The organism is Streptomyces prunicolor (genome assembly GCF_045162825.1).
Taxonomy (GTDB): domain Bacteria; phylum Actinomycetota; class Actinomycetes; order Streptomycetales; family Streptomycetaceae; genus Streptomyces; species Streptomyces prunicolor.
The window spans coordinates 6378102-6603101 of sequence record NZ_CP108676.1; the positions used below are offsets into that span (position 1 = coordinate 6378102).

The 225000-nt window shown below is 68.6% G+C and carries 218 protein-coding genes, 4 tRNA genes, 6 pseudogenes and 1 riboswitch (2 of these 229 running past the window's edge); of the genes and pseudogenes, 167 read left to right on the forward strand and 61 right to left on the reverse strand.

The window, feature by feature from the left end:
* The 11 genes in view from OG588_RS29310 to nuoN are tightly spaced (at most 14 nt apart) and all read left to right on the forward strand, a layout consistent with a single transcriptional unit that may run on beyond the window.
* Positions 1-404: the final stretch of an NADH-quinone oxidoreductase subunit D gene (locus tag OG588_RS29310; RefSeq protein WP_405949897.1), read on the forward strand. It extends 943 nt beyond the left edge of the window; the window shows 404 of its 1347 coding nt (coding positions 944-1347); its start codon lies off the left edge, out of view; the stop codon is at positions 402-404.
* Entirely contained in the window at positions 401-1252 is an 852-nt protein-coding gene (gene nuoE / locus OG588_RS29315) for an NADH-quinone oxidoreductase subunit NuoE (RefSeq protein ID WP_405949898.1), read from the forward strand. The genes OG588_RS29310 and nuoE overlap by 4 nt, the downstream gene beginning before the upstream one ends.
* Entirely contained in the window at positions 1252-2598 is a 1347-nt protein-coding gene (gene nuoF, locus OG588_RS29320; RefSeq protein WP_405949899.1) for an NADH-quinone oxidoreductase subunit NuoF, read from the forward strand. Before nuoE ends, nuoF begins: the two co-directional genes overlap by 1 nt.
* Entirely contained in the window at positions 2595-5099 is a 2505-nt protein-coding gene (locus tag OG588_RS29325) for an NADH-quinone oxidoreductase subunit G (RefSeq protein WP_405949900.1), read from the forward strand. Before nuoF ends, OG588_RS29325 begins: the two co-directional genes overlap by 4 nt.
* Positions 5096-6466, forward strand: a complete 1371-nt coding sequence (nuoH, locus tag OG588_RS29330; protein WP_019061208.1) for an NADH-quinone oxidoreductase subunit NuoH — start codon at positions 5096-5098, stop codon at positions 6464-6466. The genes OG588_RS29325 and nuoH overlap by 4 nt, the downstream gene beginning before the upstream one ends.
* Complete coding sequence (nuoI, locus tag OG588_RS29335; protein ID WP_405949901.1) at positions 6459-7070, forward strand: NADH-quinone oxidoreductase subunit NuoI; 612 nt, start codon at positions 6459-6461, stop codon at positions 7068-7070. Before nuoH ends, nuoI begins: the two co-directional genes overlap by 8 nt.
* On the forward strand, positions 7067-7912 hold the full coding sequence (locus OG588_RS29340; protein WP_405949902.1) for an NADH-quinone oxidoreductase subunit J: 846 nt from the start codon (positions 7067-7069) through the stop codon (positions 7910-7912). The genes nuoI and OG588_RS29340 overlap by 4 nt, the downstream gene beginning before the upstream one ends.
* Entirely contained in the window at positions 7909-8208 is a 300-nt protein-coding gene (gene nuoK, locus OG588_RS29345) for an NADH-quinone oxidoreductase subunit NuoK (protein ID WP_016437642.1), read from the forward strand. Before OG588_RS29340 ends, nuoK (OG588_RS29345) begins: the two co-directional genes overlap by 4 nt.
* A 14-nt stretch (positions 8209-8222) precedes the next feature.
* Positions 8223-10118, forward strand: coding sequence for an NADH-quinone oxidoreductase subunit L (gene nuoL / locus OG588_RS29350; RefSeq protein ID WP_405949903.1), 1896 nt, complete (start codon positions 8223-8225; stop codon positions 10116-10118).
* A gap of 5 nt (positions 10119-10123) precedes the next feature.
* Positions 10124-11695: an NADH-quinone oxidoreductase subunit M gene (locus OG588_RS29355; protein WP_405949904.1), complete on the forward strand. Its 1572-nt coding sequence runs from the start codon at positions 10124-10126 to the stop codon at positions 11693-11695.
* Entirely contained in the window at positions 11692-13350 is a 1659-nt protein-coding gene (gene nuoN / locus OG588_RS29360; RefSeq protein ID WP_405949905.1) for an NADH-quinone oxidoreductase subunit NuoN, read from the forward strand. Before OG588_RS29355 ends, nuoN begins: the two co-directional genes overlap by 4 nt.
* Positions 13351-13422: 72 nt before the next feature.
* On the opposite strand, the gene OG588_RS29365 is transcribed toward nuoN, so the two are convergent.
* On the reverse strand, positions 13423-13962 hold the full coding sequence (locus OG588_RS29365) for a hypothetical protein (RefSeq protein ID WP_405949906.1): 540 nt from the start codon (positions 13960-13962) through the stop codon (positions 13423-13425).
* Between the two features lie 255 nt (positions 13963-14217).
* Between OG588_RS29365 and recQ the strand changes: the two genes are divergently transcribed.
* Positions 14218-16305 (forward strand): DNA helicase RecQ, encoded by a 2088-nt coding sequence (gene recQ, locus OG588_RS29370; protein ID WP_405949907.1) that lies wholly within the window; start codon positions 14218-14220, stop codon positions 16303-16305.
* A gap of 195 nt (positions 16306-16500) precedes the next feature.
* Here the strand turns inward: recQ and OG588_RS29375 are convergent, their stop codons facing one another.
* Positions 16501-17439 (reverse strand): M56 family metallopeptidase, encoded by a 939-nt coding sequence (locus OG588_RS29375; protein ID WP_405949908.1) that lies wholly within the window; start codon positions 17437-17439, stop codon positions 16501-16503.
* Positions 17440-17670: 231 nt separating this feature from the next.
* Positions 17671-18885: a fumarylacetoacetase gene (gene fahA / locus OG588_RS29380; protein ID WP_405949909.1), complete on the reverse strand. Its 1215-nt coding sequence runs from the start codon at positions 18883-18885 to the stop codon at positions 17671-17673.
* A 197-nt stretch (positions 18886-19082) separates the two neighbouring features.
* Between fahA and OG588_RS29385 the strand changes: the two genes are divergently transcribed.
* Both OG588_RS29385 and OG588_RS29390 read left to right on the forward strand, forming a co-directional pair.
* Positions 19083-20354, forward strand: coding sequence for an ATP-grasp domain-containing protein (locus OG588_RS29385; protein ID WP_405949910.1), 1272 nt, complete (start codon positions 19083-19085; stop codon positions 20352-20354).
* A gap of 92 nt (positions 20355-20446) precedes the next feature.
* A complete protein-coding gene (locus OG588_RS29390; protein ID WP_405949911.1) occupies positions 20447-21679 on the forward strand; it encodes an FAD-dependent oxidoreductase in 1233 nt (410 codons plus the stop codon).
* Positions 21680-21692: 13 nt separating this feature from the next.
* Here OG588_RS29390 and OG588_RS29395 read toward each other — a convergent pair whose 3' ends face one another.
* Both OG588_RS29395 and OG588_RS29400 read right to left on the reverse strand, forming a co-directional pair.
* Positions 21693-22370 (reverse strand): formylglycine-generating enzyme family protein, encoded by a 678-nt coding sequence (locus OG588_RS29395; RefSeq protein ID WP_405949912.1) that lies wholly within the window; start codon positions 22368-22370, stop codon positions 21693-21695.
* A gap of 3 nt (positions 22371-22373) precedes the next feature.
* Complete coding sequence (locus tag OG588_RS29400) at positions 22374-23108, reverse strand: hypothetical protein (RefSeq protein WP_405949913.1); 735 nt, start codon at positions 23106-23108, stop codon at positions 22374-22376.
* A gap of 64 nt (positions 23109-23172) precedes the next feature.
* Between OG588_RS29400 and OG588_RS29405 the strand changes: the two genes are divergently transcribed.
* Entirely contained in the window at positions 23173-23721 is a 549-nt protein-coding gene (locus tag OG588_RS29405) for a hypothetical protein (protein ID WP_405949914.1), read from the forward strand.
* 106 nt (positions 23722-23827) lie between these two features.
* Here the strand turns inward: OG588_RS29405 and OG588_RS29410 are convergent, their stop codons facing one another.
* The 4 genes from OG588_RS29410 to OG588_RS29425 all read right to left on the reverse strand — a co-directional run bounded on the left by OG588_RS29410 (position 23828) and on the right by OG588_RS29425 (position 28257).
* Positions 23828-24040 (reverse strand): DUF397 domain-containing protein, encoded by a 213-nt coding sequence (locus tag OG588_RS29410; RefSeq protein WP_405949915.1) that lies wholly within the window; start codon positions 24038-24040, stop codon positions 23828-23830.
* Complete coding sequence (locus OG588_RS29415) at positions 24037-24912, reverse strand: helix-turn-helix domain-containing protein (RefSeq protein ID WP_405949916.1); 876 nt, start codon at positions 24910-24912, stop codon at positions 24037-24039. Before OG588_RS29415 ends, OG588_RS29410 begins: the two co-directional genes overlap by 4 nt.
* A 111-nt stretch (positions 24913-25023) precedes the next feature.
* A complete protein-coding gene (locus OG588_RS29420) occupies positions 25024-26181 on the reverse strand; it encodes an arabinogalactan endo-beta-1,4-galactanase (RefSeq protein ID WP_405949917.1) in 1158 nt (385 codons plus the stop codon).
* 75 nt (positions 26182-26256) lie between these two features.
* Positions 26257-28257 (reverse strand): beta-galactosidase, encoded by a 2001-nt coding sequence (locus OG588_RS29425; RefSeq protein WP_405949918.1) that lies wholly within the window; start codon positions 28255-28257, stop codon positions 26257-26259.
* 221 nt (positions 28258-28478) lie between these two features.
* Here OG588_RS29425 and OG588_RS29430 point away from each other — a divergent pair, with 221 nt between their 5' ends.
* From OG588_RS29430 to OG588_RS29445, 4 genes are all read left to right on the forward strand, one after another.
* Positions 28479-29813 carry an ABC transporter substrate-binding protein gene (locus OG588_RS29430; RefSeq protein ID WP_405949919.1) on the forward strand — a complete coding sequence of 445 codons (1335 nt, stop codon included), beginning with the start codon at positions 28479-28481 and terminating at the stop codon, positions 29811-29813.
* Entirely contained in the window at positions 29810-30799 is a 990-nt protein-coding gene (locus OG588_RS29435; protein WP_266860785.1) for a carbohydrate ABC transporter permease, read from the forward strand. The genes OG588_RS29430 and OG588_RS29435 overlap by 4 nt, the downstream gene beginning before the upstream one ends.
* The gene (locus OG588_RS29440) at positions 30796-31677 is read left to right on the forward strand and encodes a carbohydrate ABC transporter permease (RefSeq protein WP_317771364.1); all 882 of its coding nucleotides are present in this window, start codon (positions 30796-30798) and stop codon (positions 31675-31677) included. The genes OG588_RS29435 and OG588_RS29440 overlap by 4 nt, the downstream gene beginning before the upstream one ends.
* A 63-nt stretch (positions 31678-31740) precedes the next feature.
* On the forward strand, positions 31741-32769 hold the full coding sequence (locus tag OG588_RS29445) for a LacI family DNA-binding transcriptional regulator (protein ID WP_019061182.1): 1029 nt from the start codon (positions 31741-31743) through the stop codon (positions 32767-32769).
* A gap of 80 nt (positions 32770-32849) precedes the next feature.
* Here the strand turns inward: OG588_RS29445 and OG588_RS29450 are convergent, their stop codons facing one another.
* A complete protein-coding gene (locus tag OG588_RS29450; protein WP_405949920.1) occupies positions 32850-34103 on the reverse strand; it encodes an RNA-guided endonuclease InsQ/TnpB family protein in 1254 nt (417 codons plus the stop codon).
* Between OG588_RS29450 and OG588_RS29455 the strand changes: the two genes are divergently transcribed.
* Together OG588_RS29455 and OG588_RS29460 are read left to right on the forward strand one after the other, a co-directional pair.
* Entirely contained in the window at positions 34102-34308 is a 207-nt protein-coding gene (locus tag OG588_RS29455; RefSeq protein ID WP_405949921.1) for a TA system antitoxin ParD family protein, read from the forward strand. The two genes, OG588_RS29450 and OG588_RS29455, sit on opposite strands and share 2 nt — an antisense overlap.
* 89 nt (positions 34309-34397) lie before the next feature.
* Positions 34398-35204 carry an HAD family hydrolase gene (locus OG588_RS29460; RefSeq protein WP_405949922.1) on the forward strand — a complete coding sequence of 269 codons (807 nt, stop codon included), beginning with the start codon at positions 34398-34400 and terminating at the stop codon, positions 35202-35204.
* A gap of 120 nt (positions 35205-35324) precedes the next feature.
* Here the strand turns inward: OG588_RS29460 and OG588_RS29465 are convergent, their stop codons facing one another.
* From OG588_RS29465 to OG588_RS29475, 3 genes are all read right to left on the reverse strand, one after another.
* Positions 35325-35804, reverse strand: a complete 480-nt coding sequence (locus OG588_RS29465) for a transglycosylase SLT domain-containing protein (protein ID WP_317771366.1) — start codon at positions 35802-35804, stop codon at positions 35325-35327.
* Positions 35805-35809: 5 nt separating this feature from the next.
* Positions 35810-36011: riboswitch (cyclic di-AMP (ydaO/yuaA leader) on the reverse strand.
* Positions 36012-36242: 231 nt separating this feature from the next.
* Positions 36243-38237, reverse strand: a complete 1995-nt coding sequence (locus OG588_RS29470; RefSeq protein ID WP_405949923.1) for a CocE/NonD family hydrolase — start codon at positions 38235-38237, stop codon at positions 36243-36245.
* A 16-nt stretch (positions 38238-38253) separates the two neighbouring features.
* Positions 38254-39759 (reverse strand): peptide MFS transporter, encoded by a 1506-nt coding sequence (locus OG588_RS29475; protein WP_405949924.1) that lies wholly within the window; start codon positions 39757-39759, stop codon positions 38254-38256.
* Between the two features lie 205 nt (positions 39760-39964).
* Here OG588_RS29475 and OG588_RS29480 point away from each other — a divergent pair, with 205 nt between their 5' ends.
* The 4 genes from OG588_RS29480 (at position 39965) to OG588_RS29495 (ending at position 44405) form a co-directional block, all read left to right on the forward strand.
* Positions 39965-40975: a polyprenyl synthetase family protein gene (locus OG588_RS29480; protein WP_405949925.1), complete on the forward strand. Its 1011-nt coding sequence runs from the start codon at positions 39965-39967 to the stop codon at positions 40973-40975.
* 315 nt (positions 40976-41290) lie between these two features.
* Entirely contained in the window at positions 41291-42517 is a 1227-nt protein-coding gene (locus tag OG588_RS29485) for a LolA family protein (protein WP_405949926.1), read from the forward strand.
* 51 nt (positions 42518-42568) lie between these two features.
* On the forward strand, positions 42569-43543 hold the full coding sequence (locus OG588_RS29490) for an ABC transporter ATP-binding protein (RefSeq protein ID WP_405949927.1): 975 nt from the start codon (positions 42569-42571) through the stop codon (positions 43541-43543).
* Positions 43530-44405 (forward strand): ABC transporter permease, encoded by an 876-nt coding sequence (locus OG588_RS29495; protein ID WP_405949928.1) that lies wholly within the window; start codon positions 43530-43532, stop codon positions 44403-44405. The genes OG588_RS29490 and OG588_RS29495 overlap by 14 nt, the downstream gene beginning before the upstream one ends.
* A gap of 4 nt (positions 44406-44409) precedes the next feature.
* Here the strand turns inward: OG588_RS29495 and OG588_RS29500 are convergent, their stop codons facing one another.
* Together OG588_RS29500 and OG588_RS29505 are read right to left on the reverse strand one after the other, a co-directional pair.
* Positions 44410-44988, reverse strand: coding sequence for a flavodoxin family protein (locus OG588_RS29500; RefSeq protein ID WP_405949929.1), 579 nt, complete (start codon positions 44986-44988; stop codon positions 44410-44412).
* Between the two features lie 300 nt (positions 44989-45288).
* Positions 45289-45858, reverse strand: coding sequence for a DUF6668 family protein (locus OG588_RS29505; RefSeq protein WP_405949930.1), 570 nt, complete (start codon positions 45856-45858; stop codon positions 45289-45291).
* Positions 45859-46035: 177 nt separating this feature from the next.
* On the opposite strand from OG588_RS29505, the gene OG588_RS29510 reads away from it, so the two are divergent.
* Complete coding sequence (locus tag OG588_RS29510) at positions 46036-47436, forward strand: tetratricopeptide repeat protein (RefSeq protein ID WP_405949931.1); 1401 nt, start codon at positions 46036-46038, stop codon at positions 47434-47436.
* Positions 47437-47461: 25 nt separating this feature from the next.
* On the opposite strand, the gene OG588_RS29515 is transcribed toward OG588_RS29510, so the two are convergent.
* The 3 genes from OG588_RS29515 to OG588_RS29525 all read right to left on the reverse strand — a co-directional run bounded on the left by OG588_RS29515 (position 47462) and on the right by OG588_RS29525 (position 50088).
* Positions 47462-47938, reverse strand: a complete 477-nt coding sequence (locus tag OG588_RS29515) for a VOC family protein (protein ID WP_405949932.1) — start codon at positions 47936-47938, stop codon at positions 47462-47464.
* A 38-nt stretch (positions 47939-47976) separates the two neighbouring features.
* Complete coding sequence (rarD, locus tag OG588_RS29520; protein WP_405949933.1) at positions 47977-48978, reverse strand: EamA family transporter RarD; 1002 nt, start codon at positions 48976-48978, stop codon at positions 47977-47979.
* Positions 48979-49233: 255 nt separating this feature from the next.
* Entirely contained in the window at positions 49234-50088 is an 855-nt protein-coding gene (locus OG588_RS29525; RefSeq protein WP_405949934.1) for an SDR family oxidoreductase, read from the reverse strand.
* 105 nt (positions 50089-50193) lie between these two features.
* Between OG588_RS29525 and OG588_RS29530 the strand changes: the two genes are divergently transcribed.
* The 3 genes from OG588_RS29530 (at position 50194) to OG588_RS29540 (ending at position 51475) form a co-directional block, all read left to right on the forward strand.
* Complete coding sequence (locus OG588_RS29530) at positions 50194-50610, forward strand: winged helix-turn-helix transcriptional regulator (RefSeq protein WP_405949935.1); 417 nt, start codon at positions 50194-50196, stop codon at positions 50608-50610.
* Positions 50611-50693: 83 nt separating this feature from the next.
* Entirely contained in the window at positions 50694-51158 is a 465-nt protein-coding gene (locus tag OG588_RS29535) for a DUF6082 family protein (protein ID WP_405949936.1), read from the forward strand.
* Positions 51159-51217: 59 nt separating this feature from the next.
* On the forward strand, positions 51218-51475 hold the full coding sequence (locus tag OG588_RS29540) for a hypothetical protein (protein ID WP_405949937.1): 258 nt from the start codon (positions 51218-51220) through the stop codon (positions 51473-51475).
* 63 nt (positions 51476-51538) lie between these two features.
* Here OG588_RS29540 and OG588_RS29545 read toward each other — a convergent pair whose 3' ends face one another.
* The 3 genes from OG588_RS29545 to OG588_RS29555 form a co-directional block, all read right to left on the reverse strand.
* Positions 51539-52618, reverse strand: coding sequence for a 2-oxoacid:ferredoxin oxidoreductase subunit beta (locus tag OG588_RS29545; RefSeq protein ID WP_405949938.1), 1080 nt, complete (start codon positions 52616-52618; stop codon positions 51539-51541).
* A complete protein-coding gene (locus OG588_RS29550; RefSeq protein ID WP_405949939.1) occupies positions 52611-54548 on the reverse strand; it encodes a 2-oxoacid:acceptor oxidoreductase subunit alpha in 1938 nt (645 codons plus the stop codon). Before OG588_RS29550 ends, OG588_RS29545 begins: the two co-directional genes overlap by 8 nt.
* A 318-nt stretch (positions 54549-54866) precedes the next feature.
* Positions 54867-55526, reverse strand: coding sequence for a LuxR C-terminal-related transcriptional regulator (locus tag OG588_RS29555; protein ID WP_405953244.1), 660 nt, complete (start codon positions 55524-55526; stop codon positions 54867-54869).
* A gap of 212 nt (positions 55527-55738) precedes the next feature.
* On the opposite strand from OG588_RS29555, the gene OG588_RS29560 reads away from it, so the two are divergent.
* Positions 55739-56794 carry a zinc-binding alcohol dehydrogenase family protein gene (locus OG588_RS29560; protein ID WP_405949940.1) on the forward strand — a complete coding sequence of 352 codons (1056 nt, stop codon included), beginning with the start codon at positions 55739-55741 and terminating at the stop codon, positions 56792-56794.
* Positions 56795-56886: 92 nt separating this feature from the next.
* On the opposite strand, the gene OG588_RS29565 is transcribed toward OG588_RS29560, so the two are convergent.
* Together OG588_RS29565 and OG588_RS29570 are read right to left on the reverse strand one after the other, a co-directional pair.
* Positions 56887-58230, reverse strand: coding sequence for a sensor histidine kinase (locus OG588_RS29565; RefSeq protein ID WP_405949941.1), 1344 nt, complete (start codon positions 58228-58230; stop codon positions 56887-56889).
* A 113-nt stretch (positions 58231-58343) separates the two neighbouring features.
* Positions 58344-59582 (reverse strand): sensor histidine kinase, encoded by a 1239-nt coding sequence (locus tag OG588_RS29570; RefSeq protein WP_405949942.1) that lies wholly within the window; start codon positions 59580-59582, stop codon positions 58344-58346.
* Positions 59583-59910: 328 nt separating this feature from the next.
* On the opposite strand from OG588_RS29570, the gene OG588_RS29575 reads away from it, so the two are divergent.
* The 15 genes and pseudogenes from OG588_RS29575 to OG588_RS29645 all read left to right on the forward strand — a co-directional run bounded on the left by OG588_RS29575 (position 59911) and on the right by OG588_RS29645 (position 74589).
* Positions 59911-60315 (forward strand): NADH-quinone oxidoreductase subunit A, encoded by a 405-nt coding sequence (locus tag OG588_RS29575; protein ID WP_405949943.1) that lies wholly within the window; start codon positions 59911-59913, stop codon positions 60313-60315.
* Complete coding sequence (locus OG588_RS29580; RefSeq protein ID WP_405949944.1) at positions 60306-61091, forward strand: NADH-quinone oxidoreductase subunit B; 786 nt, start codon at positions 60306-60308, stop codon at positions 61089-61091. The genes OG588_RS29575 and OG588_RS29580 overlap by 10 nt, the downstream gene beginning before the upstream one ends.
* The gene (locus tag OG588_RS29585) at positions 61088-62569 is read left to right on the forward strand and encodes an NADH-quinone oxidoreductase subunit C (RefSeq protein WP_405949945.1); all 1482 of its coding nucleotides are present in this window, start codon (positions 61088-61090) and stop codon (positions 62567-62569) included. Before OG588_RS29580 ends, OG588_RS29585 begins: the two co-directional genes overlap by 4 nt.
* Positions 62566-63534 carry an NADH-quinone oxidoreductase subunit H gene (locus OG588_RS29590; RefSeq protein ID WP_405949946.1) on the forward strand — a complete coding sequence of 323 codons (969 nt, stop codon included), beginning with the start codon at positions 62566-62568 and terminating at the stop codon, positions 63532-63534. Before OG588_RS29585 ends, OG588_RS29590 begins: the two co-directional genes overlap by 4 nt.
* A pseudogene (locus OG588_RS29595) lies at positions 63534-64065 on the forward strand (NuoI/complex I 23 kDa subunit family protein); the annotation flags it as partial. The gene OG588_RS29590 and the pseudogene OG588_RS29595, both read left to right, overlap by 1 nt.
* A gap of 688 nt (positions 64066-64753) precedes the next feature.
* Positions 64754-65509 (forward strand): NADH-quinone oxidoreductase subunit J, encoded by a 756-nt coding sequence (locus OG588_RS29600; protein WP_405949947.1) that lies wholly within the window; start codon positions 64754-64756, stop codon positions 65507-65509.
* Positions 65509-65967 (forward strand): NADH-quinone oxidoreductase subunit NuoK, encoded by a 459-nt coding sequence (gene nuoK / locus OG588_RS29605; protein WP_405949948.1) that lies wholly within the window; start codon positions 65509-65511, stop codon positions 65965-65967. The genes OG588_RS29600 and nuoK (OG588_RS29605) overlap by 1 nt, the downstream gene beginning before the upstream one ends.
* On the forward strand, positions 65964-67958 hold the full coding sequence (locus tag OG588_RS29610; RefSeq protein ID WP_405949949.1) for an NADH-quinone oxidoreductase subunit L: 1995 nt from the start codon (positions 65964-65966) through the stop codon (positions 67956-67958). Before nuoK (OG588_RS29605) ends, OG588_RS29610 begins: the two co-directional genes overlap by 4 nt.
* A gap of 6 nt (positions 67959-67964) precedes the next feature.
* A complete protein-coding gene (locus OG588_RS29615; RefSeq protein ID WP_405949950.1) occupies positions 67965-69539 on the forward strand; it encodes a NuoM family protein in 1575 nt (524 codons plus the stop codon).
* Positions 69536-71059, forward strand: coding sequence for an NADH-quinone oxidoreductase subunit N (locus OG588_RS29620; RefSeq protein ID WP_405949951.1), 1524 nt, complete (start codon positions 69536-69538; stop codon positions 71057-71059). Before OG588_RS29615 ends, OG588_RS29620 begins: the two co-directional genes overlap by 4 nt.
* 189 nt (positions 71060-71248) lie before the next feature.
* Positions 71249-72112: a zinc metalloprotease HtpX gene (gene htpX / locus OG588_RS29625; RefSeq protein WP_405949952.1), complete on the forward strand. Its 864-nt coding sequence runs from the start codon at positions 71249-71251 to the stop codon at positions 72110-72112.
* Positions 72109-72501, forward strand: a complete 393-nt coding sequence (locus tag OG588_RS29630; protein WP_266860840.1) for a YccF domain-containing protein — start codon at positions 72109-72111, stop codon at positions 72499-72501. The genes htpX and OG588_RS29630 overlap by 4 nt, the downstream gene beginning before the upstream one ends.
* A gap of 12 nt (positions 72502-72513) precedes the next feature.
* Entirely contained in the window at positions 72514-73671 is a 1158-nt protein-coding gene (locus tag OG588_RS29635; RefSeq protein ID WP_405949953.1) for a barstar family protein, read from the forward strand.
* A gap of 117 nt (positions 73672-73788) precedes the next feature.
* A pseudogene (locus tag OG588_RS29640) lies at positions 73789-74097 on the forward strand (SMI1/KNR4 family protein); the annotation flags it as partial.
* Positions 74098-74322: 225 nt separating this feature from the next.
* The gene (locus OG588_RS29645; RefSeq protein ID WP_019061143.1) at positions 74323-74589 is read left to right on the forward strand and encodes a GlsB/YeaQ/YmgE family stress response membrane protein; all 267 of its coding nucleotides are present in this window, start codon (positions 74323-74325) and stop codon (positions 74587-74589) included.
* A gap of 128 nt (positions 74590-74717) precedes the next feature.
* On the opposite strand, the gene OG588_RS29650 is transcribed toward OG588_RS29645, so the two are convergent.
* Positions 74718-75206, reverse strand: a complete 489-nt coding sequence (locus OG588_RS29650; protein WP_405949954.1) for a YajQ family cyclic di-GMP-binding protein — start codon at positions 75204-75206, stop codon at positions 74718-74720.
* A gap of 234 nt (positions 75207-75440) precedes the next feature.
* Here OG588_RS29650 and OG588_RS29655 point away from each other — a divergent pair.
* The 3 genes from OG588_RS29655 to OG588_RS29665 all read left to right on the forward strand — a co-directional run bounded on the left by OG588_RS29655 (position 75441) and on the right by OG588_RS29665 (position 76839).
* A tRNA-Tyr gene (locus tag OG588_RS29655) sits at positions 75441-75522 on the forward strand.
* Positions 75523-75747: 225 nt separating this feature from the next.
* Positions 75748-76569, forward strand: coding sequence for a polysaccharide lyase family 7 protein (locus OG588_RS29660; protein WP_405949955.1), 822 nt, complete (start codon positions 75748-75750; stop codon positions 76567-76569).
* 57 nt (positions 76570-76626) lie between these two features.
* A complete protein-coding gene (locus tag OG588_RS29665; protein ID WP_026150157.1) occupies positions 76627-76839 on the forward strand; it encodes a hypothetical protein in 213 nt (70 codons plus the stop codon).
* A gap of 43 nt (positions 76840-76882) precedes the next feature.
* Here the strand turns inward: OG588_RS29665 and OG588_RS29670 are convergent, their stop codons facing one another.
* Positions 76883-77539, reverse strand: coding sequence for an SDR family oxidoreductase (locus OG588_RS29670; protein ID WP_366099462.1), 657 nt, complete (start codon positions 77537-77539; stop codon positions 76883-76885).
* Between the two features lie 143 nt (positions 77540-77682).
* On the reverse strand, positions 77683-78960 hold the full coding sequence (locus tag OG588_RS29675) for an amidohydrolase family protein (RefSeq protein ID WP_405949956.1): 1278 nt from the start codon (positions 78958-78960) through the stop codon (positions 77683-77685).
* A gap of 269 nt (positions 78961-79229) precedes the next feature.
* Here OG588_RS29675 and OG588_RS29680 point away from each other — a divergent pair.
* The 8 genes from OG588_RS29680 to OG588_RS29715 all read left to right on the forward strand — a co-directional run bounded on the left by OG588_RS29680 (position 79230) and on the right by OG588_RS29715 (position 84543).
* A tRNA-Thr gene (locus OG588_RS29680) sits at positions 79230-79302 on the forward strand.
* A 46-nt stretch (positions 79303-79348) separates the two neighbouring features.
* Positions 79349-79421, forward strand: a tRNA-Met gene (locus OG588_RS29685).
* 88 nt (positions 79422-79509) lie between these two features.
* Entirely contained in the window at positions 79510-79674 is a 165-nt protein-coding gene (rpmG, locus tag OG588_RS29690; protein ID WP_003948671.1) for a 50S ribosomal protein L33, read from the forward strand.
* A 120-nt stretch (positions 79675-79794) separates the two neighbouring features.
* Positions 79795-80247: a MaoC family dehydratase N-terminal domain-containing protein gene (locus tag OG588_RS29695; RefSeq protein ID WP_405949957.1), complete on the forward strand. Its 453-nt coding sequence runs from the start codon at positions 79795-79797 to the stop codon at positions 80245-80247.
* Position 80248: 1 nt separating this feature from the next.
* The gene (locus OG588_RS29700) at positions 80249-80677 is read left to right on the forward strand and encodes a MaoC family dehydratase (RefSeq protein WP_266860859.1); all 429 of its coding nucleotides are present in this window, start codon (positions 80249-80251) and stop codon (positions 80675-80677) included.
* A gap of 205 nt (positions 80678-80882) precedes the next feature.
* Positions 80883-81455 carry a TetR/AcrR family transcriptional regulator gene (locus tag OG588_RS29705; RefSeq protein WP_405949958.1) on the forward strand — a complete coding sequence of 191 codons (573 nt, stop codon included), beginning with the start codon at positions 80883-80885 and terminating at the stop codon, positions 81453-81455.
* A gap of 93 nt (positions 81456-81548) precedes the next feature.
* Complete coding sequence (locus OG588_RS29710; RefSeq protein WP_405949959.1) at positions 81549-83021, forward strand: DHA2 family efflux MFS transporter permease subunit; 1473 nt, start codon at positions 81549-81551, stop codon at positions 83019-83021.
* 451 nt (positions 83022-83472) lie between these two features.
* Positions 83473-84543 (forward strand): UDP-N-acetylmuramate dehydrogenase, encoded by a 1071-nt coding sequence (locus OG588_RS29715; RefSeq protein WP_405949960.1) that lies wholly within the window; start codon positions 83473-83475, stop codon positions 84541-84543.
* 22 nt (positions 84544-84565) lie between these two features.
* Here the strand turns inward: OG588_RS29715 and OG588_RS29720 are convergent, their stop codons facing one another.
* Together OG588_RS29720 and OG588_RS29725 are read right to left on the reverse strand one after the other, a co-directional pair.
* Positions 84566-85156 carry an alpha/beta hydrolase gene (locus tag OG588_RS29720; protein ID WP_405949961.1) on the reverse strand — a complete coding sequence of 197 codons (591 nt, stop codon included), beginning with the start codon at positions 85154-85156 and terminating at the stop codon, positions 84566-84568.
* A 43-nt stretch (positions 85157-85199) separates the two neighbouring features.
* Positions 85200-85832, reverse strand: coding sequence for an NAD(P)-dependent oxidoreductase (locus OG588_RS29725; RefSeq protein WP_405949962.1), 633 nt, complete (start codon positions 85830-85832; stop codon positions 85200-85202).
* 123 nt (positions 85833-85955) lie between these two features.
* Here OG588_RS29725 and OG588_RS29730 point away from each other — a divergent pair, with 123 nt between their 5' ends.
* Together OG588_RS29730 and OG588_RS29735 are read left to right on the forward strand one after the other, a co-directional pair.
* The gene (locus OG588_RS29730) at positions 85956-86594 is read left to right on the forward strand and encodes a TetR/AcrR family transcriptional regulator (protein ID WP_405949963.1); all 639 of its coding nucleotides are present in this window, start codon (positions 85956-85958) and stop codon (positions 86592-86594) included.
* Between the two features lie 30 nt (positions 86595-86624).
* Complete coding sequence (locus OG588_RS29735; protein WP_405949964.1) at positions 86625-87290, forward strand: hypothetical protein; 666 nt, start codon at positions 86625-86627, stop codon at positions 87288-87290.
* Here the strand turns inward: OG588_RS29735 and OG588_RS29740 are convergent.
* Complete coding sequence (locus OG588_RS29740) at positions 87271-88311, reverse strand: adenosine deaminase (RefSeq protein ID WP_366099611.1); 1041 nt, start codon at positions 88309-88311, stop codon at positions 87271-87273. The genes OG588_RS29735 and OG588_RS29740 overlap by 20 nt on opposite strands.
* 130 nt (positions 88312-88441) lie before the next feature.
* Positions 88442-89668: a pyridoxal phosphate-dependent aminotransferase gene (locus OG588_RS29745; protein ID WP_405949965.1), complete on the reverse strand. Its 1227-nt coding sequence runs from the start codon at positions 89666-89668 to the stop codon at positions 88442-88444.
* A gap of 260 nt (positions 89669-89928) precedes the next feature.
* Between OG588_RS29745 and OG588_RS29750 the strand changes: the two genes are divergently transcribed.
* The 14 genes from OG588_RS29750 (at position 89929) to OG588_RS29815 (ending at position 106254) form a co-directional block, all read left to right on the forward strand.
* A tRNA-Trp gene (locus OG588_RS29750) sits at positions 89929-90001 on the forward strand.
* A 113-nt stretch (positions 90002-90114) separates the two neighbouring features.
* Positions 90115-90402 carry a preprotein translocase subunit SecE gene (secE, locus tag OG588_RS29755; protein WP_393043920.1) on the forward strand — a complete coding sequence of 96 codons (288 nt, stop codon included), beginning with the start codon at positions 90115-90117 and terminating at the stop codon, positions 90400-90402.
* 77 nt (positions 90403-90479) lie between these two features.
* The gene (gene nusG / locus OG588_RS29760; protein WP_019055478.1) at positions 90480-91337 is read left to right on the forward strand and encodes a transcription termination/antitermination protein NusG; all 858 of its coding nucleotides are present in this window, start codon (positions 90480-90482) and stop codon (positions 91335-91337) included.
* Between the two features lie 229 nt (positions 91338-91566).
* The gene (gene rplK / locus OG588_RS29765) at positions 91567-92001 is read left to right on the forward strand and encodes a 50S ribosomal protein L11 (RefSeq protein ID WP_006383482.1); all 435 of its coding nucleotides are present in this window, start codon (positions 91567-91569) and stop codon (positions 91999-92001) included.
* 77 nt (positions 92002-92078) lie between these two features.
* Positions 92079-92804: a 50S ribosomal protein L1 gene (rplA, locus tag OG588_RS29770; RefSeq protein ID WP_366099610.1), complete on the forward strand. Its 726-nt coding sequence runs from the start codon at positions 92079-92081 to the stop codon at positions 92802-92804.
* Between the two features lie 158 nt (positions 92805-92962).
* A complete protein-coding gene (locus tag OG588_RS29775) occupies positions 92963-93904 on the forward strand; it encodes a hypothetical protein (protein ID WP_405949966.1) in 942 nt (313 codons plus the stop codon).
* Positions 93905-94281: 377 nt separating this feature from the next.
* On the forward strand, positions 94282-94812 hold the full coding sequence (gene rplJ / locus OG588_RS29780; RefSeq protein WP_033279978.1) for a 50S ribosomal protein L10: 531 nt from the start codon (positions 94282-94284) through the stop codon (positions 94810-94812).
* Between the two features lie 122 nt (positions 94813-94934).
* Positions 94935-95315: a 50S ribosomal protein L7/L12 gene (gene rplL, locus OG588_RS29785; protein WP_086021584.1), complete on the forward strand. Its 381-nt coding sequence runs from the start codon at positions 94935-94937 to the stop codon at positions 95313-95315.
* A gap of 571 nt (positions 95316-95886) precedes the next feature.
* Positions 95887-99372 (forward strand): DNA-directed RNA polymerase subunit beta, encoded by a 3486-nt coding sequence (rpoB, locus tag OG588_RS29790; RefSeq protein ID WP_405949967.1) that lies wholly within the window; start codon positions 95887-95889, stop codon positions 99370-99372.
* A gap of 94 nt (positions 99373-99466) precedes the next feature.
* On the forward strand, positions 99467-103366 hold the full coding sequence (locus OG588_RS29795) for a DNA-directed RNA polymerase subunit beta' (protein WP_033279981.1): 3900 nt from the start codon (positions 99467-99469) through the stop codon (positions 103364-103366).
* 880 nt (positions 103367-104246) lie between these two features.
* Entirely contained in the window at positions 104247-104624 is a 378-nt protein-coding gene (locus tag OG588_RS29800) for a hypothetical protein (RefSeq protein WP_405949968.1), read from the forward strand.
* Between the two features lie 152 nt (positions 104625-104776).
* On the forward strand, positions 104777-105214 hold the full coding sequence (locus OG588_RS29805) for a hypothetical protein (protein ID WP_405949969.1): 438 nt from the start codon (positions 104777-104779) through the stop codon (positions 105212-105214).
* 159 nt (positions 105215-105373) lie between these two features.
* Complete coding sequence (locus OG588_RS29810; protein WP_405949970.1) at positions 105374-105802, forward strand: hypothetical protein; 429 nt, start codon at positions 105374-105376, stop codon at positions 105800-105802.
* Between the two features lie 23 nt (positions 105803-105825).
* Positions 105826-106254, forward strand: a complete 429-nt coding sequence (locus tag OG588_RS29815) for a hypothetical protein (protein ID WP_405949971.1) — start codon at positions 105826-105828, stop codon at positions 106252-106254.
* Between the two features lie 119 nt (positions 106255-106373).
* Here OG588_RS29815 and OG588_RS29820 read toward each other — a convergent pair whose 3' ends face one another.
* Positions 106374-106568 (reverse strand): DUF397 domain-containing protein, encoded by a 195-nt coding sequence (locus OG588_RS29820; RefSeq protein WP_405949972.1) that lies wholly within the window; start codon positions 106566-106568, stop codon positions 106374-106376.
* 14 nt (positions 106569-106582) lie between these two features.
* A complete protein-coding gene (locus tag OG588_RS29825) occupies positions 106583-107434 on the reverse strand; it encodes a helix-turn-helix domain-containing protein (RefSeq protein ID WP_405949973.1) in 852 nt (283 codons plus the stop codon).
* Between the two features lie 199 nt (positions 107435-107633).
* On the opposite strand from OG588_RS29825, the gene OG588_RS29830 reads away from it, so the two are divergent.
* From OG588_RS29830 to OG588_RS29890, 13 genes and pseudogenes are all read left to right on the forward strand, one after another.
* Positions 107634-108089, forward strand: a complete 456-nt coding sequence (locus tag OG588_RS29830; protein WP_405949974.1) for an ATP-binding protein — start codon at positions 107634-107636, stop codon at positions 108087-108089.
* A 142-nt stretch (positions 108090-108231) separates the two neighbouring features.
* Positions 108232-108426 carry a hypothetical protein gene (locus OG588_RS29835; protein ID WP_405953422.1) on the forward strand — a complete coding sequence of 65 codons (195 nt, stop codon included), beginning with the start codon at positions 108232-108234 and terminating at the stop codon, positions 108424-108426.
* Positions 108423-108614 (forward strand): hypothetical protein, encoded by a 192-nt coding sequence (locus OG588_RS29840; protein ID WP_405949975.1) that lies wholly within the window; start codon positions 108423-108425, stop codon positions 108612-108614. Before OG588_RS29835 ends, OG588_RS29840 begins: the two co-directional genes overlap by 4 nt.
* Positions 108615-108750: 136 nt before the next feature.
* Entirely contained in the window at positions 108751-109308 is a 558-nt protein-coding gene (locus OG588_RS29845) for a DUF1707 and DUF4190 domain-containing protein (RefSeq protein ID WP_405949976.1), read from the forward strand.
* Between the two features lie 355 nt (positions 109309-109663).
* A complete protein-coding gene (gene rpsL / locus OG588_RS29850) occupies positions 109664-110035 on the forward strand; it encodes a 30S ribosomal protein S12 (RefSeq protein WP_003948652.1) in 372 nt (123 codons plus the stop codon).
* A 3-nt stretch (positions 110036-110038) separates the two neighbouring features.
* Entirely contained in the window at positions 110039-110509 is a 471-nt protein-coding gene (gene rpsG / locus OG588_RS29855; protein ID WP_005481264.1) for a 30S ribosomal protein S7, read from the forward strand.
* 39 nt (positions 110510-110548) lie between these two features.
* Positions 110549-112678 carry an elongation factor G gene (fusA, locus tag OG588_RS29860; protein ID WP_366489151.1) on the forward strand — a complete coding sequence of 710 codons (2130 nt, stop codon included), beginning with the start codon at positions 110549-110551 and terminating at the stop codon, positions 112676-112678.
* Positions 112679-112821: 143 nt separating this feature from the next.
* Positions 112822-114015, forward strand: a complete 1194-nt coding sequence (tuf, locus tag OG588_RS29865; protein ID WP_019055493.1) for an elongation factor Tu — start codon at positions 112822-112824, stop codon at positions 114013-114015.
* Between the two features lie 181 nt (positions 114016-114196).
* Positions 114197-117316 (forward strand): annotated as a pseudogene (locus OG588_RS29870) (glycosyl hydrolase 115 family protein).
* Between the two features lie 55 nt (positions 117317-117371).
* Complete coding sequence (locus OG588_RS29875; RefSeq protein WP_405949977.1) at positions 117372-117752, forward strand: hypothetical protein; 381 nt, start codon at positions 117372-117374, stop codon at positions 117750-117752.
* Positions 117753-117837: 85 nt separating this feature from the next.
* Positions 117838-119853 (forward strand): hypothetical protein, encoded by a 2016-nt coding sequence (locus OG588_RS29880; RefSeq protein WP_405949978.1) that lies wholly within the window; start codon positions 117838-117840, stop codon positions 119851-119853.
* Complete coding sequence (locus tag OG588_RS29885; RefSeq protein ID WP_405949979.1) at positions 119850-120389, forward strand: hypothetical protein; 540 nt, start codon at positions 119850-119852, stop codon at positions 120387-120389. The genes OG588_RS29880 and OG588_RS29885 overlap by 4 nt, the downstream gene beginning before the upstream one ends.
* 80 nt (positions 120390-120469) lie before the next feature.
* Positions 120470-120820, forward strand: a complete 351-nt coding sequence (locus OG588_RS29890; protein ID WP_405949980.1) for a hypothetical protein — start codon at positions 120470-120472, stop codon at positions 120818-120820.
* Positions 120821-121182: 362 nt separating this feature from the next.
* On the opposite strand, the gene OG588_RS29895 is transcribed toward OG588_RS29890, so the two are convergent.
* The 3 genes from OG588_RS29895 to OG588_RS29905 are packed head-to-tail and all read right to left on the reverse strand — an operon-like array spanning position 121183 to position 121876.
* The gene (locus tag OG588_RS29895; RefSeq protein WP_405949981.1) at positions 121183-121431 is read right to left on the reverse strand and encodes a hypothetical protein; all 249 of its coding nucleotides are present in this window, start codon (positions 121429-121431) and stop codon (positions 121183-121185) included.
* Positions 121428-121691, reverse strand: coding sequence for a class I SAM-dependent methyltransferase (locus tag OG588_RS29900; protein ID WP_405949982.1), 264 nt, complete (start codon positions 121689-121691; stop codon positions 121428-121430). The genes OG588_RS29895 and OG588_RS29900 overlap by 4 nt, the downstream gene beginning before the upstream one ends.
* Positions 121688-121876 (reverse strand): hypothetical protein, encoded by a 189-nt coding sequence (locus OG588_RS29905; protein ID WP_405949983.1) that lies wholly within the window; start codon positions 121874-121876, stop codon positions 121688-121690. The genes OG588_RS29900 and OG588_RS29905 overlap by 4 nt, the downstream gene beginning before the upstream one ends.
* Positions 121877-122590: 714 nt before the next feature.
* Between OG588_RS29905 and OG588_RS29910 the strand changes: the two genes are divergently transcribed.
* The 12 genes and pseudogenes from OG588_RS29910 to OG588_RS29965 all read left to right on the forward strand — a co-directional run bounded on the left by OG588_RS29910 (position 122591) and on the right by OG588_RS29965 (position 132135).
* A complete protein-coding gene (locus OG588_RS29910) occupies positions 122591-123202 on the forward strand; it encodes a hypothetical protein (RefSeq protein WP_405949984.1) in 612 nt (203 codons plus the stop codon).
* Positions 123199-123807 (forward strand): toxin, encoded by a 609-nt coding sequence (locus OG588_RS29915; protein WP_405949985.1) that lies wholly within the window; start codon positions 123199-123201, stop codon positions 123805-123807. Before OG588_RS29910 ends, OG588_RS29915 begins: the two co-directional genes overlap by 4 nt.
* Positions 123804-125003 (forward strand): MAB_1171c family putative transporter, encoded by a 1200-nt coding sequence (locus OG588_RS29920; RefSeq protein ID WP_405949986.1) that lies wholly within the window; start codon positions 123804-123806, stop codon positions 125001-125003. Before OG588_RS29915 ends, OG588_RS29920 begins: the two co-directional genes overlap by 4 nt.
* Positions 124993-126402 (forward strand): NAD(P)/FAD-dependent oxidoreductase, encoded by a 1410-nt coding sequence (locus OG588_RS29925; RefSeq protein WP_405949987.1) that lies wholly within the window; start codon positions 124993-124995, stop codon positions 126400-126402. Before OG588_RS29920 ends, OG588_RS29925 begins: the two co-directional genes overlap by 11 nt.
* Before the next feature lie 32 nt (positions 126403-126434).
* On the forward strand, positions 126435-126875 hold the full coding sequence (locus tag OG588_RS29930; protein WP_405949988.1) for a DUF6283 family protein: 441 nt from the start codon (positions 126435-126437) through the stop codon (positions 126873-126875).
* A 156-nt stretch (positions 126876-127031) separates the two neighbouring features.
* A pseudogene (locus tag OG588_RS29935) lies at positions 127032-127260 on the forward strand (transposase); the annotation flags it as partial.
* A 341-nt stretch (positions 127261-127601) separates the two neighbouring features.
* Positions 127602-127811: pseudogene (locus OG588_RS29940) on the forward strand (transposase); the annotation flags it as partial.
* Between the two features lie 170 nt (positions 127812-127981).
* Positions 127982-128509, forward strand: coding sequence for a hypothetical protein (locus tag OG588_RS29945; RefSeq protein ID WP_405949989.1), 528 nt, complete (start codon positions 127982-127984; stop codon positions 128507-128509).
* Between the two features lie 56 nt (positions 128510-128565).
* Complete coding sequence (locus OG588_RS29950) at positions 128566-130836, forward strand: hypothetical protein (RefSeq protein WP_405949990.1); 2271 nt, start codon at positions 128566-128568, stop codon at positions 130834-130836.
* Between the two features lie 63 nt (positions 130837-130899).
* A complete protein-coding gene (locus OG588_RS29955; protein WP_405949991.1) occupies positions 130900-131403 on the forward strand; it encodes a hypothetical protein in 504 nt (167 codons plus the stop codon).
* 175 nt (positions 131404-131578) lie between these two features.
* Positions 131579-132004, forward strand: coding sequence for a hypothetical protein (locus OG588_RS29960; RefSeq protein ID WP_405949992.1), 426 nt, complete (start codon positions 131579-131581; stop codon positions 132002-132004).
* On the forward strand, positions 132001-132135 hold the full coding sequence (locus OG588_RS29965; RefSeq protein ID WP_405949993.1) for a hypothetical protein: 135 nt from the start codon (positions 132001-132003) through the stop codon (positions 132133-132135). The genes OG588_RS29960 and OG588_RS29965 overlap by 4 nt, the downstream gene beginning before the upstream one ends.
* Here the strand turns inward: OG588_RS29965 and OG588_RS29970 are convergent.
* A pseudogene (locus OG588_RS29970) lies at positions 132132-133512 on the reverse strand (S41 family peptidase). The gene OG588_RS29965 and the pseudogene OG588_RS29970 overlap by 4 nt on opposite strands.
* A 309-nt stretch (positions 133513-133821) precedes the next feature.
* On the opposite strand from OG588_RS29970, the gene OG588_RS29975 reads away from it, so the two are divergent.
* From OG588_RS29975 to truA, 34 genes are all read left to right on the forward strand, one after another.
* Positions 133822-134265, forward strand: coding sequence for a hypothetical protein (locus tag OG588_RS29975; RefSeq protein ID WP_405949994.1), 444 nt, complete (start codon positions 133822-133824; stop codon positions 134263-134265).
* 9 nt (positions 134266-134274) lie between these two features.
* A complete protein-coding gene (locus OG588_RS29980; protein ID WP_405949995.1) occupies positions 134275-136101 on the forward strand; it encodes an alpha/beta hydrolase in 1827 nt (608 codons plus the stop codon).
* 130 nt (positions 136102-136231) lie between these two features.
* Positions 136232-136678 carry a hypothetical protein gene (locus OG588_RS29985; protein ID WP_405949996.1) on the forward strand — a complete coding sequence of 149 codons (447 nt, stop codon included), beginning with the start codon at positions 136232-136234 and terminating at the stop codon, positions 136676-136678.
* A 518-nt stretch (positions 136679-137196) separates the two neighbouring features.
* A complete protein-coding gene (gene rpsJ, locus OG588_RS29990; protein WP_003948644.1) occupies positions 137197-137505 on the forward strand; it encodes a 30S ribosomal protein S10 in 309 nt (102 codons plus the stop codon).
* 17 nt (positions 137506-137522) lie between these two features.
* The gene (rplC, locus tag OG588_RS29995) at positions 137523-138167 is read left to right on the forward strand and encodes a 50S ribosomal protein L3 (protein ID WP_266861021.1); all 645 of its coding nucleotides are present in this window, start codon (positions 137523-137525) and stop codon (positions 138165-138167) included.
* Position 138168: 1 nt separating this feature from the next.
* A complete protein-coding gene (gene rplD / locus OG588_RS30000) occupies positions 138169-138825 on the forward strand; it encodes a 50S ribosomal protein L4 (RefSeq protein WP_033280017.1) in 657 nt (218 codons plus the stop codon).
* A complete protein-coding gene (rplW, locus tag OG588_RS30005; RefSeq protein WP_200681734.1) occupies positions 138825-139244 on the forward strand; it encodes a 50S ribosomal protein L23 in 420 nt (139 codons plus the stop codon). Before rplD ends, rplW begins: the two co-directional genes overlap by 1 nt.
* A 38-nt stretch (positions 139245-139282) precedes the next feature.
* A complete protein-coding gene (rplB, locus tag OG588_RS30010; RefSeq protein WP_327401914.1) occupies positions 139283-140119 on the forward strand; it encodes a 50S ribosomal protein L2 in 837 nt (278 codons plus the stop codon).
* Between the two features lie 12 nt (positions 140120-140131).
* Entirely contained in the window at positions 140132-140413 is a 282-nt protein-coding gene (rpsS, locus tag OG588_RS30015) for a 30S ribosomal protein S19 (protein WP_019055518.1), read from the forward strand.
* 40 nt (positions 140414-140453) lie between these two features.
* The gene (gene rplV, locus OG588_RS30020; RefSeq protein WP_006604878.1) at positions 140454-140801 is read left to right on the forward strand and encodes a 50S ribosomal protein L22; all 348 of its coding nucleotides are present in this window, start codon (positions 140454-140456) and stop codon (positions 140799-140801) included.
* Positions 140801-141664 carry a 30S ribosomal protein S3 gene (gene rpsC, locus OG588_RS30025; RefSeq protein WP_366431051.1) on the forward strand — a complete coding sequence of 288 codons (864 nt, stop codon included), beginning with the start codon at positions 140801-140803 and terminating at the stop codon, positions 141662-141664. The genes rplV and rpsC overlap by 1 nt, the downstream gene beginning before the upstream one ends.
* Positions 141665-141669: 5 nt before the next feature.
* Positions 141670-142089, forward strand: a complete 420-nt coding sequence (rplP, locus tag OG588_RS30030; protein ID WP_010986348.1) for a 50S ribosomal protein L16 — start codon at positions 141670-141672, stop codon at positions 142087-142089.
* On the forward strand, positions 142089-142313 hold the full coding sequence (rpmC, locus tag OG588_RS30035; protein ID WP_005481220.1) for a 50S ribosomal protein L29: 225 nt from the start codon (positions 142089-142091) through the stop codon (positions 142311-142313). Before rplP ends, rpmC begins: the two co-directional genes overlap by 1 nt.
* On the forward strand, positions 142313-142600 hold the full coding sequence (gene rpsQ, locus OG588_RS30040) for a 30S ribosomal protein S17 (protein WP_019055521.1): 288 nt from the start codon (positions 142313-142315) through the stop codon (positions 142598-142600). The genes rpmC and rpsQ overlap by 1 nt, the downstream gene beginning before the upstream one ends.
* Positions 142601-142701: 101 nt before the next feature.
* The gene (gene rplN, locus OG588_RS30045; protein WP_003998823.1) at positions 142702-143070 is read left to right on the forward strand and encodes a 50S ribosomal protein L14; all 369 of its coding nucleotides are present in this window, start codon (positions 142702-142704) and stop codon (positions 143068-143070) included.
* A gap of 2 nt (positions 143071-143072) precedes the next feature.
* Positions 143073-143396 carry a 50S ribosomal protein L24 gene (gene rplX / locus OG588_RS30050; RefSeq protein ID WP_019055522.1) on the forward strand — a complete coding sequence of 108 codons (324 nt, stop codon included), beginning with the start codon at positions 143073-143075 and terminating at the stop codon, positions 143394-143396.
* On the forward strand, positions 143396-143953 hold the full coding sequence (gene rplE / locus OG588_RS30055) for a 50S ribosomal protein L5 (protein WP_019055523.1): 558 nt from the start codon (positions 143396-143398) through the stop codon (positions 143951-143953). The genes rplX and rplE overlap by 1 nt, the downstream gene beginning before the upstream one ends.
* Positions 143954-143958: 5 nt before the next feature.
* A complete protein-coding gene (locus tag OG588_RS30060; protein ID WP_003948630.1) occupies positions 143959-144144 on the forward strand; it encodes a type Z 30S ribosomal protein S14 in 186 nt (61 codons plus the stop codon).
* A gap of 214 nt (positions 144145-144358) precedes the next feature.
* Complete coding sequence (rpsH, locus tag OG588_RS30065; protein WP_013001411.1) at positions 144359-144757, forward strand: 30S ribosomal protein S8; 399 nt, start codon at positions 144359-144361, stop codon at positions 144755-144757.
* 22 nt (positions 144758-144779) lie between these two features.
* On the forward strand, positions 144780-145319 hold the full coding sequence (gene rplF, locus OG588_RS30070; protein ID WP_019055525.1) for a 50S ribosomal protein L6: 540 nt from the start codon (positions 144780-144782) through the stop codon (positions 145317-145319).
* Between the two features lie 3 nt (positions 145320-145322).
* Positions 145323-145706 carry a 50S ribosomal protein L18 gene (gene rplR / locus OG588_RS30075; RefSeq protein WP_019055526.1) on the forward strand — a complete coding sequence of 128 codons (384 nt, stop codon included), beginning with the start codon at positions 145323-145325 and terminating at the stop codon, positions 145704-145706.
* Positions 145707-145743: 37 nt separating this feature from the next.
* Positions 145744-146349 (forward strand): 30S ribosomal protein S5, encoded by a 606-nt coding sequence (gene rpsE / locus OG588_RS30080; RefSeq protein WP_006376045.1) that lies wholly within the window; start codon positions 145744-145746, stop codon positions 146347-146349.
* Entirely contained in the window at positions 146349-146531 is a 183-nt protein-coding gene (gene rpmD, locus OG588_RS30085) for a 50S ribosomal protein L30 (protein WP_006376032.1), read from the forward strand. The genes rpsE and rpmD overlap by 1 nt, the downstream gene beginning before the upstream one ends.
* A gap of 2 nt (positions 146532-146533) precedes the next feature.
* On the forward strand, positions 146534-146989 hold the full coding sequence (gene rplO / locus OG588_RS30090; protein WP_019055527.1) for a 50S ribosomal protein L15: 456 nt from the start codon (positions 146534-146536) through the stop codon (positions 146987-146989).
* Positions 146990-147245: 256 nt separating this feature from the next.
* Entirely contained in the window at positions 147246-148559 is a 1314-nt protein-coding gene (gene secY / locus OG588_RS30095) for a preprotein translocase subunit SecY (protein WP_405949997.1), read from the forward strand.
* Entirely contained in the window at positions 148559-149224 is a 666-nt protein-coding gene (locus tag OG588_RS30100; RefSeq protein WP_405949998.1) for an adenylate kinase, read from the forward strand. Before secY ends, OG588_RS30100 begins: the two co-directional genes overlap by 1 nt.
* A gap of 138 nt (positions 149225-149362) precedes the next feature.
* A complete protein-coding gene (gene map / locus OG588_RS30105) occupies positions 149363-150199 on the forward strand; it encodes a type I methionyl aminopeptidase (RefSeq protein WP_405949999.1) in 837 nt (278 codons plus the stop codon).
* A 237-nt stretch (positions 150200-150436) separates the two neighbouring features.
* Entirely contained in the window at positions 150437-150658 is a 222-nt protein-coding gene (gene infA, locus OG588_RS30110) for a translation initiation factor IF-1 (RefSeq protein WP_003948620.1), read from the forward strand.
* 59 nt (positions 150659-150717) lie between these two features.
* Positions 150718-150831: a 50S ribosomal protein L36 gene (gene rpmJ, locus OG588_RS30115; protein WP_003998809.1), complete on the forward strand. Its 114-nt coding sequence runs from the start codon at positions 150718-150720 to the stop codon at positions 150829-150831.
* Positions 150832-151036: 205 nt separating this feature from the next.
* Positions 151037-151417: a 30S ribosomal protein S13 gene (gene rpsM, locus OG588_RS30120; protein ID WP_019055531.1), complete on the forward strand. Its 381-nt coding sequence runs from the start codon at positions 151037-151039 to the stop codon at positions 151415-151417.
* Between the two features lie 69 nt (positions 151418-151486).
* Complete coding sequence (gene rpsK / locus OG588_RS30125; RefSeq protein WP_003956432.1) at positions 151487-151891, forward strand: 30S ribosomal protein S11; 405 nt, start codon at positions 151487-151489, stop codon at positions 151889-151891.
* Between the two features lie 125 nt (positions 151892-152016).
* The gene (locus OG588_RS30130; protein ID WP_019055532.1) at positions 152017-153039 is read left to right on the forward strand and encodes a DNA-directed RNA polymerase subunit alpha; all 1023 of its coding nucleotides are present in this window, start codon (positions 152017-152019) and stop codon (positions 153037-153039) included.
* Positions 153040-153226: 187 nt separating this feature from the next.
* Complete coding sequence (gene rplQ / locus OG588_RS30135) at positions 153227-153727, forward strand: 50S ribosomal protein L17 (RefSeq protein ID WP_405950000.1); 501 nt, start codon at positions 153227-153229, stop codon at positions 153725-153727.
* Between the two features lie 127 nt (positions 153728-153854).
* Complete coding sequence (gene truA / locus OG588_RS30140) at positions 153855-154700, forward strand: tRNA pseudouridine(38-40) synthase TruA (RefSeq protein WP_405950001.1); 846 nt, start codon at positions 153855-153857, stop codon at positions 154698-154700.
* A gap of 43 nt (positions 154701-154743) precedes the next feature.
* Here the strand turns inward: truA and OG588_RS30145 are convergent, their stop codons facing one another.
* Together OG588_RS30145 and OG588_RS30150 are read right to left on the reverse strand one after the other, a co-directional pair.
* Entirely contained in the window at positions 154744-155118 is a 375-nt protein-coding gene (locus tag OG588_RS30145; RefSeq protein WP_405950002.1) for a hypothetical protein, read from the reverse strand.
* Positions 155119-155266: 148 nt separating this feature from the next.
* Positions 155267-156145 carry a hypothetical protein gene (locus tag OG588_RS30150; protein WP_405950003.1) on the reverse strand — a complete coding sequence of 293 codons (879 nt, stop codon included), beginning with the start codon at positions 156143-156145 and terminating at the stop codon, positions 155267-155269.
* Between the two features lie 348 nt (positions 156146-156493).
* Between OG588_RS30150 and rplM the strand changes: the two genes are divergently transcribed.
* The 3 genes from rplM (at position 156494) to glmM (ending at position 159096) form a co-directional block, all read left to right on the forward strand.
* Positions 156494-156937 carry a 50S ribosomal protein L13 gene (gene rplM / locus OG588_RS30155; RefSeq protein ID WP_013001400.1) on the forward strand — a complete coding sequence of 148 codons (444 nt, stop codon included), beginning with the start codon at positions 156494-156496 and terminating at the stop codon, positions 156935-156937.
* 46 nt (positions 156938-156983) lie between these two features.
* Positions 156984-157511, forward strand: a complete 528-nt coding sequence (rpsI, locus tag OG588_RS30160) for a 30S ribosomal protein S9 (RefSeq protein ID WP_019055538.1) — start codon at positions 156984-156986, stop codon at positions 157509-157511.
* Positions 157512-157737: 226 nt separating this feature from the next.
* On the forward strand, positions 157738-159096 hold the full coding sequence (gene glmM, locus OG588_RS30165; protein ID WP_366095521.1) for a phosphoglucosamine mutase: 1359 nt from the start codon (positions 157738-157740) through the stop codon (positions 159094-159096).
* Here glmM and OG588_RS30170 read toward each other — a convergent pair.
* The 4 genes from OG588_RS30170 to OG588_RS30185 form a co-directional block, all read right to left on the reverse strand.
* Positions 159093-160034, reverse strand: coding sequence for a DUF389 domain-containing protein (locus OG588_RS30170; RefSeq protein WP_405950004.1), 942 nt, complete (start codon positions 160032-160034; stop codon positions 159093-159095). The two genes, glmM and OG588_RS30170, sit on opposite strands and share 4 nt — an antisense overlap.
* Before the next feature lie 44 nt (positions 160035-160078).
* A complete protein-coding gene (coaA, locus tag OG588_RS30175) occupies positions 160079-161047 on the reverse strand; it encodes a type I pantothenate kinase (protein ID WP_405950005.1) in 969 nt (322 codons plus the stop codon).
* 97 nt (positions 161048-161144) lie between these two features.
* Complete coding sequence (locus OG588_RS30180) at positions 161145-162482, reverse strand: hypothetical protein (RefSeq protein ID WP_405950006.1); 1338 nt, start codon at positions 162480-162482, stop codon at positions 161145-161147.
* Positions 162483-162556: 74 nt separating this feature from the next.
* Positions 162557-167539 carry an RICIN domain-containing protein gene (locus OG588_RS30185; protein WP_405950007.1) on the reverse strand — a complete coding sequence of 1661 codons (4983 nt, stop codon included), beginning with the start codon at positions 167537-167539 and terminating at the stop codon, positions 162557-162559.
* 448 nt (positions 167540-167987) lie between these two features.
* Here OG588_RS30185 and glmS point away from each other — a divergent pair, with 448 nt between their 5' ends.
* Positions 167988-169835 carry a glutamine--fructose-6-phosphate transaminase (isomerizing) gene (glmS, locus tag OG588_RS30190; RefSeq protein ID WP_405950008.1) on the forward strand — a complete coding sequence of 616 codons (1848 nt, stop codon included), beginning with the start codon at positions 167988-167990 and terminating at the stop codon, positions 169833-169835.
* On the opposite strand, the gene OG588_RS30195 is transcribed toward glmS, so the two are convergent.
* From OG588_RS30195 to OG588_RS30205, 3 genes are read right to left on the reverse strand one after another with little or no spacing between them, the layout of a single operon-like run.
* On the reverse strand, positions 169796-170026 hold the full coding sequence (locus OG588_RS30195) for a DUF397 domain-containing protein (RefSeq protein WP_405950009.1): 231 nt from the start codon (positions 170024-170026) through the stop codon (positions 169796-169798). The two genes, glmS and OG588_RS30195, sit on opposite strands and share 40 nt — an antisense overlap.
* Positions 170023-170199, reverse strand: a complete 177-nt coding sequence (locus OG588_RS30200) for a DUF397 domain-containing protein (RefSeq protein ID WP_405950010.1) — start codon at positions 170197-170199, stop codon at positions 170023-170025. The genes OG588_RS30195 and OG588_RS30200 overlap by 4 nt, the downstream gene beginning before the upstream one ends.
* Positions 170200-170207: 8 nt before the next feature.
* Positions 170208-171044, reverse strand: coding sequence for a helix-turn-helix domain-containing protein (locus OG588_RS30205; protein ID WP_405950011.1), 837 nt, complete (start codon positions 171042-171044; stop codon positions 170208-170210).
* Between the two features lie 187 nt (positions 171045-171231).
* On the opposite strand from OG588_RS30205, the gene OG588_RS30210 reads away from it, so the two are divergent.
* Positions 171232-171639: an ATP-binding protein gene (locus OG588_RS30210; protein WP_405950012.1), complete on the forward strand. Its 408-nt coding sequence runs from the start codon at positions 171232-171234 to the stop codon at positions 171637-171639.
* Between the two features lie 7 nt (positions 171640-171646).
* On the opposite strand, the gene OG588_RS30215 is transcribed toward OG588_RS30210, so the two are convergent.
* Complete coding sequence (locus tag OG588_RS30215) at positions 171647-172111, reverse strand: hypothetical protein (RefSeq protein WP_405950013.1); 465 nt, start codon at positions 172109-172111, stop codon at positions 171647-171649.
* 143 nt (positions 172112-172254) lie between these two features.
* On the opposite strand from OG588_RS30215, the gene OG588_RS30220 reads away from it, so the two are divergent.
* Positions 172255-172665 carry a hypothetical protein gene (locus tag OG588_RS30220; protein ID WP_405950014.1) on the forward strand — a complete coding sequence of 137 codons (411 nt, stop codon included), beginning with the start codon at positions 172255-172257 and terminating at the stop codon, positions 172663-172665.
* Between the two features lie 105 nt (positions 172666-172770).
* Here the strand turns inward: OG588_RS30220 and OG588_RS30225 are convergent, their stop codons facing one another.
* Positions 172771-174525 carry a M16 family metallopeptidase gene (locus tag OG588_RS30225; RefSeq protein WP_405950015.1) on the reverse strand — a complete coding sequence of 585 codons (1755 nt, stop codon included), beginning with the start codon at positions 174523-174525 and terminating at the stop codon, positions 172771-172773.
* Between the two features lie 12 nt (positions 174526-174537).
* Positions 174538-175539, reverse strand: a complete 1002-nt coding sequence (locus OG588_RS30230) for a hypothetical protein (protein WP_405950016.1) — start codon at positions 175537-175539, stop codon at positions 174538-174540.
* Between the two features lie 186 nt (positions 175540-175725).
* On the opposite strand from OG588_RS30230, the gene OG588_RS30235 reads away from it, so the two are divergent.
* The 6 genes from OG588_RS30235 (at position 175726) to tsaE (ending at position 181775) form a co-directional block, all read left to right on the forward strand.
* Entirely contained in the window at positions 175726-176097 is a 372-nt protein-coding gene (locus tag OG588_RS30235; protein WP_352181990.1) for a holo-ACP synthase, read from the forward strand.
* Positions 176098-176174: 77 nt separating this feature from the next.
* Entirely contained in the window at positions 176175-177611 is a 1437-nt protein-coding gene (locus OG588_RS30240; protein WP_405950017.1) for an NAD(P)H-hydrate dehydratase, read from the forward strand.
* 206 nt (positions 177612-177817) lie between these two features.
* Complete coding sequence (locus OG588_RS30245) at positions 177818-178720, forward strand: L,D-transpeptidase family protein (protein WP_405950018.1); 903 nt, start codon at positions 177818-177820, stop codon at positions 178718-178720.
* Positions 178721-178775: 55 nt separating this feature from the next.
* Complete coding sequence (gene alr / locus OG588_RS30250) at positions 178776-180053, forward strand: alanine racemase (protein ID WP_405950019.1); 1278 nt, start codon at positions 178776-178778, stop codon at positions 180051-180053.
* Positions 180050-181288 (forward strand): alpha/beta fold hydrolase, encoded by a 1239-nt coding sequence (locus OG588_RS30255; protein ID WP_405950020.1) that lies wholly within the window; start codon positions 180050-180052, stop codon positions 181286-181288. The genes alr and OG588_RS30255 overlap by 4 nt, the downstream gene beginning before the upstream one ends.
* Positions 181254-181775 carry a tRNA (adenosine(37)-N6)-threonylcarbamoyltransferase complex ATPase subunit type 1 TsaE gene (tsaE, locus tag OG588_RS30260; protein ID WP_405950021.1) on the forward strand — a complete coding sequence of 174 codons (522 nt, stop codon included), beginning with the start codon at positions 181254-181256 and terminating at the stop codon, positions 181773-181775. The genes OG588_RS30255 and tsaE overlap by 35 nt, the downstream gene beginning before the upstream one ends.
* Before the next feature lie 384 nt (positions 181776-182159).
* Here tsaE and OG588_RS30265 read toward each other — a convergent pair whose 3' ends face one another.
* The gene (locus OG588_RS30265) at positions 182160-182720 is read right to left on the reverse strand and encodes a hypothetical protein (protein WP_405950022.1); all 561 of its coding nucleotides are present in this window, start codon (positions 182718-182720) and stop codon (positions 182160-182162) included.
* Positions 182721-182878: 158 nt separating this feature from the next.
* Between OG588_RS30265 and tsaB the strand changes: the two genes are divergently transcribed.
* From tsaB to OG588_RS30290, 5 genes are all read left to right on the forward strand, one after another.
* Positions 182879-183532, forward strand: coding sequence for a tRNA (adenosine(37)-N6)-threonylcarbamoyltransferase complex dimerization subunit type 1 TsaB (gene tsaB, locus OG588_RS30270; RefSeq protein WP_405950023.1), 654 nt, complete (start codon positions 182879-182881; stop codon positions 183530-183532).
* Positions 183529-184080, forward strand: coding sequence for a ribosomal protein S18-alanine N-acetyltransferase (gene rimI, locus OG588_RS30275; protein WP_405950024.1), 552 nt, complete (start codon positions 183529-183531; stop codon positions 184078-184080). The genes tsaB and rimI overlap by 4 nt, the downstream gene beginning before the upstream one ends.
* Positions 184073-185185, forward strand: coding sequence for a tRNA (adenosine(37)-N6)-threonylcarbamoyltransferase complex transferase subunit TsaD (gene tsaD / locus OG588_RS30280; RefSeq protein WP_405950025.1), 1113 nt, complete (start codon positions 184073-184075; stop codon positions 185183-185185). Before rimI ends, tsaD begins: the two co-directional genes overlap by 8 nt.
* A gap of 14 nt (positions 185186-185199) precedes the next feature.
* Positions 185200-185439, forward strand: a complete 240-nt coding sequence (locus OG588_RS30285; RefSeq protein WP_043258056.1) for a hypothetical protein — start codon at positions 185200-185202, stop codon at positions 185437-185439.
* 62 nt (positions 185440-185501) lie between these two features.
* Positions 185502-185678 (forward strand): hypothetical protein, encoded by a 177-nt coding sequence (locus OG588_RS30290; protein WP_405950026.1) that lies wholly within the window; start codon positions 185502-185504, stop codon positions 185676-185678.
* A 21-nt stretch (positions 185679-185699) separates the two neighbouring features.
* Here the strand turns inward: OG588_RS30290 and OG588_RS30295 are convergent, their stop codons facing one another.
* The 4 genes from OG588_RS30295 to OG588_RS30310 form a co-directional block, all read right to left on the reverse strand.
* Positions 185700-188000 carry a glycoside hydrolase family 3 N-terminal domain-containing protein gene (locus tag OG588_RS30295; protein ID WP_405950027.1) on the reverse strand — a complete coding sequence of 767 codons (2301 nt, stop codon included), beginning with the start codon at positions 187998-188000 and terminating at the stop codon, positions 185700-185702.
* Positions 188001-188034: 34 nt separating this feature from the next.
* On the reverse strand, positions 188035-188934 hold the full coding sequence (locus tag OG588_RS30300) for a carbohydrate ABC transporter permease (RefSeq protein WP_405950028.1): 900 nt from the start codon (positions 188932-188934) through the stop codon (positions 188035-188037).
* Positions 188935-188938: 4 nt separating this feature from the next.
* Complete coding sequence (locus OG588_RS30305; protein WP_405950029.1) at positions 188939-189760, reverse strand: carbohydrate ABC transporter permease; 822 nt, start codon at positions 189758-189760, stop codon at positions 188939-188941.
* Between the two features lie 125 nt (positions 189761-189885).
* Complete coding sequence (locus OG588_RS30310; protein WP_405950030.1) at positions 189886-191214, reverse strand: ABC transporter substrate-binding protein; 1329 nt, start codon at positions 191212-191214, stop codon at positions 189886-189888.
* 108 nt (positions 191215-191322) lie between these two features.
* Here OG588_RS30310 and OG588_RS30315 point away from each other — a divergent pair, with 108 nt between their 5' ends.
* The 5 genes from OG588_RS30315 to OG588_RS30335 all read left to right on the forward strand — a co-directional run bounded on the left by OG588_RS30315 (position 191323) and on the right by OG588_RS30335 (position 196938).
* Positions 191323-192372, forward strand: coding sequence for a LacI family DNA-binding transcriptional regulator (locus tag OG588_RS30315; protein WP_366095497.1), 1050 nt, complete (start codon positions 191323-191325; stop codon positions 192370-192372).
* A gap of 132 nt (positions 192373-192504) precedes the next feature.
* Positions 192505-193851: an endo-1,4-beta-xylanase gene (locus tag OG588_RS30320; protein ID WP_405950031.1), complete on the forward strand. Its 1347-nt coding sequence runs from the start codon at positions 192505-192507 to the stop codon at positions 193849-193851.
* Between the two features lie 135 nt (positions 193852-193986).
* On the forward strand, positions 193987-195039 hold the full coding sequence (locus tag OG588_RS30325) for an LCP family protein (protein ID WP_405950032.1): 1053 nt from the start codon (positions 193987-193989) through the stop codon (positions 195037-195039).
* A gap of 151 nt (positions 195040-195190) precedes the next feature.
* A complete protein-coding gene (locus OG588_RS30330) occupies positions 195191-195547 on the forward strand; it encodes a YciI family protein (RefSeq protein ID WP_043676922.1) in 357 nt (118 codons plus the stop codon).
* An 83-nt stretch (positions 195548-195630) separates the two neighbouring features.
* Positions 195631-196938: an RNA polymerase sigma factor gene (locus tag OG588_RS30335; RefSeq protein WP_405950033.1), complete on the forward strand. Its 1308-nt coding sequence runs from the start codon at positions 195631-195633 to the stop codon at positions 196936-196938.
* A gap of 28 nt (positions 196939-196966) precedes the next feature.
* Here the strand turns inward: OG588_RS30335 and OG588_RS30340 are convergent, their stop codons facing one another.
* Positions 196967-198148: a THUMP-like domain-containing protein gene (locus OG588_RS30340; protein WP_405950034.1), complete on the reverse strand. Its 1182-nt coding sequence runs from the start codon at positions 198146-198148 to the stop codon at positions 196967-196969.
* A gap of 146 nt (positions 198149-198294) precedes the next feature.
* Here OG588_RS30340 and OG588_RS30345 point away from each other — a divergent pair, with 146 nt between their 5' ends.
* A complete protein-coding gene (locus OG588_RS30345) occupies positions 198295-199212 on the forward strand; it encodes a polysaccharide deacetylase family protein (protein ID WP_405950035.1) in 918 nt (305 codons plus the stop codon).
* Positions 199209-199916 carry a hypothetical protein gene (locus OG588_RS30350; RefSeq protein ID WP_405950036.1) on the forward strand — a complete coding sequence of 236 codons (708 nt, stop codon included), beginning with the start codon at positions 199209-199211 and terminating at the stop codon, positions 199914-199916. The genes OG588_RS30345 and OG588_RS30350 overlap by 4 nt, the downstream gene beginning before the upstream one ends.
* Before the next feature lie 51 nt (positions 199917-199967).
* Here the strand turns inward: OG588_RS30350 and OG588_RS30355 are convergent, their stop codons facing one another.
* Complete coding sequence (locus tag OG588_RS30355; RefSeq protein ID WP_405950037.1) at positions 199968-200258, reverse strand: hypothetical protein; 291 nt, start codon at positions 200256-200258, stop codon at positions 199968-199970.
* A 355-nt stretch (positions 200259-200613) separates the two neighbouring features.
* On the opposite strand from OG588_RS30355, the gene groES reads away from it, so the two are divergent.
* Both groES and groL read left to right on the forward strand, forming a co-directional pair.
* Positions 200614-200922: a co-chaperone GroES gene (groES, locus tag OG588_RS30360; RefSeq protein ID WP_019055579.1), complete on the forward strand. Its 309-nt coding sequence runs from the start codon at positions 200614-200616 to the stop codon at positions 200920-200922.
* A 151-nt stretch (positions 200923-201073) separates the two neighbouring features.
* The gene (gene groL, locus OG588_RS30365) at positions 201074-202699 is read left to right on the forward strand and encodes a chaperonin GroEL (RefSeq protein WP_366095491.1); all 1626 of its coding nucleotides are present in this window, start codon (positions 201074-201076) and stop codon (positions 202697-202699) included.
* A 156-nt stretch (positions 202700-202855) separates the two neighbouring features.
* Here groL and OG588_RS30370 read toward each other — a convergent pair whose 3' ends face one another.
* Complete coding sequence (locus tag OG588_RS30370) at positions 202856-203629, reverse strand: SDR family NAD(P)-dependent oxidoreductase (RefSeq protein ID WP_393036465.1); 774 nt, start codon at positions 203627-203629, stop codon at positions 202856-202858.
* A 108-nt stretch (positions 203630-203737) separates the two neighbouring features.
* Positions 203738-204406 (reverse strand): MOSC domain-containing protein, encoded by a 669-nt coding sequence (locus tag OG588_RS30375; protein WP_405950038.1) that lies wholly within the window; start codon positions 204404-204406, stop codon positions 203738-203740.
* 80 nt (positions 204407-204486) lie between these two features.
* Here OG588_RS30375 and OG588_RS30380 point away from each other — a divergent pair, with 80 nt between their 5' ends.
* Entirely contained in the window at positions 204487-205386 is a 900-nt protein-coding gene (locus tag OG588_RS30380; RefSeq protein WP_405950039.1) for a LysR family transcriptional regulator, read from the forward strand.
* 75 nt (positions 205387-205461) lie between these two features.
* On the opposite strand, the gene OG588_RS30385 is transcribed toward OG588_RS30380, so the two are convergent.
* Complete coding sequence (locus tag OG588_RS30385) at positions 205462-205788, reverse strand: WhiB family transcriptional regulator (protein WP_019055584.1); 327 nt, start codon at positions 205786-205788, stop codon at positions 205462-205464.
* Positions 205789-206169: 381 nt separating this feature from the next.
* Between OG588_RS30385 and OG588_RS30390 the strand changes: the two genes are divergently transcribed.
* From OG588_RS30390 to OG588_RS30405, 4 genes are all read left to right on the forward strand, one after another.
* Positions 206170-206781, forward strand: a complete 612-nt coding sequence (locus OG588_RS30390) for a response regulator transcription factor (RefSeq protein ID WP_003948568.1) — start codon at positions 206170-206172, stop codon at positions 206779-206781.
* 266 nt (positions 206782-207047) lie between these two features.
* Positions 207048-207635: a sigma-70 family RNA polymerase sigma factor gene (locus tag OG588_RS30395; RefSeq protein WP_328680015.1), complete on the forward strand. Its 588-nt coding sequence runs from the start codon at positions 207048-207050 to the stop codon at positions 207633-207635.
* Between the two features lie 222 nt (positions 207636-207857).
* On the forward strand, positions 207858-209363 hold the full coding sequence (gene guaB / locus OG588_RS30400) for an IMP dehydrogenase (RefSeq protein WP_019055586.1): 1506 nt from the start codon (positions 207858-207860) through the stop codon (positions 209361-209363).
* A 106-nt stretch (positions 209364-209469) separates the two neighbouring features.
* Positions 209470-210594 (forward strand): GuaB3 family IMP dehydrogenase-related protein, encoded by a 1125-nt coding sequence (locus OG588_RS30405; RefSeq protein ID WP_019055587.1) that lies wholly within the window; start codon positions 209470-209472, stop codon positions 210592-210594.
* Between the two features lie 578 nt (positions 210595-211172).
* On the opposite strand, the gene OG588_RS30410 is transcribed toward OG588_RS30405, so the two are convergent.
* A complete protein-coding gene (locus OG588_RS30410) occupies positions 211173-211745 on the reverse strand; it encodes a hypothetical protein (protein WP_405950040.1) in 573 nt (190 codons plus the stop codon).
* A 136-nt stretch (positions 211746-211881) separates the two neighbouring features.
* Positions 211882-213090: a nucleotide sugar dehydrogenase gene (locus tag OG588_RS30415; RefSeq protein WP_019055590.1), complete on the reverse strand. Its 1209-nt coding sequence runs from the start codon at positions 213088-213090 to the stop codon at positions 211882-211884.
* Positions 213091-213396: 306 nt separating this feature from the next.
* Between OG588_RS30415 and OG588_RS30420 the strand changes: the two genes are divergently transcribed.
* Positions 213397-215103 carry a glycerol-3-phosphate dehydrogenase/oxidase gene (locus OG588_RS30420; RefSeq protein ID WP_366095485.1) on the forward strand — a complete coding sequence of 569 codons (1707 nt, stop codon included), beginning with the start codon at positions 213397-213399 and terminating at the stop codon, positions 215101-215103.
* A 131-nt stretch (positions 215104-215234) separates the two neighbouring features.
* On the opposite strand, the gene OG588_RS30425 is transcribed toward OG588_RS30420, so the two are convergent.
* Positions 215235-216341, reverse strand: coding sequence for a serine hydrolase domain-containing protein (locus OG588_RS30425; RefSeq protein WP_405950041.1), 1107 nt, complete (start codon positions 216339-216341; stop codon positions 215235-215237).
* 170 nt (positions 216342-216511) lie between these two features.
* Here OG588_RS30425 and OG588_RS30430 point away from each other — a divergent pair, with 170 nt between their 5' ends.
* From OG588_RS30430 to OG588_RS30445, 4 genes are all read left to right on the forward strand, one after another.
* Positions 216512-219031: a serine/threonine-protein kinase gene (locus tag OG588_RS30430; RefSeq protein ID WP_405953245.1), complete on the forward strand. Its 2520-nt coding sequence runs from the start codon at positions 216512-216514 to the stop codon at positions 219029-219031.
* Positions 219032-219195: 164 nt separating this feature from the next.
* Positions 219196-222807: a protein kinase gene (locus tag OG588_RS30435; RefSeq protein WP_405950042.1), complete on the forward strand. Its 3612-nt coding sequence runs from the start codon at positions 219196-219198 to the stop codon at positions 222805-222807.
* A gap of 157 nt (positions 222808-222964) precedes the next feature.
* Complete coding sequence (locus OG588_RS30440; protein WP_405953246.1) at positions 222965-224668, forward strand: serine/threonine-protein kinase; 1704 nt, start codon at positions 222965-222967, stop codon at positions 224666-224668.
* Between the two features lie 29 nt (positions 224669-224697).
* Positions 224698-225000, forward strand: partial view of a serine/threonine-protein kinase gene (locus OG588_RS30445; protein WP_405950043.1) — the beginning only. It continues 1368 nt past the right edge of the window; only the first 303 of its 1671 coding nucleotides appear in the window; the start codon lies at positions 224698-224700; its stop codon lies off the right edge, out of view.

The following is a 225000-nucleotide window of genomic DNA, read 5'->3' on the forward strand; positions in this document are numbered from 1 at the left end:
AGTGCCTGGACCGGCTGCAGCCCGGCCCGGTCATGGTCGCCGACAAGAAGATCGCCTGGCCCGCCCAACTCGCCCTCGGGCCGGACGGGTTGGGCAACTCGCTCGACCACATCAAGCAGATCATGGGCACCTCCATGGAGGCCCTGATCCACCACTTCAAGCTGGTGACCGAAGGCTTCCGCGTCCCGCCGGGACAGGCGTACGCGGCGGTCGAGTCGCCCAAGGGCGAACTCGGGGTGCACGCCGTGTCCGACGGAGGCACCCGCCCCTACCGGGTCCACTTCAGGGACCCGTCCTTCACCAACCTTCAGGCCATGGCGGCGATGTGCGAGGGCGGCCAGGTTGCCGACGTCATCGTCGCCGTCGCGTCCATCGACCCCGTGATGGGAGGCGTCGACCGGTGACCACCAGTTCTTCGGAGCAGGGCGTCAGTCTGGGCATGCCCCAACTGCCCGCGCCCGCCTACCCGGACGACGTCCGGGCCCGACTGGAGGCCGACGGGCGGGAGATCATCGCCCGCTACCCGGACTCCCGCTCGGCCCTCCTGCCGTTGCTGCATCTCGTGCAGGCGGAGGAGGGTCATGTCACGCGCACAGGACAGCAGTTCTGCGCGACCCTGCTGGAGCTGACGACGGCCGAGGTCGCCGCCGTGGCGACCTTCTACTCCATGTACCGGCGCCGGCCGAGCGGTGACTACCAGGTCGGGGTCTGCACCAACACCCTGTGCGCGGTGATGGGCGGCGACGCGATCTTCGAGTCGCTCCAGGAGCACCTGGGCGTCGGCAACGGTGAGACCACCGACGACGGCAAGGTCACCCTGGAGCACATCGAGTGCAACGCGGCCTGCGACTTCGCGCCGGTGGTGATGGTCAACTGGGAGTTCTTCGACAACCAGACCCCGGCCAGCGCCCGACGCCTCGTCGACGACCTGCGCACGGGAGCTCCGGTGGAGCCCACGCGCGGGGCGCCGATGTGCACCTTCAAGGAGACCGCGCGGATCCTCGCCGGCTTCCCCGACGAGCGGCCAGGGGCCGTCGAGGCAAGCGGCGGTGCGGGACCCGCGTCACTGGTGGGCCTCCGCCTGGCCAAGGGAGAGACCGCACCCGCGCGCGTGGTCCATCCGCGGGGCTCCGGTGCTCCGCGGGACCAGTCGCCGACGACCGAGCACCTCAGTTCGCACGATGCGCCGCAGGACACGTCGGCCTCCGACCCCGCCCACCCGGCGGGGCCTGTCGCCGAGGAGGGGGAGTGATGACCTTGGCACCCGAACTGAAAGACCACAGCCCCGAGAAGCTGCTCGCACCCGTCCTGTCGGCCTTCTGGGACGAGGACGAGTCCTGGACTCTGGACACGTACCGAAGGCACGAGGGATACGAGGGGCTCCGCAAGGCGCTCGCCATGTCGCCGGACGACCTCATCGCGTATGTGAAGGACTCCGGTCTGCGCGGTCGCGGTGGCGCCGGCTTCCCCACCGGAATGAAATGGCAATTCATTCCCCAAGGGGATGGAAAACCACACTATCTAGTTGTCAACGCCGACGAGTCGGAGCCGGGGACCTGTAAGGACATCCCGCTCCTGTTCGCGAACCCGCATAGCCTCATCGAGGGCATTGTCATCGCGTGTTATGCCATCAGGTCGTCGCATGCCTTCATCTATCTGCGTGGTGAAGTCGTCCCTGTTTTGCGGCGGTTGCACGAGGCCGTACGCGAGGCGTACGACGCGGGTTACCTAGGCGAGAACATCCTGGGCAGCGGGCTCGACCTCCAGCTCACCGTGCACGCGGGTGCGGGCGCGTACATCTGCGGTGAGGAGACCGCGCTGCTCGACTCGCTCGAAGGCCGCCGTGGTCAACCGCGGCTCCGTCCCCCTTTCCCTGCGGTCGCGGGCCTCTATGCGTGCCCGACTGTTGTGAATAACGTCGAGTCGATCGCGTCAGTTCCCGCCATTCTGCAAAAAGGCAAGGAATGGTTCAGGTCGATGGGCAGCGAGAAGTCCCCGGGCTTCACGCTCTACTCGCTCAGCGGCCATGTCACCAGTCCCGGTCAGTACGAGGCGCCGCTCGGCATCACCCTCCGCCAACTGCTCGACATGAGCGGCGGGATCAGGGCCGGGCATCGCCTCAAGTTCTGGACGCCGGGCGGGTCCTCCACGCCGATGTTCACCGACGAGCACCTCGACGTCCCTCTTGACTACGAAGGAGTGGGTGCCGCGGGTTCCATGCTCGGCACCAAGGCTCTGCAATGTTTCGACGAGACGACCTGCGTCGTGCGTGCCGTCACCCGCTGGACCGAGTTCTACGCCCACGAGTCCTGCGGCAAGTGCACCCCGTGCCGCGAAGGGACGTACTGGCTCGTGCAGTTGCTGCGTGACATCGAGGCCGGCAAGGGCCACATGTCCGACCTCGACAAGCTGAACGACATCGCCGACAACATCAACGGCAAGTCCTTCTGCGCCCTCGGTGACGGCGCCGCCTCGCCGATCTTCTCCTCGCTCAAGTACTTCCGCGAGGAGTACGAGCAGCACATCACGGGCCGGGGCTGCCCCTTCGACCCGGCCAAGTCCACGGCCTGGGCCGACCGCACGGAGGTGAACGCATGACGGTGACCACGAACGCCCCCTCCGGAGGGGGCGAAGCGGCGGTCCCGGCCGAGGATCTCGTCTCGCTGACGATCGACGGCGCCGAGATCAGCGTGCCCAAGGGCACCCTGGTCATCCGCGCCGCCGAGCAACTCGGCATCGAGATCCCCAGGTTCTGCGACCATCCCCTCCTCGACCCGGTCGGCGCCTGCCGGCAGTGCATCGTCGAGGTCGAGGGCCAGCGCAAACCGATGGCGTCCTGCACGATCACGTGCACGGACGGCATGGTCGTCAAGACCCAACTCACCTCGTCCGTGGCCGAGAAGTCCCAGCACGGCGTGATGGAGCTCCTCCTCATCAACCACCCGCTGGACTGCCCGGTCTGCGACAAGGGCGGCGAATGCCCCCTGCAGAACCAGGCCATGTCCCACGGCAACGCCGAGTCCCGCTTCGAGGGCAGGAAGCGGACCTACGAGAAGCCCGTCCCGATCTCCACCCAGGTTCTCCTGGACCGCGAGCGGTGCGTGCTGTGCGCCCGCTGCACCCGGTTCTCCAACCAGGTCGCGGGCGACCCGATGATCGAGATGGTCGAGCGGGGCGCGCTCCAGCAGATCGGCACCGGTGAGGGCGACCCCTTCGAGTCGTACTTCTCCGGGAACACCATCCAGATCTGCCCGGTGGGCGCGCTCACCTCGGCGGCGTACCGATTCCGCTCCCGCCCCTTCGACCTGGTCTCCACGCCCTCCGTGTGCGAGCACTGCGCCGGTGGCTGCGCGACCCGCACCGATCACCGGCGCGGCAAGGTCATGCGGCGCCTGGCCGCCGTGGACCCCGAGGTCAACGAGGAGTGGATCTGCGACAAGGGGCGCTTCGGCTTCCGGTACGCGCAGCAGCGCGACCGGCTGCAAACGCCCCTGGTGCGCAACGCGGACGGTGTCCTGGAGCCCGCGTCCTGGCCGGAGGCCCTGGAGGCCGCCGCCCAGGGCCTGTCGGCCGCGCGGGGTCGCACCGGTGTGCTGACCGGTGGCCGCCTCACCATCGAGGACGCCTACGCGTACAGCAAGTTCGCGCGCGTGGCGCTCGACACGAACGACATCGACTTCCGCGCGCGGGTGCACAGCAGCGAGGAGGCCGACTTCCTGGCCGCCCGGGTCGCAGGCCGTGGCCGGGACCTCGACGGCAACGGCGTCACGTACACCTCCCTGGAGAAGGCGCCCGCCGTACTGCTGGTCGGGTTCGAGTCCGAGGAGGAGGCGCCAGGCGTCTTCCTGAGGCTGCGCAAGGCCTCGCGCAAGCAAGGGCAGCGGGTGTTCTCGCTCGCCACCCACGCCACGCGCGGACTGGACAAGGCGGGCGGCATCCTGCTGCCTGCCGCTCCCGGCACCGAGACCGAGTGGCTGGACGCGCTCGCCAGCGGGGTCGGCCTTGAGGATGACGGCGCCAGTGCCTCCGAGGCGTTGCGCACCGAGGGTGCTGTGATCGTCGTCGGTGAACGGCTGGCCGCCGTCGCCGGGGGTCTCACCGCCGCCGTACGGGCCGCGTTCGCGACCGGGTCCCGGCTGGTGTGGATTCCGCGCCGGGCCGGGGAGCGCGGGGCGATCGAGGCGGGCGCGCTGCCGTCGCTGCTGCCGGGCGGGCGACCGGCCACCGACCCGCGCGCGCGTGACGAGGTCGCCGTCGCCTGGGGCGTCGCCGAACTCCCGCACCGCTACGGCCGCGACGCCGGCCAGATCGTCGAGGCCGCCGCCGGTGGTGAACTCCGGGCGCTGCTCGTCGCCGGTGTGGAGCCGGGCGATCTGCCCGATCCGGCACGCACGCGTGCGGCACTGCACGAAGTCGGCTTCCTGGTGTCGCTCGAACTGCGGCCCAGCGAGGTCACCGAACACGCCGACGTCGTCCTCCCGGTCGCGGCGGTCGCCGAGAAGGCGGGCGCCTTCCTCAACTGGGAGGGCCGGGTCCGCTTCTTCGACGCCGCGCTCAAGCCCGACCAGATGACCCGCACCCTCGCCCCCACGGACGCGCGTGTGCTGCACATGCTGGCCGACGCCATGGACGTACACCTGGGGCTGCCCGATCTGCGCACCGCGCGCGCGGAGTTGGACCGGCTCGGGGCCTGGGACGGGCCGCGGGCCAGCGATCCGCTGGAGACTGCGGGTGTGCTGCCGCGGCCGGCCGCCGGGGAGGCCGTGCTCGCCGGGCACCGGCTGCTGCTCGACCAGGGTGCGCTCCAAGAGGGCGACGAAGCGCTCGCTGGTACCCGGCACGCCGCCCACGCGCGCGTGTCGGCCGCCACGGCCGCCGAGGCGGGCGTCGAGGACGGCGACGCGCTCGCCGTGACCGGCACCTCCGGAACCGTCGAACTCCCGCTGCGGATCACCGAGATGCCCGACCGCGTGGTCTGGCTCCCGCTGAACTCCACCGGCGGGGGCGTCGCCTCCGACACCGGGGCGCTGCCCGGCGCACTCGTCCGCATCGGCCCGGCCACGCTCGCGGGCGAGGCCCCCAAGGAGGTGGAGGCATGAGCCCGTACCCGTACCTCGCTGCCGAAGACCTCTCCATGTTCGGCCGCGACCCCTGGTGGCTGGTCGTCGTCAAAGCGGTGTTCTGCTTCGCGTTCCTGATGATCACCGTGCTGTTCTCGATCGTCTGGGAACGCAAGGTCGTCGCCTGGATGCAGCTGCGCATCGGCCCCAACCGGCACGGCCCCTGGGGCATGCTCCAGTCGCTCGCCGACGGCGTGAAGCTGATGCTCAAGGAAGACTTGATCGTCAAGCGCGCGGACAAGCTGATCTACATCCTCGCGCCGATCATCGCGGCCATCCCGGCCTTCATGGCGATCGCGGTGATCCCCTTCGGGCCCGCCGACAACGAGGTCTCGATCTTCGGCCACCGCACCACGATGCAGCTCACCGACCTGCCGATCGCGATGCTCTACATCCTCGCGGTCGCCTCGGTCGGCATCTACGGCATCGTCCTGGCGGGCTGGAGCTCCGGCTCCACCTACCCGCTGCTCGGCGGCCTGCGCTCCTGCGCCCAGATGATCTCCTACGAGATCGCGATGGGCGCCGCGTTCGCCTCGGTGTTCCTCTACTCCGGGTCGATGTCGACCTCGACGATCGTTGAACAACAGCACGACCGCTGGTACATCATCCTGCTGCCGGTCTCCTTCATCATCTACGTCATCACGATGGTCGGCGAGACCAACCGTGCCCCCTTCGACATGCCGGAGTCCGAGGGCGACCTGGTCGGCGGCTTCAACACCGAGTACTCGTCCATCAAGTTCGCGCTCTTCATGCTCGCCGAGTACGTGAACATGGTGACGGTCTCCGCGGTGTCGACCACGCTCTTCCTGGGCGGCTGGCGGGCCCCGTGGCCGATCAGCTCCTTCTGGGAGGGCGCGAACCACGGCTGGTGGCCGATGCTCTGGTTCGTCATCAAGGTCCAGCTGCTGCTGTTCTTCTTCATCTGGCTGCGCGGCACGCTCCCGCGCGTGCGCTACGACCAGTTGATGAAGCTCGGCTGGAAGGTCCTCATCCCGGTCTCCGTGGTCTGGCTGATGCTCGTCGCGACCGTACGGACCCTCAAGAACGAGAACTACGACTTCGCCGACATCGCCCTCTACATCGGCGGCGGTGTGCTCGTCCTGCTGTTGCTGTCCTTCATCGCGGACATGTTCCGCCAGAAGGCCAAGGACGACGCGCAACTGGCCGAGGAACCCGCCGGGTTCGACGCGATGGCGGGCGGATTCCCCGTACCGCCGCTGCCGGGACAGGAGTTGCCACCGGTGCCTCGGCGCCCCTCGCGACGCGAGCGGGAGCTGATTGTCAGTGGTGGCTCGGATACTGGCAGTGACGGATCTCTGGATGGAAAGGAGGCGTCCGATGGCTGAGGAGCCAAAGGAGACCGGGCAGTCGAAGCCTGGCTTCCAGAACCCCGTGGCCGGCTTCGGCGTGACCTTCAAGGCCATGTTCAAGAAGCGGCTGACCGAGCAGTACCCGGAGCAGGAGAAGACCACAGCCCCCCGGTTCCATGGACGGCACCAGCTCAACCGCCATCCGGACGGCCTGGAGAAGTGCGTCGGCTGCGAGCTGTGCGCCTGGGCCTGCCCCGCCGACGCCATCTATGTGGAGGGCGCCGACAACACCGACGAGGAGCGCTACTCGCCGGGCGAGCGGTACGGCCGCGTCTACCAGATCAACTACGCCCGCTGCATCCTGTGCGGCCTGTGCATCGAGGCGTGCCCCACGCGCGCGTTGACGATGACCAACGAGTTCGAGCTCGCGGACACCAGCCGCGCGAACCTCATCTACACCAAGGAACAGCTGCTGGCGGGCCTCGACGACACCATGGTCGACAGCCCGCACGCCATCTACCCGGGGATGGACGAGCAGGACTACTACCGGGGCCTGGTGACGGAGGCCGCGCCCGGCACGGTGCCCCAAGTAGCCGTCTCCAAGGGCGAGAAGCCAGAGGAAGAGGGGGTGGAGGCATGAGCGCGCAGTTCGCCGCCGCCTACTCCACCTCCACCGGCGAGGCCTTCCAGTTCTGGATCCTCGGCACGGTCGCGGTGATCGGCGCCCTGTCCACGGTCCTCATGCGGAGGGCGGTGCACAGCGCGCTCTCGCTCGCCGGGACCATGATCATCCTGGCGGTCTTCTACCTCGCCAACGGCGCCTACTTCCTGGGCATCGTGCAGATCGTCGTCTACACGGGCGCGATCATGATGCTGTTCCTCTTCGTGGTGATGCTGGTCGGCGTCACGGCCGCGGACTCCCTGACGGAGACCATCAAGGGCCAGCGCTGGCTGGCCCTTCTCTGTGGGCTCGGCTTCGGTGTCCTGCTGTTCGCGGGCATCGGCAACGCCTCGCTCACGCAGTTCGACGGCCTGAGCACGGCCAACGCCAACGGAAACGTGGAGGGCCTGGCCGCCCTCATCTTCACGAAGTACGTGTTCGCCTTCGAGATCACCGGCGCCCTGCTGATCACGGCCGCCGTCGGCGCCATGGTGCTCACGCACCGCGAGCGCACCGAGCGGCCCAAGACCCAGCGCGAGCTGTCCGAGCAGCGCGTCCGCGAGGGCAAGCACCTCCCGCCGCTCCCCGCCCCGGGCGTCTACGCCCGGCACAACGCGGTGGACGTCCAGGGCCTGCTGCCCGACGGCACCCCGTCCGAGCTCACGGTCAGCAAGACGCTCCGTGACCGCGGCCAGATCCGCGATGTGTCCAGCGAGGCGCTGAACGATCTGCGGGCCCTGGAGCAGCGCGCCGAGGAGCGCCTGGAGCGCACCGAGATCGCGCCGGCGAACCTCAAGCGGACCGAGGAGGCGTCGAAGTGAACCCCGTCAACTACCTCTATCTCTCCGCCTTGTTGTTCACGATCGGCGCCACCGGAGTGCTGATCAGGCGGAACGCGATCGTCGTGTTCATGTGCATCGAGCTGATGCTCAACGCCTGCAACCTCGCGTTCGTCACCTTCTCCCGGATGCACGGCAATCTCGACGGTCAGGTCATCGCCTTCTTCACGATGGTCGTCGCCGCCGCGGAGGTCGTGGTCGGGCTCGCGATCATCGTGTCGCTGTTCCGTTCCCGCCACTCGGCCTCGGTCGACGACGCCAGCCTGATGAAGCTCTGAGGGGTCGCTGAATCGTGGAGAACCTGATTGCGCTGCTGGTAGCGGCGCCTCTGCTCGGAGCGGTCGTCCTGCTGTGCGGCGGCCGGCGGCTCGATGCCGTCGGCCACTGGATCGGCACGGCGCTGTCGTCCGCCTCCTTCGTGATCGGTGTCGTCCTCTTCACCGACCTGCTGGGGAAGAACGCCGAGCACCGGACGCTCATGCAGCACCTGTGGACCTGGGTCCCCGTCGAGGGCTTCCAGGCGGACGTCACCTTCCGCCTCGACCAGCTGTCGATGACCTTCGTCCTGCTGATCACCGGTGTCGGCTCGCTGATCCACCTGTACTCGGTCGGGTACATGGAGCACGACGAGCGCCGGCGCCGCTTCTTCGGCTATCTGAACCTGTTCCTCGCGGCGATGCTGATCCTCGTCCTCGCCGACAACTACCTTCTGCTGTACGTCGGTTGGGAAGGCGTCGGTCTCGCCTCCTACCTGCTGATCGGCTTCTGGCAGCACAAGCCCAGCGCGGCGACCGCCGCGAAGAAGGCCTTCCTGGTCAACCGGGTCGGCGACATGGGCCTGTCGATCGCCATCATGCTGATGTTCACGACCTTCGGGACCTTCGCCTTCGGCCCGGTCCTCAGCCACGTCGGTGACGCCTCCGAGGGCAAACTCACGGGCATCGCCCTGATGCTGCTGCTCGCCGCCTGCGGCAAGTCCGCCCAGGTGCCGCTCCAGTCCTGGCTCGGCGACGCGATGGAGGGCCCGACCCCGGTCTCGGCCCTCATCCACGCGGCGACCATGGTGACCGCGGGCGTGTACCTGATCGTCCGCTCCGGAGCGATCTTCAACGCCGCACCGGACGCACAGTTGGTCGTCACCGTCGTCGGCGCCGTCACGCTCCTGTTCGGTGCGATCGTCGGTTGCGCGAAGGACGACATCAAGAAGGCCCTCGCAGGCTCGACCATGTCGCAGATCGGCTACATGGTGCTCGCCGCCGGACTCGGCCCCATCGGCTACGTCTTCGCGATCATGCACCTGGTGACGCACGGCTTCTTCAAGGCCGGGCTGTTCCTCGGCGCCGGTTCGGTCATGCACGGCATGAACGACGAGGTCGACATGAGGAAGTACGGCGGCCTCAGGAAGTACATGCCGGTCACCTTCATCACCTTCGGCCTCGGCTACCTGGCCATCATCGGCTTCCCGGGACTGTCCGGCTTCTTCTCCAAGGACAAGATCATCGAGGCGGCCTTCGCGAAGGGCGGCGCCGAGGGCTGGATCCTCGGCGGCGCGGCCCTGCTGGGCGCGGCCATCACGGCGTTCTACATGACGCGCGTGATGCTGATGACCTTCTTCGGAGAGAAGCGCTGGCAGCCCGACGAGAACGGCAACGAACCGCACCCGCACGAGTCCCCGAAGACGATGACGATCCCGATGATCGTGCTGGCCTTCGGATCGGTCTTCGCCGGCGGCATCTTCGGCATCGGCGACCGCTTCCTGCACTGGCTGGAGCCCATCACCGGCCACGAGGAGGGCAACTCCCCGGTCAGTGCCCTGACGGTCACCCTGGCCACCATGGTGGTCCTCGTCATCGGCGTCGGGATCGCCTGGGCGCAGTACGGGCGCAAGCCGGTCCCGGCCGTCGCCCCGCGCGGCTCGCTGCTCACCCGGGCCGCCCGCCGCGACCTCCTCCAGGACGACTTCAACCACGTCGTCCTGGTGCGCGGCGGCGAGCACCTCACCCGCTCCCTGGTCTACGTCGACCACACCCTGGTCGACGGCGTCGTCAACGGCACGGCGGCCTCCATGGGCGGCCTCTCCGGAAGGCTGCGCAAGCTGCAGAACGGCTACGCGCGGTCGTACGCGGTCTCGATGTTCGGCGGTGCGGCCATCCTCGTCGCCGCGACCCTGCTGATGAGGGCGGTCTGATACCGATGTCCTTTCCCCTCCTGACAGCGACGGCGGCGCTCCCGGCCCTCGGGGCGGTGGCCACGGCCGCCGTCCCGGCCGCGCAGCGCACCGCCGCGAAATGGCTGGCGCTGCTCGTCTCACTGGCGACGCTCGCGCTGGGCATCACCGTCCTGGTGCGCTTCGACCCGGGCGGCGACCGCTACCAACTCACCGAGAACCACGCCTGGATCGCCGACTTCGGGGTCCGCTACGAGCTGGGCGTGGACGGCATCGCGGTCGCGCTCATCGGGCTCACCGCCCTGCTGATCCCGTTCGTGATCCTGGCCGGCTGGCACGACGCCGACCCCCTGGAGACGGGCAACAAGCGCTGGCGGCCCACCCAGGGCTTCTTCGCCCTCATCCTTGCGGTGGAGGCGATGGTGATCATCTCCTTCGAGGCCACCGACGTCTTCCTCTTCTACATCTTCTTCGAAGCCATGCTGATCCCGATGTACTTCCTCATCGGCGGCTTCGGGGACAGCGCGCACGAGCACGGCGACGAGGCGGCGGCCACCCAACGGTCGTACGCGGCGGTCAAGTTCCTGCTCTACAACCTGGTCGGCGGGCTCATCATGCTGGCGGCCGTGATCGGCCTCTACGTAGTCGCCGGGAACTTCTCGCTCGCGGAGATCGCGCAGGCGCGAGCCAACGGCACGCTCCACATGGCGACCAACACCGAACGCTGGCTGTTCCTGGGCTTCTTCTTCGCCTTCGCGGTGAAGGCGCCCCTGTGGCCGCTGCACACCTGGCTGCCCAACGCGATGGGCGAGGCGACGGCACCAGTTGCCGTACTGATCACGGCAGTTGTCGACAAGGTCGGCACCTTCGCGATGCTCCGCTTCTGCCTCCAGCTGTTCCCGAACGCCAGCAAGTGGGCGACGCCCGTCATCCTCGTCCTCGCCGTGATCAGCATCATCTACGGCGCGCTGCTCGCGGTCGGGCAGCGGGACATCAAGCGGCTGGTCGCGTACGCGTCGATCTCGCACTTCGGGTTCATCGTGCTGGGCATCTTCGCGATGACCAGCCAGGGCCAGTCCGGCGCGACGCTCTACATGGTCAACCACGGTATTTCCACAGCCGCGTTGATGCTCGTCGCCGGCTTCCTGATCTCGCGGCGCGGCTCGCGTCTGATCGCCGACTACGGAGGGGTGCAGAAAGTCGCCCCGGTGCTCGCGGGCACCTTCCTGATCGGCGGTCTGGCCACCCTGTCGCTGCCGGGACTCGCGCCCTTCGTGAGTGAGTTCCTGGTCCTGGTCGGCACGTTCTCGCGCTATCCGGCGATCGGGATCATCGCGACCTTCGGCATCGTCCTCGCCGCGCTGTACACCCTCGTCCTCTACCAGAGGACGATGACCGGCCCGGTGAAGCCCGAGGTCGCCTCGATGCCGGACCTGCGGCCGCGTGAACTCCTGGTCGTCGCCCCGCTGATCGTGCTGCTGGTCTTCCTGGGCGTCTACCCGAAGCCCGTCACGGACATCGTGAACCCGTCGGTCAAGCAGACCTTGTCCGACGTGCACAAGAAGGATCCCAAGCCCTCGGTGGAGGCGGCCAAGTGAGCGCAACAGCCGTCCACAGCCTGTGGACAACGGCGGCCGGTGCGGCCGACCCGATCGCGAAGATCCCCGCGCCGAAGATCGAGTACGCGCAATTGTCGCCCACTTTGATCATCCTCGGTGCGGCGCTCATCGGGGTCCTGATCGAGGCGTTCGTCCCGCGCAAGTCCCGTTACTACGCCCAGGTGTTCGTGTCCGCCGTAGCGCTCTGTGCCGCCTTCGCGGCGGTTGTGGCGCTCGCGGCGGACGGGTACGGCACCACCAAGGCGCACATCGCGGCGATGGGCGCGATCGCGGTCGACGGACCGGCACTGTTCCTGCAGGGCGTGATCCTGCTGTCCGGACTGGTCGGCCTGTTCACCTTCGCGGAACGGCGGCTCGACCCCGAGGCACACGGCAACCGGGTCGACTCGTTCGCCGCGCAGGGTGCGTCCGTGCCCGGCAGCGACAGCGAGAAGGCGGCGGTCAAGGCCGGGTTCACCACCACGGAGGTGTTCCCGCTCCTGCTCTTCGCGGTCGCCGGCATGCTGGTCTTCCCGTCGGCCAACGACCTGTTGACCCTGTTCGTGGCCTTGGAAGTCTTCTCCCTCCCGCTCTACCTCCTGTGCGCCCTGGCCCGCCGCAAGCGGCTCCTGTCGCAGGAGGCGGCGGTCAAGTACTTCCTCCTCGGCGCCTTCGCCTCCGCGTTCACCCTGTTCGGCATCGCGCTGCTCTACGGCTACGCGGGCTCGATGTCGTACTCCACGATCGCGCAGGTCGTCGACGGCTCCATCACCAACATCAACCCGGCCCTCGCCGACACCATGGGCAACGACGCGCTGCTGCTCATCGGCGGCGCGATGATCGTCATGGGGCTCCTCTTCAAGGTGGGCGCGGTCCCGTTCCACATGTGGACGCCCGACGTCTACCAGGGCGCACCGACCCCGGTCACCGGCTTCATGGCCGCCGCGACCAAGGTCGCCGCCTTCGGAGCGCTGCTCCGCCTGCTCTACGTCGTGCTGCCGGGCCTGCGCTGGGACTGGCGGCCCGTCATGTGGGGCGTGGCGATCATCACGATGCTGGGCGGCGCGATCGTCGCGATCACCCAGACCGACATCAAGCGGCTGCTGGCGTACTCGTCGATCGCACACGCGGGGTTCATCCTTGCGGGTGTCATCGCGACCACCAGGGACGGTGTCTCGTCCGTGCTCTTCTACCTGGGTGCCTACTCGTTCGTGACGATCGGCGCGTTCGCGGTCGTCACCCTCGTACGGGACGCCGGTGGCGAGGCGACGCACCTGTCGAAGTGGGCGGGGCTCGGGCGGAGGTCGCCGTTGGTCGCGGCCGTGTTCGCGGTGTTCCTGCTGTCCTTCGCGGGCATTCCGCTGACGGCCGGCTTCGCCGGGAAGTTCGCCGTGTTCAAGGCGGCGGCGGCCGGTGGCGCGGCCCCGCTGGTCGTGGTCGGTGTGCTCTCCTCGGCGATCGCGGCGTTCTTCTACATCCGCGTGATCGTGCTCATGTTCTTCAGCGAGCCGAGGCCCGACGGTCCCACCGTCGCGGTGCCGTCCCCGCTGACCATGGCGACGATCGGGGTGGCCGTGGCGGCGACGCTCGTCCTCGGTGTGGCCCCGCAGTACTTCCTGGACCTGGCGAACCAGGCGGGGGTTTTCGTCCGCTGAGCGCAGGCTGCTGAGCACACGCGTAAGGCCCCGGTTCCCTTCGAGGGAGCCGGGGCCTTCGTGTGCGTGCGGTCAGACCGTCGGGCAGACGACCTCGGGGTTCCAAGCGGCGAACAGGCCCGCCGAGTTGGGCTTGTAGAGCCAGGCGTGCAGGGTGAAGTAGCCGGGGAGCTGGTCCTTCTGGAAGGTCTGCCCGAACAGCGTCGGCGCGGTCGCCTGACCCGAGTCCTTCACGATCCACTCCACCGCGACCAGCTTGCGCCCGTCGGTGAAGTCGGACCCGTCCGCGTACACGAGGGCCGCCGGTTTCTGCGGATCGACCGAGTCGATGTTCGCCGGGTTGACGTAGTGGTAGCCCATGCCGCCCTCGGCGGGGTCGGCGACGCAGGTGTCGGTGCGGGCGTATCCGCCGCTCGCCGCGGACCCCTCGTACCCGTACTTGGCGGTGGCCTGAGTCGTCTTGCTCAGCTCGGTCCACACCGACGGGTCTGGGTCGGACGCCGCGTGGGCCGGGGCGGCGATCAGTGCGACGGCCGCGGCCGTCGCCACCGTGATCGCGGTCGTGACGGCGCTCCGCAGGGGGCGACGGGACCGTGAGGACCGAGGGGACATGGTGGGGCTCCTTGGACTTTCGGGAGGCGTCCGCACGCACGGCGCGCCGTCCGTTCGGGGCGTGGCGGGCCTCCGCGGTCCCGCCCGAGCAGCATGTTCCGGCCGCAGTAGTCGCGCCATGTGATGGGCGCCATTCGAATGACCACACTCGGTAACGGCCGCCAGCCTGTGGATAACTCCGACGCTGTCAGCGCGGAGCCCTATCGTGGACGCAGTGGTCGAGGGACGACGTACGGGGGACGAGCGATGCACGGGATGGGCGGGACGGTTGTGACGACCGAAGTACGGACGCCGGCGGCACAGGGCGAGAGCGAGGCGCTGGCCACGCTCCACCGCGTCTTCGGCTACGACAGCTTCCGCGGCGAGCAGGAAGAGGTCATCGAGCATGTGGTGGCGGGCGGAGACGCCGTCGTCCTCATGCCGACCGGCGGCGGCAAGTCGTTGTGCTACCAGATCCCGTCCCTGGTCAGACCCGGTACGGGAGTTGTCGTCTCGCCGCTGATCGCCCTGATGCAGGACCAGGTGGACGCGCTGCGGGCGCTCGGGGTGCGCGCCGGGTTCATGAACTCGACGCAGGACTTCGACGAGCGGCGCCTGGTCGAGGCGGAGTTCCTGGCGGGCGAGCTGGACCTGATCTATCTCGCGCCGGAGCGGCTGCGGCTCGACAACACGCTGGACCTGCTCTCGCGCGGCAAGATCTCGGTGTTCGCGATCGACGAGGCGCACTGTGTGTCGTCGTGGGGTCACGACTTCCGCCCCGACTATCTGTCCCTCTCGGTGCTCGGCGAGCGGTGGCCGGACGTCCCGCGGATCGCGCTCACGGCGACGGCCACGGACGCGACGCACAAGGAGATCACCCAGCGGCTGAACATGCCGAGCGCCCGGCACTTCGTGGCGAGCTTCGACCGGCCCAACATCCAGTACCGGATCGTGCCGAAGGCCGACCCCAAGAAGCAGCTGCTGAGCTTCCTGCGGGAGGAGCACGCGGGCGACGCGGGGATCGTGTACTGCCTGTCGCGCAAGTCCGTGGACACGACCGCCGAGTTCCTGTCGCGCAACGGCATCGAGGCGGTGCCGTACCACGCGGGCCTCGACTCGGGCACCCGCGCGGCGCACCAGTCCCGGTTCCTGCGCGAGGACGGGCTGATCGTCGTCGCGACCATCGCCTTCGGCATGGGCATCGACAAGCCGGACGTACGGTTCGTCGCCCACCTCGACCTGCCCAAGTCGGTGGAGGGGTACTACCAGGAGACGGGTCGTGCCGGGCGTGACGGAATGCCCTCCACGGCATGGATGGCGTACGGCCTGAACGACGTCATACAACAGCGCAAGATGATCCAGTCCAGCGAGGGCGACGAGGCGTTCCGCCGCCGGGCCGCCTCCCACCTGGAGGCGATGCTCGCGCTGTGCGAGACCGCGCAGTGCCGACGCGGCCAACTCCTCGCCTACTTCGGCCAGGACCCGGACGCGGCGGGCTGCGGCAACTGCGACACCTGCCTCACTCCGCCCGAGACCTGGGACGGCACGGTCGCCGCGCAGAAGGTGCTGTCGACGGTGGTGCGGCTGCAGCGGGAGCGGGGCCAGAAGTTCGGCGCCCTGCAGATCGTCGACATCCTCATGGGTCGCCGGTCGGCCAAGGTGATCCAGTTCGACCACGACCAGCTGTCCGTGTTCGGCATCGGCCAGGACCTGGCCGAGGGTGAATGGCGGGGCGTCGTACGGCAGTTGCTGGCGCAGGGGCTGCTCGCGGTCGAGGGGGAGTACGGCACGCTGGTGCTCACCGAGGCGAGCGGCACGGTGCTGCGGCGCGAGCGGGACGTGCCGCTGCGCAAGGAGCCGAAGAAGCCCGCGGGCTCCTCGCGGTCGGGGTCCTCGTCCTCGGGCCGGGGTGAGCGCAAGGCCAAGGCCGCGGCGGTGGAGTTGCCCGAGGCGTTGCAGCCCGCCTTCGAGGCGCTGCGCGCCTGGCGTGCGGAACAGGCGCGTGAGCAGGGAGTTCCGGCATACGTCATCTTCCACGACGCCACGCTCAAGGAGATCGCGACGATCTGGCCCACGTCGGTGGGGCAGCTCGGGGAGATCAGCGGGGTCGGCGAGAAGAAGCTGGCCACGTACGGGGAAGGCGTGATCGGGGTGCTGGCGGGGCTGGGTGAGGCGCCGGTCGTGGCTCCGGCTTCGGCTCCGGCTGCGGTGCAAGTGCAGGCACCAGCACCGGCGCGGACGCCAGCACCGGCGCGGGTACAGGCGTCGGCGTCCGCGTCGGGTCGGGTGGCGAAGGATGTTGATCCCGGGGCGGATTACTGGCCGGAGATGGATGAGGAGCCGGAGCCCGAGGACTGGATGTAGGGCTGGGAACCGGGGTGTTGGGGCCCGGACTGGGGCGTGGGTGGTCCCCGGTACGTTCCTCAGCCCAGTGCGGTCAGGCTGGGAGTGTCGGCGCGACGTCGTAAGTCCGGGGCCGGGGTGCAGGGAGCCTGCTTCGGCCGTCGGCCCAGGGACGGCAGCGCCTGGCGCTCAGCCCAGGACAGTGAGACCGGGGTTTCAGCCCAGTGCCGTGAGCCCCGGTGCGAACACGATCAGCAGGGGCAGCAGCGGGACCAGGGTCGCCACCGTCGTCGTCAGGGCCCGGTGACGGCGGCCGAGCCTCGGGCGGGGGTCCAGGAGGCGGTTGACGCGTTCGCCCAGGAGGCGGTGGCTGGAGGCGCAGGAGAGGACGCCTCGGTGGTTGTTCAGCTCGATGAGCGCCAACGCCGTGGTCAGGTGGCCGCATTGGCGGGAGGCCGTGTCGTCGGCGGCCAGCTCGACCAGGCGGTGGGTCTGGTCGCAGAAGTGGGCGAACAGGGGTACGTGCGGGAAGCCCGAGGCCAGTGCGGTCGAGAGGTGCAGGAGCCAGTCGTGGTGGGCGCGGGCGTGACCGCGTTCGTGGGTCAGGACCGCGTCGAGCTGGTGGCCGGTGAGACGGTGCAACGCGCCTGTGGTGACGACGAGTTGGGGCGGATGGCCGGGCATCCACCAGGCGTCCGGGTACTCGTCCTCCAGGACGAGCAAGGGGCCGCGCGCCGGGGGGAGGCCGGCCGGTAGGTCGGGGGCGCGTTCGCCGAGGTGGGCGCGGGCCTGGCCTCGGCGGCGGCGGGCCTCGGCGAGTTCGCGGGCCAGCATCGCGGTGGTCCAGGCGGCGCCGCAGGCGAGTGACAGCGTGAGGGCGACCGCCCAGACGGGGGCGGCGGAGAGGTCGTAGGCCGCGGTGACGGCCGGGGGAGCGGGGGCGAAGACATGATCGCGGACGGTGTGGAAGACGGCGGCCGCGCCCAGGACCAGGGCGGCCAGGCAGCAGAGCAGGACCGTGGCGACCAGGCACTGCCACACCCACAGGCCGATCACGGGTTCCCGTTCGGGCCACAGCGCCCGGGTCAGCGCGCGCGGAGCCGGCACGGCGGCCGAGAGGGCGACGACGCTCAGCAGGAGCAGGCAGACAGTCATGCCACGGGCTCCGGATCCTGGTCAGCGGAACGAACGGAAGGAAGGGGAGGAACGGAACGATCAGCAGGCGCGGGTGCGGCTTTACCCGAGGGCGCGCACCTGACGTGTGTGCTGCCCGCCGTCAGTATGACTGCACGGGCGGTCGGAGTCAGGTGTACAGAGACCACCGAACTCATCACACCCACCGGCCCCCGCGCCTCGGACTCCGCCGACCTCACCGTCCCCGCGGTCTCAGTCCCGCGCCACGATCCGGCCCGTGACCTCGCCCAGGCCCACGCGCGTGCCGTCCGCGCCCGGGGCCCATGCCGACAGCGTGACCACATCCCCGTCCTCCAGGAACGTCCGCTTGCCGTCCGGGAGTTCGAGGGGGTCGCGGCCGTTCCAGGTCAGTTCCAGGAGCGAACCCCGCTCGCGTTCCGTCGGGCCGCTGACCGTGCCGGAGCCGTAGAGGTCGCCGGTGCGCAGGGAGGCGCCGTTGGCCGTCATCTGGGCGAGTTGCTGTGCGGCCGTCCAGTACATGGTGGAGAACGGTGGCTCGGAGACCGTGTGGCCGTTGATCGCGACGGTGATGCGGAGGTCGTAGCCGCCGGGTTCCTCGGCCGAGTCGTCCAGGTAGGGGAGGAGGTTGTGGGTGCGCTCCGGCGGTGCTACTCGCGACTCCTCCAGCGCGTCCAGCGGGGTGATCCACGCCGAGACCGAGGTGGCGAAGGACTTGCCGAGGAACGGGCCGAGGGGGACGTACTCCCAGGCCTGGATGTCGCGTGCCGACCAGTCGTTGAGGAGGCAGAGGCCGAAGATGTGTTCGCGGAAGTCGGCGAGGGCGACCGGCTCGCCCATCGTCGACGGCGTCCCGACCACGAAACCGACCTCCGCCTCGATGTCCAGGCGGACCGACGGGCCGAAGACCGGCGCGGGGTCGGACGGGGACTTGCGCTGGCCGGAGGGGCGTACGACCTCCGTGCCCGAGACCACGATCGTGCCGGAGCGGCCGTGGTAACCGATCGGCAGGTGCTTCCAGTTGGGGGTCAGGGAGTCGGGGGCGTCGGGGCGGAAGATGCGGCCGACGTTCCGGGCGTGGTTCTCCGAGGCATAGAAGTCGACGTAGTCCGCGACCTCGAAGGGGAGGTGCAGGGTCACCGACGAGAGCGGGTGGAAATACGGGGTGATCGTCTCCTGGTGGGACGGCACCGTCACCCACGCGGTCAGCGCGCGGCGGACGTCGGACCAGGCCGTGTGGCCCGCGGCGAGCAATGGGTTGAGGGTGGGGTGCGCGAGGAGGGAGACGTACGGGGAGCCGAGTGCCTCCGCCGCCGCGCCCGCGTCGAGCACGTGGTCGCCGAGCCGGATGCCGACGGTCCGTCGGTCCGAGCCGGCGGGCGAGAAGACGCCGTAGGGAAGGTTGTGCGGGCCGAAGGGGTCGCCCTCGGGAAGATCGAAGGGGGGCATCAGGTGCTGCCTCACTCTCGTGCGTACTCGCATGTGGCCGCGCCACACGTTACGGGTGAGTTGCGGGAACCGGCAGTGTCTAAAGAGTTCGCAATGTCCGAAAAGGCCTTGTCGGAGGAGGCAATTCCGGCTTAGCGTCCTTTGGGGGACACGGACGGGGTGGGTCCGGTCTGTAGGGGGGACACGTGGGGGGACCCGTGGCCAAGCGCACCAGCAGTGTGCCTTTCGAGGCCGACCGCGAAGTGCCGGGCCTGATCGTGAAGTTCGGCGACTATCCGCTGCATCACGGTGGGGTGGGCGCGATCCGGAGTCTCGGGCGCCTCGGCGTGCCGATGTATGCGATCACGGAGGACCGTTACACGCCGGCGGCCGCGTCCCGTTATCTGGAGCGCGCGTTCGTGTGGCCGACGACCGGCACGGAGGAACCCGGGCGACTGGTCGAGGGCCTGCTGCGCATCGGCCGCCGTATCGGTCGGCCCACGGTCCTCATCCCCACCGACGAGGAGGCCGCCGTCCTGATCGCCGAGCACCAGGACACGCTCGGCTCCCGCTTCCTCTTCCCGCGTGTGGAACGGGAGTTGCCGCGTCACCTCGCGAGCAAACAGGGCCTGCACGAACTCTGCGTGGAACACGGCATACCCAGCCCCGCGGCCGCCTTCCCGCAGTCGCACGACGACATCGTCGACTTCGCGGAGAAGGCCCGCTTCCCGATCGTGGCCAAGAACAGGGAGGCGTTCGTACGGCGTTCACGGCCGGCCGTGAACGGTACGACGAGGATCGCGACCCGCGAGGGGCTGCTCACGCTCGCCCGGGACTGGGGCGAGCATCCCGGGGTGATCCTCCAGGAGTACCTGCCGAGGGAGGACGCCGAGGACTGGATCGTGCACGCGTACTTCGACCAGGACTCGACCCCGCTCGCCCTGTTCACCGGCGTGAAGGTGCGCTCCTGGCCGCCGCACGCGGGCATGACGGCAAATGCATATGTAGTCGACAATCCGGAACTCGCGGACCTCGCCGCACGTTTCATCAAACAGATCGGCTTCACCGGAATCATCGACCTCGACCTGCGCTTCGACCGGCGCGACGGTCAGTACAAACTGCTCGACTTCAACCCCCGCATGGGCGCCCAGTTCCGGCTCTTCGAGAACGAGTCGGGGGTGGACGTGGTCCGCGCCATGCACCTCGACCTGACCGGCCGTTCCGTCCCGGAGGGGGAACAGCGCGCCGGACACCGGTACATCGTGGAGAACATCGACCTGCCCGCCCTCCTCGCCTACCGCCGCAGCGGCTATACGACGCCGCACGCACCGGCGACGGCGAGCGGGACGGAGCTGGCCTGGCTCGCGGGTGACGATCTGCGGCCGTTCTTCACGATGCTGGCCCGCTTCGTGCGGCCGGGCGCGAGGCATCTGTATCAGCTGTGGCGCACCAACCGGCGCGGCAGCAGCACCAGTAGCGGCAAGCAGTAACTCCAGCAGCGAGCAAGTAGCGCAAGGGGCACGCGAGTTCGAGCAGCGGCCCCGGCACGAAGTGACGAATTGACGTCCTGGGGAGGGACTTCGTGATTCAACCGGTAGCAGTCATCGGCGCCGGGCCGTTCGGCCTTTCCACCGCCGCGCATCTGCGGGCGCGCGGCATTCCGGTCCGTGTCTTCGGCGAGCCCATGGTCAGTTGGCGGGACCACATGCCCGCCGGGATGCTCCTGAAGTCGACTCCGGCCGCCTCCAACCTCGACGCCCCGCAGCCCGGCCACAACCTCGTCGACTACTGCGACGCGGCCGGCATCGCCCGCCTGGTCACCGACGAGGACATCATCCCGGTGGAGACCTTCATCGCCTACGGCGAGTGGTTCCAGCAGAAGCTGGTGCCCGAGCTGGAGCGGGTGCGGGTCGTCTCCATCGACCGGAATGTCGGCCGGAACAAGGGTAGCGGCTTCGAACTCAAGCTGGACTCGGGGGAGTTGTTCACGGCGCGGGCGGTCGTGGTCGCGACCGGGCTGTCCGGCCTCGCCCATCTCCCGCCGGAGTTGGCCGCGGCGGCGGTCGACGGGCCCGCGCCCACCGGTCCCGTCTCGCACAGTTCGCAGCACCACGACCTGAGCGGGTTCAAGGGCAAGGAGCTGATCGTCGTCGGTGCCGGTCAATCCGCCTTGGAGACGGCGGCGTTGGCGGCGGAGGCGGGCGCGAACGTGCGGATCGTCTCGCGCGGGCACGGCCGGGTCGCCTTCGGCGCACCGCCGTGGAAGCAGCCGAAGCTGCGCCCCGAGTCACCGTTCGGGCGGGCGTGGTCGCTGTGGGCGCTGAGTTACTACCCCCAGCCGTACCGCTACCTCCCCGAGCAGACCCGGCACTACCTGGTCCGCCGGGTGCTCGGGCCGCTCGGGGCGTGGTGGCTGCGTGAGCGGTTCGAGGGGAAGGTGCAGGTCAGCGAGGTCGAGCGGATCGTACGGGCGGAGCCGGACGGGGGCGCGGGCGCGGCGAACGGCGGCCCGGTACTCACCGTCGCGACGCCGGGCGGAGGGACGCAGCAACTCACCGCCGATCACGTCATCTCCGCGACGGGGTACCGGGTGGACATCGCGGCGATGGACTTCCTCGGGCATGAGCTGCGGACCCAGCTGGCGGTGAGCCGGGGTACGCCGAAACTTGGCGCCGGGTATGTGTCGTCCGTGCCGGGCGTCTACTTCACGGGGCTGCCGTCGGCGTCGTCGTACGGGCCGGTGATGCGGTTCGTGTGCGGGACGGAGTTCGCGTCGCCGCGGTTGGCGAAGCATCTGGCCGCCGCGCACGGGTAGTTGGCGACTGGGCTCAGCTCGTTGGGGAGCGGGCGACGCGGAAGCCGACGTCGTCCACGCGGAAGGTCGGGTGGCTTCGGCGGCGTACGGAGGCGCGGCAGCTCCAGTGCTCGTCGAACCAGCCGCCGCCGCGCAGGACGCGGTAGGTGCCGTAGACCTCGGGGTCGTAGAGGTCCCAGCACCACTCCCATACGTTGCCCAGCATGTCGTGCAGGCCCCAGGGGTTGGGGAGTCGGGTGCCCGGTTCGTGGGGGCGCTCGGCGGAGTTGCCGCGGTGCCAGGCGATGTCGTCGAGGGGGCCGTAGCGCGGGCCGCTCGTCCCGGCCCGGCACGCGTACTCCCACTCGGCTTCGGTGGGGAGGCGGTAGCCGTCGGGGGAGGGTTCGCGTAGGACGGGTTCGCCTTGGGCGTCGAAGTCGTACGCCGGGGTCAACTCCTCCTGCTGGGAAAGGGAGTTGCAGAAGAGCACCGCGTCCCGCCACGACACGGTCTCCACGGGGAGACGGTCGTTGCCCTGTGCGGTGCTCGGGTGTTCACCGGTGACCTGGGCGTACTGCGCCTGGGTGACGGGGAGGGTGCCGAGGTGGAAGGGGGCGAGGTCGACCGTCCAACTCCGTTGCGTGCGGCGGTCGGTGAGGGTGGCCCGGCCGGGTGGGACGTGGGTGAGGTCGATGTGGGTGGTTGTGCCCATGAGTTACGTCAGCTCCGTGAGCATCGGGTGCAGGCGGGCGGCGAGTTGGGGGTCGGAGAGGTTCAGTTCGGTTGTGGTGGCTGTGATCGTTGCGGTGAGCGCGCGGCGGAGTTCGGGGTCCGTGAGGGAGCGGATGAGGGTGGACTCCAGTGGGGTGGTGACTTCGTCGGGCAGCAGATGGGCGCCCTTTGAATAGGCGGAGGGGAGGCCGAGGCGTAGGCAGGCCAGGGTGATCAGTTGGTCGCGCAGGGCGTTGATCCAGTGCGCTGCTTGCCAACTGCGGCCCCGTTCAAGGCAGATGCGGGCATGCAGGGCGTGGTGCCAGGCGAAGCCGATCACTGTGTCGCGGTCGGGCGGGGGAAACGGTGGCTGCTCGTGTGGGGTGCCGAAGAGTGTCTGCCAGGCCGGACCCCGGGCGCCGAACTCCGACTCCGGGGCGAAGGTGAGGTCCAGTTCCACCCAGTCGGGCAGCAGGAACACGCGGATGACGGTGGTGGCGCCGACGTTCAGGTCCCAGTGGTGACGGGCGTCGAACTCGTCGTAGATCCAGGTCGTCCAGCGGTTCGCCGTGTCCGCGACCTCGCCTTGTACCGCCAGCACGATGTCCGTGTCCGACCAGCGGTCGCCGGTGCCGGTGGCGTGCGAGCCGGTGTAGGCGAAGCCGGTGATCGAGTCGTCGGACTCGGCGTGGGCGAGGAGTTGGGCGCGGGTGCGGTCGCGTTGTTCGGGGGTGAACATGCCTCGATGATGCATTCCAGGTCTTCGCCGCGCGTTGTCAGTGGGGCAGGGCATGATCCGGTGGATGCGCTACACGACGTGGACTTCGGATCGCATGTTCGTCGCTTATGGGCAGTACTACCTGCAGGGCGACGAGTTTCTCAGCGTGTACGACGACACCGACACGGTCCAGCGGATCTTCGCGGGGAACAGCCTGGCGGCAGGGGGCCCGGAACATCTCACGGTGCACGCCGGCACACACACCGGCTGGATACGTCTGACCACCCGGCAGTGCGCGGCTGAACCACCGCTGCCGGGTGAGGAGTGGGAGACCGTGGTGGACGTGAGTATCTGCAGTACGAGTGGCGTCCTGCAACTGTTCCAATGGAGCGGAGGTCTGCAGAAGGATGCGGGGAACTTCGCGATGGCCGGGGCGGGTTGGTATCGCGTCCGCGTGCAGGCGCGTGGACGCGATGAAGGCGACGCGCATCAAGGCGACACCCCGGTGGAAGAGCACTTCCTCAGCGTGTGGCCGGCGCCGCCTGAACCAGACACCGTGCACCGCGCCAACGACGCGTTCGCTCGCACGTACTATGACCCCGCTCGGGCTCCCGGCGAGCCTATTCAGCCCTGAGTACGGCGATGCTGTCTCCCTCCGCATGCCCGGGGGACCCTAGCTGGGGAAGTGTGACAGGTTGGCGGAAAGTGTCACACTTTTCTGGAGTGGGGTGGGTGGGGGGTCAGGCTTTGGATGTGTACGTCACGAAGGTCGTCCACGTGGTTGCCGTGACGGTGAAGTGGGGGCCCTGGGGGCTGTGCTTGGAGTCGCGGATGTGGATGGTGGCTGGGGTGGTGGCTACCTCGACGCAGGAGTCGCCTTCTGTGCCGTCGCTGTAGCTGCTCTTGAACCACGCCAGCCCAGAGGTTGCGTCGGCTGAGGCCTTGCGGATCATGTTTCTCCCAGCAGTTGCTCGATGAAGGCGAGTGAGTCCCCCGGCGTAAGAGCCTGGGCCCGGATGGTGCCGTACCGCAGTTCCAGAACGCGGAGTTCCTTGGGGGCTGAAGTCGGACGACCGCTGAAGGCCCCATCGGAACGCCCAACGACAGTGCCATTCGCGAACTTCAGTAACTCGATCTTGCCATCCACACCGGGGTGCGCGCCGGTTTCCGTAGGCATCACCTGGAGTGTGACATTGCGCAACTGCGCGACCTCCAGCAGATGTTCGAGCTGCCGACGCCTCACCATTGTCCCTCCGACGCGACGACGCAGCGCCGCCTCTTCCTGCACGAAGCTGATCGAGGGGAGGGGGCTCTTGCTGAAGACCTTCTGCCGTTTCACGCGGAGGGCGACCAGGCGCTCCACTTCGGCGTCCGGGTAGGGCGGTTGGCGTGCCTCGAACAGCGCTCGCGCGTGTTCCGGCGTCTGGAGCAGTCCGTGAATGCTGAGACCGACGTAGACCCCGATCTCGACCGCGCTCCCCTCCAACTCGGCGATCCTGCGGAGCTTCTTGGGGTACCGGACCTTCTCCACGTCCTCCTTCATCGCCGAGATCAGTCCATCCGCCCGCAGCACCTCCTCAGCCTTGTCCAGATACTCGGGTCGGGGAATCCGCTCCCCGCCCTCGATCTTGTAGACCAGGTCCTCGCTGTACCCCGCCGCCACCGCGAAGTCCGCGACGCGCATTCCCACCGCTTCGCGCCGCAGCCTCAACTGCCGCCCCACCGTCGCGAGGACCGCCAACCCCCACTCGTCGTCCGGGTCCACCTCCCAACCCAGTTCGTCGGCCTCACTGCTGAGTTGCTCCGGCTCGCTCTCGGCACTCATCCCGCGCCCTCCGTCGTACGACCGTGCCGCGACGGCCACTACCCGTACGAACTGTCCCACCCGCCAAGACAGCATCGGACAAACTCTGGACAAGTCACCGCACGAGCAGCTCTACGACCGATAACGACCCAGCGTCCTCAACCCCGGCAACGCCCTGTCCTGGAAGTCGAACAACGCCAGGTTCTCCCACGCGTTGCCGGACGTCGGATCCGCCGGGTCCCAACCATCCCCCTTGCGATACGTCCAGACGCCTTCCCAATAGCAGTAGCCCAGGCCCTTGTTGCCGGGCACGTTCGCCATCAGGTCGGCCACCGTGCGGAGCCACGCCGACTGGCCGGCCGGGGTCGCCGGGTAGCCCGGAGTCAGCTGCGACGCGTCGTACATGATGTCGTTCGTCGCGTCCTCGCTCTCCAACGTGAACGGGTACGCCGTCTCCGCGATCAGCACCGGCTTGTCGTAACGGGCCGCCAGATCCGCCAAGTTGGCCGACGCCGCGTCCGGGGTGCCATGCCAGAACGGGTAGTACGACTGGGCGATGATGTCGAAGTCGACCCCGTCGGCCACCACGTTGTCGTACCACCAACGCGACGTGCCGTTGTCGCCGCCCGAGGCGATGTGCAGCATCGTGCGGATACGCGGGGTCGTGTCGCGGGCGGCATTCAGACCTGCCTTCAAGAACGTCGTCAGGTTGCCCCAACCCCCGCCGTCGTCACCCCAGTTCTTGCCGGTGGGCCAGAGCAGCCCGCCGTTGATCTCGTTGCCGATCTGGACCAGGTCCGCCGGAGTGCCCTGGCGGCGCAACGCGCCCAACACGTCGGCGGTGTGGTCGTAGACCGCGCGCGTCAGGCCCGCCACATCCAGGTCCGCCCAGGCCGCCGGCTTGCTCTGGTGGGCCGGGTCCGCCCACGTGTCGGAGTAGTGGAAGTCGACCCAGATGCCGATCCCCGCCCGGCGCAACCGCTTCGCCAACGGCAGGATGTGCTTCTTGTTGTTGTAACCGTCGGCCGGGTTCACCCAGACCTTGAGGCGGGCGTGGGTGACACCCGCGTCGGCCAGGATGCGGATCGGATCGTCCCGGCGACCGTCCGCCCGGCGATAAATCGCCCCGAACGCCTCGTCCTTGGGGAGCGACGAGATGTCCATCCCCCGGATCTCCAACCGGCGCCGGTCCGCCCCACCCCCCGTACTCGCCACAGCGGGCACCGTGCCCAGCACCGGCACCGCGAGTGCCGCCGCCCCCGCCGCCGTAAGAACACTGCGTCTGCGCATCACGAAGTTCCCTTTCACCGAACAGAAACCACAGAAGAGAAACACCAGAACTGAGCCCCACCACACGCCAGTTGGTCAGCGCGGGTCCCGGAAGACCTCCACCCCGCCCGCCGGCACCGCCGCCCGACTCCCGTCCGGCAGCACCACCTTCACCTCGCCCCCGGTGTGGTTCACCGCGAAGCGAAACGTCCCCGACTCGCCCTCCCGTACGACGAGTTCGACATCGCGGGGAAGATCGACCGGCGTGATCCCCGCGTCCGTGAGAGCGAGGTCGACGACGGCGGCCAGGTCGGCGCCGGTCAGCCGCGTCGCCAAGTACCAGGAAGCCCCCGACCCCAGCGCGTACCGGGTCAACGCGGGCCCTCCCGCCGTACGACCGTCCGCGAAGGCGGCGACCGTCTCGCAACCCGCACCCGGAATCACGACCTCCGACCACAGATCCGCCTCGTACAGCGCACCGTCCGCACCCCGGACCGACACCGTCTCCCCGGGCAGCAACGGGTCGAACTCCTCGACCGTCAGCCCGAGTACGTCCCGCAACGCCCCCGGATACGCGCCCGGATGCAAGGTGTCGTTCTCGTCGACGATCCCGGAGAAGAAGGACACCAACAGCGTCCCGCCCCGCGAGACGTACCGCTCCAGATCCGCCCCCACCCCGACCGGCGCCGCGTACAACTGCGGTACCACCAGCAGCGGATACCGCTCCGGGTCCAGGTCGGACAGCCCCGTCGGCGGCAGGAAGTCCACCGTCAAGTGCCGGTCGTACAGGGCCTCGTAGAACGAATCCAACCGTTCCCGCGCGTCCAGATCCTGGCTCGGCCGCCATTCCAGGCTCTGCGCCCACCAGGAGTCCCACGACCACACCATCGCCACGTCACCCCGGGTCCGCGTACCCCGTAGATCCGCGAGGTCCGCGACGCGCTTCCCGAGTTCGGTGACCTCGCGCCAACCCCGGTTGTCCGTACCGGAGTTCGCCAGCATCGCCGTATGGAACTTCTCCGCCCCCGACTGCGACTGCCGCCACTGGAAGAACATCGCGCCCTCGGAACCCCGCGCCACATGCCCGAGTGAGTTCCGCGCCATCTCACCGGGACGCTTCGCGGGGTTGTACGGCTGCCAGTTGACCCCGGACGTGGCGTGTTCCAGGAGCAGCCACGGGCCGCCGCCCGCCACCGAGCGGGTCAAGTCCGCAGCCAGCGCCAGGTTCACGTGCGTACGGCGGCCGTCCGTCATCAGGTAGTGGTCGTTGGTGACGAGGTCGACCTCCTTCGCCCAGGCCCAGTAGTCGACGGTCTGGCCCTGGCTCGGCGCGACCATGAAGTTGGTGGTGACGGGGACGCCGGGGGAGAGGCGGTGCAGGATGTCCCGCTCGGCGACGAAGTTGGCGCGGGCCTGGGCGTCGGCGAAGCGGTGGTAGTCGAGTTGCTGGGTGGGATTGCATACGGACGGGGTCGCCCGGGGCGGAGTGATCTCCTCCCAGTCGCCGTACTGCTGGCCCCAGAACGCCGTTCCCCAGGCCCGGTTGAGGGCATCGAGGGTGTCGTAGCGCTCACGCAGCCAGCCCCGGAAAGCCGCCGCGCACACATCGCAGTAGCAGGCGAGCACAGGGGCGCCGTACTCGTTGTGGACGTGCCACAACACCACCGCCGGGTGGCTGCCGTAGCGCTCGGCCAGCGCCCGCGTGATCGTGGCCGCAGCCGCCCGGTAGTCGGGGTTCGAGTGGCATATCGCGCCCCGCGAGCCGAAGGCGAGGCGGACTCCCTCGCGTGTCACGGGCAACGAGGAAGGGTGCGCGCGGTAGAACCACGCCGGCGGGACGACAGTCGGCGTGCCGAGGTTCACGGAGATCCCGGACGCGTGCAGCAGGCCGATCACCGTGTCCAGCCACTCCCAGTCGTACTCACCGGGACGCGGCTCCATCCGGGCCCAGGAGAAGACGCCGAGCGAGACCGCCGTGACCCCGGCCTCCCGCATCAGCCGTACGTCCTCCTCCCAGACCTCCTGCGGCCACTGCTCGGGGTTGTAGTCACCTCCGAAGGCGAGCGGCAGACGGTCGTGCGGGGCGGGGGACGGCATGGGTTCACTCCCGGGGATCGGCGACTGAGGCGACGGAAAAGCGAGTGATTCTGTGATCGTGCACATGGATGGTTGCGGCGTCCATCCGTCAGCAACAAGTAGGTAACCCCACGGTTCATCCATTGACAAGGGTCCGAAACAATTCTCTACTGTGCACGGTCACAGAGCCGTGCGGAGCAGGTGGGACACATCCGAGGCCGGCTCGCACTCAGTCAGGGGAGATGAAGATGTCGATCCACCGCCACCAGTTCAGCAGGCGCAGCATTCTTGCCGGGGCAGCAGCCGTAGGCCTCACGGGCACCCTCGCCGCCTGTGGCGGTTCCGACGACGACTCCGGCAAGAGCAGCGGGCCCGTCAAGCTGACCTACTGGGCCTGGGCGCCGAACATGGACAAGGTCGCCGCGATCTGGAACAAGAAGAACCCGGACATCACGGTCACCGTGTCCAAGCAGGCGGCCGGCAAGGACATCGTCTCCAAGCTGATCACCGCGAAGAAGGCGGGCAACGCCCCCGACCTGATCCAGGTCGAGTACCAGTCGCTGCCGACGCTGGTCTCGAACGACGTGCTCGCCGACATCTCGAAGTACGCGAAGTCCGCCAAGTCCGAGTTCGCCGAGGGACTTTGGGGCATGGTCACGCTCGGCACCGACGCCGTGTACGCGATACCGCAGGACTCCGGGCCGCTGATGTTCTTCTACCGCGAGGACCTGTTCAAGAAGCACAACCTCACCGTCCCGGCCACCTGGGACGACTTCGCCAAGACCGCCCGCGCCGCCAAGAAGGCAGTCCCGGACGCCTACTTGACGACGTTCTCCGCCAACGACCCTGGTCTGTTCGCCGGGTTGGCGCAGCAGGCCGGTGCCAAGTGGTGGACCGTGGGCGACGGCGGCAAGTGGACCGTCGGGATCGACGACGCGGCGACGAAGAAGGTCACCGACTTCTGGGGCGGGCTCGTCCAGGAGGGCGCGATCGACAACCAGCCGATGTACACGCCGGCTTGGAGCAGCGCGCTGAACAAGGGCACCCACCTCGGCTGGGTCTCCGCCGTGTGGGCACCCGGCGTGCTGATCAGCTCGGCCCCCGACACCAAGGGCAAGTGGCGGATGGCGCCGCTGCCGCAGTGGAGCACGGGCGAGGATGTCACCGGCAGCTGGGGCGGCTCCTCCACCGGCGTCTCCACCGACTCCAAGCACGCCGAGGCCGCGGCCAAGTTCGCGACCTGGCTGAACACCGACGCGGAGGCGCTGGCCGCCCTGGTCAAGGAGGTCTCCATCTACCCGGCGGCCACCAAGGGCCAGTCCGGCTCGGTGCTGACGGCCCCCGCGTTCTTCCCGAACCAGACCGACTTCTACGACACGGCCGCGAAGATCGCCGCGACCACGGCCGCCTCCGCCTGGGGCCCGAACGTCCAGGTCGCCTACGACACCTTCAGCGACGCGTTCGGCAAGGCCAGCAAGGCGAAGAAGTCCGCCCAGTTCGACTCCGCGCTCGCCACCATGCAGTCGGCGACCTTCACCGACATGAAGAAGCAGGGCTTCAAGGTGACCGAGGCATGACCGCCACTCCGCTCAAGGGCTCCGACCGGACGACGGCCGGGCCCTTGGCGGACGGCACCGCCACCTCCGTCCGCCCCCGCCGCCTCCGCCGCCGTGGCCGCAGCGCGCCGTACTGGTTCCTCGTACCGGCCCTGTTCCTGTTCGCCGCCTTCACCGTCGTACCGATCGGGTACGCGGTGTGGCTCAGTCTCCACAAGGTCCAGGTCAAGGGCATCGGCCTCGGCAAGGGCGCCCGCGAGCAGGTGTGGAACGGCCTCGGCAACTACACCGACGTCCTGCACGACTCCGAGTTCGGCCACAGCGTCCTGCGCGCCTTCGGCTACGGCCTGATCGTCATCCCCACGATGCTCGGTCTGGCGCTGGTCTTCGCGCTGATGCTGGACACCCCGCAGGCCCGCAGCGCCAAGTTCGCCCGGCTCGCGATCTTCCTGCCGTACGCCGTCCCCGGCATCATCGCCGCCCTGATGTGGGGCTTCCTGTACCTCCCGACGGTCAGCCCCTTCTACTACCTGCTGCGGGAGTTCAACCTCCCGCAGCCGGACCTGTTCGACGGCGGCAACCTGTACCTCTCCTTCGCGAACATCGCGGTGTGGGGCGGCACCGGCTTCAACATGATCGTCATCTACACCGCCCTGCGCGCGATTCCGCAGGAGATCTACGAGGCCGCGAAGATCGACGGCGCCTCCGACCTGAAGATCGCCCTGCGGATCAAGATCCCGATCGTGATGCCGTCGCTGGTGCTCACGTTCTTCTTCTCGGTCATCGCCACGCTCCAGGTCTTCACCGAGCCCATGGCCCTCAAGCCGCTGACCAACGGCCTCTCCGGATCCTGGAGTCCGCTGATGGCCATCTACGACGCCGCCTTCTTCAGGTCGGACATCTACGGCGCCTCCGCCACCGCCGTGGTGCTGGCCCTGGCGACCTTCGCGCTCTCCTTCACGCTGCTGCGCGTCTCCGACCGCTACACCCGGGAGGACCGGGCATGACCCCTCTCACCCTCACCGCCACCGACGCCCGCCCGGGCCTCACCAAGCCGAAGCGCACCGCGTGGGTACCCACCCTCGTCCTGATCCTCGGCTCGCTGTACTGCCTGATCCCCGTGGTCTGGGTGGTCATCGCGGCGAGCAAGGGCCGTAGCGAACTGTTCTCCACGTTCACCTTCGCCCCCGGCACCGGATTCGCCGCCAACTTCAAGGAGTTGAGCTCCTACCGGGACGGCATCTACTGGCAGTGGATGGCCAACTCCCTCCTCTACGCGGGCGGCGGCGCCCTGCTCTCCGCCGCGGTCTCGGCCGGCGGCGGCTACGCACTGGGCCGATTCGCCTTCAAGGGACGGGAGTTCATCTTCAAGCTGATGCTGGCCGGTGTCCTGGTCCCGAGCATCGTGCTGACGGTCCCGCAGTACCTGCTCCTCTCGAAGCTGGGCCTGGCCGACTCGTACTGGTCGATGCTCCTGCCGTCGATCCTCTCCCCCTACGGCGTCTACCTCGTCCGTATCTACGCGGCCGCCGCCGTACCAGGCGAACTCCTCGAAGCCGCCCGCATGGACGGCGCGAGCGAGTGGCGGATCTTCTCGCGGATCGCCGTACCGATGATGATGCCGGGACTCATCACGGTGTTCCTGTTCCAGTTCGTCGGCATCTGGAACAACTTCCTGCTGCCGTACGTGATGCTCGCGGACGACACCAAGTTCCCGATCACGCTGGGCCTTTACACCCTGCTGACCCAGGGCGCCTCCCAACCGGCGCTCTACACCCTGGTCATCATGGGCTGCTTCCTCGCGATCCTGCCGCTGATCGCGCTGTTCCTGGTGATCCAGCGCTTCTGGTCCCTGGACCTGCTGAGCGGATCGGTCAAGGCTTGAGGTAAGTACGGAGCTGAGCGCAGTGCCTCCCCCCACCGCACCTGAACCAGCAGAACGAGGACCATGGCCACCAGTCCGAACGGACGCCGCAAACCACCCACCATCCACGACGTGGCCCGGGAGGCAGGCGTCTCCCGGGGGACCGTCTCCCGGTTCCTGAACGGCGGCCACTACGTCTCACCGGCCGCCCGCACCGCGGTGGAGACGGCGATCAGGAAGACGGGCTACGTCGTCAACCGGCACGCCCGCTCCCTGAGCACCGGACGCTCGGACTCGGTGGCGTTCCTCCTCACCGAGCCGCAGGAGAAGTTCTTCGAGGACCCCAACTTCAATGTCCTGCTGCGGGGTTGCACCGAACACCTGGCCCGCCACGACATCCCGCTCCTGCTGATGCTGGCCTCCTCGAAGGACGAACGCCGCCGCCTCACCCGGTACATCACCTCGGGTCACGTGGACGGCGTCCTCCTCGTCTCCAACCACAGCGGCGACCCGGTCGCGGCCGAACTCCGGGACGCGGGAATCCCGTTGGTGGCCTGCGGCAAGCCGCTGGGCACCGCCTCCAAGTACAGCTACGTGGCCGCCGCCGACCGCGACGGCGCCCAGGAGATGGTCCGCCACCTCATCGCGGGCGGCCGCCGCCGCATCGGCATGGTCACCGGCCCCCTCGACGCACCGGGCGGCCCCGACCGCCTGGCGGGTTACCGGGACGTCCTCACGGAGGCAGGCCTGCCCCACGACCCGACGCTGGTGGTGGAGGGCGACTACCGCCGCACGGGCGGCGAGGAAGCGGCCCGCAGACTCCTCGCCCAGGCTCCGGACATAGACGCGGTCTTCGTGGCCTCGGACCTGATGGCCCTGGGAGTGGTCAACACCCTCCAACAGTCCGGCCGTTCGGTCCCGGATGACATCGCTGTCGGAGGCTTCGACGACTCGGCGGCGGCCACGTCCATCACCCCGGCCCTGACGACCATGCGCCAGCCCTACGACCGCATCAGCGCCGAGATGGTGCGCATGCTGTTGGCCCAGATCGCCGGCGAGGACACGGCGGGCGTGATTCTGCCTACGGAACTGGTGGTACGGGAGTCGGCATAACGGTCGTAATTGTCAAACCAACCGGAACACGGGTACACGCATTTGAATCCTCCCCCTCGTAGATGAAGGGGATTCCTGGCTCAGGCCGCCTCCGGGAGCGCGGCTCCTGGAGGTCTTACGCCCTCGACACCAGCCGGGTTGAGACCAGCCCGGACGAGCATCACACGGGCGGAGTTCTTGTCTCTGGGAGAGACGCTTCCGCATGTGGTGCAGGTGTAAGTGCGTTCGGACAGCGGCAGTGCGTGCTTGGTTCTCGCTCCGCAGGTGGCGCAGTCCATGGTGGTGTGGGCCGGGTGCACCAGGTACACGATCCGGCCGTGTTTGCGGGCCATCTCCAGCAGAGCCCGTTTGGTGGCGCCGATCGCCGCGTCGGCGGCCTTGCGGGCCATCGTCGACTTCGCGAGGAATTTCGGGCGGAAATCCTCCACTGCCACGGCGTCGTGATCACGTACTACTTGCTTGGCCCATTTGCGGCTGGTGTCCTGCCGTTGCCTGGTGACCTTTGCGTAGGTTTTTGCCCGCCACTTCTTCGCCTCGCGATAGCCCTTCGAGGCGGCCTGCCCCTTCTTCGGCTTGCGGCGGGCCACCATGCGGTCGTACCGCGACAGCCTGGCCTGGGCCCGCTTCCCGTGCTGCGGATGCGGGAGGTCGTGGGTGTCGGACGTAGTGGTCGCGGTCTCCTTCACACCCCAATCGACACCGATCACCCGGCCGGTCCCCGGCAGCGTCTGTACCTCGGCGGGGACTACGAACGAGCAGTACCAGTGCCCCAGGCTGTCTTGGTACACGCGGACTGAGGACGGCTCGGCGGGCAGGTCCCTCGACCACACCGGTGACAGGACGATGCCCCCGGCCAGGTGCAGGCGGCCGTGCTTCAGGCGGAAGCCGCGCTTCGTGTAGTTCAGGCTCGGCAGTGCCTCGCGCTTCTTCTTCGGGCGGGGCATTCCCGCCCGCTGCCGCATCGGCAAGCCAGCTTTGATGTCCTTCATTGCCTTGGCTCGGGACTTGCTGAAGTCGCGGATGGTCTGTTGCTGGGGAACCGACGAGCCCTCACGTAGCCACGCCATCGAGATTCGGGCTGTGGTCAGCATCTTGTCGAGCTGTGCCGGGCCGCATGTTGTCTTCTCGCCTGTGACCTTGTTGCGGCCGTGGACCTCGCGGGACGTGGCCACGGATTCGTTCCACACCCACCGGCACCGCGCCCATTCGCCTTCAAGGCCGGAACGGGCGGTGGAAGACATGCGGATGCGGAAGGTGTACCGGGCGTGCCCGGCATCCTCCGCGGCCACCTGTAATGCCGTCATGGCTGCACAGTAGCTATATGGTGGCTGCATGGTCAATTTTAATGTCCGCTTCCCTGACGACCTGCATGCTCGGGTCCGCACTCAAGCGGCTGCCGACCGGCGGTCCATCAACTCCGAGATCCTGTACTTGATCGAGGTCGGGCTCGCTGCCGTCTTGGCGGACGCTGGATCGCCCGGCGGTGATCCGACTACCCCTGCTCTGCTGCCTGAGAAGCCGGATTCATCCTCGGCGTGAATGCAGAGGCATCTCCGGCTAGCCGGTGAAGGCAGGAGCCGTCCGGTTCGTGTCGAGTCGGTGGGGCGTTCCATCCGTATTCTCTGATCATGGCCGCCCCCCTCGCATATGCACTGATCGCCACCGACCTGGACGGAACGCTGCTGCGCGGCGACGACACCCTCTCCGACCGGTCCCGCGCCGTACTGCGGCGGGTGGCGGAGGCCGGTGCCCGGCACCTCGTCGTCACCGGCAGGCCCGCCCCGAGGGTGCGGCCCCTCCTCGACGACCTTGGCTCCAGAGGGCTCGCGGTGTGCGGACAGGGCGCGCAGTTGTACGACGCCGGCGCGGACCGTCTGCTCTGGTCGGTCACCCTGGACCGGGAGTTGGCGGAGACCGCGCTCGGCAAGATCGAGGCGGAGGTGGGCCAGGTGTACGCGGCGGTCGACCAGGACGGCGTGGACGGCCTCACCCTGATCGAGCCCGGCTACCTGATGCCGCACCCCACGCTTCCGGCGGTACGGGTAGGCAGGCGCGACGACTTGTGGTGCGAGCCGATCAGCAAAGTGTTGCTCCGTCACCCGGCCCTGGAGGACGACGAGTTGGCGTCCACGGCGCGCTCGGTGGTCGGTTCCCTGGCCTCGGTCACCATGTCGGGCCCCGGCACCGTCGAACTCCAGCCACTCGGCATCACCAAGGCGACGGGACTGGCCCTGGCTGCCCGCCACTTGGGCCTGACCCCGTCCGACACCATCGCCTTCGGCGACATGCCGAACGACATCCCGATGTTCGACTGGGCAGCGCATGGAGTGGCGATGGCCAACGCTCATCCCGAACTCAAGGCGGTGGCAAACGAGGTGACGTCCTCGAACGAGGACGACGGAATCGCGGCCGTACTGGAAAGACTCTTCAGCTGAAACGAGCCCGTCTTTTAGGGGCGCGGGGCTGTGTCTATTTGCGGCTCCGCCGCGCGGGCGCGACCAGCCACGACGGCGCTGCAGACAAACAACAACCCGTCGTGACTGGCCCAACAGTTTCTAGTAGGCGCCGTACACGTTGTCGATGGACCCATACACGGCCGCCGCGTAGTTACAAGCAGCGGTGATGTTCGCAACCGGGTCATACGGATCAAACGAAGTCCCGGCAACGTGATACGCGTTGAACGTCGGGTCGATCACCTGAAGCAACCCCTTCGACGGCGTACCGGCCGCCGCGTTGGAGTCCCAGTTGTTGATCGCGTACTGGTTACCGGACGACTCACGGATCACGTTCCGGTAGATCCCGTTGTACGTACCCGGAATCCCCTTCTGCGCCATGATCGCGAGCGACTCCCGAATCCACCCGTCAAGGGTGTTGGGGTACCCGGCAAGCGTGGTCGAGGCGGTGGTGGTCGACGTGGTGGCCGCGGACGCGGTGGTCGCACCGACGACAGGCAGCGCGAGGATCGCGACACCGGTACCGGTGAGAACGGCACGGCGGACGAGGCGGGCGCGGCGGGACTGAGCGGATGCAGGCATGACGAGGTTCCTCTCCGTCGCCTGCGAGGTGAGCTGTCGGGTTCGGGCTGGGAGGTGCCCGGCCGCGCCCTTGCGGACGTGACTTAACCCCAAGCCGTTCCGGTCGCGACGACCGGCCCGGCGACTTACCTGGTTCCCCCGCTCCTGCCGTGCGAGAAGTTCGTGACTGGGATGCCGGGCGGCGGCAGGATTCGGCGTTCCGCTCGACAGGCCGGGAAACTATGCGAGAGCACATGTCCGGAACAAGTGGCGGAATCACACCTAACCCCTATTGACCTTGGTCTGAGGCGTATGGGGCACTTGATCCTTTGCGCGAGCCAAGGGTCAACTGTCAAATGCCGTAAGGGAAAACGCGGGCAGACCGGGACACAGGTCACGCACAGAAACGCGTGACCCAACTCACGGGAGGATTAAGAACGGCAAATCGGGCATTCGCCCTCAACTGGCAGTTCTCGGAATCCTTTTCTCCCATGTGCGGTGGAAGATCACTTCTTCGCCCTCGGTGCAGATGACCTCGTTCGAGGTAATAAATTCCGTTTCGTCACAAGTGATCTCCGACCGCGTCCGCACGGTCGTGTCCCACCCCAGCTCCGGCCGGTGCAGCCGGATCGACCAGTCCGACCGGGTGCGCGCCGACAACGGATCCGACTCGTCGATCGTGTACGTCTCCAACGCGTCCTCGGTGAACTCCAGCCCGTCCGGGTACACGCGCGTGCCGCCGTACCGGGGGTCCACCTCCAGCCGCCACTCGCCCTTCGCCACATCCCGTACGACCAGCCGCTCGGGCCGCGGTTCGTCCAGCGTCGCCGGGTAGTTGACCCCGAGCGGCTCAGCCTCCTCCGGCTCCTCGAAGCGAATGTCGCCCGCCAACTCCTGCTCCCGCACGGGGAGTTCGAGCGCGCTGCCCTCCGGGTCCAGCGTGAACCCCGTCGACGACTCCGGCTGCGGCCAGATCCACGGCCAGTACGCCGACGACACCGCGAGCCGGATGCGGTGCCCGGGCGGGAACGCGTGCCCGATGCCGTTCAGCTCGAAGGTCACGTCCTCGGTGGTGCCCGGCGTCCACGGCACCGCCCGGTCCCGCCCGTGCCGCGCCGACAGGTTCAGCACACCCCGGGTGACCAGGGTCGAGGCGCCGTCGGGGGCCACGTCGCACAGCCGGGCGATCACCTGCCCGCGCGGCACCTCGCAGGTCAGCCGCAGCCGCACCCTCGGCCGCCCCAGCACCCACGTCTCGGCCGGTACCTCGAACTCGAAGCACGCGGAGCGCGCATCCTCGTCCCGCTGGTCCGGCGGCAGATCGGCGTCGTTCCCAAAGGGGAAGAAACGGCCCGCGTCCACGCCCGTGTGCATGGGCGAGCGGACGATCACAGGCGCACCCCGGAGGCCGTACGTCGTCGTCTTCACGTGCGGCGAGGGCCACGCGGGCTCGCCGACCCAACGGCCCGGGAGGGTGTCGTAGACCGTGGCCGGCGGGTGGGAGTCGCTGACGTAGGCCCGTAGGAGGGGGTCGGACGTGACGCCGGTGTCCTCGCCCTTCAGCCAGTGGTCCCACCAGCGGAGGGTCTCCTGGAGGAAGCCGATCGCGGGGCCCGGCGGCAGGCCGCGGTCCGGGTACTGGTGGGACCAGGGGCCGATCAGGCCGCGTACGCGGTCCGGCGGGAGGCGTTCGACGAGCCGTAGGACCGTGTCGCGGTACGGGTCGTGCCAGCCGCCCACCGCGAGGACGGCCGCGCTGATCGCGGTGTAGTCCTCGCAGACGCTGCCGTGCTTCCAGTAGTCGTCGCGGATCTGGTGGGCGAGCCAGGTGTGGATGAACGGGTCGATCTGTTCGAGGCGCTTGAGCCACATGTCGCGCCAGATCAGGCCCGCGTACTCGGGGTCCGGCGGGCGGGCCACGAAGGCGAGCATGGTGGCCGCCCAGGCGTGCAGGTCGACCGCGAGGGCCGAACCTCCCATGTAGTGCACGTCGTTGTCATAGCGGTCGTCCGTCGAGCAGACCGTGACGATCGCCTTCAGCGGCTCGGGAGCGAGGGCCGCGATCTGGAGGGAGTTGAAGCCGCCCCAGGAGATGCCGAACATGCCGACCTTGCCGGTGCACCAGGGTTGCGCGGCAAGCCAGTTGACCACTTCCACGCCGTCGGCGAGTTCCTGCGCGTCGTACTCGTCGCCGGGGGCACCCTCACTGTTGCCGTGCCCGCGCACGTCGACCCGGACGGAGGCGTAGCCGTGGCCCGCGTACCAGGGGTGGCGCTGGGCGTCCCGGGGCGCGGTCCAGTCGGTCAGGCGGTACGGGAGGTATTCGAGGAGCGCGGGGACGGGTTCGTCCGTCACCGGGCGCCACACGCGCGCGTAGAGGCGTGTTCCGTCCGTGAGGGGGATGCGGATGTCCTCGCGGGCCGTCTCGTGGGGGAAGGACGTACGGATGCGCATGAGGGGACCCCTGGGTTCAGTGGACCGGATGCATGGTGCGGCGCAGCCACGGCGCCGCGGCCATCACCGCGAGGCCCGCGGCCACCGCGATCGCGCCGTTGACGCCGAAGTAGGCCGGTTTGGAGACGTCGTCGTAGAGCTTCACCGTCTGGGCCTGGATGCCGTTCGCGAGGGCGAGGGACAGGAACCAGAGGGACATGGTCTGGCTGGAGAAGGCGGCCGGGGCGAGCTTCGTGGTGGCCGACATGCCGGAGGTCTCCAGGAGGATGTCGCCGAGCCCCAGCAGGAAGTACGAGCCGACGATCCACCAGGCCGACATGCGGTAGGCGTCGCCGCTGTGCCCGCTGGTCGGCAGGACCATCAGGAGGAAGGACAGGCCGCCGAGTACGACGCCGATCGCGATCTTGTTGGAGGCGTGCGGCTGGCTGCGGCCCATGCGGACCCAGAGGGCTGCGACCACGGGTGCGAGGCCGACCTCGAAGGCACCGAGCGCGCTCGCGTACCAGCTGGCGGGGAAGTCGAAGCCCAGGATGGTCGTCTCGGCGTTCGACGCGGCCAGCAGCATCATCGTCGAATAGGCCTGGAAGAGAATGAAGTTGAAGACCGTGGAGGCCAGGAACAGCACGATGTACGGGCGCAGTCGGCCGCGTTCGGCGGGGGTCACGCGTGGGCTCGTGAACATCACCGTGAAGAAGACGACGGGAGCGATGACCGAGATGACGGTGAGCAGGTCGACGAAGCGGCCCATCGTGAGCCAGCCGGCGAGGGCCAGGCCGGTCGCGAGCACGGCGGCCGCCAGGATTCCTACGACGATGAGCCGCACCGCGCGGCGCAGCGCGTCCGGCGCGAGCGCGAACTCCGCGGTGTTCCTGCGACCGGCCAGGTGACGGCGCCCTGCGACGTACTGGATGAGCCCGAAGGTCATGCCGACCGCGGCCGCCGAGAAGCCCCAGTGCCAGCCCTCGTGGTCGCCGAGCCAGCCGGTGATCAGCGGGCCCGCGAAGGCGCCGATGTTGATCGCCATGTAGTAGAGCGCGAAACCGGCGTCCCGGCGCTCGTCCTCGGTGCGGTAGAGCTTGCCGACCATGGTGGCCACGTTGGGCTTGAGCAGGCCGGTGCCGGCGCTGATCAGGCCGAGGCCCACCCAGGTCATCGTGGCGGTCGGGACCGCCATCGAGTAGTGCCCGCAGGCGATGAGGATGCCGCCCCACAGCACCGCGCGGTACGAGCCGAGGATGCGGTCCGCGAGCCAGCCGCCCGCGACCGAGACGAGATAGACCAGTGTTCCGTAGGCTGCGGACACGGACGCGGCCGTTCCGGACGACATGCCCATGCCGCCGTGCGCGACGGTATCCGCGAAGTAGAGGACGAGGATGGCCTGCATGCCGAGGAACGAGAAGCGCTCCCAGACCTCGAGCCCGGAGAGCGTGAGCAGCCCCTTGGGCTGGCCGAAGAAGGCGTGGTCGTCCTCGGGGGGCGGTTGGTCGTCGGGTTCGGCTTCCAGTGCGGTTCGAGACACCATCCACTACTTCCGCGTAAGTCGATAAATATCCGTTCTTATCAGGTGATCGAAAACATACCGGTCGTGATCCGATACCGCCCCCGCTGGACGGGGTGGGCGGCATGGGTGATCGAAAGCTGACCGGATACGCTGACTTGAGTGATACCAGCGACCTATCGACAATCCGTGTGACCGCCCAGGGACACCAGCAGACAGGAGACCCCTCGTGACCGTCGTCGGGCCGTTCGGGCTGAGCGTGCGGGACCAGGCTCTGGAAGCCGATGTCCAGGCCGGAATGGCGGCAGTCGAGGAGGGTCTGCTCGAAGCCACCAAGAGCGAGGTCCCCTTCATCACGGAGGCCGCCCAGCACCTCGTGCGCGCGGGCGGAAAGCGGTTCAGGCCGCTCCTCGTGATGCTTGCCGCACAGTTCGGTGACCCCTACGCGCCGGGTGTCGTGCCCTCGGCCGTGGTCGTCGAGCTGACCCACCTCGCCACGCTGTACCACGACGACGTCATGGACGAGGCGACCGTACGCCGTGGGGTGGAGAGCGCCAACGTCCGCTGGGGCAACTCGGTCGCTGTCCTCACGGGCGACTTCCTGTTCGCGCGCGCGTCGCACACCCTGGCCGATCTCGGCCCCGAGGCGGTGCGGGTGCAGGCCGAGGCGTTCGAACGCCTCGTCACCGGCCAGATCCTGGAGACCGCCGGCCCCTCCGACGGGCGCGACCCGGTCGAGCACTACCTCGACGTGCTCGGCGGCAAGACCGGCTCCCTGGTCGCGGTCGCCTGCCGCTTCGGCGCGATGATGTCCGGCTGCGACGACACGGTCGTGGACGTCCTCACCCAGTACGGCGAGCGGCTCGGCGTCGCCTTCCAACTCGCCGACGACGTCCTGGACATCGCCTCCGACGGGGAGGAGTCCGGCAAGACCCCGGGCACGGATCTGCGCGAGGGCATCCCCACGCTGCCGGTGCTGCTGCTCCGGGAGCGGGCGGCCCGCCTGGGTCTCGCCGAGGACATCGCCCTGTGCGAACTGCTCGACTCCGACCTCACGGACGACGCCCGGCACGCCGAGGCGCTCACCCGGCTCCGCGTCCACCCGGCCCTGGAGCAGGCCCGCCGCGACACCGTCCGGTACGTGGAGGACGCCCGCGCGGCGCTCGCTCCGCTTCCGGAGTGCGATGCGAAGGTCGCGCTTCTGGAGATGTGCGATGCGGTGGTGCATCGGGCGGGCTGAGGTCCTGGGCAAAGGGTCCTGCGCAAAAGGTCCTGAGCAACTGCCGTACGGAGGCGGCGTCTTCCCCCTAAGGGTTTGGGGAGGCGCCGCCTCCGTGTGTCATACCGCAGGAGTACGTGGAGTTGCCTCCCGGGTCTGACGCTTATCCCTCGGCGATTTGGTCAGATGGAGAACAGAGAAAACACCACTCCTCACCGATTCGGGTGAGAATGGCGGCTCAGGGTGGTGGGGGCCCCTCCCGGTTCGAGCGAAGCCGAGAACTGGGGGAGAGTACAACAAGGGTTAGCCGCCGCCGACGACGGAGGTAAGGCAGACATGGCACCGTACGAAACCGACGACAGCACGGACACCGGAGAGCGCGACGAGCTCCGGGCCGGGCGGCGCAGGGCGGCGCGGTACATCGTCCCGGTCACCGTGGTGGGGGTGGCGGCCGCGACCATCGGACTGGTCCCGGCGCTCGCCGACTCCGGCGACCCGAACCTTCCGAAGATCACCGCAGAGCAGCTCATCAACAAGATCGCCAAGTCGGACGTCCAGCAGCTGTCCGGCACCGTGAAGATCAGCACCGACCTGGGTCTGCCCGACCTCGGCGGCCTGGAGAGCAGCATGCTGTCCGGCGCCACGAAGTCCGGCGACGGCTCCTCCGCCGACCCGACCGCCAAGCTCACCGAGCTGGCCAGCGGCACCCACACCCTGCGCGTCGCGGCCGACGGCCCCGACAAGCAGAAGGTCTCCCTGCTGGAGAACGCGGCGGAGTACAGCCTCATCCACAACGGCAAGGACGTCTGGGGCTACGACAGCAAGTCGAACGAGGTCTTCCACGGTACGACCGCCGCGGATGCCTCGAAGGGCGACGAGACCCGGGCGACGCCGAAGGGGCTCACCGACGAGGCGCTCAAGTCGGTCGACGACACGACGTCCGTCACGGTCGATGGCACGGAGCATGTTGCCGGGCGCGACGCCTACAAGCTGGTCATCAAGCCCAAGCAGTCCGGTACGACGGTCGGCGCGATCAGCATCGCGGTGGACGCGAAGACCGGCCTGCCGCTCAAGTTCACGCTCACCCCGGCGAGCGGCGGCGCGGCCGTCGTGGACGTCGGCTTCACCCAGCTCAGCCTCAGCAAGCCGGCTGCCTCCACCTTCGACTTCAAGACGCCCAAGGGGGCGAAGGTCACCACGGAGGACAGCCCGAGCAAGGCGACTCCGGACCACTCCGCCCCGTTCGGCAAGGACGACAAGAGCGGCAAGACGGACAAGGGCCTCGCCAAGGGCGCCGACGATCCCACGGTCATCGGCAAGGGCTGGAACTCCATCGCCGTCTTCGAGACCGGCGGCGAGGGCGTTCCGACCGGCTCTTCGGCCGGTGGTGGGGACCTCGGCGGGTTCCTCAGCTCGCTCGGGGACCAGGTCAAGGGCTCCTTCGGTTCGGGCACGGTGTACTCGACCCGGCTGATCAACGCCCTGATCACGGATGACGGCAAGGTGTACGTCGGCGCGGTGACCAAGAGTGCGTTGGTCAAGGCGGCTGACGCGGCGAAGTAAGTACCGGCGGCTGATCAACTGCCGTAGGGGCACGACGAATTGAGGGAGTCGATGGGCGGACCGTCCGCTGAAGTGCCGGAACAGGCGGACCCAGGTGACGGCATCATCGCCACCCGTGGACTCACCAAGCGCTTTCGCGGCGGACAGCTCGCCGTGGACGGTCTCGACCTGACCGTCCCGGCGGGCAGCGTCTTCGGCTTCCTCGGGCCCAATGGGTCGGGCAAGACCACCACCATCCGGATGTTGATGGGGTTGATCGAACCCACCTCCGGGACGGCCCGTGTGCTTGGTCGTGCCATGCCGAGGTCCGTGCGTACGGTTCTGCCTCGTGTCGGTGCGTTGATCGAGGGGCCCGCGCTGTACGGGTTCCTGTCCGGTCGCGACAATCTGCTTCGGTACGACGCCGCCGATCCGACCGCCGATCCCCGTACCCGGCGGGCCCGCGTTGCCGCCGCGCTGGATCGGGTGGGGCTGACGGCTGCCGCCGGGAAGAAGGCGAAGGCGTACTCCCTGGGGATGAAGCAGCGGCTGGGGCTTGCCTCTGCCTTGCTTCAGCCCCGTGAGCTGCTTGTTCTGGACGAGCCGACGAATGGGCTCGATCCGCAGGGGATGCGTGAAATCCGGTCTCTGATCCGGGAGTTGGCCTCGGACGGTACGACCGTTTTTCTGTCTTCGCATCTCCTTGATGAGATCGAGCAGGTCTGCACGCATGCGGCCGTGATGGCGCAGGGGCGGCTGATCACACAGGGCTCGGTGACCGAGCTGGCGGCGGGGACGCGGGGGCGGTTGTTCGTGACCACGCCTGATGTCGGGGACGCGGCGCGGGTGCTGAAGGAGTTGGGGCTGGCGGATGTGGTCGTGGCGGAGGAGCGGGTTACTGCCGAGCCGCCTGATCGTGAACTCGCCGAGGTGAATGAGGCGTTGGTGACCGCCGGGGTGCGGGTGCGGGGGTTCGGGGTTGAACGGGCCTCGCTGGAGGACGCGTTCGTGGCGCTCACGGGGGAGGGGTTCGATGTCGCAGGCTGATCTTGCGGTGCGGGCGCCGCGATTTGTGTGGACGTTCGGGTTGTTGCGCAGTGAGTTGGTGACCACGTTTCGGCGGTGGCGCACGCTTGCGTTGCTCGGGGTGTTGGCCGCGGTGCCGATTCTGGTCGGGATCGCGGTGAAGGTGGAGACGCAGGATGGGGGCGGGGCTGGGCGGGGGGACGGGGGCGGTGGGCCCGCGTTCATCGCGCAGATCACCAACAACGGGCTGTTCCTGGTGTTCACCGCGTTGGCCGCCACGCTTCCGTTCTTTCTGCCGATGGCCATCGGGGTCGTCGCGGGCGACTCGATCGCGGGCGAGGCGAGCGGGGGGACCTTGCGGTATCTCCTGGTCGCGCCGGCCGGTCGTACTCGGTTGCTTCTCACCAAGTACGCGACGGTGATGACGTTCTGTGTGGTGGCGACGCTGGTCGTGGCGCTGTCGGCGCTGACGGTGGGCGCGTTGCTCTTTCCGTTGGGGGATCTGACGACCATCTCCGGTACGCAGATCAGCTTCGCGGAGGGGTTGGGGCGGGCGTTGTTGATCGCGCTCGTGGTCGCCGCTTCTCTTGTCGGTATCGCTGCCCTGGGGTTGTTCATCTCGACCATGACCAGCAGTGGGATCGCGGCGATGGCTACCACCGTGGGGCTGCTGATCACCGTTCAGATTCTTGATCAGATTCCTCAACTGCACGCGCTTCAGCCGTACTTCTTCTCGCATTACTGGTTGTCCTTCGCCGACCTCATGCGCGAACCGGTCTACTGGGACGACCTGGTGAAGAACCTGGGCCTTCAGGCGTTGTACGCGGCGGTGTTCGGGTCGGCGGCTTGGGCGCGGTTCACGGCGAAGGACATCACGGCGTAGGACATCACGGCGTAGGGAAGCGGGCGAGCGGGGCGTCCTGGGCGAAGAACGTCTTCGCTCGGGTCAGTGCGTCGGTGTCCTTCAGTACGTCGCCGGGTGCGCTGCCGTTGCCCAGCAGGACCCCGCCGAAGTGCATCTTCAGGTACGCGGCCGAGTTGTAGAGGGTGTCGATCAGCGGGTCGGCGACCGCGGGTTCGTCGTCGCCGAGAGCGGTGACTCCCCAGAGGGTGCGGCCGGCCATCGTCGCCTTGAAATCGATGCCGGGGGTGCGCAGCCAGGCCGACCAGTGGTCCAGGTAACGCTTGGTGTGGCTGGAGAGCGAGTACCAGTACAGCGGCGAGGCGATCACTATGTCCGTCGCGGCGAGGGTGGCGTCGAGCAGCAGCGCGGTGTTGCCCTCGGTGGGGCGGGTGTGGTCCTTGTCGTGTCGCAGGTCCACGAAGTCGGGCAGCGGGTGCTCGGTGAGACTCACCCACTGCTGCTCGACTTCCGCCGGCAGTTGTTCGGCGGCCCTGCGGGCGAGGAGTTCGGTGTTGCCGTCCGGGCGGGCGCTGCCCAGCACGAAGAGGAAGCGGCGGGTCATGGGTCCCCCAGGGGTGGTCGGCGCGCGGCGGTTATAGCTGTGTGCATTATATGCGCGCGCAATCATCTGTCCATGGGGTGTCTGCGGGGGGTGGGGTGCCTGCGGGTGGGTGGGGGCGCCCGCGGGTGTGTGGTGGGGTCGGGGTCGTGGCGGTACGGCGAGCCCGCCGCTGGTCGGGCCCCTCTGTCTGTCACCACGGCTGAACGGGTTGGTGCCGGGTACGCGGCGGGCTGCGCCGTACCGCCACGACCCGCTCCCGTGGTTTGGCGGCTGCGGGTGAATGGGGGGTGCGTGTGGCTGTCAGCGGGGGTGGCGGCTTGCCCGTGTGAGCCTGGCCAGCGCTTCTGTTTCGCGGGGTGGGTCGCCGGTGAGGTCGCCGATGCGCCAGGACGGGACCCAGGGGACTCGGTAGACGTCGATCATCGACTCGATGGCCTTGACGTAGTGGGCGAGCTGGCGGGGGAGTCTTCCGGGTGCGTCCGCTACGAGGACTACGGCGTCCAGGTCGAGCCCGGGCGGTGCCTCGCCGCGTCGGAAGACGTCCAGGGCGCGGGAGATCGCGGCCAGCCCTGCGGCATGCGTGCGGGCGACGAGCAGGATCGAGGGTGGGTCCTCGGGGCCCGGCCAGTCGCGGCCGCAGTCCTGGCCGCCGTAGACGGAGGCGAGGGTGGTGACGCCGGTGCCGCCGTGGGTGGCGACCCAGGAGAAGCGGCGGCGTGGGGTGGTGGCGATGCCGGCGGGGATACGGGCGGGGATACTGGAGGGGCGCTCGGGTGTTTCCGGTGCCTCTGCGTGCGGGGCGTTGGCCACCGGTAGCGGTACCGGTCCGCGGAGCCAGATCTCCGGGCCCTGCCGTCCACCTGTCTGCATGACCAGCTCCTCCCTCGTGGTCCCGCCGGTCCTCACGGAACTCCTGGGACGAGGCTGTGACGTCGCGGTTACCTGAGAACCTGAAGGGAACGGCGAGACTCAACAGTACGCGTACGAACGGATCTTGACGCTGGGGAACGCGGGCCGCCTCCCCGACGCATGCGAGTGAGGGAACCGATGACTCGACTCAGCCGCGAGAAGAAGCGGGAACAGAAGCGAGCCGCACGCTCGGCACCCGCCGCGTCACCTTTCGAGGTACGCGTCCCTGTGGACGGCACGGGCGCCGGGGGTGCGTCGATCGGTGGAGTGCCGGTCGCGGTCGTCGCGGGGGAGGAGATCCAGCAGACGGTTCTGAGTCATCTCCATCGCATTGCCTCGGCCACGGGGCACCCCGTGCGCGCGACCGTCCATGACGATCGGATCGGGTACGTCGTTCCGCTCCAGATCGATCCGGACGGGTCCAGTCACTTCTCGGCCGAGCCGTGGGCGATCGTCGGTGCGGGGGGTGCCCCCGGTGAGGTTCCGCCGGTGCCCGCGCTGCCGCCGGCGGTATCTGCGGACGTCGTAGGACCGGCACCGGAACCGGAAGTGGCGCGGGAGCCTGAGGATCGCCGTGGTGGGGTGAGTGGTGACCCGGTTACTCATCGGCTGCGGGCCGTATTCGCTCCGGGGGTGGAGGGGGAGGTGGTTCCTACCTTTCCGTTGCGGGCTGTGCCCGAGTCGGCGGGGGAGTCGGCGCCCACGTTCCCGTTGCACGCCGTGCCTGAGTCGGCCGAGGGGGGTGCTCCGCTGGGGTCGGTCCAGGCGCCCACGGGGGCGTTCGGGCCGCCGCCGGTGATGGACGCGGCGCCGGTGACCGATGTGCCGCCGGTAGTGGATGTACCGCCGGCCGTGGGCGGGCAGTCGGTGTCGGACGTCCCGCCGTTCGTGGACGCGCGGTCGGTCGCGGACGTACCGCCTGTCGCTCCGGAACGTGCTTCCCGGCCCGCCGCCATCCCCATTCCCGACCTCGCCCTCACCGCCCCGGAACCGGACCCCAAGCCGACGCCCGCGCGTGGGTTCGACGCCGTGGCCGAGGCCGTGCTGGGGGACGAACCGGTGACCACCGACGGCGCGGGGACCGCGTTCCTCATCGAGCCGATGGTGCGGATCAACGACGCCGTCAAGGCGGGGCGGATCGACGAGGCCGCGGGGCTGGCGGAGCGGACCGTCGCGGACGCGGCGGGCGCTCTCGGTCCCGAGCACCCCGAGGTGCTGCGGTTGCGCGAACTCGCCGCCTACATCGCCTACTTGGCCGGTGACCCGCTCCACGCCTTCCACCTCTCCCTCGACCTCGCCCGCATCCGCCACCGCGCCCACGACGCGGAGGCCGCCTACGGCAACGTCCAGAGCGCGGCCACCGCCTGGCGTGCCGTACGCGACCCGGAGCAGGGCCTCGCCCTCGGCCGCGACCTCATCGACCTGTGGACCGAACTCACCACCGAGGACGGCCCCGCCGTAGAAGACATTGAGGAACTGGAGTCCGCCCGCGCTCGTATGGGGCGCCTCACGGAGCGTGCCCGCAGGGCTGCTGAGTGAAGCCCGCCGCCTAGACCACGCAGAATTAGGCCACGCAGAATTCGTTCCCCTCGGGGTCCGTCATCACGACCCAGGAGCCGGCCGGTTCCGTCACCCGGCGCAGGACGCTCGCGCCGAGGGTTGTCAGGCGTTCCACCTCGGCCTCACGGTGGTCCGGGCCCGGGTGCAGGTCGAGGTGGAGGCGGTTCTTGGTGGTTTTTGGTTCCGGTACGCGTTGGAAGAGGAGTCGGCGGCCTAGGCCCGTGCCGCGCTCCTTGTCGTACGGGTCGTCGGGGTGTCGTACGGCCATCAGGTCGCGGAAGGCCGGGCGGCCGTGGAAGTCGACCGTCGCGGCCGCGGGCAACGCGCCCATTTTCAGGAGCTGTTGGACGAGGGTGCTGTTGTCCTCGGGCTCGTAGTGGAGCGCTGCGGCCCAGAAGTCCGCCTGGGCGTGGGGGTCCGCCGCGTCGATGACCAGTTTCCAGTGGAGTGGGGTGGGCGGGGGTGCGGGCGTCTGTGTCATGCCCTTCACTCTGGCATCGGTGCGGTGTGCCTGCGGGGCTACGCCTCTACCGTGTCCGCCGTGCCCACCGGGTTCGGGCTCCCGGTCGGGGGCCTCTCCTGTGGGATCGCTGCTGCTGCTGCTGCCGCCGCCCTGCCCCTGCGCGCGGTGCGCCACGCGTCCGTCGTCAGGAGGACGAGCGCCAGCCACACCAGGGCGAAGCCCGCCCAGCGTGCGGGGGGCATCGACTCGTGGAAGTAGAAGATGCCGAGCAGGAATTGGAACACCGGCGCCAGGTACTGGAGCAGGCCCAGGGTCGACAACGGGACCCGGATCGCCGCCGCGCCGAAGCAGACGAGGGGGAGGGCGGTGACGATGCCGGTGGAGGCGAGGAGCGTGGCGTGGCCGACGCCTTCCTGGGCGAAGGTCGCCTTGCCGTGCGCGCCGAGCCACAGCAGGTAGGCGAGCGCCGGCAGGAACTGGATCGCCGTCTCCGCGGCCAGTGATTCGATGCCGCCGAGGTTGACCTTCTTCTTCACCAGGCCGTACGTCGCGAAGGAGAAGGCGAGCGTGAGGGAGATCCATGGTGGCTGGCCGTAGCCGACGGTCAGGACGATGACGGCGGCGAAGCCTACGCCGACGGCGGCCCACTGTGCCGGGCGCAGGCGTTCCTTCAGGAGCAGGACGCCCATCGCGATGGTGACGAGGGGGTTGATGAAGTAGCCGAGCGAGGCCTCGACTACGCGGCCGCTGTTCACGGCCCAGATGTAGACGCCCCAGTTGACGGTGATGAAACCCGCGGCCATCGTGACGAGGGCCAACTTGCGTGGCTGGCGCAGGAGTTCACCGGCCCAGGCCCAGCGCCGGATCACCAGGAGTGCCACGGCGACGAAGGCGAGCGACCACACCATCCGGTGGGCCAGGATCTCGGCGGCGCCGGCCGGCTTGAGCAGCGGCCAGAAGAGCGGGACCAGGCCCCACATGCCGTATGCCGCGAAGCCGTTCAGCAGTCCTATGTGGTGCTGCTCGCCCTTCGGCCTCCCGCTCGGCTTCCCGCTCACGGGCCCCTCCTTCGTACGCGCCCTGCCGCCCGGCCGCGCCGATGCGGCCAGCATGAAGGTAGCGCCGGGCGGCCTCGGCTGTCATGGCCGTATCGCCATACGGTCATGACAGCCGAGGGGTGGGCGTCCACAGCATCCTGACCCTGCGCGGCGCCGTCGCCATCCGCATCGACGGCCCCGGCGCCTGGGTGGCCTCGTGGGCAGGGGCCTCGACGGCGTCACGATCGACGAGGGAAGAGGCCCCCCGGAGGTGGGTCAGCCCTTGAGCGCGAGGGCGATCGACTCGCGGATCGGCGTGGTCGTGCGACCCGACAGACGGGACAAGTCGCCGCTGGAGACGACCAGTTGGCCCTGCGCGATGGACGTGTCGACCCCGGCGAGGATCGCGGCGAACGGCTCGGGCAGTCCGGCGCCGGTGAGGATGCCGATCAGGGTCTCGGCGGGCACGTTGTTGTAGGCGATCTCCTTGCCGGTCTGCCGGCTCAGCTCGGCCGCGTACTCGGCGAAGCTCCACGCATCGTCGCCGCCCAGTTCGTACGTCTGGTTCTCGTGGCCCTCGCCGGTCAGGACGGCGACGGCGGCAGCGGCGTAGTCGGCGCGCGAGGCGGAGGAGACCCGGCCGTCACCGGCGGCGGCCACGACGGCGCTGTGCTCCAGGACGGGGGCGAGGTTCTCGGTGTAGTTCTCGTTGTACCAACCGTTGCGGAGCAGGGCGTACGGCACTCCGGACGCCAGCAGTGCCTCCTCCGTGCCGCGGTGGTCGTCGGCCAGGGCGGCGGCGAGGGGGCCGGGGGCGCTGGTGTAGGCGAGGAGCGCGACACCGGCGGCCTTGGCGGCCTCGATGACGACCTTGTGCTGCCCGACGCGGCCCTTCTCGAACTCGTTGCCGGAGATCAGCAGCACCTTGTCGCCGGCGGCGAAGACGCTGTCGAAGGTCTCGGGGGTGTTGTAGTCCGCGACCGCGATCTTCACGCCGCGCTCCGCGAAGTCGGCGGCCTTCTCCGGCGTCCGGACGACAGCGGTGATCTGGTCGGCCGGAACCTTCTCCAGCAACTGCTCCACGACGTGACGGCCGAGGTGTCCGGTGGCTCCGGTGACGACGATGCTCATGAGTGACAGCTCCTTGTAGGGGTGCGGCGTGGTGCGGTGCGTGTCACTAACCCTAGGGGAGGCGCTAACTCGTGGAAAGTACCCACTTTGAAGTAAGGTACTGGCATGGCAGTAAGTGTAGAGGTGGCCGGTGGCCGCACGGTGGGTGAGGCGATGTGCCCGCACCGCCTGATCATGGAACACGTCACGTCCCGCTGGGGCGTCCTGGTTCTCATCGAGCTCCTGGATCGCCCGTACCGCTTCAGCGAACTCCGCCGGGCGGTCGGGCAGGTGCGGCAGGTGAGCGAGAAGATGCTGGCCCAGACCCTGCAGACGCTCGAGCGGGATGGCTTGGTCCACCGTGATGCCAAGCCGGTGATTCCGCCGCGGGTGGACTACTCGCTGACCGAGCTGGGGCGGGAGGCGGCGGAGCAGGTGCGGGGGCTGGCCCTGTGGGCCACGGAGCGGATGGGGGAGGTGCTGGAGGCGCGGGAGGCGTATGACGCGGCGAAGGCGCGAGCCGGTACCGGCGGCGCTCTCTAGTCCTGCCCTGTGCGCGGTGCGTCCTTCCGTGCGCCCCCTCTCCGCCTCGCGCGCCGCGTTCGGGGGCGGGCAGGCTGGTCGGCATGGTTGCGTCAGAACAGGCCGAGGCCATAAGGGAGTTGGCCCGCCAGGTCGGTCTCATGGCGGAGGAGCTGCGCAACGCGAACCGCATCCGGCTGCACCGCCTTTTCGGCGAGCAACTGGACCGGGCGATCGAAGAGCCTTTGTTCGCGGACGTGTTGGGTGTCCCGGACGGCGTGTCCGCGGACAAGCGCCGTCAACTGGCCTTCGCCAACAAGCAGTACGCGCTGATCCTTCTGAACTACCGCATCGGCGGCATCGACAGAAGTGAACTGCTCGGGCACCTCAAGTACTTGAGCAAGAGTCCCGTGTTCGCGGAGTACTGGCAGCGCACCTCCGAGGGCCGGAGTGTGTTGCCGAAGGAGTCGTTGGAAGCCCGGATCGGCAGAGCCATCGATGCCGTGATGGAAGAAAGGCTCGACGATCTGGACGAGTGGTGGGTGATCGGGCCGGCGTCCGAGACGTGAGCTGACGTGCTTCGGTTGGCTGGCTTGAGGGTGTGCCCGCCCGAGAGGAGCCCACGCATATGAGCCACGAGCCCTCGTCCGCCCGAATAGTCCGCCGCCTTGGCGACCCGCCGAGTCAGCGCGGCTCTACGTCCGGCGCAAACTGTCCCGACCTCTTCGAGCTGGCCGACGGAGACTTCGCGGTCATCGGGACGGACCGAACCGAGGAACTGGACCAGTCGCTCCCCTCCGACGCCTCCCGTGCCGATCACGAGCGCATCGTCGTCATCACCCGGGAGACCCTGATCCGCGCCAAGCGGGACATCCCCGACGCCTGATGTAGGCAGAGCAAGAGGGCCCGGGCATCACGCCCAGGCCCTCCAGCCGTACGAGCGGAACCGTCAGCCCACAACCGTCCAGGTGTCCCCGCCCGCCAACAACGCAGCCAGGTCACCCTTCCCGTTCTGCACGATCGCCGTGTCCAGCTGGTCGGCCATCTGCGTGTCGTAGACCGGGCGTTGCACCGAGCGCAGCACCCCGATCGGGGTGTGGTGCAGGGTGTCCGGGTCGGCCAGGCGGGACAGGGCGAAGGCGGTGGTCGGGGATGTTGCGTGGGCGTCGTGGACCAGGATCTGGGACTCGTTGTCCGGGGTCACGTCGACCACCTTCAGGTCGCCCGTCGTCGCGTCCCGGATCACGCCGCGCGCAGCGTCCGCGCCGAAGCGGATCGGCTGCCCGTGTTCCAGGCGGATCACCGCCTCCTCGGCCTGCTGGCGGTCCTTCAGCGCGTCGAAGGCGCCGTCGTTGAAGATGTTGCAGTTCTGGTAGATCTCGACCAGGGCCGTGCCGGGGTGGGCGGCCGCCTCGCGCAGCACCTGGGTCAGGTGCTTGCGGTCCGAGTCGATCGTGCGGGCCACGAAGGACGCCTCCGCGCCGATCGCCAGTGACACCGGGTTGAAGGGGGCGTCCAGGGAGCCCATCGGGGTCGATTTCGTGATCTTGCCGACCTCCGAGGTCGGCGAGTACTGGCCCTTCGTCAGGCCGTAGATCCGGTTGTTGAAGAGGAGGATCTTCAGATTGACGTTGCGGCGCAGGGCGTGGATCAGGTGGTTGCCGCCGATCGAGAGGGCGTCGCCGTCGCCCGTGACCACCCAGACGCTCAAGTCCCGCCTGGAGGACGCCAGTCCGGTCGCGATCGCCGGGGCGCGGCCGTGGATGGAGTGCATGCCGTACGTGTTCATGTAGTACGGGAAGCGGGAGGAGCAGCCGATGCCGGAGACGAAGACGATGTTCTCCTTGGCCAGGCCCAACTCCGGCATGAAACCCTGCACCGCCGCGAGGATCGCGTAGTCACCGCAGCCGGGGCACCAGCGCACTTCCTGATCGGACTTGAAGTCCTTCATGGACTGCACTGCCTCGGCCTTGGGGACGAGTGAAAGTGCCTCGATCGTGCCCGTGCCTTCCGTGGACGTCTCAGCCATCGATGGCCTCCTTGAGAGCCGTGGCGAGCTGCTCAGCCTTGAACGGCATGCCGTTCACCTGGTTGTACGAGTGCGCGTCCACCAGGTACTTCGCCCGCACCAGCGTGGCGAGCTGGCCGAGGTTCATCTCGGGGATCACCACCCGGTCGTAGCGCTTGAGGACCGCGCCGAGGTTGCGGGGGAAGGGGTTGAGGTGGCGGAGGTGGGCCTGGGCGATGGACTCGCCGGACCCGCGCAGCCGTCGTACCGCCGCCGTGATCGGGCCGTAGGTCGAGCCCCAGCCGAGGACCAGCGTCCGCGCGCCGTGCGGGTCGTCGACGTCCAGATCCGGTACGTCGATGCCGTCGATCTTGGCCTGGCGGGTGCGGACCATGAAGTCGTGGTTGGCGGGGTCGTAGGAGATGTTGCCCGTGCCGTCCTGCTTCTCGATGCCGCCGATGCGGTGTTCCAGGCCGGGGGTGCCGGGGATGGCCCAGGGGCGGGCGAGGGTCTGCGGGTCGCGCTTGTAGGGCCAGAAGACCTCGGTGCCGTCGTCCAGGGTGTGGTTCGGGCCCTGGGCGAACTGGACGGTGAGGTCCGGGAGTTCGTCGATGTCGGGGATGCGCCAGGGCTCGCTGCCGTTGGCCAGGTAGCCGTCCGAGAGGAGCATCACCGGGGTGCGGTAGGTGAGGGCGATGCGTGCCGCCTCGATCGCCGCGTCGAAGCAGTCGGCCGGGGTGCAGGGGGCGACGATCGGGACCGGGGCCTCGCCGTTGCGGCCGAACATCGCCTGGAGCAGGTCGGCCTGTTCGGTCTTGGTCGGCAGGCCGGTGGAGGGGCCGCCTCGCTGGATGTCCAGGACGAGGAGGGGGAGTTCCATCGAGACCGCGAGGCCGATGGTCTCCGACTTCAGGGCCACGCCCGGGCCGGACGTCGTCGTCACCGCGAGGGAGCCGCCGAAGGCCGCGCCCAGGGCCGCGCCGATGCCGGCGATCTCGTCCTCGGCCTGGAAGGTCCGTACGCCGAAGTTCTTGTGCCGGCTCAGCTCGTGCAGGATGTCCGAGGCCGGGGTGATCGGGTACGAGCCCAGGAAGAGGGGCAGGTCCGCCTGTCGGGACGCGGCGACCAGGCCGTAGGACAAGGCCAGGTTTCCGGAGATGTTGCGGTAGGTGCCGGTCGGGAAGGCGGTGGCGGCCGGGGCGACCTCGTAGGAGACCGCGAAGTCCTCCGTCGTCTCGCCGAAGTTCCAACCCGCCCTGAAAGCCGCGATGTTGGCCGCCGCGATCTCGGGTTTCTTCGCGAACTTCGACTTCAGGAACTTCTCGGTGCCCTCGGTCGGCCGGTGGTACATCCACGACAGCAGGCCCAGCGCGAACATGTTCTTGCTGCGCTCCGCCTCCTTGCGGGTGAGACCGAAGTCCTTCAACGCCTCGACGGTGAGGGTGGTGAGGGGCACGGGGTGCAGGCTGTAGCCGTCCATCGACCCGTCGTCGAGGGGCGAGGCGGCGTAACCCACCTTCTGCAGCGCGCGTTTGGTGAACTCGTCCGTGTTGACGATGATCTCCGCGCCGCGCGGAACGTCGGCGATGTTCGCCTTCAGGGCGGCCGGATTCATCGCGACCAGCACGTTGGGCGCGTCGCCCGGGGTCAGGATGTCGTGGTCGGCGAAATGCAGCTGGAACGACGAAACCCCCGGCAGGGTGCCTGCGGGGGCGCGGATCTCGGCCGGGAAGTTCGGCAGGGTGGAGAGGTCGTTCCCGAAGGACGCCGTCTCCGAGGTGAAGCGGTCGCCGGTGAGCTGCATACCGTCACCCGAGTCACCGGCGAACCGGATGATCACCCGGTCCAGGCGCTGGACGTCCTTCACCCCCGCCGGTTTGCGTTGTTCCCCGACCAACGTGCTGTCGGCTCCGTCGGCCTGCTCCGCTGGGCTACTGACCTGGCTGGTCACTGAACTGGACCTCCTCTTCGAGGACGCTGTCCGGGCATGGTCGTCACGCCGACCCTCCCAGGATCAACCCTACGTCTGTAAGGGTCGCCTTCCTTCGGCCGTTCGCATGATGGACGCTGTTTTGAGACGGCCTGACGCCCTGACTTGTCATGATTTCTCGCCCCCCGACGCTTGCCTTGAAGACGCTCCCGTTGTGTTGTCTGGTTCTCGGATCGCGCTGTCTGGTACTCGGACTCGGCTGACAGGTGACTGACGGCGGTGAACAACCGCCGGTCGGCGGCCGGACAGCTGACACGGTGTCAGTTTGGCAGGAAAATGTCAGGAGTTGAGGTAGGTGAGGACGGCCAGAACACGTCGGTGATCCCCGTCACTCGGCGACAGGCCCAGCTTCAGGAAGATGTTGCTGACGTGCTTCTCGACCGCCCCGTCGCTCACCACCAGCTGCCGGGCTATCGCGGAGTTCGTCCGCCCCTCGGCCATCAGCCCCAGCACCTCGCGCTCCCGCGGGGTGAGCCGTACGAGCACGTCCTGCCTACGGCTGCGCCCGAGCAACTGCGCGACCACCTCCGGGTCGAGCGCCGTACCCCCCGAGGCCACCCGCACCACCGCGTCGACGAACTCACGCACCTCGGCCACCCGGTCCTTGAGCAGATAGCCGACGCCATGGCTGGAACCGGCCAGCAGTTCGGTGGCGTAGCGCTCCTCCACGTACTGCGACAACACCAGCACGCCGAGACCCGGATGAGCCTTGCGCAGCTCCACCGCCGCCCGCACGCCCTCGTCGGTGTGCGTCGGCGGCATCCGTACGTCGGCCACCACCACGTCCGGCAACGCGTCCTGCTCGGCCAGCTCGGTGATGGTCTTCACCAGCGCGTCCCCGTCACCGACCCCGGCCACCACGTCGTGCCCGCGGTCGGTCAACAACCGGGTCAGGCCCTCCCTGAGCAGCACCGAATCCTCGGCGATGACCACGCGCACCCTGTCCTCCACGATGTTCGGCCCCCCACTGCCCGCCCTGCCGGCCCACGTCGGTTCGCGTCCGTCCACACGACAGGTCCAGCATTCCAGGGTTCGGACCTCGGTGCGTCCGGGCGACCGGAATAGAGGCAGGGTCCCGCCGGTTCCTGTCCCCCACACGGCCTGGTCCCGATCACCGGGGCGCCGGGTACCGGACACGGAGGGGTGGGCCCATGCGGGCGAGCGCGTTCAAGGAGACCGGCGGACCCGAGGTACTGCGCCTCGTGGAACTCCCCGACCCTGAGCCGGGCCCCGGCGAGGTCCTGATCCGGGTCGCCTACGCCGGCGTCAATTACGGCGAGATCCAGCACCGCCTGGGCGACTTCGGCGAACCCGACGGCGAGACCGTCACGGGTCTGGAGGCGTCCGGCCGGGTGGCCGCGCTGGGCGAGGGCGTGACCGGGGTGTCGGTCGGGGACGCGGTGGCGGCGTACCTCCCGGACGGCGGGGGCTACGCGGAGTACGCCGTCGCCCTGGCCGCCTTCGTCCTCCCGCTCCCCGACGGCCTCGACCAGCGCACCGCCGGCGCCGCCGCGCTCGTCCTGACGACGGCGTACGGCGTGCTGGCCGGGGCGGCCCGTATCGGCCCCGGCGACACGGTCCTCGTCCACGCGGCGGTCGGCGGTGTCGGCGGCGTGGCCGCGCAGCTCGCCCGGGCCCTGGGAACGACCGAGGTCTACGGCACCGTCAGCACGCGCGAGAAGGCGGAGTACGCCCGCCGTGCCTTCGGCTACGACGAGGTCCTCCTCCGCGAGGGCTTCCCGGAGGCGGTCCTGGCGGCCACCTCCGGCCGGGGCGTCGACATCGTCCTCGACCCGGTCGGCGGCCCTACCCGCCTGGCGAGCTTCGAGGTCCTGGCCCCCTTCGGCCGCCTCGCGGTCTACGGCGAAGCGGCCCGCCATCCCGATCTCCAGCTCCCGGTCCTCCCGATCTGGAAGCACAACCGCACCCTGACCGGCTACAACATCGGCGACCTGGCCCGCCGAGACCCGACGACAGTCCGCGCCCACGCGTTGAGCGCGCTGGCACTGGCCGCCTCCGGTGCGGTACGGGTCGATGTCACGGAGGAGTACGGGCTGGCGGACGCGGCGGAGGCGCATCGGTTGCTGGGGGAGGGGCGGAACAGGGGGAAGGTTGTGCTGGCGGTGGAGGCGGTGGAGGCGGTGGAGGCGGTGGAGGCGGTGGAGGCGGTGGGTTCCTCGGGTTCCTTTGGCCTGTCTGGCGTCTGACTTCCAGCGCAGCCCCCAGGGGGCAGGGCAGCGGGCTCGCCCCTTCGACGCCTCAAGCCCTCAACTCCCCGCACCCTCAACCCCGCGTCCCCTCAACCCCGCCAGGGCAACTCCGCCGTGATCCGGGTGGGCCCACCCGCCGGTGAGTCGACCACCAGGATCCCGTCCACCGCGTCGAGCCGCCCGGCAAGACCGGCCAACCCCGAACCGCCGGAGGCATCCGCGCCGCCCACCCCGTTGTCCACGACCTGAAGCATCAGCCGGTTCTCCACCCGCCACACATCCACCGCGGCCCAGGTCGCCTTCGCGTGCTTGCTGATGTTCTGCAGCAGCTCTGAGACGGTGAAGTACGCGATCCCCTCGATGGCGGCCGCCGGTCGCGCCGGCAGATCCACGTCCACCTGCACCGGCACCGTGCAGCGCGAGGCGACGGAGGACAGGGCGGCGTCCAGTCCTCGGTCGGTGAGGACGGCGGGATGGATTCCGCGCGCCAGGTCCCGCAGCTCCTGCAACGCCGTCTTCACCTCGCCGTGCGCCTCGCCCACCATCCGCGCCGCCGCCTGCGGATCCTCCGTCAGCTTCTCCTTCGCCAGCCCGAGGTCCATGGCCAGGGCCACCAGCCGGGCCTGCGCCCCGTCGTGCAGGTCGCGCTCGATCCGCCGTAGATCCGCCGCCGCCGTGTCGACCACGACACCCCGGTCCGACTCCAGCTCCACGACCCGTGTCGCCAGCCTCGACGGGCCGAGCAGGCCGTGCACCAGGCCCCGGTCCACCAGCGTCAGTGCCCGCACGATCCACGGCGTGGCCAGCGTGAACAGCAGTCCCACCAGCGCGGTCACGGTGATCTCGAAGGGGTTGTCCAGATAGATCCGGTGGTGCTCGTCGCCGTAGAGCTGAAGGCCGCCCCCACCGCCGTACATCGGGAAGAGCCAGAACCACAGCGGGTACGTCAGCATGGCCCAGCCGTACGCCCAGACGGTGAGGGCGATGGCGAAGGAGAAGACCGCCCACGGGAGGTGCAGCAGCGCGTACAGCAGATGGCGCCAGGACGCGCCGCTCTTGAGGACCGCGCCCATCCAGGCCATCGGGCCGTTCTTCTTCATGCGCAGCGGCTCGGGGTCGGCGATGTCCAGGTCGAGCAGCCTGCGGGCCCGGGCCCGTTCCAGCGCGCCGAAGCCGCGGCAGCCGGCCAGCGCGCCCGCCAGGACCGGAACGCCGAGGAAGGTGATCAGCAGGCCCGCGCCGAGCGACACCATCGTGACGGCGTAGGTGAAGAGCAGGATGCTGATCGGCAGGCTCAGCAGGACGTAGCCGAACTCGCGCCAGTGGCGCGCCTCCAGGGGGGCGCGCAGCGCGGTCGGCAGCCGGCGCCGCGTCCGCTCGTCGGCGGCGACCGTCCCGTGCGATCGGTACCCCTGCCCGTACTCCGTGGCCATCGGCGTCGTCCTGTTCTAGTCGTTTCCGCAGCCGTGCTTTCGTATCTCCACACTGCTCGGTCGCAGGTCCACGAGCCATGGAGTCCGTCGGCGTCCTCGAAGGGGGGTTTTCCCTACCTCAGGCCCGGGTCGGTGGTCCGGTCGCGTTCCCGCCAGGGCAGTTCCGCCGTGACCGTCGTGGGTCCGCCGGGTGGGGAGTCGAGGACGAACAGGCCGTCGACCGCGCCGAGTCGGTCGGCGAGGCCGCGCATGCCGGTGCCGCCGTCGAGGTTCGCGCCGCCGCGGCCGTCGTCCCAGACCTGGATGAGCAGGCGGTCCTCCGAACGCCACACGTCCACCGACGCCGTACGGGCACCGCTGTGCTTGCTGATGTTCTGCAGCAGCTCGGAGACGGTGAAGTACGCGATGCCCTCGATGGCGGCGGCCGGGCGTGCGCCGATGTCGGCCGTCACCTTCACCGGCACCGTGCAGCGCGAGGCGACGGAGGACAGGGCGGCGTCCAGCCCGCGGTCGGTGAGGACGGCGGGATGGATCCCGCGCGCCAGATCCCGCAGCTCCTGGAGCGCGAGTTTCACCTCGCCGTGCGCCTCGTCGACCATCGCGGCGACCTGCTCGTCGGCCTGGCCCTCCAGCAACTTCTCCTTGGCCAGCCCGAGCCCCATGGCCAGATTGACCAGCCGGGCCTGTGCCCCGTCGTGCAGGTCGCGCTCGATCCGCCGTAGATCCGCCGCCGCCGTGTCGACCACGACACCCCGGTCGGACTCCAACTCGGCGATACGGCGCTCCAGTTCGTCGGAGGGGGAGAGGAGGCCGCGCACCATCGCCCGGTCCGCGTTCGCCAGCCCGCGCGCGATGAACGGCAGTACCGGCCACAGTACGAACAGCGAGGTCAGCGTGACGGTGAAGGTGACGATGCCCCACGGCAACCGCATTCCGTCGTACAACACCGTCCGCCAGCCCACCGGGTCCTTCAGCGCCATCCACACCCGTTGCAGCAGCCCGCCGCCCTTGCGCCACGGCAACGGGCTCGGCTCGTCGATCCGGACCCCGAGCAGCCGCCGGGCCCGGCCCCGCTCGAACCTCCCGATCAGCCGCGCGCCCATCAACCCCAGCGCGAGCAGCGGAAATCCGACCACGGTGACGGTCATCCCGGCGCTGATGGCCAGCATCGTCACCACATAGACGAAGCCGAACACCGACACCGGCAGATTGGTGAGGAGATGCGCGATCTCCTTCCAGGTGTGTCTGTCGTAGGCGAAGCGGGCGGGCGGCAGCGGCTCGTCGAGATCGTCGAGAGCGTCGAGCTCGCCGCCGGGTGCCGCCGGGTCGGCGTAGGGGATGCGTACGGTCATATGGGCCAGCGTGCCGCGCGACGCGCTCCAGCGCCATGAGGTCCGCCGCCCGGGTCCCCTGGGGAAAACCCCACCATCGCGTCCGTCCCGTCCTTCCGGGCGGATCTCAAGCCGTGACGGGCTGCTTACCGTGCCTTTAACAGGGCCTAGACTCCCGTGCGTACAGATCGTCGAACACAGAGTTCACATGGGTCACGGGGGCACCGGTTCACCGGAGCGGGCCGTGGGGCAGCCCGTGCGGACCCGTGCGGAAGCCCGTGCGGTGGAGGAGGGGTCGGACTTGCGGGAGATGTTGCCGGGGAGCTTGTCGGGGTTCTTTCCGGGGTCCTTGCGGGAGCCGGCCGTGGTCGTCGCGGCGGACTCGGCCGACTACTTCCGGTCCTACTCCGTCGTGGGGCTGCTCGCCGTCGTCGGCGTGCTCTTCGTCGCGGTGGCCTTCGGCGCGGGCCGCCTGCTGCGCCCGGTCGTCCCCACCCCCGAGAAACTCCTGACGTACGAGTGCGGCGTCGACCCCGTCGGCGAGGGCTGGGCCCACACCCAAGTCCGGTACTACGTCTACGCGTTCCTGTACGTCATCTTCGCCGTCGACTCGATCTTCCTCTTCCCCTGGGCGACGGTCTTCGCCGCGCCGGGTTACGGCGCGGCCACCCTCGTCGAGATGTTCATCTTCCTCGGCTTCCTGGCCGTGGGCCTGCTGTACGCCTACAAGAAGGGCGTCCTGGCATGGACGTGACCCCCGAGGCCGTGACCCCCGAGGCTGTGACCTCCGAGGACGTGACCCCAGAGCCCGTGTTCCTGCCGGAGCCGAAACGCCTGGGCGCCCTCGCCCGCCTCGCCCCCGAACCGATGAAGGTGGTCCTCAACTGGGGCCGCCGCTACTCCCTCTGGGTCTTCAACTTCGGTCTCGCCTGCTGCGCCATCGAGTTCATCGCCGCGTCCATGGCCCGCCACGACTTCATCCGCCTGGGTGTCATCCCCTTCGCCCCGGGCCCGCGCCAGGCCGACCTGATGGTCGTCTCCGGCACGGTCACGGACAAGATGGCCCCGGCCGTGAAACGCCTCTACGAGCAGATGCCCGAGCCCAAGTACGTCATCTCCTTCGGCGCGTGCAGCAACTGCGGCGGCCCGTACTGGGACTCGTACTCCGTCACCAAGGGCGTCGACCAGATCATCCCGGTCGACGTGTACGTCCCCGGCTGCCCGCCCCGCCCCGAGGCACTCCTCCAGGGCATCCTCAAACTCCAGGAGAAGATCGCCCGGGAGTCGTTGGGGGAGCGGTACGGGTACGGGGCTGCGGGGGCGCGTCCTTCGACGGCGGCACTGCAGAGCGGGTTGGTGACGGGGCCGGTGCCGGCGCCTGGAGGGGATTCTGCTGGTGCTGGTGCTGGTGCTGGTGCTGGTGCTGGTGCGGGTGCGGGTGCGGGTGCGGGTGCGGGTTCGGATTCGGATTCGGGTTTGTCCTCCGACTCGGGTTCCGGTTCCGGTTCCGGCTCGGAGGATGCCCGATGACCGCCGTCGGCTGGCTGCCCGTTCCGGTCGAGGAGCTGTTCGGTACGGAGGCCACGGCCGAGGAGTCCTACGAACTCCTCACGGTCGACGTACCCCCCACCACCTGGCTCGCAGCCCTCCGCACCGCCCGCGACGACCTGGGCTGCACCTACTTCGACTGGCTGAGCGCGGTCGACGAACCCGGCACCGGCTTCCGCGTCTCGGCCCACGTCGTGGCACTGGCACCGGTACGCCGACTCCTCGTCCGTACGACCGTCCCGCACGAGACCCCGGCACTCCCCACCGCCGTCGACGTCTACGCGGGCGCCGCCTGGCACGAACGCGAGACCCACGAGATGTTCGGCGTCGACTTCGAGGGCCACCCGGCACTGGACCACCTCCTTCTCCCGGAAACCTTCGAAGGCCACCCCCTCCGCAAGGACTTCGTCCTCGCCGCCCGCGTCGCCAAGGCGTGGCCCGGCGCGAAGGAACCGGGCGAGTCGGACCACGGCGGCCCGAAACGCCGCCAGATGCTTCCGCCGGGCGTGCCCGACCCGAACGAATGGGGCCCGTTGAAGGGCCAGCTTCCGGCGGCTCCGGCTCGCCCTGCCCGGGGTGCGGCGCGTGCTGCGGGGGAGCGTCCGGTGCGGGGGGCGGGGGAGCGTCCCGTACGTGCTGCTGGTGAGCGTCCGGTGCGGGGGGTGGGTGAGTCTCCGGTACGCGGGGCGGGCGAGTCTCCGGCGGGTGAGGCAGGCGAGTCCTTGGCGCGAGGCGCGGGAGACAGTTCGGTGCGTGCGGGGGGTGATCGCCCTGTGCGGCGAGCCCGTTCGGCTTCGGAGGGGTCGGTGAGTCAGGGCGCGCCGGGTGGGGGTGCGGTGCCTTCGGGTGAGGGTGCGGTGCCGCCTGCTGGGCCGCGCCGGGCGCGCAGCGCTTCGGAGGGCTCGGCGAGTCAACAAGGGTCGGCCGCAGCAGCCCCACGCCGGTCCCGCAGCGCGAGCGACGGCTCGGCATCGCAACAGACACCGGCACCGGCACAGTCCCCTGCGGTGGAACCGGCGTCGACACCTGCGGCGGAACCTGAGCCGACACCTGCGGCGGAACCGTCACAGGGCCCGGCATCGACACGAGAGGGCAGCACCGCCCAGCCCCCGACTGCCTCCCGCAGCGCGGACGCCCCGTGGCACAGCGCCCGCCCAGCCTTCGACCAGCCCGAGGCCAAGCACGAGCCCAAGCCCAAGCCCGAACCGGAGCCGAGCCCTGCCAAGGAGCCGGCCGACGGACCGTCACCCGAAGCCGACTCGCCCGCAAGCGAGCCGGACGCGGAAGCAACTGCACCTGCCCCGGAAGCAACTGCACCTGCCCCGGAAGCAACTGCACCTGAGCCGGAAGCAACTGCACCTGCCCCGGACGCAGTTGAACGGACCGATCTGCCTCCCACCCCGGAAGGCCCGGCCCCCGAAGACCCCACCCCCGACACCCCCGCAGGAGGCCCGCAGTGAACGACGTGCTCGACGTCGCCCTGCGACTCCTGATCGTCTTCGTCGTCTTCCTCACCTTCCCCCTGATCGTCGGCCAGACCGAGCACAAGGTGATGGCCCACATGCAGGGCCGCCTCGGCCCGATGTACGCCGGTGGCTTCCACGGCTGGGCCCAACTCGTCGCGGACGGCGTGAAGTTCGCCCAGAAGGAAGACATCGTCCCGACGGGCGCGGACCGCCGTATTTTCCAACTCGCCCCCGCCGTAGCCCTCCTCCCGTACCTGCTCGTCCTGCTCGCCATCCCCATCGGCCCGAGCGAGGGCGCCGTCGGCCAGGTACTGGACGCGGGCATCTTCTTCGTCCTAGCGGTGATGGGCGTGAGCGTCCTCGGCTCGCTCATGGCCGGCTGGGCCTCCGCCAACAAGTTCTCCCTCCTCGGCGGCCTCCGCACCGCCGCACAACTCCTCGCCTACGAACTCCCCATGCTGCTCACCGCCGCCTCCGTGGCGATGGCAGCCGGCACGGTCTCCCTCCCCGGCATCCTCGGCGCCTTCCACTGGTGGTGGCTGCCCTGGCAGATCGTCGGCGCGATCGTCTTCTTCGTAGCGGGCCTGGCCGAACTCCAGCGCCCTCCCTTCGACATGCCGGTCGCGGACTCCGAGATCATCTTCGGCGCGTACACCGAGTACACCGGTCTCCGCTTCGCCCTCTTCCTCCTCGCCGAGTACGCCGGAATCGTCGTCCTGTGCGGCCTGACCACCGTCCTCTTCCTGGGCGGCTGGCACGGCCCGTGGGGCGCGGACGGCCTCGGCTGGGTGTGGACCCTGCTGAAGACCGGGATCCTCGCCTTCGTCGTCATCTGGCTCCGCGTCACCTATCCCCGGCTGCGCGAGGACCAGCTCCAGAAGCTCTCCTGGACTCTCCTCGTCCCCCTCTCCCTCGCTCAGATCGCCCTCACCGGCATCGTGAAGGTGGTGTTCCTGTAGTGGCCCCGATCCCGGGCTCCGGTCTGGCCAAGGGCCTGGCCGTCACCCTCCGCACGATGACGAAGAAGACCGTCACCGAGCAGTACCCGGACACCCAGCCCGACCTCCCGCCCCGCACCCGCGGGGTCATCGGCCTGTTCGAGGAGAACTGCACGGTCTGCATGCTCTGCGCCCGTGAGTGCCCCGACTGGTGCATCTACATCGACTCCCACAAGGAGACGGTCCCGGCGGCGGCCCCCGGCGGCCGCGAGCGCAGCCGCAACGTCCTCGACCGCTTCGCCATCGACTTCTCCCTGTGCATGTACTGCGGTATCTGCATCGAGGTCTGTCCTTTCGACGCGCTGTTCTGGTCCCCGGAGTTCGAGTACGCCGAGACCGACATCCACGAACTCACCCACGAACGCGACAAGCTCCGCGAGTGGATGTGGACCGTCCCGGCCCCACCCGCCCTCGACCCCGGCGCCGAGGAACCCAAGGAAATCGCCGCCGCCCACAAAACAGCCGAGAAGCTGGCAGCCACTCAGGCAGCCCGGGCCGCGGAAGCCGAAGCGACCACGCAGACCCCGGCAACTGCCCAGCAGACCCCGGCAACTGCTCCGCAGGCCCCGGCAACGGCCACGCAGACCGCGGCAACGGTCACGCAGGCCCCGGCAACTGCAGCGCCCGTAGAGGTCGCGCAGCCCAAGCGGACAGAGGCCACGCAGGCCGCCGAGGTCACGGAGTCCGCGCAGTCCAAGCCCACAGGCGCCAGGCAGGCTGCGGAAGCCGCAGGGCCCGCAGAAGCCGCCACGCCGGCCGCAGGGGTTCCCGAGACCGCGCAGCCCAAGCCCGCAGAAGTCACTGAAGCCGCAAAGATTGAGCCTGTCGACGCCACTGAAGCCGCGAAGACTGAGCCTGCCGAGGCCACTGAAGCTACGAAGGCCGAGCCTGCCGAGGCCACTGAAGCTACGAAGGCCGAGCCCGCAGAGGCCACGCCCGCCGACCCCGCCGACGTCACCGAGTCCGCGCAGACCAGGTCCGCCGAGGTTGCGAATGCCGAGCCCGCCGAGGTTGCGAATGCCGAGCCCGCCGAGGTTGCGCAGACCGAGCCCGCCGACCCGCCGGAGGCCGAGCCCGTAGAGGCCACGCAGCCCAAGCCCGTGGACCCCGCCGACCCGTTGAAGCCCGCGTCCTCAGACGTCACGCCCGCCGACCCCGCCGACCCGCCGGAGGGACAGTCGTGACCCTCGCCGAAACCCTCACCGCCACGGCAACCCTCGCCGCCCCTCAAACCCACGGCTTTCTCTCACCGACCGGCGTCGAGATCGCCTTCCTCCTCGTCGGTCTGGTCACCTTCGGCGCCGCCCTCGTCACCGTCACCACCAAGCAGCTGGTGCACGCCGCCCTATGGCTCGTGGTGACCCTCGGGGGGCTCGCCGTCGAATACCTCCTCCTCACCGCCGAGTTCATCGCCTGGGTGCAGGTCCTCATCTATGTCGGTTCCGTCGTCGTCCTCCTTCTCTTCGGTCTGATGCTCACCAAGGCCCCCATCGGCCGCTCCCCGGACGCCGACTCCGACAACCGCTGGGCCGCCCTCGCCGTGGCCGTCGCCGCCGCGGCGGCCCTGGTGTGGGTCGTCGTCGACGCCTTCCGCGCGACCTGGATGGACCTGGACGGTCCGGCCGCCGGCTCGACCGCGGTGACCGGAGCGAGCCTGTTCCAGAACTGGGTCCTCCCCTTCGAGGCCCTCTCCGTCCTTCTCCTCGCGGCCCTGGTCGGCGCGATCGTCCTGTCCCGCAAGACGAAGTCGGAGCTGAGCTCTCCCCCTGTGAACTCCCGAGCCGCGACCGGTAGTTCCCCATCCGTCCCGGATTCCCGTAATCACACGTTCAGGCGAAATCGCCGGTCGCAAGGCAACGATCCGACCGAGCGGAACACCCCGACCACCCAAACGACGCAGAACACCACCCCCACCGAGCAGAAGGGAACCCGCTGATGCACCTCGTCTATCCCGCCGTGCTCGCCGCCCTCCTCTTCTGCACCGGCATCTACGGCGTCCTCGCCCGGCGCAACGCGATCCTCGTCCTGATGTCGGTCGAGCTGATGCTCAACGCCGTCAACCTGAACCTGGTCGCCTTCGACGTCTGGCTCAGCAGGACCGCCGAGGAGAACCTGCACTCCGGCCAGGCCCTGACCCTGTTCACCATCGCCATCGCCGCCGCCGAGATCGGCATCGGCCTGGCGATCGTCCTCGCCGTCTACCGAGGCCGCGGCACCTCGGACATCGACAGACTCCGCGACACCGCCGAGGGCCACGAATCCGACGGCCCCGACGGATCTGGCGGCTCCGACAACACTGGCGGCCCCGACAGCACCGGCGGGTCCAGCCCCGGCGGCTCAGACAGCGACGGCACCGAGCCCCCCGCGGCCGAGAAGGCTGAGGCCACCGCGTGACCACGACCACCCTCGCCGTCCTCGTCCCCCTCCTTCCGTTCCTGGGCGCCGCGGCCGGCCTGTTCCTGGGCCGTATCGCCCCCGGTTTCGTCCGCCCGCTCGCCGTCCTGCCGTCGCTCGCCGCACTCGCGCTGGCCGCGGTCGTCGCCGTACGGCAGGGCGGCGACGCGGCCATCGACTCCGCCACCGAACTCACGCCCACCGGCTCGGTACCCGTCGAACTCGCCCTGCACATCGACGGCTTCGCCGCCCTCGTCGCCGTCCTGGTCGCCTTCGTCGCCACCTGCGTGCAGATCTACTCGACGGGCTACCTGCGCGACGACCCGCGCTACCCCTCGTACGCCGCGCTCGTCTCCCTCTTCACCTCCGCGATGCTCCTCGTCGTCTACTCCGGCGACCTGATCGTGCTGCTGGTCGGCTGGGAAGTCATGGGCATCTGCTCCTACTTCCTCGTCGGCCACTACTGGGAGACCTCGGAGGCCCGCGCCGCCTCCATCAAGGCCTTCCTCGTCACCAAACTCGGCGATGTCCCCTTCCTGATCGGCCTGTTCGCGCTCGCCACCGACGCCGGGTCCTTCCGCATCACCGAGGTCCTGAGCACCGTCGCGAGCGGCGGGCTGCACCACCCGACGCTGATCGCCCTGCTGCTCCTGGCCGGCGTGGCGGGCAAGTCGGCGCAGTTCCCGCTGCACACCTGGCTCCCCGACGCGATGGCGGGCCCGACCCCCGTCTCCGCGCTGATCCACGCCGCGACGATGGTCGCCGCCGGTGTCTACTTCGTCGCCCGTCTCCTCCCGGTCTTCGAGGCCTCCTCGGCCGCGATGGTCGTCCTCGCCGTCATGGCCGCCGTGACGATGGCCGGCTCGGGCCTCGCCGCGCTCGCCCAGGACGACATCAAGCGCGTCCTCGCGTACTCGACGATCGGTCAACTCGGCTACATGACCGGCGCCCTGGCTGTCGGCGACCGCGGTGCCGCCGTCTTCCACCTCCTGTCACACGGCGCCTTCAAGGCGCTGCTCTTCCTCGCGGCCGGCGTGATCATCCATGCCTCCGGCACCAACTCGCTGGCCGCCATGTCCCGCATGGGCAACCTGCGCGCCCGTGTCCCCGACGCCTTCTGGACGATGACCGTGGCGCTCCTCGCGCTCGCCGCGATCCCGCCCTTCAGCGGCTTCTTCTCCAAGGAGTCCGTCCTCGGCGCCGCCGAACACGCGGCCACCGGAGACACCGCGCACATCCCCGGCGCCGCGGGCTGGATCGTCCTCGGCGCCGGCCTGCTCGCCGCCCTCCTCACCGCCGCGTACGCGACGCGCCTGTGGCTGCTCGCCTTCCACGGACGGGGAGTTGAGGCCCCCGACCACGGCAGGCAGCCGGTGGCGATGAACGCCGTGCTGTGGGTCCTCGCCGTCCCGTCCCTCGCCCTCGGTGGACTCGCCTACCGCGTGCTCCCCGACTGGTTCGACGGCCACGACCTGACCCCGACGCTCACCACGTCCGTCCTCGGCACGGGCGTCGCCCTCGTCGGCGGCATCGTCACCTACGGCGCCTGGCGGCACACCACCGCGTTCGCGGCCCGCGCACCGCTGGGTGCGGTCGCGGCCCACCCGGAGGGCGACGCCGGACTCGTCGAGGCCGAGGCCATCGCGAGCCATACGCCCGCCTACGGAGACGTGGCCTCGGCACCCGACCCGGCAGATCCGGGCCGCCTCCTGCTCGGCCCGCTGCACCGCCACGCGGCCTCCGGCTTCCACCTGGACGCCGTCTACGGGGCGCTGTTCGTCCGCCCGGTGCTGGCCGCGGCGAGTCTCGTACGGTTCCTCGACCGCGAGGTCGTCGACACCTACGTACGCGGCGCGGGCACCCTGCCCCGCCTGCTCGGAGCCGCCGTACGGCGCGCTCAGACCGGCAATCTGCAGACCTATGTGAGCGCGCTGCTCGCCGGCACCGTCGTCCTGACGGTCGCCGTCCTCCTCGTCGCCACGGGAGCGTGAGCAGGCGTGATCGATATCAACGAGTCCGTGATGCAGGTCCTTCTGGCGTTCATCGTCGTCGGCCCGCTCCTCGGCGCCGTCACCGCTCTGCTGCCCGCCCCACCGGGACTGAAGGGGAAGTCGCCCGAGCAGGCCGTACTACGGCACGGCGTCACCGTGACCGGCGTGATCCTCATCGCCGCGATCGTCCTCGCGCTCGGCTTCGACCACGACCATCCGTCGAAGATGCAGGCCACGACCGACATCAGCTGGATCCCCGCACTCGACGTGCGCATCCACCTCGGCATCGACGGCATCTCCCTCCCCCTCCTGGTCCTGACCGCGCTGCTGACCTTCCTCTGCGCGCTCTACTCCTATTTCAAGATGCCTACGGGCCCGTCCCCGAAGGCGTTCGTCGCCCTGATCCTCGTCCTGGAGTCCGGCACCCTCGCCACGTTCGCCGTCCTCGACCTGATCCTCTTCTTCCTCGCCTTCGAGACCGTCCTGATCCCGATGTACTTCCTCATCGCCCGCTGGGGCGGTGCCCAACGGACCCAGGCCGCCTGGAAGTTCATCCTCTTCACGCTGCTCGGCTCCGTCGTCATGCTGCTCGGCCTGCTCCTGATCGGAATCAAGGCGGGCACATTCGACATGGTGGCACTCGCCACTGACAACGGCCGGTCGCTGACCACATCTGTGCAGGTCATCGCCGTTCTGGCGATCGGGATCGGGCTCGCGGTGAAGACGCCGATGTGGCCGCTGCACAGCTGGCTGCCCGACGCCCACACCGCCGCCCCGACCGTCGGCTCGGTCCTGCTGGCCGGCGTGATGCTGAAGATGGGCACGTACGGGTTCGTCCGCATCCTGCTGCCGATCGCCCCCGACGGCATGCACACCTTCGCGCCGTACCTCGCCGCGTTCGCCGTCGTCGGGATCATCTACGGCTCCCTGGCCTGCCTCGCCCTCGCCAGACAGGGCGCGAAGGGCGACCTCAAGCGCCTCATCGCGTACTCCTCCGTCGGCCACATGGGCTTCGTCCTGCTCGGCATCTCGACGATGACCCCGACCGGCGTGAACGGCGCACTGTTCGCCAACATCGCCCACGGCCTCATCACCGGCCTGCTCTTCTTCCTCGTCGGCGCCCTCAAGGACCGCACGGGCACCACTGACCTGGACACCCTGGCGGAGGAGTCGGGCGCCGCTCTCTACGGCAAGGCACCACGCCTCGGCGGCCTGCTCGCCTTCGCCGCCGTCGCCTCGCTCGGACTCCCCGGACTCGCCGGATTCTGGGGCGAGATGCTGGCGCTGTTCGGCGCGTTCAAGCCCGCCGCCGACCTCAGCCGCCCCGCGTTCCTCACTTTCATGGCGATCGCGGCCTTCGGCACCCTGCTGACGGCCGCGTACATGCTCGCCGTGGTCCGCCGCGTCTGCATGGGCGCCGTGGCGCAGGAAGCGCCGAAGCTCGCAGACGTCCAGACGTACGAGTTCGCGGCCTGGACCCCGCTCGTCGCCCTCACCGTCGCCGCCGGCCTGTGGCCGAAGGCACTCCTCGGCCTGACCGACCCGGCCGTGCAGCAGCTCCTCTCAGGAGGCACCCGATGAGCGCTCTGGCCCAGCCTCTCGCGGAGTCGATGGTCCAGTCCGTCGACTGGCTCGCGATCGCACCGCCGACCGTCACGGCGGTCGTAGGCCTGGTGGTCCTCGTCGCCGACCTGTTCCTCCAGGAGGCCAGGAAAGCGCTCCTGGGCTGGGTGTCGGTCGCGGGCCTCGCCGCCTCCGCGCTCATGCTGCTGCCCCTCCTGGACGGCGACCGCGCCACCTTCTGCCTCACCGGCGACGCGACAGCCTGCAGCTATACGGCGGACCGCTTCACCCTGGTCATCCAGTTCCTGGTCCTCGGCGGCGCCCTCTTGGCTGCCCTTCTGTCGATCACCACCCTGAAGGACGCCGACAAGGGACTCCCCGAAGGGGAGTACTGGTTCCTGCTGCTGTCCTCCGCCGCGGGCGCCGCCCTCCTGCCCGCCTCCCGCGACCTCGCGACCTTGATCGTCGCCCTGGAGGTCGCCTCCCTGCCCGCCTTCGCCCTCGTCGGCATCCGGCACGGCGACAAGAAGTCCGCAGAAGCAGCCCTCAAGTTCTTCCTGTCCTCGGTCACCGCGACCGCGGTCAGCCTGATGGGCGTCAGCTTCGTCTACGCCACCACGGGCACCCTGTACCTCACCCGGATCGCCGACCGCATCCAGCATGTCGACGGCCAGTTCCACACCCTCGCCCAGACCGGCGTCGCCCTCACCCTCGTCGGCTTCGCCTTCAAGACGGCCGCCGTCCCGTTCCACTTCTGGGTACCCGACACCTACGTAGGAGCGCCCCTCCCGATCGCCGCCTACTTGTCGGTCGTCGGCAAGGCGGTCGGCTTCTCCGGCCTGATCCTCGTCACCGTCGTCGCCTTCCCGTCGTACGCCGACGTGTGGGGCCCGGCACTGGCCGCCCTGGCCGCCCTCACCATGACGGTCGGCAACCTGGGCGCCCTGCGCCAACAGACCACGCGCGCGTACAGCGCGGTACGACTGCTCGCCTGGTCCTCCGTCGGCCAGGCCGGCTATCTCCTCGTACCGATCGCCGCCGCCGCGTACTCCAAGGACGCCCAGAAGTCGATCGGGTCCACCGTCGCCTACGCCCTCATGTATGCCGCCGTGAACCTCGGCGCCTTCGCAGTGGCCGCCCTGGTGGGCCGTAGCCGAGCTCTCAACCGCATCAGCGACTACCGGGGCCTGTACGCGTCGAACCCGCTCGCCGCCCTGCTCCTGGCCTTCTTCCTGCTGTGCCTCGCCGGGCTGCCGCCGGGTGTCATCGGGCTCTTCGCCAAGGTGACCGTCTTCTCGGCGGCCGTCGACGCGGGCCTGGGCTGGCTGGCCGTCGTCATGGCCGTCAACGTGGTGATCGCGCTCTTCTACTACCTCCAGTGGACGGCCCTGCTGTTCCGCGCCCCCGAGGACGAACACGCCGAGCACCGCGTCCCCGCGCCCCTCACCGCCGCGCTCGCCCTCACCGGCGCCCTCGGAATCGCCCTCTCCGGAGCACCCCAACTGGTCCTGCGCTTCGCCGACACCGGACTCTTCTGAGCCACCGGCACATACCACCGTCCTCACCCGGACGGCCGACCCCCGGCGTCGTACGCACAAGGGAACTAGAGCCCCCCGCCTGGCGTTGACCAGTACGGGAGGGTCCACTGGACGTGACACCACGGCACCAGTGGCATCAGAGATCAGCAAGCAAAGGGTTCCCCTGCTGCACGATTTGGAGGGCGTACCGTGCACCGCCGGCACAACGGGCTCAGGACCGCAGTTCTCCTCGGGGGACTGTCCGCACTCATCATCGTCATCGGCAGCTTCTTCGGCCGCATGGGGCTCGTCGTAGCGGTCGTGATCGCGCTGGGCACGAACGCGTACGCGTACTGGAACAGCGACAAACTGGCGCTACGCGCGATGCGCGCCCGCCCGGTGAGCGAGTTCGAGGCCCCGGCCCTGTACCGGATGGTCCGCGACCTCTCCACCCAGGCCCGCCAGCCCATGCCGAGCCTGTACATCTCGCCCACGGAGGCCCCCAACGCCTTCGCGACGGGCCGCAACCCGCGCAACGCCGCCGTGTGCTGCACGGAAGGCATCCTGCGCATCCTGGACGAGCGCGAGCTGCGCGGAGTCATCGGCCACGAACTGAGCCATGTCTACAACCGGGACATCCTGATCTCGTCGGTCGCCGGCGCGCTCGCCTCGGTGATCATGTTCCTGGTCAACTTCGCCTGGCTGATCCCGATCGGCCGCTCGAACGACGACGACGGCCCCGGCATCCTGGGCATGTTGATGATCATGATCCTGGGCCCCCTCGCGGCGACCCTCATCCAGTTGGCGATCAGTCGCTCCAGGGAGTACGAGGCCGACGCGTCCGGCGCCCAGCTCACCGGAGACCCCCTCGCCCTCGCGAGCGCGCTGCGCAAGCTCGACGCCGGCACCAAGCAGCTACCGCTGCCCCCGGAGCCCCGCATCGAGACCGCGAGCCACATGATGATCGCGAACCCCTTCCGCCCGGGCCAGGGACTCTCCAAGATGTTCTCGACACACCCGCCGATGGCGGAGCGCATCGCCCGGCTCGAGAAGATGGCAGGTCGCCCTCAGTGAAAACCATCCTGAACGTCATTTGGCTCGTCCTGAGCGGCTTCTGGCTGTTCCTCGGATACCTGCTCGCCGGCGCGCTGCTGTGCATCACGATCATCGGTATCCCGTTCGGCATCGCCGCCTTCCGTATCGGCGTCTACGCCCTGTGGCCCTTCGGGTACACGACGGTCGAGCGCCGGGACGCGGGCGCCCCCTCCTGCGTCGGCAACGTCCTGTGGCTGATCCTCGCGGGCTGGTGGCTGGCCCTCGCACACATCGTCACCGGCATCGCCATGTGCATCACGATCATCGGCATCCCGTTCGGCATCGCCAACTTCAAGCTGATCCCGGTCTCGCTGTTCCCCCTGGGCCGCGAAATCGTGCCCACGGACCAGCCGTTCGCCACCCGCTGACGGCGGGCAGGGGTGGGGGCGCCGAAGTACGTCCTGCTGTCGTACGACGAAGAGGCCGAGTTCACCGGCGAGTACGGCTACGAGCAGACCTGGGCCCTGTGCGAGGACGCCGCCGACCTCTTCGCCGACCCACCCCCACCCGCGCGTGGGACGTACGAACTCCTCGGCTGCGCACCAGAGGGCGACCTGCGAACAGCCCTCGCACGCGCGCGTGCCGACGGTTCGGCGCCGCTCGGCCTGCTCACCCTGGAGCCCCTCGACAAGGCCGGCGGGGGAGACGGCGAGTGGTGGCTGGAGGACGTACGCGTCGTAGGCGACCGCCCCTGCGCGCGCGACCTGTCGTTGAGGGACGTCACCGTCGAGGGGCGGCAGTCCGACGACAACCCCTACGACTATCCGCAGTGCCCGCCCTTGTCCCCGGGCTACCGGATATCGGGCGCCGACGGTGAACCATGGGGCGCCTGCCGGGACTTGGCCCACGTCCAGGAGGACCGGCCCGAACCACTGGAGCCTCCCCTGCGCCTGTTGGGCTGCTCCCCGCGCGGCGCGTTGCGGGCGGCGCTGGACGGCGGGGAAGAGGACCTCGGCCACGCCAAGGTGGTGCGCATCGACTCGTCCGGCCGGCCCGTGCAGCCCGCCGCCGAGGGCGAGCTACGGGCCTGGATCCCGTCCGCGCGGGGCCCGGGTCTGGTGGACCTCACCCTCGACCCTTGGTCGGAGCGGCCACCGCTCGCGGCACGGCAGGTGTGGGACCTGTGGGGTGAGGGCCGCCCCGCCGAGCCCGGCCGCTGGGCCGGTTGCGACGCCGACGGCCGCCGCTTCTGGCTCGACACGGCCCTGGCGAACCACGCCTACGGCACCTCGGATCGACCGCGCGGCATCACCTACCACCTCGACGGCAGCCACATCACCGACGCACCCGGCTTCTTCTGCGCCCTGGGCGAGGCGGTGAACGGCCCCGCCGGATACTTCGGTTGGGGCCTGGACGCCCTCAACGACTGCCTGCGCGGTCGCTGGGGAGCCACCACGCCACTCACCCTCGTCTGGCACGACGCCGCCGTCGCCCGCACCTGCCTCGGCGTCACCCCGCACACCGGCCGGCGCCCACCGACGTTCGAGGAACTCCTCGCGCTCCTCGCCGAAAGGCACGTCGACGTCCGCCTGGCCTGACGCTCCGCCACACGCTCCGCACGCCCCCCAACAGGCTTACTGCCAGCAGTTTTTCCACAACCGCCGGGTTGTCCACAGGCCGGCCCGATTGTCAGTGGCGCGCGGCACCATGAAGCCATGACCGAGAACGAGCAGCAACTGCTGACACGGGTGGCCGCCGAGGCCCGCAACACCCGCCCGTCGGGCTGGACTTCACTCCCCGCCCCCGTGGACGAGGCCACGGTGACCCGCGCCGAGGCCGCCGTGGGTCTCCGCCTGCCCCCGCTGCTCGCGGCGCTCTACTCGCGCATAGGAGACGGTGGATTCGGCCCGGAGTACGGCCTGTTGCCCCTGCTCGACAATGCACCGGCCGGTGGGCCCGCCGCCGTCACGCAGTACTTCGCCAACCGCGCGAGCGGACACCAGGACCCCGACTGGCCCTGGCCATCCTGAGCGGCTCCCGCACCCTGTGCCTCTCCCACACCGATCACCACCACAGAGCCCCGCTCTCAATGCCTGCAACCACCACACGCATCCGTGACGTCTTGTTCACCGACACGGCAGAACATGCAGGCACAGGCCGTGCGCAAGGACTTACGAACACAGCCTGTTCGGGCGGAATTCACAGCTCCGGATCAGTGCAAGCACAGCGCGAAAGGGCAGGTTCACGGCATGGGCATCATCAGCTGGATCATCCTGGGACTGTTGGCCGGAGCCATCGCCAAATTCCTGCTGCCGGGCCGCGACCCGGGCGGCTTCATCGGTACGACCATCATCGGCGTCGCGGGCGCGTTCATCGGCGGCTGGATCTCAGCCCGTTGGCTGGACCACCCGGTCGCCAAGAACTTCTACGACGGCGCCACTTGGGCCTCGGCGATAGGCGGAGCACTCGTCCTCCTGATCGCCTACCGCATCCTGTTCGGCAACTCGCGCAACTAGCGCGTCCCCATGCCGCAGCCAGCAGGCGAGAAGGGTGGGCACCGACGGGTGCCCACCCTTCCTCGTACGCGGTACTCGCGCGCGGCGGCGCGCGAAGCGTGGTTCTACCGATGGTTCACGAACGGCTTCTACCGGTAGTTCACGAACTGCAGGGCGAAGTCGAAGTCCTTGCCCTTGAGCAGGGCCTGCACGGCTTGCAGGTCGTCGCGGCTCTTCGAGCTGACCCGCAGTTCCTCGCCCTGCACCTGGGCCTTGACGCCCTTGGGACCCTCATCACGAATGATCTTCGCCACCTTCTTCGCGTTGTCCTGGGAGATGCCCTCCTCGATCGACGCGAAGATCTTGTACTCCTTGCCGGAGAGCTGAGGCTCACCGGCGTCCAGCGCCTTCAGCGAGATGCCGCGCTTGATCAGCTTGGACTGGAAGACGTCGAGGATCGCCTTGACCCGCTCCTCGGAGTTCGCCTCCATGAGGATCTTCTCGGCCGACCATGCGATCGAGGCACCCACGCCCTTGAAGTCGTAGCGCTGCGAGATCTCCTTGGCGGCCTGGTTGAGGGCGTTGTCGACCTCCTGCCGCTCGACCTTCGAGACGATGTCGAAACTGGAGTCGGCCATGTCCTGTGGCTCCTTGTATCAGGGTGCGTATCGATGCGTGTCACTGCGTATCGGCGTGCGTGGGGGCAGCCGCCGAGCCCGGTGTAGGCCCCGGGCCGCATCCGCATAAGCGTAGCCACCCCCTCCCCTCCGAGCGCCGGTCAATCGGGTGGCGAAGCACCCCTGGGCATCGGGTATCGTTTATGTCGTTGCCACGGAGCACCGCCGAAAAGCGGTTCGAGGGGCAGCATCCCCGGCGGTGTGCCCGAGTGGCCAAAGGGAGCAGACTGTAAATCTGCCGGCTTAGCCTACCCAGGTTCGAACCCTGGCGCCGCCACATGATCGAAGGGTCTGTGATCAGCAGCAATGCTGATCACAGACCCTTTCGTCGTTCCTGGAGCGTTCTCCGCGGCACCCCCTTGCTCCGCCGCCAGTCTTGACGTGCCCGTGCCACGGTCCTACTGTCGCGACACCGCGTTCATGTTGAAACACAAAGTTCATCTATGTGAACACATGGGCGTGCGCCAACCGAGTCCACAGAGCAGACAGGAAGGCACCCCCCATGCGCATGCGTACGCTGCTCACCTCCCTGGCCACCGTCGTCGCCGTCACCGGCGGCCTCGCCCTCACGGCCCCCGCCGCATCGGGCAGTACCGCCGTCGGCAACACCACCCACGCCGTCGCCGCACCCCTGGCGGACCCGACCGTCGCGCCCGGCGGGAACTTCGACCTGGGGGTGTGGCAGCTCCAGGAGCCGATCGGTTCCCCCGGCTCGCCCACGACGATCTCGTCGTCGCGGCTCCAGGGGGCCAACGGGTTCCAGGACTCGTACTTCTACACGGACACCCGCGACGGAGCGATGACCTTCTGGGCGCCGGAGAAGGGCGTCACCACCCCCAACTCGAACTACGCCCGCTCCGAACTGCGCGAGATGAACCGCAGCGGCAGCGCCGCCGACTGGTCGCTCAGCGGCACCCACACGATGAAGGCGACGCTACGGGTCGTATCCGTCACCTCGAACGTCTGCGTCGGCCAGATCCACCTCGGCACCGGCGGCACGTCCACCAAGCCGCTGCTGGAGCTGTACTACCGGTCGAGCGGCGACATCGTCCTCGGCACGGAGAACTCGCCCTCCGGCGGCCAGACCCTGCACACCGTCGGCAACGTGTCGGTCGGCAAGACGTGGAGCTACACGATCGGCGTCTCGGGCGGGAACACCATCAACCTGACGGTCAACGGGAGCACCACGCACTACGCCATCCCGTCGTCCTTCAACGCCTACAAGCAGTACTTCAAGGCCGGTTCCTACAACCAGTCGTCCTCCGACAGCACCACCAAGGGCGCCCGCGTCGCCTTCTACGGCCTCACCGTCGCCCACAGCTGAACGCGCCCGAGCGAGCCTCGACAGCCGACCCGGCCTGCGGCGGGGCAGACTGATCCCATGTCGTCTCGCCGCAGAAGCTGCCCCGAGTGCCGTCGTGAAATCGCCGTCGTGGCCGGCCGCTTCGCGCGGCACGACCCGCCCGGCGCGCGGGAGAGCGGGGACCTCGTCTCGTGCCCCGGGTCCCGCCGCCAGGCGGAACTCGGGGCGGCCCAGCCCGCGTTGGACGGGTACGTGGTCCCGGAGTTCCCCGGCCAGATGCCGCTCTTCTAGACGGCGAGGCACCAGCCGGCAGGGAACCCCGTTCCCCAGGCCCTCAGTTCCCCGCCACCGACTTCACCGCCACCGACACCGGCGCGGATCCACCGATCAGCTCCAGCGTCAGGCCGGCCGTCGCCGGGGTCTCCACCAACTCCGCGAGTACGGCGGCCACATCGTCGCGCGGGATCGACCCGAGACCGGTGTGGGCCTCCAGCCGGACCAGCCCGGTACCGGCGTCGTTCGTGAGCGAACCCGGGCGCAGAATCGTCCAGTCCAGGGCGTCCAGGCCGCGTACATACGCGTCGGCCTCACCCTTGGCCCGCAGATACACGTCGAAGACACCGTCCCCGGAGTGCGTCGGATCCGCACCCATCGAGGACACGACGACATGGCGCCGTACGCCCGCCAGGACCGCCGCGTCGGCGAACAGCACCGCCGAACCCCGGTCCACCGTGTCCTTGCGGGCCGTGCCGCTGTTCGGGCCCGCGCCCGCCGCGAAGACCGCCGCGTCCGCGCCCCGCAACTGCGCCGCGACCTCCTCGACCGAGGCCGACTCCAGGTCGAGCAACACCGGTTCGGCGCCGGCCGCCCGTAGATCGTCGCTCTGTTCGGCGTTGCGGATGATGCCCGCGACCTCTTCACCGCGCGCGGCGAGCAGGCGCTCCAGCCGCAGCGCGATCTGACCATGACCCCCAGCGATGACAATGCGCATGCCTTCGACCGTACGCCCGGACGGCCGCACGCGCCGCATGACTTCAGCCGCGTCCCAGCGGCGCACACCCGCGAGGGACGCGCCGGGCGCGCGGGCCCGAGCCGCAGCGCCTCAGGCGTACGCCCCGGCGCAACAGCAGCCGCTCACGACAACTCGCCCCGCCCCTGCCGGGGCAGCCCCAACTCCGAGCCCGCCGCCGTGTTGCAGTACTCCCGCACCGCGCTGGTCCGTGCCACCACGCGCCCCCGGTGCACCACGATCCGGCTGTACGCCAGCGAGAGCGCGCCCGCGAGCCGGTCGCCGCGCACCGCGAGCAGTTCGGCCGGAAATCCCGCCTCGACCCGTACCTCGGGCAGGCCGAGCGCCGCGCGTGCCGACGAACTCACCGTGTCGTAGGCGTCCTCGGGCCGCATCCCGTGCCGCGAGGCCAGCAGGTAGGCCGCCTCCAAGGGGTCCCCGCGGCCCACCGGGTTGGACACGTCGCGCAGGGCGCCGCTGCCCGAGGCCACGTGGACGCCGGCCGAGCGCAGCAGTCGTACGGGAGCCGTGCCCCGGCGGTCGACGCCGCCGCAGCCGCCCTGCGGCAGGCAGACCACCGTCACGCCGGCCGCGGCCAGTTGGTCCGCGATGCGCGTGACCGTGTCCGCCGGCAGCCGGCCCAGGCCGCCGCACGGGCCGAGCGTCACTCCGGGGCGCATACCGCCCGCGACGGCCGCCAGCCGGGCCAGGCGGGTCGGATCGGCGGCGTCCGTGTGCAGGTCGACCGGGCAGCCGTGCTCGGCCGCGACCTCCAGGACGGCCTCCACGTACCCGGTGGGATCGGGGTCCAGATCTGGACAACCACCCACTACGGAGGCACCCATTTTCAACGCGTCCCGCAGCATCGCGAGCCCGTCCGCACCCGCCACCCCGGTCAGCAGCCGGGGCATCGCCACCGCAGTCAACTCCGCCAGCCCGCGCAGCGCCCGCCGCGCCCGCAGTACGGCGGCCAGCGCGCTCAGCCCTTGAACGTCCCCCACGCGCACGTGTGCCCGCTGCGCCGTGGCCCCGTGCCCGAGTTGCAGCAGCGCGGCCTCCGTGGCGCGGCGCTGGACGTCCTGGGGGTCGTAGGAGACCGGTCCGCCGTTCTCGGCCGACAGGGCGGTGTCACTGTGCGTGTGCGGCTCGGCAGGGGCCGGGAGGAGGAGGTAGCCGCTGAGGTCCACGCGTGCGCCGCACGCGCGCGTGGCGTCCGTCGCCAGGCTGCCGGCCGTGCCGACCGCCTCGATGCGCCCGCCGCCCAGCCGTACGTCCACGGTCCGGCCGTCGGCCAGCCGGGCCCCGCACAGCAGAAGCGCGGCCGGGTCGGCCGGTCCCGACGAGCCTGAGGAACCCGACGGACCAGACGACGAATGGGGCGGCTGGGGCTGGCTGTCGGGCATCGCGCTCCAGGGGCTCAGGGCTTCGCGGGCTCGGGGCTTCGGGGCTCAGGACTGGGGACTGCGCAAAGGGGCGCAAGATCACACAGAGTGAGTCGAGCCTAGGGCGGTGATCCGCTCACGGCCGGGAGGAGCGCAATAGTCGTACCGGTGTGGTCCCCCATATGGGAGGGGCCCTTGAGGCCTCTGGGAGGGCCCTGGAAGCGGCTGGAGCGGTGCCGCGAAACGGATTTGGGCGAACGGCTGCGGAGCGTGTAATGTCTTCATCGCTCGCCCCAATAGCTCAGTCGGTAGAGCGTCTCCATGGTAAGGAGAAGGTCTACGGTTCGATTCCGTATTGGGGCTCTGGTGTGTGAGGTTCTCGTCGCAAGGCGGGAACCGATCGCATCACAGCGGTGTAGCTCAGTCGGTAGAGCAAGCGGCTCATAATCGCTGTGTCACCGGTTCAAGTCCGGTCACCGCTACTGACAGTAGCCGATTGCGGGGTCGGTCCTTCGATCGGCTACTCTGTTATGCGTTCATAGTCCCATCCGTTCGTCAAGGAGCACTCCTGTGGCTGCCACCGACGTCCGCCCGAAGATCACGCTGGCCTGCGTGGAGTGCAAGGAGCGGAACTACATCACCAAGAAGAACCGGCGTAACAACCCGGACCGTCTTGAGATGAAGAAGCACTGCCCGCGTTGCAATGCGCACACCGCGCATCGCGAAACGCGATAAGAATCAGGCTCGTACACGAGGCCGTCCCCGAAGTCTGGGGGCGGCCTCGCGTCGTTCCCCACACAGCAGGCCACTCAGCAGCAGGCCATACGGCAGCAGGAACATCAGGAGGTACGGGCCATGGCGCTCGACCAGTCCTTCGTGGGGCGGACCTACCCGCCCACCGACCCCTACGAGGTGGGCCGGGAGAAGATCCGCGAGTTCGCGGAGGCGGTGGGCGACGCCAACCCGGCGTACACGGATCCGGAGGCCGCGAAGGCGCTCGGTCACCCCGATGTGATCGCCCCGCCGACCTTCGTCTTCTCCATCACGTTCAAGGCCGCTGGACAGGTCGTCCAGGACCCGCAGCTGGGCCTCGACTACAGCCGGGTCGTGCACGGCGACCAGAAGTTCGTCTACGTCCGGCCGGTGCGCGCCGGTGACCGCCTGACGGTCACCTCCACGATCGAGGCGGTCAAGTCGATCGCGGGCAACGACATCCTGGACGTCCGCGGCGAGGTCCACGACGAGGCCGGCGAGCACGTCGTGACCGCCTGGACCAAGCTCGTGGCCCGCGCGGCGGAGGAGAACTGACATGACGGCGAAGATCGCGTACGACGACGTCGAGGTCGGCACCGAGCTGCCGGCCCAGACCTTCCCCGTGACCCGCGCCGCCCTCGTCCAGTACGCGGGCGCCTCCGGGGACTTCAACCCGATCCACTGGAACGAGAAGTTCGCCAAGGAGGTCGGGCTCCCGGACGTCATCGCGCACGGCATGTTCACCATGGCCGAGGCGATTCGCGTGGTCACCGACTGGACCGGCGACCCGGGCGCGGTCGCCGAGTACGGCGTCCGCTTCACCAAGCCCGTCGTCGTCCCGAACGACGACCAGGGCGCGACCGTCGAGGTCAGCGCCAAGGTCGCCGCCAAGCTCGACGACAACACCGTGCGCGTGGACCTGGTGGCGATGAGCGCCGGGCAGAAGGTGCTCGGGATGTCACGGGCGGTCGTACGACTGGCGTGAGGCGAGGTAAGGGGCGTCCGCTATTGCGGGCGCCCCTTACGTGTGGGTCGGCCGGGCCGAATCGGTCACCGGCAGTGACGCCGTCCGGGATCGGAGCCGTCCCGCCTGTGCGTCGCGTCACAGCGCGGAACGGCGCGCGACTCCCTGGGAGCCTGCAGCGCGCCACCCCTTGACGTAGTTAGTGATTGAGTACTAACTTTCTCGCATGGTCAGGATGAGCGCAGAAGAGAGGCGCGAGAGCGTCGTCCGCGCGGCGATCGCCGAGTTCGCGCAGCGGGGGTACTACGGCACCTCCACCGAGGCGATCGCCAAGCGGGTCGGTGTCTCGCAGCCGTATCTCTTCCGGCTCTTCCCGGGCAAGAAGGCGATCTTCGCGGCGGCCTCGCTGCGGTGTGTGGCGGACGTGTGCCGGGCGCTGGAGGAGGCGGCCAAGGGGCTGGAGGGCGAGGACGCCCTGCATGCCATGGCCGACGCCTATGTGCGGCTCATCACGGAGAATCCCGAGAAGCTCCAGATGCAGATGCAGACCTACATCACCGTGGCCGCCGCCGAGGCGGAGGGTGACCACGAGTTCGGTGAGGTCGTGCGGAACGGCTGGATGAAGCTCTGGGAGATCGTGCATCTGCCGCTGGGGGCGGATGTCGAGGAGACCACGACCTTCATGGCGTACGGAATGCTGATCAACACCCTTGCGGCCATGGGTTTTCCACCCGAGCACCGGGTCTGGGAAGGGTTGTATCCGGAGGCCCGGGTCACCGGTCGGCTGGAGAAGTCGTAGTCGCGGGCAAGGGGCGGATTCTGCGCCTTTTCATGCCCGGCAAAGTTAGTCATCAATAACTAATCATCGGTACGAGCACCCTTTGGGGGAGCGATGTCACAGCCAACCGCACGTCGCGGGGGAACGGCCTGGGCCCTCGTCATCACCAGCGTCGCCGGATTCATGGCGGCCCTGGACAACCTCGTCGTCACCACCGCCCTGCCGTCCATCCGCAAGGACCTCGGGGGCGCGCTGGGCGACCTGGAATGGACCGTGAGCGCCTACACGCTCACCTTTGCCGTCCTGCTGATGTTCGGCGCGGCACTCGGCGACCGGTTCGGGCGCCGCCGGCTCTTCCTCGTCGGCATCACCGTCTTCACCCTCGCCTCCGCCGCCGCGGCCATGGCACCCGGCATCGAGTCCCTCATCGCGGCCCGCGCGGTCCAGGGCGTCGGCGCGGCGATCATGATGCCGCTGACACTGACCCTGCTGACGGCGGCCGTGCCCGTCGCCAAGCGCGGGATGGCGTACGGCATATGGGGCGCGGTGAACGGACTCGCCGTCGCCTCAGGACCCCTCATCGGCGGCAGCCTCACCGAGCACATCTCCTGGCACTGGATCTTCTGGCTGAACGTCCCGCTCGGCCTGGCCCTGATCCCGCTCGCCCGCCTGCGCCTCTCCGAGTCCCACGGCACCGGCGCCCCGCTCGACTTCCCCGGCACTCTGCTCGCCAGCGGCGGCCTCTTCGGGATCGTCTACGGCCTGGTCCGCGGGCCCGCCGACGGCTGGACCAGCTCGCTCGTCCTCACCGGACTGTTCGCAGGCAGCGCGCTGTTCGCCGGCTTCATCATCTACAGCGTCAACGCCAAGAACCCCATGCTCCCGATGCGGCTGTTCCGCTCCCGCGCCTTCTCCGGGATCAACGCCGCGAGCCTGCTGATGTTCCTCGGGATGTTCGGCTCGATCTTCCTGCTCAGCCAGTACATGCAGGGCGTCCTCGGCTACTCGCCCACCGAGGCGGGCCTGCGGATGCTTCCCTGGACCGGTATGCCGATGCTCGTCGCCCCCATCGCCGGCATCCTCTCCGACCGCATCGGCGGCCGCCCGGTCGTCGCCGCGGGCCTCTTCCTCCAGGCGGCCGGTCTCGGCTGGATGTCCTACGTAGTCACCACAAACGTCTCCTACGGCGCTCAGCTGCCCGGCCTGATCCTCAGCGGCATCGGGATGGCCCTGTTCTTCGCGCCGGCCTCCAACCTGGTCATGTCCAGCGTCCGCCCCCAGGAGCAGGGCATCGCCTCCGGCGCCAACAACGCGCTCCGCGAGGTGGGCGGTGCCCTCGGCATCGCGATCATGGCGTCGATCTTCTCGGCCCAGGGCGGCTACCAGACCGCGCAGACCTTCGTCGACGGCCTGAAGCCCGCGCTGGTCACCGGGGCCGCGGTGGTGGCCCTCGCCGGGGTCGCGACGCTGCTGATCCCGACGAAGCGGCGGGCGGCGGAGCTTGCGGCGGCGTCTGGTTCGGTGGGGGCTTCGGACTCGGCCGGGGCTTCCGAGTCCGACTCGGTACTGGAGAACGCCGGTCGCTGAGCCGGATACCTGGCACGCACGCGTGGGGCCCCGCCTTTGCCGGTGAGGCCCCACGCGCGCGTGCGGCTTCGCCGGTGGGGCTTCATGGGGGGCGGTGTCTGCCGTTGCCGGGGGAGCTTCACGCGTGCGAGGGCTTGTCGTCGTTGGCGGGGCTCTACGCGTGCGTGCGGCTTCGGTGGTGTGGTCGGGCGGATGCGTGTGCTCGGCTTTGTCGCGGGCGTCAAGGCCGTGATGGTCGAGGAGTTGGCTGTGCGGAGGTGAGCGATCCGGACGAATGCCGGGGGCTCGCGCCGGATACGGCGAACGGTGCCGGAGGCGTTGGTCGTCCCGGTGCCGGAGGTGTGACCCGTGCCGGATGGGATGCTGGTGCTGGACACGCCCCGCGCCGAAACCGCGGGCCACACCCCGCCGCCCCCCGGACTTGTCAGTCCCGTCTCGTAGTCTTGAGCGCGTGCAGGAACTCCACGACGCTCCCCTCGCCCCCCTCACCACCTTCCGGCTGGGCGGTCCCGCGACCCGGTTGATCACCACGAGCACCGACGCCGAGGTGATCGACGCCGTGCGCGCGGCCGATGACGCCGGGACGCCGTTGTTGGTCATCGGAGGCGGGTCGAACCTCGTCATCGGGGACAAGGGCTTCGAGGGGACCGCCCTGCGTATCGCCACGCGGGGTTTCGAACTTGACGGCACGCGGCTGGAGTTGGCCGCCGGTGAGGTGTGGAGCGACGCGGTCGCCCGCACCGTGGAGGCCGGGCTCGCCGGGGTCGAGTGCCTCGCCGGGATCCCCGGGTCGGCCGGTGCGACCCCGATCCAGAACGTGGGGGCGTACGGCCAGGAGGTCTCCGCCACCATCAGCGAGGTCGTCGCCTACGACCGCACCACCCGCGGGACGGTCACCCTCACCAACGAGGAGTGCACCTTCTCCTACCGGCACAGCCGCTTCAAGGCCGACCCCGAGCGCTATGTCGTGCTGCGGGTCCGCTTCGAACTGGAAGACGCGGACGGCCTGTCGGCCCCGGTGAAGTACGCCGAGACGGCCCGTGTCCTCGGAGTCGAGCCCGGCGACCGCGTGCCCCTCGCGCGGGCCAGGGAGACCGTGCTCGCACTGCGCGCCGGCAAGGGCATGGTCCTGGACCCCGAGGACCACGACACCTGGTCGGCCGGTTCCTTCTTCACCAACCCGATCCTCACCGACGAGCAGTTCACCGCGTTCCACGCGCGCGTGAAGGAGCGCCTCGGGGACAGCGCGGAGCCGCCCGCGTACCCGTCCGGGGAGGGCCACACCAAGACCTCCGCCGCCTGGCTGATCGACAAGGCGGGCTTCACCAAGGGGTACGGCAGCGGGCCCGCCCGCATCTCCACCAAACACACGCTCGCCCTCACCAACCGCGGCGAGGCGACCACGGCGGACCTGCTCACCCTCGCGCGCGAGGTCGTCGCCGGCGTCCACGACACCTTCGGGATCACGCTTGTCAACGAACCGGTGACGGTCGGCGTCAGCCTCGACAGCCAAGCCCTGTAGGGGCGATCTCCTCCGGCGATCCCTAGTGGTCGAGAGAGCCGATGAAGTCGTCGAGCCGCGAGATGACTTGCCGCAATATGTCGACGGATCCCACGGCGTCGTCCGCCAGCTCCAGGGAGTGATCCGCTGAGGGGACCTCCAGGACGTCGTGTCGTAGGGACTCGGCGGTCCGTGAATCCCACAGCTTGTCGGCGCTTCCGCCGACGAGGAGAGTCGGCGCTTCGGCTCGTCGGAGAGCGCGGGCCACATGGTCGGTGGTCAGGACCGGAGTGAGCCAGGCGGCCGCGATATTCCGATCGGCGGCGATGCCGCTGGCGAGCGAGCCCAAGGACTTGCCGACGATGAGGCGACAGGCCCCCGCCTCCGCGTCGACGGCCTGGGAGACCTGCTGCTCCACCCACGCGACCCGGTCGTCCACGGTGAACCGGGAGAAGCCGTCGGGGATCTGCCACCACAACTCCTGGACCGTCCAGCCGTGTTGGAGGAGCACGCCACGAGCGAAGTGAAGCAGCGGCCTGGCGGGCGAGTAACCGACGCCCGGAACGACGAGTGCGACACGGCCCGAGGCACCGTCGAAGCGGGTGGGGACGGCGAAAGGCGAGGGATCAGGCATGGCCCGCAGGCTACCTACCCGCTGATCACGCGCAGGACCGGCTCTAGTAGGCCACCCCCACCCCCTGCTTCACCGTCCGGGGATCGTCGGTCATCGCCAGCATCGCGTGCGCGACATCGGCCCGCGCGATGAACCGCCCCTTGTCCGGGAAGCCGCCCACGACCTTCCTGTACGTGCCCGTCACCGGCTTGTTCTGCAGGCGTGGCGGGCGGACGCTCGTCCAGTCCGTGGCGCTGGCGGCGAGGGCCGCCTCCATCTCCCGTAGGTCGTCGTAGACATCCTTCAGGAGGGCCGAGATCAGCCCGCGCGCGGTGCGGTCGAGGAGCCCGGCGCCCTCCGGGTCCGGGCCGATCGGACCGGCGCTCACCACCAGCACCCGGCGCGCCCCCTCCGCCTCCATGGCCGTCAGGACCGTCCGTGTGAGCCGGGTCGCGACCCCCGCGTCCTTGCGGCTGCGCGCCCCGAGCCCGGACAGGACCGCGTCCCGGCCCGCGACCGCCGGGCGCACCGCCTCCGGGTCGGTGAGGTCCGCGCGGAACACCTCAAGGTCCGCGCCCCGCACGGTCAGCCGTGCCGGGTCCCGTACGACCGCCGTGACCTCGTGGCCCGAGGCCAGCGCCTGGCGGACGATCTCCTGACCGATGCCTCCAGTGGCACCGAAAACGGTGAGCTTCATGGCGCACTCCTGCCGTTGAACGAGGTGGGTGAGCGTTCACTCACCCCTGCCTCCCTCTAGGGTGGGTAAGTACTCACCCACCCGTCAAGCCCGAACGGACCGGACATGGAATCCTTGGGCCCCATGCAGCAGAAACAGGCCGCGGAGCCCGCCGCGCAGAAACCCGCCCGGGTCCGCATCCTCGACGCCGCCCACGAGTTGATGCTCACCGTCGGCCTGGCCAAAGCGACCACCAAGGAGATCGCGAAGGCCGCCGACTGCTCCGAAGCCGCGCTCTACAAGTACTTCGCCAGCAAGGAGGAGCTGTTCATCCACGTCCTCACGGAACGGCTGCCCCGGCTGACCCCGCTGTTGCGCAGCCTCGCCGCCGAGCCCGGCCGGCACTCCCTGGAGGACAACCTCACCGAGATCGCCCGCCAGGCGGCCCTCTTCTACGAGCAGAGCTTCCCGATCGCGGCCTCCCTGTACGCCGAGACCCAGCTCAAGCGCCGCCACGACGAGGCGCTGCGCCGGCTCGGCTCGGGCCCCCACAAGCCGATCGAGGCCCTGGACGCCTATCTCCGCGCCGAACAGACCGCCGGCCGCGTCCGCCCCGACGCGGACACCTTCGCGGCCGCCTCCCTCCTCCTCGGCGCCTGCGCACAGCGCGCGTTCGCCTACGAGGCGGCGGAGAACGGCGTACGCCCGCCCGTGGACGAGTTCGCGTCCCGCCTGGCCAGGACGCTGCTGGGCGGAATCTCCGTTGCCGAGAACCCCTCCTGACCACGACCCTTGCCCCATGAGGCACCCCACATGGAGCTGAGACTCCGCCAGTTCAGACCCCGGATCGGCCCGCACGAACACCGTGTCGTCCAGCCCGGGCACCCCCTGCGCCACACCTCACTGCGTGACCAGGCGCCGCTCGGGATGCTCATGGGGGACCACGACGGGCTGAGCCGACTCGCGGGCCTGTTCTCGTTCGCGGCCTACTCGCGGCACACCATCGTGCACATCCCGCTGCGTGAGAGCGTGCCGCCCGACGAGGGGTGCGGGGAGCTGGTCGATCTGGTGGTGGCCCACTCGGAGGCGGGCCTGCGCCCCTCCAAGTGGCCCGAACTGCGCCGCGCACTCGGGCGCGGCACCCCGCTCACCGTCCGCACGGACGAGGCCCGTACCGAGCGCCACGCGCGCGCGTGGGAGGAGCGGCCGTACGCCCGTGGGCAGTTGAGGCACACCACGCACGCGCGTACGTACTTCCTCATCGGCGACCGTGACGTCCTCGCCACCGCCGCCACCCACTTCGCCCACGCGGCCGGCTGGGGGCCGCGGGAGAAGGGGGTCGCCAAGGGGCGGTCGGCGTTCATGGGAAGTCTGCAACACGAGCTGGAGCCCACGCGCGGCGGCGGGCATCCGCACGAGGTCCTGATCTGTTTCAAGCCGTATCCGCCGTACGACCACTTCAAGCGACCGGGGCACTGAGCCAGTCGTCGATGCCCGACAGCAGCTTGGTCTTCATGTCCTCCGGGGCGGCCGATCCGCGGACCGACTGCCGGGCCAGTTCGGCCAGTTCGCGGTCCGAGAAACCGTGGTACCGGCGGGCGATCTCGTACTGGGCGGCCAGCCGGGAGCCGAACAGGAGCGGGTCGTCGGCACCGAGCGCCAGCGGAACGCCTGCCTCGAAGAGGGTCCGCAGAGGCACGTCCTCGTGCTTCTCGTAGACGCCCAGCGCCACGTTCGACGCGGGGCACACCTCGCAGGTGATGCCCCGGTCGGAGAGCCGCTTCAGCAGCCGCGGGTCCTCCGCCGCGCGCACCCCGTGGCCGATCCGGGTCGCGTGCAGGTCGTCCAGGCAGTCCCGCACCGAGGACGGGCCCGCCAGCTCGCCGCCGTGCGGTGCCGACAGCAGGCCGCCCTCCTGAGCGATCGCGAAGGCCCGGTCGAAGTCCCGTGCCATACCCCGGCGTTCATCGTTCGAGAGGCCGAAGCCGACCACGCCCTGGTCCGCGTACCGCACGGCCAGCCGGGCCAGCGTGCGCGCGTCCAGCGGGTGCTTCATCCGGTTCGCGGCCACCAGCACCCGCATCCCGAGCCCGGTCTCGCGGGAGGTCGTCTCCACCGCGTCCAGGATGACCTCAAGGGCCGGGATCAGCCCGCCCAGGCGCGGTGCGTACGACGTCGGGTCCACCTGGATCTCCAGCCAGCCCGAGCCGTCCCTGACGTCCTCCTCGGCGGCTTCGCGGACCAGCCGCTGAATGTCCTCGGGCTCCCGCAGGCACGACCGCGCCGCGTCGTACAGCCGCTGGAAACGGAACCAGCCCCGCTCGTCGGTCGCCCGCAGCTTCGGCGGCTCCCCACTGGTCAGCGCCTCGGTCAGGGCGTCGGGCAACCGCACCCCGTACTTGTCGGCGAGCTCCAGCACGGTGGTGGGCCGCATTGACCCGGTGAAGTGCAGGTGCAGATGGGCTTTCGGCAGTTCAGAGACATCACGTACGTGCTCCATCCGGGAATCCTGCCGTACGTTCCTGTCGTCCCGGTACCGCTTTCCCCGATCGTGGTCTTGCTCGCACAAAGCAGCGGGCCGCCTCCCCGGAGGGAAACGGCCCGCACACGCGCGTGGAGCACGAAAAACGTCAGTCCTTGGCCTCCGCCAGCAGCTTCTGGATACGGCCGACGCCCTCGACGAGGTCCTCGTCACCCAGGGCGTACGACAGCCGCAGGTAACCGGGGGTCCCGAAGGCCTCGCCCGGGACGACCGCGACCTCGGCCTCCTCCAGGATCAGCGCGGCCAGCTCGACCGAGTCCTGCGGGCGCTTGCCGCGGATCTCCTTGCCGAGCAGCTCCTTGACCGACGGGTAGACGTAGAACGCGCCCTCGGGCTCCGGGCAGAGCACGCCGTCGATCTCGTTGAGCATCCGCACGATCGTCTTGCGGCGGCGGTCGAAGGCCTCGCCCATCTTCGCGACGGCGTCCAGGTTGCCGGAGACGGCGGCCAGCGCGGCGACCTGGGCCACGTTCGAGACGTTCGACGTGGCGTGCGACTGGAGGTTGGTCGCGGCCTTGACGACGTCCTTCGGGCCGATGATCCAGCCCACCCGCCAACCGGTCATGGCGTACGTCTTGGCGACGCCGTTGACCACGATGCACTTGTCGCGCAGCTCGGGGAGGATCGCGGGCAGCGAGGTGAACTTCGCGTCGCCGTAGACCAGGTGCTCGTAGATCTCGTCCGTCATGACCCACAGGCCGTGCTCGACGGCCCAGCGGCCGATCGCCTCGGCCTCGGCCTCGCTGTAGACGGCGCCGGTCGGGTTGGACGGCGAGACGAAGAGGACGACCTTGGTGTTCTCGGTGCGGGCCGCCTCCAACTGCTCGACGGAGACGCGGTAGCCGGTCGTCTCGTCGGCGACGACGTCCACCGGGACACCGCCCGCGAGACGGATCGACTCCGGGTACGTCGTCCAGTACGGCGCCGGGACGATGACCTCGTCGCCCGGGTCGAGGATCGCGGCGAAGGCCTCGTAGATGGCCTGCTTGCCGCCGTTGGTGACCAGGATCTGCGAGGCGTCCACCTCGTAGCCCGAGTCGCGCAGCGTCTTCGCGGCGATCGCGGCCTTCAGCTCCGGCAGACCGCCGGCCGGGGTGTAGCGGTGGTACTTGGGGTTCGAGCAGGCCTCGATGGCGGCCTGGACGACGTAGTCCGGAGTCGGGAAGTCCGGTTCACCGGCGCCGAAGCCGATCACCGGACGTCCGGCGGCCTTGAGGGCCTTGGCCTTGGCGTCCACGGCGAGGGTGGCGGACTCGGAGATCGCGCCGACTCGGGCGGAGACCCGGCGCTCGGTGGGAGGGGTTGAGGCGCTCATGGGGTCCATCGTTTCAGACCGGAAACCCGCCCGGCACACCGGTTTCACAGACTGAACAGGATCGGGAAGGCATTGAACAACCGTCCGGTTTTCCGCCCAGGCCTGGGCGATCTTCCTCCGGCAATCCCCGTACAGGCACTTTCTGTTCGACGACCGGCCACGGAACACGTACACTCCTAGCTCGTTGGCCTTCAACAGCCGCGCCCTACCTGGTGCACACCGAGCACCCGGGCGGATGCGGTACGTTGGGGACGTCACAAAGGGTCGTAGCTCAATTGGTAGAGCACCGGTCTCCAAAACCGGCGGTTGGGGGTTCAAGTCCCTCCGGCCCTGCTACACACACCTTCACCAGGATGTGTGCGCAGCGCATGTACGTACAGCAATGCATCGCCGTGCGGCTCAGACCGGGCGCGGCACGGCCACGACCCGGGAACAGGTGAGGATGAATGGCGGACGCCGTGGGCTCCATCGACATGCCTGATGCCCAGGACGAGGTGTCGGAGTCCAAGAAGAAGGCCCGCAAGGGCGGCAAGCGCGCCAAGAAGGGCCCGCTGAAGCGCCTCGGAACCTTCTACCGCCAGATCGTCGCGGAACTCCGCAAGGTCGTCTGGCCGACGCGCAACCAGCTGACGACGTACACGACGGTGGTCATCGTCTTCGTCGTCATCATGATCGGTCTTGTGACCGTGATTGACTATGGACTCAATCACGCCGCGAAGTACGTCTTCGGCTGAGGCCGGAAGCGAAGGGCGCCCTGACCGGCGCCCCTTTCGCGTGTTCCACCCCCATGTATCCAGGAAGAAGCAGCCACGTGTCTGACCCGAACCTGAACGAGGCCGTCGAGCCGGACGAGTCCGTGGAAGACGAACTCGACATCGTCGAGGGCGCGGACGAGGACCTTGACGAGGTCGAGGCTGCAGACGCCGACGCGGGCGAGCCCGCCGAGGAAGCCGCCGTACACGTCGAGGACGAGGACGCGGAAGCGACCGAGGACCTCGACGACGAGGCCACGGCCGAGGACGACGAGGAAGAGGCCGAGCCGGCCGAACCCGTCGACCCCGTCGTCGCCCTGCGCGAGGAACTGCGTCTCCTGCCCGGCGAGTGGTACGTCATCCACACGTACGCCGGTTACGAGAACCGCGTGAAGACCAACCTGGAGCAGCGCGCCGTCTCGCTGAACGTCGAGGACTACATCTTCGCGGCCGAGGTGCCGCAAGAAGAGGTCGTCCAGATCAAGAACGGCGACCGCAAGACCATCAAGCAGAACAAGCTCCCGGGCTACGTCCTGGTCCGCATGGACCTGACGAACGAGTCCTGGGGCGTCGTCCGCAACACCCCCGGTGTCACCGGCTTCGTGGGCAACGCCTACGACCCGTACCCGCTGACCCTGGATGAGATCGTCAAGATGCTCGCCCCGGAGGCCGAGGAGAAGGCCGCGCGTGAGGCCGCCGAGGCCGAGGGCAAGCCGATGCCGCAGCGCAAGGTCGAGGTCCAGGTGCTGGACTTCGAGGTGGGCGACTCGGTCACCGTCACGGACGGGCCGTTCGCGACGCTGCAGGCGACCATCAACGAGATCAACGCCGACTCGAAGAAGGTCAAGGGTCTCGTCGAGATCTTCGGCCGTGAGACGCCGGTCGAGCTTTCGTTCGATCAGATTCAGAAGAACTAGTACTTCGGCCGCGGGTGCGTGGGGGCTGGTCGTGCTCACGCGACGGTAGTCGCATATCGACACAGCCCCGCGCCCCTAGGGCAGTCAGGTCAGGTGGGTTCCAAGTGAGCCCCCTGACCTTTCTCGTTTTTGGGCATGGCTTCTTACCCGCTATTGTTGTGCGGTATGCCTGCGTGCGGGAGAACAACCCGGGTGCAGGCAGGACCCGAACGAGAGGACCCGGAGAGCAATGCCTCCCAAGAAGAAGAAGGTCACGGGGCTCATCAAGCTCCAGATCAACGCCGGTGCGGCGAACCCGGCTCCGCCGGTCGGCCCCGCGCTCGGTCAGCACGGCGTCAACATCATGGAGTTCTGCAAGGCCTACAACGCGGCGACCGAGTCGCAGCGTGGCTGGGTGATCCCGGTGGAGATCACGGTCTACGAAGACCGCTCCTTCACCTTCATCACCAAGACTCCGCCGGCCGCGAAGATGATCCTCAAGGCCGCGGGTGTCGAGAAGGGCTCGGGCGAGCCGCACAAGACCAAGGTCGCCAAGATCACCCAGGCGCAGGTCCGTGAGATCGCCACGACCAAGCTCCCCGACCTGAACGCCAACGACCTTGACGCCGCGTCGAAGATCATCGCCGGCACCGCCCGTTCCATGGGCATCACGGTCGAGGGCTGACCTTCACCCCGTAGAAGTACCGTGGCGGGGCCTGCTCGGCCCGTACCACGACTCCTCAGACACACACAGGAGCAGTAGTGAGCAAGCGCAGCAAGTCTCTCCGCGCTGCGGACGCCAAGATCGACCGGGAGAAGCTCTACGCCCCGCTCGAGGCCGTCCGTCTCGCCAAGGAGACCTCCACCTCCAAGTTCGACGGCACCGTCGAGGTCGCCTTCCGTCTGGGTGTCGACCCGCGCAAGGCCGACCAGATGGTCCGTGGCACCGTGAACCTCCCGCACGGCACCGGCAAGACCGCCCGGGTCCTGGTCTTCGCGACCGGTGACCGTGCCGAGGCCGCGACTGCCGCCGGCGCCGACATCGTCGGCTCCGACGAACTCATCGACGAGGTGGCGAAGGGCCGGCTGGACTTCGACGCCGTCGTCGCCACCCCGGACCTCATGGGCAAGGTCGGCCGCCTGGGCCGCGTGCTCGGTCCCCGTGGTCTCATGCCGAACCCCAAGACCGGCACCGTGACGCCGGACGTGGTCAAGGCCGTCAACGAGATCAAGGGCGGCAAGATCGAGTTCCGCGTCGACAAGCACTCGAACCTGCACTTCATCATCGGCAAGTCGTCCTTCGACGACACCCAGCTGGTGGAGAACTACGGCGCGGCCCTGGACGAGATCCTCCGTCTGAAGCCGTCCGCCGCCAAGGGTCGCTACATCAAGAAGGCCGCGATCAGCACCACGATCGGCCCCGGCATTCCGCTCGACCCGAACCGCACCCGCAACCTCCTCGTCGAGGAGGACCCGGCCGCCGTCTGAGCCTCGCGCTCACCTCGGTAGCCGCGTCGCGTACGCGTCAGCACTTGGGCGAGCCCCGCAACCTTCGGGTTGCGGGGCTCGCCCCTTTTCGTACGGGGTGTCAGTGGGCTGCGCTAGCGTTCTTGGCAGGCACAGCAATGGCATAGGGGTGGGGACGGATGAAGAGCACGACCGTGCGCCGGGTGGGCCTCTCGATCGCGGTGGCGAGCGCGCTGGCCTCGGTGGCCGCCTGTGACTCCATGGGGTCCTCCGGGGGTTCCGGCAAGGACGACAAGGCCGCGGGCAAGGGCGCGACCCTGGTGAGCTCCATAGCGGCCCTGCGCAGCGCCGAGCAGTCCACCGACAGGGCGGACTCCGCCAAGGTCGAGTCCTCCACCGTCCTGGGCTCGGTGATGTCCATGGACGCCAAGGGCAACCTCGCCTGGGACGACGGCATCACCGGCACCCTCACGATGACGTACACCGGCGGCACGGTGGCCCAGACGATGCGCGCGGCCGGCAGCACATCGATGGAGGCCCGCTATCTGCCGGACGCCTACTACGCGAAGATGGGCGAGAAGTTCGCCGCGCAGGCGGGCGGCAGGCACTGGCTCAAGTACGACTACGACGACCTGGCCAAGCTCGGCGGCAGCTCCGGCGCGTACCTCAGGGACCAGATGCAGAACTCCACGCCGAACCAGTCGGTGAAGCTCCTGCTCGCCTCCGGAGACGTCGAGAAGGTCGGTACGGAGTCGGTGCGCGGCCGGCGGACCACGCACTACTCGGGCACGGTGAACGTCGCCGACCTCGCCACCGAGAACTCCAACCTCACCGCGAGCCAGCTCGCCGGCCTGAAGAAGCAGCTCACCGCGACCGGCGTCTCCACCGCGCAGGTCGACATCTGGGTCGACGCCCAGAATCTGCTGGTCAAGAAGGTGGAGAAGGGCGCGATGTCGTCCGGCCGGTACAGCCAGACCGCCTACTACAGCGACTACGGCGTGAAGGTCGACGCGACCGTGCCTCCGGCGGACGACACCGAGGACTTCACGGCCTTGCTGAAGAAGCAGGGCCTGACACCGGGCAGCGGTGACACGGCGACGGGGTCCGGCACGAGCTCCTGAGGCGGGCTCAACTCCGTTGCGGGGGACGGGGGTTGGGAGGGGCACTTGTCGCCCTGCTGCTCACCGGTGGAGCCGTTGAGGCGGTGGAGCCGCTGCGCCGTACGGGCGGATTTGCTTGGGCCTATGGGGGTCCCGTACTCTTCGGGAGAAGCCAAAGACCGCTGGTCGTTGCCGCGCCTGTCACAGGGTGTGGTGACCGAAGGATCCGCTGAACAGTGGACGACCTGCGCAGGTGAACTGGATGTGTTCCCGGAATTCACATGCATTGCGTGTGTTGTTTCCGGTCGAGCTACGCCCCGTGCGCCTGCGCCGGGGCGTTTTTTCTGTCCCAGCCCCTTCTGAGCGGTCCTCATCACCCGGAAGGAGGCCGACGCTCTATGGCAAGGCCCGACAAGGCTGCCGCGGTAGCCGAGCTCGCGGGACAGTTCCGCGACTCGAACGCCGCCGTGCTGACCGAGTACCGGGGTCTCACCGTGGCGCAGCTCAAGACGCTGCGTCGTTCGCTCGGTGAGAACGCCCAGTACGCCGTGGTGAAGAACACGCTGACCAAGATTGCGGCCAACGAGGCCGGGATCTCTACGCTCGACGACCTGTTCAACGGTCCGACGGCGGTCGCCTTCATCACCGGTGACCCGGTGGAGTCGGCGAAGGGTCTTCGTGACTTCGCCAAGGACAACCCGAACCTCGTCATCAAGGGCGGTGTCCTTGACGGCAAGGCGCTGTCCGCCGACGAGATCAAGAAGCTCGCGGACCTCGAGTCCCGCGAGGTTCTGCTCTCCAAGCTGGCGGGTGCCTTCAAGGGCAAGCAGACTCAGGCTGCGCAGCTCTTCCAGGCGCTTCCGTCGAAGCTCGTCCGCACGGTGGACGCCCTTCGCGCCAAGCAAGAAGAGCAGGGCGGTGCCGAGTAATTCGGCTCGCAGCATGACCGCCGCCTGAGGCTCCGCGCCCAAGGCAACGGTCGTAGCGGGCCGAACGTACGCCCGCCAGACATGTACACACCGGCACCAGCCGAAATTAGTGGAAGGAAGCCATCGTGGCTCTCACCCAGGACGAACTGCTCGCCGAGTTCGAGACCATGACCCTCATCCAGCTTTCCGAGTTCGTGAAGGCGTTCGAGGAGAAGTTCGACGTCACCGCCGCCGCCGCGGTTGCCGCCGCCCCCGCCGGCCCGGCCGCTGCCGTCGAGGCCGAGGCCGAGCAGGACGAGTTCGACGTCATCCTCACGGGTGCCGGCGAGAAGAAGATCCAGGTCATCAAGGTCGTGCGTGAGCTGACCTCGCTGGGCCTGAAGGAGGCCAAGGACCTCGTGGACGGCGCCCCGAAGCCCGTCGTCGAGAAGGTCGCCAAGGACGTCGCCGAGAAGGCCGCCGAGTCCCTCAAGGCCGCCGGCGCCTCGGTCGAGGTCAAGTAACTCCGTCCAGGTCGTGGACGAGGTCCCAAGGACCTTGTAACGCCTGAGCACTGAAGAGCGATCATCCATCTGGGTGGTCGCTCTTCGGCGTTCCTGGGTCGGGTGAGCGGCAGCCTTGCGATCAGGGGTTCGCGGAGTATGGTGATCTTCTTCGTGCCTCCAAGCATCCCTGGTGGTATGTGGTGTGGGCCATGGAGGCCTTGACGAACCGCACGCAGCGCGCAATTCTCAGGACGCGTCGTCACAACGATCCGAATCCGAGGCATGGATCGGCGGCGAAGAGGGCAGTATCAACGCGTTGAGGACGTGAGCTTGCCGAGGGTGTTGAGCACGACGAGGGTCTCAAAAAAGCGGGGCTGGACATCAGTGCGCCAAGTGGCTACACTGACCCTTTGCGCTGCCTGTTAGCTGCTCCCTGCCCGTCACCAGGGGCATGCCCTCACTTGAGCATCGATGACCGGACCAACTCTGACCTGGCCTTTCCGGGCCGTCTCAGGAAGTCCATGTCTCTTTGCCCCTGAGAGGGGCCGGTACGCGCGTAGTGAGTCCGAGCCCTCGGAAGGACCCCCTCTTGGCCGCCTCGCGCACTGCCTCGACCGCGAATATGAACAACGGCGCCAGCACCGCCCCGCTGCGCATCTCCTTTGCAAAGATCAAGGAGCCCCTCGAGGTTCCCAACCTGCTCGCGTTGCAGACCGAGAGCTTCGACTGGCTGCTCGGCAACTCCGCCTGGCAGAGTCGGGTCGAGGCGGCTCTGGAGTCGGGTCAGGACGTCCCCACGAAGTCCGGTCTGGAGGAGATCTTCGAGGAGATCTCTCCGATCGAGGACTTCTCCGGGTCGATGTCGCTGACCTTCCGCGACCACCGTTTCGAACCTCCCAAGAACAGCATCGACGAGTGCAAGGAGCGCGACTTCACGTACGCCGCCCCGCTCTTCGTAACCGCTGAGTTCACCAACAACGAGACCGGCGAGATCAAGTCCCAGACGGTCTTCATGGGCGATTTCCCGCTCATGACCAACAAGGGCACCTTCGTCATCAACGGCACCGAGCGTGTCGTCGTGTCGCAGCTGGTCCGTTCGCCGGGCGTCTACTTCGACTCCTCGATCGACAAGACGTCGGACAAGGACATCTTCTCGACCAAGGTCATCCCGTCCCGGGGTGCCTGGCTGGAGATGGAGATCGACAAGCGCGACATGGTCGGTGTCCGCATCGACCGCAAGCGCAAGCAGTCCGTCACCGTCCTGCTCAAGGCTCTCGGTTGGACGACCGAGCAGATCCTGGAGGAGTTCGGCGAGTACGAGTCCATGCGCGCCACCCTGGAGAAGGACCACACCCAGGGCCAGGACGACGCGCTCCTCGACATCTACCGCAAGCTGCGTCCGGGCGAGCCCCCGACCCGCGAGGCCGCGCAGACGCTTCTTGAGAACCTCTACTTCAACCCGAAGCGCTACGACCTCGCCAAGGTCGGCCGCTACAAGGTGAACAAGAAGCTGGGCAGCGAGGCCCCGCTGGACGCCGGTGTGCTGACCGTCGAGGACATCATCTCGTCGATCAAGTACCTGGTGAAGCTGCACGCCGGCGAGACCGAGACCGTCGGTGACAACGGCGCCTCGATCGTCGTCGAGACCGACGACATCGACCACTTCGGCAACCGTCGTCTGCGCAACGTCGGCGAGCTCATCCAGAACCAGGTCCGTACGGGCCTGGCGCGTATGGAGCGAGTCGTCCGCGAGCGGATGACGACCCAGGACGTCGAGGCGATCACGCCGCAGACCCTGATCAACATCCGGCCGGTCGTCGCCTCCATCAAGGAGTTCTTCGGCACCAGCCAGCTGTCGCAGTTCATGGACCAGAACAACCCGCTGTCGGGTCTCACCCACAAGCGCCGCCTGTCGGCTCTTGGCCCGGGTGGTCTCTCCCGTGAGCGGGCCGGCTTCGAGGTCCGTGACGTGCACCCCTCGCACTACGGCCGCATGTGCCCGATCGAGACCCCTGAAGGCCCGAACATCGGCCTGATCGGCTCGCTCGCCTCCTACGGCCGGGTCAACGCGTTCGGTTTCGTCGAGACGCCGTACCGCCGGGTCACCGACGGTGTCGTCACCGACGAGGTCGACTACCTGACCGCCGACGAAGAGGACCGATTCGTCATCGCGCAGGCCAACGCGCCGCTCGGGGACGACTTCCGGTTCGAGGAGTCCCGCGTCCTGGTCCGCCGTCGTGGCGGAGAGGTCGACTACGTCCCCGGTGACGACGTCGACTACATGGACGTCTCCCCGCGCCAGATGGTGTCCGTCGCGACCGCGATGATCCCCTTCCTGGAGCACGACGACGCCAACCGTGCCCTCATGGGCGCGAACATGATGCGTCAGGCCGTGCCGCTCATCAAGTCCGAGGCGCCGCTGGTCGGCACCGGCATGGAGTACCGCTGTGCGGTCGACGCCGGTGACGTCCTGAAGTCGGAGAAGGACGGTGTGGTCCAGGAGGTCTCCGCGGACTACATCACCACCGCCAACGACGACGGCACGTACACGACGTACCGCCTCGCGAAGTTCTCCCGCTCCAACCAGGGCACGTCCGTCAACCAGAAGGTTGTCGTGGACGAGGGTTCCCGGATCGTCGCCAACCAGGTGCTGGCGGACGGTCCGGCGACCGAGAACGGCGAGATGGCGCTCGGCAAGAACCTGCTCGTGGCGTTCATGCCGTGGGAGGGTCACAACTACGAGGACGCGATCATCCTGTCGCAGCGCCTCGTACAGGACGACGTCCTCTCCTCGATCCACATCGAGGAGCACGAGGTCGACGCCCGTGACACCAAGCTCGGCCCCGAGGAGATCACCCGGGACATCCCGAACGTCTCCGAGGAGGTCCTCGCCGACCTCGACGAGCGCGGCATCATCCGTATCGGTGCCGAGGTCGTCGCCGGTGACATCCTCGTCGGCAAGGTCACGCCCAAGGGTGAGACCGAGCTGACCCCCGAGGAGCGCCTGCTCCGCGCGATCTTCGGTGAGAAGGCGCGCGAGGTGCGCGACACCTCGCTGAAGGTGCCGCACGGCGAGATCGGCAAGGTCATCGGCGTCCGCGTCTTCGACCGCGAGGAGGGCGACGAACTGCCGCCCGGCGTCAACCAGTTGGTCCGGGTGTATGTTGCGCAGAAGCGCAAGATCACCGACGGCGACAAGCTGGCCGGCCGCCACGGCAACAAGGGTGTTATTTCCAAGATCCTGCCGATCGAGGACATGCCGTTCCTTGAGGACGGCACCCCGGTCGACATCATCCTGAACCCGCTGGGTGTCCCGTCCCGAATGAACCCGGGACAGGTCCTGGAGATCCACCTCGGCTGGCTCGCCAGCCGCGGCTGGGACGTCTCCGGCTTCAGCCAGGACTGGGCGAAGCGCCTTCAGGTCATCGGCGCCGACCAGGTCGCTCCGGGTACCAACGTCGCGACCCCGGTCTTCGACGGTGCCCGCGAGGACGAGATCTCCGGTCTCTTCGAGGCCACGATCCCGAACCGCGACGGCGACCGCCTGGTCCAGGCCTCCGGCAAGGCCAACTTGTTCGACGGCCGCTCCGGCGAGCCGTTCCCGGAGCCGGTCTCGATCGGCTACATGTACATCCTGAAGCTGCACCACCTGGTCGACGACAAGCTGCACGCCCGTTCGACCGGTCCGTACTCGATGATCACCCAGCAGCCGCTGGGTGGTAAGGCGCAGTTCGGTGGTCAGCGCTTCGGCGAGATGGAGGTGTGGGCGCTTGAGGCTTATGGCGCCGCTTACGCCCTCCAGGAGCTGCTGACGATCAAGTCCGACGACGTGACCGGCCGCGTGAAGGTCTACGAGGCCATCGTCAAGGGCGAGAACATCCCCGAGCCCGGCATCCCCGAGTCCTTCAAGGTGCTCATCAAGGAGATGCAGTCCCTGTGCCTCAACGTGGAGGTGCTGTCCTCGGACGGCATGTCCATCGAGATGCGCGACACCGACGAGGACGTCTTCCGCGCGGCGGAAGAGCTCGGCATCGACCTGTCCCGGCGCGAGCCGAGCAGCGTCGAAGAGGTCTGACGGGAGTCCGGAGACCTGCGCCACGCAGGTCTCCGGCCCCAGGACCCCCGTATCAGACCCCAAGACTTACAACCCTGAGAGGGATTGACGCATAGTGCTCGACGTCAACTTCTTCGATGAGCTCCGGATCGGTCTGGCCACCGCTGACGACATCCGTCAGTGGAGCCACGGCGAGGTCAAGAAGCCTGAGACCATCAACTACCGCACGCTCAAGCCCGAAAAGGACGGACTCTTCTGCGAGAAGATCTTCGGTCCGACCCGGGACTGGGAGTGCTACTGCGGCAAGTACAAGCGCGTTCGCTTCAAGGGCATCATCTGTGAGCGCTGCGGCGTCGAGGTGACCCGCGCCAAGGTGCGCCGTGAGCGGATGGGCCACATCGAACTGGCCGCTCCTGTCACCCACATCTGGTACTTCAAGGGTGTCCCGTCGCGTCTGGGATACCTGCTCGACCTCGCCCCGAAGGACCTCGAGAAGGTCATCTACTTCGCGGCGTACATGATCACGTTCGTCGACGAAGAGCGCCGTACGCGTGACCTGCCCTCGCTGGAGGCGCACGTCTCCGTGGAGCGTCAGCAGGTCGAGAACCGGCGTGACTCGGACCTCGAGGCCCGCGCCAAGAAGCTCGAGACCGACCTGGCCGAGCTCGAGGCCGAGGGTGCCAAGGCCGACGTGCGCCGCAAGGTGCGCGAAGGTGCCGAGCGCGAGATGAAGCAGCTGCGCGACCGTGCGCAGCGCGAGATCGACCGCCTGGACGAGGTGTGGACCCGGTTCAAGAACCTCAAGGTCCAGGACCTGGAGGGCGACGAGCTCCTCTACCGCGAGCTGCGTGACCGCTTCGGCACGTACTTCGACGGTTCGATGGGTGCCGCGGCGCTGCAGAAGCGCCTGGAGTCCTTCGACCTCGACGAAGAGGCCGAGCGGCTTCGCGAGATCATCCGTACCGGCAAGGGCCAGAAGAAGACCCGTGCGCTGAAGCGGCTGAAGGTCGTGTCTGCGTTCCTGCAGACCTCCAACAGCCCCAAGGGCATGGTTCTCGACTGCGTCCCGGTCATCCCGCCGGACCTTCGCCCGATGGTGCAGCTGGACGGTGGCCGCTTCGCGACCTCCGACCTGAACGACCTGTACCGCCGTGTGATCAACCGCAACAACCGCCTGAAGCGGCTTCTCGACCTCGGTGCGCCCGAGATCATCGTCAACAACGAGAAGCGCATGCTCCAGGAGGCCGTTGACGCCCTCTTCGACAACGGTCGTCGTGGTCGTCCGGTCACCGGTCCCGGTAACCGCCCGCTGAAGTCCCTGAGCGACATGCTCAAGGGCAAGCAGGGTCGCTTCCGTCAGAACCTGCTCGGCAAGCGTGTGGACTACTCCGCGCGTTCCGTGATCGTCGTCGGCCCGCAGCTGAAGCTGCACCAGTGCGGTCTGCCGAAGGCCATGGCGCTGGAGCTCTTCAAGCCGTTCGTGATGAAGCGCCTGGTGGACCTGAACCACGCGCAGAACATCAAGTCGGCGAAGCGGATGGTCGAGCGCGGCCGCACGGTCGTCTACGACGTCCTCGAAGAGGTCATCGCCGAGCACCCGGTTCTGCTGAACCGTGCGCCCACGCTGCACCGCCTCGGCATCCAGGCCTTCGAGCCGCAGCTGGTCGAGGGCAAGGCCATCCAGATCCACCCGCTCGTCTGCACCGCGTTCAACGCGGACTTCGACGGCGACCAGATGGCCGTCCACCTGCCGCTCTCCGCGGAGGCGCAGGCCGAGGCCCGCATCCTGATGCTGTCCTCGAACAACATCCTGAAGCCGGCCGACGGTCGTCCCGTCACCATGCCGACCCAGGACATGGTGCTGGGTCTGTTCTTCCTCACCACCGACGGTGAACTCCGCGACGTCAAGGGCGAGGGCCGCGCGTTCGGCTCCACGGCCGAGGCGACGATGGCGTTCGACGGCGGCGAGCTGGCGCTCCAGTCGGCCGTGGACATCCGCTTCCCGGTGGGCACCATCCCGCCGCGTGGCTGGGTGCCGCCGGTCCGCGAGGAGGGCGAGCCCGAGTGGCAGCAGGGTGACACCTTCCGCCTCCGTACGACCCTGGGCCGCGCGCTCTTCAACGAGCTGCTGCCCGAGGACTACCCGTTCGTCGACTACTCGGTGGGCAAGAAGCAGCTCTCCGAGATCGTCAACGACCTGGCCGAGCGCTACCCCAAGGTCATCGTGGCGGCGACGCTCGACAACCTGAAGGCGGCCGGCTTCTTCTGGGCGACCCGTTCCGGTGTCACCGTGGCCATCTCCGACGTCGTCGTTCCCGAGGCGAAGAAGGAGATCGTCAAGGGCTACGAGGCGCAGGACGAGAAGGTCCAGAAGCAGTACGAGCGCGGTCTGATCACCAAGGAAGAGCGCACGCAGGAGCTCATCGCGATCTGGACCAAGGCGACCAACGAGGTTGCCGAGGCGATGAACGCGAACTTCCCGAAGACCAACCCCATCTTCATGATGGTCGACTCGGGTGCCCGAGGAAACATGATGCAGATGCGTCAGATCGCGGGTATGCGTGGTCTGGTGTCGAACGCCAAGAACGAGACGATTCCCCGTCCCATCAAGGCGTCCTTCCGTGAAGGCCTGTCCGTGCTGGAGTACTTCATCTCCACCCACGGTGCCCGTAAGGGTCTGGCCGACACCGCCCTCCGTACCGCCGACTCGGGTTACCTCACCCGTCGTCTGGTCGACGTCTCCCAGGACGTCATCATCCGCGAGGAGGACTGCGGCACCGACCGCGGCCTCAAGCTGCACATCGCGGAGCGCGGCGCGGACGGTGTCCTGCGCAAGGCCGACAACGTCGAGACCAGCGTGTACGCCCGTGCGCTGGCCGAGGACATCACCGTCGACGGCAAGGTGCTGGCCCCGGCCAACACCGACCTCGGCGACGTCCTCATCGACGAGCTGGTCAAGCACGGCATCGAGACGGTCAAGACCCGCTCGGTCCTGACCTGCGAGTCCGCCGTCGGCACCTGCGCCATGTGCTACGGCCGCTCGCTGGCCACCGGCAAGCTGGTCGACATCGGTGAGGCGGTCGGCATCATCGCCGCCCAGTCCATCGGTGAGCCCGGTACCCAGCTGACGATGCGTACCTTCCACACCGGTGGTGTGGCCGGTGACGACATCACCCAGGGTCTGCCCCGTGTCGTCGAGCTCTTCGAGGCTCGTACGCCGAAGGGTGTCGCCCCGATCTCCGAGGCCCAGGGCCGCGTGCGGATCGAGGAGACCGAGAAGACCAAGAAGCTCGTCGTCACCCCGGACGACGGCAGCGACGAGACGGCGTTCCCGATCTCGAAGCGTGCCCGTCTCCTGGTCAGCGAGGGCGAGCACGTCGAGGTGGGCCAGAAGCTCACCGTGGGTGCCACCAACCCGCACGACGTGCTGCGCATCCTGGGTCAGCGTGCCGTCCAGGTCCACCTGGTCGGCGAGGTCCAGAAGGTCTACAACTCGCAGGGTGTGTCGATCCACGACAAGCACATCGAGATCATCATCCGGCAGATGCTCCGCCGTGTGACGATCATCGAGTCCGGCGACGCCGAGCTGCTGCCCGGCGAGCTGGTCGAGCGTTCGCGCTTCGAGCAGGAGAACCGTCGTGTGGTCCAGGAGGGCGGTCACCCGGCCTCCGGTCGTCCGCAGCTCATGGGTATCACCAAGGCCTCGCTGGCCACGGAGTCCTGGCTGTCGGCGGCGTCCTTCCAGGAGACGACCAGGGTGCTGACGGACGCGGCGATCAACGCCAAGTCCGACTCCCTGATCGGCCTCAAGGAGAACGTCATCATCGGTAAGCTCATCCCGGCCGGTACGGGCCTGTCCCGCTACCGCAACATCCGGGTCGAGCCGACCGAGGAAGCCAAGGCCGCGATGTACTCGGCCGTCGGCTACGACGACATCGACTACTCGCCGTTCGGCACGGGCTCCGGCCAGGCCGTCCCGCTGGAGGACTACGACTACGGTCCGTACAACCAGTAGGCGAGCAGCCTGAGTTGAACTGAAGGGCGGTCACCCCGTTTCGTACGGGGTGACCGCCCTTCGGCGTTGGGTCAGCGCGCGGTGATTTCGAGCCCGGTGACCACGACCGTCGCTACGGCGGCCAGCGCGCCGATGCTCGCCAGTGGCCAGCGGGAGCGTTCCAGGGCGTCCAACCGCTGTTCGTGCTCGGCGAGTTGGCGGCCGAGGGCACCCCAGGGGCGCGGCGGCCGAGCTGTTGTGTCCGCTGACGGAACTGCCGACCGGCCGCCTGCTGTGCCTGCTGCATCTCTCCGGAGGCACGTTCCGGCCGGAGTCCCAGTCGGCCGTTGTCGTCCCGTCCGATGTACCGGCGATCACTTCCCGAGAGCCGGCCCGTGACATTCAGTATCAGGTTCTTCAACGTCGCCAGGGCGCCTTTGTTTTTCTCCTCTTTCTTTTCGGATGCCCCGGCGGAATTCCCGACCTTCTCGATCGCTGCCTTCAGCTCGGAAATCTTCGAGTCGAAGTGACCGGTGGTTCTGGGTCTTGCTCGCGTGACGGATTCTCGGTACCCTCGAAGATCCAATGTGGGAATGTGGGAATATGGGATTGAGGGGGAGAGGTGGTGGGTTTCCTGTTCTGGGTTATCGGGAGCTGTTTCCTTATTGCTGGACTGCTTTGTTTCTACTTCGCTTTCGCGTTTTTCCTCGGATGGCGACAGCGGTTGACCGGGTATTCGTTCATGAGATTCTTTCTGTGTGCCAGCGCAGGGGTTGCCGCTGAGGGGCTCATGGTGTTTTTCTTCAGATTCACACCCTGAGCGTTCGGCCCACGGCTGAGGTTCTTGATTCTGGAACTGCGAAACCTGGAATGTTATGGAGTCGAGTCGAGGAGGGATGTGGTGAGTGTAATCCTGGCCATGGCCGGAGTTTTCCTGATTGTTCTCGGTAATCTGAAACGCCACGGTGTTGAGGGCGAAGCGGTGTCGGAGCTTCAGGAGTGGATCAGCAGCGGACATCGCGTCTACTACTACGTCCGACTCCCGGGAGCCGCACCTCAGAGCGCGCCGCCCCGATTCATCGAGGTCGGCCCGGAGCCGCAGGGACCGGTGGGTACGGTTGTGCCGGTGGTGTATGACTCCAGGAAACCGAGTCGGGCCAGGACGGGAAAGCTTGCGGACATCGACCTGTCCGACGAGTGGGGCGGTGTGAAGGCGTTCTGGGGTACTGGGTTCGCGTGCATCGGCCTGGGGCTGGTGCACATTCTGGTATTTCACTAATAATTCTCGAAACCGAGATGCTTGCCGATTCCCGGGTTTTCGGTCCATCGATGCGTGCAGTGTGACTGAATTGTCGCGCTGCGGGCTCGAATTGGTGAACTCTTTTTGGTCTGCAACGGTGGCCTGTGATGTGATGAATGGGGTATGGTGCCGTGGAAAACTCGACGTTCCTCTTTGTTGCCGCATGCGTTATGGTGATGGTCGGTTTTGCTGCCGCCGTTTCCCAAGTGGGAATATTTCTGAAGTATCGCCGTCTTCGTCGGCTGGCCCGGTTCGGCGTTGAAACCGAGGCGCTTGCGAAGTCTCAGGAGTACGCCGGCTCGGGGAACTATCGTGTTTCTTACGAAATCAGCGTTGACGGAACCGATTCAAAAGTCGATTCCAAAGTCGAGTTCGATGACATTCGGCGAGGCGAGATTGTTCTCGGTTCCGTTGTCGCCGTTGTGTATGACAGAGGCAATCCGCGACGCGGTAAGACCGGGTCTCTGAAAGACATCGACTACAGGGCGGAAAAAATCGCCGTTTTCTGTTTCGGCTACAGCGGCCTGGTGGTTTTTGTCGCAGGCGTCGTGCTGCCTCAGATGGTCTGACTGTGCGCTTCCCCCGTAACCTTCAGTGATTCTCTCGATCGAGCCGAGTGGGGGGAAAGACGCAGATCTGGTATTTCTTCATCGCGCAACCGGCGCCGGGCCGACCCGGCGTTCAGGTGATTAATCGACAGCCTCGTACACACTCCAGAGGAGGACGCGATGGGTGACATCGCGGGTGTGGGATTCGTCCTGATGGGCATTGGAGCACTGCTCTGTTTCGCGAATTCAGGGGGATTCGTGAAGTTTATGAAGCTGAGAAATCTTGAGCGTCGCGGTGTCGAAGGGGAGGCGGTGTCCGACCTTCAGGAATGGATTAGCAGTGGGCATCGCGTCTACTACCACATCCGCATCCCGGGAGCCCCGCCCCAGGACGCACCGCCACACTTCATCGAAGTCGGGCCAGAGCCGAGGGGGCCCGTGGGCACGGTCGTTCCGGTGGTGTACGACCGCAGAAAGCCGAAGCGGGCCAAGACCGGCAGTCTCGCGGAAATCGACTCTTCCGAAGAACGAGGCATGGTGGTGTTCTTCTGGGTTCCGGGATTGACGCTCATCATCGTGGGCGCCGCGCTCGCGATCTTCTTCTACTGAGGCCGTCAGGTGGTGGGCGCGCAGTGAGCATCCTGCTGAGTCTGGGAATTGTTCTTGCACTGTTCGGTGTTTTCGCTTTGCTGGCGCAGTCGGGGAGTTACGCGGAATATCGCCTCATGCGTGCCCTGAGGGATCACGGCGTCGAGGGAGAGGCGGTTTTCCGGCGCGAGGAGTACGCGAGCGGGTCGAAGAACCGGATGTACTTCGATGTGTGCCTGCCTGAGGGGGATGTCCAGGCAGAATTCCATGAGTACCTGCCCGGAATTCCGGGGCCGACGGGCACGGTCGTTTCAGCTGTCTACGATGCCCGGAACCCGAAGCGTGCTCGAACGGGGCTCCGGAAAGACCTCGACTTCGAGAAGGAGTGGCCGGTCGTCCTGTTGCTGGAAGGGGGAGGACTGGTGCTGTTTGGGGTGGGGGTTCTGTTGTGCGTGATCGGTGCCGTGGCGTGAGGCTCTTCGAACGTGAGCGGTGCGGCCTTGCCGGAGCTCCGGGACCCTTGCCCGTGAAAATCGGACACTTCGGCGCGGAGTGTCACACTTTCGCGCCACATCCTCCTGGTGCCGAGGGCTCACCGTTCGGGCAGCGCGCCGGTTCCCAGGGCGCCGGTGAACTCCAGCCATGCCGCGCGGCTCACGGTGGTCCAGGGCAGTTCCGGGTGCTTCGAGTCGCGGAGCGCGATGAGGGGGCCGGCGGTCGCCATCTCGACGCAGTTGTTGGCGGATGCCTCGGAGTACGAGGACTTGATCCACTTCAACTCGGGCACGGCGGCTCTTCCTCTTACAGCTCTTTGATGATGTCGAGGATGGCGTCCCTCGACTGGCTGCGATTCAACGCTACTTGTTCGACCGCGTCCACACGGCGCCGGAAGTTGGCCAGTTGGGCGGGGGCATCGAAGAAGACGGCCCCGGTGGGTGAGTCCAACTGGACCGTGTCCAGGTGAGGGCTGTCGGCTGCGACGTAGAGCACGGAGTCGCCCGCCATGGGGAACCCGCCCGCGCTGAACGGGATCACGAGGAGTGTGACGTTGTCCCGCTCGCTCTCCGAGAGCAGGTGGTTGAGCTGTGCGCGGGCCACCTGCCGGCCGCCCACCCGCATACGGAGCGCGGCCTCGTGAATCACGCCCTGGTACCGCACCGGGGGCTGTTTGGTGATCACCGAGTGACGGGCGAGGCGTTGGGCGATGCGCAGTTCCACCTCCAGGCGCGGCAGCGCCGGGATGAACAGGTCGAAGAGCGCGCGTGCATGGTCCTCGACCTGGAACATGCCCGGCAGATGGGCGGTCTGGAGCGTGCGCAGCGACGCCGCGTGGTGCTCCAGTTCGGCCAGGTCCAGGAAGTCGGGCGGCACCTTGCCCCGGTACTCGTCCCACCAGCCTCCGCTGCGCCCGCCCGTCATCGAGGCCAGCGCGTCGATCAGCGTCGGGTCGTCGCACTCGTAGATGGCGGCCAGACGCCGTAGGCGCTGCTCGCTGATGCCGAAGCGGCCCGCCTCCGTGTTGGAGATCGTGGTGCGGTCCGTGCCGAGGAGTTCGGCGGCTCGCGGCGCGGACATGCCGGTGGCCTCGCGCAACCGTCGTAGCTCGGCGCCGAAACGGCGTTGCCGGACTGTCGGGGTCTGCCTCGGTGCCATGTCGTCCTTTCCTCGCTCGCGCACAGTGTGCCCACCGGTGTCGGGCCCGTCCATCGAACACCAAAATTCAACCTGTTGGGGTTAATTTGGTCTCACGGGTTGGAAATCGCCGCTACGGTATGGCGCAAGCCACTCATCGACTCCCCGCGAGGTGAACGATGGATCTCCCGCCCTTCAACACCACCCCCACCCGCGTCGGTTGGGCACCTCCGCCCTCGACCCCCTCCGCCCCGTCGCCGAGGCCCGGCACCGCACCCGCGTCTGGCTTCAACAGCACTGGAAACTGGGCGAGTTGGCCGACTCCGTCGAGCTTGCCGTGGGGGAGCTGTGCACGAATGCCGTACGGCACGGTGGCGGGCTCGCCGGGTTGGGGCTGACCCTCGGGGTCGGGCGGCAGTTCGCTCCGCCGTTTCTGCGGGTGATGGTGACCGACCAGGCCCCCGCGCTCGTGCCCGGACTGCCCGCGCGCGCTGACCTGTTGGACGAGGGCGGGCGGGCGCTGCGGCTCGTCGAGGCGTTGGCGCGGCGGTGGGGGTGGCGCCGTACGGGGTTCGACGAGAAGCAGGTGTGGTGCACCTTCGGGCTCGGGTGCGGATCCGGAACCGCCCCTACGAGATCGGCGGATCCGGACCCTTCTCCTCACCGGTCCCGCTGAGGGGCGGTCACGGCCGTGTCGCTACGGCGCCTGGTCGACCGGCCGTGGGCCGAGGACCGGCAGTACGAAGACGGACGCGCGGACAATGAGGCCGCCCAGCAAGGCAGTTGGGAAGTCGTCGACGTGGAAACCGCCCTGAAGCTTGCCGCTGACCCAGGGGACGAGCAGCCAGATCGTGGCGCTCCTGGTGTGCGACTCGGTCTCGTTGCGGGCGTTCCCGGAGCGCGGGGCCGTGCTCTGTGTGAACCCCGCGTGCCGTTGCCCGGCGCCGGACTGCGGCTGCCACGACGACCCGGCCTACCGGCACCGCTGGGACGAGGGGGAGTGGAGCCGATGACGAGGACCGAAGCGCCGATGCTGATCCCCGGACCGCTCGCCGCGCAGGAGGCCGGGGTCGCCCCGGCCACCATCCGCAAGTGGGTCCAGCTCGGGCGCCTGACGCCGGTCGGCAGGGCGGGGCGGTCACAACTGTTCCGGCTGGAGGACGTGTTCGCCGCGGAACGCACCACCCGCCGCTCCCGCTGACACCGGCCACCCCGCTCCCCTCTATACGCGGGCGGGGTGGCCGACCTCTTGCGGTCCCTGTGGGGAACCCGTGCCGTTTTCGATGCGTTGGAGCATCATGGAGGCATTCGGTCTCCGGCGCCGGGGGAGGTGTTCCGTGTCGTACCCGACACCGTGGCAGGGGCAGTGGCCAGGACCGCACCAGCCGTCGCCGGCCCAGGCCGGGGCGTCGATGCTGGCCGCGACCGCCGACCGGGAGCGGGCGGTGGACGTGCTCCGGGCCGGCTTCGCCGAGGGGCGGCTGCGGGAGGACGAGCTGGAGAAGCGGGTCGCCCGGGCCTACGACGCCCGTACGGTGGGCGAGTTGATGCTGCTGGTCGCCGATCTGCCCCAGGGCCCACAGGTGACGCCCGTCCTCCAGGGACCGCCGCCGGGTTTCCGGCCGGTGCCGCCGACGTTCCTGCCGCCCCGGGTGCCGCCGACCAACGGCAAGGCGGTCGGCTCGCTGGTCTGCGGCCTTCTCGTCGTGCCGACGCTGGGCCTCACCGGCATCCCCGCGGTGATCCTCGGCCACACCGCCCGCGCCGAGATACAGCGAACCGACGAGGGCGGCGACGGCCTCGCGCTGACCGGCCTGGTCTTCGGCTGGCTCGCGGTCACGGGCTGGGCGCTGATGATGCTGCTGCTGATCGCGGCGGCGGCGAGCTCGACCTGAGGGCTGTGGCCGGGGGTTCCGTACCCTGGAGCGGAGAGCTCGGAGCGGCGGAGTCGCCGTAGATTCGAAGATCGCGGACGGGGCGCGGCTTCGGCATCTTGCGTGTCGAGCCGTGGGTGGCACCCATTTGTTTTGACCGCAGCGAATGAGGTAGGTACGCTCCTACCTTGTGCCTGGGGTGTGCCCTGGCTCCCGTGCGTGCCTTGAACCGCACTAAGGGAGCCGACACTGGCCACCGCAATCTGCGCCCCTTTTGCTCACCGGCGAAAGTCTGCGGGATTCGACACACCCGACCGCGTGGGTCGGCGACGTTCCAGGTTAGCTTCACCATCGGCACACAGAAACCGGAGAAGTAGTGCCTACGATCCAGCAGCTGGTCCGGAAGGGCCGGCAGGACAAGGTCGAGAAGAACAAGACGCCCGCACTCGAGGGTTCGCCCCAGCGTCGTGGCGTCTGCACGCGTGTGTTCACGACCACCCCGAAGAAGCCGAACTCGGCCCTGCGTAAGGTCGCGCGTGTGCGTCTGACCAGCGGGATCGAAGTCACCGCTTACATTCCGGGTGAGGGACACAACCTGCAGGAGCACTCCATCGTGCTCGTGCGTGGCGGTCGTGTGAAGGACCTGCCCGGTGTTCGCTACAAGATCATCCGCGGTTCGCTCGACACCCAGGGTGTCAAGAACCGCAAGCAGGCCCGCAGCCGCTACGGCGCCAAGAAGGAGAAGTAGAAAATGCCTCGTAAGGGCCCCGCCCCGAAGCGCCCGGTCATCATCGACCCGGTCTACGGTTCTCCTCTTGTCACCTCCCTGATCAACAAGGTGCTGCTGAACGGCAAGCGCTCCACCGCCGAGCGCATCGTGTACGGCGCCATGGAGGGCCTGCGCGAGAAGACCAGCAACGACCCGGTCATCACGCTGAAGCGCGCGCTGGAGAACATCAAGCCCACGCTTGAGGTCAAGTCCCGCCGAGTCGGCGGTGCGACGTACCAGGTTCCGATCGAGGTCAAGCCCGGTCGCGCCAACACGCTCGCGCTGCGCTGGCTGGTCGGTTACTCCCGCGCCCGTCGCGAGAAGACCATGACCGAGCGTCTGCTCAACGAGCTTCTGGACGCTTCGAACGGCCTCGGTGCGGCCGTCAAGAAGCGCGAGGACACCCACAAGATGGCCGAGTCCAACAAGGCCTTCGCGCACTACCGCTGGTAGTCGCTACCCACGACGAGACCGAGAGAAGACCGAAGCCTTATGGCTACCACTTCACTTGACCTGGCCAGGGTCCGCAACATCGGGATCATGGCTCACATCGACGCGGGCAAGACGACCACCACTGAGCGGATCCTCTTCTACACCGGCGTCAGCTACAAGATCGGTGAAGTCCACGACGGCGCTGCCACCATGGACTGGATGGAGCAGGAGCAGGAGCGTGGCATCACGATCACCTCTGCTGCCACCACCTGTCACTGGCCGCTCGAGGACGACGACTACACCATCAACATCATCGACACCCCGGGGCACGTCGACTTCACGGTCGAGGTGGAGCGTTCGCTGCGCGTCCTCGACGGTGCCGTCACGGTGTTCGACGGTGTCGCCGGTGTCGAGCCGCAGTCCGAGACGGTGTGGCGTCAGGCCGACCGTTACGGCGTCCCGCGCATCTGCTTCGTGAACAAGCTCGACCGGACCGGCGCGGAGTTCCACCGTTGCGTCGACATGATCAAGGACCGCCTCGGTGCGGTACCGCTGATCATGCAGCTTCCGATCGGTGCCGAGATGGACTTCAAGGGCGTTGTGGACCTGGTCCGCATGAAGGCGCTCGTGTGGTCCGCCGAGGCTGCCAAGGGCGAGATGTACGACGTCGTCGACATCCCGGCCACGCACGCCGAGGCCGCCGAGGAGTACCGCGGCAAGCTGGTCGAGGCCGTCGCCGAGAACGACGACGACATCATGGAGCTGTTCCTGGAGGGCATCGAGCCCACCGAGGAGCAGCTGTACGCCGCGATCCGTCGCGTCACCATCGCGTCCGGCAAGTCCAACGGCATCACGGTCACCCCGGTGTTCTGTGGCACCGCGTTCAAGAACAAGGGCGTCCAGCCCCTGCTCGACGCGGTCGTGCGCTACCTGCCGACCCCCCTGGACGTCGAGGCCATCGAAGGCCACGACGTCAAGGACCCCGAGGTCGTCGTCAAGCGCAAGCCGTCCGTGGACGAGCCGCTGTCCGCGCTCGCGTTCAAGATCATGAGCGACCCGCACCTGGGCAAGCTCACCTTCGTCCGGGTCTACTCGGGCCGCCTGGAGACTGGCACCGCGGTGCTGAACTCCGTCAAGGGCAAGAAGGAGCGCATCGGCAAGATCTACCGCATGCACGCGAACAAGCGTGAGGAGATCGAGGCGGTGGGCGCCGGCGACATCGTCGCCGTCATGGGCCTGAAGCAGACCACCACCGGTGAGACGCTGTGTGACGACAAGAACCCGGTCATCCTGGAGTCCATGGACTTCCCGGCGCCGGTCATTCAGGTCGCCATCGAGCCCAAGTCCAAGGGTGACCAGGAGAAGCTGGGTATTGCCATCCAGCGTCTCGCGGAGGAGGACCCCTCCTTCCACGTTCACTCGGACGAGGAGACCGGCCAGACCATCCTCGGCGGTATGGGCGAGCTGCACCTCGAGGTGCTGGTCGACCGTATGAAGCGCGAGTTCAAGGTCGAGGCCAACGTCGGCAAGCCGCAGGTCGCGTACCGTGAGACGATCCGTAAGGCCGTCGAGCGCGTGGACTACACCCACAAGAAGCAGACCGGTGGTACCGGTCAGTTCGCCAAGGTGCAGATCGCGATCGAGCCGATCACCGAGTCGGACGGCCCGGCGTACGAGTTCGTGAACAAGGTCACCGGTGGCCGTATCCCGCGGGAGTACATCCCGTCGGTGGACGCCGGTGCGCAGGAGGCCATGCAGTTCGGCATCCTCGCCGGGTACGAGATGACGGGTGTCCGCATCACGCTTCTCGACGGTGCTTACCACGAGGTCGACTCCTCCGAGCTCGCCTTCAAGATCGCCGGATCGCAGGCCTTCAAGGAGGCCGCCCGCAAGGCCAGCCCCGTGCTCCTTGAGCCGATGATGGCCGTCGAGGTCACCACGCCCGAGGACTACATGGGTGAGGTCATCGGCGACATCAACTCCCGCCGTGGTCAGATCCAGGCCATGGAGGAGCGTGCCGGTGCACGTGTCGTGAAGGGCCTCGTGCCCCTCTCGGAGATGTTCGGCTACGTCGGCGACCTCCGCAGCAAGACCTCGGGTCGCGCAAGCTACTCGATGCAGTTCGACTCCTACGCCGAGGTTCCCCGGAACGTCGCCGAGGAGATCATCGCGAAGGCCAAGGGCGAGTAACACACACCGTTTGCACGCTTTAGGCTTGACACCGACCGCCGGGGCTCACCCGGGAGGGCAGACCCCGGCGGACGGCATCCCAGCAAAGATCACCTGGCGCCGATGAGTAAGGCGTACCAGAACCACTCCGCAGGAGGACCCCAGTGGCGAAGGCAAAGTTCGAGCGGACTAAGCCGCACGTCAACATCGGCACCATCGGTCACATCGACCACGGTAAGACGACCCTCACGGCCGCCATTACCAAGGTGCTGCACGACGCGTACCCGGACCTGAACGAGGCCTCGGCCTTCGACCAGATCGACAAGGCTCCTGAGGAGCGCCAGCGCGGTATCACGATCTCGATCGCGCACGTCGAGTACCAGACCGAGACGCGTCACTACGCCCACGTCGACTGCCCCGGTCACGCGGACTACATCAAGAACATGATCACGGGTGCCGCGCAGATGGACGGCGCGATCCTCGTGGTCGCGGCCACCGACGGCCCGATGCCGCAGACCAAGGAGCACGTGCTCCTGGCCCGCCAGGTCGGCGTTCCGTACATCGTCGTCGCCCTGAACAAGGCCGACATGGTGGACGACGAGGAGATCCTGGAGCTCGTCGAGCTCGAGGTCCGTGAGCTCCTCTCCGAGTACGAGTTCCCGGGCGACGACCTGCCGGTCGTCAAGGTCTCGGCGCTCAAGGCGCTCGAGGGCGACAAGGAGTGGGGCCAGACGGTCCTCGACCTGATGGCCGCCGTCGACGAGGCGATCCCGACCCCGCCGCGTGACACCGAGAAGCCGTTCCTCATGCCCGTCGAGGACGTCTTCACGATCACCGGTCGCGGTACGGTCGTCACCGGCCGTATCGAGCGTGGTGTCCTGAAGGTCAACGAGACCGTTGACATCATCGGCATCAAGCAGGAGAAGACCACCACCACGGTCACCGGCATCGAGATGTTCCGCAAGCTGCTCGACGAGGGCCAGGCGGGCGAGAACGTCGGCCTGCTCCTCCGTGGCATCAAGCGCGAGGACGTCGAGCGCGGCCAGGTCATCATCAAGCCCGGCTCGGTCACCCCGCACACGGAGTTCGAGGCCCAGGCGTACATCCTGTCCAAGGACGAGGGTGGCCGTCACACGCCGTTCTTCAACAACTACCGTCCCCAGTTCTACTTCCGCACCACGGACGTGACCGGCGTCGTGACCCTCCCCGAGGGCACCGAGATGGTCATGCCGGGCGACAACACTGAGATGACGGTTTCGCTCATCCAGCCCGTCGCCATGGAAGAGGGCCTGAAGTTCGCCATCCGTGAGGGTGGCCGCACGGTGGGCGCCGGCCAGGTCACCAAGATCAACAAGTAGTCTTGATCTGACCAGGTAGCTTTTCCAGAGGGGCCCGTACGACTTCGGTCGTACGGGCCCCTCTGCTGTTCCCCGGCTGCTGTTACGAAACTATTCGGCGGGTACGACCCGTTGTCCCCTCCCTCCAGTCGTCCCACCATTTGTCATGCCGCTGACCAAATTAGGTGTGGAGGGGTGTGCCATGTCTGCGTCCGTCAGTCGAAGGGCCGTTCTGGGGGCGGGAGTTGCCGCGGTGCCGGTGCTGGCGTCGAGGGTCCCGCGACCTGTCGATGCCGGTGCGTACATCTCCTTCTCGCGTACGACGGGTGCGTTCCCCCTCGTAGGCGCACCGGTCGTGGTGGACCCTGACGATCACCCCGGAGTCGTACGGGTAGCAGGGGACCTGAGGGACGACATCGAACGCGTCACCGGCGTCCGCCCTGGCAGCACGCTCGCGCGTGCGGATGCGCGTGAGGTGGTGCTGGTCGGCACGATCGGGCGCAGCGCGCTGATCGACGGTTTGGTGGCCGCCGGGAAGCTGGACGTGTCCGGGGTGCGGGGCCGGTGGGAGACCTCGCTGCAGACGGTGGTCGAGCGGCCGATGCCGGGTGTGGAGCGGGCGTTCGTCGTCGCGGGGAGCGACCCGCGCGGCACGATCTTCGGTGCGTACGACGTGTCGTACGGCATCGGGGTCTCGCCCTGGTACTGGTGGGACGACGTGCCGCCGACGCGGCGGGACGAGGTGTGGGTGCGGCCGGGGCGGTACTCGCAGGGAACGCCGGTCGTGAAATACCGCGGCTTCTTCATCAACGACGAGAACCCGGCGCTGGGGACGTGGGCGCCGGAGTACTTCGGGCCGGGGAAGGCCCCCGGATATCCGGGCGGCTTCAACGCGGACTTCTACGGCCGGGTATTCGAGGTGTTGCTGCGGCTGAAGGGGAACTACCTCTGGCCGGCGGTGTGGGGCCGGGCCTTCGCCGAGGACGACCCGGAGAACCATCGGCGGGCTGCGAAGTACGGGATTGTCATGGGCACGTCGCACGAGGCGCCGATGATGCGGGGGATCGAGGAGTGGAACCGCCATGCCGTGGCCGCCGTCCGGGACTCCTCCGGTGCGATCGTGACGCCGGGGCACGATCCGTACGGCGGGACGGGGGAGTGGTCGTACCGGCTCAACTCCCCGGCGATACGCGCCTATTGGCGGGCCGGAGTGCAGCGGATGGTCGACCAGGGCTTCGAGGGCGTCGTCACGCTCGGCATGCGCGGGAACGGCGACACGAGCCTGCCCGACGGCGACGGCATCGAACTGATGCAGGAGATCATCGCGGCGCAGCGGCAGATCATCGAGGAGGTGACGGGGCGGCCGGCGGCGGAGACTCCGCAGGTGTAGACGTTGTACAAGGAGGTGCAGCGGTACTGGGACCGGGGGTTGAGGGCGCCGGATGACGTGACGGTCGTGCTGACCGATGACAACTGGGGGAACGTTCGCAAGCATCCCGATGCCGGGGATGGTGAGCGGGCTGGGGGCTACGGCCTGTACTACCACTTCGACTACGTGGGCGCCGGGCGGAACTACAAGTGGGTGGACACGGCGAACCTGCGGAACGTGTGGGAGCAGCTGCACGCGGCGTACGCGTACGGGAATCGCGGGTTGTGGGTCGCGAACGTGGGCGACCTGAAGGGGAACGAGCTGCCGACCGAGTTCTTCCTCAACTACGCCTGGAATCCCGAGGGTTGGGATGCCGATGAGCTTCCGGGCTGGGAACTCCGTTACGCGCGGCAGAACTTCGGGGCGGGGCAGGCGCAGGAGATCGCCTCCGTGCTGGCGGCGTACGGGCAGTTGCAGGCGCGCCGCAAGCCGGAGCTGCTGAACCGGCGGATCACTCTCGTCGACGGCCAGGTGGTCTACGACGATCAGCAGACGCCGTTCGCCTTCGGGCACCGGGAGTTGGAGCGGGTCACGGAGGAGTGGCGGGAGCTGGGGCGGCGGTCCGAGCGGATCGGGCGGCGGTTGCCGGATGGGGTGCGGGACGCGTGGTTCGAACTCGTCGGGTACGAGGTGCAGGCCACGGCCAACCTGTACGGGTTGCGGTCGGCCGAGTTCACGAACCTGCTGTACGCGGCGCAGGGTCGGGCCGCGACGAACGACCTCGCGGATGCGGCGGAGGTGGGGTTGGAGACGGACTTCGCGTTGGCCGAGCGCTTCAACTCGGCGGTGGCGGGCGGGAAGTGGGCCGGTTTCCAGACGCAGCCGCACATCGACTACGGGGATGTGGAGCGGTACGGGCCGAATGCCGGGTGGCAGCAGCCGGAGAGGGACAACGTGGCGTTGCCGGATGTGTTGTTCCCGGCTGTGCGGCGGATTGCGGTGCCGGTGGGGGTGGGGGTGGGGTTGGGGGTGGCGGTGGATGGTTCGGAGGACGCGTGGCCTGGTGGTGCGGGTGCGGGTGCGGGTGCGGGTGCGGGTGCGGGTGCGGGTGCGGCCGTACTGCCTGCCTTCAGTCCGTATCAGACGCGGCCGCAGCAGTATGTCGAGGTCTTCAACCGGGGGCGTACGGCCTTCGATTACCGGATTGAGGTGTCGGTGCCGTGGTTGGTGGTGGATCGGCCGCGGGGGCGGGTCGAGCGGCAGGTGCGGGTGGAGGTGGGGGTGAACTGGGCTCGGGTGCCGGGGAGTTGGGGTGGTTCGGGTGCGCGGGGGTCGTTGACGGTGCACGGTGCGGGGGAGTCGGTCACTGTCTCCTGCGTGGCGGAGACGCCGGCGGGGCGGGGGCTGCGGGGGTTCGTGGAGGCGGGCGGGTACGTGGCGATCGACGGGGAGCACTACGACCGGGCGGTCGGTGGGTGGCGTCGTATCGACGGCATCGGGCGTACGGGGCGTACCGGGGCGGGGATGACGCCGTGGCCGGTGACGCTGCCCAGGCAGACGCCGGGTGGGGTGGATTCGCCGCGGTTGGAGTACGAGGTGAGTCTGGTGTCGGTGCCTTCCGGGGGTGAGGTGACGGTGTGGGCGTATCTGTCCCCTCGTAACCCTGCGTTGCCTACGGGCGGTCTGCGCTACGGCGTCTCGCTCGACGCCGGGCCGATCGAGACCGTCGACATCAACGTCGGTGCAGATGACGGGCTGTTGAACGCGCTGTGGGCCCGCAACACCTCCGACAACGTCAACGCGACGGCGACGAAACACTCCGTGACGAAGGCCGGGGTTCACCGGTTGAGGTTCTGGATGGTGGACCCGACGGTGGTGCTGCAGCGGCTCGTGATCGACACGGGGGGTCTGCCGGCGCTGTACCTGGGGCCGTTGGAGAGTCGGCGGGTGTAGCGAGGGGACTTCAGTGGGTGCGTGGAACGGGTCGAGTGGGTCGGGTGCGCTGCGGGTGTCGGATGTGGGGGGTGTGCCGGGGGAGTTGGGCGTTTCGGCGCCGAGGAAGGATCTTGCCTCCTCGCCGGGTGAGAAGCGGGCGGCGGCGCGGGCGATCGAGGATCACATCGAGCCCGGTACGCGTACGGCGGGGCGTTGGGTGGACGACGAGAACGGTGCCGCTGTACGGGAGTTCGCCGCGAAGGACGGGGAGGGGTGGGTGACTTCGGGGGCCCTGAAGAAGGCGCACGGGGCGTGGGTGGACCAGGTGAGGAACCTGATGGACCGGCTGGGTGCGGAGAAGGGCGCGTTGCGGAGTGGGAGCGCGGTGCTGACGAGTACGGATCTGGCGGCGGGGTCGAAACTGCGGGAGCAGTCCGCGTTGGACATGCTCTGACGTCAACGGGCTGTTGGGTCAGCGGAGTCATTGGGTCAGCGGAGCTATTGGGGCAACTGGGCGCATGCCGACGTATCACGAGATCATGACCACCGACCTCGCCGCGCTGACCACCGCGGCCGAGCGCTGGGACGGTATGGCGGGGGAGTTCGAGAAGCAGGAGGCGGCGTACCGGCGGGATGTGCACGGCATCTCCATGAGTACGTCGTGGACCGGGCTCAGCGCCGACGCGGCGAACGCCCGGTTCGACGTCACGCTCAAGGAGTTCCAGTACGCGCAGACGGAGGCCAAGGGGATCGCGTCGTTGCTGCGGGACGCGCACGAGCGGTTCGTGGAGCTGCGGGGCCGGGTGGTGGCGGCGCGGTGGGACGCGGTCCGGGCGGGCATGAAGGTGTCGGAGGCCGGGGTGGTGAGCCCGGGTTCGGGCCGGCCGGACACCCCCGGCGACCCGCACGCCGTACAGCCGTGGCAGGACCGGATCACCAAGGCCGTACGCGATGTGACGGACGCGGATGAGGGCGTCCGGATCGCGCTGGCGGGTGTCGTGATCGACTCCGAACTGCTGGCCGGGGGGCGGGGGTTCAACGGCAGGGCGATGGGTGACGTCGAGGCGTACGAGGCCGAGGAGACGGAGAGGTACCTGCGGAAGCTGGGCAGGGGAGGTGAGTTGACGGACACTCAACTCGCAGAGCTGGAACGGTCGTTCCGCGACAACAGCGAGGACGAGGGGTTCTCGCGGATGGTCCTGGACGACCTGGGCCCCACCGGCACGATCAAGCTCACGAACGAACTGAACGACCGCATCCACATCCAGGGTGGTGCGGGTACGGGTACGTACTCGGTGATCGAGACGGGCCTGGCGAACGCGCTCGCCACGGCCACGAAACACACGAGGTCGGACTGGTACCGGAAGTGGCGTGCGGGTATACGGCACGCGGGTCTGGAGCACTTCGCCACGGATGCGCAGGGGCTCCATCTGGACAAGGCCGTCGGGTACCAGTCCCTCGTGACGCTGATGCAGAAGGGTCACGGCTACGCCCCGGCGATGGTCGAGGATCTCACCGACGACATGATCGCGGCGGAGAAGAAACACCCCGGGGTCTGGCAGGTGAAGGGTACTTACGCCGGGGCGCGTGGCGGGTGGTTCGCCAACGACCCCGTCGACGGGATGCTCGGCATCATGAGCCGGGACCCGGCGGAGGCGGCGCGGTATCTCCATTCCGACGCCCACATGAAGTACCTGATGAATGACCGCGACTGGAATGTCACCCTGAATGACGAGGGGATGTCGAAGGGCGGTCGTTATGTGCCTCGGTTGGACGGGGACGATCGGGTGGGGTTCGGGGCGGCGTTGCAGGCGGGGGCCACGGGGATCGATCCTGCGCATCCGCATGGGGGGCGGGTGGGGGATCGGGCGACCAACGATGCGGTGTTCAAGTCGGCGCTCACGTATTTGGCGGACAAGGGGGATGAGTTTCCGGCGTCGTTGCGGGAGCCGATGGCCAACGTGCTTGTTAATCATGGGGGTGTGGTGCATGCCTCCATGAGTGAGGTCGCCGTCGCCAAGTCGCCTTTGGATCAGCATCGACTCTTCGAGGTTGTGAAGCAGGTGTCCAAGGATGAGGGGGCGTATGGCACGTTGAACGGCGGGATGAATCAGGCCATGGTGTCAGCCATTCATAGCGACCACTCGAACTCGGCCGATTCCTTGAGCCAGGTGGGCCGCACTGTTGGCTTCCTCGAGGAGGCCCGGGTGCAGGCTGCTGGGGACCCGAAGACCGCGGCGTTCGAGAGCAAGCCGTTGTTCGATAAGGCGATCGGTTATATCCCTGTCGTTAGTGGTGACGTACAGATGGGGTTTGACTATGTGACGGGCGAGTGGCTTGCGGATGAGCAGCGAAGGCTCGACCAGGCGCAAGCCGATCATAATGTCAACGTTTATTCCGCGAGGAACGGTCAGTTGATGGCACTTGCTGAAGAATGGAGAAAGGTGCATCCGCAAAAGGGTGGCGTGTACTTCGATCCGCAGGCGGAGATCAGTCGATCGGCTGAGGACGGTATTGCCCATGCGACCGGGATGTCCGGGGAGCGGTCCAAGTGAAGATGCGCCTCCGCATCAGCCTTGCGTGCCCGATCCTGTTCCTCTCATCCGTATTTGTCGTGTCCTGCGGCAGTTCCACCGACAGAGAGCTTCCAGGCGTGATCTGCGGAACGCGTATTGCTCCCGGTCTTGCGCGTCCGCTCGTGAAGTCCACCGAGGACTGGCATGAATACGATCGCGTCGACCGAGCCGAGGCGATCACCGCCCCTTGTCTCGTACTGTCCGGACGAGAGGTGGTGCTTGGCTTCCGCTTCTCATGGCGCGAAAGCGCGACAGACCTCATGTATCTGGCCAAGAACACGGGATCGGTCTCGCGTGTCACGGATCCACACGCCATCGACTTCACCTACAAGACAATCATCGGAACCGACGGAGCCATCTCGATCGCCCCCTGCAAAACGAACGGCGGCAAATACTTCACCCTCACCCTCCAAGTCCCCCAAATCGGCCTCATGGACCAGACCCACCGCAAGGACATCGAGAAGTTCATGCGGGCCTACTTCCCGGCGACGCTCAAGACCTTGGGGTGCAGGTGACGTTGTCTCGGTGTGCAGCGAGTACATGAATGAGTACGAGCGCTCATGTGCCGCCCCGCGCCCTGCAGTTGGCTGGACGCATGTCGATCACACAGGGCACTTCGGTACGCGGTACATGGGTCGGGCCGCTGATGGCGACGATCGTCACCCTGCCCGCCGCCCTCGTCGCCTACATCATCGGCGGCCTCTCACCCATGGCCTGCGACGCCTGCGACGGAGTGGAGGCGGAGCGCTTCACCCAGAGGTTCGACACCGCCTTCACGTTCCTTCAGGTGGGGCTTCTGGCCTCCGTCGCGCTGTTGCTGGTCAGTTGGGTCCTGCCGCGGACCGAGGAGAACGTCAACCGGCGCCGCCTGTTCGCCGCCCTCGCACCCGGCACGGTCGTACTCTCGGTGATCCTCTTCGCGGGGATCGTCCCCTGGCCCAGCTGACCGGCCCGTTCCGACCGCTTGCGAGACGGAGCGAAATGGGACTGTCCTTGGGTGGAGTCAAAGTGGGCGATGATGCTTGGGTATCGAGGAACGCACGGAGCGGACAATGCGCCGCCGAGTGACGCGGCGAAGGGCGCTGCCGCCACCGAATGCCGCCACCGATCTGTCGTCCTTCACGGCCTTCCCGAAGCGCGTCGACCAACTGATGCGCGACCTGAAAGGCTCGGATGCCGGCCCGGGCGAGGTCGGCTACGGGCAGCGCGATCGCCGGAGCTGTCGCAGCCGCCGGTGCTGTGGCCGCATAGGTTCGCCGGTTGGCGGTTGTGAGGGCTGGATGGTGTCCCGCCGAGTGGTGCAGCAGGTTAGGGACGTGCGTGTTGTGAGAGGGCGGGCGCGTACCGGGACGACACCTCGACCGAGTAGCGGTCGGTGACTTGGTTCCAGGCAAGGAACGCGGCGGTGGTCGCCAGCAGTCCGTTGCAGTATCCGTCCATGACGTGCGGGGGCGCTTCCCAGGAGGAGGCGAGGACGGTCGCCAGCTTCTGACAGGCGTTGGCCAAGTCCTTGCGGTACCAGGAGCGGACCTCTGCGACAGCTTGATCGCGGGTCATGCCACGGTGTGCGACCAGGACCGCAGTGCCTCGTCGGAGAAGTCGTAGCCGGTCACCGTGATGCCCCAGGAGGCAAGTTGGCGTGTCCACCCGCCCGTTCCGCACGCGAGATCGACGGCGGTCATGCCGGGACGCGGGTGAACAGCCTCGCGGAAGAGCGCGCTCTCGGCGGGGCTGACGGCCGTCGGCGGGACAGCCGCGGCCCACGCGTTCCAGTCTGACGCCGACAACCTGCGGCTTTCCAGCGGGCCGGTGGTCATGGGGTGTTCTCCGGCGGTGCGTCGGTGCGCCGGACCCGGCGCAGCCGCTTGAGGTCGAAGCCGGGGTTCGTGACCTCGCCCGCGGCGACTCCGAACAGGTTCACCGGTGAGGGTTCGTCGGGGAGGTCCGGCACCAGGGCAGATAGGGCGGACAGGGCGGGCAGGGCGGCCTGCGGGTCATGCACGGGGAGGTGCTCCGGGGCCGGAGCACCTCCGGGGCGGGGGCGTCTGGGCGGCCGGAGCGGCGCGCCACCGGCTTCTCCGGTGGTCTGGCCTGCGGCCGTTCGGCAGCGGACGTTTACTCATGAGCGCTTCCTTCCTGGGGTGGGAGCGTCGGGAGAGGCGCGTGAGGTGGCCGGGCGGTCGGTCTGCGGTGCCGGGAGGTGCTGCACGCGCTGTCTTCCGGGCGGGTTGACCGCTCGGTGACGTTGGCGCATACGCGGACGGGGCTGGACGCGTGAGCACGACCGGCGAAGCGGACGACGGTTGCCCGGCACTCCCGGACCTCCCCGGTTAGGGGGAAGGGGCGCCCGGAAGCAGCCGAGAGTGCCCGGTGCCGTACGGGCGGGAACAGCGCTCCGTGCAGCGAGTGCAGTTCGGCGCGTGTGGCGCGTGCAAGGGTGTCTCACCTCCGCTGCCCGGTGATATTGCTACGACCAAACACTGTGTGTCAACGATAGTTATAAATTTATAAACGATCGTTAGTCGATGGTCGTTGGGCAGGAGGGGCGACGTGCGGGCTCCAGAGATGGGTCTGGCCCCATCTGGGGAGAATGTCGGGAATTAAACGATCGTATGTGGCCAATAAACGATCGTTGTGGCGCGTGGGTGGTTGCGCGTACGCTGCCCTGCACATGTGCGGGAGCCGCCGCCCCCAAGGGCCCGTAGGGAGAACCTCGTTGGAGTCATCCACATCGCTACCCGAGACGCTTCGACGTCTGGACGAGCTGATCACCGAACGAGGCCTGAAGCGCGCGGATATCTTCGACGTGCAGACTCTGGCCGCGAAGACGGCCCTGCCGGACACGGTCATCAAGCGCCTGGTGAAGGGCGGCAAGCCGACGCCCGATTCGGTCTCCGATCGTGTCTGCGCGCGCATGAAGGTGGTCAGTGCCGCCTATCTCGCCGACAACGGTAAACGCGCGTCGGACCTGGCCGCCGACCTCCGTGACTCGCTGGGGATCTCCGATGTCTGGGCGCGCAGTGTCTGCGAGGGCAAGAAGATGCCCAACGTCGATCTCCTGCACCACCTGGCGGCGTACTTCCGCGTCGAAGGCGGCGAGCGCTTCTTCACCGCACCGGCCGACGAAGCGCTCAACCGCGTACTGCTGCCCACCCTGCGGGAGTTGGAGGGTTCCGACACGGATCCTCTGTCGCTACTCATGCGCGAGTACGGAGTGGAAAGCGCGCATATGAGGCAGGACGGTGACCTGACACGGGAACAAGTGGAACGTGTCCTCAAGGGAGTGCTGCAGTCGGTGCTGCCACAGAAGGGGGAGTCCGGCGCGTGAGCACCAAGGCGATGAAGTTACTGCTCAGCGATTTAGGCGAGGAAGCGTCGAAATCACTTCAGCGCCCGGCCGAACCACGGGCCGTGATGGAGGAATTCTGCCGGGCCATGAGCGTCCGCAAAGGTCGGCCCATCGAGCTCAAGTTCCACTCGTTCCCGCCGGAAGCCGGGATGTCCGGTGTATGCCTGGACTTCGGCGACCGATCCCTCATCGTCGTCGAGGCGGCTACTGCCCCTGGCGCCCAGTTCGTCATTCTTGGCCACGAACTGTGGCACGAGGAGGCGGGGAGCGCAGGCCATCACACCGGCGGGATACCCGCGGCCGCCCGCACGCTCGGCGCTCCTCCGCCGCCCGAAACAGTCCGCCGCGCTATCGAACAGATCCTCGACCAATACGACGTGTCCAGGGAGGCTGTCCTCACTCTGACAGCCCGGGCCCATTCCGCCGACGACCACGAGGTGGACGCGGAGACCTTCGGCCTCCTCTTCGGCAGGGCAGTACGGACCTGGATGAAGGGACAGTACGCGCAAGGACCGGTCAGCGACGCGACCGTCGAGGGACGAATAAACCTCTCCCTCCTCAACCGCGGCGGCAGCCTCTTGTGAGTGCGTACTTCCACATCCCCTACGCCCTCCCCACCGCGTTCCTCGCGATCGCTCTCCTCCTCAAACTACCCACCATCGTGCGCGCCTGGCGGGACCCCAACGTCAAGGCCACCACGCTCCTGCTGGCCTTCGCCACGGCCGTACTCGTCGTCATCACCCCCGTCAACATCGAACGCCTCAACCAGCTGACCGGCGTCCCCAACATCGCATCGCCCTGGGCCTACTCGTTCCTGACCGCGTTCGGCGCCACCGCCCTCACCATGATCATGCGATGGCGGGAGGAACCCTCTGCCCGGCGACAACGCCGGATGCGCCGCATCTACTGGATCTACGCCGGCATCATCGTGATGCTGTGGGTGACCTTCCTGCTGGCCCGCGTGCCCGAGCCGAGGATCTACGACCTCGACACCTACTACGCCAGCACCCCCTGGATGAGCGAGCACATCCTCCTGTACCTGGGCGCTCACATGGCGACGTCCCTGGTCGCCACCTACATGCTGGTCAAATGGTTCCCCGAGGTCGAGAACCGCTGGCTGAGATCGGGCGTGGTCTTCCTGCTGCTCGGCTTCGGCTCCGGACTCGTCTTCGACGTGGTGAAGCTGATCGCGATCGGCGCCCGCTGGTCGGGGCACGACTGGGACACTCTCAGCACCAACGTCGCACCGCCCTTCGCCCTCCTGGCGGGCGCACTCGTCGCCATGGGGTTCATCGTTCCCCAGGCCGGCCCCCTCCAGCAGAAATGGGTCCATGACCGGCGCGAGTACTGGCGCCTGCGCTCACTGTGGCGGGCCGTGCGCGAGGTCACCCCCTCCTCCGCCCCGGCCCGGTTCGGCCTCTGGGTGCCGCTGGACCTCCGCCTGGTGCAGCGCCAACAGCGCATTCACGACGCTCTGCGGGTCCTGGTCCCCTACTTCGACCAGGACCTCTACCAGAGAGCCCACCGTGCGACACCCCCCGGCTACACCGAGGAGAAGGCCCACGACGTGGCCCGCGCCGTCACCGTCTGCGCGGCCATCGACGCCCACCGCAGCGGTGTGTCCCGCCCGGAGCGCCTCACGGAACAGCAGCTCGAGTTCGGCACGGACATTCACGAGCACATCGACACGATCGCGCAGGTCCTGCATCACCCTCGCCTCGTCGACGGCATCCGCCAGCGGGTGACCGGCACAGAAAGCGCCGATACATATGCCTCGTAGAACCACGAACAGCCGCCCCGCCGCCGTCGTCGTCATAGGGGCAAGCGCAGCCGGACTCTTCGCGGCAGCCGCCCTGGCCGAGTTCGCCGACGTCACCATCGTCGAACGCGACGTGCTGCCCGATGGGGCCGAACCCCGCCGCGGCGTCCCGCAAGCCCGGCACGCTCACCTGGTGTGGAGCGGCGGAGTACGCGCCTTCAACGACCTGCTGCCCGGCGTCACCGACGACGTCCTCGCCAAGGGGGGCCGACTGGTCCACATCATGGGCGACATGGTCTCCCGGGCACCCAACGAAGTCTGGTTCCGGCGCTTCACCGCGACTCATCACCGCAACCTCGTCTGCTCCCGTGACCTTCTCGACTCCGTGCTCCGTGCCCGTGTCCGGGCGCTGGAGAACGTCACGATCCGGGAGAACACCACCGCGCTCGGACTCGTCGGCGATGCCACCCGAGTCACCGGGCTGCGCGTCAGCAGCAGCGGGGACGAACGCATCCTGACCGCCGACCTCGTCATCGACGCCTCCGGCCGCGGCTCCCGCAGTCCCGCATGGCTCGAAGGACTGGGTCTGCCCAAGACTCCCGAACGTGAAGTCAACGCCGGCGTCGCCTACGCCACCCGCCGCTACCGGGCCCCAGGCACCAGCGCCGACATCCGCTTCCCGCTCGTCAACGTCCAGGCCAACCCCGCCAAGGCCCCCGGCCAGGGCGGCATCATCCTGCCCATCGAAGACAACCAGTGGATCGTCACCCTCGCCGGAACCCGCGGGGGAGAGCCGACCGACGACCCGGACTCCTTCGAAGACTTCGCCCGCCACCTCGGCGACCCCGTCATCGGCCACGTCCTCAAAGACGCCGAACCGCTCGGAGACATCGCCACCACCCGCAGCACCTCCAACCACCGCCGCTACTACGAGAAGACGCGACGCTGGCCCGACGGCTACGTCGTCCTCGGTGACGCCATCGCCGCCTACAACCCGGTCTACGGCCACGGACTGTCAGTCGCCGCCCAGTGCGCGATCGCCGTCCGGGACGTTCTGCGCACCACCAGCACCACCAGCATCACCGCACCCGGCACCGCGAAGCGTCTCCAGCGTGCCGCCGCACGCCCGGTTGCCGCGGCCTGGGACCTCGCCGTCGGACAGGACGCCTTCTACCCCGGAGCCACCGACACGCCCCCCACCGCCCTGGAGAGGCTCCTCGCCCGTTTCGTCGACCAGGCGGTGGCCACCGGCGCCCGCAACCCGCGCGCCCTCGGCGCCCTGCTGGACGTGATGAGCCTGGAGAAACCCGCCACCCGGCTCTTTTCACCGGACATGCTCGTCCCCATGCTCTTCGGCCCGAGGAGACCCCACCTGACCGGGGCACCTCTCAGTGAACAGGAATGGAAGAGCGTTTCCTAGCTGTCCGAATCAGGGCGCCGAGGCCATGGGAGATGAATGTGGAGCACGCCGGCGGACCGCATACCGACGATGCCGTACACGTCACGGTCCTGGCTTTTGAACCTGGTGAGACCTACAACGCTCGAAGCCGTCCCTGCGCCGAGTGCCTGTGGCGTACGGATACCGATCTCACTGCCACATCGGATCACGATATGAAGATGCTGGCACGCGCCGACGGCAGACCTCGCGAGCCGGCCCCCTTCACGGCCCCTGTCGTGGACTGCCCACTCGACCAGACGGACGGTGCCCAGCCGCTGCCTTGGTGTGCAGGCTGGCTCGCAGTGATCGGACAACACCACCTGGCGGTTCAACTGGCGATCGCCATTAATGCACTGCCTCCCAACACCCTGGCGCCTTACGGCACCTGGCCGCCCTTGCATTCCAGCCTGGCGGCGCTCCTCGAAGCACGCGAGGAACAGCTTCAGCGCTGGTGAGCCGGTCGAGAAAGACACGTATGACGAGGCGGTGGCGATGGCGCGGGTGGTGGACCCGAAGAGCTGGTGGAGTTGCTCGGCGACTGGGAATCGGGTGTGCGTTCCGGCGCCGCTGCTGGCGCTTAGTGAACTAAGGGCGTTTTGGATCTAGTTGCGCGGCTGCTGCATCCGGTCGCGGGGTGTCGGCGCCGACCAGGCCCGCCCGAACGCCTCACTCAGGCCAGGGTCCGCAGGGGGCAGGGGGCAGGGGGCAGGGGGCAGAAACATCCGAGCCCACCTCCTTTGCCCGGCTCGTGTTCCCCAACCTCCTGGTGCCGGTCCCGGACGGCCGCCTGGGACCAAGAGCGGCCGTCCCGCACCCCGCTACAACGTGGGCAAGACCGTCCCCTATGTCGCCTCTCCGGAACTCGCGGCCATGCCGGCCGGCAGGATCGACCCCGCCGTTTTGCCTCCGTCGCCGTTGAGGCCGGCCCAGGCCGCCTTCGGCCCGGGTGCCCGGGACGTGACGAAGCGTCCAACTGCCGCAGATTGGCTACGCGCTCTGGACGAAGAACGCCCACGAGTCAAGGTGTGCAGCGCCCGTCCGTGCCACACCTATGGCTCACACCTCAATGCCTGTCCCTGGTGCAAACACGCCGCTGCCACTGGACGAGATGCCTTCAGAAACGAATCCGTGCTTTCCACTTCTTACGTCTCGATGGATGCAGTCAGTGCCCCGTCTTCCCAGTGATCCTCGACAACCTGTCCGCCCACAAGGGCTGCGACATCTGCCGCTTGGCGACGAAGAACAAGGTCGAGCTGTGCTTCACGCCGATCCACGCCTCGTGGGCGAACCCGATCGAGGCGCACTTCGGACCGCTGAGGCAGTTCTCCATCGCCCGCTCCAACTACCCCAACCTGACTCAACCCGGGGAACTTATGCGGTCACAGCACTAGGCGTCGGCGTTCCCCCGCGCAGCCGCCCGAGTTGGCCTTGGCGTGGGTGTGGCTCCTCGAAACCTTCACCGGGTGCCAAGGCGTCATAAAGCCGACAAATATGGAGTTGCTTTGCCTCTGCTTTGCTAGCGTCATACCAACTGATGTGGATACGGGGGAGGGGCTCACTCATGCCGTGGGACGAGTGGGAACAGCTCAAGGCCAAGCACACGCCGGTCGGTACGCAACTGAACAGCGTGCCCGACGGGGGCGGCACGTACGGGCCGTACGTCACGCCGAGCGAGACGGGCGATCTGAAGGTCGGGCACGACGATCTGGTCAAGATCGGCAAGAGTTCCCACGAGTTGTACAACCAGCTGTGGGACAGGGCGCGCGTCAGCATTCCCAGCAGTGACACCGCGGCGGGCAATCTGTTGCAGCAGGGGTTCGCCCTCGGGGGCGGTTTGCGGCATGTGTCCGATCGCTGGGACGAGCAGTTGAAGTCGCTCATGGACGCCTGCGCTCAGATCTCGAACCATATGCAGACCACCAAGAAGGTGCATGCCGGCGACGAGCACTACATCCAGCGCCAGATGAGCAGCATCGACACCCTGGATGCCGGTTTCGACGAGCGGGTCGGTGCGCCGGGGGCGAAGAACGACTACAGCAAGCAGGACAAGGGCGAAGGCGGCGGAGGCAGCGGAGGGGGCGGAGGGTGACGGGACGGGGACGTCCGTCGGCTCATCGCTCGTATCTCGTTTGAGGACCGTTACCTGTGGATCTCGATACCCTGCGCTTCGCCAATTTCTCCGCCGTCGACGAGGCCGTCACCGACTGGTCGACACTCGTCAGCAATCTCGCGGACCTGAGGAAACAGGCGGAGGACGGCTTGCATCAGGCCGCCAACACCGCCAACTGGGCCGGGATGAACGCTCAGATCACGAAGGAGTTCATCGGCAAGACCGCCGGTGAGTTCACAGATGCCCACACCCAGGCGAGAACGATCCACCGCATTCTGAGTGACACGGTCGGTGAGCTGAAGCAGTATCAGAAAGATCTCAACGCGGCCATCGATCGCGGTCTGAAGAAGAACCTGACCGTGGTGGGCACCGGTGACGGACGTTTCACGGTCACCATGAACATCCATCCTGACCGGGCGGCGAAGGGCACCACCGTCCCGGACCATGACGAGAGCGACGTCACGGCACTGCGCGACGAGGTGCAGGAGATCCTCAGGAAGGCCGGAGAGAGCGACAGCTCCGCCGAGACCGTCCTCAAAGCCATCGCCGACCAGGCCGCGACGGGCTTCGCCGACACCGACTACAAAGACCGTGACACCGCGGCGAACGCGGTCCGGGAAGCCGATGAGTTGGCGAAGCTGGCGAAGAAGGACCCGGACGAGCTCACGGTCCAGGAATTCGACCGTTTGAATGCCGGGCTGAAGGAATATCACGACGATCCACTGTTCGCGGAGCGCTTCGCCACCGACCTCGGGCCGAAGAGGACTCTGGAGTTCTGGGCCGGTGTCGCGGATCCGCAGGTGGCGCCCGATCTCACCCGGGAACGGCGGGAACAACTGGGTGAGTTGCAGAAGAACCTGAGTCTGACGCTGGCGACGGCGAGCCAGAGCGATGCGGCCGCGATGACGCAGTGGAAACGCGACGTGATCGAACTCGGTGACCAGCGGGTCGGTCATCGAGGCAACATCCTGGGCTTCCAGGTCATGAGCAACCTCATGCGCGCGGGCGACTACGACGACTCCTTCATGACCGAGTACGGCGACCGACTCATGGCCACGGAGCGGAAGTTCACCGGCGACGGCAAGCACACCGCCTGGCAGCAGCTGGGATTCGACCCCTATCTCAACCGGATGGCCGGCGATACGGGGTGGGACCCGATGAGTGGATATCTGAAGGGACTCTCCAACAGCCCGGATGCCGCCACCGAGTTCTTCAACGACGACTTCATCCCGAAGGACGACGACCACAAGGAGGCCGTCTCCAACTTCACGTACCTTTTCGAAGAACGCCACTGGCCGGACGCGATGGAGAACGACTTCAGCGGCGACGGCAGCGACGACGGGCGGAACAACCTCGCGTCGGCCCTGGAAGCCGCGACGACCGGGCACCCGGCCGGTGAAATCCCGACACTGGACACCCCGGCGCACGACAAGGAACAGGCCAAGCTCTTCAATGCCATCGTTTCCTCGGTGGGTGACGATCCGGAACGGCTCACCGAGCGCGACTACATGTCGGACAGCATGGGGCAGATGGCTTCCGAATATCTCCCGGACATCAACCGGGCCACGACCGACGTGAGCAGGGATTCGGACGACTGGGACCAGATCCAGAAGCTCTATCCGATCGCCGGCACGGACTCCGGAGTCCACCATCGGGACGTGAGCAAGTTCCTTTTCGCCGTCGGCCAGAACTCCGCGGGATATGCCGCCGTCGAAGTCGGTCAAGAAGCCTACATGTCCAAGCTCATGGCGTATCACCTCGATCCGGATCTTCCGGCGGATCAACGGTTCTCCCAGGACCAGGAGACCACCGTCAAGTACATCTCCGAGCGGACCGGTGAAGTGTCGGGCGTGCTGGGCCTCGGGCGGCAGGAGGAGGTGGCGAAACCGGGCGGCGACCAGGACGACGCCTACGACTACAGCGTCTCGCAGCGGAAGAACTGGATCTCCGGCAGCGTCGGAACGGTCGTCGGCGTCGGGACGTCGTTCGTCGCGACACCCTGGGTCGGTGCGGCTGCCGGCGGTGCGGCGGGAACGGTCACCAGCGTGGTTCTGGAAAGGGTGTTCAAGGACGCCGAAGGGCATGCGCTTGCCGCTGCCGCCAATGAAATGGGAAATCGCTGGCAAGCGGGCCTGTCCCAGAACAACGAATACGTCGCCCTCGGCGCGCAGTCCGCGGCCGACAGATACCACTTGGCGAACTCCGACGACATAGGAACATGGGCCCGAGAGGGTTCTCGTCAGGGTTACATCAACGCCCGCGCCATTTTGGACGGCCAAGCTCCCGGCAGCACGACCACTCCCTGACTTCCAACCAGTTGCGAGAACGCCATGAATCCGATCCTGACCCCTGGGCGCGGCCGTCGCGCAGTGGCTGCCACGGCACTGTCCGCACTCGTCATCGGGATCTCGGGCTGCTCCGAGCCCGAGCAGAAACGCGAGTACGCCACACCCAAGTCCCTGTGCGGCATCGCCGTCGACGCGGGAGAGCTCGCCGAGTTCCTTCCGGCCGGCAGGAGTGCTTCGACCAAGGAGACGGTCCACACCGACACAGCCACACGATGCGCCGTGTCGGTGGACGGCAAGCGGATCGTCTACGCCGCTCAGGAGTGGTGGAACGACATGACCGTGCTCCAGTTCGCCCAGGGGCTGACTCAGGACAACCCGGAGCACCGGACGGACGACGGCCGTTTCGCCTACTCCGGCAACCAGGCGTTCGGCAGGACGGAGAACTGCCGTAGCAGCGAGCACGACGACCAGATCCTCTACACAGCCATCCAGGCCTCCGGCTCGGAGCACGAGGACGCGGCCGCCATGAAGAAGCTGATCATCGCGTACACCAAGGAAGTTGAGCGCTCCCCGGCGTGCCGGTGAACACGGCGCGACCCGGCACCTCGACAGAAGGAGGAGGCCGGGCTGCACAGTGTCTCGATGCACGGTCTGCTGGACGAGGCCCGTATCGAGGCGATCGGGCACCAGTACGGCGACGTAGAGGGAGCGGTCAACCGGGAGTTGGAGAAACAGGGCGAGTGTCGCAACTCCGTGGCCGGTGCCGCGATCGGCGTCGGCGTGCAGCTCCGGCGCCACGAAAGACACCGGAACCGGCGACAGGACCCGGGAGAGCTGCCAGGACCTGCTGGGCACGGCCGGCGAGCAGTGGGTCAAGGACAGCAGCGCGCGGCAGACCGGGCTGGTGGACGTTAAGGACCTCAAGGACCTCAAGGCCGCCTTCTACGACGACGCCAGGTCACGGGATCCCAGCAGCAAGGCGGTCTCCCCCTTCCTGCCCTCCGAGCTGTGCCGCATCGTGGTCCAGGACCAGAAGCCGCACACCAGCCGCCTGTCGATCAGCTACGGCGCGTCCGTCTTCCCTTCGACTCCCCGTTCGACGAGAAGTCCGACGCATCTGATGCGTCCGGCGCATCCGGCGCCCCCGCGACCCAGGAGACGGGTGTGCCGCTGGCGGGCTCCATGACCGACACCCTCACCGGGAACACCGACACCGGACCTCACCTGCGGTACCTGCTGAACCCCGCCTGTGTGACGGCGAAGACATTCGCCTGCCGGAACAACCCCACGGTTCCCACGAAGCTGCCCGCCACCTAGCCGCGGGCCATGGCCTTCACCGCCCGATCGAACGCCGAGTCCCGCCCCTCCCTGAACTCCTCCTCCGTGAACACCGGCACCGACACCTGGGGCGGAATCCCCGTCCCGTCGAACGTCCGGCCCGAGTCGGTCAGGTACTCCTCGTTCGGGAGCCAGGCCGTCATGCCGTTGGGGAGCCCGCGTTCCATGACGTCGGAGAAGACCCCCTGCGTGGGCTGCCCGATGCGGACCGTCCGGCCGGGACGGTCGATCAGCGCCTGGGTGAAAGTCTCGCCCGCGCTCACCGTCGAGCCGCCGGTCAGGACGGCGACCGGGCCGGTGTAGCGCGGGGCGTGGGCCGGAAGCACCGGGACCGGCTCGGGGCGTGTGTGCCGGCTCGGGTCCTTCGGGTCGTTGCGGGCGCGCTTGGCGTAGGCGACGTAGGGGCTGTCGGTCAGGCGTTCCGCGATGTGGATGCCGAGGGCGTCGGAACCGCCGCCGTTGATGCGCAGGTCGATGATCAGTCCGTGCAGGTGACGTGACCGTTCCGGCGTGAGGACGGTGTTCAACGCCCGCTCCAACTCGGCCAGTTGGGCCGCGTACGACGCCTTCTCGTCGGCCAGGTAACCACCGAAGCCCGAGATCCGCAGATAGCCGAGACGACCGCCGCCCGCCAGATCCGCGTACGTGATACGGCCGTTGGCGAAGTCCCGTCGGTACGGGGCGTTCGCCAGATCTCGCGCCACGATGAACTTCTTGACCCTGGCGTCCAGTTGCTCGCTCGGCACCTCGGTGCCAGGACGGCCCTCGGCGAACACGCGGTCGCCGTCCTGCACCGCGACGTGCGCGTCGTACAGCGGACGCACCATCCTGCTGAAGATGTCGAACAGTTCCGCCCTGGTCGTGTCCTTGTGCACCTGCGGCCGGTACTCGTCCCGTACGGCGTGCCAGTCGATGCCCTTGGCCGCGAAGAACGGGTAGTTCTCCTCGTAGGACTGCCAGAAGACGTCGAAGGAGGCCGGCGGGCCCTTCGGGGTCGGGCGGGTGCAGGCGGCCGGCAGGGCCTTGATACGGCGCAGCTTCCGATGCCCCACCGAGCTGTCCGCGCCAATCGTGGCGTGGTCGCGATCCTGGGTGAGCCGCACGGTCAGGACGTCACCGCCCACCGTGTAGGTGCCGGGGCCGGTCTCCCGTGCGGAGTCGCCCCGGAGGCAGCTGACGGAGGTGGTCTGGTACTCCTGATACGTCCCATGGCCGAGGGCGAGGACCGTGCCGTAGCCGTCCGTGCGCCACAGGCCGTTCACTCGGCTCGGCACCGCCGGCGAAGGCGGCCGGTGCGGCTGTGCCGACGGTGAGGGTCAGGACGGTGGCGATGGCGGTGGCGGCGGCGATACGCACGTGCGGTTCTCCCCGTGGTGTGGCTTTCCGTACCTGTTGCCCCACCACCGTGACCGACCGGACGCCACCCGAACCATCCGGCAAACCGGTGCGTCGGGGTGAGGCAAACCCCCCACCTCGTGACCGACGGCCCACGGATTCACCCGGCATCCCTCTTCCGGCTGAGTACGGATACTCAGACGCCGTGGTGGCCGATGCGGATGAGGCAGGGGGTGCGGTGTCGCTACGGTACGTTGCGAACGGTGAGCGATGCGATCGTGTGTTCGCATCCCTCGGTGACATGCCAAGCGACACGGGGAGGGGCTACGCATGGCGTGGGAGGAGTGGGAGCAGCTCAAAACCGCGGCGGCTGAACGGAGTTCCGCCCGGATGCAGCTGAACCACGTACCGATGGACCCGGGTGGTTCCGGCGGCCAGTTGGTGTCGAACCGACGCGACTGGGCCAAGGCGGGGGACGACGTCGGCTCGCTCCGTGAGGACATCAGCAAGGCGTTCGGGAAGCTGACGGACGGACAGAAAGGTCTCGGCGAAGACTCCGGCTGCGTGACCGCAGCGGCTCAGAAGGAGGTCTACGGCTCATGGGAGACCTACGTCAAGAACGTCAGCGCGCGTTGCGGGAAGCTCTCGGGGCTGCTGGAGAAGGCGGGCAACGAGCAGCTGAAGACCGATGAGGCGGTCGAGGTTGAGCTCGGCAACCTGGAGGTCGAGTACGCGGACACCCCGGCTGTCGGCGGCCAGGACAAGGGGCGGTAACGAGTCGTCATGGATCTAGCGACACTGAGGGCCCTGAAGCCGACCGAGTACTCGGAGGCGGCCGACGGATACCGCAGCACTTCCGACATGGCGAGCGCGGTCAAGGACCGTATCGAGAACCAGATAGCCGTGGCCATGAGGAACTCGCTGAAGGGCGAGGCCGCGACCGCGGCGGTCAAACAGCTGACGGAGCTGGGCAAGAACTTCCACTACATCCAGGTCGAGTGCGGTCTTGTCAGTACGGCGCTCGAGGCGTTCTCGTACGAGCTGGGCGCGGCCAGGAGCAAGCTCGACGCGGCGCTCGAAGGCGCGCGGGCGGCGAAGCTCACCGTGAACGCCGACGGTTCGATCACCTATCCGCCGGCGGGGGAGAAGGACCAGGACGGCAAGATCCCCGACGGCGGCACGGTGAGCGGCCTCACGGACGGCACGGCCTCCGCGGTCGGCCGCCAGGCGGCCAACTTCGACCCCAATCCCCACCACCGCCTCGCCCAGGACTACGCGGACCAGATCGCCGGTGCCCTCAAGGAAGCCACGGAGGCGGACGAGAAGTGGGCCCCGAAGCTGCGGGCGTTGAAGGCCGACGACGATCTGACCGTGTCCGACAAGGACTGGGCCGACGCGTCCTCCGACACGAGCGGTGTGCGGGAAGCGGGCGGGAAATATCTCGACTCTCTGCCCCAGCGGCCCAAGGACGGCAGTCCGGAGGACAACGCGGAGTGGTGGAAGGGGCTCACGGCGGAGGAGCGGGCCGCGTGGATGTCCGTTGACCCCAAGACAGTGGGAGAACTCAACGGACTGCCGTCCGCGGTCCGCGACGAGGCCAACCGCGTGGTGTTCGACGAGACACGGGCGAGGCTTCAGACGGAACTGGACTCGATCCCGAGTCCTCCCGCCAACGAGTGGACGTGGATCACTTCCGGCCCGACTCCGTCAAAGGTGCACACCGATGAGTGGATGGACTGGTACAGGCAGTACGGCGACCGCCCGGAGCAGTTGAGGCAGACGCTCAAGGGCATGGGATACATCCAGGACCGCTTCGACCGGACCGGCGAAGGGGGCCTGCCCGAGGCGTACCTGCTCGGCTTCGACCCCGTGGGGCTGGGCGATGGAAAGGTCATCCTCGCCAACGGAAATCCGGATCTCGCCGACCATGTGGCGGTGTATGTCCCCGGTACCTTCGCCGGACTCGAAAAGATCGGGGAGGGAGACTCCCACGGGGACCTCGGTCGTGGGGAGACCCTGTGGGCTGAGAGCGCCCAACTCGCCCCGAGCCAGAACGTGTCCACGATCACGTGGCTCGACTACAACGCGCCGGACAGCATCGCTCCGCAGGCGACCAGCGGTAAGTACGCCGAGGAGGGAGGTCCGCGTCTGTACGACTTCCTCCAGGGAAACCGGGCAGCCCATGAAGAAGCCTCCGGAAACGCCGCCCACACCACGGTCCTCGGGCACAGCTACGGAAGCACGGTCGTCGGTGTCTCCGCCCAGTCCGGGACTTGGAGCGACTCCGAGGCCGTCGACGACTACATGTTCGCGGGGAGCCCTGGTGTTCAAGCGGATCATGCGGCTGACCTGGGCGTCGGTGCGGATCATGTCTGGGCGATGGGCGCACCTGCCAACGACGAGATCGTGCGTCAGGGCGGTCGTCTGGTGGGGCTCGGCGACGAGCTGACCATTCCCACCGACGACTCGTTCGGCGGGAACGTGATGAAGAGTGACTCGCCCGATCACGGCGGATTCTGGGACACCGACGGTCAGCAAGCGTCGCTCAGCCTGGAGAACCAGGCTCGGGTGATCACAGGAAGGTACGGAGATGTCGTTCTGGAGGACTGAAGGTCCCCAGCCCCGCAGGGGAGTTACTGCCCGTAGGGGATTTCCCCCAGGTGCAGGACCATTGATCGCCGCGTCCGCCCTCGTGCTGGCAACAGGCTGTTCGTCTTCTTCTCAGGGGAGTGAGAACTCGTTGGGCTACGAGCCGAAGTCCCGGTCCACCGAATCGGTCAAGGGGGAGATCTCGAACCTGTCCAGCCAGATCTTCGACGTCATGGCCATCAAGAGCAAGGTCACCGAACCGGGTCCGAACGTTCAGCCCTGTGAGTCCGGTGACGGTGGCTCGGCGGAGTTGAACAGGATCCGGCACCCCTGGTCGGCGTACGGGGTGGGGAACGACGTGCTGGAGAAGGGCATGGCCAATCTGCGCCAGGGACTCCCCGAGCAGGGCTGGAAGATCGAGAAGGTCGGGGACGACGGGAGCAGGAACAAGAACGCGCAGATCCTGGCTGTCCACGAGAAGACGCTCAGCCAGGCCGAAGTCACCTGGCTCAAGGGGTTGGACGGCCACGAGCCGCTCATCGAGGTGAACCTGTACTCGCGGTGCTTCCGGTCGGTCGGTGCCTCGGGGCAGGGGTGAGTCGGCGGGCGTAGGCCTCAAGAGGTAGGGGGCAACACCCCTGGCGGAGATCATGGGCGCGGGCGCCCGACTCGCCCCGGTCCGATCGGGCGTGCGTTTGACCTACGTCACTCCCGGGGTATTCTCTCCGGCTCGATTGGCGGAGGCACTGCCCCATATGGCAGACTGTCCGAGTTGCTCGGTCGAGTGTTGATGCTGCGCGCCTCCCGTCGGGAGGACCGGAAGCGAGTCCCACGGTACTCGTCGTCCCAACTGCCTCACGGCAGCGCTGGGGCGGACGTACGGGAATCTTTCGGGAAGTGTCAGTGCGGCGCCGGCCAGGCACCCGGTGGGCTTCTTCGCCCTCGGCTTGCGGTTCCGGAAGGGCCGTGCTTTCCCAGTAGGGAAGTTCCGAACCTTGGGACTTCTGTGTCGGTGAGAGCGCGACACACCCGACCGCGTGGGTCGGAGGAATCGCAGAGAGCAGAAGGACTTACCGGGGTGCAGAGCGTTACTAGAGACAGGACTACTGAGTAGCCATGGCGGGACAGAAGATCCGCATCCGGCTCAAGGCCTACGACCACGAGGTCATCGATTCCTCGGCGAAGAAGATCGTCGAGACGGTGACGCGCACTGGTGCGTCGGTCGCGGGCCCGGTGCCGCTGCCCACTGAGAAGAACGTGTACTGCGTCATCAAGTCGCCGCACAAGTACAAGGACTCGCGCGAGCACTTCGAGATGCGCACGCACAAGCGCCTGATCGACATCCTCGACCCCACCCCCAAGACCGTTGACTCTCTGATGCGACTCGACCTCCCGGCCGGTGTCGACATCGAGATCAAGCTCTAGGGATCGGTGAGCTGAAGATGGCTAAGCAGATCAAGGGCATCCTGGGCGAGAAGCTCGGCATGACGCAGGTGTGGGACGAGAACAACCGTGTTGTTCCGGTCACCGTCGTCAAGGCCGGCCCGAACGTCGTGACCCAGGTCCGTACGAATGACTCCGACGGCTACGAGTCGGTCCAGATCGCCTTCGGCGAGATCGACCCGCGCAAGGTGAACAAGCCCCTCAAGGGTCACTTCGCCAAGGCCGATGTCACGCCGCGTCGCCACCTCGTCGAGATCCGCACCGCGGGCGCCTCCGAGTACACGCTCGGCCAGGAGATCACCGCTGAGGTGTTCGAGGCCGGCGTCAAGGTCGACGTGACCGGCAAGAGCAAGGGCAAGGGCTTCGCCGGTGTCATGAAGCGTCACAACTTCAAGGGCCTCGGCGCCGGCCACGGTGTCCAGCGCAAGCACCGCTCTCCCGGCTCCATCGGTGGCTGTGCCACCCCGGGCCGTGTGTTCAAGGGCGTCCGCATGGCGGGCCGCATGGGCAACGAGCGGGTCACCACCCAGAACCTGACCGTTCACGCTGTTGACGCGGAGAAGGGACTGCTCCTCATCAAGGGAGCCATCCCCGGTCCGAACGGCGGCCTCGTCCTGGTCCGTACCGCCGCCAAGGGGGCCTGACATGAGCACCATTGACATTCTGTCGCCCTCCGGCGACAACGCCGGGACCGTTGAGCTCCCGGCCGAGATCTTCGACGTAGAGAAGATCAGCATTCCGCTGCTTCACCAGGTCGTCGTCGCACAGCTGGCCGCCGCCCGTCAGGGCACGCACAAGGTCAAGCGTCGTGGCGAGGTCCGCGGTGGCGGTAAGAAGCCGTACCGCCAGAAGGGCACCGGCCGCGCCCGCCAGGGTTCGACCCGCGCCCCGCAGTTCGCCGGCGGTGGCGTCGTCCACGGCCCCACGCCGCGCGACTACTCGCAGCGGACCCCGAAGAAGATGAAGGCCGCGGCTCTGCGCCACGCCCTCACCGACCGGGCCCGCAACGCTCGCATCCACGTCATCACCGGCGTGATCGAGGGCGAGACCCCCTCCACCAAGGCCGCCAAGAGCTTCCTCGGCAAGGTCAGCGAGCGCAAGAACGTGCTCCTGGTCATCGAGCGCTCCGACGAGGCCGCGCTGCTTTCCGCGCGCAACCTGCCCCAGGTCCACATCCTGGAGCCGGGCCAGCTGAACACGTACGACGTTCTCGTCTCGGACGACGTGGTCTTCACCCAGGCCGCTTTCGAGTCCTTCGTGTCTGGCCCCCAGGCCGCTGACACCGAAGGGAGCGAAGCCTGATGGCTACGCGTCACCCGAGCATCGCCTCCAAGGCCGCCAAGGCCAAGAAGGTCGCGCGCATCGCCAAGGCGAAGCGCCACGAGACCGAGGGCAAGAACACTGTCGAGACGCCGATCAGCAAGTCGTTCACGGACCCCCGTGACGTGCTGCTGAAGCCGGTCGTCTCGGAGAAGAGCTACGCGCTCCTCGACGAGGGCAAGTACACCTTCATCGTGGCCCCGGGCGCCAACAAGACCCAGATCAAGCAGGCCGTCCAGGCGGTCTTCTCGGTCAAGGTCACCGGGGTCAACACGATCAACCGCCAGGGCAAGCGCAAGCGCACCAAGACCGGTTTCGGTCAGCGCGCGGGCTCCAAGCGCGCGATCGTGACCCTCGCTGAGGGCGACCGTATCGACATCTTCGGCGGTCCGGCCGCGTAAGCGGGTCGGATCGTCCGATATCGGACGAGGACTGAGAAATGGGAATCCGCAAGTACAAGCCGACTACGCCGGGCCGCCGTGGCTCCAGCGTCGCCGACTTCGTCGAGGTCACGCGGTCCACGCCGGAGAAGTCGCTGGTTCGCCCCCTGCACAGCAAGGGCGGCCGTAACAATTCCGGTCGTGTGACCGTTCGCCACCAGGGTGGCGGACACAAGCGCGCCTACCGCGTCATCGACTTCCGTCGCCATGACAAGGACGGCGTGCCGGCGAAGGTCGCGCACATCGAGTACGACCCCAACCGCACCGCGCGCATCGCGCTGCTGCACTACGCGGACGGCGAGAAGCGTTACATCCTCGCCCCCCGCAACCTGTCGCAGGGTGACCGCGTCGAGAACGGTCCCGGGGCCGACATCAAGCCGGGCAACAACCTGGCGCTCCGCAACATCCCGGTCGGTACCACGATCCACGCGATCGAGCTCCGTCCCGGTGGCGGCGCCAAGTTCGCCCGCTCCGCCGGTGCCTCCGTGCAGCTGCTCGCGAAGGAGGGCACGATGGCCCACCTTCGTATGCCTTCCGGTGAGATCCGCCTGGTCGACCAGCGCTGCCGCGCCACGGTCGGCGAGGTCGGCAACGCCGAGCAGAGCAACATCAACTGGGGCAAGGCCGGCCGCAAGCGCTGGCTGGGCGTTCGCCCGTCCGTCCGCGGTGTCGCGATGAACCCGGTCGACCACCCGCACGGTGGTGGTGAGGGCAAGACCTCCGGTGGTCGCCACCCGGTCTCCCCGTGGGGTCAGAAGGAGGGTCGTACTCGCTCGCCGAAGAAGGCTTCGAGCAAGTACATCGTCCGCCGCCGCAAGACGAACAAGAAGCGCTAGGAGCGGGTTTAGATGCCGCGCAGTCTCAAGAAGGGGCCCTTCGTCGACGGCCACCTCATCAAGAAGGTGGACGTACAGAACGAGGCCGGCTCCAAGAACGTCATCAAGACCTGGTCCCGCCGCTCGATGATCGTCCCGGCCATGCTCGGCCACACGATCGCGGTGCACAACGGCAAGACCCACATCCCGGTGTTTGTCACCGAGTCGATGGTCGGCCACAAGCTCGGCGAGTTCTCGCCGACGCGCACCTTCCGGGGTCACGTCAAGGACGACCGGAAGTCGAAGCGCCGCTAGCGCGGGGCGACCGACCATGACAAACACTGAAGGGACAACCATGGAAGCCAGGGCCCAGGCGCGGTACATCCGCGTCACGCCCATGAAGGCCCGCCGCGTGGTGGACCTCATCCGTGGCATGGACGCCACGGAGGCTCAGGCGGTCCTGCGTTTCGCCCCGCAGGCCGCGAGCGTGCCGGTCGGCAAGGTGCTTGACAGCGCCATTGCCAACGCCGCACACAACTACGACCACACCGACGCCGGCAGCCTCGTCATTTCCGAGGCGTACGTCGACGAGGGTCCGACCCTGAAGCGGTTCCGGCCGCGTGCCCAGGGCCGCGCCTACCGGATCCGCAAGCGGACCAGCCACATCACCGTGGTCGTCAGCAGCAAGGAAGGAACCCGGTAATGGGCCAGAAGGTTAACCCGCACGGGTTCCGGCTCGGCATCACCACGGACTTCAAGTCCCGGTGGTACGCCGACAAGCTGTACAAGGACTACGTCAAGGAAGACGTCGCCATCCGTCGGATGATGACGTCCGGCATGGAGCGCGCCGGCATCTCGAAGGTTGAGATCGAGCGCACCCGTGACCGCGTCCGCGTGGACATCCACACGGCACGTCCGGGCATCGTCATCGGCCGCCGTGGCGCCGAGGCCGACCGCATCCGCGGCGACCTCGAGAAGCTCACGGGCAAGCAGGTCCAGCTGAACATCCTCGAGGTCAAGAACCCCGAGACGGATGCCCAGCTGGTCGCGCAGGCCGTCGCCGAGCAGCTCTCCTCCCGCGTCTCCTTCCGTCGGGCCATGCGTAAGAGCATGCAGTCCGCCATGAAGGCCGGCGCCAAGGGCATCAAGATCCAGTGCGGCGGTCGCCTCGGCGGCGCCGAGATGTCCCGCTCGGAGTTCTACCGCGAGGGCCGCGTGCCCCTGCACACGCTCCGCGCGAACGTGGACTACGGCTTCTTCGAGGCCAAGACGACCTTCGGCCGTATCGGTGTGAAGGTCTGGATCTACAAGGGCGACGTCAAGAACATCGCCGAGGTCCGCGCCGAGAACGCCGCTGCCCGTGCGGGTAACCGCCCGGCGCGCGGTGGCGCGGGTGGCGGCGGCGACCGCCCCGCCCGCGGCGGTGGCCGTGGTGGCGAGCGTGGCGGCCGCGGCCGCAAGCCGCAGCAGGCTGCTCCCGCTGCCGAGGCCCCCAAGGCCGAGGCTCCGGCGGCTGCCGCTCCGGTCGAGGCCGCGCCCTCTTCTACCGGTGGAACGGAGGCCTGACCGAAATGCTGATCCCCCGTAGGGTCAAGCACCGCAAGCAGCACCACCCCAAGCGCCGTGGTCAGGCCAAGGGCGGTACGCAGGTTTCGTTCGGCGAGTACGGCATTCAGGCCCTCACGCCGGCGTACGTGACGAACCGCCAGATCGAGGCCGCCCGTATCGCGATGACCCGCCACATCAAGCGTGGCGGCAAGGTCTGGATCAACATCTACCCGGACCGCCCGCTCACGAAGAAGCCTGCCGAGACCCGCATGGGTTCCGGTAAGGGTTCTCCCGAGTGGTGGATCGCGAACGTGCACCCGGGCCGGGTCATGTTCGAGCTGTCCTACCCCAACGAGAAGATCGCCCGTGAGGCCCTCACTCGCGCAGCGCACAAGCTGCCGATGAAGTGCCGGATCGTCAAGCGCGAGGCAGGTGAAGCGTGATGTCGGCCGGTACCAAGGCGTCCGAGCTGCGCGAACTGGGTGACGAGGAGCTTCTCAACAAGCTCCGCGAAGCCAAGGAAGAGCTGTTCAACCTCCGCTTCCAGGCGGCGACCGGTCAGCTCGAGAACCACGGTCGGCTCAAGGCCGTCCGGAAGGACATCGCGCGGATCTACACCCTGATGCGTGAGCGCGAGCTGGGCATCGAGACGGTGGAGAGCGCCTGATGAGCGAGAGCAACGTGACTGAAGAGCAGACCGCGAGCCGCGGCTTCCGCAAGACCCGTGAGGGTCTCGTCGTCAGCGACAAGATGGACAAGACCGTCGTCGTCGCTGTCGAGGACCGCGTGAAGCACGCGCTGTACGGCAAGGTCATCCGCCGTACGAACAAGCTCAAGGCCCACGACGAGCAGAACGCCGCAGGCGTCGGCGACCGCGTCCTCCTCATGGAGACGCGTCCGCTGTCCTCGACGAAGCGCTGGCGCATCGTCGAGATCCTCGAGAAGGCCAAGTAATTCCTGCGGGGCTAACCCCGCAGGACAGTTCCGCCAGGCTCGGGGCGGGTGTGTAAGTTGCGCACCCGCCCCGGGAACCGGCAGACAAACAGGAGATAGACGTGATCCAGCAGGAGTCGCGACTGCGTGTCGCCGACAACACTGGTGCGAAGGAAATCCTTTGCATCCGTGTGCTCGGTGGCTCCGGTCGCCGCTACGCGGGCATCGGTGACGTCATCGTCGCCACCGTCAAGGACGCGATCCCCGGTGGCAACGTGAAGAAGGGTGACGTCGTCAAGGCCGTCATCGTTCGCACCGTCAAGGAGCGCCGCCGTCCGGACGGCTCGTACATCCGCTTCGACGAGAACGCCGCCGTCATTCTGAAGAACGACGGTGACCCTCGTGGTACCCGCATCTTCGGCCCGGTCGGGCGCGAGCTGCGCGAGAAGAAGTTCATGAAGATCATCTCGCTGGCTCCGGAGGTGCTGTAAGCATGAAGATCAAGAAGGGTGACACGGTTCAGGTCATCACCGGCAAGGACAAGGGCAAGCAGGGCAAGGTCATTGCGGCCTACCCCCGCGAGGACCGCGTCCTGGTCGAGGGTGTCAACCGGGTCAAGAAGCACACCAAGGCCGGCCCCACCGCCAAGGGTTCGCAGGCCGGCGGCATCGTCACGACCGAGGCGCCCGTCCACGTCTCCAACGTCCAGCTGGTCGTTGAGAAGGACGGCAACAAGGTCGTCACGCGTGTCGGCTACCGCTTCGACGACGAGGGCAACAAGGTTCGCGTTGCCAAGCGGACGGGTGAGGACATCTGATGACTACCACCACCAGCCCGCGCCTCAAGACGAAGTACCGCGAGGAGATCGCGGGCAAGCTGCGTGAGGAGTTCTCCTACGAGAACGTCATGCAGATCCCCGGCCTCGTCAAGATCGTGGTGAACATGGGTGTCGGCGACGCCGCCCGTGACTCCAAGCTCATGGACGGTGCCGTCCGTGACCTGACCACGATCACCGGTCAGAAGCCGGCCATCACCAAGGCCCGCAAGTCCATCGCGCAGTTCAAGCTGCGCGAGGGTCAGCCGATCGGTGCCCACGTCACGCTCCGTGGCGACCGCATGTGGGAGTTCCTGGACCGCACCCTGTCGCTCGCGCTTCCGCGCATCCGCGACTTCCGTGGTCTGTCTCCCAAGCAGTTCGACGGTCGTGGCAACTACACCTTCGGTCTCACCGAGCAGGTCATGTTCCACGAGATCGACCAGGACAAGATCGACCGCGTCCGGGGTATGGACATCACCGTGGTGACCACGGCGACCAACGACGCCGAAGGCCGTGCCCTTCTCCGTCACCTCGGCTTCCCCTTCAAGGAGGCGTAAGCGAGATGGCGAAGAAGGCTCTGATTGCCAAGGCTGCTCGTAAGCCCAAGTTCGGAGTACGCGGCTACACGCGCTGCCAGCGCTGCGGCCGTCCGCACTCCGTGTACCGCAAGTTCGGCCTCTGCCGCGTGTGCCTTCGTGAGATGGCTCACCGTGGCGAGCTGCCGGGCGTGACCAAGAGCTCCTGGTAGTCCGGTACTTCCGGACTCCCGAAGCTCTCGGTAAGCAGAGGGCACGGTCAGGTGCCCACCCCTCCATGGCTTAGGCTAGGAGGGTTGGGCGCCTGATTGCCGCCCATACGACTTACTACGCCGTAGGTCCACCGCGCCGCACCCGCCCCGTCTCGGTTCAGGGAGAGGGATGGCGCACCAGGAAACCCCGGCGAGAGAGGCCGAAGGCCAATTCATGACCATGACTGATCCGATCGCAGACATGCTTACGCGTCTGCGGAACGCGAACTCGGCATACCACGACTCCGTGACGATGCCGGCATCGAAGATCAAGTCGCACATCGCGGAGATCCTCCAGCAGGAGGGCTTCATCACGGGCTGGAAGGTCGAGGACGCCGAGGTCGGCAAGAACCTCGTTCTCGAGCTGAAGTTCGGTCCGAACCGTGAGCGCTCCATCGCGGGCATCAAGCGGATCTCCAAGCCCGGTCTCCGGGTTTACGCGAAGTCCACCTCCCTGCCCAAGGTGCTCGGTGGCCTCGGCGTGGCGATCATCTCCACGTCGCACGGTCTCCTCACCGACAAGCAGGCCGGCAAGAAGGGCGTAGGCGGAGAAGTTCTCGCCTACGTCTGGTAGCGGAAAGGAATCGGAAGAAGCTATGTCGCGTATTGGCAAGCTCCCCATCACGGTTCCCGCCGGCGTGGACGTCACCATCGACGGCCGTACGGTCTCGGTCAAGGGCCCCAAGGGCTCGCTGACCCACACCGTCGCTGCGCCGATCGACATCGCCAAGGGTGAGGACGGCGTGCTCAGCGTCACCCGCCCCAACGACGAGCGTCAGAACAAGGCCCTGCACGGCCTGTCCCGCACGCTGGTGGCGAACATGATCACCGGCGTGACCGAGGGTTACGTGAAGAAGCTCGAAATCAGTGGTGTCGGTTACCGCGTCGCGGCCAAGGGTTCCACCCTTGAGTTCGCGCTCGGCTACAGCCACTCGATCACGGTCGAGGCGCCCGAGGGCATCTCGTTCAAGGTCGAGAACCCGACGCACTTCTCGGTCGAGGGCATCGACAAGCAGAAGGTCGGCGAGGTTGCGGCGAACATCCGCAAGCTGCGCAAGCCCGACCCGTACAAGGCCAAGGGCGTCAAGTACGAGGGCGAAGTCATCCGGCGCAAGGTCGGAAAGGCGGGTAAGTAAGCCATGGCATACGGTACGAAGATCGCTAAGGGCGACGCTTACAAGCGTGCTGCCATCAAGCGTCGTCACATCCGCATCCGGAAGCACATTTCCGGTACGGCTGAGCGTCCGCGCCTGGTCGTGACCCGCTCCAACCGCCACATCGTGGCCCAGGTCATCGACGACATCAAGGGTCACACCCTGGCGTCGGCGTCGACCCTGGACACCTCGATCCGCGGCGGCGAGAGCGACAAGTCCGCGCAGGCCAAGTCGGTCGGCGCCCTGGTCGCCGAGCGCGCCAAGGCCGCCGGTGTCGAGGCTGTCGTATTCGACCGCGGTGGCAATCAGTACGCGGGGCGCATCGCCGCCCTGGCGGACGCCGCCCGCGAAGCCGGACTGAAGTTCTAGTCGCTTCCGTAGCTAGCGGAAAGAGAGAGGTAATCCAATGGCTGGACCCCAGCGCCGTGGAAGCGGTGCCGGTGGCGGCGAGCGGCGGGACCGGAAGGGCCGTGACGGCGGCGCTGCTGCCGCCGAGAAGACCGCGTACGTTGAGCGCGTAGTCGCGATCAACCGCGTCGCCAAGGTTGTCAAGGGTGGTCGTCGCTTCAGCTTCACCGCGCTCGTCGTGGTGGGCGACGGTGACGGCACCGTCGGTGTCGGTTACGGCAAGGCCAAGGAGGTGCCGGCCGCGATCGCCAAGGGTGTTGAAGAGGCCAAGAAGCACTTCTTCAAGGTCCCCCGTATCCAAGGCACCATCCCGCACCCGATCACGGGCGAGAAGGCCGCGGGCGTCGTCCTGCTCAAGCCTGCTTCCCCCGGTACCGGCGTTATCGCCGGTGGCCCGGTGCGTGCGGTGCTCGAGTGCGCCGGCGTTCACGACATCCTGTCGAAGTCGCTCGGCTCGTCCAACGCGATCAACATCGTGCACGCGACCGTGGCGGCCCTCAAGGGCCTGCAGCGTCCCGAGGAGATCGCGGCCCGCCGCGGTCTGCCCCTCGAGGACGTCGCCCCCGCGGCTCTCCTTCGTGCACGTGCCGGGGCGGGTGCGTAATGGCTCGCCTCAAGGTCACGCAGACGAAGTCGTACATCGGCAGCAAGCAGAACCACCGTGACACACTGCGGTCGCTTGGTCTCAAGGGGATCAACACCGTGGTCGTCAAGGAGGACCGCCCCGAGTTCCGCGGAATGGTGCACACCGTCCGCCACCTCGTGACGGTTGAGGAGGTCGACTGATCATGGCGGAGAACAACCCGCTCAAGATCCACAACCTCCGTCCCGCCCCGGGCGCCAAGACCGCCAAGACCCGTGTGGGTCGTGGTGAGGCGTCGAAGGGTAAGACGGCCGGTCGTGGAACCAAGGGTACGAAGGCCCGTTACCAGGTGCCGGAGCGCTTCGAGGGTGGCCAGATGCCCCTCCACATGCGTCTTCCGAAGCTCAAGGGCTTCCGCAACCCGTTCAAGACCGAGTTCCAGGTCGTGAACCTCGACAAGCTGGGCGCGCTGTACCCCGAGGGTGGCGAGGTCACCGTAGAGGGTCTCGTCGCCAAGGGTGCCGTTCGCAAGAACAGCCTCGTCAAGGTGCTCGGCCAGGGCGAGATCTCCGTGGCGCTGCAGGTTTCGGTTGACGCCGTCTCCGGCTCCGCCAAGGAGAAGATCACTGCCGCGGGCGGTACGGTCACCGAGCTCGTCTGACATTTCGGACCGAGCCTGACCAACGTCAGCAACGGCGGCCGGGGTTGGCCCTCTACAGAGGGTCGACCCCGGCCGTTTTTTCAGTAGTCGTGACTCATGGGACGTTCGATCGGTATCCCCTAGGGGCGTCGATGTAGGTAGGCTGTGCGGCTGGTACCCAGCGTCGTCTTGGCATGCCGTAATCTCGTTCCACAGGCCATCAACCACACTTAGTCGTCACCTCACGCGCGCACACGCGGGGGTCGCAGGAGGCACCGTGCTCACCGCGTTCGCCCGGGCGTTCAGGACACCCGACCTGCGCAAGAAGCTGCTCTTCACGCTCGCCATCATCGTGGTGTATCGAGTCGGTACGCACATCCCGATCCCGGGCGTCGATTACAAGAACGTCCAGACCTGTATCGACGTCTCGAACGGCAACCAGGGTCTGTTCGGTCTGGTCAACATGTTCAGCGGTGGCGCGCTGCTCCAGATCACGATCTTCGCGCTCGGCATCATGCCGTACATCACCGCGAGCATCATTCTGCAGCTGCTGACCGTCGTGATCCCGCGCCTCGAAGCCCTCAAGAAGGAGGGCCAGGCCGGTACGGCGAAGATCACGCAGTACACGCGTTATCTGACCGTGGCGCTCGCCATCCTCCAGGGCACCGGTCTGGTGGCCACCGCCCGCAGCGGCGCCCTCTTCTCGGGCTGCCCGACGGCGAATCAGATCGTCCCGGACCAGTCGATCTTCACCACCATCACCATGGTCGTCTGCATGACCGCCGGCACCTGCGTCGTGATGTGGCTCGGCGAGCTCATCACCGACCGCGGCATCGGCAACGGCATGTCGATCCTCATGTTCATCTCGATCGCCGCGACCTTCCCGTCCGCGCTGTGGGCCATCAAGAAGCAGGGCACGCTGGCCGGCGGCTGGATCGAGTTCGGCACCGTCATCCTCGTCGGCCTGGTGATGGTCGGCCTCGTGGTCTTCGTCGAGCAGGCCCAGCGCAGGATCCCGGTCCAGTACGCGAAGCGCATGATCGGCCGCCGTTCCTACGGTGGTACGTCGACCTACATCCCGCTGAAGGTCAATCAGGCCGGTGTGATTCCGGTCATCTTCGCGTCGTCACTGCTCTACATCCCGGCTCTGGTCGCTCAGTTCTCCGGCAGCACGTCCGGCTGGAAGACCTGGATCGAGACCAACCTGACCAAGGGTGACCACCCGATTTACCTGGTCAGCTACTTCCTGCTGATCGTTTTCTTCGCGTTCTTCTACGTGGCGATCTCGTTCAACCCCGAGGAAGTCGCCGACAACATGAAGAAGTATGGTGGCTTCATCCCGGGCATCCGGGCTGGCCGGCCCACCGCTGAGTACCTGAGTTACGTACTCAACCGGATCACCTGGCCGGGTTCGCTGTATCTGGGTCTGATCGCTCTCGTACCGACGATGGCGTTGGTCGGTTTCAACGCAAGCGGCAACTTCCCGTTCGGCGGGACCAGCATCCTGATCATCGTGGGTGTCGGTCTCGAGACGGTGAAGCAGATCGAGAGCCAGCTCCAGCAGCGCAATTACGAAGGGTTCCTCCGCTGATGCGAATCGTCCTCGTCGGGCCGCCGGGTGCCGGTAAGGGAACGCAGGCTGTGCGCCTCGCCAAGACGCTGCACATCCCGCACATCTCCACGGGCGACCTCTTCCGTGCCAACATCAGTCAGGCCACGGAACTCGGCAAACTGGCGAAGTCCTACATGGACGCGGGCAACCTGGTCCCGGACGAGGTCACCATCGCGATGGCCAAGGACCGCATGGAGCAGCCGGACGCCGTCAACGGCTTTCTGCTGGACGGTTTCCCGCGCAATGTGTCGCAGGCCGAGGCGCTGGACGAGCTGCTGAAGACCGAGGGCATCAAGCTGGACGCGGTCCTCGACCTGGAGGTCTCCGAGGACGAGGTGGTCAAGCGCATCGCCGGCCGCCGCATCTGCCGCAAGGACTCCAGTCACGTCTTCCACGTGACGTACAGCCCGCCGAAGCAGGACGGCGTCTGTGACGTCTGCGGCGGCGAGCTCTACCAGCGCGACGACGACTCCGAGGACACGGTCCGCACCCGCCTGGAGGTCTACCACACGCAGACCGAGCCGATCATCGACTACTACAAGGCCCAGGGCCTGGTGGTCACGATCTCCTCGCTCGGTCCGGTGGACGAGATCACGCAGCGGGCGCTGGACGCGCTGCAGCGCGAGGACGAGAACGCGAAGTAGTCAGCTGACAGATCCGGCCGCGGTGCCCGCAGGGGTGCCGCGGTCGTACTGTTGTGTACAGCTATTTTTGGGTACGGCCATTCCTTGCGTCGTACGGCCATTCTTTTGTGTCGCGGAAGACGGAGAGCGCAGGCCCCCATGGTGCAGATCAAGACCCCCGAGCAGATCGCCAAGATGCGCGAGGCGGGGCTGGTCGTCGCCGCGATCCACGCGGCCACGCGTGAGGCGGCGGTGCCCGGCGCGAGCACGAAGGATCTGGACGAGGTGGCCCGCAAGGTCCTCGCGGACCACAACGCGAAGCCGAACTTCCTCGGCTACGGCGGCTTCCCGGCCACGATCTGCACCTCGGTGAACGAGGTCGTCGTCCACGGCATCCCGTCCGACGAGGTCGTGCTGAAGGACGGCGACATCATCTCCATCGACTGCGGCGCGATCATCGACGGCTGGCACGGGGACGCGGCGTACACCGCGTTCGTGGGCTCGGGGCACTCTCCGGAGCTGCTTGAGCTGTCGCGGGTGACCGAGGGGTCGATGTGGGCCGGGATCGCCGCGATGAAGCTCGGTAATCGGCTCGTCGACATCTCCCGGGCCATCGAGACGTACATCCGGCGGCAGCCGAAGCCGGGTGGGGGTAAGTACGGGATCGTCGAGGACTACGGCGGTCACGGCATCGGTACCGAGATGCACATGGATCCTCACCTGCTGAACTACGTCGAGAAGCGGCGGGGCAAGGGGCCGAAGCTGGTGTCGGGGTTCTGCCTCGCCATCGAGCCCATGGTGTCTCTGGGTACCCCTAAGACCGAGGTTCTCTCGGATGACTGGACGGTCATCACGACGGACGGGACCTGGTCTTCGCACTGGGAGCACTCGGTTGCTCTGACCGAGGAGGGGCCCCTTGTGCTGACGGCTCCTGATGGTGGTAAGGCGAAGCTGGCTGAGTATGGGATCACGGCTGCGCCGGATCCGCTCGCGTAGTTGGCTGTCTGGCGGCCCGGTGGGGGCTGGTCGCGCAGTTCCTCGCGCCCCTAAAAACAAGGGCATTGCAGCGCCCTGTGCTTAATGATCTCTGTCTTCGGGCATCCTTCCTCGATTCGTCTTTCCGAGTGGCCTGACGTAGACTGACTCGTCGGCTCTCGTGCAGCCGCATGTCCGCATGCACCCCGTAAGGGGACGCACTGAGTCGATCAAGGTAGTCGATTCGAAGGGCGAAGCGTGGCCAAGAAGCAAGGTGCCATCGAGATCGAAGGCACTGTCGTCGAGTCTCTCCCGAACGCCATGTTCAAGGTGGAGCTCCAGAACGGCCACCAGGTCCTGGCACACATCAGCGGCAAGATGCGTATGCACTACATCCGCATCCTCCCTGACGACCGGGTCGTGGTGGAGCTGTCTCCGTACGACCTGACGCGTGGCCGGATCGTCTACCGCTACAAGTAGATCTTGCCCAGGTTCCGCGCAAGCGGCGCCGAAGGCAACTGACCCGGAGAACCTCACCAATGAAGGTCAAGCCGAGCGTCAAGAAGATCTGCGACAAGTGCAGGGTGATCCGCCGTCACGGTCGGGTCATGGTCATTTGCGAGAACCCGCGCCACAAGCAGCGCCAGGGCTGACGCAGGACCTTCCCTCTGCATCTTTCGCAGAGTTTCGCGCGACGCGAGCAATACATGTTCATACGCAGGACCCGGGCGTAGTAGGCGTCCGACACCCCCGGCTCGGAGGCTGGGGACCCACGCCGTACCAATTCTTCGAACGAAGAGGCCGGCGGCTGGGATCCGGTTCTGCGGAAGACCTCCGAAGATCAACTGGAGCCATTGAATGGCACGCGTTTCCGGTGTCGACATCCCGCGCGAAAAGCGCGTGGAGGTCGCCCTCACCTACGTGTTCGGCATTGGTCGGACCCTTTCCCAGCTGACGCTGGCCGAGACCGGCATCGACCCCAACACCCGCGTTCGCGACCTCTCGGAAGAGCAGCTCGTCGCGATTCGTGAGTACGTCGACGCCAACATCAAGACCGAGGGTGACCTCCGTCGCGAGATCCAGGCCGACATCCGCCGCAAGGTGGAGATCGGTTGCTACCAGGGTCTGCGTCACCGTCGTGGTCTGCCCGTTCGCGGTCAGCGCACCAGCACGAACGCTCGTACCCGCAAGGGTCCGCGTCGCGCCATCGCCGGCAAGAAGAAGCCGGGCAAGAAGTAGTCCGCAGCGGACAACGCTTCACCAGCGGTCTTCGCTGTAGGACCGACCACCTCCCCGTAGGAGTAATAGATGCCCCCCAAGGGTCGTCAGGGCGCTGCCAAGAAGGTGCGCCGCAAGGAAAAGAAGAACGTCGCTCACGGCCACGCGCACATCAAGAGCACGTTCAACAACACGATCGTCTCGATCACGGACCCCTCGGGCAACGTGATCTCCTGGGCCTCCGCCGGCCACGTCGGCTTCAAGGGCTCGCGCAAGTCCACCCCCTTCGCCGCGCAGATGGCCGCCGAGTCGGCCGCCCGTCGCGCGCAGGAGCACGGCATGCGCAAGGTTGACGTCTTCGTGAAGGGCCCGGGCTCCGGTCGCGAGACCGCGATCCGCTCCCTCCAGGCCACTGGCCTTGAGGTCGGCTCCATCCAGGACGTCACCCCCACCCCGCACAACGGCTGCCGTCCGCCGAAGCGCCGCCGCGTCTGACGTCGTCTGACGCACGGTTGTCTTGGGTTTCGGGCGGTATGGCACTTCGGTGGCGTGCCGCCCGTACCCTTGCAGTACTAGTCGGACATCAAATAGTGGGTGTCCATGACTGAAGGATTCATCACATGCTGATCGCTCAGCGCCCGTCTCTGACCGAAGAGGTCGTCGACGAATTCCGCTCCCGGTTCGTGATCGAGCCGCTGGAGCCGGGCTTCGGCTACACCCTCGGCAACTCCCTGCGTCGTACGCTCCTCTCCTCGATCCCCGGTGCCGCTGTCACCAGCATCCGGATCGACGGCGTTCTGCACGAGTTCACCACCGTGCCGGGCGTCAAGGAGGACGTCACCGACCTGATCCTCAACATCAAGCAGCTCGTCGTCTCCTCGGAGCACGACGAGCCGGTCGTGATGTACCTGCGCAAGCAGGGCCCGGGTCTGGTCACCGCCGCCGACATCGCGCCCCCGGCCGGTGTCGAGGTGCACAACCCCGACCTCGTCCTCGCCACGCTCAACGGCAAGGGCAAGCTGGAGATGGAGCTCACGGTCGAGCGTGGCCGCGGTTACGTCTCCGCCGTGCAGAACAAGCAGGTGGGTCAGGAGATCGGGCGTATTCCGGTCGACTCGATCTACTCGCCGGTGCTGAAGGTCACGTACAAGGTCGAGGCCACGCGTGTCGAGCAGCGGACCGACTTCGACAAGCTGATCGTCGACGTCGAGACGAAGCAGGCCATGCGGCCGCGTGACGCCATGGCGTCGGCCGGTAAGACCCTGGTCGAGCTGTTCGGTCTCGCCCGCGAGCTGAACATCGACGCCGAGGGCATCGACATGGGCCCGTCCCCGACGGACGCCGCCCTTGCCGCTGATCTCGCCCTGCCGATCGAGGAGCTTGAGCTCACCGTTCGGTCGTACAACTGCCTCAAGCGCGAGGGCATCCACTCCGTGGGTGAGCTCGTGGCTCGTTCCGAGGCCGACCTCCTGGACATCCGCAACTTCGGTGCGAAGTCCATCGACGAGGTCAAGGCGAAGCTGGCCGGCATGGGCCTGGCCCTGAAGGACAGCCCGCCCGGATTCGACCCGACGGCCGCGGCGGACGCGTTTGGCGCGGACGATGACGTGGACGCCGGTTTCGTGGAGACCGAGCAGTACTGATCGGTTTTCGGGTGCGGGTGTGCTGTGGCTGGTCGCGCCCACGCGACGGAGTCGCATAGTGACACCGCCCGCGCCCCTTCCGGACTTGCCCCTTCGGGGCTTGTCCGGATCTCCGACGGGCGACCGCCCGCTCGGATACTGACCCTGGTACCTGATACGGCCGGGGCAGAACCTGAGGAGAAAGACCATGCCGAAGCCCACCAAGGGTGCCCGTCTGGGCGGCAGTGCCGCGCACGAGAAGCTGCTTCTCGCGAACCTCGCGAAGGCGCTCTTCGAGCACGGCCGTATCACCACCACCGAGGCGAAGGCCCGCAAGCTGCGGCCGTACGCCGAGCGTCTGGTCACCAAGGGCAAGAAGGGCGACCTTCACAACCGCCGTCAGGTGCTTCAGGTGATCACGGACAAGAGCATCGTCCACACGCTCTTCACCGAGATCGGCCCGCGCTACGAGAACCGTCCCGGTGGTTACACCCGTATCACCAAGATCGGTAACCGTCGTGGCGACAACGCGCCCATGGCTGTCATCGAGCTGGTCGAGGCCCTGACCGTCGCGCAGGCTGCGACCGGTGAGGCCGAGGCCGCGACCAAGCGTGCGGCGAAGGACACCGAGGCTGCGGCTCCGGTTGAGGTCGTCGAGGACGCGAAGCCGGCTGAGGTTGAGGCCGACGAGGAGTCGAAGGACGCGTAACACCGTTCTTTGGCTGCCGCGCCGTCGTGGCTGGTCGCGCAGTTCCCCGCGCCCCTGAAGGGGCGCCTCAGTGGGCCCGTTCCTTCTTGGGACGGGCCCGCTTTTGTGTACCTGAAAGGATCCAGGGGTGAGTGACGAAGTTCAGCCTGGTTACGTCCGCGTACGACTCGATCTCTCCTACGACGGGACCGCGTTCTCCGGATGGGCCAAGCAGGCCGGGGGGCGGCGGACCGTGCAGGGGGAGGTCGAGGATGCTCTGCGGACGGTGACGCGGTCGGGGGCGGTGGCGTACGACCTGACCGTGGCCGGGCGGACCGATGCCGGGGTGCATGCTCGGGGGCAGGTGGCGCATGTCGATCTGCCGGGGGAGTTGTGGGCGGAGCACCGGGAGAAGCTGCTGAAGCGGCTTGCGGGGCGGTTGCCGAAGGATGTGCGGGTGTGGGGCGTGGCGGAGGCTCCGGAGGGCTTCAACGCGCGGTTCGCGGCCCTGTGGCGGCGTTACGTGTATCGGGTGGGGGATCGGCCGGGGGGAGTCGATCCGTTGCTGCGGAACCATGTGCTGTGGCACGACTGGGAGTTGGAGGTCGATGTGATGGACGCCGCTGCCAAGTCCCTTGTGGGGGAGCATGACTTCGCCGCTTATGCGAAGAAGCGCGAGGGGGCCTCGACCGTTCGGGAGATTTTTGACTTCGAGGTGCGGCGGCGGGGCGATGGTGTCGTCGAGATCGAGGTTCGGGCCGATGCCTTCTGCCACAACCAAGTGCGGTCCATGGTGGGCGCGTTGGTGTTCGTCGGGGACGGGCATCGGGGTGCGGAGTGGCCGCGGAAGGTGCTGGACGCGGGGGTGCGGGACAGTGCCGTGCATGTCGTACGGCCGCATGGGCTGACGCTGGAAGAGGTCGCTTATCCGGCGGACGGGCTGTTGGCGGAGCGGCAGTTGCTGGCGCGGCGGGTGCGGGGCACTGTGCACTGAGGAGTTGGGCCCGTGGGCCCAACTCCGGGTCCCTCTACGCCGGTTACGCCTTGTCCGTCCAGCTGGCGACGAGCTTGTACGTGTCGGGGTTGTTCTGCTTCGTGTACGAGTAGACGTCGATCTTGAGCTTGTGGCCGTTCTTGAAGCTCATGTTGCAGGTCTTCGTCCTGCCCTTGCCCAGGACGGCGCACTTGTCCAGCGTCGGGTTCTTCGCGGACACGTCCTCGACGAAGACCAGGATGCCGGTCCTGCCCGCCTTGGTGTCCCAGACCTTGAGGATCTCGCCCTTGGACGTGAACTTGGCCTTGCCGCCGGTGAACGCGTAGTACGTCGACGCGGACGCCGTCCCGGCGGTGGCCAGCGTCAGGGCGACGTCGGCTGCCATGATCGAAGCGGTGACGCTCTTGCGGAACTTCATGCGTGAACCCCGTGTTTGTGCAGGTCGGTCGGCTGATCGCACGCCTGATGGCGCGTGCGGCCGACCCTATCGAAGCCCCGGGGTGAAGTGGATCAAGGGGCGCCGCGCCCACCTGCACGGCCCAGCAGTAGCCGAACCCGCATCCCGGTTACTGCTGGGCCGCCGCCGAAGCCTGGGCCTCGCCGCGGGCGCGGATCTGGTCGAAGGCGAACTTGCCCAGGTCGTCGCCGATCGCGAAGACCTTGGTGTCCTTCGTCGTCACGTCCGTGCCGCTGGTGAAGCCGGCGACCGTGAAGTAGGCGTAGCGGCCGTAGGCGTTGGTCGTCGTACGGCAGATCGAGCCGTCGCAGAAGGCCTTGACGCCCTTGCCGGACAGTGACCTGACGGCGCTCTTGGTGTCCGCCTGGGCCTTGGCCTTGGTCGCCTGTGCCTCGGTGTCGAAGAGGGCCACACCGACTGTGACCGCGATGTTGTCCTTGGTGTACGTGACCCGCATGACGCGGGTGCAGCCGTTCCCGGTGAGGACCTTGGGGAGGGTGCCCGAGGCGACCGAGGCGCAGTTCGTGGTGTCGGCCGTCGGGCCCTTCTTGTACACCGTCGAGGCGACCGTCAGCTGGGTGCCCGGGAAAAGGGTCGCGGGGCTGAGCGGTGCCGTGTCCTTCGCCTTGCTGGAGATGAACTCCTCGGGGTTCAGCGGCGGGGGCGCGCTGGTCGGCGCGAAGGACGGCGAGGTGGCGTCGGTGCTGGGCACGGAGGCGCTCGCGGGCAGGTTGGTGGGCTTGCCCGACGCGCTCGTGTCGTCGTTCGCCGACACGACGGCCATGGCCACGGCCGTGCCGACGGCCACGGTCGCGAGCGCGCCGCCGCCTATCAGCAGCAGCCGCTTGCGCCTGTTGCGCGTCTCCGCCTGGTCGGCGAGCGCGGCCCAGTCGGGGGTCTCGTCGTCGACGTTGCCGCCCCACGGCTGCTGCGAATTGGGTTTCCAGGGATCCCACTGGGACTGGGGTCCCCCCTGTCCGAAGCTCATGGGTCGCATCCTAGACGGGGCGACGGCGGTACCGGTGCGCCTCAATGAGGCCTGTGGCAACTGACGTTGGGGATCTCACGGTAAGTGGTTTCGTGGTCGCTGTCCGCTGCCGGTGTTGACCGGTCTCACCGCGTTTTGACCCGTCCGGGGCGGCGCGGGTACTCTTACGGTTTGTTATGCGTATCGGCTTGGTCGTTCTCACACGAGAGGCCCTTACGTAGGTTCCCTGGAGCAGTTTCCAGTGGGCGGCATACGGGCTTCGTCCCCGGCCATTGTCGTCCCCAGCTGCACGATCGCTTCAGTGATGCCATGTGTCAGCACCCATCCACTGAAGAAGAAGGCTGCGAAGTGCGTACGTACAGCCCCAAGCCCGGCGATGTGACTCGCCAGTGGCACGTCATCGACGCCCAGGACATCGTCCTCGGCCGTCTGGCTACCACTGCTGCGAACCTCCTCCGCGGCAAGCACAAGCCGACCTATGCCCCGCACATGGACATGGGTGACTTCGTCATCATCATCAACGCCGACAAGGTTCACCTGTCCGGCAACAAGAAGACCCAGAAGCTGGCGTACCGCCACTCCGGTTACCCGGGTGGTCTGCGCTCCGTCCGTTACGACGAGCTGCTGGCGAAGAACCCCGAGAAGGCCGTCGAGAAGGCCATCAAGGGCATGATCCCCAAGAACACCCTGGGCCGTCAGATGATCAGCAAGCTGAAGGTCTACTCGGGCGACCAGCACCCGCACGCTGCCCAGCAGCCGGTGCCGTTCGAGATCACCCAGGTCGCGCAGTAGTTCCGGCCACACACCCCCTAAGACAGAAAAGAATCTGAGGAGAACCGTGGCCGAGACCACCGTTGAGCAGCCGGTCGAAGAGACCGAGACCGAGCTCGTCGACATCGAGAGCTACACCACCGAGTCCGACGTCCCCGTCGAGGGTGAGTACACGTCGGAGTCGCTCGCCGGCCGCTTCGGCGACCCGCAGCCGGCCGCCGGCCTGGGCCGTCGCAAGAACGCCATCGCGCGCGTTCGCATCGTGCCCGGCACCGGCAAGTGGAAGGTCAACGGGCGCACGCTCGAGGACTACTTCCCGAACAAGGTCCACCAGCAGGAAGTCAACGAGCCCTTCAAGGTGCTCGAGCTCGACGGCCGCTACGACGTCATCGCCCGCATCTCGGGTGGCGGCGTCTCCGGTCAGGCCGGTGCCCTGCGCCTCGGCGTGGCCCGCGCGCTGAACGAGGCCGACGTGGACAACAACCGCGCCGCCCTCAAGAAGGCCGGTTACCTCCGTCGCGACGACCGTGCGGTCGAGCGCAAGAAGGCCGGTCTCAAGAAGGCCCGCAAGGCCCCGCAGTACAGCAAGCGCTAAATCTCGCCTGCTGTCTGTACTCCGAACGCCCCGGCGGCACGCCACTTGTGCCGTCGGGGCGTTCGTTTATCACAGCCGGGGGCGTATAACGGCACAAGACGCTCAAAGGCTTGTGTGATCGGATGAACAGGCCTCGTATGCCTGGAATCCAGGACTTCAGCTTTGTAGGACCTCAGCTCTGCAGGACTTCGGCCTTGCAGGACTCTCGCCTTCCTCAGGAGGACAAGTGGGACGACTCTTCGGCACGGACGGCGTGCGCGGTGTCGCCAACGCGGATCTGACGGCCGAGATGGCCCTCGGGCTCTCCGTCGCGGCGGCGCATGTGCTGGCGGAGGCGGGCACCTTCGCGGGCCACCGGGCGACGGCCGTGGTCGGGCGGGACCCGCGTGCGTCCGGGGAGTTCCTGGAGGCCGCCGTGGTCGCGGGCCTGGCCAGCTCGGGAGTGGACGTACTGCTCGTCGGTGTGCTGCCCACCCCCGCGGTGGCGTATCTCACCGGCGTGCTGGGCGCCGACCTCGGTGTGATGCTCTCCGCCAGCCACAACGCCATGCCCGACAACGGGCTGAAGTTCCTCGCGCGCGGCGGGCACAAGCTCGACGACGAGCTGGAGGACCGGATCGAGAAGATCTACGACGAGCACCGCACCGGCGCCCCCTGGGACCGCCCGACCGGCTCGGGCGTCGGCCGGGTCCGGCACTACAACGAAGGCTTCGACCAGTACGTCGCCCACCTCATCGGCGTGCTCCCGAACCGGCTCGACGGGCTGAAGATCGTCCTCGACGAGGCGCACGGCGCCGCCGCCCGGGTCTCCCCGGAGGCGTTCTCGCGCGCGGGCGCCGAGGTCATCACGATCGGCGCGGACCCCAACGGGCTGAACATCAACGACGGTTGCGGCTCGACCCACCTGGGTCTGCTCAAGGCCGCCGTCGTCGAGCACGGCGCCGACTTCGGCATCGCGCACGACGGTGACGCCGACCGCTGCCTGGCCGTGGACCATACCGGTGAAGAGGTCGACGGGGACCAGATCATGGCCGTGATCGCGCTGGCGATGCGGGAGCGTTCCGCACTGCGCTCCGACACCGTCGTCGCGACCGTCATGTCGAACCTCGGCTTCAAACTGGCCATGGAGCGCGAGGGGTTGACGCTCGTCCAGACCGCGGTCGGCGACCGCTACGTCCTGGAGGAGATGAAGGAGCACGGCTACGCGCTGGGCGGCGAGCAGTCCGGGCACGTCATCATCCTGGACCACGCGACCACCGGCGACGGCACGCTGACCGGCCTGATGCTGGCGGCGCGGGTCGCCGACACCGGTCGTACGCTCAAGGATCTCGCGTCCGTGATGACGCGGTTGCCGCAGGTGCTCATCAATGTGCCCGACGTGGACCGCACGCGGGTCGGCACCTCTGCCGATCTGGCCGCCGCGGTCGCCGAGGCGGAGCGTGAACTCGGCTCCACCGGGCGGGTGTTGCTGCGTCCGTCGGGTACCGAGCCGCTGGTGCGGGTGATGGTGGAGGCCGCCGACATCGACCAGGCGCGGTCGGTGGCGGGGCGGTTGGCGGATGCGGTGAAGTCGGCGTTGGGCTAAGCCGGTTCGGGGGTGCGCTTGCGCTGCCAGGCCCAGAACGCCTTCTGGGCGAGCAGCGTGAGCGTGCCGGCCAGCACGATGCCGCCGAGGTTGGCGAGGAGCTGCCAGGTGGAGCCCCAAGTCTGGGAGTAGTCCGTGTAGTTGAGGGAGACGGCGGCGTTCGCGGCGGCCGGGACCGTCGTCACCGAGATCGCCACGCCGATCAGCGCACCCGACTTCGCGGACGTGAGGGACAGGGTGCCCGCGATGCCGGCCAGGAAGGCGACGACGAAGGACATCCAGTCGGGATTCCAGATGAAAGCCGTGTTGGGCCGGGGCCCGTCGATCATCGACCGGTCGAAGAGTCCCAGGACGTCCATCAGCCAACTGAAGCCCGCCGTAAGCACCATGGCGGCGGCGAACCCGGCCAGCAACGCCCACAGCGACCGCCACACCAGGCGCGGCGCCCGCTGCACCAACGCCGTCGAGATCCCCGCGAGCGGCCCGAACTCCGGTCCCACGGCCATCGCGCCCACGATCAGGATCGCGTTGTCCAGCATCACACCGCAGGCCGCGAGCATGGTGGCGACGGCGAGGAACGCGACGTAGGTGACGGTGAGCGTCGACTCCTCGTGCGTCGCGTCGGCGAGGTGCTCCCACAGCACGGCGTCGGCACCCTCGCCGGGGGCCTCGTCCTCGGCCTTGTCGGCCCGCTCCGACAGCGACAGGTCGATGTTGTCGACGGCGATGGAACCGGTCCGGTCCAGCTCCAACTCCCGTAGCGCGCCGATGAGTTCGTCACCGGCCTCGCGGGCGACGTCGCACATGACGACATCGCCGGCGGGGTTGCGGGCGGCGCCGGGGAGGACGACGAGGTGTGCGGTGCCGACGGTCGTCTCGATGAGCCGGACCACGGCGTCGGTCCGGTCGGCGGGGGTGATGAGGCGCAGGTGCAGCATGACGCCTTTCTAACAGGCCGCGTCGACGGGCCTCTCCCGCGGTGTCACAGCTTGCGCAGGCTCAGCCGTCGCACCTTGTGGTCGGTGCCCTTGCGGATGACGAGGGTGGCGCGGCCCCGGGTGGGGGCGATGTTCTCCACCAGGTTGGGCTTGTTGATGGTGCGCCAGAGGGTGCGGGCGTAGTCGACGGCCTCGTCCTCGGAGACCTGGGTGTACTTGCGGAAGTACGAGTCGGGGTTCTGGAACGCGGTGGCGCGCAGCTTGCGGAACCGGTTCAGATACCAGCGCTCGATGTCCTCGGCGCTCGCGTCGACGTACACGCTGAAGTCGAAGTAGTCGGCGAGCCCGACGCGGGTACGGCCGTCCTTGCCGGGGAGCGCGGGCTGGAGCACGTTGAGCCCCTCGACGATGAGAATGTCGGGGCGGCGGACGGTGAGCCGCTGGTCGGGGACGATGTCGTAGATGAGATGCGAATAGACGGGCGCGGTGACCTCGTCCTTGCCCGCCTTGATGTCGGCGACGAAGCGGGTGAGCGCGCGGCGGTCGTACGACTCGGGGAAGCCCTTGCGCGACATGAGCCCGCGCGCCTCCAGCTCCCGGGTGGGGAGCAGGAACCCGTCGGTGGTGACCAGCTCGACGCGGGGGTGCTCGGGCCAGCGGGAGAGCAGCGCCTGGAGGAGCCGGGCCACGGTCGACTTTCCTACGGCCACGGAGCCGGCGACGCCTATGACGAACGGGGTGCCGGACTGGGAGCCCTGTTCGCCCAGGAAGGTGTTCAGGGCGCTTCTGAGGCCGTCCGTGGCGCCGACGTAGAGGTTGAGGAGTCTGGACAGCGGGAGGTAGATGTCACGCACCTCGTCGAGGTCGATGACATCGCCCAGGCCGCGCAGCTTCTCGACCTCCTCGGCGGTGAGCGGCAGCGGCGTCTTGTCGCGCAGCGCGCTCCACTCGGCTCGGGTGAGGTCGACGTAGGGAGTCGCCTCCGGCTTGTGCCGGTGGGCGCTCCGGGGCATCGGGGAGACCGGAGAGATCACAGTCCATTGTTAACGGAGTTTGAACGGGGTGGTGGGTGGGGTCGGTCACGTTGTCGTCGCCTTCCCCGTCGTCCGATCAGTTCTCGTAGGTCAGGTGCTCGATGACATCCGGCACATGGGACGCGCCGTAGCCGAACCGCTCGCCGAGTGCGAGGTAACCGGCGTACTGGTTCGTGGTGAGCGGTACGGAGAGCACGTTGAGCAGCCGGAGGAACAGCCGGTATCCGAGGTCGGGGTCGGCGTGGGTGACGACCTCCCGTACGGCGTCGACCGCGGCCGCGCCCGGAATTCCCAGCCGGTGGGCGCTGACGGTTCGGGTGGCCAGATCCGGGGTCGCCTCGTCGATCGCCTCCAGGACCGGCTGGGTGAGCGCGGTCCGCACCGGTCCTACGACGGGTGTGTAGGAGGGGGCGACGTCCCGCAGGCGCTCCTCGCTCACGTCCGCGATCAGGCGGAGCCAGTCCCGCCCGTCGATGTCGATCTGGTCGATGTCGAGGCCCCGGTCCGACACGGCCAGCCACAGGGTGGTGAGGGTGTCGGCGCTCAGGGGGGAGTTCAGGAGGCGGACGGCGTCCTCGAACAGCAGCGCCGCCGCGGTGCCCGGGGTCTCCGCGGTGTTGTCGAACGTCGCGGCGAGCGCCACGGCCTCCCGTACCGTGGGCTCCTCCCAGTAGGTGGCGAAGCGCTCCGACAGGACCGAGATGCCGAAGTCTCCCGAGCGGTCGCGTCGGGTCGGGTCGAGGGGCAGCCACTGGATGTCGAGGCCGTCGTAGACCAGTGGTCCTGGATAGCCGACTTCCGAAGTGAGCTCCATGAGGCGGTCGTACTGTTCCTTGCCGACCGGTACCGCCCACACCTTCAGGATGCGGAGGAAGAGGCGCAGTCCGGTCTCCCCGTCGGCCTGCCCGGCGATGGCCTCCAGGGCCTCGGGGACTGTCGAGGGCAAGGCTCCGCCGGCACCGCTGTGGGCCAGCGCGCGCCTCAACTCGGGGGCGGCTGCTCGTATTTCCGCTACGACGGCTTCGCGCAGTTCCTCTTCCGCGAACTCGGGGTGCGGTGGTGAGGGCCAGTACACCTGAGGCCTCTTGCGGGGCCGGGACGGGTACAGCTCCGCGAGCCGGGTCAGCCAGCCGTGGAGGTCCGTCCCGAAGTCCGCCGGGTCGAAGCGTTCGTGCGTGGCCGCCAGCCAGGCCGCGCGGAGTGTCTCGTCCGGCAGACCGGAGTCGAGCAGGTAACGGATGTCCGTGCCGAGATCCATGGCGCCTTCGCCTTCGCAGTCGGCGGCCACCTCGGCGGCTGACTCCAGTGCCTGTACGACGTCGGGTGCGGTGGCCGAGGCCAGTTTTCCGGCGAGCGCGCTGAGCCCGAAGTCGTCCTCGTAGAACTGGAAGAACTGTTCACGCTGTCTTGTCATGGTGTGCTGCCCTGTCTTGTGGAGCGGTGCCGGTCGGGCCCGTCCCCGGGTGCGGGGACGGGCCCGACCAGCCGTCACTTCTCCAGCGGATACGACGTGTAGACGATGTACCCCGCGTGTCCGGATTTGCCGGGGAGGCGATGGAGAACCACTCGGACCTGGTTTCCCGCGGCTGCCACGGATTCGTCAGCCCCGTAGATCGTGCCCAAGGAAGGGTATTTGTCCCATCGTCCCGTGATCACGTACTCCTTCACCTTTCCCCAGTCCCCCTTTCCCTTGAGGAAGTTGTTCAGGGCGTCGAAACTGGCCTGCCTTCGTTTGCCGTTGGGGAAGAAGTGTTGAGAGACAACGCGGTCGACGGCCTGCTGGGCGATGTCGGCGTTGGTCCACACCGCGCTGATCGAGCCGAGGTTCTTCCGTTGGTTCTCCTGGGCGAATTTGATCGCGTCGTCCGCGGTCACATTGACGTGTCGCGACAACGTATGGGCCCCGGATGAGGGGAACGCCGTCTCGTCGCTGAGGTTCACACAGTTGTGGACCAGCACGTCCGCCGCCCGGGTGCCTTCGGTGCGCACGTAGAACGTGTGCGTCCCCTCGACGGTCAGGTCGTAGACCCGGCTCGACGCCCGGCCGGTCAGGGACCGCAGACCGGTGACGGCGTGCAGGGTGTCGTCGGGGGCGCGGAGCCTGTCGCCCGTGCGCAGTTCCGACACGTGCACCCAGCCGCGCCCGGCGACGTAGAGCCGGTGACCGCTGGTGCTGGTCAGGCTGGAGCCGCCGGACAGGGTGATCTTCATCAGCCGGTCCGTGCCGTGGGCGTAGGTCGCGGTGACCTGCTGCGCGCGGTCCTTTCCGGTCTCCGGGTCCGTGGCGAGTACGAGGTCGCCACGGCGGACCTCACTGATCGCCCTGCGGCTGCCGTCGGCCATCAGTACCTGGGTGGATCCCGGGAAACTGTTGAAACGGCAGGACGTGACCATGTCCTCGTAGAGGTTGACCGTTTTCTCGATGTCGTGGAGCGTCGCCGGGTCCAGGTCCAGGGCCTTCAGCGCGTTGAACGCGTCCCGGACACCCACTCCGGTGTTCATCGCGGCGTCGAGCGCGCGTATCAGCTCGGCGGCCTTCTCGAAGGCCTTGCCGGGGATGAAGTTGCTCGCGGCCCAGGCGCAGCCGCTCGCGCTGCCGTGCCAGCAGTCGAGGAAGTCCTGGACCAGGACCGCCTTCAGGATCTGGTAGACGACGGTCTGCTGGATGATCTCCAGCTTGCTGAACGAGCGGGTGACGTCCTTCTTCAGACCGGTGAAGGTCTTCCGGTCGAGCGGAACGGTGTCCTCGGACGGGCAGCCCGCGGCGGTGGCCGGCACGTCGGGGTTGGTGCACAGGTAGAAGTCCACCGTGGCCTTGAACGTCACGGTGAAGGTGACGGTGCAGCCCTCGAAGCCGGGCTTGATCTCGCAGGGCTCGTGCTGCTTGGCGTCGGTGATCTCGACGGTGTCCTCGTCGACGACGTAGAACGTGCCGCCCACTCCGGTACCGGCACCGGCGCCGACCTGTTCGTTGGCCTTCTTCCGCTCGGCGGAATCGGCCGCTGCCTGCGCCTCCGTCGCGTACTTGTCCGCGTCCTTCGCCGCCTGTTCCGCCTCCGTCGCCGCCGTGTCGGCGCGGTCGGCCGCCGCTCGGGCGTCCTTGGCCGCCTGTTCGGCCTCGGTGGCTGCCGCGCGGGCCGCGGCGGCGTCGAGGGCTGCCTGGTCGGCGGCGGAGCGGGCGGAGGTGGCGTAGCCCTCGGCGCGGCCGGCTGCCGCGTCCGCCGCTGCGGCGTCCTCGGTGGCCTGACGGTCGTACTCGATCGTGCGGGTCAGTGACTGCGCGGCCTTGGCGGCGGCGTCCGCCGCGTCGGCCGCGTAGCCGAGGGCCTCCTGGGCGTAGCCCCGGGCGGTCTTGGCGTAGCCGGCGGCGTTGGCCGCGTGCTGGAGGGCGGCCTTGGCGTCGCCCGTCGCCTGGTCGGCGATGGCCTGGGCGGCGGCGGCCTCCTCGGACGCGTTGCGGGCGTGCGCGGCGGCCACGGCCTGCTGCTGCTCGGCGATCGTCTTGGACGACTGCCCGCTCAGGACGACCAGGCCCGCGGCCGAGTCGGTGGTGAGGTAGGGCGAGCCGAGCTGGATCGCGTCGTTGGCCGGGGCTGCGACCTGTTCGGCGGACGTCGTCGCGTCCACCGCCGCCTGGGCGGTGACATGGGCGAAGCCCGCTGCCTTCGCCGCGGCGACCCGGGCGGTGGCGGCCTCCTTGAGCGCCGCGTTCGCGTTGGTCTTCGCGGTCTTGGCCAACTCCTCGGCCTGGTCGGCCAGTTGGACCGCGGTCTTGGCCTCCTCGGCGGCGTGCGCGGCGGCCTTGATGGCGTCGGCGACCGCGGCCGTGGCGGTGCGTACGGCGGCGTCGGCCTTCAGCTTGGCGGCCTGGGCGGCGTCCGAGTCGGCGCGGGCCCGCTTGGCGGCGGCCTCGGCCCGGGTGGCGGCGGCGTCCGCTTCGGCGGCGGCCTGGGTGGCGGCGTTCGCCGCGGTACGGGCGTTCGTGGCGGCCGTCTCGGCCTTGCCTGCCTGGGTGTCCGCCTCGTTCGCGGCACTTCGGGCCGCGTCCGCCGCGTCACCGGCGTCCAGGGAGTCGGCGTAGGCACCCTTGGCGTCGGCCTTGGCGCGGGCCGCGTCGGCCTTCTGCTCGGCCTCCCACGCGTCGTCCCGCTTGTCCTTGGCCTTGTCGCGGGCGCCGACCGCGTCGTCCCGTCTGCTCTGGGCGGTCTGCTCGGCGGTCTCGGCCTTGTCCTTGGCGTCCTTGGCCTTGGTCGCCTCGGCCTGGGCCGTCTGCTTGTGCTGGTTGGCCTCCGCCTGCTTGGCCTCGGCGGTCTCCTTCTCCGCCTTCGCGGTGGCTTCCTCGGACTCGGCCGCGAGCCGCTTGGCGTGCGCGTCGGCCGCGGCGGCCTTCGCGTCGCCCTCGGCGCCCAGGGCCACGGTGAGCTTGGCCTCCGCGGTCTCCTTGTCCTTCTTGGCGTTGTCGCGGTGGATCTTCGCCGCGTCGGCGGCGGCCTTGGCCTGCAACTCGGCCTTCTCGGCGGCCTTCTTGCGGAACTCGGCCTTCACCTGCGCGGCCTGTGCCAGCGCCCGCTGGGTGATGGTCGCGCTGTCCGCGACGGCGGCGCGGGTGGCGGCCTCGGCGGTCGTGCCCGCCTTCACCATCGCGTCCAGCGCGGCGACCGCGCCCTTGGTGACCTGCGCCTTCTGCTGACCGACCAGCAGTCCGCGGCCCCGGGGCGCGCCGTTCGTGTCCGCGACGGTGTACGCGGCCTGCTCGGCGGTGTCCGAGGCGGTGGCCGCCTTCTGCGCGGCGGTGAGCTGGGCCTTGATGTCGGCGAGCTTGTTGGCCGCCGCCGCGCGGGCCTTGGCGAGGCCGGTCGTGGCCTTGAGGAACTGAGCCGCCGGCGGCACGGTCCCGGTGTGGCCGGAGGGTGTGACGTCGTACTGCTGGGGACCCTTGCTGTTGCAGTCCCACAGCCGGCTGTCCTGGCCCACGGTGTACGCGGCCAGGTCGACGCACTTGCCGGTGCCGGTGTTCTGCAGGGCCGAGGTGGCCCGGAGGTTGAACTCCCAGGTCTGCGCGGGCGAGCTGTTGCAGGTGAACTGCCGGATCTTCGTGCCGTTGGCCGGGTTGTTGCCCGCGACGTCCAGGCACCTCAGGGAGTTGAGGTTGCGCAGGTGCAGGCCCTTGTCGTCGCCGAAGATCTCCCACTTCTGCGCGGCCGCGGTGGAGCACGTGTTCAGTTGGACCGCGGCGCCGTCGGTCTTGGCGGCGTCCTGGACCTCCAGACACTTGCCGGCGGCCGCGTGCACCTTGATGGCGGTCGGCGCGTCGCCGACCCAGCCGACCCCGCCGTCGGACCAGTAGTCCTGCCAGCGGGTGATGCGGTCGGCGGCCCAGGACTGGCCCAGCAGATCGCCGAGCGACTTGGACGCGGTGGCGAGGGCCTCCACGACGGTCTTGTTCGCGTCCAGGATCTGGTTGCGCTGGGTCGCCTGGGAGCTGATCTCCTGCTGCCATTCAGCAGCAGCGGTGGCACCGGCGGCGCTCAACACCCCGTTCGGGTCGAGCGGGTCGCGCCAGGCGCAGGTGGCGAACCTGGTCTTCAGATTCTCTACGGCGATCCGGTACTCGGCGCTGTCCGGTTCGGGCGCGGTGCGCGGGAAGCCGCCGGACTCCAGGAAGATCCGGGCGTCGTCGGCGTCCGTGTGCCGCCCCGGGCCTCCGTGCATCCAGCTGAACGCGTCCCGCTCGGTGAGGGCGCGTTTCCACTCACCGCTCGGCAGGCCGGGGTCGGGGTCGGCGGTGTAGCGCGGGGTCCCCAGGGCGTCGACGGCCTGGAGCGTCGCCGTGTCGACGGGGGGCGTGGAGTCCTCGTAGAAGTCGCCCTCGCTCTGCCAGAAACGGTCGGAGATCCACTGGGTCAGGCCGGTCTGGCCGTAGAAGCTCTGCAGGCCGTCGTTGTTGGTGCCGGGCGGCCAGTGGAAGCCGGTCTCGGTGAAGCCGGCCGGGGTGTTCAGCCCGGTGACGGGCGCTTTCCAGGCGTCGCGCAGGGCGTTGATCTCGTTGAGTTCGCGGGCCGAGAAGTCGCGGTCCTTCTGGTACGCCGTCGACAGCGGCGTCTGCTCCCAGTGGGCGCGGTCGGCCAGGGTGTGCAGGGTGTCCTGCGGCTGGTTGAGGGCGTTCTGCGCGGTCGTGGCCATGGAGGTGCCGCCGAGCCGCAGGACGTCGGTCATCAGGCACTGGTCCTGCCGCAGTTGCTCGGCGGCGGTGTCGTCGTACCAGGGGTAGCTGTCACTCGCGGGGGTGGCGTCCTGCCCGTCGGCGGGCGGGACCTGGCCCGAGCCGACGGCTATGCCGGCGAGGAGCGCGGTGGCGAGGACGGGTGGGAGGAGCCGGGTGAGGGCCGTGGGGAATCGTTTCGACTCCAGTGCTCTCGGTGCTCTCGGTATTTTTGGTGCTCTCGGCGGTCGGCCGCGTCTGAGGCGCATGCGTGTATCCCCTGTCGGGGGGAAGGCGGCGCGCGGCCACTCCGGTGAGCGCGCGCGTGCGGCAGTACGGCATGGCGACGTGTCCCCCCGTGGCGCGGCGACACGTGTTCCCCCGGTCGCTGATCGCTGGCTTGAACTGAACGCTTATGGCCTGGTCAAGAGCCAGTCAAGCGCGCGTCACTTTAGGCAGGTGGCGAGTGTTCCGAGCAAGGGCTTTGAGTGCCGCTCGTACCGGATGGCGCGAAGTGGCCCACGATCGGCGGCCGGCGTCACGACCCGCGGAACCGTGCCGTCCCTAGGGGAATCCTGTGCCGCACTTGTGTTCTAACTGTGGCGATGGAGGGGATGCGGCGCGCAGACTTGGCCGGTTCTCGACCATGGCCGGAATTTCCGAAATCGGGCACGAAGTGCCGTGTTCGGACGGGCTTCGCAGCCTAGGCTGCGGCGCATGTGCGGAATCGTGGGATACGTGGGGTCGCAGTCGGCGCTCGATGTGGTGATGGCCGGACTGAAGCGGCTGGAGTACCGGGGTTACGACTCGTCGGGCGTCGCCGTGCTAGCGGACGGCGGGCTGGCGGCGGCCAAGAAGGCCGGGAAACTCGTCAATCTGGAGAAGGAACTGGTCGACCACCCGCTGCCGGCGGGCTCGACGGGAATCGGGCACACCCGCTGGGCCACACACGGCGGCCCGACGGACGCGAACGCCCACCCGCACCTCGACAACGCGGGGCGCGTGGCGGTCGTCCACAACGGCATCATCGAGAACTTCGCCTGTCTGCGGGCCGAGTTGACCGAGCGCGGGCACGATCTCGCCTCCGACACGGACACCGAGGTGGTCGCGCATCTGCTGGCCGAGGAGTTCTCGGCGTGCGCGGATCTGGCGGAGGCGATGCGGCAGGTGTGCCGGCGCCTGGAGGGCGCGTTCACGCTGGTCGCGGTGCACGCGGACGAGCCGGATGTGGTGGTGGGCGCGCGTCGTAATTCGCCGCTCGTGGTCGGAGTGGGGGAAGGGGAGGCGTTCCTCGCCTCCGACGTCGCCGCGTTCATCGCCCACACGCGCTCCGCGATCGAACTGGGCCAGGACCAGGTGGTCGAGCTGCGCCGCGACGGCGTGACGGTCACCGGTTTCGACGGCGCCCCGGCCGAGGTCCGCTCGTACCACGTCGACTGGGACGCCTCCGCCGCGGAGAAGGGCGGCTACGACTACTTCATGCTCAAGGAGATCGCCGAGCAGCCGAAGGCGGTCGCCGACACGCTGCTGGGCCGCATCGACGCGGCCGGCCTGCTGTCTCTGGACGAAGTCCGCATCCCTGTCCATGAGTTGAGGGAGATCGACAAGGTCGTCATCGTCGCGTGCGGCACGGCCTTCCACGCCGGGCTGATCGCCAAGTACGCCATCGAGCACTGGACGCGGATCCCCTGCGAGGTGGAGCTGGCCAGCGAGTTCCGGTACCGGGACCCGATCCTGGGCGCACGGTCTCTGGTCATCGCCATCTCCCAGTCCGGCGAGACGATGGACACGCTGATGGCGCTACGGCACGCGAGGGAGCAGGGCTCGAAGGTCCTGGCCATCTGCAACACCAACGGGTCGACGATCCCCCGTGAGTCGGACGCGGTGCTGTACACGCACGCCGGGCCGGAGGTCGCCGTGGCGTCGACGAAGGCGTTCCTGACGCAGCTGGTGGCGTGTTATCTGGTCGCGCTGTATCTCGGTCAGGTGCGGGGCACGAAGTGGGGGGACGAGATCCAGGCCGTCATCCGGGACCTTTCGCAGATCTCCTGTGAGGTCGAGCGGGTGCTGGAAACGATGGAGCCGGTACGGGAGTTGGCGCGGTCGGTGGCGTCGAAGAACACCGTGCTGTTCCTGGGCCGGCATGTCGGCTACCCCGTTGCCCTCGAAGGCGCCCTGAAACTCAAGGAGTTGGCGTACATGCACGCCGAGGGCTTCGCGGCGGGGGAGTTGAAGCACGGGCCCATCGCTCTGATCGAGGAGGGGATGCCGGTGGTGGTGGTCGTGCCGTCGTCCCGTGGGCGTTCCGTACTCCACGACAAGATCGTGTCCAACATCCAGGAGATCCGGGCGCGCGGTGCGATGACCATCGTGATCGCGGAGGAGGGGGACGAGACGGTCGTTCCGTACGCCGACCACTTGATCCGGATCCCGGCCACGCCTACGTTGCTGCAGCCGTTGGTGGCGACCGTGCCGTTGCAGGTGTTCGCTTGTGAGTTGGCTACGGCTCGGGGGAACGAAGTTGATCAGCCTCGGAACCTGGCGAAGTCGGTGACGGTGGAGTGAGCGGAGTGAGTCGGCTTTAGGGCCGCGATGAAGGGGATGAAGGCTCCGGTCGGGAACGTGAGGGTGGCCCTGGCTGGGGTCTTTGAGTCGCGGATCGCCACGTGGGTGCGGGAGTTCGCGATCTCTACGCACTCGTTGCCGTCGCCTGGGCCCGAGTAGGAGGACCTCCGCCAGGCGGCGGCGGGCGTCATGCGTCCTTCAGGGTTTCGATGAAGGTGGTGAAGGCGTCGGCCGGGATGGTAAGGGTGTGGTCGGCCGGGGTCTTGGAGTCGCGGATGGCTACGTGGGTGGGGGAGTTCGCGATCTCTACGCACTCGTTGCCGTCGCCCTCGCCGGAGTAGGACGACTTCCGCCAGTTGTCCATGCGATGCCTCACAGTTCCTTGGTCAGTTTGTGGATGAACTTGCGCGACTGTTCGGGTTCGAGTGACGCGGCCACCACTCTACGGAAGCTCCTTCGGTAGGTGTTGAGTTGAGCCTCGGAATCGATGAAGACGGACCCGTGGGGCGCGTCACGCACCACTGTGTCCAGCTTGGGCAGGGGGCCACCCACGTAGGTCATCGTGCTGGAGGCTTTGGCGAAGTCGTCCACGTCGAAGGGGATGACGCGCAGGGTGATGTGGTCCGCTTCGGAAAGCGTAAGAAGCTGCGCGAGTTGAGCCTGCGAGGTGGCGCGGTTGCTGACCCTGATCCGTAGGGCCGCCTCATGGAGCACCACCTCGTACGGGACGTTGGTCTTTTGTCGTGTCATCCGGTGCTGGATGCGCAACTCCACTTCCTCATTGGTGAGTTCGGGAAGTCTGGAGGAGAACACCGCACGTGTGTAGTCCTCCGTCTGCAACAGCCCCGGCACGTACAGGATGGCCACGTGGCGTTGGAATCGGGCGTGGTGCTCCAGCTCGGACAGGTCGAGGAACGGCGTCGGCAACAAGCCCCGGTACTCCTCCCACCACCCCCGCGTCCGATCCGTGGCCATCGCCACCAGCGCGTCGACGAACTCCTCGTCCGTACAGGCGTAGTGGGACGCCAGGCGGCGAAGTCGCTGTTCGCTCACGCCTGTCAGCCCGGATTCGATGTGGCTGATCTGGACGCGACCGGTACCGAGCAGGGACGCAGCGTCGACGGCGGTGAGTCCCGCTGCCTCGCGGAGTCTGCGCAACTCGATCCCCAGGCGCATCTGACGTGCCGTTGGTTCGCGCCTCAGGACCATCGGTTGCTCCTCCTCGTTTGGGGGCAGATTACGCGATCGGCTTGCTTGGGATGACAGGTTATCCCTACCGTTGGTGAGGCAACGCACACGCTGCGGAAGTGCACCACTCCGTCCTGCCATGACGGCCGTGGCGGAGCCACCGCACGAAATCTGCCTGAACTCCCCTACACCCCAACGGAGTTGACCCATGCCTGAAAAACAACCCTGGGAGTACTCCCTCTACGTCCCCAATGACCCCCGCGCCGTCACCGTCAGCCGCCGTACCCTTCGACTGATCCTCACCGTCCACGGACTCATCCGTCTCGTCGACACCGCCGAACTCGTCGCCGCCGAGCTGGTCGCCAATGCCGTACGGCATACCGAAGGTCCGGTCGCGTTGCGCGTGGGGTGGGCGGGCGGGGTGCTCAAGGTCGGGGCCTGGGACGCCGATCCTCGGCCGCCCGAGCCGCCGGGGACGTTCGATCTGCTTCTTGACGCGGAGGAGGGGCGCGGGTTGGCCCTCGTCAAGGCCTGTGCCGCGCAGTGGGGGTGGCAGCCCCTCGCCCGGAACGGCAACCGGGGCAAGTACGTCTGGTGCGAACTCGACGCGGCTTAAGGGTTGTTCAGCCGGATGCCTCGGATGCCCCGGATGCCCCGGATGTCAGCGCATCGGCGAGACTTACTGCAGGGCAGCCCAACATCCCGGTCAGCACGCGACGTTGACGCTGCGTCAGGTCGCCCACGAAGACCGCCGCGTCGGCGTTCGTCCGCTCCCGGAGTGTCGCCGCCTCGCGAACCTTGCCGTACGTCAGGAGAGTTCGCGAGGAATAGGGCAACGCCATCTTCCTGGCGCCGCCGGCCGAGACGCCCCGCCGCTGCACGATCCGGCCCACGACCCGCGCACCGCGTTCCTCCAACGCCCGCGCCGCCGCGTCCATCAGCGCGGCCCAGTCCCGCTGCTTGCCGGAGAAGTAGCCGACGATCAGCACGTCGGCCCCCTCGACCTCAACTACCAAGGCCGGAAACCGGTGTTGGGCCGTCCCCGCGCGATGAGCGGGTCGCCGGTCGCGCCTTCGAGGCTGATGCATGGCCTTCAGGCTAGTTGCGCTCCGCTGAAAGCGCGCTGAGGGCGTCGTGAAACCGGGTGGGCGCAGGCTCTGTTCCAGAACGAAGGCGATGCGAGCCCCGACCCGGGGCGTAACGGCCTGACGAATCCAAGGAGCACATCACCATGGGCATCAACCTCACCGACCAGGACAAGCTCACCCTCCGTACCGCCGCGTACGGCGCCATCACGCTCATGGCCGCCGCCGGTGCCACCACCGGCTCGCCGCACCGCATCGCCACCCAGGGCAGCCTCGCCCTGGCCTCGGCGACCGGGCCGGTCGGGTACGTGCTCGCCGAGAACTCCAAGATCCCGAACCTGGACGGGAAGTCCGTGGCCGAGATCGCCGATCAGGTGCTGCCGGCCCTCACCACCGCCATGAGCCTGCTCAAGAAGCAGGACCCGGCCGAGGCCGACAACTTCCGCGGCACCGTCCTCGTCGCCCTCGAAGCGGCCGTCCGCCCCAAGAAGGGCGAGCCCGGCCCCGTCATGCTGGAGATGGTCCGCAAGATCACCGGGGCCCTCGACGCCGCCTGAACTCGGCCGGTTTCCATGGGCAGTTGGCAGTTGGGTAGTGCCTCGACGTTCCGGAGTCCAGCACTGCTGACCTGAGAGGTACGCCCGGACCGGGCCATCACCGGGTCATCGTCGTCGTCGCATGCGATGCACCAGGTACAGCCTCCGGAGGAGCATGACCGGTGGGACCTCGATGAGGGCGACGGCGACTGCGCCGCCCAAGTCCCCGTCGGGCCCGATGAACTGGAGGACGATCGTGAATCCACCGAACAGGACAACCGTGGCCGCCACCACGGCGAGCAGCCAGCCGCCGACGGTACGGAGCCACGTCGGGACCCACGTCGCCGGGCCGAAGTCCTTGGACGGCCGGGGCCGCGGTGCCCTCTCCCGAGGCCGCGGGATGTGTTCCGGAGCGCGGGCCGGCAGCCGTACCACCGCCGCCGCCGGTACCGCCGCGTCGATCGTCGCGATCCGGTCCGGTGTCACGTCGCGGTACAACGCCGGTTCCACGGTGATCGCGAAGCCGTCGGGGCCCGTGAGTCCGCGGGCTCCGTCGGGACGGGTGGTCATCGCCACGCAGGTGCCGTAGGGGACGGTCACCGCGCCGCGCGGGGTCGTGACGCTCACGCCCTCCTCGCCGATGACCAGCGTGACGTCCTCGTTCTCCAGGGATCTGTGCCCGCTGCCCGTGACCGTGGTCGCGGAGTACTGCGGGGCCACGGTCAGGCCCGCCCAGTCCACGCCCCGGTGGCCCGGGACCTGGAGCAGGGTGGACGCCCATGCCTCGCGGGCCACCTCGCGCAGGTCCGCGACCGTGACCGCCGCCAACTCGGCCCGGTGCTCGGCGGGGGAGAGGACGCGGTGGCCGAGGAGGAGGTTCAGGGCGTATCCGGGGAGTGAGGCGGCGGCGAAGTCCGGGACGTCGTAGATCTTGAGCATCTTGCCGCGGACGGAGTCCAGTTCGGACTGTGCGATGGTGCCGTTGCGGAGGCGCGCGAGGGTGTCGACGAAGCCGCCGACCACCGCGTCCTGCTTCTGCGGCAGCGCGTCGGCGTACGCGGTGAGCGTGGCGAAGTCGGCGTCGCGCGGGGTGTAGTCGGCCTCCGCCGAGTAGGAGTAACCGCCCTCCTGGCGCAGGTCCTGGAAGAGCGCCCGGCCCAGTACGTCCGCGAAGACCGCGGCAGCCGTCGACCGTCGTACGACCGAGGTCAGGACCACGTGGCCGTCCTCGCCGCAGATGTACGCGGGGGTCGTCGGGAGGGCGCTGGTGGCCGCCGGGGCCGGGAGGCGGGTGCCTGTCGGCAGGGTGAGGTCCAGGCCGTCCGGGACGGACTCGCTCGTGATCCACAGGACCGCGTTCTCACGGGTGAAACGGGTCCGCGCCCAGTCGCTCACCTGGTCCGGCGTCACGCTCCAGGTGCCCAACTCGCTGTAGCTGGACAGTCCGTAGCCCTGAGCGCCGTAACGCCACAGCGGCAGCTGGGAGTTGGCGCCGTTCTTGCCGCTCGCGGCCTCCGTGCGCAGGATCTCCCGCTCGGTGTCCAGCCGGGCCAGCGGCAGGTCGCGCAGGGCCGCGCAGACACTGTTGAGGTGCGTCACGACCTCGTCCTCGTCGCCCGTCGCGTGGAAGAGGGTGTACGTGTTCGCCGTCGCGCCGTTGAAGTGCAGGTCGGCCAACTGCAGCCGGTGCAGGGCCAGATGCTCGACGAGATGGGTGAGCCCGGCCGTCGCCAGGGTCTCGTCGGCGCGGCCCACCCGGAAGAAGAGACCGGCCGTGACCTGGCCGCCCTGGCGCGGTGCGTAGAGAGTGGGAATGCCCTGGGTGGTCGTGCAGCCGATCAGGCCGGAGAGGGCCTCCGGCGCGAACTCGGTGGTCGTCATCGTCGGCTCCCCCTAGAGCGTCGCGAGCGCGGACTTGCGGTACTTCACGAACGCGGCCTGCCAGCCGGGCAGGTACTGCCACTGGTACTCGTTCACCCGGTTTTCGAGGGAGACGAAGTGCGCGGCCGCGTCCTCGACATGGCCGCCGATCGAGAAGGCCAGGGCGAACGCGCTGTCCGCCGTGATCCAGCTCCAGCCGGGGGCGTGGTCGGGGTGCAGCACGGACGCCCGGGCGGCGGCCCGCAGTTCGTCGCGCACCGAGACGCTCCGCATGTACGTGCGCTGCTCCACGCCGTCCAGGGCCGCCCAGTGCTCGATGTGCGCCTCGGCGACCACCGCCCCGGCGTGCGAACCGCCGGGGGCCGCGGCCACGCACTCCTGGGCGAAGGCGTGCGCCGCCTCCCAGGAACCGCTCCACTTGGGGCACACCTGCTGGAGCAGCTGGGACTGCGCGCGGAAGTGGTGCGGGTGGTGGGCGGAGAGGCGGTCGTAGCGGCGGCGGGCCTCGGTCTGTCCGAGTTCCAGGCCGCGGGCGGTGAGCAGCCGGGCGGTCCACGCGGCGGGGTTGTCGGGCTGCTCGGCGCACACGTCGATCAGCAGCCGCTCGGCCCGCCGCAGCCAGTCGTGGAACTGGTCGAACTGGTCGCGCGAGACGTGCTCCGCGCGGTAGCGGCTGCGGATGGCCCAGCCGATGCGGATGTAGCGCTCCGCGAGCAGGGTACGGGGGAGGGGGTCTGCGGGGTGTTCGGCCGCCGCCCGCTCCAGGTAGGTCTCCACGCCGTCCAGGCCCGCGAGTTGGGCCGCGGCGAAGGACATCTTCTCCGCGGAGTTCTCGACCGGGTTCCCGGTCGAGCCGAGGGTGGTGAAGAAGGTCTGCGTCGCCTGCCAGTCGCCTGCTCGGGCCGCGTCCCGCAGCGGGGTGAGGTCCGGCAGCGTGCTGAACGGGTCGTCGACCGGTTCCGACAGAGCTACGGGTCTTTCGTCGTCGTCGGTCGTCGTGCGCGTGGTGGTCATGCTCCGCCCCCTGGCGAATCCTGAACCCACGGCGCGCCTACTGGCCCCCCAGGGCGCGCGAACGTGAGTGGTGTCATGCGTGTGGTGTCGTGCGCTTGATGTCGTGCGTGTGGTGCGAGTTGCCGCAGGTTAGCAGCCGTCTGTGACAGGTGGGACGGGGGACGACGCGGTCATAGGGTGCTCGGCATGAGCATCATCGGGGTTGGTATCGATGTGGCCGAGATCGACCGGTTCGCGGCGTCGTTGGCCCGTACGCCGGGGATGGCTCGGCGGCTGTTCCTGGACAGCGAGTTGTTGTTGCCGAGTGGGGAGCGGCGGGGGAACGCGTCCCTCGCCGCGCGCTTCGCCGCGAAGGAGGCCCTCGCGAAGGCGCTCGGCGCGCCGGCCGGGCTGCACTGGACGGACGCCGAGGTGTACGTCGAGGACAGTGGGCAGCCCCGGCTGCGGGTTACCGGGACTGTCGCGGCTCGGGCTGCCGAGCTGGGAGTGCGGTCCTGGCATGTTTCGTTGAGCCATGACGCGGGGGTGGCTTCTGCGGTGGTTATTGCGGAGGGGTGACTGCGGGGACCGCGGCCGCCGGTCGGGGTGGCTCACCCGGGTGCGGGTGCGGGCGGTTCCGGGGCAGACTCGAACGCATGCGTACTGCGTACAGCGTGGAGACGGTAAGGGCAGCCGAGCAGAGGCTGATGGCGCGGGTTCCGGAGGGTGCGCTCATGCAGCGGGCCGCGGCTGGACTGGCCGTTGTCTGCGCCCAGTTGCTGGGGCGGGTCTACGGCAGTCGGGTCGTGCTGCTGGTGGGGAGCGGGGACAACGGGGGCGATGCCCTGTACGCCGGGGCGCGGCTGGCTCGGCGGGGCGCGGCGGTCGCGGCCGTGCTGCTCGCGCCCGAGCGCACCCACCCGGGCGGGCTCGCGGCGCTGCTGCGGGCGGGCGGTCGTACCGTCGCGGCCGGTGATGCCGAGGAGACCGTCCTCCGCGCCGATCTCGTCGTCGACGGGATTCTCGGGATCGGAGGGAGGGGCGGGCTGCGGCCCGATGCCGCGCGGCTGGCGGGGCTTGCCTCGGACTCCCGGGGTGTCGTCGTCGCCGTAGATCTGCCCAGTGGGGTCGAGGCGGACAGCGGTGAGGTGCGGGGGGCTGCCGTGCGGGCCGATGTCACCGTCACCTTCGGGGCTCATAAGCCTGGGTTGCTCATCGATCCCGCGCGGGAGTACGCCGGGGCCGTGCGGCTCGTCGACATCGGGCTCGGGGGTGAACTGCCCGACGAGCCCGAGTTGGAGGCCCTGCACCATGCGGATGTGGCGCGGTTGTTGCCCGTGCCGGGGGCCGAGAGTGACAAGTATCGGCGGGGGGTTGTCGGGATCGCCGCCGGGTCCGGGCGATATCCGGGGGCTGCCGTGCTTGCCGTTGCCGGGGCCTTGCGGGGTGGGGCGGGAGCCGTGCGGTATGTCGGGCCGGCCTCTGATGCGGTGATCGCTCGGTTTCCTGAGGTGTTGGTGTCGGAGGGTGGGCCGCTGAAGGCTGGGCGGGTGCAGGCCTGGGTTGTCGGGCCCGGGGGTGGTGATGACGCCTCGACCGTGGCTGATGTGGTGACCGCTGATGTGCCTGTGCTGATTGATGCGGACGGGCTGCGGTTGGTTGATGCGGGTGCGGTGCGGGGGCGGCGGGCGCCGACGTTGATGACTCCTCATGCGGGGGAGGCGGCTGCGTTGCTCGGGGTTCCTCGGGGGGAAGTTGAAGGGGCTCGGTTGGAATCCGTGCGGGAGCTGGCTGGGCGGTATGGGGCGACTGTGTTGCTCAAGGGGTCGACCACGCTCGTTGCCGACCCGGGGGGTGGGGCGGTGCGGGTGAATCCGACCGGGACCGGGTGGCTGGCTACGGCGGGGAGCGGGGACGTGTTGTCGGGGCTCGCGGGGTCGTTGTTGGCGGCGGGGTTGTCGGCGTTCGACGCGGGGAGTGTGGGGGCGTATCTGCATGGGCTGGCGGGGAGGTTGGCTGCGGATGGGGCGCCGGTGGGGGCGCATGATGTGGCTGAGGCGGTTCGGGTCGCGTGGCGGGATGTGCGGGGCTGAGTTTCTTTCGCCCCCGCCGCCCCTACCCGTCCCATCACTGGGGGCTGCGCCCCCAGAGCCCCGCTTCGGCCTGGACGGCCTCGTCCTCAAACGCCGGACGGGCTGAATACAGCTGGCCTGTGCTGAAAGGGCTCGCGCTCGTCAATAAGGGTGACCCCTCCGCGCGGCACCCGCGTCCCGTCGTACCGCCACGTTTCTCTGATCGCATGATCAGTACACGAATCGCGCACAGAAGTATCGCGGTGCTGCTCACCGCGGTGATCGCTCTCCCCGTCGGGGCCGGTAGTGCCTGGGCAGCCGACGGGCCGGTGCCGCCGGCTGCGGGGCCCGGGGAGAGCGAGTTGGTGCCGGGGGTGCCGCCCGGGCCGTATCAGCCGTGGCAGATCGACACGCCTGATCAGGCGCTCCCGCCGAAGGTGTACACGCCCAGCGCTGAAGAAGACCGGGTCGAGCCGCACAACGCCGCCGCGGGGACCTACGCGCTCGTCGAGTACGTGCCGATCGGGGACGCCGTCGCGAAGGTGAGCTGCAGCAAGCAGGCCGGGCCGTATCAGCGGGGCGTGGAGCGGTGGTTGAAGCTGAAGGTGGACGGCAGGCAGTCGGGTGCCGACTGCAAGGCCATTCGTGCCTTTCAAAAGAAGCAGGGCATCAAGCCCGCGATCGGGTTCGCCGGGCCGGTCACCTGGGCGCGGATGCAGTTGATCGGTGCGAAGAAGAATCCGAACGCCGCGCGGAAGTGTCCCGTCCGCTCCTACCGGGTCGCCTGTGTCGATCTCGACCGGCAGCTGACCTGGGTGCAGAAGGGGAAGAAGGTCGTCTTCGGGCCGGTGCCGATGCGCAGTGGGCGCGGTGGGCATGTGACCCGGGGCGGTTGGCACAAGATCTACTGGAAGCACAAGAACCACTGGTCGACGCTCTACAACAGCCCTATGCCGTATGCCCAGTTCTTCGACGGCGGCATCGCCTTCCACGCCGTCTACGGGAGCATCTACACCACCGTCGGCTCCTGGGGCTGCGTCAATCTGCGACTGGCCGACGCCCGCAAGCTCTGGGGAGTCCTCAAGAAGGGTGACCGTGTGTACGTGTGGGGGCACCGGCCCGGGAACTAGGGAACAAGGAGGGCTCAGAGGGGGTGTCAGTCCCCTCTGAGACACTGGGGGTGCCATGAATGAGACAGCGACACAGCTCACCGCACCGCTCCGCGCCCGCGCCGAGATCGATCTGGGCGCCCTGCGGGCAAATGTGCGTGCCCTGCGCGCCCTCGCGCCGGGCGCGGCCCTCATGGCCGTGGTGAAATCCGATGCCTACGGCCATGGGGCGGTGCCGTGTGCCCGCGCGGCCGTCGCGGCCGGGGCCACCTGGCTCGGTACTGCCACGCCTGAGGAAGCGCTTGACCTGCGTGCTCGCGCCGGGTTGCCCGACGGTGTGCGGATCATGTGCTGGCTGTGGACCCCGGGCGGGCCCTGGCGGGAGGCCATCGAGGCCGATCTCGATGTGTCGCTGAGCGGGATGTGGGCCTTGGAGGAGGTCGTCGACGCCGCTCGTGCCGTCGGGCTTCCCGCGCGCGTGCAGCTCAAGGCCGACACCGGGCTCGGGCGTAACGGCTGTCAGCCCGGCGACGACTGGGCCGAGCTGGTCGGCGGTGCTCTGCGCGCGGAGGCCGACGGGCTTCTCCGTATCACCGGGCTCTGGTCCCATCTCGCCTGCGCCGACGAACCCGGGCATCCCTCCATCGACGCCCAACTCGTTCTCTTCCGCGAGATGGTGGCGTACGCGGAGGAGCGTGGGGTGCGGGCCGAGGTGCGGCACATCGCCAACTCGCCTGCCACGCTCACCCGTTCCGACGCGCACTTCGATCTCGTCCGGACCGGCATCGCCGTCTACGGCATCTCGCCCAGCCCCGAGCTGGGCTCCTCGGCCGACTTCGGGCTGCGGCCGGTGATGTCCCTGAAGGCATCCGTCGCGCTGGTGAAGCAGGTGCCGGGCGGGCACGGGGTCAGCTACGGGCATCACTACGTCACCCCGGGCGTGACCACCCTCGGCCTCATCCCCGTCGGGTACGCGGACGGCATCCCGCGGCACGCCTCCGGCACCGGGCCGGTGCTGGTCGGCGGGAAGTGGCGGACCGTCGCCGGGCGGGTCGCCATGGACCAGTTCGTCGTGGACCTGGGTGGGGACGAGCTGGAGGCCGGGGCGGAGGCGATTCTGTTCGGGGCCGGTGATCACGGTGAGCCCACCGCCGAGGACTGGGCGCAGGCCGCCGGGACCATCGCCTACGAGATCGTGACCCGCATCGGAACACGCGTTCCCCGCGTCTACGTCAATGAGGTCGTCGGTGAGGGCGGTCCCGGGGTCGGCCCCGAGGTCGTTCCGGAGATCATTCCCGGGTATGAGGGAGACGACGTAGCGCAGGGTTCTGACGTGAAGAGGAGCGGCACGTGAGCGAGAGCAGTGCGGAGGCAGTCGCTGCGGTCGCCTCCGCCGCCGCGGGGGCGGGCGGGAACTGGCGGAAGGTCACCGGTATCGCCGGTGCCGCGATAGGTGTGATCGCCGCCGGTGCCGCGGCCGGTGTCGCCATAGAGCGGATGACCGTCGGGCGCGGGATGCGCGAGCGGGCCCGGCTGGCGCTCGACTCCACCGGGCCGTACGGCTCGTTGCGCGGTACGCCTGGTACGGCCCGCGCCGACGACGGTACGGAGCTGTACTACGAGGTCGACGACATCGAGTCGGAGGTCGCCGTGACGCCCAAGCGGCGGCGGCTCTTCGGGCGGAAGGCGCCGGCCCCCGTCACCGTCGTCTTCAGTCACGGGTACTGCCTGAACCAGGACTCCTGGCACTTCCAGCGGGCCGCCCTGCGCGGGGTCGTGCGGACCGTGCACTGGGACCAGCGCAGCCACGGGCGTTCCGAGCGCGGGGTCGCGCAGCTGGAAGACGACATGCCGCTCACCATCGACCAGTTGGGGCGCGACCTGAAGGCCGTGATCGACGCGGCCGTGCCCGAGGGGCCGATCGTGCTCGTCGGGCACTCCATGGGCGGCATGACGGTGATGGCCCTCGCCGACCAGTACCCCGACCTGATCCGCGACCGGGTCGTCGCCACCGCCTTCGTCGGTACGTCCTCCGGGCGGCTCGGCGAGGTCAACTTCGGGCTGCCGGTCGCCGGGGTCAACGCGGTGCGGCGGGTGCTGCCGGGTGTGCTGAAGGCGCTCGGGCAGCAGGCCGCGCTGGTGGAGCGGGGGCGGCGGGCCACCGCCGATCTGTTCGCCGGGATCATCAAGCGGTACTCGTTCGCCTCGCGGGACGTCGATCCGGCGGTCGCGCGGTTCGCCGAGCGGATGATCGAGGGCACACCGATCGATGTCGTCGCCGAGTTCTACCCGGCGTTCACGGACCACGACAAGACCGCCGCCCTCACCCACTTCAAGGACATGCCGGTGCTCGTGCTGGCCGGGATCGGCGATCTCGTCACGCCCAGTGAGCACAGCGAGGCCATCGCCGACCTGCTGCCGGACGCCGAGCTGGTGCTCGTGCCGGACGCCGGGCACCTGGTCATGCTGGAGCACCCGGAGGTCGTCACCGACCGCCTCGCCGACCTGCTCACCCGCGCGGGTGCCGTACCGGCAGGCGCTACCGTAAGTGGTTATGGAAGCACCAGCAGCACCGCACAACGCGGCTGAGCCCCTGTCCGTATCGATCACCGTCAACTCCCCTGAGCAGATGCGGGAGTTGGGGCTGCGTCTGGCCAAGTTGTTGCGCGCGGGCGACCTCGTGATGCTCGCGGGGGAGTTGGGCGCCGGGAAGACGACACTCACCCGGGGGCTGGGGGAGGGGCTCGGAGTGCGGGGGGCGGTGACCTCGCCGACCTTCGTGATCGCCCGGGTGCATCCCTCGCTCGGTGACGGGCCGCCGCTTGTGCACGTCGACGCGTATCGGCTGGGCGGCGGGCTCGACGACATGGAGGACCTCGATCTCGATGTCTCGCTGCCCGAGTCCGTGATCGTCGTGGAGTGGGGTGAGGGGAAGGTCGAGGAGTTGACGGACGACCGGCTGTCGCTCGTCATCCACCGGGCCGTCGGGGACACGACCGACGAGGTACGGCATGTGACCGTCACCGGGCTCGGTGCGCGGTGGGCCGCGGTTGAACTGGGCGTGCTCGGGGGCTGACCGGGAGGTGCCAGGAGTGTGGGTTCCGACAAGGTGTCGGCAAGATGTTGCGTTCGGGGTCTTGCGCGTGGTCACATGGTATCCAGTTCGTAGTTAGGTCTACCTAACTACGTCTGCCCCCGGCTCCCAGGAGGCGTCCATGTCGGCTTCAGAGAACCAGCGTGAGTGGGCGCGGCCGTATGCGTTCGCTGGGGTGTCCATGCGGGAGCTGTTGGCGGCGGGGGTTGCGGTCAAGGCCGTTTCTACGCCGCCTCCCGCGCCGGAGCCGGTGGCTCCGCCGGTTGAGCAGGAAAGAGCCGCGTAGTCGTTTGGCTGCGGGCGCGTTGTGCCTGGGCGCGCAGTTCCCCGCGCCCCTAGGGGGTGCCCTGCCCCCAATTGAATTGCTTAGCGGATTACCACGATCGACTGCCCGATCGTCGCGAACTCCCACATGGCCGCGCCGTCCTCGATGGACTCGCGGATGCCGCCGGACCTGGTCGTGGGGTCGGGTTCGTTCGTCGCGCCGCTTAGCGCCGCGCTGAAGCCGATGGCGACGTTGTCCGTGTTGGTGAAGCGGACGACGTGCTGGATGGGGGTGCCGTCGGTGCCGGTGATCGCGTTCGAGCGGGACGTGACCGCGTAGGAGCCCGTGGCCGGGTCCACCGTGCCGGGGGTGACCTTGAACGTGCGGTTGACCTTGTTGTTCTCGGCGACCAGCCACACCCGGTCGTCGTCCACCGAGTACACGACCCGCTCGCCCTTGCCGGAACCGGCGGGCAGCGCGGCGGGGTTCTTCTTGTCGCGCGGTGCCTTCGAGGTGGCGACCGCCGCGGGCGAGGCGTTCGCGCGGGCCGAGTTCCCCAGCCCGGGCGGGACGGTCGCCGATGCCTGATAGGCGAGGAAACCGACCGTGGCGACGGCCGCCACGGTGAGCCCGGCCACGATTCCCGAGCTGCTGCCGGCCATCAGCGCCCACCTCCGCGTCTCTACGTCTACGTCCTGTGACGGTGCCCCGTACGGTCCCGTACGTCCCGTAAGTCCGGTGACCCTAGGTGACCGTAGCAGCCGGGGCCGGGCCCACCGGGGCGGCCGTGCTCGCGGCGCCGGAGCCGTAGGCTGTTTGCGTGCTCTTGCTCGCTCTCGATACCGCCACCCCCGCCGTCACCGTCGCCCTGCACGACGGCGAGGCCGTCATCGCCTCGTCGAGTCAGGTGGACGCGCGCCGCCACGGTGAGCTGCTGCTCCCGGCCGTCGACCACGTGCTCGCCGGCGCCGGGCTCACGCTCGACGCCGTCACGGGAATCGTCGTGGGCATCGGCCCCGGCCCCTACACCGGGCTGCGGGTCGGCCTGATGACCGCCGACACCTTCGGGCTCGCGCTCGGCGTGCCCGTGCACGGTGTGTGCACGCTGGACGGCCTCGCCTACGCCACCGACCTCGACGGCCCCTTCGTCGTGGCCACCGACGCGCGGCGCAAGGAGGTGTACTGGGCGCGCTACGCCGACTCCCGGACCCGCCTCACCGACCCGGCCGTGGACCGGCCCGCCGACATCGCCGAGCAGGTGGCCGGGCTGCCCGCCGTCGGCGCCGGTGCGCTGCTCTACCCGGACACCTTCCCCGCCGCCCACGAGCCCGAGCACGTGTCCGCCGCCGCGCTCGCGTCGCTGGCCGCCGAGAGACTCGCGGCGGGCGTCGAACTCCCCGAGCCCCGGCCCCTGTACCTGCGCCGTCCCGACGCCCAGGTGCCCAAGAACTACAAGGTGGTCACCCCCAAGTGACCGAATCCGTGAGCCCTCGACTGCGCGAGATGCGCTGGTGGGACATCGATCCCGTGCTGGAGCTGGAGAAGGAACTCTTCCCCGAGGACGCCTGGTCCCGGGGCATGTTCTGGTCCGAACTGGCGCATGCGCGGGGGGCGGAGGCGACCCGGCGGTACCTGGTGGCCGAGGTGGACGGTGCGGAGACCGGGAGCGGCGTGCGGGTCATCGGTTACGCCGGCCTCGCCACCGCCGGCGAGCAGGCCGACATCCAGACCATCGCCGTCGCCCGCGACCACTGGGGCACCGGCCTCGGCTCCACGCTGCTGACCGAACTCCTCACCGCGGCAAGCGAGTTCGAGTGCGCCGAGATCATGCTCGAATGCCGCGTCGACAACGTCCGCGCGCAGAAGCTGTACGAGCGCTTCGGCTTCGCGCCCATCGGATTCCGGCGCGGCTACTACCAGCCGGGCAACGTCGACGCCCTGGTGATGCGCCTGACCACAGATCCCGACAGCAGCTCCGCTGCGGGGTCACCTTCCGTACAAGGAACCGAGATCCATGACTGACTCACGCGACGAGCCGCTCGTCCTGGGCATCGAGACCTCCTGCGACGAGACCGGTGTCGGCATCGTCCGCGGCACCACCCTGCTGGCGGACGCGGTCGCGTCCAGCGTCGACGAGCACGCCCGCTTCGGCGGGGTCGTACCGGAGGTGGCGTCCCGCGCCCACCTGGAGGCGATGATCCCGACGATCCAGCGCGCGCTGAAGGACGCGGGCGTGAGCGCCCGTGACCTCGACGGCATCGCGGTCACGGCGGGCCCCGGCCTGGCCGGAGCCCTGCTGGTCGGCGTCTCGGCGGCCAAGGCGTACGCCTACGCGCTCGGCAAGCCCCTCTACGGCGTGAACCACCTCGCCTCCCACATCTGCGTCGACCAGCTGGAACACGGCCCGCTGCCGGAACCGACGATGGCGCTGCTGGTGTCCGGCGGTCACTCCTCGCTGTTGTTGTCCTCGGACATCACCTCGGACGTACGGCCGCTGGGCGCGACGATCGACGACGCGGCGGGCGAGGCCTTCGACAAGATCGCCCGCGTCCTGAACCTCGGCTTCCCGGGCGGGCCGGTCATCGACCGGTACGCGAAGGAGGGCGACCCGACGGCGATCGCGTTCCCGCGCGGGCTGACCGGGCCGCGCGACCCGGCGTACGACTTCTCCTTCTCGGGGCTGAAGACGTCCGTGGCCCGCTGGATCGAGGCGAAGCGGGCGGCGGGGGAGGAGGTGCCGGTGCGCGATGTGTCGGCGTCCTTCCAGGAGGCGGTCGTCGACGTCCTGACCCGCAAGGCCGTACGGGCCTGCAAGGACGAGGGCGTCGACCACCTGATGATCGGCGGCGGCGTGGCCGCTAACTCCCGCCTGCGCGCGCTGGCGGCGGAACGCTGCGAGGCCGCCGGTATCCGCCTCCGCGTACCGCGCCCGAAGCTGTGCACGGACAACGGCGCGATGGTCGCCGCGCTGGGCGCGGAGATGGTGGCGCGGAATCGGACCCCGTCGGACTGGGACCTCTCGGCGGATTCGTCCCTCCCGGTGACGGACCCGCATGTCCCCGGCCACTCGCATGACCACGACCACGATCACGTGCACGAGGTCAGCAAGGAGAACCTGTACTCGTGACGACGGTTGCGTTGATGTGGGAGGCGCGGGCGGTCCCGGGGCGGGGCGACGATCTGCTTGCCTGGGCACGGGAGCAGCGGCTCCCGGCCGAGCCGCTGCGCCGGGAGTTCCTGCGCGCGCCTCAGGACCGGGTTCTTGTCATCACGTGGTGGGACGCGGAGTACGATACCGAGTTGCCCGAACTCCCCGAGCCGGACGGGGAGTTGGTCATGCGGGCGGTGCACCGGTGGCGGTTCGAGTCGGTGGGTGAGTAACTAGGGTTCTGCCCCCGGCGCTTCCGTCGCACATCACCCAACAGACTGTCGGGAGGCTCTTCTTGAAGCGTGTGGTCCTGTCCTTCGGTTTCATGGCCGTGGCCATGACGATCACGTCCCTCGTCACCGAGCACACGCTGCCGCCGCTGCTGGAAGTCGTGACGTTCCTGGTCGTGGGGTTCGCGGCGCTCGGCGTGGGGGCACTGATACAGGCGAACCGGCGCAAGGCCAGGGGGTAGCGCCTGAGGCGGCTGGGGGCGTCACTCATCGACGCCGACCTCGCACCGCAACCGCCGCTCCGCCCCCACCACCCGCACGGCACCCGTCAGAGTGAGCCGTGTCGTATGCCGCACCTCCGCGCTGGAAACCCCCAACCTCAGCTCCAGTACGCCCGGTTCGACCACCCGGCGCCCCGAGCGGTCGGTGAACGCCGACAGGTCCGCGTGGAAGTGGAAGGTCACCCTCGTCGACTCCCCGGGGCCCAACTCCAGTCGCTGGTAAGCGATCAGGCGGACGTCCGGGCGGGTGACCGACGCGACCGGGTCGTGCAGGTACAGCTGGACGACTTCCGTGCCGGTGCGGTCGCCGGTGTTGCGGACGGTGACCGTCAGGTCGCAGGAGCCGTCCGTGGCGATCTCCAACTCCCTTGATTCGGTGGGCTCCCACGCGAACGTCGTGTACGAGCGGCCGTGGCCGAAGGGGTACAGCGGGGTCGGGTCGAGGCTGCTGACCTCGTCGGCCAGGCCCAACGGGGGTTGCAGATACGTCCACGGCTGGCCGCCCGGCGCGTGCGGAACGCTCACCGGCAGGCGGCCCGACGGGTTGACGCGGCCCGCCAGTACTCCCGCCACTGCCGGGCCGCCCTCCTCCCCCGGGAAGAACGCCTGCACCACCGCGCCCAGTCGGCCGTGCCAACGGCCCAGCGCGTAGGGCCGACCGGTGAGCAGGACCAGGACCACCGGGACGCCCGTCGACACGAGTGCGTCCAGCAAGTCGGCCTGGATCCCGGGCAGTTGGAGGTCCGCCACATCGCAGCCCTCGCCCGACGTACCGCGTCCGAACAGGCCCGCCCGGTCGCCCAGTACCGCCACGCACACATCCGCCTCCGCCGCCCGCGCCACCGCCTCCTCGAAACCGGAGGTGTCCGGGTCGGAGACGTCACACCCCTCCGCGAACGTCACCTTGGCGTCCGGGAGTTCGGCCCGCAGTGACTCCAGCACCGTGGGGATGTCGATGCCCATCGGCACCTCGGGGTGATGCGTGCCCACGTGGGACGGGAAGGAGTAGCAGCCGAGCATGGCGAGCGCGTCCGCCGCCCGCGGGCCGACCACGGCGACGCGCGCGTCCGACGCCAGCGGCAGCAGACTGTCCGGGTTGTCCAGCAACACCACCGATTCTTCGGCCAGTTGGCGGGCCAGGGCCCGGTTCGCCGTCGAGTCGAGGTCGATCCGCCCGGTCGGCTCCGGCGACCAGTCCTCGTCCAACAACCCCAACTCGGCCTTCTGCACCAGCACTCGACGCGCCGCCCGGTCCACCAACGCCTCCGGGATCTCCCCCGCCCGCACCGCCTCCACCAACGGCTTCCCGTAGCACTTCAACGTCGGCAGCTCTACGTCGATCCCCGCCTCCAGCGCCGCCTGCGCCGCCTGCGCCGGGCTGCCCGCCACCCGGTGCAGCGTCTCCAGGAAGCCGATGCCGAAGTAGTCGGCGACCACCGTCCCCGTGAACTGCCACTCATCCCGCAGGAGTTGGGTCAGCAGGCCGGGGTCCGCCGAGGCCGGTACACCGTCCGTCTCGTTGTACGCAGCCATCACCGAACGCGCGCCGCCCTCCCGCAACGCCATCTCGAACGGCGGCAGCACCACGTCCGCGAACTCCCGCACCCCCGCCCGCACCGGCGCCAGATTCCGCGCCCCCACCGACGACGCGTACCCGGCGAAGTGCTTCAAGGTCGCGACGACCCCGGCCGACTCCAGCCCCCGCACATACGCCGCCCCGATGGTCCCCACCAGATACGGGTCCTCACCGATCGTCTCCTCCACCCGGCCCCACCGCGGATCCCGTACGACGTCCAGGACCGGGGCGAGCCCCTGGTGGACGCCGACCGCGCGCAGGTCCGCGCCGATGTGCCGGGCCATCTCCTCGACCAGCCCCGGGTCGAAGCTCGCGCCCCACGCCAACGGCACCGGGTACGCCGTCGCACCCCACGCCGTGAACCCCGCCAGGCACTCCTCGTGGGCGACCGCAGGGATGCCGAAACGCCCCGCCGCCGCGATCCGGCGCTGTGCGCGGGCCAACGCCTGCGCGCCCAACTCCGGGTCCACCGGCGCCGTACCGAAGGAACGGGTGAGCTGGCCCAACCCCCGGGTGATCAGCTCGTCCCAGTCGTAGTCCGAGGTCATCTCCCGCTGGAGCGGGGCGACTCCGTCGCCGTCCGTGGCGGCGCCCACCCACACGCCGTAGAGCTGGGCGGTCTTCTCCTCCAGGGTCATCCGGGCGAGCAGGTCGTCGACGCGGACGGCGGCGGGCAGGGCGGGGTCGCGCCAGGGGGCGGTGGTCATGAAACTCCGTTCGGAAAAGGTGAGTTGGGGCAGCTCACTTGCCGCCCACGCCCATCAGGCCGCCGACCAGGGCACGCCGGGCCACCAGGTAGACGGCGAAGATCGGGATGCCGGAGAGGACGACCGAGGCGAGCAGCGCCGGGATGTTCACGCCGAACTGGCTGACGTAGTTGAAGAGTCCGAGCGTGAGGACGCGGGGGCCGTCGGACTGGGTGAAGATCAGCGGGAAGAGGAAGCCGTTCCAGGCCTGCAACGCCGCGTAGATGACGACCGTGCTGATACCGCCCTTGGTCATCGGGATGACCAGCTGGAACAGCATCCGGGTCGCCGACGCCCCGTCGAGCGCCATCGCCTCGTACAGGTCCTCCGAGATGTCCCGCAGCGTGCCGGTCAGGATCAGCACGGAGACCGGCATCGCGAAGGCGGCGGTGGGGAGGATGACCGCCAACAGGCTGTCGTACAGGTCGAGTTTGGCGATCATCAGGTACAGGGGGACCACGACTGCCTGCGCCGGGATCGCCACTCCCATCAGGAACAGCCGGAAGGCCCCGCTCGACCAGACCGTCCTCGTGCGTACGGCCACGTAGGCGAGCGGCACGCACAGCACGAGCACGATTCCTACGACCGCCGCCGCGACCAGTGCCGTGTTCGCGAGGAAGTGGCCGAAGCCGTTGTGCAGAACGGTGTTGTAGTTGGCGAAGGTCGGATCGGTGGGCGGTTTCAGGGCGTTGTTGCCGAGGGCCTTGTCCTGGCGGGTGAGGGACGCCGAGATCATCGCGTAGATCGGGACGATGACGACGGCGAGCCAGAGGAGGGACCCGAGCCCGGCGACCGGGTTGGGGCGCCTGGTCCAGTGCCGGCGCCTGCGGGTCGGCTGCTCCGGCACGGGTTCCTCCGCCGTCTTCACCGGACGCGGCAACGTGTCGTGTGACACTCCGTCACATCCCTTCGCGGGTACTGCGCATGGCGCCGAAACCGGTGAGCCGGACCAGGACGAGGGAGAGCGCGGTGGCGATGACGACCAGGAAGGTCGCGATCGCGCTCGCGTATCCGAAGTCGTAGCTCTTGAAGCCGGCTTCGTACATCAGGTACGGCAGGATCGCCGTGTCCGTGCCGGGACCGCCCTGCGTGAGGATCAGCACGGTCTCGAAGTAGGTGAGCGAGCCGACGATCATCAGCACGCTGGAGGTCGTGGCCGTGTTGCGGAGCTGGGGCAACGTGATCGAGAAGAACTGCCGGTAGCGACCGGCGCCGTCAATTGCCGCCGCCTGGTAGAGCACTTCGGGGATCTGCCGGGCCCCGCCCTGATAGATCAGCGTGTGGAACGGGATGAACTGCCACCCCCCGACAAACACGATCGCGAGAAACGCACCGCTCGTGGAGCCCAGTGTGTCCTGGTGGATGACACCGAAGTTCGGGTCGAGGAGCGCGTAGAAGAGCAACGCGATGGCGGTGGAGGAGAGCAGGAACGGCACGAAGAAGATTGCGGAGAGGATCGCCCGGTTGCGCTGACGGCCGGCGGCCCAGACACCGAGGAGCAGAGACACGACGGTTTGGAAAGCCCAGCTGGTCACCGTCAACAGCACGGTGACGGTGAGGGATTGGGTGAGGCGTGAGTCGTGCAGCAGCTTCTGCCAGTTGGCGAACCCGACGGGCTTGGGGTCGCCCAGCCCGTTCCAAGTGGTGAAGGAGAGATACACAGCGAGAACCATGGGCGCAACGGCGAAGAACACAAAGAACAGCACACCGGGCACAGCCAAGAGGGCGTGAGGTGAAGCGCCCCTATAGGGGCGCGGGGCTGTGTCTTTTTGCGGCTCCGCCGCGGGGCGCGACAAGCCACGACGCACCTGCACCCGACGAACCACCCCCGCCGCGGAGCGATTACTCACTTCAACCCCTTGAGCGCCGCCACGAACTGCTCCGGCGAACTCTTCCCCACAAACAACTTGTTGATCTCGGTCAGCATCGGCGTGGACACATCCGGATCCACCGCCTGATCCCAACTCAACGTGAACGCAGGCGCCTGCTGCACCATTTGGTACTGGAACTTCGCGAACTCGGGGTTGGGTGAGGAGTCGAGAAGCTTCTCCGCGTTGGACGTGGTCGGAATATCCCCGTTGGCAACGAGATCCTTCGCATACGCCTCCGACGCACAGTCACGGAGGAACGCGATCGCCGCGTCCTTGTTACCCGTACGGGCGTTCACGGACCAGTAGTTGGTGGGATTCCCGACCACGTTTCGGATGTCGCCCGCACCCCCCTCGTACTTCGGGAAGGCGAACCACCCCAGGTTGCTCTTCGCGAAGTCGGGAAACTTCCCGAGCTGCGTCGAGTACTCCCACGACCCCATCAGATGCATCGCCGCCTTGCCCTTGGCGAACACCGCGGGCGCACCCCCATTGACATACGACACAGAGCTGAACCCCTTGCCGAACGCCCCGTCGTCAATGAGCTGCTTGACCGTCTCGGCAGCCTTGAGAACCGCCGGGTCCCCCCAACCGGACGCATCCCCGTTCTTGATCTTGTCGAAAACCTCGGGCCCACCGATCCGATCGACCAGATACTCCAGCCACATCAACTCGGGCCAGATATCGGCGCCCCCGAGCGCGAACGGGGTGATGCCCGCGGCCTTGAGCTTCTTGTTGATGGCGAGCAACCCGGCCCAGGTGGTGGGCGGTTGGAGCTTGTGCGCGGCGAAGACGGTCTTGTTGTAGAAGAGGATGACCGGCTGCATCCCGCGCATCGGTATGCCGTAGTTCTTGCCCTTGAGCGCGCCCGCCGCGAGCACCGACGGCAGGAACCCGTCCTTGAGCACCGGGTCGGACTTGATGGTGTCGGTGAGATCGACCAGCTGGTTCGCCTCCTGGTACGCCTTGATCGAGCCGCCGCCCCAGTTGAAGAAGACGTCCGGCGCGTTCGGTGAGCCCATCGCCGTGCGCAGCTTGGCCGAGTAGTCGGCGCCGGGCACCTTCTCCAGCTTGATCTTGCCCTTGGCCTTCTTCGCCGCCGCCGACGCGTTGAACCGGGTGACGGCCTTGACCTGCACCTTCACCGCGTCGTCGCCGTAGACGAAGGCGGTGACCGTGCCGCTGTCGCCGGTGCTGTCGCTGGAGCCGCAGGCCGTGAGCCCGGTGGTGAGCAGGGTGGTGGCACCGGCGCCGAGCACCCAGCGCCTGCTGAACGTACGCCCGCCGTTGGACGTGTTGGGCTCCATGGACAGCACCTCTCGTGCGAATGTTTCGAGCCGTTCTACGAATGTTCCGGGAACCTAAGGCGCGCTGGGGGGTTCGTCAAGAGGTCGCGCAGGGATACGATCGCCGCCATGACAGCCCCGGATTCCGCCGAAACCCAGACAGCGGGTCGGCCGACCCAGACCGCCACGCTCGCCGAGATCGCCCGCGAGGCCGGAGTGTCGGCTCCGACTGTTTCGAAGGTCCTCAACGGCCGTGCCGACGTCGCCCCCGCGACCCGCACCCGCGTCGAGGACCTGCTCCGCGTCTACGGCTACCGGCGCCGCCGCGCCGAGGCGACCCGCTCCCCGTTGATCGACCTGGTCTTCCACGAGCTGGAGAGCGCCTGGGCGATGGAGGTCATCCGGGGCGTGGAGAACGTGGCCCGTGACTCCGGGCTGAGCGTGGTGCTGAGCGAGAGCGCGGGGCGGCTGACCCCGGGCCGGACCTGGGCCGACCAGGTCGCCGCCCGCCGCCCGCACGGCGTGATCCTCGTCCTCTCCGGGCTCGACGAGTCGCAGCGGGCGCTGCTCACCAGCCGTTCCATCCCGTTCGTGGTGATGGACCCGGCCGGTGACCCGGGCGCCGATGTGCCGTCGATCGGTGCGACGAACTGGCAGGGCGGGCTCGCCGCCACCCGGCACCTGGTCGAACTCGGCCACACCCGGATCGGCGCGATCAGCGGACCGTCCCGGATGATGTGCAGCCGCGCCAGGGTGGACGGATACCGGGCCGCCCTGGAGACGGCCGGGCTGCCGGTCGACAGCTCGCTGATCACCACCGGCGACTTCCACCACGAGGCCGGTTACCGGCTGGGGCTTGAGCTGCTGCGCCGCCCGGACCGACCCACCGCCGTCTTCGCCGGCAACGATCTCCAGGCCCTCGGTCTGTACGAGGCCGCGCGCGAGCTGGGGCTGCGCATCCCGGAGGACCTGAGCGTGGTCGGCTTCGACGATCTGCCGGTGGCGCGTTGGGTGGGCCCGCCGCTGACGACCGTACGACAGCCCCTGACCGAGATGGCCGAGGCGGCGGCGAAGCTGGTGCTCGACCTCGGGCGCGAGGGGGAGTCCTCGGCGGCGCGCCGGGTGGAGCTGGCGACGAGCCTGGTGGTGCGGAGCAGTACGGCACCGCCCGCCGCGTGACGCCGGTGGCCGGAAGGTGGCATGGCGGTGATGTGCGTGGCCGGAAGGTGACGTATTGACGAGTGGGGTCGGTCGCCCCACACTCCTCCGAAGCCAATCGGTTGCACAACCGAAACTTTCGGAGGCACCCGCATGAGATCTCTGAGAACCGGCTTGTCCCTGGCGGCCCTGTTCACCGGCGCCGTCATGCTCTTCGCGGCACCCGCCGCGCACGCCGCCGACACCCCGCTGCGCGACCTCGCCGCCGCGAAGGGCAAAGTCATCGGCACCGCGGTCACCGGCTCCAAGCTCACCGGCACGTACGGCGCCATCGCGGGCAGTCAGTTCAGCTCGCTCACTCCCGGCAACGCCATGAAGTGGGAGACGGTCGAGCCGACGCAGGGCAGCTTCAACTGGTCGGAGGCGGACCAGATCGTCGCCTTCGCGCAGGCCCACAACCAGCAGGTGCGCGGCCACACCCTGGTCTGGCACAGCCAGAACCCGAGCTGGCTGACCAACGGCACATGGACGTCGGCCCAGTTGAGCAGCCTGCTGCAGAACCACATCAGTACCGAAGTCGGCCGCTACAAGGGGAAGATCACCGCCTGGGACGTGGTGAACGAACCCTTCAACGAGGACGGCACCTACCGCTCGACCCTCTGGTACAACGGCCTCGGCGCCAACTACATAGCGCAGGCGCTGACTTGGGCCCACGCGGCCGACCCGGCCGCCAAGCTCTACATCAACGACTACAACGTCGAGGGCGTCAACGCGAAGTCCACCGCCCTCTACAACCTGGTCAAGTCCCTGAAGGCGGCGGGCGTTCCGATCGACGGGGTCGGCCTCCAGGCCCACCTCATCCTCGGGCAGGTCCCGGCCACCCTCCAGCAGAACATCCAGCGCTTCGCCGACCTGGGCGTGGACGTGGCGATCACCGAGCTGGACGTACGGATGGCGCTCCCGGCCGACAGCACCAAACTCGCCCAGCAGAAGGCCGACTTCAAGAGCGTCATGGCCGCCTGCGTCGCCGTCACGCGCTGCGTGAACGTCACCGTCTGGGGCTTCACCGACTCCGACTCCTGGGTCGACAGCACGTTCCCGGGCTACGGGGCGGCGACACCGTACGACGCCGGCTACGCGCCGAAACCGGCGTACTACGGCCTCTCGGAGGCGCTCGGCGGTACGACCACGACCCCGCCGCCGACCGGGGCGTGCTCGGCGACGTACAGCGTGGGCAGTCAGTGGAACACCGGGTTCACCGGGCAGGTGACGATCGCCTGTTCCGGGGCCTCGCTGTCGTCCTGGAAGGCGAGTTGGACGTACGGCGCCGGCCAGCAGCTCACGCAGGCCTGGAACGCGACCTGCACCCAGTCGGGCACGACGGTGAGTTGTGCGAACGCGAGCTACAACGGGACGGTTCCGGACGGCGGTTCGGTGTCGTTCGGGTTCAACGCGTCCTGGAGCGGAAGCAACCCGGTACCGGTGGTGACCCTGGGATGAGGGAGGCGGGGAGAGCCGCGTGGGGGAGCGCGGGGGAGTGAGACGGGACTGAGAACCGTGAAATTTTCCGTAGAAAACCGTCTCAGGACGTCTCCCCTAACTTTCTCCTAATAATTCGGACTTACGTTCCTCCCCGTGACGGACAAAGAGAACGCCGACGACGACAGACGAGTGGGCCGGCGATCGAGAGTGCTGAAGATCGCCGGCCTCACTCTGGCCGGTGCCCTCGTCCTGGGTGTCGCCACGGCCGGCTGGGCCTACTGGCACCTCAACAGCAACATCAAGAGCGTCGACATCGACAGCGCGCTCGGCGCCGACCGCCCCGCGAAGGCGGTGACCACACCCTCCGCCGCCGCGTCCGCGTCCGCCGCCCCCGTGCCGACCGGCTCCCTGAACATCCTGGTCCTCGGCTCCGACTCGCGCAGCGGCAAGGAGAACAAGGCACTCGGCGGCGGCGACAGCTCCGGCGCCCGCTCCGACACCGCGATGGTCGTGCACATCGACGCGGGCCGTAAGAAGGCCACGATCGTCAGCATCCCGCGCGACACCCTCGTCACCCGCCCGTCCTGCCCGCTGTCGTCGGGCGGTTCCACGTCCGTCGCGTACAGCGCGATGTTCAACACCGCCTACTCCGTGGGCGGTCCGGTCTGCGCGGTCAAGACGGTCGAGTCGATCACCGGCGTCCGTATGGACCACTACATAGAGATCGACTTCGCGGGCTTCGCGAAGCTGGTCAACGCGCTCGGCGGCGTCACGGTGACGACCACCCAGGACATCGACGACGACGACAGTCACCTGCACCTGAAGAAGGGCACCCACCACCTCAACGGCAAGCAGGCCCTCGCCCTCGCCCGCACCCGGCACGGCATAGGCGACGGCAGCGACCTGGGCCGAATAGGTCTCCAACAGATGCTGGTGAAGGCCCTGTTGACCCAGATCTCCACCAACGACCTCCTCACCGACCCCACCAAGCTCTACGAGGTCACCGACGCGGTCACCGACAGCCTCACCACCGACACCGGCCTCGACTCCCTGAGCGAACTGATCAGCCTCGGCCAGAGTGTGAAGGGCCTGTCGGCGGACGCGGTGACGACGGTGACGATGCCGAACGTCACGGCACCGTCCGACCCGAACCGGGTGGTCGCGAAGGAGCCGGCGGCGAGCGATCTGTGGGAGTCACTGCGCTGACCTGCGTAGATGCGGAGGCGGAAAAAATCTTCGGGGAATTCCGGCGAGTGTGTCGATCCGCTCGCCCCTCGTTCGACGCATGGTTGAAAGGCCGGGAAGAGCCCGGTCGGACACCGTCAGAGAACGTCAGCGAACGACCCGAGGAGTCACCATGCCCCGCTACCTCTCCCTCGTGCAGATCGACGAGAAGACCGCCCCCGCCGAGGGCCCCAGCCCCGAGCTGATGCAGCGCATGGGCGAGCTGATCGAGGAGATCACCAAGGCCGGCGTCATGCTCGACACCGCCGGTCTCACCCCGACCGCGCAGGGCGCCCGCGTGCACTGGGAGGGCGGCAAGATCTCCGTGACCGACGGCCCGTTCACCGAGTCCAAGGAGGTCGTCGGCGGCTACGCGCTCATGCAGTGCAAGGACATGGCCGAGGCGATCGAGTGGACGAAGCGGTTCCTGAAGGTCCACGAGGAGTTCTGGACGGTGACGTGCGAGGTGCGGGAGATCGCGGAGGGCTGAGCCTTCCCCGGCTTCGCGCGGTTTCCGTGGCCTTTCCCGGCCTTCCTTGGTCTGAGGCCGCCGGGGGTGTTGCATGGTGGGTTGTGACTCCGGAATCACAACCCACCGCAACCCCGCCCCGCAACGCCACGGACCCGCGCGGCAACGCCGTGGACCCGCACAGCACCATCGAGACCGTCTTCCGCATCGAGTCCCCCCGCATCATCGCCGCCGTGGCCCGCCTGGTCCGCGACGTCGGCATCGCCGAGGAACTCGCGCAGGACGCGCTGGTCGCCGCGCTGGAGCAGTGGCCGAGGGACGGCGTGCCCGACAACCCGGGCGCCTGGCTCATGGCGACGGCCAGGCACCGCGCCGTCGACCTGATCCGGCGCCGCGAGAACTACGCCCGCAAGCTCCAGGAGATCGGCCGCACCCTGGAGACGACGGCCCCGCCCGAGGAACCCGCCGCCCCCGACGACATCGACGACGACCTCCTGCGCCTGGTCTTCACCACCTGCCACCCGGTCCTGTCCCCGGAGGCCCGCACCGCCCTCACCCTGCGCTTCCTCGGCGGCCTCACCACTCCCGAGATCGCCCGCGCCTTCCTCGCCCCCGAGCCGACGATCGCCCAGCGCATCGTCCGCGCCAAACGCACCCTCGCCACCAGGAACGTCGCCTTCGAGGTCCCCTACGGCCCCGACCGCGAGGCCCGCCTGGGCTCCGTCCTGGACGTCATCTACCTGATCTTCAACGAGGGTTACGCGGCGACGGCAGGCGACGACTGGCTTCGCCCCGGCCTCTGCGAGGACGCCCTCCGCCTGGCCCGACTCCTCTCCGGCCTGATGCCGAAGGAACCCGAAGTCCACGCGCTGGCCTCCCTGTTGGAGTTCCAGGCCTCCCGCTCGGCCGCCCGCACCGCTCCGAACGGCGACCCCGTCCTCCTCAAGGACCAGAACCGCCGCCGCTGGAACCGCCTCCTCATCGCCCGCGGCATCACCGCCCTGGGCCGCGCGGACGCCGTGGCGACAGGCGCCCCGGGCCCCTACGCCCTCCAGGCCGCCATCGCCGCCTGCCACGCCCACGCGTACACCTACGACGAGACCGACTGGCCGACGATCGCGACCCTGTACGGCCTCCTCGCCGCCCGATCCCCGTCCCCGGTGGTCGAGTTGAACCGCGCGGTCGCCGTCTCGATGGCACAGGGCCCGGCCCCGGCACTGGAGATCGTCGACACCCTCGCCACCGAACCCGCCCTGCGCGACTACCACTTGCTCCCGAGCGTCCGCGGCGACCTGCTCCTCCGCCTAGGCCGTACGACGGAGGCGAAGGCGGAGTTCACACGGGCGGCTTCGCTGGCGCGCAACGAACGCGAACGCCAACTCCTGCTGCGCCGGGCGGCGGAGGCGTCGTAGCGCAAAGGGGGTCCACGACCTTTGACCGTCAGACAGGCCGCCCGATCAACATCGCCGGCGCTCCCGCCACCCGAGTAAGGAACACCGTCGCCGAGTTGGGCCCCTGAGGCTTCACCTTCCGCCGCAACTCCTCCGGTTCGACAGCCGACCCCCGCTTCTTCACGGTGAGCACGCCCACCTCCCGCTCCCGCAGTAGCGCCTTCAACTTCTTTACACCGAAGGGGAGTTGATCGGTGATCTCATAGGCCGAGGCGTACGGGGTCGGCCGTAGCTCGTCCGCCGTCACATATGCGATGGTCTCGTCGACGAGCCCGCCCCCGACCTCCTCCGCGACCTCGGCGACGAGGTGCGCGCGGATGACGGCGCCGTCGGGCTCGTACAAGTACCGCCCCACGGAACGGACTTCAGGGTCCGGAAGTCCCCGTCCGTGCAGAACTCGCGGTCCGGGGAGGAGAGTTGCCCGCACTGCCCCCGCCCGCACACCTGTCCCGAACCACAGCACCGCCTCTTTCACGTCACCCCCGTCCGAGATCCACTCCGCCTCGGCCGTCCCTGGGATCGCCTCGTGCGGTACCCCGGGTGCGATCTTCAGCGCGGCGAGCGGGGCCGTCGTGGCCGCGCCGATGGCCCAGGACAAGGGCGGTGAGTACGCCTCGGGATCGAAGATGCGCCCCCGGCCGCCGCGCCGCGCGGGGTCGACGAAGACGGCGTCGTACGCGGACGTGTCCACCTCCGTCACATCCGCTTCCCGCACCTCGATCAGCTCGGCCAGCCCCAGCGCCTCCGCGTTGGCCCGCGCCACGGCAACTGTCAGCGGATCGCGGTCCACGGCCAGGACCCGTACCCCCGCCCGCGCCAGCGCGATCGCGTCGCCGCCGATTCCGCAGCACAGGTCGGCGACGGAGGTGACACCCAGGTCCAGCAGTCGGCCGGCGCGGTACGTGGCGACGCTCGCCCGGGTCGACTGTTCGAAGCCGTTCGGGGTGAAGAACATGCGTGAGGCGTCCTCGGGCGAGAACTTCGCGACCGCCGCCCGCTGGCGCAGCCGGGCCTGGCCGAGGGCCGCCGAGACGAGGTCGGCGGGGTGGTCGCGGCGCAGGCGGGTGGCGACGGCGAGTTCCTTGGCCGGATCGGTGCCGTGGACCTCGTCGAGGAGGGCACGGCCCTCGGGGGTGAGCAGGGCGGCGAAGGCGAGTACGGGGTCGTTCACCGGGACATTGTGGGCCAGTCGGTGGACGGTGTGCCTCCGGTGGCGGTGTGTTGGCGGTGTCGGCGCGGGATCGGGGCCGGGGACTGAAATGATCCGACCCCATGCGAGTAGTCGTACAAAATGACATCAATCGGACGCGTGAACGCATGGGGAATCGAGGGTGGAAGCCGGGCGTTCGTGGCGCGCTGGCCGCCCTCGCACTCGCCGCCCTCGCCTCCGGCTGCGGCCAGCCGGGCTCCGGCACGACCGCGCACCCGGCCCACCCGGCACCCGGCGCGCAGCCCCTGCACGCCCCCCCGGCCCGCGCGCTGGACTCCTACGCGACCAAGTTGCGCGCCGCGTACGCCGCGCGGGTTGCGGCGGCCAAGCGCTGGGGGCTGGCGAAGGTGCCCCTCCAGGCCCTGCCGGCGCCCGCCCACAAGCCGGAGATCACCGCGCGCAAGGGCTTCGAGGTGGACGACCAGGAGGAGCTGAACCTCCCGCCGGTCTTCACCACGATCCCCACGAAGCAGAAGATCGTCTTCCTCACCATCGACGACGGTGAGGAGAAGGACCCCGCGTTCCTGCGGATGATGAGCGACCTGAAGATCCCGTACACGGCCTTCCTCAGCAACTACCTGGTGAAGGACGACTACGGCTACTTCCGGAAGATGCAGGCCCAGGGCCACACGATCAACAACCACACCCTCACGCACCCGTATCTGCCGGGCCTGTCGTACGCCGAGCAGAAGCGTGAGATCTGCGGCATGCAGGACATCATGAAGAAGCAGTTCGGCAAGGCCCCGACGGTCTTCCGGCCGCCGTACGGGAACTACAACCACGACACCCTCGTAGCCGCGAAGTCCTGCGGCATCAAGTACGCCCCGATCTGGGACGAGGAGGTGTTCGTCGACCACTGGGAGTACCGCGAGGACGACCGGTCGCTGCACCCCGGTGACATCGTCCTGACGCACTTCCGGGGCCGTGCGGACTGGAAGGGCACGATGGTCGACGACATGCGCCGCTTCCTGGGCAAGGTCACGGCGGAGGGGTACGCGGTGGCTCGCCTGGAGGACTACCTGTGAGGGTCCGGGTACCGGTGGCCGTCGCTCTGGCGGCCACCCTCCTCACCGGCTGCGCCCAGTCCGTCGACCCGATCGAACGGCTCGGCAAGAAGGCCGCCCAGCGCGTCCACCCGCACGGCCCGACCCGCGAACAGCCGTACCGCCACTGGGGTTTGACGGCCCCGCTGGCCCCCGCTCCGAAACCCTCCCCCTGGCCCGCCCCCCGCTCGGCGGGCCCGGGCCTCCCACCCGTCGTGGACCACGTCCGCACCCACGACAAGGTCGTCTTCCTGACCTACGACGCCCAGGGCGCGGGCGCGGACACGCGACGGGACCCGAGGTTCGCCGACCTGGTCCGCGAACTACGGCTCCCGGTCACGGTGTTCCCCACCGCACCGCGACACGGCCACTTCGCCGGCCTGCCCTACGCCACCCAGCGCAGCGAGATCTGCGGCCACCGGCCCCGGCCCGACTCCCGGCTGCTCCGGCCCCCTTACGGCACGTACGACACGACGACCCGCCGTGCCGCGGCCGACTGCGGAGTCTCCGCCCTGGTCCTCTGGCGGGCCTCCACGACGACCGGAACCCTGACCTACGCCCGAGGCGACCACCACCTCACCCCCGGCGACATCGTCCAGGTGGGCCCGGCCGACAGCACGGCCAGACTGCTGCGTGGCATCCAGGAGCGGGGGCTGACGGTGGGGCGCCTGGAGGACTACCTCTGAGTGCCACTTGGGACGGGTCTGCTTGAGACAGGGCTGCTTGAGACAGGGGGCCTACCCGTGGGGCCACGTCTCTGCCGTCGTACCCAGGAGTACCGCGACGGCCAGCACCTGTGCCGCGGCGCTGATCTGATACCCGCGCCGGAAGAGGACGACGGCCGCGGCGAGAGCCGCGACCACCAGCACACCCAGCCACGCCACCGCCGCCCAGAGGGACCCGATCAGCGCCACCGTCAGGGCCGATATGAAGACGAGGGCGACTTCAGCCGGTATCAGGACGGCCACCGCGCAGCAGTCGGCACCGAGGGAAGGCGGACTGGGAAGCGCGGGGGACCGGGGAGGCATGGGGAGACGCTACGGGGCGGCACCTTTCCAGCGCAGGCGGACACCATCAGCCTGTCCGGCGTTTGAGGACGAGGCCGCAGGCCGACAGCGGGGGTCTGGGGGCGCAGCCCCCGGAGACGGCAACACCAACACCCCCGCCACACAGCCCAGGGCACTGAAAAATTCCGCTCAAGCGCCGCGGGCATTGGCACTCCGCTTGACCGAGTGCTAATCGCAGTCATAGTCTCAGACCTGGCACTCCCCCCTGGAGAGTGCCAATAGCGACGGGCAGGTCCGGCACCCGCGACGACGGATCCACCTGGTCGCCACCTCAGACAGTTAACCCCGTGAGATCTCCGAAGGGGGAGGTCGGATCGTGACGACCGCCAGCTCCAAGGTTGCCATCAAGCCGCTCGAGGACCGCATTGTGGTCCAGGCACTCGAAGCCGAGCAGACCACGGCCTCTGGCCTGGTCATTCCGGACACCGCGAAGGAGAAGCCCCAGGAGGGCGTCGTCCTCGCCGTGGGCCCGGGTCGCTTCGAGAACGGCGAGCGCCTGCCGCTCGACGTCCAGACCGGTGACATCGTGCTGTACAGCAAGTACGGCGGCACCGAAGTGAAGTACCAGGGCGAGGAGTACCTCGTCCTCTCGGCCCGCGACGTGCTCGCGGTCATCGAGAAGTAGCTCACCCGGTACCACCGGTACCACCTGGATATACCGAGCTACACCCAGTTTTGCAGTGAGCTGCGCCCCTGGCCCCCGCGACCTTATGAAGCCGGGCGTCGGGGGCGTGGTTCGTTTCACCCACGTTTTCCGAGAGGGCTGAACCGCTCCCATGGCGAAGATCCTGAAGTTCGACGAGGACGCCCGTCGCGCCCTCGAGCGCGGCGTCAACAAGCTTGCCGACACGGTCAAGGTGACGATCGGCCCCAAGGGCCGCAACGTCGTCATCGACAAGAAGTTCGGCGCCCCCACCATCACCAACGACGGCGTCACCATCGCCCGCGAGGTCGAGCTCGACGACCCGTACGAGAACCTCGGTGCCCAGCTGGTGAAGGAGGTGGCGACCAAGACCAACGACATCGCGGGTGACGGCACCACCACCGCCACCGTGCTCGCCCAGGCGCTCGTCCGCGAGGGCCTGCGCAACGTCGCCGCGGGTGCCTCCCCGGCCGCCCTGAAGAAGGGCATCGACGCCGCCGTCAAGGCCATCTCCGACGAGCTGCTCGCCACCGCGCGGCCCATCGACGACAAGGCCGACATCGCCGCCGTGGCCGGTCTGTCCGCCCAGGACAGCCAGGTCGGCGAGCTCATCGCCGAGGCGATGGACAAGGTCGGCAAGGACGGTGTCATCACCGTCGAGGAGTCCAACACCTTCGGTCTGGAGCTGGACTTCACCGAGGGCATGGCCTTCGACAAGGGCTACCTGTCGCCGTACTTCGTGACGGACCAGGAGCGCATGGAAGCGGTCCTCGAGGACCCGTACATCCTGATCCACCAGGGCAAGATCAGCTCCATCCAGGACCTGCTGCCGCTGCTGGAGAAGGTCATCCAGGCCAACGCCTCCAAGCCGCTGCTGATCATCGCCGAGGACGTCGAGGGCGAGGCCCTGTCGACCCTGGTCGTGAACAAGATCCGCGGCACGTTCAACGCGGTCGCGGTCAAGGCCCCCGGCTTCGGCGACCGCCGCAAGGCGATGCTCGGCGACCTCGCCACCCTCACCGGCGGTCAGGTCATCGCCGAGGAGGTCGGCCTCAAGCTCGACCAGGTCGGCCTGGACGTGCTGGGCTCCGCCCGCCGCGTGACGGTCACCAAGGACGACACGACCGTCGTCGACGGTGCCGGCGACTCCTCCGAGGTCGCGGGCCGCGTCAACCAGATCAAGGCCGAGATCGAGAACACGGACTCCGACTGGGACCGCGAGAAGCTCCAGGAGCGCCTCGCGAAGCTGGCCGGCGGCGTGTGCGTGATCAAGGTCGGCGCCGCCACCGAGGTGGAGCTGAAGGAGAAGAAGCACCGTCTGGAGGACGCCATCTCCGCGACCCGCGCCGCGGTCGAGGAGGGCATCGTCTCCGGTGGTGGCTCCGCTCTGGTGCACGCCGCCAAGGTCCTCGAGGGCAACCTCGACAAGACCGGCGACGAGGCCACCGGTGTCGCCGTCGTGCGCCGCGCGGTCGTCGAGCCGCTGCGCTGGATCGCCGAGAACGCGGGCCTCGAGGGCTACGTCATCACCGCCAAGGTCGCCGACCTGGAGCCCGGCCAGGGCTTCAACGCCGCGACCGGCGAGTACGGCGACCTGGTCAAGGCCGGCGTCATCGACCCGGTCAAGGTCACCCGCTCCGCCCTGGAGAACGCCGCCTCCATCGCCTCCCTGCTCCTCACGACCGAGACCCTGGTCGTCGAGAAGAAGGAAGAGGAGGAGCCGGCCGCCGGTGGTCACAGCCACGGCCACTCCCACTGACGCGAGTCGGTGAACCCGTAGTACGTGTACGTCGAAGGCCCGGCGCCCCTCAGGGGGTGCCGGGCCTTCGCGTTCCACCGAAACCTTCGTCACCGAGCCCGCCGTGGTCGAGCCGACTGCCATCACCGAGCCCGCCCCCCATCGAGGCGGCTGCCGTCACTGCGGCCCGTACTTCCGCCCGGTCTTCGACGTGATCCCGCCCAGCACCGCCTGCGGAGTGATCTTCACTAGCCCCATCAGCGCCTTGTAGCGCGGGTCCGGGATCGACAGCGACTTGCCGCGCGCCAGATCCGCGAGCGCCGCCGCGACCAGCTTGTCCGCGTCCAGCCACATCCAGTTCGGGATGTTGTCCGTACCCATCCCGGCCCGCTCGTGGAACTCGGTCCGCACAAAACCCGGCGCCAGCGCCATCAGCCGTACGCCACTGCCGGCCAGGTCCTTGGCCGCGCCCTGCGTGAACTGCACGACCCACGCCTTCGAGGCGCCGTACGTTCCGCGTGGTACGAAGGCGGCGACCGACGCCACGTTGACGACCCCGCCGCGCCCGCGCTCCCGCATCGCCTCGGTCGCCGCGCTGGTCAGCCGGAGCACCGCCTCGCAGTGCACCTTGAGCATCTTCAGCTCGTCGGCCATGGATACGTCGAGGTAGCGGCCCTTGTTGCCGAAGCCCGCGTTGTTGACCAGCAGGTCGACGGGGTTCTTGCGGTCGGCGAGGCGGGCGGCGACCGTCTCGATGCCCTTGTCCGTGGCCAGGTCGGCGGTGAGCACCTCCGCCTCGATGCCGTGCCGGTCGTGCAGTTCGGTCGCCTGCTCCCCGAGCCGCGCGGTGTTCCGCGCCACCAGCACGAGGTTGTGTCCGTCCGCCGCGAGCCGCCGCGCGAACGCGGCACCGATCCCCGCGGTCGATCCCGTAATCAATGCCGTTGTCATGGCGCAAGATTAGTGACCCGGAGCAAGCCGGTCCGATCTCTGCACAGCCCCTCCAGATCCGTGACGAACACGTGTCGAACACCGTGTCGAACGGGCCGCGGCACCAGGTCAGCCCGGGTGTTCCGCGACATATTTCCGGGCCTGCGCCAGCGACTCCGGATGCAGCGCCTCGCCCGCCGGAAGCAGCCGCGGCAGCAGCTCCCGCTCGGTCGTCACGGCCCGGAACTGAAGCGCCACGGTCACCTCGTGGTCGGGCCGGTGCACGATCTCGATCGCGTCCCCCGCCTGGATCTCACCGGGTTCGATCACCCGCAGATAGGCCCCCGGCGCACCCTTCACGGTGAACCGTTTCACCCACCCGCGTTCGCCCAGATGGTCCTGGAACGTACGGCACGGGATCCGCCCGCAGGTGACCTCCAGGACCACCTCGGAACCGATCCGCCAGCGCTCGCCGATCAGCGCGCCGGACACGTCGACCCCCAGCGTCGTCAGATTCTCCCCGAAGGAACCGCTGGCCAGCGGGCGCCCCAACTCCCGCTCCCAGCCGTCGAGATCCTCGCGCGCGACCGCGTACACCGCCTGGTCGTCGCCCCCGTGGTGCCGCCGATGACACACCGCGTCCCCGGCCAGCCCGCTCCCGGCGATGCCCTTGGGCCCGGGCGCGCTCACCCGCACCGGCGCGTCGGTCGGCCGCTTGTCGATGCCGGTCACCCCCTCGGGCTGCTCCGTGTACGGCACGGCCGTGGCCCGGCCCAGATTCAGCGAGAGAAGCTTCATGACGGCACGGTAGACGAGACCATCCCAAAGGTGCGCCACATTATTCGCCACCACCCCCAAGGGGCACTTATGCTCGGCGCATGATCGAGGCCCGACATCTCCGTGTGCTGCGCGCCGTCGCCGCCACCGGCTCCTTCTCGGCGGCCGGGCGTGAACTGGGCTGCACCCAGCCCGCCGTCAGCCAGCAGATGAAGGCCCTGGAGGCCTCGGTCGGCACCCCGCTGCTGATCCGCACCGGCCGCGAGATGCGCCTGACCCAGGCGGGCGAGGCCCTGGTCCGGCACGGCGCCGGCATCCTCGCCGGGCTGACGGCGGCCGAGGAGGAGGTCGCCGCGATCGCGGGCCTGCGCGCCGGCCGGGTCCGCCTGGTCTCCTTCCCCAGCGGCAGCTCGACGCTCGTCCCCACGGCCCTCGCCGCCCTGCGCGCCGCACACCCCGGCACCCGCGTCTCCCTGGAGGAGGCCGAGCCGCCGAACTCCGTCGAGCTCCTCCGGGAGGGCGACTGCGACATCGCGCTCGCCTTCCGCTACGAGACCGCAGCGGGCGCGGAGGACTGGTCCGACCTGGTCGTACGCCACCTGCTCAGCGACCGCCTGGTCGCCCTGGTCCCGGAAAAACACCGGCACGCGCGTGTGCGGTCGGTCGCCATCGGCGAACTCGCCGACGACCCCTGGATCGCCGGCTGCCCGCGCTGCCGTGGGCAGTTGGTCGAGGTGTGCGAGCGTGCCGGTTTCACCCCGCGCATCGACTTCGCGACCGACGACTATCCGGCGGTCGTCGGCCTGGTGAGCGCGGGGTTGGGCGTCGCCGTACTGCCCCAGCTCGCCATCGAGTCCGTACGGCCCCGGGGAGCGCGGACGGTGACGCTGGAACCGGCGGTGCGGCGGGAGATCGTCGCGCTGACCCTGCCCGACCTGGCGCGGGTACCGGCGGTGGCGGCGACCCTCGACCAGCTGGCGCGGGCGGCCAGCGAAAAGTAGGCCAGTAGGCCGCGAAAAATAGGGGGGCACGCGTGCGCGTACCCCTGGTGGAGAGCTAGTTGGAGAAACGTTCCTTCAGTTGTTCGAAGCCATGTCCCCGGCGGCCGAAGCCGACACCAGCCGGTTGCGGGCACGCCCCATGAGCTCTTCGCGCTCGTCCTCGGTCAGGCCGCCCCAGACGCCGTACGGCTCGCGCACCGCCAGCGCGTGCGCCGCGCACTGTGCGCGGACCGGGCACCTCATGCAGACCTCTTTGGCCGAGTTCTCACGAGCGCTTCGTGCCGCACCGCGCTCGCCCTCGGGATGAAAGAAGAGCGAGCTGTCGACCCCTCGGCAGGCAGCCAGGAGCTGCCAGTCCCACAGGTCCGCGTTCGGTCCGGGAAGGCGGGAGAAATCTGCCATTGCGTGACCCCTTGTAGCCGTTATGGGCGGATACGGTGTCCACGACCGTACAACTACGATCTAAGGAGATGAAAATATGACTCATTGCGAATCTAGCCTCAGACACCAGCAAAAGGGAAGAAATAGGGCTGAATGGGGCACCGGTTGTGATGAAAGCTTGTGGGTCGGCCGCGCACGCCTCCACCGTGTCCGCACCCTCACGTAGAGTGCCGAAGATGGCACACGGCCCCGTAACTCTTTCGAGTGACCGTCGTTGAGAGTGCGAGGCGGTTGAAAACAACAAGTGCTCGGGCAGGCGTCCGAGTCGGTCGACCGCACAGGTGACGATTTCGTACCAGCCTGGAGGCTCAAGGTGACGCGCATCAGTTGCGGAGGGCGGCCATGACATCCGTCCTCGTCTGTGACGACTCCCCGCTTGCCCGAGAGGCGCTCCGCCGCGCGGTCGCGACCGTGCCCGGTGTCGAGCGCGTGACGACGGCGGCCAACGGCGAGGAAGTCCTCCGCCGCTGGGGTGCCGACCGCTCGGACCTCATCCTGATGGACGTCCGCATGCCCGGACTCGGCGGTGTCGAGACCGTGCGGCGACTGCTGTCCGCCGACCCGGGCGCACGCATCATCATGCTCACCGTCGCCGAAGACCTGGACGGCGTGGCCCTCGCGGTCGCGGCCGGCGCCCGCGGCTATCTGCACAAGGACGCCTCGCGCGCCGAACTGCGGGCCACGGTCACCCAGGCCCTCGCCGACCCGACCTGGCGACTGGCCCCGCGCCGGCTGCGCTCGGCCGAGATGGGCGCCGCGCCGACGCTCACCGCGCGCGAGATCCAGGTCCTCGAAGGGATGAGCCACGGCCGCTCCAACGCGGAGATCGGTCGTGAGCTGTTCCTCTCCGAGGACACCGTCAAAACACACGCACGGCGGCTCTTCAAGAAACTCGGCGCCTCGGACCGGGCACACGCCGTGGCGCTCGGTTTCCGGTGGGGTCTGGTCCGTTAGGACCAGGTCAGTGGGTTGCAGCGGGGGTACGACAATCCCCGCCTACCTCATGGTGGGCGGGGGCGGCAAAGGGGCCCGCCGGGTGCCCGCTGCTCGTTTCGCCGCGGATGCCGCATCCTTGAGATGTGGAGTTCCTCGGGGACGAGTCGGTCGAGCGGGAGGGGAGGGCGCAGGAGATGAGTTCCGGCGCACCTGCTCATAACGCTTCGGTGCACAACAACGGACGCGGTGCCACGGACCCTTCGGCCGCAAGGCACCATGGACCGATGCGTGACGACGAGGCGGCCAGAGCCCCAGGGGCGATTGGTGGACTCGTCCTTCGCGCGGTCGACGGAGACGAGCAGGCCACCCACGATCTGCTGGCCCACGTCCACCCACTGGCCCTGCGCTACTGCCGCACCCGGCTGTCCCGACTCCCGGGCGACGCACGGCACTTCGTGGAGGACCTCGCCCAGGAGGTCTGCGTCGCCGTCCTCCTCGCACTGCCCCGCTACAAGGACACCGGCCGCCCCTTCGAGGCCTTCGTCTTCGCCATCGCCGCCCACAAGGTCGCCGACCTCCAGCGCGCCGCGATGCGTCATCCGGGCTCCACGGCCGTCCCCTCCGACGAGATGCCCGAGCGCCCGGACGACTCCCTCGGCCCCGAGGAGCGCGCCCTGCTCAGCAGTGACGCCGAGTGGGCCAAGAAACTCCTGGCCAACCTCCCGGAGAACCAGCGCGAGCTGCTCCTGCTGCGCATCGCCGTAGGTCTCACGGCGGAGGAGACCGGCCAGATGTTGGGAATGTCACCCGGTGCGGTCCGGGTAGCCCAGCACCGGGCGCTGAGCCGACTGCGGGCACTGGCCGAGCAGTAGGGCGCGGCTCTCCGGGGCGGCCAATTGCCCCTTCGGAGACGGCCGCTGGCGCGATGAGTGCGCCTTGAGTGGCAGCGCCTTCCTTGAACAGTCGGCCGACCGATCACGTACGAACATACGAAGCCCGGAGTCGGTCACAGCCGTGGAATCGTGGAATTCGGGGCCCCTGCTTCCCGTTAGCATGGACATCCGCACCGATCAAGGCCATTTGGGGAAGGTGTCATGACTGCCAACGTCGACGGAGTGCCCGCCAAATTCGCGACACTAGGGCTGACCTACGACGACGTGCTGCTGCTGCCGGGCGCGTCCGACGTGCTCCCGAACGCGGTCGACACCTCGTCCCGCATCTCGCGCAACGTCCGGGTCAACATCCCGCTGCTCTCCGCGGCGATGGACAAGGTGACCGAGTCCCGGATGGCGATCTCGATGGCCCGCCAGGGTGGTGTCGGCGTCCTGCACCGCAACCTGTCCGTCGAGGACCAGGTCAACCAGGTCGACCTCGTGAAGCGCTCCGAGTCCGGCATGGTCACCGACCCGATCACCGTGCACCCGGACGCCACGCTCGCCGAGGCCGACGCGCTGTGCGCCAAGTTCCGCATCAGCGGCGTCCCGGTGACCGACGGCAACAAGAAGCTGCTGGGCATCGTCACCAACCGCGACATGGCCTTCGAGACCGACCGCTCCCGTCAGGTGCGCGAGGTCATGACCCCGATGCCCCTGGTCACCGGCAAGGTGGGCATCACCGGCGCCGACGCCATGCAGCTGCTGCGCCGCCACAAGATCGAGAAGCTCCCCCTCGTCGACGAGGCGGGCATCCTCAAGGGCCTCATCACGGTCAAGGACTTCGTCAAGGCCGAGCAGTACCCGAACGCCGCCAAGGACGCCGAGGGCCGCCTCATCGTCGGCGCCGCCGTGGGCGCCAGCCCCGAGGCCCTGGAGCGCGCCCAGGCCCTCGCCGAGGCCGGTGTGGACTTCCTGGTCGTCGACACCTCGCACGGCCACAACAGCAACGCCCTCAACTGGATGGCGAAGATCAAGTCGAGCGTGAACGTCGACGTGATCGGCGGCAACGTCGCCACCCGTGACGGCGCCCAGGCCCTGGTCGACGCCGGTGTCGACGGCATCAAGGTCGGCGTCGGCCCCGGCTCGATCTGTACGACCCGCGTCGTCGCCGGTATCGGCGTCCCGCAGGTCACCGCGATCTACGAAGCCTCCCTCGCCGCCCGCGCGGCCGGCGTCCCGCTCATCGGTGACGGCGGCCTCCAGTACTCCGGAGACATCGGCAAGGCGCTCGCCGCCGGCGCCGACGCGGTCATGCTGGGCAGCCTGCTCGCGGGCTGCGAGGAGTCGCCGGGCGAGCTGCAGTTCATCAACGGCAAGCAGTTCAAGTCGTACCGCGGCATGGGCTCGCTCGGCGCGATGCAGTCCCGCGGCCAGGGCCGGTCGTACTCGAAGGACCGCTACTTCCAGGCCGAGGTCGCCTCCGACGACAAGCTCGTGCCCGAGGGCATCGAGGGCCAGGTGCCCTACCGCGGCCCGCTGGCCAACGTGCTGCACCAGCTCGTCGGCGGTCTGCGCCAGACCATGGGCTACGTGGGCGCGGCCACCATCGAGGAGATGGAGACCAAGGGCCGCTTCGTCCGGATCACGTCGGCGGGCCTCAAGGAGAGCCACCCGCACGACATCCAGATGACGGTCGAGGCACCGAACTACAGCCGCAGCAAGTAGTCGGCAGGCTTCCTCAAGGGCGGCTCCGGACACACCGGGGCCGCCCTTGTCGTACCCGTCGGCGATACTGGAAGACGCTGAGACGCAAGAAGGAAAGGCCACACACGTGACTGAGATCGAGATCGGGCGCGGCAAGCGCGGCCGCCGGGCGTACGCCTTCGACGACATCGCCGTCGTCCCCAGCCGCCGTACGCGGGACCCGAAGGAGGTCTCGATCGCCTGGCAGATCGACGCCTACCGCTTCGAACTGCCCTTCCTGGCCGCCCCCATGGACTCGGTCGTCTCCCCGGCCACCGCGATCCGCATCGGCGAGCTCGGCGGCCTCGGCGTACTGAACCTCGAAGGCCTCTGGACGCGCTACGAGGACCCGCAGCCGCTCCTCGACGAGATCACCGGCCTCGATGTGGACGCCGCGACCCGCCGCCTCCAGGAGATCTACGCCGCTCCCATCAAGGAGGAGCTGATCGGGCAGCGCATCAAGGAGGTGCGCGACTCGGGCGTGGTCACCGCCGCCGCGCTCTCCCCGCAGCGCACGGCCCAGTTCTCCAAGGCCGTCGTCGACGCGGGCGTGGACATCTTCGTCATCCGCGGTACGACGGTCTCGGCGGAGCACGTGTCGGGTTCGCACGAGCCGCTGAACCTGAAGCAGTTCATCTACGAGCTGGACGTCCCGGTGATCGTCGGCGGCTGCGCCACGTACACCGCGGCCCTGCACCTGATGCGCACCGGCGCGGCGGGCGTCCTCGTCGGCTTCGGCGGCGGCGCGGCGCACACCACGCGCAACGTCCTGGGCATCCAGGTCCCGATGGCCACCGCGGTCGCGGACGTGGCCGCCGCCCGCCGCGACTACATGGACGAGTCCGGCGGCCGGTACGCGCACGTCATCGCTGACGGCGGTGTCGGCTGGTCCGGCGACCTCCCCAAGGCGATCGCCTGCGGCGCGGACGCGGTCATGATGGGCTCCCCGCTCGCCCGCGCCACGGACGCGCCGGGCAAGGGCCACCACTGGGGCATGGAGGCGGTGAACGAGGAACTCCCGCGCGGCAAGAAGGTCGACCTCGGCACGGTCGGCACGATCGAGGAGATCCTCACCGGCCCGTCCCACATCCCCGACGGCTCGATGAACATCTTCGGGGCGCTGCGGCGCGCGATGGCGACGACCGGGTACAGCGAGCTGAAGGAGTTCCAGCGGGTCGAGGTCACGGTGGCCGACTCGCAGCACAAGCGGTAGGCGGTAGGCGGTTCTACGACGCTTCGAAGGGCCCGGGCCTGGGTGGTCCGGGCCCTTTTGCGTGCTCAAGTGGGGGTGGTGGGGCGCGTGTTGGGACTAGGGGGGCGCACGGTTGCGTTCGGGGTGATTGTGAGCCGTTTGGCCGTGTCGGGTGGCTAGTGTCCTTGATCGGCGCCCCAGTTCTCTGGGCCGCCCCCTTCCAGGGACATCGTTCCGGACCCGGGCTCTCGGGGCCCGGCCCGAGTTCCGACGAGCCGCCTACCGGGTCAATGGGTGGCGTCGTGGAAGGGCGCGCACCCATGGGTCGTCACCGCAAGCCCACCCGTTGGGACCGAACTTGGCTTCGGCTGGTGAAGTTCCGGAGGAGGTGCAGCTTGTGGATCTATGGAGGAAAGTGAGCGGCCACCCCTATAAGAACTAGGGGTGGACACTCCGTTCACTTTTCAGGAGCCTGCCGCAGTGACCGCTGCGGTGGGCTCCACCTGCTTCTTACGGTACCGGCGCCGCGAGTCGCACGCCACCAGCCCCCGACGCACACCCCGCCTCAAGCGCCCCCCTGCACCACCCGCGCGCCGGGGTCAGAGCGCCGCCTTCTTGGTGCCGGAGAACGCGGCGAACGCGGCGATGGCGAAGAAGACGAAGGTGAGCGGGTCGGAGTCGGCCTTCCAAGCGTCCTGGACCACGCCGAAGTGGTCGAAGAACACCTTGCTGAAGTTCACGCCGTACTCGTCCGCGATGAGCATCGCATCGCCGATCAGCTGGCCGAGGTAGACCGAGCCGAGGGCCAGGACAGCGCTGAACGCGGGGAGCACGGGGTTGCGCCCGCCGAGCCTGCCCGCCGCGAGGCCGATGACGAAGCCGACACCGACCGCCGCCCAGCCGATCTCGTGCTTGGTGGTGCCGATGACGACGCCGTAGATGCCGGCGGCGACCAGGGCCGCGGCGACGGCGGTCAGCAGACCGACCACGATGTTGTTCTTCGGGGGAGCGGGCGGGGCGTACGGCGCGTTCGGGGCCGGCGGCGGTACGGCGCCGGGCTGCTGGGCGTACGGGTTGCCGTCGACCGGCTGCGGCTGCGCAGGCGCCTGCGGCTGGGCCTGTGCCTCGGGCTGCGGCTGTGGCTGCTGTGGTGGCGTGGCTGACTGGCTCATGACAGAGATCCCCCCACGGGATGTGATGACAGGAAAAGTGAAGCGGAGTCGCGTGCGCGCAGATATGCGACAGCTGTGCGACGAGTGTGGGGAGGTTAGCAGGTCGACGTGACCCTGTGACCAGTCGTTTTCGTGCTCAGAGCCGGTGTGCCGCGCCCGTCGGTGTCGCCCCACGCGTGTCCAGCAACAACTGCGCCTTCACGGACAGGCCCTGGAGGTCGTACGTCCGGTGCTGCTGGAGCAGGATCGTCAGGTCGGCGTCGGCAGCCGCCTCGTAGAGGGAGTCCGCGCGCGGGACCGGGCGGTCGAGGACGCTCCAGGACGGGATGTGGGGGTCGTGGTAGCTGACGGAGGCGCCGAGTTCCATCAGGCGGATCGCGATCTCCTGGGCGGGGGTGCCCTGTTGGTCGGCGAGGTCGGCCTTGTAGGTGACGCCGAGCAGCAACACCCGTGCTCCGCGCGCGGACTTGCCGTGCTCGTTGAGGAGTGTGGCGGCGCGCTGGATTACGTAGCGGGGCATTTGGTTGTTGACCTGCTGGGCGAGTTCGACCATGCGGAGGGGGCGGGGGCCGTGGCCGGTGAGGTCCTGGGGGACGGCGTGGCCGCCGACGCCGGGGCCGGGGCGGAAGGCCTGGTAGCCGAACGGTTTGGTCTCGGCGCAGCGGATGACGTCCCAGAGGTCGACGCCCAAGTCGTGGCACAGGACTGCCATTTCGTTGACGAGGGCGATGTTGACGTGCCGGAAATTGGTCTCCAGTAGCTGCACGGTTTCCGCTTCGCGCAGGCCACGCGCGCGTACGACCTTGTCGGTGAGACGGCCGTAGAAGGCGGCGGCCGACTCGGTGCAGGCGGGGGTGAGGCCGCCGATCACCTTGGGGGTGTTGGCCGGGGTGAAGTCGCGGTTGCCGGGGTCGACGCGGCTGGGGGAGTAGGCGAGGTGGAAGTCGCGGCCCGCGCGGAGGCCCGATCCCTCTTCGAGGAGGGGGCGGAGGAAGTTCTCGGTGGTGCCGGGGTGCACCGGTGACTCCAGGATCACCGTGGTGTGCGGGCGCAGGTGGGCCGCGAGGGCGCGGGCGGCCGTCTCCACCTGGCTGAGGTCGGGGTTGCCGTCCGCGTCCGGGGGAGTCGGCGCGCAGATCACGGCGGTGCGTACGCGGCCGAGCTCGGCGGGGTTGGTGGCCGGCCGGAAGCCCCCCGAGAGCATCCGGCGCAGTTCGGCGGGGCTGAGGGAGCCGACCTCGGGGCCGGTCTTGAAGCCGGCCGTGGCGATGCCGGCGGCGACAGCGGCCTGGGCCAGGGGCAGGCCGAGAGGACCGAGTCCGATGACGGCGAGATCTGCGGGCATGGCGTGGGCCGTCCTTCCCAATAACCGAAGTGGGACAGATACCGAAGCGGGACAGATAACCGAAGTGGGACAGGTGCGCAAGCCCTGTGGACAGAACGAGCGAGTGCAATGTCAGACTAGGAGTAAATATGACCGTTATGCGGGATTGGACGGCTGTGTTTTTCGGCAGTCCTGTGATTGTTGTCCACAGGCTGGGGGCGAGTGGTGGCTGAAGTCGGGCAACCCGGTCAGAATTTGGGCAGGAGGGATACGAACCGGGCTTCGCCGAACGGGTGCGGCCGGCGCTACCGATAGCGGGAGGCAGCGGTGAGGACAGCGACACTGGGTCCGGCGCAGCGAGCCGAGGCACTGGCGGGAATGGCCGAGCGGGAACTGGATGTGCTCGTCGTGGGTGCGGGCGTGGTCGGCGCGGGCACCGCCCTGGACGCCGTGACGCGCGGCCTGTCCACGGGACTGGTCGAGGCGCGCGACTGGGCGTCCGGCACATCGAGCAGGTCGAGCAAGCTCATCCATGGAGGTCTGCGCTATCTGGAGATGCTCGACTTCGCCCTCGTCCGCGAGGCACTCAAGGAACGCGGACTGCTGCTGGAGCGGCTCGCCCCGCACCTGGTGAAGCCAGTGGCGTTCCTGTATCCGCTCCAGCACAAGGGCTGGGAGCGTCTGTACGCCGGCTCGGGCGTCGCGCTCTACGACGCGATGTCCATGGCCCGCGCGCACGGGCGGGGTCTGCCCACACACCGTCACCTGAGCCGTCGTCACGCGCTGCGTGTGGCACCCGCGTTGAAGAAGGACGCGCTGGTCGGCGCCCTTCAGTACTACGACGCTCAGATGGACGACGCCCGCTATGTGGCCACCCTGGTGCGCACGGCCTCGTCGTACGGTGCGAAAGTCGCCAACCGCGCGCGCGTGACCGGGTTCCTGCGCGAGGGCGAGCGTGTGGTCGGCGCCAAGGTGGAGGACGTCGAGGCGGGCGGCGAGTACGAGATCCGCGCCAAGCAGATCGTGAACGCCACGGGTGTGTGGACCGACGACACCCAGGCGATGGTCGGGGAGCGCGGCCAGTTCCACGTCCGGGCCTCCAAGGGCATCCACCTGGTCGTCCCGAAGGACCGCATCAACTCCACCAGCGGGCTGATCCTCCGCACCGAGAAGTCCGTGCTGTTCGTCATCCCCTGGGGCCGGCACTGGATCGTCGGCACCACCGACACCGACTGGGACCTCGACAAGGCCCACCCGGCGGCGTCCAGCGCCGACATCGACTATCTGCTGGAGCATGTGAACTCGGTGCTCGCGGTGCCGCTGACCAGAGACGACGTCCAGGGCGTGTACGCGGGGCTGCGTCCGCTGCTCGCCGGTGAGTCGGACGCCACCAGCAAGCTGTCGCGCGAGCACACCGTCGCGCATCCGGTGCCGGGGCTCGTCGTCGTGGCGGGCGGCAAGTACACGACGTACCGGGTGATGGCCAAGGACGCCGTGGACGAGGCGGTGCACGGGCTCGACATGCGGGTCGCCGAGTGCGTCACCGAGGACGTGCCGCTGCTCGGGGCGGAGGGGTACCGGGCGCTGTGGAACGCGCGGGCGCGGATCGCCTCGAAGACCGGCATCCATGTGGTGCGCGTGGAGCACCTGCTGAACCGTTTCGGGTCGATGGCGGAGGAGATCCTCGACCTCATCGCCAAGGACCCCACGCTCGGCGAACCCCTCCAGTTCGCCGACGACTATCTGCGCGCCGAGGTCGTCTACGCCGCCTCGCACGAGGGCGCACGGCACCTGGACGACGTCCTCACCCGTCGCACCCGCATCTCGATCGAGACCTTCGATCGGGGTACGCGCAGCGCCCGTGAGGCCGCCGAGCTGATGGCGCCGGTGCTCGGCTGGGACAAGGACCAGATCGAGCGCGAGGTCGAGCACTACGAGAAGCGGGTGGAGGCCGAGCGGGAGTCGCAACGCCAGCCCGACGACCTGACGGCGGACGCGGCGCGGTTGGGGGCGCCGGACATCGCGCCGCTGTAGGCCGGTTGCGGGTCCGCCGGGTGCGGCCGGTTTCGCCCGAAGCCGGTGTCCCCCGAAGTCCGCCGCGCTCACAGCCCGCTTCACTCGAACGAGTGTCGTGAACTGGGATCTTTGTCCGGAACCCGGCCGTTCTACGAGGTGCGGGGGCAGAACTCGGCGGCGAGCAGGGCCGGTTCGAGACCGGGGTCCGCTATCTCGCTCGTGTTCACACGGAAGGTGAGGACATGCCGGCCGTCGACGGTGGCTGCGGTGCGCACGTAGCTGCCCGAGATACGGCCGTTGTGCCCCCACACCGTGATGCCGCACGGGAGCTTCACGGGGAACAGGCCCATGCCGTACGAGCCGTGTGCGGTACGGGTGTTGAGCATCTCGCGCAGCCGGCGCGGGGGCAGTAGTCCGCCGCCGAGCAGGGCCGAGTAGAAGCGGTCCAGGTCGGCGAGCGTGGTCACCAGCTCGCCCGCGGCGCCGGCCACCCGCGGGTCGAGATCGGTGACGTCGGAGCCGTCGGCGGCGTAAGCGCGGCCGTGCGGTGCGGGAAGAGTGGTGCGGGAGCCCGGGAAGGAGGTGCCCGTCAGACGCAGCGGAGCGATGATGCGGCGCTCGGCCTCGATGGCGTACGAGTTGCCGGTGACCTGTTGGATCACCAGGCCGAGCAGCACGTAGTTGGTGTTCGAGTAGGAGAAGCGGCCGCGATCGGCCGGAGGGTGGGTGACTGCCGTACGGACGGCCTCAGTTGGGGAGACGGGGACCGTGCCCCCGGTGACCGCGGTGAAGTCGTACAGGCCGCTGGTGTGGGTGAGCAGGGAGCGGAGGGTCAGCGCGCGCCCGTCGTTGCCCGCCCCCTGTACCAGACCGGGCAGGTGCTGCTCCACCGTGTCGGACAGGGACAGCCGGTGTTCGGCGGCGAGTTGGAGGATCACGGTCGCGATGAAGGTCTTCGTGATGCTGCCGGCGCGGAAGTGGTCGGCGCGGCTGATGCCCGGTCCGGCCTGTGCGTAGGCCGTCGTGCCGAGTGCGTGGTTCGTCCCGGCGTCCGTGCGGTCCGTCCCGGTCGGTGCGCCGAGGGAGCCTGTGCTGTCGTCGGCCAGCAGCGCCGCGGCGGGGGCTCTGCCCCGGGTGACGAGCAGTCGGACCAGGGCGTTTGTGTTCGGCGCCGGGCCCGCCTGCGAGGCGGCCGTGGACAGACAGAGGAGGGTCAGGGACAGCGGAATGGCCAGCAGTGTCCGAGGCGTGGGCATCGCGGACCTCCGTTCTCGCGGGTCATCCTGCCGGACTTGGCTGTGTGACCTGCGGCGGATATGCGCGGGGATGCGCCGTCGGTGCGCGGGGAGAGGCCCCCTGGGCGTTGGGCACTTGTTCGGTGGGGGACAATGGAGGCTCTGTCAGGGCGGGTTGCATGAGGGGACGCATGTCGGAGGCGGAGCGGGCGGGGACATCCCGTCAGGACACTCGTCGGGACAAGAACGAGCGTCTTCTCGCCGGGCGGTACCGGTTGGGAGGGGTGCTCGGCCGCGGAGGCATGGGCACCGTGTGGCGTGCCGAGGACGAAACCCTGGGCCGGACGGTCGCCGTCAAGGAGCTGCGGTTCCCGTCCAGCATCGACGAGGACGAGAAACGGCGGCTGATCACACGGACGTTGCGCGAGGCCAAGGCCATCGCGCGGATCCGTAACACCAGCGCGGTGACGGTCTACGACGTCGTCGACGAGGACGACCGGCCGTGGATCGTCATGGAGTTGGTCGAGGGCAAGTCGCTCGCCGAGGCCATCCGGGAGGACGGCCTGCTGGAGCCGCGGCGCGCGGCGGAGGTCGGGCTCGCGATACTCGACGTGCTCCGGTCCGCGCACCGTGAGGGCATCCTGCACCGCGACGTGAAGCCGTCGAACGTGCTGATCTCCGAGGACGGCCGGGTCGTGCTCACCGACTTCGGTATCGCGCAGGTCGAGGGCGACCCGTCGATCACCTCCACCGGCATGCTCGTCGGCGCGCCCTCCTACATCTCCCCGGAGCGGGCCCGCGGGCACAAGCCCGGTCCGGCGGCCGATCTCTGGTCGCTCGGCGGGTTGTTGTACGCGGCGGTCGAGGGCGCACCGCCGTACGACAAGGGCTCCGCGATCGCCACGCTCACCGCGGTGATGACCGAGCCGCTGGAGGAGCCGAAGAACGCCGGGCCGTTGAAGGACGTCATCTACGGCCTGCTGAACAAGGACCCGGCCCAGCGTCTCGACGACGCGGGTGCCCGGGCGATGCTCAACGCGGTGATCCACGCGCCCGAGCCCAAGGCGGCCGAGCCGGAGCCGGCGGCGGATGCGACGAGGGTGGTTCCGTTGCCCGCGCAGCCGGGGCCCGCGGAGTCCGGCGGCAAGAAGAGCGGTGGCGGGAGCGGGAGTTCGGGTCCTTCGGCCGGGGCCGAGCGGTTGCGTGGGGCGTTGCGGTCCATGCGGAAGGCCGCGGGGGGTTCGGCGGGGGCCGGGGCGGCCACGGCTGCGGCGGCCGCGGGTTCTGCTACGAGTCCGGGGCCGACTGCGAGTCCGGCTGCGGGTTCGGGTTCTGGTGCGGCTTCAACTCCCGTTGCCGGTAAGCCGGGTGGCTCTGGTGCGGGTGCCGGCGCGGCTGCCGCTGCCGGGGCTGGTTCGGCCGGCGTCGCCGGTACTTCGGGCAAGAGTGGCTCCGGTGCTGCTGGGACCGCAGGCTCCGGTGGCGCGAAGAGCACGGCTGCCGACGGGAGTTCGGGGTCTGCCGCTGCCGGGCCTCGGACGCCCGGGGTGCCTTCGGCTCGGTCGGCGGGTGCTTCTGGTTCGGCGACCCGTCCCGGGACGTCGGCCGGTGCGGGAACTGCGGCGGGTGCCGGTGCTGGCGCTGGTTCCGGGACTACGGCCGGCTCGGGTGCTGCGGCCGGCTCGGCGGCGAAGGCCGGTGCGTCGGACTCGGGTACGCGTGACTCGGGTACAAGTGGCCCCGGTACGCGGGATCTCGGTGGGCAGGCGGCCGGGCTGCGGGAGACGGGACTGCGGGACTCCGGTGCCCGCGACCTGGGTGGCCCGACGCACGAGTCGAGCACCCGGTCCGCCAACTCGGCTTCCGGTGGCCGGAGTTCAGGGTGGCCCGTGATGACGCCGCCGGATCTGCCGCCGCGGCCGGTGCCGAGGGCGCCGATCACCGACGTGGTGCCGAAGCGGACGCTGGTGATCATCGCGGTCGTCATCGTGCTCGCGGTGCTCGGTGTCGTGCTGGCGCTCACGCTCGGTGACGGCGATGGTGGCAGCGGCTCGAAGGGGTCGAAGAGCAACAGCGGTGCCAAGGCGGGCAGTAGCGCCAGTGCGAGCGCGAGCGCGGGTGCCGACGACACCAAGAAGGACAACGGCGACACCGGGAGCACGGGCGGGGCGAAGACCGACTCCACGGCTACGGCACCGGCCGCGGGGAACACGGCGAGTTCGGGTACGAACGCGTCCGGCGGGACCGGTGACGAGGCGGACGGTTCCTCGGGCGGCGCCGCGGTCGTGAAGACGTACAAGGGGAGCCAGGGGTTCTCGATCGGGCTGCCCGCCGGGTGGTCGTACCAGTCGACCGACTCGGCGGGGGTCCGGTTCACCGGGCCGGACGGGCAGAAGCTGCTGGTCGCCTGGACCAGTACGCCGAAGGGCAATCCGGTGGCGGACTGGAAGAACCAGGAGCAGTACATGACGCGCTCCGGGTACACACGGATCCGAATAGAGAAGGTGGACTACCGGAGCTGGAACACGGCCGACTGGGAGTTCACCTATGAGGACGGCGGGACGAAGTACCGCACCATCGACCGCGGGTTCGTCGTCAACAGTCATCTCGGATATGCCCTCATGTACACCGCGAAAGACGCCAATTGGGGCAGCGAGCTCCGCAAGGACACCTGGACGACCCTGACAAAGACGTTCGAACCGAAGTCGTGAGGCGAGTGGGCGCGGGTTTGGCGCGCCAGATCCGTCAACCCCTCTTTGTGGCTTGCCTCCGGCACGTATCGTGAGTGGTTGCGGACCGTACGCATCCAGGTATGTGGGCGGAACGGGCCGCAAGGCGAACGGAATTGACCAACCGGGCGGCCGGGGGAGGCAACGTGGACGACTATGCGGGTCGGGTGCTCGCCGACCGCTACCGCCTGCCGCTGCCGCCCTCCGACGAGTACGAACTCACCGAGACCCGGGCCTTCGACACGTACAGCGGGCAGGAAGTCCTGGTACGCCAGGTGCCGTTGCCGGAGGTCGTCGAGGCGGAGGTGCTCGGCGAGGACGGGCTGCCCGACGGGTTCACGGCGCGTGATCGCGGGGCGCGGCGGCCGACCGCGGCGCGGACCGCCACGCGGCGGCCCTCCGATCCGGCGGTACGGCGTGCGGTCGAGGCCGCGCAGGCCGCGGCGCGGATCCCCGACCATCCCCGGCTGGACCAGGTCTTCGACGTGTTCGCCGAGGGCGGTTCGCTGTGGATAGTGAGCGAACTGGTGTCCGCCCAGCCGTTGTCGGCGCTGCTGGTCGAGAAGCCGTTGTCGCCGTACCGGGCGGCCGAGGTCGCCGCCGACGTGCTGATGGCGCTGCGGGTACTGCACGCGCACGGCTGGGTGCACCGGAACATCACCGCCCGCACGGTGCTCGTCTGCGACGACGGCCGCGTGATGCTGACCGGCCTCGCGGTCGGCGCGGCGGAGGAGGCGCTGTGCGGCTACGACCCGGTGCCGGTCCAGGACGGCGACGAGGGCGGACGCGGGGAGCAAGGCCGGCGCGGTGGCGGGGCAGCGGTACCCGCGAGTTTCCGGGCCCAGGGCGGCTCTGCGCCGCGCGGGGGTGCTACGGCCCAGGGCGGCTCTGCGCCGCGCGGGGGTGCTACGGCCCAGGGCGGCTCTGTGCCGCGTGCGGGTTCCACGGCCCCGGGCGGCTCCCTCCCTCCCGCGGGCTCGACCGCTCCCCCCGGCCCCAGGGCTCCCGGCGGCTCTACGGTTCCTACGGTCCCCGGTAACTCCCGTGGCAGCGGCGCCAGTAGCGGCGGGGCGATCGGCTTCGGCGGCGCGGGTGGCGGAACCGGCGCCGATGCGGCCGCCGGCGCCGTAGGCCCCGGTGCCGTGGACCCCGAGGCCGCCCGGCGGGCCGCGATCGAGGCGCGGGCCGCCGGAGGGCTGCCCGGAGTCGGTGTGGAGGGCGGTGGCGCGAGCGCGTCCTCCGCCGAGCTGGCCCGCAGGGAAGCGGACGCCGGCGGTGACGTCCGGGCCGCGCGGGCCGGCGCGATCGCCGCGTACCGCGCGGGCGCGCGAGCCGCCGCCCGCGTACAGGAGACCCAACAACCAGGACGCCCGGCGCTGCCCGGCGCCCGCCCCGCCGTGGAGGGCGAGCGCGGCGCCGCCCCCCAGGCCAACGGTTCGGCCCAACTGCCGTACGCCGGCGGCAACGGCGTGGAACACACGGCCGGTACCACGCCCCCGGGCCAGATAGCCGACCCCTACGGCGTCCGCAACACCACCTCCTGGCACGGCGCGGCACCTCGCCCCGGCGCACCGTCCCCGACAGACACGTTCCCCGTCCCGGACCCGTCGGCTTACGGCGGCGAGGCTCGTCCCTACGGCGGCGCGGGCACTCCGACGGGTGGCGGCGACGTTCGTCCGCATGGCGAGGAGGCCTCGGCCTACGGCTCGGACGCCCAGGCCTACGGTGGCGAGGCCCGTCCGTACGGCGCAGGCACCCCGACCGGCGGCGGAGACATCCGTCCTCACGACGGGAACGCCTCCACCTACGGCCCGGACGCCCAGGCCTACGGCGGGGAGGCCCGTCCCTACGGCAGCGCGGAGACCCCGACCGGCGGCGGCGACGTTCATCCCCAGGGCGGCGAAGTCTCGGCCTACTCCGGCGAAGCCCGTCCCTACGGCGGCGCGGGCACCCCGACCGGCGGCGGCAACACCCGTCCCCACGGCCCGGACGCCTCACCCCAGGGCGGCGACGCCCGTCCCTACGGCGCGGACACCTCGGCCTACGGCGCGGACACCTCGGCCTACGGCGCGGACACCTCGGCCTACGGCGCGGACACCTCGGCCTACGGCGCGGACACCTCGGCCTACGGGGGAAACGCCTCAGCCTACGGCGGAGAGGCCCGACCTCACGGCGCGGGCGCCTCGGCTCGCGGAGCGGACGGCGCGGTCTACGGCCCGGACACCGCGGCCCATGGCGCGGGCACCTCCGCCTACGGCCCGGACACCGCGGCCCACCGCCCAGGCACCTCCGCCCACACCCCGGACACCTCCACCTACGGCGCCCTCACCCCCGCCGCCGGTCAGCTCGCCGGACAGCCCGGCGTCTCCTCGTCCGGCAACCCCCGTCTCCCCGGACACGACGGGCCCGCCCCCGGCAACTCCGGTAACTCCCCCCAAACCCCCGCCCGTTGGGACGACCTCGCCTCCGTCGGTGCCCCCGCTCGCCGTGGTCCCGCCACCGCGCTCGCCGCCGAGCGGGCGCGGCAGGTGCGGATGACGGTCGTGGGGCCCGTCACCGAGCGGTGGGCGCCCGAGCAGGCCGTGCCGGTGCATGAGAACTGGCAGTTGGCCGCGCCGATCGGGCCGGCGACCGACCTGTGGGCGCTCGGGGCGCTGCTCTTCCGGGCCGTACAGGGGCATGCGCCTTATCCGGAGGAGTCGACGGCCGAGCTGGTGCAGCTCGTGTGTGCGGAGCCGCCTGCCTTCGCCGAGGAGTGCGGGCCACTCAGGCCCGTTGTGGAGTCCCTGTTGCGGCAGGACCCGACCGAGCGGCTCGACTTCGAGGAACTGCGGGGCTGGCTACGGTCGTTGGTGCGTTCGGCGCCCGAGCCCGAGGCCGGTACCCATGTCGTCGCCACCCCGCCGACCGACCCGCGCCGGCTGCCGATCGTGCGGCGGCGCGGCGAGTTGGTGCGCAGGCGGCGGGCCGGGCTGCCCGCGACCAGTCCGCACGGTCGGCACAAGCGGGCCAAGCAGGAAGTCGGAGGGTCGCCACGGAGGTTGGGGCGGACCCTGGTCATCCTCATCTTCCTTCTGCTCGCCGGTGCCGTCGCCTACGCCATGCTCTTCCTGCCCAAGGCCGGGGAGGACACCGGAGCCGGGCAGGGGGACAGGACCGGGACCGCGGGGGACGTCAGTGCCGCGCCCTCCCAGTCCTCGGCCGCGGCGAGCAGTCAGCCGCAGCCCGATCAGACCTCGCCCAGCAGCCACAACACCCCTTCCACATCCGCCAGTTCGAGCCAGACATCGACCGACCCGAACGTCGCCGACGGGTTCGTGCTGCGCAAGGACCCCGAAGGGTTCCAGCTCGCCGTGGCCAAGGGCTGGACCCGTACGCCCAAGAACGGGAGCGGCCAAGTCGTCTACTCCCACGGCGACTTCGAGCTCATCGTCGTAGCGGGACGGGACAGCGCCACGACGAACGGCAGCGACCCGATGGTCTACCAGCGGGACAAGGAGGCCGAGTTGCAGCCGTACCGCAACTCCAGTTGGGCCACCGCGACCGGGCTGCGGACCATCACGGTGGGCGGAAAGACCATGGCCGAGGGGCAGTTCACCTGGACGGACAGTCAGGGTGGTGATCTGTTCGTGCGCAACATGGCGTTCCTCATCAACGGCAGGTACCACATCGTGCAGGTACGCGGCCCGGAGGCTCAACGGGACGAGGTGACACGCCTGTACGAGCAGGCGTCGTCGACCTACCAGTACACCGGGTGACCTGCGAAGGCGGCGCGCCGGAGCGCGCTGGTTCCCGTTCGGGCGCAGAAGCGACAACCGTCACAGTGCGGTCTCCGTGGTACCCCGCCGGTTCCCTGCACGAGGGCCTGTCCTTACGCTGAGCCTGTCAAGAGCATTGCGGGGAAACGTGAATCAGATGCAGGGCCTGCTCCTCGCGGGGCGCTATCGGCTGGCCGAGTCGATCGGCAGCGGCGGCATGGGCCGGGTGTGGCGTGCGCACGACGAGGTGTTGCACCGGGCCGTCGCCATCAAGGAGTTGACGGCCGCGCTCTATGTGTCCGAGAGCGACCAGCCGAGGCTGCTGGCGCGCACCCGCGCCGAGGCGCGCGCCGCCGCGCGGATCAACCACTCGGCCGTCGTCACCGTGCACGACGTACTCGAACACGACGGCCGCCCATGGATCGTCATGGAGCTGGTCGAGGGCAACTCCCTTGCCGACGAGGTCAAGGAGCAGGGCCGGATCGAGCCGGCCGAGGCCGCGCGCATCGGCATATGGGTGCTGCGCGCCCTGCGCGCAGCGCACGCCGCCGGTGTCCTGCACCGTGACGTCAAGCCCGGCAACGTGCTGCTCGGGCAGGACGGGCGGGTGCTGCTCACCGACTTCGGCATCGCGCAGATCGAGGGCGACAGCACCATCACGCGCACGGGAGAGGTCGTAGGCTCCGTCGACTACCTCGCCCCCGAGCGCGTCCGCGGCGCCGACCCCGGACCGTCCTCCGACCTGTGGGCGCTGGGCGCCACGCTCTTCACGGCGGTCGAGGGCCGCTCTCCGTTCCGCCGCACCTCGCCGCTGTCCACCATGCAGGCCGTCGTCGAGGAGGAGGCCGGCGAGCCGCGGAACGCCGGTGCGCTCGCCCCCGTCATCGCCGCACTGCTGAACAAGGACCCCGCGCTACGGCCCGACGCCGACCAAGCCGAGCAGATGCTCGCGGAGGCGGCCGAGGGGCGGCGGCCGCGGGCGGCGGAGGAGTGGCTGCCGACCCAGCAAGTGGGCTCGCGGCAGGGCGGGTTGGCGGAGAACTTCAGTCCGGGTTCGGGCTCCGGTTCCGGTTCGGGTGTGAATCCGTACGGGTCGGCGACCGGGGGTGCGACGCCGTACCCGTCGGCGACCGGGCCGACCACCCACCACACGCCGCTCGTCGGCGGTACGGCGGTCCCGCCCGCCCGGCCGAAGCGCCGCCGGTTCCGTTCGGTCGTCCTGGTGGTCGTCCTCGCCGCGCTCGTCGGCGGCGGTACGGCGCTGGGGCTGCAGAAGTGGAACCAGGACCGCGACGAGAGCGGCACCAGCCCGGGCTCCGGCGTCTCGCAGAGTCCGAGCCCCAGCGGGGTCGACGCCACGGCGTCCCCGGTGCAGGGTTCCGTTCCCGCCAACTGGGAGGTGCACCACGACCCTTGGGGCTTCGACATCTCCCTCCCCAAGGGCTGGAAGCGGAAGGTCTACGGCGTCAGCGACGACGGCAGCATCAAGCAGGTCGACTACACGCCCGACAACGGCGAGCACTTCGTCCGCATCGCCCTCGACACCTCACCGGACTTCCCCACCGCGTACGACCACCAACTGGACCTGGAGGTGCAGCTCCAACGCCTGGTCGACTACAAGCGGGTGACCCTGCAGGAGAACACCTACCGCGACCGTCCGGGCTCCCTCTGGGACTACACCTGGACCGCGCAGGCGAAGGACACCCCCTACCCGGGGCCGCGGCGGGCCATCGAGGAGACGTACATGTCCCGTGACGGCGTCGAGTTCGCGATCTACATGTCGTCCCCGGCCGCCGACTGGGCCGAGACCAGCGCGCAGTTCAAGTCGGTCCTGCAGAGCTGGAGCCCCAACTCGGGCTGACCGCTTCCGGTTGCGTCATGATGGTGCGCATGGGGACCGAGGGGGACAACGTCCGGGTGATCGCCGGGCGTTACCGACTGGAGAAGCGGCTCGGGCGCGGTGGCATGGGCGTCGTGTGGCGGGCGACCGACCAACTGCTGGGCCGCCAGGTCGCCGTCAAGGAGATCGCCCAGGACGACACCCTCTCCGAGGAGGAGGCCCGTCGGCAGCGCGACCGTACGCTGCGCGAGGCACGGGCGGTCGCGCAACTGCGCCACCCGCACGTCATCGTCGTGCACGATGTCGTCGAGCAGGACGAACAGCCGTACATCGTCATGGAGTTGCTCGACGGC

What these genes read in the sequence shown, in the direction of transcription:
- nuoF (WP_405949899.1), top strand. Translation starts at nt 1,252, where the DNA reads ATGACCTTGGCACCCGAACTGAAAGACCACAGCCCCGAGAAGCTGCTC.
- OG588_RS29325 (WP_405949900.1), top strand. Translation starts at nt 2,595, where the DNA reads ATGACGGTGACCACGAACGCCCCCTCCGGAGGGGGCGAAGCGGCGGTC.
- nuoH (WP_019061208.1), top strand. Translation starts at nt 5,096, where the DNA reads ATGAGCCCGTACCCGTACCTCGCTGCCGAAGACCTCTCCATGTTCGGC.
- nuoI (WP_405949901.1), top strand. Translation starts at nt 6,459, where the DNA reads ATGGCTGAGGAGCCAAAGGAGACCGGGCAGTCGAAGCCTGGCTTCCAG.
- OG588_RS29340 (WP_405949902.1), top strand. Translation starts at nt 7,067, where the DNA reads ATGAGCGCGCAGTTCGCCGCCGCCTACTCCACCTCCACCGGCGAGGCC.
- OG588_RS29355 (WP_405949904.1), top strand. Translation starts at nt 10,124, where the DNA reads ATGTCCTTTCCCCTCCTGACAGCGACGGCGGCGCTCCCGGCCCTCGGG.
- OG588_RS29365 (WP_405949906.1), bottom strand. Translation starts at nt 13,962, where the DNA reads ATGTCCCCTCGGTCCTCACGGTCCCGTCGCCCCCTGCGGAGCGCCGTC.
- recQ (WP_405949907.1), top strand. Translation starts at nt 14,218, where the DNA reads ATGGGCGGGACGGTTGTGACGACCGAAGTACGGACGCCGGCGGCACAG.
- OG588_RS29375 (WP_405949908.1), bottom strand. Translation starts at nt 17,439, where the DNA reads ATGACTGTCTGCCTGCTCCTGCTGAGCGTCGTCGCCCTCTCGGCCGCC.
- fahA (WP_405949909.1), bottom strand. Translation starts at nt 18,885, where the DNA reads ATGCCCCCCTTCGATCTTCCCGAGGGCGACCCCTTCGGCCCGCACAAC.
- OG588_RS29395 (WP_405949912.1), bottom strand. Translation starts at nt 22,370, where the DNA reads ATGGGCACAACCACCCACATCGACCTCACCCACGTCCCACCCGGCCGG.
- OG588_RS29400 (WP_405949913.1), bottom strand. Translation starts at nt 23,108, where the DNA reads ATGTTCACCCCCGAACAACGCGACCGCACCCGCGCCCAACTCCTCGCC.
- OG588_RS29405 (WP_405949914.1), top strand. Translation starts at nt 23,173, where the DNA reads ATGCGCTACACGACGTGGACTTCGGATCGCATGTTCGTCGCTTATGGG.
- OG588_RS29410 (WP_405949915.1), bottom strand. Translation starts at nt 24,040, where the DNA reads ATGATCCGCAAGGCCTCAGCCGACGCAACCTCTGGGCTGGCGTGGTTC.
- OG588_RS29415 (WP_405949916.1), bottom strand. Translation starts at nt 24,912, where the DNA reads ATGAGTGCCGAGAGCGAGCCGGAGCAACTCAGCAGTGAGGCCGACGAA.
- OG588_RS29420 (WP_405949917.1), bottom strand. Translation starts at nt 26,181, where the DNA reads ATGCGCAGACGCAGTGTTCTTACGGCGGCGGGGGCGGCGGCACTCGCG.
- OG588_RS29425 (WP_405949918.1), bottom strand. Translation starts at nt 28,257, where the DNA reads ATGCCGTCCCCCGCCCCGCACGACCGTCTGCCGCTCGCCTTCGGAGGT.
- OG588_RS29430 (WP_405949919.1), top strand. Translation starts at nt 28,479, where the DNA reads ATGAAGATGTCGATCCACCGCCACCAGTTCAGCAGGCGCAGCATTCTT.
- OG588_RS29435 (WP_266860785.1), top strand. Translation starts at nt 29,810, where the DNA reads ATGACCGCCACTCCGCTCAAGGGCTCCGACCGGACGACGGCCGGGCCC.
- OG588_RS29440 (WP_317771364.1), top strand. Translation starts at nt 30,796, where the DNA reads ATGACCCCTCTCACCCTCACCGCCACCGACGCCCGCCCGGGCCTCACC.
- OG588_RS29445 (WP_019061182.1), top strand. Translation starts at nt 31,741, where the DNA reads ATGGCCACCAGTCCGAACGGACGCCGCAAACCACCCACCATCCACGAC.
- OG588_RS29455 (WP_405949921.1), top strand. Translation starts at nt 34,102, where the DNA reads ATGGTCAATTTTAATGTCCGCTTCCCTGACGACCTGCATGCTCGGGTC.
- OG588_RS29450 (WP_405949920.1), bottom strand. Translation starts at nt 34,103, where the DNA reads ATGCAGCCACCATATAGCTACTGTGCAGCCATGACGGCATTACAGGTG.
- OG588_RS29460 (WP_405949922.1), top strand. Translation starts at nt 34,398, where the DNA reads ATGGCCGCCCCCCTCGCATATGCACTGATCGCCACCGACCTGGACGGA.
- OG588_RS29465 (WP_317771366.1), bottom strand. Translation starts at nt 35,804, where the DNA reads ATGCCTGCATCCGCTCAGTCCCGCCGCGCCCGCCTCGTCCGCCGTGCC.
- OG588_RS29470 (WP_405949923.1), bottom strand. Translation starts at nt 38,237, where the DNA reads ATGCGCATCCGTACGTCCTTCCCCCACGAGACGGCCCGCGAGGACATC.
- OG588_RS29475 (WP_405949924.1), bottom strand. Translation starts at nt 39,759, where the DNA reads ATGGTGTCTCGAACCGCACTGGAAGCCGAACCCGACGACCAACCGCCC.
- OG588_RS29485 (WP_405949926.1), top strand. Translation starts at nt 41,291, where the DNA reads ATGGCACCGTACGAAACCGACGACAGCACGGACACCGGAGAGCGCGAC.
- OG588_RS29490 (WP_405949927.1), top strand. Translation starts at nt 42,569, where the DNA reads ATGGGCGGACCGTCCGCTGAAGTGCCGGAACAGGCGGACCCAGGTGAC.
- OG588_RS29495 (WP_405949928.1), top strand. Translation starts at nt 43,530, where the DNA reads ATGTCGCAGGCTGATCTTGCGGTGCGGGCGCCGCGATTTGTGTGGACG.
- OG588_RS29500 (WP_405949929.1), bottom strand. Translation starts at nt 44,988, where the DNA reads ATGACCCGCCGCTTCCTCTTCGTGCTGGGCAGCGCCCGCCCGGACGGC.
- OG588_RS29505 (WP_405949930.1), bottom strand. Translation starts at nt 45,858, where the DNA reads ATGCAGACAGGTGGACGGCAGGGCCCGGAGATCTGGCTCCGCGGACCG.
- OG588_RS29510 (WP_405949931.1), top strand. Translation starts at nt 46,036, where the DNA reads ATGACTCGACTCAGCCGCGAGAAGAAGCGGGAACAGAAGCGAGCCGCA.
- OG588_RS29515 (WP_405949932.1), bottom strand. Translation starts at nt 47,938, where the DNA reads ATGACACAGACGCCCGCACCCCCGCCCACCCCACTCCACTGGAAACTG.
- OG588_RS29525 (WP_405949934.1), bottom strand. Translation starts at nt 50,088, where the DNA reads ATGAGCATCGTCGTCACCGGAGCCACCGGACACCTCGGCCGTCACGTC.
- OG588_RS29530 (WP_405949935.1), top strand. Translation starts at nt 50,194, where the DNA reads ATGGCAGTAAGTGTAGAGGTGGCCGGTGGCCGCACGGTGGGTGAGGCG.
- OG588_RS29535 (WP_405949936.1), top strand. Translation starts at nt 50,694, where the DNA reads ATGGTTGCGTCAGAACAGGCCGAGGCCATAAGGGAGTTGGCCCGCCAG.
- OG588_RS29540 (WP_405949937.1), top strand. Translation starts at nt 51,218, where the DNA reads ATGAGCCACGAGCCCTCGTCCGCCCGAATAGTCCGCCGCCTTGGCGAC.
- OG588_RS29545 (WP_405949938.1), bottom strand. Translation starts at nt 52,618, where the DNA reads ATGGCTGAGACGTCCACGGAAGGCACGGGCACGATCGAGGCACTTTCA.
- OG588_RS29560 (WP_405949940.1), top strand. Translation starts at nt 55,739, where the DNA reads ATGCGGGCGAGCGCGTTCAAGGAGACCGGCGGACCCGAGGTACTGCGC.
- OG588_RS29565 (WP_405949941.1), bottom strand. Translation starts at nt 58,230, where the DNA reads ATGGCCACGGAGTACGGGCAGGGGTACCGATCGCACGGGACGGTCGCC.
- OG588_RS29570 (WP_405949942.1), bottom strand. Translation starts at nt 59,582, where the DNA reads ATGACCGTACGCATCCCCTACGCCGACCCGGCGGCACCCGGCGGCGAG.
- OG588_RS29580 (WP_405949944.1), top strand. Translation starts at nt 60,306, where the DNA reads ATGGACGTGACCCCCGAGGCCGTGACCCCCGAGGCTGTGACCTCCGAG.
- OG588_RS29585 (WP_405949945.1), top strand. Translation starts at nt 61,088, where the DNA reads ATGACCGCCGTCGGCTGGCTGCCCGTTCCGGTCGAGGAGCTGTTCGGT.
- nuoK (WP_405949948.1), top strand. Translation starts at nt 65,509, where the DNA reads ATGCACCTCGTCTATCCCGCCGTGCTCGCCGCCCTCCTCTTCTGCACC.
- OG588_RS29620 (WP_405949951.1), top strand. Translation starts at nt 69,536, where the DNA reads ATGAGCGCTCTGGCCCAGCCTCTCGCGGAGTCGATGGTCCAGTCCGTC.
- OG588_RS29645 (WP_019061143.1), top strand. Translation starts at nt 74,323, where the DNA reads ATGGGCATCATCAGCTGGATCATCCTGGGACTGTTGGCCGGAGCCATC.
- OG588_RS29650 (WP_405949954.1), bottom strand. Translation starts at nt 75,206, where the DNA reads ATGGCCGACTCCAGTTTCGACATCGTCTCGAAGGTCGAGCGGCAGGAG.
- OG588_RS29660 (WP_405949955.1), top strand. Translation starts at nt 75,748, where the DNA reads ATGCGCATGCGTACGCTGCTCACCTCCCTGGCCACCGTCGTCGCCGTC.
- OG588_RS29665 (WP_026150157.1), top strand. Translation starts at nt 76,627, where the DNA reads ATGTCGTCTCGCCGCAGAAGCTGCCCCGAGTGCCGTCGTGAAATCGCC.
- OG588_RS29670 (WP_366099462.1), bottom strand. Translation starts at nt 77,539, where the DNA reads ATGCGCATTGTCATCGCTGGGGGTCATGGTCAGATCGCGCTGCGGCTG.
- OG588_RS29675 (WP_405949956.1), bottom strand. Translation starts at nt 78,960, where the DNA reads ATGCCCGACAGCCAGCCCCAGCCGCCCCATTCGTCGTCTGGTCCGTCG.
- OG588_RS29695 (WP_405949957.1), top strand. Translation starts at nt 79,795, where the DNA reads ATGGCGCTCGACCAGTCCTTCGTGGGGCGGACCTACCCGCCCACCGAC.
- OG588_RS29700 (WP_266860859.1), top strand. Translation starts at nt 80,249, where the DNA reads ATGACGGCGAAGATCGCGTACGACGACGTCGAGGTCGGCACCGAGCTG.
- OG588_RS29705 (WP_405949958.1), top strand. Translation starts at nt 80,883, where the DNA reads ATGGTCAGGATGAGCGCAGAAGAGAGGCGCGAGAGCGTCGTCCGCGCG.
- OG588_RS29710 (WP_405949959.1), top strand. Translation starts at nt 81,549, where the DNA reads ATGTCACAGCCAACCGCACGTCGCGGGGGAACGGCCTGGGCCCTCGTC.
- OG588_RS29720 (WP_405949961.1), bottom strand. Translation starts at nt 85,156, where the DNA reads ATGCCTGATCCCTCGCCTTTCGCCGTCCCCACCCGCTTCGACGGTGCC.
- OG588_RS29725 (WP_405949962.1), bottom strand. Translation starts at nt 85,832, where the DNA reads ATGAAGCTCACCGTTTTCGGTGCCACTGGAGGCATCGGTCAGGAGATC.
- OG588_RS29730 (WP_405949963.1), top strand. Translation starts at nt 85,956, where the DNA reads ATGCAGCAGAAACAGGCCGCGGAGCCCGCCGCGCAGAAACCCGCCCGG.
- OG588_RS29735 (WP_405949964.1), top strand. Translation starts at nt 86,625, where the DNA reads ATGGAGCTGAGACTCCGCCAGTTCAGACCCCGGATCGGCCCGCACGAA.
- OG588_RS29740 (WP_366099611.1), bottom strand. Translation starts at nt 88,311, where the DNA reads ATGGAGCACGTACGTGATGTCTCTGAACTGCCGAAAGCCCATCTGCAC.
- OG588_RS29745 (WP_405949965.1), bottom strand. Translation starts at nt 89,668, where the DNA reads ATGAGCGCCTCAACCCCTCCCACCGAGCGCCGGGTCTCCGCCCGAGTC.
- secE (WP_393043920.1), top strand. Translation starts at nt 90,115, where the DNA reads ATGGCGGACGCCGTGGGCTCCATCGACATGCCTGATGCCCAGGACGAG.
- rplK (WP_006383482.1), top strand. Translation starts at nt 91,567, where the DNA reads ATGCCTCCCAAGAAGAAGAAGGTCACGGGGCTCATCAAGCTCCAGATC.
- OG588_RS29775 (WP_405949966.1), top strand. Translation starts at nt 92,963, where the DNA reads ATGAAGAGCACGACCGTGCGCCGGGTGGGCCTCTCGATCGCGGTGGCG.
- rplJ (WP_033279978.1), top strand. Translation starts at nt 94,282, where the DNA reads ATGGCAAGGCCCGACAAGGCTGCCGCGGTAGCCGAGCTCGCGGGACAG.
- OG588_RS29810 (WP_405949970.1), top strand. Translation starts at nt 105,374, where the DNA reads ATGGGTGACATCGCGGGTGTGGGATTCGTCCTGATGGGCATTGGAGCA.
- OG588_RS29825 (WP_405949973.1), bottom strand. Translation starts at nt 107,434, where the DNA reads ATGGCACCGAGGCAGACCCCGACAGTCCGGCAACGCCGTTTCGGCGCC.
- OG588_RS29840 (WP_405949975.1), top strand. Translation starts at nt 108,423, where the DNA reads ATGACGAGGACCGAAGCGCCGATGCTGATCCCCGGACCGCTCGCCGCG.
- rpsG (WP_005481264.1), top strand. Translation starts at nt 110,039, where the DNA reads ATGCCTCGTAAGGGCCCCGCCCCGAAGCGCCCGGTCATCATCGACCCG.
- fusA (WP_366489151.1), top strand. Translation starts at nt 110,549, where the DNA reads ATGGCTACCACTTCACTTGACCTGGCCAGGGTCCGCAACATCGGGATC.
- OG588_RS29880 (WP_405949978.1), top strand. Translation starts at nt 117,838, where the DNA reads ATGACCACCGACCTCGCCGCGCTGACCACCGCGGCCGAGCGCTGGGAC.
- OG588_RS29890 (WP_405949980.1), top strand. Translation starts at nt 120,470, where the DNA reads ATGTCGATCACACAGGGCACTTCGGTACGCGGTACATGGGTCGGGCCG.
- OG588_RS29895 (WP_405949981.1), bottom strand. Translation starts at nt 121,431, where the DNA reads ATGACCCGCGATCAAGCTGTCGCAGAGGTCCGCTCCTGGTACCGCAAG.
- OG588_RS29900 (WP_405949982.1), bottom strand. Translation starts at nt 121,691, where the DNA reads ATGACCACCGGCCCGCTGGAAAGCCGCAGGTTGTCGGCGTCAGACTGG.
- OG588_RS29925 (WP_405949987.1), top strand. Translation starts at nt 124,993, where the DNA reads ATGCCTCGTAGAACCACGAACAGCCGCCCCGCCGCCGTCGTCGTCATA.
- OG588_RS29930 (WP_405949988.1), top strand. Translation starts at nt 126,435, where the DNA reads ATGAATGTGGAGCACGCCGGCGGACCGCATACCGACGATGCCGTACAC.
- OG588_RS29945 (WP_405949989.1), top strand. Translation starts at nt 127,982, where the DNA reads ATGCCGTGGGACGAGTGGGAACAGCTCAAGGCCAAGCACACGCCGGTC.
- OG588_RS29965 (WP_405949993.1), top strand. Translation starts at nt 132,001, where the DNA reads ATGACCGACACCCTCACCGGGAACACCGACACCGGACCTCACCTGCGG.
- OG588_RS29975 (WP_405949994.1), top strand. Translation starts at nt 133,822, where the DNA reads ATGGCGTGGGAGGAGTGGGAGCAGCTCAAAACCGCGGCGGCTGAACGG.
- OG588_RS29980 (WP_405949995.1), top strand. Translation starts at nt 134,275, where the DNA reads ATGGATCTAGCGACACTGAGGGCCCTGAAGCCGACCGAGTACTCGGAG.
- rpsJ (WP_003948644.1), top strand. Translation starts at nt 137,197, where the DNA reads ATGGCGGGACAGAAGATCCGCATCCGGCTCAAGGCCTACGACCACGAG.
- rplC (WP_266861021.1), top strand. Translation starts at nt 137,523, where the DNA reads ATGGCTAAGCAGATCAAGGGCATCCTGGGCGAGAAGCTCGGCATGACG.
- rplD (WP_033280017.1), top strand. Translation starts at nt 138,169, where the DNA reads ATGAGCACCATTGACATTCTGTCGCCCTCCGGCGACAACGCCGGGACC.
- rplW (WP_200681734.1), top strand. Translation starts at nt 138,825, where the DNA reads ATGGCTACGCGTCACCCGAGCATCGCCTCCAAGGCCGCCAAGGCCAAG.
- rplB (WP_327401914.1), top strand. Translation starts at nt 139,283, where the DNA reads ATGGGAATCCGCAAGTACAAGCCGACTACGCCGGGCCGCCGTGGCTCC.
- rpsS (WP_019055518.1), top strand. Translation starts at nt 140,132, where the DNA reads ATGCCGCGCAGTCTCAAGAAGGGGCCCTTCGTCGACGGCCACCTCATC.
- rplV (WP_006604878.1), top strand. Translation starts at nt 140,454, where the DNA reads ATGGAAGCCAGGGCCCAGGCGCGGTACATCCGCGTCACGCCCATGAAG.
- rpsC (WP_366431051.1), top strand. Translation starts at nt 140,801, where the DNA reads ATGGGCCAGAAGGTTAACCCGCACGGGTTCCGGCTCGGCATCACCACG.
- rplP (WP_010986348.1), top strand. Translation starts at nt 141,670, where the DNA reads ATGCTGATCCCCCGTAGGGTCAAGCACCGCAAGCAGCACCACCCCAAG.
- rpmC (WP_005481220.1), top strand. Translation starts at nt 142,089, where the DNA reads ATGTCGGCCGGTACCAAGGCGTCCGAGCTGCGCGAACTGGGTGACGAG.
- rpsQ (WP_019055521.1), top strand. Translation starts at nt 142,313, where the DNA reads ATGAGCGAGAGCAACGTGACTGAAGAGCAGACCGCGAGCCGCGGCTTC.
- rplX (WP_019055522.1), top strand. Translation starts at nt 143,073, where the DNA reads ATGAAGATCAAGAAGGGTGACACGGTTCAGGTCATCACCGGCAAGGAC.
- rplE (WP_019055523.1), top strand. Translation starts at nt 143,396, where the DNA reads ATGACTACCACCACCAGCCCGCGCCTCAAGACGAAGTACCGCGAGGAG.
- OG588_RS30060 (WP_003948630.1), top strand. Translation starts at nt 143,959, where the DNA reads ATGGCGAAGAAGGCTCTGATTGCCAAGGCTGCTCGTAAGCCCAAGTTC.
- rpsH (WP_013001411.1), top strand. Translation starts at nt 144,359, where the DNA reads ATGACCATGACTGATCCGATCGCAGACATGCTTACGCGTCTGCGGAAC.
- rplF (WP_019055525.1), top strand. Translation starts at nt 144,780, where the DNA reads ATGTCGCGTATTGGCAAGCTCCCCATCACGGTTCCCGCCGGCGTGGAC.
- rplR (WP_019055526.1), top strand. Translation starts at nt 145,323, where the DNA reads ATGGCATACGGTACGAAGATCGCTAAGGGCGACGCTTACAAGCGTGCT.
- rpsE (WP_006376045.1), top strand. Translation starts at nt 145,744, where the DNA reads ATGGCTGGACCCCAGCGCCGTGGAAGCGGTGCCGGTGGCGGCGAGCGG.
- rpmD (WP_006376032.1), top strand. Translation starts at nt 146,349, where the DNA reads ATGGCTCGCCTCAAGGTCACGCAGACGAAGTCGTACATCGGCAGCAAG.
- rplO (WP_019055527.1), top strand. Translation starts at nt 146,534, where the DNA reads ATGGCGGAGAACAACCCGCTCAAGATCCACAACCTCCGTCCCGCCCCG.
- OG588_RS30100 (WP_405949998.1), top strand. Translation starts at nt 148,559, where the DNA reads ATGCGAATCGTCCTCGTCGGGCCGCCGGGTGCCGGTAAGGGAACGCAG.
- map (WP_405949999.1), top strand. Translation starts at nt 149,363, where the DNA reads ATGGTGCAGATCAAGACCCCCGAGCAGATCGCCAAGATGCGCGAGGCG.
- rpmJ (WP_003998809.1), top strand. Translation starts at nt 150,718, where the DNA reads ATGAAGGTCAAGCCGAGCGTCAAGAAGATCTGCGACAAGTGCAGGGTG.
- rpsM (WP_019055531.1), top strand. Translation starts at nt 151,037, where the DNA reads ATGGCACGCGTTTCCGGTGTCGACATCCCGCGCGAAAAGCGCGTGGAG.
- rpsK (WP_003956432.1), top strand. Translation starts at nt 151,487, where the DNA reads ATGCCCCCCAAGGGTCGTCAGGGCGCTGCCAAGAAGGTGCGCCGCAAG.
- OG588_RS30130 (WP_019055532.1), top strand. Translation starts at nt 152,017, where the DNA reads ATGCTGATCGCTCAGCGCCCGTCTCTGACCGAAGAGGTCGTCGACGAA.
- rplQ (WP_405950000.1), top strand. Translation starts at nt 153,227, where the DNA reads ATGCCGAAGCCCACCAAGGGTGCCCGTCTGGGCGGCAGTGCCGCGCAC.
- OG588_RS30145 (WP_405950002.1), bottom strand. Translation starts at nt 155,118, where the DNA reads ATGAAGTTCCGCAAGAGCGTCACCGCTTCGATCATGGCAGCCGACGTC.
- OG588_RS30150 (WP_405950003.1), bottom strand. Translation starts at nt 156,145, where the DNA reads ATGAGCTTCGGACAGGGGGGACCCCAGTCCCAGTGGGATCCCTGGAAA.
- OG588_RS30170 (WP_405950004.1), bottom strand. Translation starts at nt 160,034, where the DNA reads ATGCTGCACCTGCGCCTCATCACCCCCGCCGACCGGACCGACGCCGTG.
- coaA (WP_405950005.1), bottom strand. Translation starts at nt 161,047, where the DNA reads ATGCCCCGGAGCGCCCACCGGCACAAGCCGGAGGCGACTCCCTACGTC.
- OG588_RS30180 (WP_405950006.1), bottom strand. Translation starts at nt 162,482, where the DNA reads ATGACAAGACAGCGTGAACAGTTCTTCCAGTTCTACGAGGACGACTTC.
- OG588_RS30185 (WP_405950007.1), bottom strand. Translation starts at nt 167,539, where the DNA reads ATGCGCCTCAGACGCGGCCGACCGCCGAGAGCACCAAAAATACCGAGA.
- glmS (WP_405950008.1), top strand. Translation starts at nt 167,988, where the DNA reads ATGTGCGGAATCGTGGGATACGTGGGGTCGCAGTCGGCGCTCGATGTG.
- OG588_RS30195 (WP_405950009.1), bottom strand. Translation starts at nt 170,026, where the DNA reads ATGACGCCCGCCGCCGCCTGGCGGAGGTCCTCCTACTCGGGCCCAGGC.
- OG588_RS30200 (WP_405950010.1), bottom strand. Translation starts at nt 170,199, where the DNA reads ATGGACAACTGGCGGAAGTCGTCCTACTCCGGCGAGGGCGACGGCAAC.
- OG588_RS30205 (WP_405950011.1), bottom strand. Translation starts at nt 171,044, where the DNA reads ATGGTCCTGAGGCGCGAACCAACGGCACGTCAGATGCGCCTGGGGATC.
- OG588_RS30210 (WP_405950012.1), top strand. Translation starts at nt 171,232, where the DNA reads ATGCCTGAAAAACAACCCTGGGAGTACTCCCTCTACGTCCCCAATGAC.
- OG588_RS30215 (WP_405950013.1), bottom strand. Translation starts at nt 172,111, where the DNA reads ATGCATCAGCCTCGAAGGCGCGACCGGCGACCCGCTCATCGCGCGGGG.
- OG588_RS30220 (WP_405950014.1), top strand. Translation starts at nt 172,255, where the DNA reads ATGGGCATCAACCTCACCGACCAGGACAAGCTCACCCTCCGTACCGCC.
- OG588_RS30225 (WP_405950015.1), bottom strand. Translation starts at nt 174,525, where the DNA reads ATGACGACCACCGAGTTCGCGCCGGAGGCCCTCTCCGGCCTGATCGGC.
- OG588_RS30230 (WP_405950016.1), bottom strand. Translation starts at nt 175,539, where the DNA reads ATGACCACCACGCGCACGACGACCGACGACGACGAAAGACCCGTAGCT.
- OG588_RS30235 (WP_352181990.1), top strand. Translation starts at nt 175,726, where the DNA reads ATGAGCATCATCGGGGTTGGTATCGATGTGGCCGAGATCGACCGGTTC.
- OG588_RS30240 (WP_405950017.1), top strand. Translation starts at nt 176,175, where the DNA reads ATGCGTACTGCGTACAGCGTGGAGACGGTAAGGGCAGCCGAGCAGAGG.
- OG588_RS30245 (WP_405950018.1), top strand. Translation starts at nt 177,818, where the DNA reads ATGATCAGTACACGAATCGCGCACAGAAGTATCGCGGTGCTGCTCACC.
- alr (WP_405950019.1), top strand. Translation starts at nt 178,776, where the DNA reads ATGAATGAGACAGCGACACAGCTCACCGCACCGCTCCGCGCCCGCGCC.
- tsaE (WP_405950021.1), top strand. Translation starts at nt 181,254, where the DNA reads ATGGAAGCACCAGCAGCACCGCACAACGCGGCTGAGCCCCTGTCCGTA.
- OG588_RS30265 (WP_405950022.1), bottom strand. Translation starts at nt 182,720, where the DNA reads ATGGCCGGCAGCAGCTCGGGAATCGTGGCCGGGCTCACCGTGGCGGCC.
- tsaD (WP_405950025.1), top strand. Translation starts at nt 184,073, where the DNA reads ATGACTGACTCACGCGACGAGCCGCTCGTCCTGGGCATCGAGACCTCC.
- OG588_RS30285 (WP_043258056.1), top strand. Translation starts at nt 185,200, where the DNA reads ATGTGGGAGGCGCGGGCGGTCCCGGGGCGGGGCGACGATCTGCTTGCC.
- OG588_RS30295 (WP_405950027.1), bottom strand. Translation starts at nt 188,000, where the DNA reads ATGACCACCGCCCCCTGGCGCGACCCCGCCCTGCCCGCCGCCGTCCGC.
- OG588_RS30310 (WP_405950030.1), bottom strand. Translation starts at nt 191,214, where the DNA reads ATGGAGCCCAACACGTCCAACGGCGGGCGTACGTTCAGCAGGCGCTGG.
- OG588_RS30315 (WP_366095497.1), top strand. Translation starts at nt 191,323, where the DNA reads ATGACAGCCCCGGATTCCGCCGAAACCCAGACAGCGGGTCGGCCGACC.
- OG588_RS30320 (WP_405950031.1), top strand. Translation starts at nt 192,505, where the DNA reads ATGAGATCTCTGAGAACCGGCTTGTCCCTGGCGGCCCTGTTCACCGGC.
- OG588_RS30330 (WP_043676922.1), top strand. Translation starts at nt 195,191, where the DNA reads ATGCCCCGCTACCTCTCCCTCGTGCAGATCGACGAGAAGACCGCCCCC.
- OG588_RS30345 (WP_405950035.1), top strand. Translation starts at nt 198,295, where the DNA reads ATGGGGAATCGAGGGTGGAAGCCGGGCGTTCGTGGCGCGCTGGCCGCC.
- OG588_RS30355 (WP_405950037.1), bottom strand. Translation starts at nt 200,258, where the DNA reads ATGCCTCCCCGGTCCCCCGCGCTTCCCAGTCCGCCTTCCCTCGGTGCC.
- groL (WP_366095491.1), top strand. Translation starts at nt 201,074, where the DNA reads ATGGCGAAGATCCTGAAGTTCGACGAGGACGCCCGTCGCGCCCTCGAG.
- OG588_RS30370 (WP_393036465.1), bottom strand. Translation starts at nt 203,629, where the DNA reads ATGACAACGGCATTGATTACGGGATCGACCGCGGGGATCGGTGCCGCG.
- OG588_RS30375 (WP_405950038.1), bottom strand. Translation starts at nt 204,406, where the DNA reads ATGAAGCTTCTCTCGCTGAATCTGGGCCGGGCCACGGCCGTGCCGTAC.
- OG588_RS30380 (WP_405950039.1), top strand. Translation starts at nt 204,487, where the DNA reads ATGATCGAGGCCCGACATCTCCGTGTGCTGCGCGCCGTCGCCGCCACC.
- OG588_RS30385 (WP_019055584.1), bottom strand. Translation starts at nt 205,788, where the DNA reads ATGGCAGATTTCTCCCGCCTTCCCGGACCGAACGCGGACCTGTGGGAC.
- OG588_RS30390 (WP_003948568.1), top strand. Translation starts at nt 206,170, where the DNA reads ATGACATCCGTCCTCGTCTGTGACGACTCCCCGCTTGCCCGAGAGGCG.
- OG588_RS30395 (WP_328680015.1), top strand. Translation starts at nt 207,048, where the DNA reads ATGCGTGACGACGAGGCGGCCAGAGCCCCAGGGGCGATTGGTGGACTC.
- guaB (WP_019055586.1), top strand. Translation starts at nt 207,858, where the DNA reads ATGACTGCCAACGTCGACGGAGTGCCCGCCAAATTCGCGACACTAGGG.
- OG588_RS30410 (WP_405950040.1), bottom strand. Translation starts at nt 211,745, where the DNA reads ATGAGCCAGTCAGCCACGCCACCACAGCAGCCACAGCCGCAGCCCGAG.
- OG588_RS30415 (WP_019055590.1), bottom strand. Translation starts at nt 213,090, where the DNA reads ATGCCCGCAGATCTCGCCGTCATCGGACTCGGTCCTCTCGGCCTGCCC.
- OG588_RS30425 (WP_405950041.1), bottom strand. Translation starts at nt 216,341, where the DNA reads ATGCCCACGCCTCGGACACTGCTGGCCATTCCGCTGTCCCTGACCCTC.
- OG588_RS30430 (WP_405953245.1), top strand. Translation starts at nt 216,512, where the DNA reads ATGTCGGAGGCGGAGCGGGCGGGGACATCCCGTCAGGACACTCGTCGG.
- OG588_RS30440 (WP_405953246.1), top strand. Translation starts at nt 222,965, where the DNA reads ATGCAGGGCCTGCTCCTCGCGGGGCGCTATCGGCTGGCCGAGTCGATC.